At 44.0% G+C, this 230,686-nt stretch carries 202 protein-coding genes and 5 pseudogenes (1 of these 207 cut by a window edge); 101 read left to right on the top strand and 106 right to left on the bottom strand.

Annotated elements, in window-relative coordinates:
- On the bottom strand, positions 1–665 hold a 665-nt coding region (locus tag WR49_RS02090; protein WP_046222902.1), incomplete at its 3' end, for a hypothetical protein.
- Between the two features lie 91 nt (positions 666–756).
- Between WR49_RS02090 and WR49_RS20875 the strand changes: the two are divergent.
- From WR49_RS20875 to WR49_RS02110, 5 genes and pseudogenes are all read left to right on the top strand, one after another.
- A pseudogene (locus WR49_RS20875) lies at positions 757–947 on the top strand (IS110 family transposase); the annotation flags it as partial.
- 143 nt (positions 948–1,090) lie between these two features.
- Entirely contained in the window at positions 1,091–1,990 is a 900-nt protein-coding gene (locus WR49_RS02095; RefSeq protein ID WP_046222903.1) for a homocysteine S-methyltransferase family protein, read from the top strand.
- 113 nt (positions 1,991–2,103) lie between these two features.
- Positions 2,104–3,114, top strand: a complete 1,011-nt coding sequence (locus tag WR49_RS02100) for a Gfo/Idh/MocA family protein (RefSeq protein ID WP_046222904.1) — start codon at positions 2,104–2,106, stop codon at positions 3,112–3,114.
- Between the two features lie 10 nt (positions 3,115–3,124).
- Positions 3,125–4,645 carry an SgrR family transcriptional regulator gene (locus WR49_RS02105; RefSeq protein ID WP_046222905.1) on the top strand — a complete coding sequence of 507 codons (1,521 nt, stop codon included), beginning with the start codon at positions 3,125–3,127 and terminating at the stop codon, positions 4,643–4,645.
- Between the two features lie 153 nt (positions 4,646–4,798).
- A complete protein-coding gene (locus WR49_RS02110; RefSeq protein WP_046222906.1) occupies positions 4,799–5,197 on the top strand; it encodes a DUF1090 domain-containing protein in 399 nt (132 codons plus the stop codon).
- 98 nt (positions 5,198–5,295) lie between these two features.
- Here WR49_RS02110 and WR49_RS02115 read toward each other — a convergent pair whose 3' ends face one another.
- The 4 genes from WR49_RS02115 to WR49_RS02130 form a co-directional block, all read right to left on the bottom strand.
- A complete protein-coding gene (locus WR49_RS02115; RefSeq protein ID WP_046222907.1) occupies positions 5,296–6,393 on the bottom strand; it encodes an HDOD domain-containing protein in 1,098 nt (365 codons plus the stop codon).
- A gap of 234 nt (positions 6,394–6,627) precedes the next feature.
- Positions 6,628–7,683, bottom strand: coding sequence for an alcohol dehydrogenase family protein (locus tag WR49_RS02120; RefSeq protein ID WP_017057802.1), 1,056 nt, complete (start codon positions 7,681–7,683; stop codon positions 6,628–6,630).
- On the bottom strand, positions 7,680–8,198 hold the full coding sequence (locus WR49_RS02125; RefSeq protein WP_046222908.1) for a TetR/AcrR family transcriptional regulator: 519 nt from the start codon (positions 8,196–8,198) through the stop codon (positions 7,680–7,682). Before WR49_RS02125 ends, WR49_RS02120 begins: the two co-directional genes overlap by 4 nt.
- Positions 8,199–8,354: 156 nt before the next feature.
- Positions 8,355–9,488, bottom strand: coding sequence for a multidrug effflux MFS transporter (locus tag WR49_RS02130; protein WP_046222909.1), 1,134 nt, complete (start codon positions 9,486–9,488; stop codon positions 8,355–8,357).
- A gap of 97 nt (positions 9,489–9,585) precedes the next feature.
- Here WR49_RS02130 and WR49_RS02135 point away from each other — a divergent pair, with 97 nt between their 5' ends.
- A complete protein-coding gene (locus WR49_RS02135) occupies positions 9,586–10,359 on the top strand; it encodes an AraC family transcriptional regulator (protein WP_046222910.1) in 774 nt (257 codons plus the stop codon).
- Positions 10,360–10,437: 78 nt separating this feature from the next.
- Here the strand turns inward: WR49_RS02135 and WR49_RS02140 are convergent, their stop codons facing one another.
- Positions 10,438–11,373 (bottom strand): LysR family transcriptional regulator, encoded by a 936-nt coding sequence (locus WR49_RS02140; protein WP_046222911.1) that lies wholly within the window; start codon positions 11,371–11,373, stop codon positions 10,438–10,440.
- A gap of 126 nt (positions 11,374–11,499) precedes the next feature.
- Between WR49_RS02140 and add the strand changes: the two genes are divergently transcribed.
- Positions 11,500–12,498, top strand: coding sequence for an adenosine deaminase (gene add, locus WR49_RS02145; protein WP_017057784.1), 999 nt, complete (start codon positions 11,500–11,502; stop codon positions 12,496–12,498).
- 138 nt (positions 12,499–12,636) lie between these two features.
- A complete protein-coding gene (locus WR49_RS02150) occupies positions 12,637–13,212 on the top strand; it encodes a sugar O-acetyltransferase (RefSeq protein ID WP_017057783.1) in 576 nt (191 codons plus the stop codon).
- A 145-nt stretch (positions 13,213–13,357) separates the two neighbouring features.
- Here the strand turns inward: WR49_RS02150 and WR49_RS02155 are convergent, their stop codons facing one another.
- From WR49_RS02155 to WR49_RS02170, 3 genes are all read right to left on the bottom strand, one after another.
- Complete coding sequence (locus WR49_RS02155) at positions 13,358–14,416, bottom strand: AI-2E family transporter (protein ID WP_017057782.1); 1,059 nt, start codon at positions 14,414–14,416, stop codon at positions 13,358–13,360.
- 309 nt (positions 14,417–14,725) lie between these two features.
- A complete protein-coding gene (locus tag WR49_RS02165; RefSeq protein ID WP_046222912.1) occupies positions 14,726–15,214 on the bottom strand; it encodes a hypothetical protein in 489 nt (162 codons plus the stop codon).
- Positions 15,215–15,249: 35 nt separating this feature from the next.
- Positions 15,250–15,498, bottom strand: coding sequence for a hypothetical protein (locus WR49_RS02170; protein ID WP_017057779.1), 249 nt, complete (start codon positions 15,496–15,498; stop codon positions 15,250–15,252).
- A gap of 292 nt (positions 15,499–15,790) precedes the next feature.
- Between WR49_RS02170 and WR49_RS02175 the strand changes: the two genes are divergently transcribed.
- On the top strand, positions 15,791–16,219 hold the full coding sequence (locus WR49_RS02175) for a DUF2383 domain-containing protein (protein ID WP_017057778.1): 429 nt from the start codon (positions 15,791–15,793) through the stop codon (positions 16,217–16,219).
- A 116-nt stretch (positions 16,220–16,335) separates the two neighbouring features.
- The gene (locus tag WR49_RS02180) at positions 16,336–16,746 is read left to right on the top strand and encodes a hypothetical protein (protein WP_017057777.1); all 411 of its coding nucleotides are present in this window, start codon (positions 16,336–16,338) and stop codon (positions 16,744–16,746) included.
- A 263-nt stretch (positions 16,747–17,009) separates the two neighbouring features.
- Here WR49_RS02180 and WR49_RS02185 read toward each other — a convergent pair whose 3' ends face one another.
- From WR49_RS02185 to WR49_RS02200, 4 genes are all read right to left on the bottom strand, one after another.
- Positions 17,010–18,623 (bottom strand): diacylglycerol kinase family protein, encoded by a 1,614-nt coding sequence (locus tag WR49_RS02185; protein WP_046222913.1) that lies wholly within the window; start codon positions 18,621–18,623, stop codon positions 17,010–17,012.
- A 120-nt stretch (positions 18,624–18,743) separates the two neighbouring features.
- Positions 18,744–19,172, bottom strand: a complete 429-nt coding sequence (locus WR49_RS02190; RefSeq protein WP_046222914.1) for a hemerythrin domain-containing protein — start codon at positions 19,170–19,172, stop codon at positions 18,744–18,746.
- Positions 19,173–19,243: 71 nt separating this feature from the next.
- Positions 19,244–19,441, bottom strand: coding sequence for a hypothetical protein (locus WR49_RS02195; protein WP_017057774.1), 198 nt, complete (start codon positions 19,439–19,441; stop codon positions 19,244–19,246).
- Positions 19,442–19,577: 136 nt separating this feature from the next.
- Positions 19,578–20,123 carry a BON domain-containing protein gene (locus tag WR49_RS02200; protein ID WP_046222915.1) on the bottom strand — a complete coding sequence of 182 codons (546 nt, stop codon included), beginning with the start codon at positions 20,121–20,123 and terminating at the stop codon, positions 19,578–19,580.
- Positions 20,124–20,450: 327 nt separating this feature from the next.
- On the opposite strand from WR49_RS02200, the gene WR49_RS02205 reads away from it, so the two are divergent.
- Entirely contained in the window at positions 20,451–21,791 is a 1,341-nt protein-coding gene (locus WR49_RS02205) for a sigma-54 interaction domain-containing protein (protein WP_017057772.1), read from the top strand.
- Between the two features lie 153 nt (positions 21,792–21,944).
- Here the strand turns inward: WR49_RS02205 and WR49_RS02210 are convergent, their stop codons facing one another.
- The 5 genes from WR49_RS02210 to WR49_RS02230 form a co-directional block, all read right to left on the bottom strand.
- Entirely contained in the window at positions 21,945–23,369 is a 1,425-nt protein-coding gene (locus WR49_RS02210; RefSeq protein WP_046222916.1) for an aspartate kinase, read from the bottom strand.
- 79 nt (positions 23,370–23,448) lie between these two features.
- Entirely contained in the window at positions 23,449–23,835 is a 387-nt protein-coding gene (locus tag WR49_RS02215; protein WP_017057770.1) for an ectoine synthase, read from the bottom strand.
- Between the two features lie 13 nt (positions 23,836–23,848).
- Positions 23,849–25,114 carry a diaminobutyrate--2-oxoglutarate transaminase gene (gene ectB, locus WR49_RS02220; RefSeq protein WP_017057769.1) on the bottom strand — a complete coding sequence of 422 codons (1,266 nt, stop codon included), beginning with the start codon at positions 25,112–25,114 and terminating at the stop codon, positions 23,849–23,851.
- Between the two features lie 10 nt (positions 25,115–25,124).
- Positions 25,125–25,682, bottom strand: a complete 558-nt coding sequence (ectA, locus tag WR49_RS02225) for a diaminobutyrate acetyltransferase (protein ID WP_017057768.1) — start codon at positions 25,680–25,682, stop codon at positions 25,125–25,127.
- A 532-nt stretch (positions 25,683–26,214) separates the two neighbouring features.
- A complete protein-coding gene (locus tag WR49_RS02230) occupies positions 26,215–26,475 on the bottom strand; it encodes a DUF5062 family protein (protein WP_010431978.1) in 261 nt (86 codons plus the stop codon).
- Between the two features lie 445 nt (positions 26,476–26,920).
- Between WR49_RS02230 and WR49_RS02240 the strand changes: the two genes are divergently transcribed.
- Positions 26,921–27,136 (top strand): hypothetical protein, encoded by a 216-nt coding sequence (locus WR49_RS02240; protein WP_017057767.1) that lies wholly within the window; start codon positions 26,921–26,923, stop codon positions 27,134–27,136.
- A gap of 144 nt (positions 27,137–27,280) precedes the next feature.
- Here the strand turns inward: WR49_RS02240 and WR49_RS02245 are convergent, their stop codons facing one another.
- The 8 genes from WR49_RS02245 to betI all read right to left on the bottom strand — a co-directional run bounded on the left by WR49_RS02245 (position 27,281) and on the right by betI (position 36,381).
- Complete coding sequence (locus WR49_RS02245) at positions 27,281–27,937, bottom strand: Qnr family pentapeptide repeat protein (RefSeq protein ID WP_046222918.1); 657 nt, start codon at positions 27,935–27,937, stop codon at positions 27,281–27,283.
- Positions 27,938–28,384: 447 nt separating this feature from the next.
- Entirely contained in the window at positions 28,385–28,867 is a 483-nt protein-coding gene (locus WR49_RS02250; RefSeq protein ID WP_017057758.1) for a MarR family winged helix-turn-helix transcriptional regulator, read from the bottom strand.
- Positions 28,868–29,230: 363 nt separating this feature from the next.
- Positions 29,231–30,460, bottom strand: a complete 1,230-nt coding sequence (choV, locus tag WR49_RS02255; protein ID WP_046222919.1) for a choline ABC transporter ATP-binding protein — start codon at positions 30,458–30,460, stop codon at positions 29,231–29,233.
- A gap of 2 nt (positions 30,461–30,462) precedes the next feature.
- Complete coding sequence (gene choW / locus WR49_RS02260) at positions 30,463–31,305, bottom strand: choline ABC transporter permease subunit (RefSeq protein ID WP_046222920.1); 843 nt, start codon at positions 31,303–31,305, stop codon at positions 30,463–30,465.
- A gap of 65 nt (positions 31,306–31,370) precedes the next feature.
- Positions 31,371–32,372 (bottom strand): choline ABC transporter substrate-binding protein, encoded by a 1,002-nt coding sequence (locus WR49_RS02265; RefSeq protein ID WP_046222921.1) that lies wholly within the window; start codon positions 32,370–32,372, stop codon positions 31,371–31,373.
- 121 nt (positions 32,373–32,493) lie between these two features.
- On the bottom strand, positions 32,494–34,206 hold the full coding sequence (gene betA / locus WR49_RS02270) for a choline dehydrogenase (RefSeq protein WP_046222922.1): 1,713 nt from the start codon (positions 34,204–34,206) through the stop codon (positions 32,494–32,496).
- 31 nt (positions 34,207–34,237) lie between these two features.
- The gene (gene betB, locus WR49_RS02275) at positions 34,238–35,698 is read right to left on the bottom strand and encodes a betaine-aldehyde dehydrogenase (RefSeq protein ID WP_046222923.1); all 1,461 of its coding nucleotides are present in this window, start codon (positions 35,696–35,698) and stop codon (positions 34,238–34,240) included.
- A gap of 74 nt (positions 35,699–35,772) precedes the next feature.
- Positions 35,773–36,381 carry a transcriptional regulator BetI gene (gene betI, locus WR49_RS02280; protein WP_017057752.1) on the bottom strand — a complete coding sequence of 203 codons (609 nt, stop codon included), beginning with the start codon at positions 36,379–36,381 and terminating at the stop codon, positions 35,773–35,775.
- 625 nt (positions 36,382–37,006) lie between these two features.
- Between betI and WR49_RS02285 the strand changes: the two genes are divergently transcribed.
- From WR49_RS02285 to WR49_RS02305, 5 genes are all read left to right on the top strand, one after another.
- Positions 37,007–37,711 carry a response regulator gene (locus WR49_RS02285; RefSeq protein WP_046222924.1) on the top strand — a complete coding sequence of 235 codons (705 nt, stop codon included), beginning with the start codon at positions 37,007–37,009 and terminating at the stop codon, positions 37,709–37,711.
- 36 nt (positions 37,712–37,747) lie between these two features.
- Positions 37,748–39,067 carry an ATP-binding protein gene (locus tag WR49_RS02290; RefSeq protein ID WP_046222925.1) on the top strand — a complete coding sequence of 440 codons (1,320 nt, stop codon included), beginning with the start codon at positions 37,748–37,750 and terminating at the stop codon, positions 39,065–39,067.
- A gap of 136 nt (positions 39,068–39,203) precedes the next feature.
- Positions 39,204–39,479 carry a hypothetical protein gene (locus WR49_RS02295; RefSeq protein ID WP_017057749.1) on the top strand — a complete coding sequence of 92 codons (276 nt, stop codon included), beginning with the start codon at positions 39,204–39,206 and terminating at the stop codon, positions 39,477–39,479.
- A 563-nt stretch (positions 39,480–40,042) separates the two neighbouring features.
- On the top strand, positions 40,043–42,412 hold the full coding sequence (locus WR49_RS02300) for a M4 family metallopeptidase (RefSeq protein WP_046222926.1): 2,370 nt from the start codon (positions 40,043–40,045) through the stop codon (positions 42,410–42,412).
- 157 nt (positions 42,413–42,569) lie between these two features.
- Complete coding sequence (locus tag WR49_RS02305; RefSeq protein WP_046222927.1) at positions 42,570–44,105, top strand: M28 family metallopeptidase; 1,536 nt, start codon at positions 42,570–42,572, stop codon at positions 44,103–44,105.
- A gap of 184 nt (positions 44,106–44,289) precedes the next feature.
- On the opposite strand, the gene lhgO is transcribed toward WR49_RS02305, so the two are convergent.
- The 4 genes from lhgO to WR49_RS02325 form a co-directional block, all read right to left on the bottom strand.
- Positions 44,290–45,504 carry an L-2-hydroxyglutarate oxidase gene (gene lhgO / locus WR49_RS02310; RefSeq protein ID WP_046222928.1) on the bottom strand — a complete coding sequence of 405 codons (1,215 nt, stop codon included), beginning with the start codon at positions 45,502–45,504 and terminating at the stop codon, positions 44,290–44,292.
- Positions 45,505–45,530: 26 nt separating this feature from the next.
- On the bottom strand, positions 45,531–47,708 hold the full coding sequence (locus WR49_RS02315; RefSeq protein ID WP_046222929.1) for a TRAP transporter permease: 2,178 nt from the start codon (positions 47,706–47,708) through the stop codon (positions 45,531–45,533).
- Positions 47,709–47,903: 195 nt separating this feature from the next.
- Positions 47,904–48,917 carry a TAXI family TRAP transporter solute-binding subunit gene (locus tag WR49_RS02320; protein ID WP_017057743.1) on the bottom strand — a complete coding sequence of 338 codons (1,014 nt, stop codon included), beginning with the start codon at positions 48,915–48,917 and terminating at the stop codon, positions 47,904–47,906.
- A 322-nt stretch (positions 48,918–49,239) separates the two neighbouring features.
- Complete coding sequence (locus tag WR49_RS02325) at positions 49,240–50,580, bottom strand: sigma-54-dependent transcriptional regulator (RefSeq protein ID WP_046222930.1); 1,341 nt, start codon at positions 50,578–50,580, stop codon at positions 49,240–49,242.
- A gap of 230 nt (positions 50,581–50,810) precedes the next feature.
- Between WR49_RS02325 and WR49_RS02330 the strand changes: the two genes are divergently transcribed.
- A complete protein-coding gene (locus WR49_RS02330; protein ID WP_046222931.1) occupies positions 50,811–52,877 on the top strand; it encodes an ATP-binding protein in 2,067 nt (688 codons plus the stop codon).
- Positions 52,878–53,072: 195 nt separating this feature from the next.
- Here the strand turns inward: WR49_RS02330 and galM are convergent, their stop codons facing one another.
- From galM to WR49_RS02380, 9 genes are all read right to left on the bottom strand, one after another.
- Positions 53,073–54,161, bottom strand: a complete 1,089-nt coding sequence (gene galM, locus WR49_RS02340; RefSeq protein ID WP_082082731.1) for a galactose-1-epimerase — start codon at positions 54,159–54,161, stop codon at positions 53,073–53,075.
- Positions 54,162–54,217: 56 nt separating this feature from the next.
- Positions 54,218–55,156, bottom strand: a complete 939-nt coding sequence (locus WR49_RS02345) for a glycoside hydrolase family 43 protein (protein ID WP_046222933.1) — start codon at positions 55,154–55,156, stop codon at positions 54,218–54,220.
- A gap of 9 nt (positions 55,157–55,165) precedes the next feature.
- Entirely contained in the window at positions 55,166–56,560 is a 1,395-nt protein-coding gene (locus WR49_RS02350) for an MFS transporter (protein WP_017057738.1), read from the bottom strand.
- Positions 56,561–56,892: 332 nt separating this feature from the next.
- Positions 56,893–59,343, bottom strand: a complete 2,451-nt coding sequence (locus tag WR49_RS02355) for a family 20 glycosylhydrolase (protein ID WP_046222934.1) — start codon at positions 59,341–59,343, stop codon at positions 56,893–56,895.
- A 108-nt stretch (positions 59,344–59,451) separates the two neighbouring features.
- A complete protein-coding gene (locus WR49_RS02360; RefSeq protein ID WP_017057736.1) occupies positions 59,452–60,081 on the bottom strand; it encodes a bifunctional 4-hydroxy-2-oxoglutarate aldolase/2-dehydro-3-deoxy-phosphogluconate aldolase in 630 nt (209 codons plus the stop codon).
- A gap of 14 nt (positions 60,082–60,095) precedes the next feature.
- The gene (locus WR49_RS02365) at positions 60,096–61,064 is read right to left on the bottom strand and encodes a sugar kinase (protein ID WP_046222935.1); all 969 of its coding nucleotides are present in this window, start codon (positions 61,062–61,064) and stop codon (positions 60,096–60,098) included.
- 92 nt (positions 61,065–61,156) lie between these two features.
- A complete protein-coding gene (locus WR49_RS02370; protein ID WP_046222936.1) occupies positions 61,157–62,671 on the bottom strand; it encodes a sodium:solute symporter family protein in 1,515 nt (504 codons plus the stop codon).
- Between the two features lie 205 nt (positions 62,672–62,876).
- On the bottom strand, positions 62,877–63,269 hold the full coding sequence (locus WR49_RS02375) for a RidA family protein (protein WP_004732497.1): 393 nt from the start codon (positions 63,267–63,269) through the stop codon (positions 62,877–62,879).
- A 139-nt stretch (positions 63,270–63,408) separates the two neighbouring features.
- The gene (locus WR49_RS02380; RefSeq protein ID WP_046222937.1) at positions 63,409–64,842 is read right to left on the bottom strand and encodes an N-acyl-D-amino-acid deacylase family protein; all 1,434 of its coding nucleotides are present in this window, start codon (positions 64,840–64,842) and stop codon (positions 63,409–63,411) included.
- 176 nt (positions 64,843–65,018) lie between these two features.
- Between WR49_RS02380 and WR49_RS02385 the strand changes: the two genes are divergently transcribed.
- Both WR49_RS02385 and WR49_RS02390 read left to right on the top strand, forming a co-directional pair.
- Positions 65,019–66,293, top strand: coding sequence for an amino acid deaminase (locus WR49_RS02385; RefSeq protein WP_046222938.1), 1,275 nt, complete (start codon positions 65,019–65,021; stop codon positions 66,291–66,293).
- Positions 66,294–66,382: 89 nt separating this feature from the next.
- Positions 66,383–67,246: a MurR/RpiR family transcriptional regulator gene (locus WR49_RS02390; RefSeq protein ID WP_046222939.1), complete on the top strand. Its 864-nt coding sequence runs from the start codon at positions 66,383–66,385 to the stop codon at positions 67,244–67,246.
- A gap of 141 nt (positions 67,247–67,387) precedes the next feature.
- Here the strand turns inward: WR49_RS02390 and WR49_RS02395 are convergent.
- From WR49_RS02395 to WR49_RS02415, 6 genes and pseudogenes are all read right to left on the bottom strand, one after another.
- A pseudogene (locus tag WR49_RS02395) lies at positions 67,388–67,930 on the bottom strand (AAA family ATPase).
- Between the two features lie 65 nt (positions 67,931–67,995).
- Positions 67,996–68,171: pseudogene (locus WR49_RS21770) on the bottom strand (IS5/IS1182 family transposase); the annotation flags it as partial.
- 72 nt (positions 68,172–68,243) lie between these two features.
- On the bottom strand, positions 68,244–69,287 hold the full coding sequence (locus WR49_RS02400; protein ID WP_046222940.1) for a DUF2955 domain-containing protein: 1,044 nt from the start codon (positions 69,285–69,287) through the stop codon (positions 68,244–68,246).
- Between the two features lie 12 nt (positions 69,288–69,299).
- A complete protein-coding gene (locus WR49_RS02405) occupies positions 69,300–70,358 on the bottom strand; it encodes an HlyD family secretion protein (RefSeq protein WP_046222941.1) in 1,059 nt (352 codons plus the stop codon).
- A gap of 17 nt (positions 70,359–70,375) precedes the next feature.
- A complete protein-coding gene (gene slyA, locus WR49_RS02410; protein WP_017057726.1) occupies positions 70,376–70,849 on the bottom strand; it encodes a transcriptional regulator SlyA in 474 nt (157 codons plus the stop codon).
- A gap of 283 nt (positions 70,850–71,132) precedes the next feature.
- Complete coding sequence (locus tag WR49_RS02415) at positions 71,133–71,672, bottom strand: hydrolase (RefSeq protein ID WP_017057725.1); 540 nt, start codon at positions 71,670–71,672, stop codon at positions 71,133–71,135.
- 215 nt (positions 71,673–71,887) lie between these two features.
- Between WR49_RS02415 and WR49_RS02420 the strand changes: the two genes are divergently transcribed.
- From WR49_RS02420 to WR49_RS02435, 4 genes are all read left to right on the top strand, one after another.
- Complete coding sequence (locus WR49_RS02420) at positions 71,888–72,457, top strand: porin family protein (RefSeq protein WP_046222942.1); 570 nt, start codon at positions 71,888–71,890, stop codon at positions 72,455–72,457.
- Positions 72,458–73,036: 579 nt separating this feature from the next.
- Entirely contained in the window at positions 73,037–73,972 is a 936-nt protein-coding gene (locus WR49_RS02425; RefSeq protein ID WP_046222943.1) for a zinc transporter ZntB, read from the top strand.
- Positions 73,972–74,547, top strand: coding sequence for a mechanosensitive ion channel family protein (locus WR49_RS02430; protein WP_017057722.1), 576 nt, complete (start codon positions 73,972–73,974; stop codon positions 74,545–74,547). The genes WR49_RS02425 and WR49_RS02430 overlap by 1 nt, the downstream gene beginning before the upstream one ends.
- A gap of 214 nt (positions 74,548–74,761) precedes the next feature.
- Complete coding sequence (locus tag WR49_RS02435) at positions 74,762–75,391, top strand: esterase/lipase family protein (RefSeq protein WP_046222944.1); 630 nt, start codon at positions 74,762–74,764, stop codon at positions 75,389–75,391.
- Between the two features lie 88 nt (positions 75,392–75,479).
- Here WR49_RS02435 and WR49_RS02440 read toward each other — a convergent pair whose 3' ends face one another.
- Positions 75,480–76,454, bottom strand: coding sequence for an arginine deiminase-related protein (locus WR49_RS02440; protein WP_046223082.1), 975 nt, complete (start codon positions 76,452–76,454; stop codon positions 75,480–75,482).
- 480 nt (positions 76,455–76,934) lie between these two features.
- On the opposite strand from WR49_RS02440, the gene WR49_RS02445 reads away from it, so the two are divergent.
- Both WR49_RS02445 and WR49_RS02450 read left to right on the top strand, forming a co-directional pair.
- Positions 76,935–78,776 (top strand): ABC transporter ATP-binding protein, encoded by a 1,842-nt coding sequence (locus tag WR49_RS02445; protein WP_046222945.1) that lies wholly within the window; start codon positions 76,935–76,937, stop codon positions 78,774–78,776.
- Between the two features lie 297 nt (positions 78,777–79,073).
- The gene (locus WR49_RS02450; protein ID WP_017057718.1) at positions 79,074–79,778 is read left to right on the top strand and encodes a DUF445 domain-containing protein; all 705 of its coding nucleotides are present in this window, start codon (positions 79,074–79,076) and stop codon (positions 79,776–79,778) included.
- Positions 79,779–79,903: 125 nt separating this feature from the next.
- Here WR49_RS02450 and WR49_RS02455 read toward each other — a convergent pair whose 3' ends face one another.
- The 5 genes from WR49_RS02455 to WR49_RS02475 form a co-directional block, all read right to left on the bottom strand.
- Positions 79,904–80,392 (bottom strand): Lrp/AsnC family transcriptional regulator, encoded by a 489-nt coding sequence (locus WR49_RS02455; protein WP_017057717.1) that lies wholly within the window; start codon positions 80,390–80,392, stop codon positions 79,904–79,906.
- Between the two features lie 1,104 nt (positions 80,393–81,496).
- Positions 81,497–83,023, bottom strand: coding sequence for a sodium/proline symporter PutP (gene putP, locus WR49_RS02460; RefSeq protein ID WP_017057716.1), 1,527 nt, complete (start codon positions 83,021–83,023; stop codon positions 81,497–81,499).
- Positions 83,024–83,123: 100 nt separating this feature from the next.
- The gene (locus WR49_RS02465) at positions 83,124–83,828 is read right to left on the bottom strand and encodes a 1-pyrroline-5-carboxylate dehydrogenase (protein WP_017057715.1); all 705 of its coding nucleotides are present in this window, start codon (positions 83,826–83,828) and stop codon (positions 83,124–83,126) included.
- A gap of 11 nt (positions 83,829–83,839) precedes the next feature.
- Positions 83,840–86,977, bottom strand: a complete 3,138-nt coding sequence (gene putA / locus WR49_RS02470; protein WP_046222946.1) for a bifunctional proline dehydrogenase/L-glutamate gamma-semialdehyde dehydrogenase PutA — start codon at positions 86,975–86,977, stop codon at positions 83,840–83,842.
- A gap of 181 nt (positions 86,978–87,158) precedes the next feature.
- Positions 87,159–87,983 carry an AraC family transcriptional regulator gene (locus tag WR49_RS02475; protein WP_017057713.1) on the bottom strand — a complete coding sequence of 275 codons (825 nt, stop codon included), beginning with the start codon at positions 87,981–87,983 and terminating at the stop codon, positions 87,159–87,161.
- A 481-nt stretch (positions 87,984–88,464) separates the two neighbouring features.
- Between WR49_RS02475 and WR49_RS02480 the strand changes: the two genes are divergently transcribed.
- On the top strand, positions 88,465–89,568 hold the full coding sequence (locus WR49_RS02480; RefSeq protein WP_017057712.1) for a PEGA domain-containing protein: 1,104 nt from the start codon (positions 88,465–88,467) through the stop codon (positions 89,566–89,568).
- 189 nt (positions 89,569–89,757) lie between these two features.
- Positions 89,758–91,584, top strand: a complete 1,827-nt coding sequence (locus WR49_RS02485; protein ID WP_046222947.1) for an SUMF1/EgtB/PvdO family nonheme iron enzyme — start codon at positions 89,758–89,760, stop codon at positions 91,582–91,584.
- Positions 91,585–91,706: 122 nt separating this feature from the next.
- Here the strand turns inward: WR49_RS02485 and pdxH are convergent, their stop codons facing one another.
- Positions 91,707–92,342: a pyridoxamine 5'-phosphate oxidase gene (gene pdxH / locus WR49_RS02490; protein ID WP_017057710.1), complete on the bottom strand. Its 636-nt coding sequence runs from the start codon at positions 92,340–92,342 to the stop codon at positions 91,707–91,709.
- Positions 92,343–92,532: 190 nt separating this feature from the next.
- Between pdxH and WR49_RS02495 the strand changes: the two genes are divergently transcribed.
- The 6 genes from WR49_RS02495 (at position 92,533) to WR49_RS02520 (ending at position 102,053) form a co-directional block, all read left to right on the top strand.
- A complete protein-coding gene (locus WR49_RS02495) occupies positions 92,533–94,440 on the top strand; it encodes a sensor histidine kinase (protein WP_046222948.1) in 1,908 nt (635 codons plus the stop codon).
- Positions 94,441–94,477: 37 nt separating this feature from the next.
- A complete protein-coding gene (locus WR49_RS02500) occupies positions 94,478–95,773 on the top strand; it encodes a sigma-54-dependent transcriptional regulator (protein WP_046222949.1) in 1,296 nt (431 codons plus the stop codon).
- A gap of 111 nt (positions 95,774–95,884) precedes the next feature.
- Positions 95,885–97,276 carry an HlyD family type I secretion periplasmic adaptor subunit gene (locus tag WR49_RS02505; RefSeq protein ID WP_046222950.1) on the top strand — a complete coding sequence of 464 codons (1,392 nt, stop codon included), beginning with the start codon at positions 95,885–95,887 and terminating at the stop codon, positions 97,274–97,276.
- A 59-nt stretch (positions 97,277–97,335) separates the two neighbouring features.
- The gene (locus WR49_RS02510; protein ID WP_017057706.1) at positions 97,336–98,004 is read left to right on the top strand and encodes a transglutaminase-like cysteine peptidase; all 669 of its coding nucleotides are present in this window, start codon (positions 97,336–97,338) and stop codon (positions 98,002–98,004) included.
- Between the two features lie 5 nt (positions 98,005–98,009).
- Entirely contained in the window at positions 98,010–99,920 is a 1,911-nt protein-coding gene (locus WR49_RS02515) for a bifunctional diguanylate cyclase/phosphodiesterase (protein WP_046222951.1), read from the top strand.
- A gap of 18 nt (positions 99,921–99,938) precedes the next feature.
- Entirely contained in the window at positions 99,939–102,053 is a 2,115-nt protein-coding gene (locus WR49_RS02520; RefSeq protein ID WP_017057704.1) for a type I secretion system permease/ATPase, read from the top strand.
- Between the two features lie 127 nt (positions 102,054–102,180).
- Here the strand turns inward: WR49_RS02520 and WR49_RS02525 are convergent, their stop codons facing one another.
- The 4 genes from WR49_RS02525 to WR49_RS02540 form a co-directional block, all read right to left on the bottom strand.
- On the bottom strand, positions 102,181–103,851 hold the full coding sequence (locus tag WR49_RS02525) for a DUF342 domain-containing protein (RefSeq protein ID WP_017057703.1): 1,671 nt from the start codon (positions 103,849–103,851) through the stop codon (positions 102,181–102,183).
- Between the two features lie 387 nt (positions 103,852–104,238).
- Positions 104,239–106,386, bottom strand: a complete 2,148-nt coding sequence (locus WR49_RS02530) for a GNAT family N-acetyltransferase (protein WP_046222952.1) — start codon at positions 106,384–106,386, stop codon at positions 104,239–104,241.
- Between the two features lie 93 nt (positions 106,387–106,479).
- Entirely contained in the window at positions 106,480–107,454 is a 975-nt protein-coding gene (locus tag WR49_RS02535) for a ParB/RepB/Spo0J family partition protein (protein WP_017057701.1), read from the bottom strand.
- A 5-nt stretch (positions 107,455–107,459) separates the two neighbouring features.
- Positions 107,460–108,677 (bottom strand): ParA family protein, encoded by a 1,218-nt coding sequence (locus tag WR49_RS02540; RefSeq protein WP_046222953.1) that lies wholly within the window; start codon positions 108,675–108,677, stop codon positions 107,460–107,462.
- A 1,249-nt stretch (positions 108,678–109,926) separates the two neighbouring features.
- On the opposite strand from WR49_RS02540, the gene WR49_RS02545 reads away from it, so the two are divergent.
- Positions 109,927–111,906 carry a replication initiator protein RctB domain-containing protein gene (locus tag WR49_RS02545; protein WP_046222954.1) on the top strand — a complete coding sequence of 660 codons (1,980 nt, stop codon included), beginning with the start codon at positions 109,927–109,929 and terminating at the stop codon, positions 111,904–111,906.
- Between the two features lie 387 nt (positions 111,907–112,293).
- Here the strand turns inward: WR49_RS02545 and WR49_RS02550 are convergent, their stop codons facing one another.
- The 3 genes from WR49_RS02550 to WR49_RS02560 are packed head-to-tail and all read right to left on the bottom strand — an operon-like array spanning position 112,294 to position 114,575.
- Complete coding sequence (locus tag WR49_RS02550; RefSeq protein ID WP_046222955.1) at positions 112,294–112,812, bottom strand: hypothetical protein; 519 nt, start codon at positions 112,810–112,812, stop codon at positions 112,294–112,296.
- Entirely contained in the window at positions 112,809–113,741 is a 933-nt protein-coding gene (locus WR49_RS02555) for an ATP-binding cassette domain-containing protein (RefSeq protein WP_046222956.1), read from the bottom strand. The genes WR49_RS02550 and WR49_RS02555 overlap by 4 nt, the downstream gene beginning before the upstream one ends.
- 9 nt (positions 113,742–113,750) lie before the next feature.
- Positions 113,751–114,575 carry an ABC transporter ATP-binding protein gene (locus tag WR49_RS02560; protein ID WP_046222957.1) on the bottom strand — a complete coding sequence of 275 codons (825 nt, stop codon included), beginning with the start codon at positions 114,573–114,575 and terminating at the stop codon, positions 113,751–113,753.
- A gap of 360 nt (positions 114,576–114,935) precedes the next feature.
- Between WR49_RS02560 and WR49_RS02565 the strand changes: the two genes are divergently transcribed.
- Together WR49_RS02565 and WR49_RS02570 are read left to right on the top strand one after the other, a co-directional pair.
- A complete protein-coding gene (locus WR49_RS02565) occupies positions 114,936–115,130 on the top strand; it encodes a PA3496 family putative envelope integrity protein (protein WP_004732575.1) in 195 nt (64 codons plus the stop codon).
- Between the two features lie 235 nt (positions 115,131–115,365).
- Positions 115,366–115,875 carry an NADAR family protein gene (locus tag WR49_RS02570; RefSeq protein WP_315897563.1) on the top strand — a complete coding sequence of 170 codons (510 nt, stop codon included), beginning with the start codon at positions 115,366–115,368 and terminating at the stop codon, positions 115,873–115,875.
- Between the two features lie 225 nt (positions 115,876–116,100).
- Here the strand turns inward: WR49_RS02570 and WR49_RS02575 are convergent, their stop codons facing one another.
- Positions 116,101–116,859: a substrate-binding periplasmic protein gene (locus WR49_RS02575; RefSeq protein WP_046222958.1), complete on the bottom strand. Its 759-nt coding sequence runs from the start codon at positions 116,857–116,859 to the stop codon at positions 116,101–116,103.
- Positions 116,860–116,947: 88 nt separating this feature from the next.
- Here WR49_RS02575 and WR49_RS02580 point away from each other — a divergent pair, with 88 nt between their 5' ends.
- Positions 116,948–119,356: a response regulator gene (locus WR49_RS02580; protein WP_046222959.1), complete on the top strand. Its 2,409-nt coding sequence runs from the start codon at positions 116,948–116,950 to the stop codon at positions 119,354–119,356.
- Positions 119,357–119,471: 115 nt separating this feature from the next.
- On the opposite strand, the gene WR49_RS02585 is transcribed toward WR49_RS02580, so the two are convergent.
- Positions 119,472–120,200, bottom strand: coding sequence for a UTRA domain-containing protein (locus tag WR49_RS02585; protein WP_046222960.1), 729 nt, complete (start codon positions 120,198–120,200; stop codon positions 119,472–119,474).
- A gap of 211 nt (positions 120,201–120,411) precedes the next feature.
- On the opposite strand from WR49_RS02585, the gene WR49_RS02590 reads away from it, so the two are divergent.
- The 10 genes and pseudogenes from WR49_RS02590 (at position 120,412) to maiA (ending at position 130,204) form a co-directional block, all read left to right on the top strand.
- Complete coding sequence (locus WR49_RS02590; RefSeq protein ID WP_046222961.1) at positions 120,412–121,515, top strand: ABC transporter substrate-binding protein; 1,104 nt, start codon at positions 120,412–120,414, stop codon at positions 121,513–121,515.
- A 33-nt stretch (positions 121,516–121,548) separates the two neighbouring features.
- Positions 121,549–122,448 (top strand): alkaline phosphatase family protein, encoded by a 900-nt coding sequence (locus WR49_RS02595; RefSeq protein ID WP_017057690.1) that lies wholly within the window; start codon positions 121,549–121,551, stop codon positions 122,446–122,448.
- Positions 122,445–123,338 carry an ABC transporter permease gene (locus WR49_RS02600; protein ID WP_046222962.1) on the top strand — a complete coding sequence of 298 codons (894 nt, stop codon included), beginning with the start codon at positions 122,445–122,447 and terminating at the stop codon, positions 123,336–123,338. Before WR49_RS02595 ends, WR49_RS02600 begins: the two co-directional genes overlap by 4 nt.
- Positions 123,338–124,123 carry an ABC transporter permease gene (locus WR49_RS02605; RefSeq protein ID WP_004732591.1) on the top strand — a complete coding sequence of 262 codons (786 nt, stop codon included), beginning with the start codon at positions 123,338–123,340 and terminating at the stop codon, positions 124,121–124,123. The genes WR49_RS02600 and WR49_RS02605 overlap by 1 nt, the downstream gene beginning before the upstream one ends.
- A pseudogene (locus WR49_RS02610) lies at positions 124,123–125,141 on the top strand (ABC transporter ATP-binding protein). Before WR49_RS02605 ends, WR49_RS02610 begins: the two are co-directional and overlap by 1 nt.
- A gap of 1 nt (position 125,142) precedes the next feature.
- A complete protein-coding gene (locus WR49_RS02615; protein WP_017057687.1) occupies positions 125,143–125,802 on the top strand; it encodes an HAD family hydrolase in 660 nt (219 codons plus the stop codon).
- Positions 125,803–126,204: 402 nt separating this feature from the next.
- Positions 126,205–127,278, top strand: coding sequence for a 4-hydroxyphenylpyruvate dioxygenase (gene hppD / locus WR49_RS02620; protein ID WP_017057686.1), 1,074 nt, complete (start codon positions 126,205–126,207; stop codon positions 127,276–127,278).
- Positions 127,271–128,431, top strand: a complete 1,161-nt coding sequence (locus WR49_RS02625; protein ID WP_046222963.1) for a homogentisate 1,2-dioxygenase — start codon at positions 127,271–127,273, stop codon at positions 128,429–128,431. The genes hppD and WR49_RS02625 overlap by 8 nt, the downstream gene beginning before the upstream one ends.
- Positions 128,432–128,440: 9 nt before the next feature.
- The gene (locus tag WR49_RS02630; RefSeq protein ID WP_046222964.1) at positions 128,441–129,478 is read left to right on the top strand and encodes a fumarylacetoacetate hydrolase family protein; all 1,038 of its coding nucleotides are present in this window, start codon (positions 128,441–128,443) and stop codon (positions 129,476–129,478) included.
- Between the two features lie 21 nt (positions 129,479–129,499).
- Complete coding sequence (gene maiA, locus WR49_RS02635; RefSeq protein WP_017057683.1) at positions 129,500–130,204, top strand: maleylacetoacetate isomerase; 705 nt, start codon at positions 129,500–129,502, stop codon at positions 130,202–130,204.
- Between the two features lie 188 nt (positions 130,205–130,392).
- On the opposite strand, the gene WR49_RS02640 is transcribed toward maiA, so the two are convergent.
- Both WR49_RS02640 and WR49_RS02645 read right to left on the bottom strand, forming a co-directional pair.
- A complete protein-coding gene (locus WR49_RS02640) occupies positions 130,393–131,163 on the bottom strand; it encodes a TerC family protein (RefSeq protein WP_017057682.1) in 771 nt (256 codons plus the stop codon).
- 359 nt (positions 131,164–131,522) lie between these two features.
- Entirely contained in the window at positions 131,523–132,272 is a 750-nt protein-coding gene (locus WR49_RS02645; protein ID WP_046222965.1) for a 3-oxoacyl-ACP reductase family protein, read from the bottom strand.
- Positions 132,273–132,393: 121 nt separating this feature from the next.
- Between WR49_RS02645 and WR49_RS02650 the strand changes: the two genes are divergently transcribed.
- Positions 132,394–133,317 (top strand): LysR family transcriptional regulator, encoded by a 924-nt coding sequence (locus tag WR49_RS02650; protein WP_017057680.1) that lies wholly within the window; start codon positions 132,394–132,396, stop codon positions 133,315–133,317.
- 123 nt (positions 133,318–133,440) lie between these two features.
- Here WR49_RS02650 and WR49_RS02655 read toward each other — a convergent pair whose 3' ends face one another.
- Together WR49_RS02655 and WR49_RS02660 are read right to left on the bottom strand one after the other, a co-directional pair.
- On the bottom strand, positions 133,441–135,288 hold the full coding sequence (locus WR49_RS02655; RefSeq protein ID WP_046222966.1) for a hybrid-cluster NAD(P)-dependent oxidoreductase: 1,848 nt from the start codon (positions 135,286–135,288) through the stop codon (positions 133,441–133,443).
- A 107-nt stretch (positions 135,289–135,395) separates the two neighbouring features.
- Positions 135,396–136,163 carry a carbohydrate deacetylase gene (locus tag WR49_RS02660; protein ID WP_016792130.1) on the bottom strand — a complete coding sequence of 256 codons (768 nt, stop codon included), beginning with the start codon at positions 136,161–136,163 and terminating at the stop codon, positions 135,396–135,398.
- 180 nt (positions 136,164–136,343) lie between these two features.
- Between WR49_RS02660 and WR49_RS02665 the strand changes: the two genes are divergently transcribed.
- The 3 genes from WR49_RS02665 to WR49_RS02670 all read left to right on the top strand — a co-directional run bounded on the left by WR49_RS02665 (position 136,344) and on the right by WR49_RS02670 (position 139,445).
- Positions 136,344–137,237, top strand: coding sequence for a LysR substrate-binding domain-containing protein (locus WR49_RS02665; RefSeq protein ID WP_046222967.1), 894 nt, complete (start codon positions 136,344–136,346; stop codon positions 137,235–137,237).
- A 583-nt stretch (positions 137,238–137,820) separates the two neighbouring features.
- The gene (locus WR49_RS21775; protein ID WP_082082732.1) at positions 137,821–138,087 is read left to right on the top strand and encodes an IS1-like element transposase; all 267 of its coding nucleotides are present in this window, start codon (positions 137,821–137,823) and stop codon (positions 138,085–138,087) included.
- Positions 138,088–138,275: 188 nt separating this feature from the next.
- Positions 138,276–139,445 (top strand): MFS transporter, encoded by a 1,170-nt coding sequence (locus tag WR49_RS02670; RefSeq protein WP_046222968.1) that lies wholly within the window; start codon positions 138,276–138,278, stop codon positions 139,443–139,445.
- Between the two features lie 384 nt (positions 139,446–139,829).
- On the opposite strand, the gene WR49_RS02675 is transcribed toward WR49_RS02670, so the two are convergent.
- Positions 139,830–141,863, bottom strand: coding sequence for an acetoacetate--CoA ligase (locus WR49_RS02675; RefSeq protein WP_046222969.1), 2,034 nt, complete (start codon positions 141,861–141,863; stop codon positions 139,830–139,832).
- 199 nt (positions 141,864–142,062) lie between these two features.
- Between WR49_RS02675 and phhA the strand changes: the two genes are divergently transcribed.
- From phhA to WR49_RS02700, 6 genes and pseudogenes are all read left to right on the top strand, one after another.
- Positions 142,063–142,857 (top strand): phenylalanine 4-monooxygenase, encoded by a 795-nt coding sequence (gene phhA / locus WR49_RS02680; RefSeq protein WP_046222970.1) that lies wholly within the window; start codon positions 142,063–142,065, stop codon positions 142,855–142,857.
- A complete protein-coding gene (locus WR49_RS02685; protein ID WP_017057672.1) occupies positions 142,847–143,185 on the top strand; it encodes a 4a-hydroxytetrahydrobiopterin dehydratase in 339 nt (112 codons plus the stop codon). The genes phhA and WR49_RS02685 overlap by 11 nt, the downstream gene beginning before the upstream one ends.
- 246 nt (positions 143,186–143,431) lie before the next feature.
- Positions 143,432–143,641: a DUF3283 family protein gene (locus tag WR49_RS02690; protein ID WP_046222971.1), complete on the top strand. Its 210-nt coding sequence runs from the start codon at positions 143,432–143,434 to the stop codon at positions 143,639–143,641.
- A gap of 96 nt (positions 143,642–143,737) precedes the next feature.
- Positions 143,738–144,454 carry a YebC/PmpR family DNA-binding transcriptional regulator gene (locus WR49_RS02695; RefSeq protein WP_017057670.1) on the top strand — a complete coding sequence of 239 codons (717 nt, stop codon included), beginning with the start codon at positions 143,738–143,740 and terminating at the stop codon, positions 144,452–144,454.
- A 161-nt stretch (positions 144,455–144,615) separates the two neighbouring features.
- Positions 144,616–144,798: pseudogene (locus WR49_RS20890) on the top strand (hypothetical protein); the annotation flags it as partial.
- Positions 144,795–145,670 carry an NAD(P)-dependent oxidoreductase gene (locus WR49_RS02700; RefSeq protein ID WP_046222972.1) on the top strand — a complete coding sequence of 292 codons (876 nt, stop codon included), beginning with the start codon at positions 144,795–144,797 and terminating at the stop codon, positions 145,668–145,670. The pseudogene WR49_RS20890 and the gene WR49_RS02700, both read left to right, overlap by 4 nt.
- Positions 145,671–145,970: 300 nt before the next feature.
- Here the strand turns inward: WR49_RS02700 and WR49_RS02705 are convergent, their stop codons facing one another.
- Entirely contained in the window at positions 145,971–146,858 is an 888-nt protein-coding gene (locus WR49_RS02705) for a LysR family transcriptional regulator (protein ID WP_029627159.1), read from the bottom strand.
- Between the two features lie 212 nt (positions 146,859–147,070).
- Between WR49_RS02705 and WR49_RS02710 the strand changes: the two genes are divergently transcribed.
- Positions 147,071–147,463 (top strand): hypothetical protein, encoded by a 393-nt coding sequence (locus WR49_RS02710; protein ID WP_017057667.1) that lies wholly within the window; start codon positions 147,071–147,073, stop codon positions 147,461–147,463.
- A gap of 170 nt (positions 147,464–147,633) precedes the next feature.
- On the top strand, positions 147,634–148,401 hold the full coding sequence (locus WR49_RS02715) for a glutathione S-transferase family protein (protein ID WP_046222973.1): 768 nt from the start codon (positions 147,634–147,636) through the stop codon (positions 148,399–148,401).
- A gap of 276 nt (positions 148,402–148,677) precedes the next feature.
- Here the strand turns inward: WR49_RS02715 and WR49_RS02720 are convergent, their stop codons facing one another.
- Positions 148,678–149,445 carry an EAL domain-containing protein gene (locus WR49_RS02720; RefSeq protein ID WP_046222974.1) on the bottom strand — a complete coding sequence of 256 codons (768 nt, stop codon included), beginning with the start codon at positions 149,443–149,445 and terminating at the stop codon, positions 148,678–148,680.
- Between the two features lie 356 nt (positions 149,446–149,801).
- On the opposite strand from WR49_RS02720, the gene WR49_RS02725 reads away from it, so the two are divergent.
- The 12 genes from WR49_RS02725 to rlmJ all read left to right on the top strand — a co-directional run bounded on the left by WR49_RS02725 (position 149,802) and on the right by rlmJ (position 164,226).
- Complete coding sequence (locus WR49_RS02725) at positions 149,802–150,482, top strand: hypothetical protein (RefSeq protein ID WP_046222975.1); 681 nt, start codon at positions 149,802–149,804, stop codon at positions 150,480–150,482.
- Positions 150,483–150,548: 66 nt separating this feature from the next.
- Entirely contained in the window at positions 150,549–151,247 is a 699-nt protein-coding gene (locus WR49_RS02730) for an ABC transporter ATP-binding protein (protein ID WP_046222976.1), read from the top strand.
- On the top strand, positions 151,235–152,533 hold the full coding sequence (locus WR49_RS02735; RefSeq protein ID WP_046222977.1) for an ABC transporter permease: 1,299 nt from the start codon (positions 151,235–151,237) through the stop codon (positions 152,531–152,533). Before WR49_RS02730 ends, WR49_RS02735 begins: the two co-directional genes overlap by 13 nt.
- On the top strand, positions 152,526–153,308 hold the full coding sequence (locus tag WR49_RS02740; RefSeq protein WP_046222978.1) for an outer membrane lipoprotein-sorting protein: 783 nt from the start codon (positions 152,526–152,528) through the stop codon (positions 153,306–153,308). The genes WR49_RS02735 and WR49_RS02740 overlap by 8 nt, the downstream gene beginning before the upstream one ends.
- Positions 153,309–153,317: 9 nt before the next feature.
- Positions 153,318–154,610 carry a hypothetical protein gene (locus WR49_RS02745; RefSeq protein WP_017057660.1) on the top strand — a complete coding sequence of 431 codons (1,293 nt, stop codon included), beginning with the start codon at positions 153,318–153,320 and terminating at the stop codon, positions 154,608–154,610.
- The gene (locus WR49_RS02750) at positions 154,610–155,644 is read left to right on the top strand and encodes a sensor histidine kinase (protein WP_046222979.1); all 1,035 of its coding nucleotides are present in this window, start codon (positions 154,610–154,612) and stop codon (positions 155,642–155,644) included. The genes WR49_RS02745 and WR49_RS02750 overlap by 1 nt, the downstream gene beginning before the upstream one ends.
- Before the next feature lie 72 nt (positions 155,645–155,716).
- Entirely contained in the window at positions 155,717–156,541 is an 825-nt protein-coding gene (locus tag WR49_RS02755; protein WP_046222980.1) for a LytR/AlgR family response regulator transcription factor, read from the top strand.
- Between the two features lie 179 nt (positions 156,542–156,720).
- The gene (locus WR49_RS02760; RefSeq protein WP_046222981.1) at positions 156,721–159,483 is read left to right on the top strand and encodes a M16 family metallopeptidase; all 2,763 of its coding nucleotides are present in this window, start codon (positions 156,721–156,723) and stop codon (positions 159,481–159,483) included.
- 270 nt (positions 159,484–159,753) lie between these two features.
- Positions 159,754–160,236 carry a hypothetical protein gene (locus tag WR49_RS02765; RefSeq protein WP_046222982.1) on the top strand — a complete coding sequence of 161 codons (483 nt, stop codon included), beginning with the start codon at positions 159,754–159,756 and terminating at the stop codon, positions 160,234–160,236.
- A 168-nt stretch (positions 160,237–160,404) separates the two neighbouring features.
- Complete coding sequence (gene secD / locus WR49_RS02770; protein WP_082082733.1) at positions 160,405–162,204, top strand: protein translocase subunit SecD; 1,800 nt, start codon at positions 160,405–160,407, stop codon at positions 162,202–162,204.
- 2 nt (positions 162,205–162,206) lie between these two features.
- Positions 162,207–163,160 (top strand): protein translocase subunit SecF, encoded by a 954-nt coding sequence (gene secF, locus WR49_RS02775; RefSeq protein ID WP_046222983.1) that lies wholly within the window; start codon positions 162,207–162,209, stop codon positions 163,158–163,160.
- Between the two features lie 199 nt (positions 163,161–163,359).
- The gene (gene rlmJ, locus WR49_RS02780) at positions 163,360–164,226 is read left to right on the top strand and encodes a 23S rRNA (adenine(2030)-N(6))-methyltransferase RlmJ (protein ID WP_046222984.1); all 867 of its coding nucleotides are present in this window, start codon (positions 163,360–163,362) and stop codon (positions 164,224–164,226) included.
- A gap of 296 nt (positions 164,227–164,522) precedes the next feature.
- On the opposite strand, the gene WR49_RS02785 is transcribed toward rlmJ, so the two are convergent.
- The 3 genes from WR49_RS02785 to WR49_RS02795 form a co-directional block, all read right to left on the bottom strand.
- A complete protein-coding gene (locus WR49_RS02785; protein ID WP_046222985.1) occupies positions 164,523–165,611 on the bottom strand; it encodes an alkene reductase in 1,089 nt (362 codons plus the stop codon).
- A gap of 69 nt (positions 165,612–165,680) precedes the next feature.
- Complete coding sequence (locus tag WR49_RS02790) at positions 165,681–166,904, bottom strand: MFS transporter (protein ID WP_046222986.1); 1,224 nt, start codon at positions 166,902–166,904, stop codon at positions 165,681–165,683.
- Between the two features lie 80 nt (positions 166,905–166,984).
- On the bottom strand, positions 166,985–167,668 hold the full coding sequence (locus tag WR49_RS02795) for an SDR family oxidoreductase (protein ID WP_046222987.1): 684 nt from the start codon (positions 167,666–167,668) through the stop codon (positions 166,985–166,987).
- Positions 167,669–167,787: 119 nt separating this feature from the next.
- On the opposite strand from WR49_RS02795, the gene WR49_RS02800 reads away from it, so the two are divergent.
- The 4 genes from WR49_RS02800 to WR49_RS02815 all read left to right on the top strand — a co-directional run bounded on the left by WR49_RS02800 (position 167,788) and on the right by WR49_RS02815 (position 170,234).
- On the top strand, positions 167,788–168,741 hold the full coding sequence (locus WR49_RS02800; RefSeq protein WP_017057648.1) for a LysR family transcriptional regulator: 954 nt from the start codon (positions 167,788–167,790) through the stop codon (positions 168,739–168,741).
- A 90-nt stretch (positions 168,742–168,831) separates the two neighbouring features.
- Complete coding sequence (locus tag WR49_RS02805; RefSeq protein WP_017070209.1) at positions 168,832–169,224, top strand: GFA family protein; 393 nt, start codon at positions 168,832–168,834, stop codon at positions 169,222–169,224.
- Between the two features lie 29 nt (positions 169,225–169,253).
- Positions 169,254–169,721, top strand: a complete 468-nt coding sequence (locus WR49_RS02810) for an OsmC family protein (protein WP_046222988.1) — start codon at positions 169,254–169,256, stop codon at positions 169,719–169,721.
- A 168-nt stretch (positions 169,722–169,889) separates the two neighbouring features.
- Positions 169,890–170,234, top strand: coding sequence for a ribosome recycling factor family protein (locus WR49_RS02815; protein WP_046222989.1), 345 nt, complete (start codon positions 169,890–169,892; stop codon positions 170,232–170,234).
- Positions 170,235–170,378: 144 nt separating this feature from the next.
- Here WR49_RS02815 and WR49_RS02820 read toward each other — a convergent pair whose 3' ends face one another.
- From WR49_RS02820 to WR49_RS02890, 15 genes are all read right to left on the bottom strand, one after another.
- The gene (locus WR49_RS02820; protein ID WP_017061273.1) at positions 170,379–170,618 is read right to left on the bottom strand and encodes an RNA recognition motif domain-containing protein; all 240 of its coding nucleotides are present in this window, start codon (positions 170,616–170,618) and stop codon (positions 170,379–170,381) included.
- Between the two features lie 125 nt (positions 170,619–170,743).
- Complete coding sequence (locus WR49_RS02825) at positions 170,744–171,007, bottom strand: hypothetical protein (RefSeq protein ID WP_017057643.1); 264 nt, start codon at positions 171,005–171,007, stop codon at positions 170,744–170,746.
- A gap of 228 nt (positions 171,008–171,235) precedes the next feature.
- Positions 171,236–171,778 carry a DUF3833 domain-containing protein gene (locus WR49_RS02830; protein ID WP_017057641.1) on the bottom strand — a complete coding sequence of 181 codons (543 nt, stop codon included), beginning with the start codon at positions 171,776–171,778 and terminating at the stop codon, positions 171,236–171,238.
- On the bottom strand, positions 171,775–172,398 hold the full coding sequence (locus WR49_RS02835; protein ID WP_017057640.1) for a chalcone isomerase family protein: 624 nt from the start codon (positions 172,396–172,398) through the stop codon (positions 171,775–171,777). The genes WR49_RS02830 and WR49_RS02835 overlap by 4 nt, the downstream gene beginning before the upstream one ends.
- A gap of 3 nt (positions 172,399–172,401) precedes the next feature.
- A complete protein-coding gene (locus WR49_RS02840; RefSeq protein ID WP_046222990.1) occupies positions 172,402–172,926 on the bottom strand; it encodes a DUF2878 domain-containing protein in 525 nt (174 codons plus the stop codon).
- Entirely contained in the window at positions 172,904–174,184 is a 1,281-nt protein-coding gene (locus WR49_RS02845; protein ID WP_046222991.1) for an SAM-dependent methyltransferase, read from the bottom strand. The genes WR49_RS02840 and WR49_RS02845 overlap by 23 nt, the downstream gene beginning before the upstream one ends.
- A 118-nt stretch (positions 174,185–174,302) precedes the next feature.
- Positions 174,303–175,109 (bottom strand): DUF1365 domain-containing protein, encoded by an 807-nt coding sequence (locus tag WR49_RS02850; RefSeq protein WP_046222992.1) that lies wholly within the window; start codon positions 175,107–175,109, stop codon positions 174,303–174,305.
- The gene (locus tag WR49_RS02855) at positions 175,106–176,377 is read right to left on the bottom strand and encodes an NAD(P)/FAD-dependent oxidoreductase (RefSeq protein WP_046222993.1); all 1,272 of its coding nucleotides are present in this window, start codon (positions 176,375–176,377) and stop codon (positions 175,106–175,108) included. The genes WR49_RS02850 and WR49_RS02855 overlap by 4 nt, the downstream gene beginning before the upstream one ends.
- A gap of 2 nt (positions 176,378–176,379) precedes the next feature.
- A complete protein-coding gene (locus WR49_RS02860) occupies positions 176,380–177,111 on the bottom strand; it encodes an SDR family NAD(P)-dependent oxidoreductase (RefSeq protein WP_017057635.1) in 732 nt (243 codons plus the stop codon).
- A complete protein-coding gene (locus WR49_RS02865; RefSeq protein ID WP_017057634.1) occupies positions 177,111–177,542 on the bottom strand; it encodes a nuclear transport factor 2 family protein in 432 nt (143 codons plus the stop codon). Before WR49_RS02865 ends, WR49_RS02860 begins: the two co-directional genes overlap by 1 nt.
- Positions 177,543–177,556: 14 nt before the next feature.
- The gene (phrB, locus tag WR49_RS02870) at positions 177,557–178,972 is read right to left on the bottom strand and encodes a deoxyribodipyrimidine photo-lyase (RefSeq protein ID WP_046222994.1); all 1,416 of its coding nucleotides are present in this window, start codon (positions 178,970–178,972) and stop codon (positions 177,557–177,559) included.
- The gene (locus WR49_RS02875; RefSeq protein WP_046222995.1) at positions 178,969–179,916 is read right to left on the bottom strand and encodes a YbgA family protein; all 948 of its coding nucleotides are present in this window, start codon (positions 179,914–179,916) and stop codon (positions 178,969–178,971) included. The genes phrB and WR49_RS02875 overlap by 4 nt, the downstream gene beginning before the upstream one ends.
- 168 nt (positions 179,917–180,084) lie before the next feature.
- Positions 180,085–180,774, bottom strand: coding sequence for a ChrR family anti-sigma-E factor (locus tag WR49_RS02880; protein WP_046222996.1), 690 nt, complete (start codon positions 180,772–180,774; stop codon positions 180,085–180,087).
- Positions 180,767–181,414, bottom strand: a complete 648-nt coding sequence (locus tag WR49_RS02885; protein WP_046222997.1) for a sigma-70 family RNA polymerase sigma factor — start codon at positions 181,412–181,414, stop codon at positions 180,767–180,769. Before WR49_RS02885 ends, WR49_RS02880 begins: the two co-directional genes overlap by 8 nt.
- Before the next feature lie 110 nt (positions 181,415–181,524).
- Complete coding sequence (locus WR49_RS02890) at positions 181,525–182,136, bottom strand: LON peptidase substrate-binding domain-containing protein (RefSeq protein ID WP_017057629.1); 612 nt, start codon at positions 182,134–182,136, stop codon at positions 181,525–181,527.
- A 274-nt stretch (positions 182,137–182,410) separates the two neighbouring features.
- Between WR49_RS02890 and WR49_RS02895 the strand changes: the two genes are divergently transcribed.
- From WR49_RS02895 to gltS, 3 genes are all read left to right on the top strand, one after another.
- Positions 182,411–182,797, top strand: coding sequence for a tautomerase family protein (locus tag WR49_RS02895; RefSeq protein WP_046222998.1), 387 nt, complete (start codon positions 182,411–182,413; stop codon positions 182,795–182,797).
- A gap of 112 nt (positions 182,798–182,909) precedes the next feature.
- Positions 182,910–183,266, top strand: coding sequence for a YibL family ribosome-associated protein (locus WR49_RS02900; protein WP_017057627.1), 357 nt, complete (start codon positions 182,910–182,912; stop codon positions 183,264–183,266).
- 305 nt (positions 183,267–183,571) lie between these two features.
- On the top strand, positions 183,572–184,798 hold the full coding sequence (gene gltS, locus WR49_RS02905; protein ID WP_017057626.1) for a sodium/glutamate symporter: 1,227 nt from the start codon (positions 183,572–183,574) through the stop codon (positions 184,796–184,798).
- Between the two features lie 84 nt (positions 184,799–184,882).
- Here the strand turns inward: gltS and norW are convergent, their stop codons facing one another.
- The 4 genes from norW to WR49_RS02925 form a co-directional block, all read right to left on the bottom strand.
- Positions 184,883–186,037 carry an NADH:flavorubredoxin reductase NorW gene (gene norW, locus WR49_RS02910; RefSeq protein ID WP_046222999.1) on the bottom strand — a complete coding sequence of 385 codons (1,155 nt, stop codon included), beginning with the start codon at positions 186,035–186,037 and terminating at the stop codon, positions 184,883–184,885.
- Between the two features lies 1 nt (position 186,038).
- Complete coding sequence (gene norV / locus WR49_RS02915) at positions 186,039–187,538, bottom strand: anaerobic nitric oxide reductase flavorubredoxin (RefSeq protein ID WP_046223000.1); 1,500 nt, start codon at positions 187,536–187,538, stop codon at positions 186,039–186,041.
- A gap of 355 nt (positions 187,539–187,893) precedes the next feature.
- Positions 187,894–188,550, bottom strand: coding sequence for an NAD(P)H-dependent oxidoreductase (locus WR49_RS02920; protein ID WP_046223001.1), 657 nt, complete (start codon positions 188,548–188,550; stop codon positions 187,894–187,896).
- 315 nt (positions 188,551–188,865) lie between these two features.
- Positions 188,866–189,732: a hypothetical protein gene (locus WR49_RS02925; RefSeq protein ID WP_046223002.1), complete on the bottom strand. Its 867-nt coding sequence runs from the start codon at positions 189,730–189,732 to the stop codon at positions 188,866–188,868.
- Positions 189,733–190,349: 617 nt separating this feature from the next.
- Here WR49_RS02925 and WR49_RS02930 point away from each other — a divergent pair.
- The 3 genes from WR49_RS02930 to WR49_RS02940 all read left to right on the top strand — a co-directional run bounded on the left by WR49_RS02930 (position 190,350) and on the right by WR49_RS02940 (position 194,154).
- Positions 190,350–192,236: a PTS mannitol transporter subunit IICBA gene (locus WR49_RS02930; RefSeq protein ID WP_046223003.1), complete on the top strand. Its 1,887-nt coding sequence runs from the start codon at positions 190,350–190,352 to the stop codon at positions 192,234–192,236.
- A 182-nt stretch (positions 192,237–192,418) separates the two neighbouring features.
- Positions 192,419–193,567: a mannitol-1-phosphate 5-dehydrogenase gene (locus WR49_RS02935; RefSeq protein ID WP_046223004.1), complete on the top strand. Its 1,149-nt coding sequence runs from the start codon at positions 192,419–192,421 to the stop codon at positions 193,565–193,567.
- 50 nt (positions 193,568–193,617) lie between these two features.
- On the top strand, positions 193,618–194,154 hold the full coding sequence (locus WR49_RS02940) for an MltR family transcriptional regulator (protein ID WP_017057619.1): 537 nt from the start codon (positions 193,618–193,620) through the stop codon (positions 194,152–194,154).
- A gap of 261 nt (positions 194,155–194,415) precedes the next feature.
- On the opposite strand, the gene nagB is transcribed toward WR49_RS02940, so the two are convergent.
- Both nagB and WR49_RS02950 read right to left on the bottom strand, forming a co-directional pair.
- Entirely contained in the window at positions 194,416–195,216 is an 801-nt protein-coding gene (nagB, locus tag WR49_RS02945) for a glucosamine-6-phosphate deaminase (RefSeq protein WP_017057618.1), read from the bottom strand.
- Between the two features lie 579 nt (positions 195,217–195,795).
- Positions 195,796–196,149: a DUF413 domain-containing protein gene (locus WR49_RS02950; protein WP_017057617.1), complete on the bottom strand. Its 354-nt coding sequence runs from the start codon at positions 196,147–196,149 to the stop codon at positions 195,796–195,798.
- Positions 196,150–196,303: 154 nt separating this feature from the next.
- On the opposite strand from WR49_RS02950, the gene WR49_RS02955 reads away from it, so the two are divergent.
- Positions 196,304–197,194 (top strand): LysR family transcriptional regulator, encoded by an 891-nt coding sequence (locus tag WR49_RS02955; RefSeq protein WP_017057616.1) that lies wholly within the window; start codon positions 196,304–196,306, stop codon positions 197,192–197,194.
- Positions 197,195–197,386: 192 nt separating this feature from the next.
- Here the strand turns inward: WR49_RS02955 and WR49_RS02960 are convergent, their stop codons facing one another.
- The gene (locus tag WR49_RS02960; protein ID WP_017057615.1) at positions 197,387–197,590 is read right to left on the bottom strand and encodes a hypothetical protein; all 204 of its coding nucleotides are present in this window, start codon (positions 197,588–197,590) and stop codon (positions 197,387–197,389) included.
- A 233-nt stretch (positions 197,591–197,823) separates the two neighbouring features.
- Between WR49_RS02960 and WR49_RS02965 the strand changes: the two genes are divergently transcribed.
- The 3 genes from WR49_RS02965 (at position 197,824) to WR49_RS02975 (ending at position 200,328) form a co-directional block, all read left to right on the top strand.
- The gene (locus WR49_RS02965) at positions 197,824–199,272 is read left to right on the top strand and encodes an AlkA N-terminal domain-containing protein (protein ID WP_046223006.1); all 1,449 of its coding nucleotides are present in this window, start codon (positions 197,824–197,826) and stop codon (positions 199,270–199,272) included.
- A gap of 25 nt (positions 199,273–199,297) precedes the next feature.
- Positions 199,298–199,780, top strand: coding sequence for a methylated-DNA--[protein]-cysteine S-methyltransferase (locus tag WR49_RS02970; RefSeq protein WP_017057613.1), 483 nt, complete (start codon positions 199,298–199,300; stop codon positions 199,778–199,780).
- 161 nt (positions 199,781–199,941) lie between these two features.
- On the top strand, positions 199,942–200,328 hold the full coding sequence (locus WR49_RS02975) for a hypothetical protein (protein WP_046223007.1): 387 nt from the start codon (positions 199,942–199,944) through the stop codon (positions 200,326–200,328).
- Here WR49_RS02975 and nhaD read toward each other — a convergent pair.
- A complete protein-coding gene (nhaD, locus tag WR49_RS02980) occupies positions 200,325–201,764 on the bottom strand; it encodes a sodium:proton antiporter NhaD (RefSeq protein WP_046223008.1) in 1,440 nt (479 codons plus the stop codon). The two genes, WR49_RS02975 and nhaD, sit on opposite strands and share 4 nt — an antisense overlap.
- A 389-nt stretch (positions 201,765–202,153) precedes the next feature.
- Between nhaD and WR49_RS02985 the strand changes: the two genes are divergently transcribed.
- The 3 genes from WR49_RS02985 (at position 202,154) to WR49_RS02995 (ending at position 204,355) form a co-directional block, all read left to right on the top strand.
- A complete protein-coding gene (locus WR49_RS02985; RefSeq protein WP_046223009.1) occupies positions 202,154–202,891 on the top strand; it encodes a nucleoside recognition domain-containing protein in 738 nt (245 codons plus the stop codon).
- Positions 202,891–203,358, top strand: coding sequence for a YjiG family protein (locus WR49_RS02990; protein ID WP_017057609.1), 468 nt, complete (start codon positions 202,891–202,893; stop codon positions 203,356–203,358). Before WR49_RS02985 ends, WR49_RS02990 begins: the two co-directional genes overlap by 1 nt.
- A gap of 610 nt (positions 203,359–203,968) precedes the next feature.
- Positions 203,969–204,355 carry an MAPEG family protein gene (locus WR49_RS02995; protein WP_017057608.1) on the top strand — a complete coding sequence of 129 codons (387 nt, stop codon included), beginning with the start codon at positions 203,969–203,971 and terminating at the stop codon, positions 204,353–204,355.
- Positions 204,356–204,493: 138 nt separating this feature from the next.
- On the opposite strand, the gene WR49_RS03000 is transcribed toward WR49_RS02995, so the two are convergent.
- From WR49_RS03000 to WR49_RS03010, 3 genes are all read right to left on the bottom strand, one after another.
- Positions 204,494–205,147, bottom strand: coding sequence for an START domain-containing protein (locus WR49_RS03000; RefSeq protein ID WP_156155657.1), 654 nt, complete (start codon positions 205,145–205,147; stop codon positions 204,494–204,496).
- 167 nt (positions 205,148–205,314) lie between these two features.
- Positions 205,315–206,355 carry an acyltransferase gene (locus tag WR49_RS03005; protein WP_046223010.1) on the bottom strand — a complete coding sequence of 347 codons (1,041 nt, stop codon included), beginning with the start codon at positions 206,353–206,355 and terminating at the stop codon, positions 205,315–205,317.
- A gap of 122 nt (positions 206,356–206,477) precedes the next feature.
- The gene (locus tag WR49_RS03010; RefSeq protein ID WP_046223011.1) at positions 206,478–207,434 is read right to left on the bottom strand and encodes an AEC family transporter; all 957 of its coding nucleotides are present in this window, start codon (positions 207,432–207,434) and stop codon (positions 206,478–206,480) included.
- Between the two features lie 160 nt (positions 207,435–207,594).
- Between WR49_RS03010 and WR49_RS03015 the strand changes: the two genes are divergently transcribed.
- Positions 207,595–208,188 (top strand): TetR/AcrR family transcriptional regulator, encoded by a 594-nt coding sequence (locus WR49_RS03015; protein ID WP_017057604.1) that lies wholly within the window; start codon positions 207,595–207,597, stop codon positions 208,186–208,188.
- Positions 208,189–208,422: 234 nt separating this feature from the next.
- Positions 208,423–209,271: an alpha/beta fold hydrolase gene (locus WR49_RS03020; RefSeq protein WP_046223012.1), complete on the top strand. Its 849-nt coding sequence runs from the start codon at positions 208,423–208,425 to the stop codon at positions 209,269–209,271.
- Positions 209,272–209,396: 125 nt separating this feature from the next.
- Here the strand turns inward: WR49_RS03020 and WR49_RS03025 are convergent, their stop codons facing one another.
- Together WR49_RS03025 and WR49_RS03030 are read right to left on the bottom strand one after the other, a co-directional pair.
- The gene (locus WR49_RS03025) at positions 209,397–211,937 is read right to left on the bottom strand and encodes a glycosyl hydrolase family 18 protein (RefSeq protein WP_046223013.1); all 2,541 of its coding nucleotides are present in this window, start codon (positions 211,935–211,937) and stop codon (positions 209,397–209,399) included.
- Between the two features lie 367 nt (positions 211,938–212,304).
- Positions 212,305–212,769 carry a DUF2850 domain-containing protein gene (locus WR49_RS03030; protein WP_046223014.1) on the bottom strand — a complete coding sequence of 155 codons (465 nt, stop codon included), beginning with the start codon at positions 212,767–212,769 and terminating at the stop codon, positions 212,305–212,307.
- A gap of 306 nt (positions 212,770–213,075) precedes the next feature.
- Between WR49_RS03030 and ppnP the strand changes: the two genes are divergently transcribed.
- Positions 213,076–213,357 (top strand): pyrimidine/purine nucleoside phosphorylase, encoded by a 282-nt coding sequence (gene ppnP, locus WR49_RS03035; RefSeq protein ID WP_017057600.1) that lies wholly within the window; start codon positions 213,076–213,078, stop codon positions 213,355–213,357.
- Between the two features lie 179 nt (positions 213,358–213,536).
- On the opposite strand, the gene WR49_RS03040 is transcribed toward ppnP, so the two are convergent.
- Positions 213,537–214,409 carry a pirin family protein gene (locus tag WR49_RS03040; RefSeq protein ID WP_046223015.1) on the bottom strand — a complete coding sequence of 291 codons (873 nt, stop codon included), beginning with the start codon at positions 214,407–214,409 and terminating at the stop codon, positions 213,537–213,539.
- A 158-nt stretch (positions 214,410–214,567) separates the two neighbouring features.
- On the opposite strand from WR49_RS03040, the gene WR49_RS03045 reads away from it, so the two are divergent.
- Positions 214,568–214,849, top strand: coding sequence for a hypothetical protein (locus tag WR49_RS03045; RefSeq protein ID WP_017057598.1), 282 nt, complete (start codon positions 214,568–214,570; stop codon positions 214,847–214,849).
- Between the two features lie 36 nt (positions 214,850–214,885).
- Here WR49_RS03045 and WR49_RS03050 read toward each other — a convergent pair whose 3' ends face one another.
- Entirely contained in the window at positions 214,886–216,076 is a 1,191-nt protein-coding gene (locus WR49_RS03050) for a GGDEF domain-containing protein (protein ID WP_077681123.1), read from the bottom strand.
- Between the two features lie 315 nt (positions 216,077–216,391).
- Here WR49_RS03050 and WR49_RS03055 point away from each other — a divergent pair, with 315 nt between their 5' ends.
- Positions 216,392–216,730, top strand: a complete 339-nt coding sequence (locus WR49_RS03055; protein ID WP_046223016.1) for a DUF1840 domain-containing protein — start codon at positions 216,392–216,394, stop codon at positions 216,728–216,730.
- 155 nt (positions 216,731–216,885) lie between these two features.
- A complete protein-coding gene (locus WR49_RS03060) occupies positions 216,886–219,801 on the top strand; it encodes an alkaline phosphatase family protein (RefSeq protein ID WP_046223017.1) in 2,916 nt (971 codons plus the stop codon).
- A gap of 137 nt (positions 219,802–219,938) precedes the next feature.
- On the opposite strand, the gene WR49_RS03065 is transcribed toward WR49_RS03060, so the two are convergent.
- The 5 genes from WR49_RS03065 to WR49_RS03085 all read right to left on the bottom strand — a co-directional run bounded on the left by WR49_RS03065 (position 219,939) and on the right by WR49_RS03085 (position 223,755).
- Positions 219,939–220,196, bottom strand: coding sequence for a YdcH family protein (locus WR49_RS03065; protein WP_010432560.1), 258 nt, complete (start codon positions 220,194–220,196; stop codon positions 219,939–219,941).
- 156 nt (positions 220,197–220,352) lie between these two features.
- Positions 220,353–221,342 (bottom strand): oxygen-dependent tRNA uridine(34) hydroxylase TrhO, encoded by a 990-nt coding sequence (gene trhO / locus WR49_RS03070; protein ID WP_046223018.1) that lies wholly within the window; start codon positions 221,340–221,342, stop codon positions 220,353–220,355.
- 267 nt (positions 221,343–221,609) lie between these two features.
- Positions 221,610–222,041: a GNAT family N-acetyltransferase gene (locus WR49_RS03075; RefSeq protein ID WP_017057593.1), complete on the bottom strand. Its 432-nt coding sequence runs from the start codon at positions 222,039–222,041 to the stop codon at positions 221,610–221,612.
- A gap of 75 nt (positions 222,042–222,116) precedes the next feature.
- Positions 222,117–222,452 (bottom strand): 5-carboxymethyl-2-hydroxymuconate Delta-isomerase, encoded by a 336-nt coding sequence (locus WR49_RS03080; protein ID WP_017057592.1) that lies wholly within the window; start codon positions 222,450–222,452, stop codon positions 222,117–222,119.
- 154 nt (positions 222,453–222,606) lie between these two features.
- A complete protein-coding gene (locus WR49_RS03085) occupies positions 222,607–223,755 on the bottom strand; it encodes an aminotransferase-like domain-containing protein (protein ID WP_017057591.1) in 1,149 nt (382 codons plus the stop codon).
- A gap of 115 nt (positions 223,756–223,870) precedes the next feature.
- Here WR49_RS03085 and WR49_RS03090 point away from each other — a divergent pair, with 115 nt between their 5' ends.
- The 6 genes from WR49_RS03090 to WR49_RS03115 form a co-directional block, all read left to right on the top strand.
- On the top strand, positions 223,871–224,740 hold the full coding sequence (locus WR49_RS03090) for an AraC family transcriptional regulator (RefSeq protein ID WP_016797794.1): 870 nt from the start codon (positions 223,871–223,873) through the stop codon (positions 224,738–224,740).
- 187 nt (positions 224,741–224,927) lie between these two features.
- Entirely contained in the window at positions 224,928–226,265 is a 1,338-nt protein-coding gene (locus tag WR49_RS03095) for an MATE family efflux transporter (protein ID WP_046223019.1), read from the top strand.
- 232 nt (positions 226,266–226,497) lie between these two features.
- Entirely contained in the window at positions 226,498–227,256 is a 759-nt protein-coding gene (locus WR49_RS03100; RefSeq protein ID WP_046223020.1) for an ATP-binding cassette domain-containing protein, read from the top strand.
- On the top strand, positions 227,253–228,104 hold the full coding sequence (locus WR49_RS03105) for an ABC transporter ATP-binding protein (protein ID WP_046223021.1): 852 nt from the start codon (positions 227,253–227,255) through the stop codon (positions 228,102–228,104). The genes WR49_RS03100 and WR49_RS03105 overlap by 4 nt, the downstream gene beginning before the upstream one ends.
- 62 nt (positions 228,105–228,166) lie before the next feature.
- Positions 228,167–229,678 (top strand): ABC transporter substrate-binding protein, encoded by a 1,512-nt coding sequence (locus WR49_RS03110; RefSeq protein ID WP_046223022.1) that lies wholly within the window; start codon positions 228,167–228,169, stop codon positions 229,676–229,678.
- Between the two features lie 4 nt (positions 229,679–229,682).
- Positions 229,683–230,686, top strand: the 5' portion of a protein-coding gene (locus WR49_RS03115; protein ID WP_046223023.1) for an ABC transporter permease subunit. It continues 733 nt past the right edge of the window; 1,004 of the gene's 1,737 nt are visible here — the first part of the coding sequence; the start codon lies at positions 229,683–229,685; the stop codon falls past the right edge of the window.

Raw genomic sequence — 230,686 nt, forward strand, 5'->3', positions numbered from 1 at the left:
ACCTTTCGCAAGTCCTTGCAGGGCAAGGGGCTTCGTAATCTTGCCCTAACATAAACCATGCGCCAAACATCAGGCTGAACTTCCACATTTGATAACTTACAAGCAACATCAATATAGTCTTTATAACTGTGGTGTTCATTAATTTCAAAATTGCGCTGTTCTTCAGACAATTTAATTAAATAAAAGATGGTTTCAGCGGCATCTATTAGTAATTGAGCTGTTAGGAAAGAAATACGATTACCTATTTCTCGCTTTCCACCAAGATCAATTAGGTTTTCTGATTCAAATAACTTTTTAACTAGTACCCCTCGCTGCGAGTCAATTTCTACTGCATGCGCCAAAAGAAACTTTAACCTGATTATAAGTTTCCTTTGCTCTCTCGTAACTCTACGCTTGCTCGAAGCTAATTCGATAACGATGTTTTCAACCAGAGACAAGTCAATGGCCGGAATAACCGAATAAACATCCTGAATTGGTTTTTGATGTTCGAGTAACAGTTTAGGGAACCAACGTTCCATTTCTACACGTAGAAACTCAAACTCATCATTCATCGCCTGTTCTAGAGATTCTACTCTTTGGTTGTACAATCTCGAAGTTAGAACATGACCTGCTACAACGCCGATCACTGCACATACAATTCCTATCAACCAGTTCTCTACACTCATAAATTCCTCTAAAAAGCATAACGAATGACATGGATTCCCCCTACCGAGGTTCTGCCCCCCTTATGTGGTATTAAAATGCATCGGAGGCACCATGTCTGATTATTCTTATTTCTGCGGTATCGACCTAGCTAAAACCACTTCAGAGTTCATGCTGTAGACCAAAATGGTAAGGTCCTGCTTCATAAGTCAGTAACCCGCTCTAAACTACTGACTACAATAGCAAATATGCAACTCATACGTATAGGTAGTGATACGTGTGGTGGTGCACATTATTGGGAAAGGATGAATCTAAATTATGCCGTGGCTATCTCCAAAACAGTCCGACACCTTTTCTCGATAACACAGAGTCTTGATGGCTTCTGTCTGACAAGGTTGTCTGATATGGTGGCGGCAGAACTTCAGCAATTGTTTAGATAGTATTGAATATGAAAACACTAACCATACTTGATGGCGGCATGGGCCGAGAACTCAAAGAAATTGGCGCGCCATTTTCTCAACCGCTTTGGAGTGCTCAAGCGCTGATTGAAGCCCCCGAATTTGTCAGCCAAGCGCATCAAAACTTTGTCGATGCAGGTGCTGAAATCCTGATCACCAATAGCTACGCCTGTGTACCTTTTCACTTGGGTGAAGAGCTGTTCGAGCAACGAGGCTTTGAACTAACCACACTGTCTGGTGAGCTGGCTAAAGCAGTTGCTGACAATGCTTCTCACACAGTAAACGTTGCGGGTGCAATTCCACCGCCATTTGGCAGCTACCGACCAGACTTGTTTAAGGTCGAAGAAGCAGCGCCAATCATTCAAACGCTTTACGATGCTCAAGACCCAAACATCGATCTTTGGATAGCGGAAACCATCTGTAGCCTGCAAGAATTCGATTCCATTCATGCGGTACTTAAGCAATCAGATAAGCCGTGTTACTACGCATTCAGTTTGGAAGATACCAAGGGCGATTCTGCCAATATTCGTTCAGGCGAGAGCGTAACAGACGCCATCAAACTTGCCTGCCAATCGAACGCGACAGGCATTATGTTTAACTGCTCAGTGCCTGAAGTGATGGATCAAGCCATTATAGATACTAAGAAAGTGATCGATGAGCTAGGCAATGATTTAGAAATTGGTGTCTACGCCAATAACTTTGCACCTATCAGCAGCGAACATGAAGCGAATGACATGTTTCAAGAAATGCGCGAGCTGGATGGCCAAGGTTACTTAGCTTACGCTAAACGCTGGCACGCATTGGGTGCGAATATCGTCGGTGGCTGTTGTGGCATCGGACCAAAACACATTCAAGCCCTAGCCGATTGGAAACGCTCCATACAGAGCTAATCCTGAGCTTCAACTAGAATAAAATAAATAGAGAACAAGTTGAGAAATCTGTTCTCTATTTGTATGTGGCGTCTCTGAGTACACTGAGACAAAACAACGATTTGGAGCAACTGATGAGCGACACGCAACGCAAAATCAAATGGGGCATCGCAGGGCTAGGTAATATCGCGAATCGATTCGCAACAGCAGTAACCGAGCACTGTCTGCATGGTGAATTGTATGCCGTTGCCGCAAGAGATCACTCACGCGCAGCTACGTTTGCCAATAAGTTTGGTTGCGACAAGGCTTATGGCTCTTACGAAGAGATGGCGAATGACCCAAGCGTTGAAGCGGTTTACATCGCTACGGTTCACCCATACCACCAGCCACTTGCTGAACTGTTTCTGAAGAATAACAAGCACGTATTGGTCGAGAAGCCAGCTTTCACCAATCTTGGTGATTGGCTTGAGATGAAAGCCCTTGCGAAACAAAATGGCGTGATGCTGTTAGAAGCGATGAAAACCGTGGTGTTTCCCGCGTATCGTGAGCTCCAATCATTCTTGGTCGACAACAACATTCAGATAGATTCTATCGAAGCTAGCTTTGGTAACCATCACGACTATGAGCCCGATTTGTTTATCTTCAATCCGGATTTGTCAGGCGGAGCAACGCTCGATGTCGGCGTCTATGGGCTTTGGTTCTTTTACGATCTGTGTCGAACGCTGGGTGTGAAACCTTCAAAACCTCAGGTAGAGATGTCGTGTCTGTATGAGGGGGCAAATGTTGATACTGATGCGTGCTTTACCTTCTCTGGCGATATAAGCGGTAAGATATCGGCATCAACGGTGCAGAACCTTCCCCGAACAGCACATTTGAGTGGGCCTGATACCAAGATCACCATCCACGAAAAATGGTGGAATCCGGCCTTTATTGAGATTGAGCATCAAGGCAACAAGTCGACTATTAACTACCGTATGACGGGCAATGGGTTCGAGTTTGAAATCGACCATTTTTCAGAGTTAGTCCTTCAAGGCAAAACTGAATCGAATATCCTAAGCTCAGAGATAACCTCTCGAGTTCTCGATGCGATGGAAAACGCACTGATTGACTCTGGCTATCCACATTTAACTCAACCTCGTCGTTAGGAAAAGCAAATTGGGCAACCTTAAGCGCAAGCTTGAACTGTATGAAAAGATATTTCAGGCGTTTGGGCCTGGAGCATCACACTGTCAAGTCAACCAACTGGCCACACTGCTGCACGTGAGTGAACGTCACGTTCAGACCTTACTCAAAGCAATGACAGCGCAAGGTTGGATTGAGTGGCAAGCTAGCTCAGGCCGCAGCAAGAAGGCACAGCTGACGTGTCTGGTTGAGCCCATTGAGGCGTGTTACCGATACGCACAAACCCAAGCTGACGCAGGCAACATAGAACAGGTGTTTAGCACCTTAAGCTTCAACGGCCGCAATGCTGGCACTGAGTTGCAAGCCTTTCTAAGCAGTACCAATCCGCCGGCGCAAAATATCGCGTACATCCCCTTTCACCGAGAACTCGAAGCGCTTCACCCTCAACGAGTACTTAGACGCACCGAACGCTTCTTAGTGATGCAAGTTTGCCAACGCCTAACCTCAGTTAAGCACGGCAAACTCAGCGGCGATCTGGCTTATCATTGGCAACCTAATCAAGATGCGACACAATGGCACTTTCAGATTCACAATGGTGTTCACTTTCATAACGGTCGAACGCTTGAACCTCAAGACATAGCACGCAACCTTAACTCGCTCTGCCAAAGCAAAATATGGCGTCGCTGTTATCAGCATATTGATGAGGTCACTGTCTTGGCAGGCAATGTGGTTGTCGTGAAGTTGAATCAACCTGATTGGCATTTACCACGCTTTCTAGCCAGAGCTGAAGCTTCCATATTTGATCACTCATCACCGACTGATAGGCTGATTGGATCTGGCGCGTTCTCATTAGACATATTCTCAAGCAAAATGTTGAGATTGAGCCGTAATAGCGCCTATTCACACTGCACGCCGATTCTCAATCGAGTCGAGTTGTGGGTCTATCCAGAATGGGCACAGAGCAAAGCCTGCGCTCAAAATCAGGTGTGCGTGAAACTGCCCGAAAAGACGACCACCGTGCGTGACGATGACCATTATTCCAAACCGGAATTCGGCTCAACCTTCTTTAAGATTCAAAGCCCGATGTTGTCGAAAACCGTTCGCGAATTCACCGTTGAAGACACCTCTGAATGCCAAACCCTTTTCGAGCAATTGTCAGTGTCTAGCGACCACAAAACCAGCGTCGAATATGGACATTACCTAACTCACTACCTAACTACCAAAGACGTCGCGCTATGCAGCATTATTGATGAGAACGACACCTTCACTGCGTGGTTAAGCTTTTTCACTCGCTTTCCGTTTGAGGACTTAACTTTGCCTGCTGAGATGCTAGAGACAATCGAACAAGGCTTAGCCTCAATAACAAACCAGCCAGACTTTGAGTTAGCGATGAATGCACTGTTGGCGCTTCGGCATTGGTTGCATGAATCTGGGGTTGTGACTGAACTCAAGCAAGAGGCGTTCAACTTAGAGATTTCTGAAAAGATACACGGCGCGCAAGTGAATGGTTTCGGTTGGTGCGAACTCGACAAGCTGTGGATTAGCCATTTGTAAATCTAGCCATGTTCAAAAATAAGTCATTAGGCACAGCGACTTATCTTTAACACTCCCCTGCCAATAGCAAAGTGAGCAGGTGCTAATGTACTCTCGAAGTGAGACTCAAAAAATATAAGTACAAACTAAATAGCCCCAATAAGAAGGTAAACCATGACTCGACACCTAAAAGGCTCATTACTATTTCTTTGCGCATTCTCTTTTAACAGCATGGCGAGCACCCAATGCGACGCACTTACAGGCTGTGAAAAGAAGTTCTGTGAGATCGAATATCAGATAAAGAAAGCGGAACAGTACGACAATCAGTACAAAGTAGAGCGATTAACCACGGCCTTGAAAGCGGCGAAACAGAACTGCACTAATGAGGGTTTGAAGGATGAACTCCGCGAGAAGATTGAATCCAATGAACAAGATTTAGCTGAATACCAAGCTGACCTAGAAGAAGCCAAAAGAGACGATAGAGCGGATAAAATCCGAAAGTATGAGGGTAAAATCGAAAAAGAACTGCGTAAAATCGATAAATTGAAACAAGAACTGGCTAAGATACCTTAATCGATAATTAAAACAAAAATGGTCTTACTGCTTAGTAAGACCATTTAGAAAATACCGCTTTATGACGACTTCAGAATCAACCTAGCCAACGCCAGCCGTTATTGTCCTACCAGCGCTAATTGAGACTCTTTATAGATACGGTTAGCTACTTTGTATGCCGTAGGCGACGTTAGTGTCTCTTTACATCTGCACTTAAATTGCTCGACTTCAATCGTTTGTTCTTCCAATAAATAGTACAACTCACTCAAGTAGTTAGCTTCAAACACAGCTTGACCAAGTGGTGTACATTCGTATCGGCTAGACTCTTGGTAGCCAATCACGGTCAACACAGGTTCTGGCAGCTCCCAGAACTTAGCAATAGTGTAAGTCAGGCGAATAGAGTAGCTGTTCATCAGGCGCTTCAATGCTAACGAGTTAGGCGGAACAGAAGGATCAACATGCTTGAAGGCTTCTACCATCATCTGGAAAATGATCATCTTGCCTAAGTTGCGAATTAACCCAACAAAGTACGCCGCCGCTTGATCTTCTTGGGATGAAGAGTCTTTCATCAACTCCTTAGAAAACGACGCGGTTTGAACACTGTGATTCCAAATTTTCTCACCGAAATGACGCCAGTAAATATTGTTGCCCGGCGTGAAGTTCTTCATGTAACTATTCACAACCCCTTCTATAAGCCCTTGAGAACCCATATTTAGAAATGCGGTTTTTAGATCGGTAACCTGTTTTTCATTGCGTTTGTAGAATGCGCTGTTAGCCAATTTAATCACATCAGCTGCCATACTCGGCTCGCGCTCAATCACTCTTAACAGTGCATCGACATCAAACTCATCGCTCTGTAATTCTGCCATTAACGTGGTCACAGAGGCTGGCATCACTGGCAGTTCATTAAGCAAAGCTTTTGGAGAGCGAATCAAACGTTCGATCTGACAAGCGACAAAATCGCTAAACGGGTCTGACTCCGTGCGAAGGCGAGACTCTCCAAACAAATAATCAAGGAATTCACCATCGTGAAGGCTAAGCGTCTTATCGACGATCAATGATGATGGTTGAGCTGACGAAGGCGGAACAAAGATTGAAGACTGAACAGAATCAGTAGCAACGGCTTGTTGTTGCTCTTGTTGGGCAGGCTCTGCAGAGGGTTTGTTTTTTGAATCAACAAACGGTGAGAATAATGCCTGCAATACCCTTTTAAACATCAATACGGCTCCTAGATGATTATCAAACAATTCGGGATATATAACGGCGGTGATTATCGCACAGTTAATTCATAAACCACACAGTGATAAATGAATCATTAATTTTTCAGCTGTATAGGACCTATTACTCAACACGCTGCGAGACTATGCCCGCCCGTATTCGCCAGAAACAAAAAAAGCGAGCAAATAACACTTGCTCGCTCTTACATAGATTAGATGTGTGGCTGTCTAAAGTTAGCTCTGAGCGACTTCCAACACGATCTTACCGACGTGCTTTTTCTTTAGGAACTCATCTTGCGCTTTATGGATATCGGCTAGCGGATAAGCCTCTGCGACGATAGCGCCAATCTGCTGCTTCTCAATACGGTCGACTAGATTTTGGAATACTTGTGGTTCTAAAACCGTGCAACCAAAAAAGCTAAGGTCTTTGAGATACAAAGTGCGAACATCAAGCTCAACCATCGCACCACCAATCGCACCAGAGACTGCATAACGACCATGTGGTTTCAGCACTTCAAGGAATTCCGGCCACTTGTCACCCGCGACTAAGTCGATAACCACATTCACACTGCTTTGACCTAGCGCTTTAACCAAATCCGCATCACGAGTAATCACTTCATCAGCGCCAAGTTCAAGTAACTGTTGGTTCTTGCTTGGGCTAGTGATGGCAATAACATACGCGCCACGAGCTTTTGCTAGCTGAATAGCCGCAGAGCCCACACCGCCCGATGCGCCAGAGATAAGCACGCGATCACCCTCAATCACATTCGAGCGAGTCAGCATGTTTTCTGCCGTCGAGTAAGAACATGGGAAAGACGCTAGCTCAACATCCGACATAGTGCTGTTCACCGCATAAGCGTGTTTCGCGGCCACTTTGGTGTACTCAGCAAAACCGCCATCGCACTCTGAGCCGAAGTACCATGGTTGCGGTAAATCTTGCCCGTACACCTCAGTTACGCAGGGCTCAATCAGAACACGCTCACCAATGCGATCAGCAGAAATGTCTTGCCCGACCCCTACAATGAAACCGCACACATCGGCACCTTGGATGCGAGGGAACTGTAAAGCGTTACCAGACCAGCTCGCATCGTCAGAGTCGTCGCTTTTAGAATACCAACCAATTCGCGTGTTGATATCGGTATTATTAACGCCCGCAGCCAGCACTTTGATCAGCACTTCATTCGGCTCGATTTGTGGAACAACAATGTCTTCACGGTAAACCAGCATCTCTGCCCCGCCGTGTCCAAGCATCTCTACGCCCTTCATTGTTTTAGGTATCTCAAAATTCATACTGTCTCCTCGAGTAGTTTTTTCACCATATTGTGTGCTGATGTCACCGCTTCTTCGCCCAATACTGGCCATGCACCTGATACACCTTCATGAAGTAGAAACAGCGGTGTCGCGAGATCCTCTCGCAAACTCTGCTGAGCAATCAATGAACGAACTTGCTGTTTATGCTGTGTAACCGCTTGGCTGATAAGCTCATTATCGGGAAACGCGGCCATCGCATGCATCGACATACACCCGTGCGGCGCATACTCTTCTAACCATTGTTGGAGCTTGTTGAAGATATGAGTAACCGATTCGAGCCCCTTTTCAGGCGACGTTTCCAACAAGAAATTTAGGTAACGTTGGTGTCGATATTCCAAGGCACCAACAATCATCGCTTCTTTTGAAGGGAAGTGTTTATACAAGGTTCTTAGGCTTACATCGCACGCTGTTTTCAGCTGTGCAACGCTCGGCTCAGCAAAACCTTGTTGGCTGAACGCTACTTCAAGGCTTGCTGCAATCTGTTCTCTCAACATAGTGCTCTCTCAATACCCGACAAAGGGTAGAATGATTGTTCTACTTACAGGGTAGAACGATCACTCTACCCCTGTCAATATCCAAATTTACGAACCAAGAAAATGATAAATTCCACGCCAAACGGGGCACGGAATTTATCAATATAGATGAAAGACTTAGCGTTTAAGAGAGAGTCGGCTGCGTATCGTCACCAACACAGATAAAGCGCCGCAAAGTACCAACACCCCCCCTAAATCTTGAATCATTCCCGCTAAAGCGAGCCCTGAACCGATCAAGGTGTAATACATCAAACCAAACAGTGCGCCTGCACTTCCCGCTTGAGATTGGTAGCTGACTAATGCGCGACTCAACACATTGGGAATCGCAATACCAAATGCCATGACCACCAGCATCATCGGAAGTAAAAACCATATTGAGTGTTGTGAAAAATAGACACCCACCGCACCTAATGTTTGAAGCCCTGCTGCGATACCAATCAAAGACATTGAAGACATCTGTCGCTTCAATAATGTCTTGTTTACCAAGCTTCCTAACAGGGTCCCGAATCCAAGCACAATGCCGCTGTAGCCAAACTGCTCGACGCTAAATCCAAGTTGAATGAAGGCAAATGAACCCAATTGATAATAGGAAAACAGCGCAATATTGAACGACGCGACCAGCAACGCAGACATCCATATATCGCTATCTTTGATCATGTGAATACTGAGTGACTTTAACTGCAATGGCTGCCTAGATTGTTGCGTTTCAGGCAATGACCATAGGCTATGTGCCAACAGCATTAACACTATAATAAACAAGGTAATAAACACATATTGATGCCCGCCCACTTGGCTTAATTGGCCGCCAAGAAACAGTCCGATGATTGGGCTAATCGACAACCCCATGCCCATATAACCAAATACCTTGGCTAGCTCTGTTCCGCTATAAGCATCTCGAAGCATGGTTTGAGTGACGACAGAGCCCACAGCAAGCCCGAAAGCGCCCATGGCTCTGGCTATCATCAACCACGTAAAGCTATTGGTTTGCATAGCAATGAGTGCAGAACACGCGAATAAACCCAAGCCCAATAACATGGTTGGCCGACGCCCCCACTTGTCTGCCAATATGCCCCATACCACGACACCGAGCGCAAACGCAGAGAAGTAGATCGAGAGGGTTTGCGCCGCTTGTGCGTAACTCACCTCAAAGGATTTCGATATTGAATCCAGAGTCGGGCTATAGATGGTTTCTGCGATTTGAGGGAACATCAACAGCAGCACCATTTGCCATAAAGAAGGTTTTGTTTTCATCATTTTTCCAAGACCAGTGAACTTGACGAAGAGTCTAGGGGAAACTAACCTTGGCTCGTTAACAACATTAATACCAAAAACAACAAGATTAGGACAAATGGCATTAATCAGCGAAACGATTGAATTTGATGCAGACAGCTTACCTGCGCCCGTCATAGGGATTGCGGCAGAGCTAGGTCAGCATGATTCAGGAATACATCACCACGTAAAAGGACAGCTGCTGTATGCTCCGCAGGGTTGCATCACCTTGACCTTAGAAAACGCCATTTGTATTTTGCCACCGACCAAAGCCGTGTGGATCCCGCCTTATACCAAACATCGCGCGCAGATGACCAATGTGGTTGCTTATCGGTCGCTCTATTTTGATAGCAGTATTTACACCTGCCCAGAAGCGATTGAAATTGTGGAAGTGAATGAGCTTTTAAAAGCCCTAATCAATAAGATGGCTTTCTGGGATTGGGACATTGCCCGCGAGCAAACCACCAATACTGCCAACCTATTCTGGGAAGAGTTTTACAGCGCTAACCAACACTCGTTTATCTTGCCGCTACCGACAGATCGCCGCTTTAAAAGCTTTTGCAAACGAGTCCGAACCGCTTCGTTCCTTGCCCCAGCCCTGTCGACATTAGCGAACTCGGTTGGCGCAAGCACCAAAACGATTACTCGATTATTCAAAGCCGAAACAGGCATGACTTATCAAGAGTGGCGACAGCAATGGCGCTTGTTTAAAGCAATTGAACTGCTCTCAGAAAACCGACAAGTCGGCGAGGTGGCACACCTGCTAGAGTTCTCGTCCAACAGTGCGTTTATCGCTTTTTTCAAACAGCAAACCGGTCAAACTCCGTTGGCTTTCGTGAGGCAGCAGAATTAACGCAATTTGCCTAACATCCAAATAGAAATCTCAATAATAGTATCAATTACACTTGAGTATCGATGAGACTCTCAGCCATTAACGTGTTTTCTCGACAATTAACTCCCTCAACCATCTGTGGCTTGGTTCAGAGTCAAAGTAATGATGCCAAAGCAGAAACAAACCACCGGGAACCAACTCAATGGGAATCGGCTTCATCACCAGTTCGCCACTCTCAATATAGTCACGAACCGAGTTGTACGGATAACACATCAGCAAATCGCTTTGCTTACACAGCTTTACTGCGCTGGTGATGTCCGACACGTTGGCGGCTTTGTTAATTTGAAGCTGTTTGGCTTGCAAGATTTCCAGTAGCAACCAGTCGCCAACGCCGCCGGTCACTAACTGAATATGACGGTATTTAAGGAAGGCTTGCAGGTTCCACTCTTCTTGAAGCACTGGGTGATCATTGCGCATCAAGCACACAGAGTAATCTTGCAGCAATTCAACATGGTTTAGCTCAGCAGGGATGTTTTGAATGTGGGTACTCGCCCTTTCATCGAGCTCAAAAATTCCAATCCCGAAATCGACCTCACGCTTTAGTAAGCGCTTAAAAGTTTCGCTGCTCCAAGTAGTGCTGTTTACCGTAATGTTCGGCGCATCTGCCAACGCGTTAGGCATAAATTTAGGGTAAATCGCGGTATAAGCGGTTTCAACAAGGTCGATATTAAAAGTGCGTTCGCTGTCTTTCGGCTCAAATATGTCCGGTATGGTTAGCTGTTCAACTTGCAGAAGGATCTGATGAATCCTAGGCGCTAAAGAAGTAGCTTTCGGAGTTGGAAACAGGCCTTTTGACTCACGTTCAAACAGCGGGTCATCAAACAGAGAGCGTAGCTTGGTGAGTTGCTTACTCACCGCTGACTGACTAAGGAACAGTCGCTCTGCCGTTTTACTCACGCTGCGCTCTTCAAGCAACACGTGCAAGCACAGCAGTAAATTCATATCACACTTAAGTAAGCTCTTAACATCTACCATGATATTCCTTAGATTCAAATTAATGATGACTTTATGTCACTTTAAATCATATCACAAACTTGTTAATTTAAGCCCATGTAACCTATGAGTTAATAACTCAAAAAATAATAGACCTAAGGAATACTCATGAACTTTCTAGCACTCCCTAAGATTGATCTGCACTGCCACCTAGACGGAAGCGTTCGTCCAGACACCATTATTGATCTGGCGAAACAGTATGGAATCGAACTTCCAGAAGACCGTGAAGCGGTAGTAAAGTCTCTAACAGTGCCTGAAGATTGCAAAAACCTTGATGAGTACCTGGCTTGCTTTAGCCTGCCACTGCAAGTAATGCAAACGGAAGAAGCGATTGAGCGTATTTCTTTTGAGCTTTACGAAGACGCAGCACTAGAGAACGTTAAATACCTAGAAGTTCGTTTTGCACCGATTCTCCACGTAAACAAGGGCTTGTCTCTTGATGCGATCATCGCAAGTGCGGTTAAAGGTATGAAGCGTGCAGAAGAGAAGTACGACATCAAGGGCAACTACATCATGTCTGTACTGCGTATGTTCCCTAAAGACTCAATCAAAGATGTAATCGACGCAGGTAAACCATATCTTGGTAAAGGCGTGGTTGCGTTTGATATTGCGGGCGGTGAAAAGCCGGGCTTCTGCGCTGAATTCCCTGAATACACGCAATACGCTATTGAACAAGGCTACCGTGTGACGGTTCACGCTGGTGAGCAATGGCATGGTCAAAACGTTTACGATGCAGTGACTATGCTAGACGCAGAGCGTATCGGCCACGGTGTTCACATCCAAGGTAACGAAGACGCATACAACATCGTTAAAGAGAAGCAGGTTGCGCTTGAAACTTGCCCAACAAGTAACGTGCAAACTAAATGTATTCACAAATTCAGCGACCACCCAATTGCTGAATTCAAGAAAGACGGTATCGTTGTGACGATCAACACAGACAACCGCACTGTGTCGAACACAACCATGACTAACGAAGTGAAGCGTGTATGTGAAACATTCGGTCTAACCCAAGAAGACTACGCAGAGATCTACAAGTACTCTGTAGAGAGCGCTTTTGCTTCAGACGAAGTGAAACAGCACCTAATGGGTTTCGTTGAACAGATCTAATTAACTTGTATTCCTGCTCTCATTTAGCGATGAAAACCGGAAGAGAAAGGCTGAGGCTTTTCTCTTTTTTTATGTCTAAAAATCGCTAATCTTGCAGTATTAATCATTGAAACCGAGACTCTCGGAAAGTGGGCAAGTATGAGTAAAACTAACACTCAAACTGAATTAGAAAAGATGCTATCTGGACAAGTGTATGATGGCGCCGACCAAAAAATTGACATCATACGTACCAATGCAAAAAAATCGTTAATGGCCTTCAACAACCACCAAGACCCAGACCAACAACACGCATTGCAAGAGCAACTGTTCGGGAAGGTCGGCAGTAACAGCTTAATCCAACCTCCATTTCACTGTGAGTTTGGTAAAACCATTGAGATCGGTAACGACACCTTCATCAACATGAACGTGGTAATGCTCGACGGTGCCAATATCAAAGTCGGCAATAATGTTTTAATTGGACCAAGCGCTCAATTCTATACTCCGTCACACTCCCTTGATTATCGTAGCCGTCGTAAATGGGAAACCTTCTGTTTACCGATAACAATCGAAGATGATGTGTGGATTGGTGGCAACTCGGTGATCAACCAAGGCGTGACGATTGGCGCTCGCTCAGTCATCGCGGCTAACTCCGTAGTCAACAGTGATGTACCGCCAGATTGCCTGTATGGAGGCACACCTGCGAAGCTGATTCGACATTTAAATACCGATAAGTAGAATAACTAACACGGTTACAAGCTCTAGAACAATGGCATCATAAAAAGCATGTCCTTGATCAAATCAATAAGTCCAGTAGATGTAAATGGTGTTTTTAAAGACATGGTGCTTTTAAAAACTAAGTCAAAAAGGCTAATAGTGGGGACTACCCAGTCTCTCTTTTTTCTATTTTAGTATCATATAAACTCGACTTTGGGTGGCTTAACTGATCAAAAAGTACATTTACACAAACAAGTAACGGTACCCCTATCAGCATCCCCATTGATCCCCACAGCCAACCCCAAAATACCAGCCATACAAACAAAACCAATGGATTGAGACTAAATCTTTTTCCCAACAAAGTAGGCGTCACTAGCTGACTCTCAATCAAGTTGATGGTTAAGAAAATCGCCGCAACGGTCAACGCGTAACTGAATGACTCAAATTGTATAAATGACACTAACGCGAAACATGTTACTGAAACCATTGGACCAAGATAAGGGATGTAATTCATCAAGCCTGCAAATGCCCCCCAAAGAAAAGGGTCTTGCAATCCCATCATATAAAAAACACAACCGACAATAAGTCCCAGGCAAACATTAACTATGGTGATCGAGCCTATATAACGAGACAAATCCTTTTGCAGGACTTTAACCAACTCAACAGCCTTACGCTTGTCTGAAAATCGTTCAAACAAAGATAAGCTTTTGGCATAAATTCTTCGGCCATAATTCATCATGAAATATGCCATAAGAAATGCCACCATTAACTGCGTGACAATAGTAGGCGTTGTGGTAAGCACCGATTTTATAATGGAAAAAGCCGTATTGTTAGTAAGCCCATCATTAGCCACAGTACTACTCATAGAAAACCCAGTAGCGTCAGTCAGACTGCTACTTTGAGCCGCTTCACTCACTTCATTGGATACATTTTCAAGCAACATCGGCAATTTCGACCACCATTGCTGAGCGGGTTCACTTAGCATATTTAGACTAATCACAACAAAGCCTACAAGGCCAATCAATACTGCACTTACGTTAACGACACGAGGAATTCCGAAACGAATTAGATAATTGACCAATGGGCTACATAATAATGAAATAAAGGCGCCACAAATGATAGGCAGCAAAATTGGCTTGGCTATATATAATGTAAAAATAGACATCATTAAGATCGCAAAGAACATAAAACTAGCTGTCAAAAGCTTATATTTTTTTGTTGTCATTATATTCCTATATGGTAGTAAACTTGCGATTTCAGAGGTAACGAATAAAGGCTAAATCAGATATTTAACTAAAAACTTGAGCCCAACCGGGATTAAATTAATGCTTATTTTTATTTGAGTAAACCAAGTATTAATGACACGGGTTGGTAGCCAAAAATAGATGACTTAAAGTGCCTCGTTTGGCTAAGAAACGCTACCCCAAGTGTTGTTACGCCTAATGCATATAAGGGGCGATTTTCAATAAACTCTTTTCCTTTATGGCGAATGAGCCCGATACAGAGTGCCGCTTGACGAGCTCTACTTTTCCCCTCAAGCCTTTTCATCTGTATTTCTCTTTGTCGTTTTCTGAGTACTGACATGTAACCCCTCCTTCAATTGTTCTTTGGTATATTCAAAGCCGACAAACTGCTTTAGGTACTTATGACAAAACACCAAGCTTATAAGAATAAAGCTAAGCATCAACATGAACGCGCCGTAACCCACCAACAGGTTTAAAGTGAAGTAGTAGCTCACAACCCCAGCACCGACAGCGACACTAAAAAGAAACATCGGTAACAACACAATAAAGATAAATTGGAACACAAAAAGCTTTTTACAAGCCGTAACACTATTACGTAACTCTAATAAAAACAGTTCGAAGGTCGACTTAGACCATTGCTCTGTATGTGCTTGCAGTAGGGTTAAGTCCTTCCATAGTCCATTTAATTCAGAAGCTGCACGTTTAAGATCATCCACCTCTCTATCACACGATTTACTATCGACGAAGTTAGACGAATCATTTTGACTATTTTCCTGCATAACTGTGCTCTCTCAATTGCATTGTTAATATGTGACTATTTGATTAACTTAGACACAGCCCAACCAGCAAGAAACGCACACCCCACACTTAACAGCGGACGCTCTTTAATTACATTTTCAGCCTTTTCTGTCGTATTTTTCATACTTTCAGAACTAGCCTCGAGCGTTTCATGAACCGTATCTTTGATACTTCCGATTGCTTCTACCGCAGCTTCTTCAGCCTTCTCATAAGTCTCTTCAATTTGCTGTTTAGACTCTGAACTTTTAGCATTTGACCTTGGCATAAAATCTCTCCTTATTTTACTAAAAAGACCAGCAACAATATAAATTGCTAATCGCTGTAGTAATACAAGCTAACTTCATGCCAACTTTATTAATCCCGTAATTATTAGTATTAAACGCCGAAATAGTTAAATCATGACCGTAAAGGTGTAATAATTTCATTGAAAATCACCTATTAATGTATTTTTTACAAAAAACATATAAAAACCAATCTAAATTACCAAATATGACAACTCATTATCTGGCATATAAAGTGCATTTAATAAGATACACATTTAAGTAAAATGAGGAATCATGAGCAACCAAAACATATTGTCGATCGTTAGCTTGATAAAAAGTGGGAACATTATTTATGAAAGAGCAATATCAAACATAAAAAGTGACAAGATGAAAAATAACCTTTTCGACATATACACAGTAAAAAAATGTGCAGAATTGAAGTTGAGATCTTTAACCTACTACGCAAAAAACCAGCAAGATGAGATACCAGCTAGCTACACGATAAACGCGAGAGAGCGTTGCATTGAAGCAGAAGAAAAAAACGGAACAAACAATGAAGATCTCTATTTAATGCACTTAGAAGGTGTAGAGAAGAAGATCATTTCCGACATTGAATCACTGTTAACAACAACCCCTAACTTAGAAGGGAAAAACAAGTTACAGAAGGTGAAAAATGAAATGGAAAACTGCCGAGATCAAATACACAGAATGCGTGAACACTAGCTCTTACTAGTGATAAATAAAGAGAGCAGGAAATACTACCTGCACAAAATACATCGTAGTAAGTATAAACTGTTCTAAAAGTATAAGAATGCTACTGAGATAGAAGGAGTAATAACATGTTACTTAACAAGGACAATGACTCACTTGAGGTAATTCAGTATAAAGGCATAGATAAGATCCTATGCACATTGAAAGAGCACTATTTTTCATGTGTTGATCTAGTCGAACAAAAAACCAATGGGAACATATCAAGGGCTGCTAATCGATTTATAAAAATAGAACGTTCAATGATCAAAGAAGTAAACACTAAGTTCTGCGTTGACGGAACGGATAGCGATCATTCAATCTTAAGCCAGCAGTCCACTTCCATCGTTGACTATAATGATATGTACAGAAGTAACCTAAGCTTAATTTCCTACTTAAAAAATATTATCCGGAAGTTTAACAACCAACATATGTCCTCATTTTTTTCTTATTGGGTTGCAGCATTGCAAGTTGAAAATGATGAAATGGCAAAACACCTATAATTGGCATAGTTGAAAATTAATCTAGTTAAACTTATCGGAATTACATTAAACACCACTGATGTTATCTCATAAAAAAGCGTCAAAGTGTAAAGCCTTGACGCTTTTTTATGAGATAACATCACAACTTCTTTTATGTGGTTCCTGCGATATTATCCGCACAAAAATGGAGAACTCTTACCACCTTTAGACGACAAATCCAGCGTTCTAATAAGGCTTTTGTCTATGGTTTCTCCTACTATTTAATAGTCACCATTATTCACTTCTTATGGTGCGCAAACTGTTAAGGCCTGCTTTTTAATACTGATCTCCAGTGACTCAGCCGAATACATTTCCCCATCAATGACGTAATCAATCGGGAGATCAGAATCAATTTTAACGTGCTGCGCTGACAAATAATTAAAGTAGCTTGCTTGTTCTTTCATTCCAAAACTAGAAAGCAATAGATCAGATAAAGCGATAACTCGTTCACCAAGTGAAGTAGTGTTTTCTAGATAGGTGATATGTAACTTCCCGTCATCCGGCTTGGGAGTCTGCCCACCTTGAGCAAGTACAGTACTAAAAGGGGAAGTATTCGCCACCACCAAACTTTGTAATCTCACGTCTTGTAGCGGCTTTCCATCGACCGACATTAGAAAACGCTGATTACCTTCAGCTACAACAGCATTAAAGAAGCCCATCAAGTACGCGAACTGTCCATTTTCATTTTTTTGCTGTCGATGTGCGTAGTCGATCATCTGCTCTTCAAACCCAATACCAAGAATCAGTAATATTGGTTTCTCATTGCAGAAAGCCAAATCCATTTTCTTTGAGTTATCAGATAGAATCACTTCACACGCTTTTTCAACAGGGGATACTTTCGTCGCAAAGCCATAGAGCATATGACATAGCGCATTCGCTGTCCCTAACGGTACAATTCCTAATAACGTGTCGGTATCCATAAGTTGTCTAACCACTTCACTAACCGTTCCATCGCCTCCGGAAACGATAATATGAGACGCATTTCGTTCTTTGGCCTGCTTAGCTAAAGTTTCTGCAGATACCCCTTGACTGGTAATAGAAATGTCTAAATTGTATTTCCTAGTAAGTCGACGTATAACCTGTTGTTCGTACGTATGCCATTTACCACCACCTGCGACAGGGTTGACAATAAGACAAGCCGTACGCTGAAGGGTAAGTAAACCTTTATCACTGATTGCATGAAGAGCCTTTAACTGGAGGTTATTTAATCGAGCCGTACTTCGAACATCGTTGATACTTTTCAAAGCCTGTTCCACTGTAAGTGAGGGGTTTTTAGCTAATAAGTATGCAGCAACTACAAAGACTGAACGGCCACGACCTAGCGCACAATGAACAACAACCGATCTCGATTGGTTGATTTGAGTATCAATCCAATTTATAGCATGCTTAAGCTTATGTAACTTAGGGGCTTTATGGTCAAGAACCGGTGTGTTTAGGTAGTTAAATTGGTCACCCGTCATTGCACTTTCTAAACCAGAAAATTCAGCCGTAACGTCAACAATACAATTGATATTTTGAGACTCTAAGAACGATAAGTCGGATGGAAATAAGCGACGTGATACATATAAGTTCTGACCAACTTGCTGTATTGGATCAACTTGATCTCTTTTGATAGCCCATAAATTGTATAATCGAACACCTAGGAAAAATGGAATAAACACCCATCGAATCCACCACACAATTTTCCCATCGCTATTTTTTCTAAATATTGACGGTATATCGAAAATATAAGCGACACTGACGATTAGCATAGATAAGCCGCACCAGGCAAAAACTCCACGAATCATTAGCTGGGGTATAAAAACAGCAGCAAAAAAGCAAGCGGTGGATATTAGTATATAATACTTAATAATAAACATAATGGCGCCTTAATTTATCTGTGCATAAATTATCTATAAAGTAATCAAAGAGGGACTCAGATATGAGTCCCTATCTCACTTAACAAATATTTTAGCGCTTAATTCCTAGTGCATCGCGAATCAAGCCATCTCTTTTTCGTATTTTCGAGCCAATGTTTCTTTTTGTTCTGCATCTAAAACTCGCCCTGCCGTTTGAAAGAAACGCTGTTCCTCTTCTTCTAAATGATGTTCGACTTTGTGTTTTAATGTCTTCATTAAAGCAAGCCAAGTGGGTGAAGACATATCCGTATCATCTAATTGAGCGAGTACTTTATCAATGCCGTGATGTTCAGCTATCCCGTGTCTTGTCATGTCAATCGATTGATCACTCTCGATCAAGGGAGCATAAAAATGACGCTCCTCTGCAATCGCATGTTTGGTTAGCTCATCTTTAAGGCTGATATAAAACTCTTGCCTAGCCTGAGTGTCACCCGATGTTTGGAGTAGCGCATCCATCAAGAGTCGCTGCTTTTCATGGCTGTCTTTGAGTACATCAAATATATTTTTCATGTCTAATTCCTACTTCAATTAATTGTTTTTTATGAGGATTGGAGTATCTCATTGCACTCTAGATGACAGTTTTAGCAATCTTCGTCTTCCGCACCTAGGTGCTCTTTAACATTTTCACAGCTATCTTCTATTGTATTTTGAGTCTCTTCTACTGCCTCATCTACGTTTTCTCCCGCTTGTTCCATTGGACCATCGTCACTACATGCAGCAAGAGCAAGAGTAATACCCATAACAGTAAGAACACGGTAAGCAATTGATCTGATCTTCATATAAACTCCTAGTGTGTATTTTTTATTAATTAGAATCATTACCATTGAAACCAGTAATGAAAGTGAAAAATGTTAAGGAACAACGAATCGTAATAGTTGCTCTATTTTTAGATAAAGTGATTAAGAATAGATAAAATTAAATAATATCTAATTTATCAATCACTTCCTCTACATTCGGTGTATTGTTCGCTATAGATAATGCAACATCGTGTTCCCCGCCAGATTCTACAGAACCTTTCAATATGACAACGCTGTTTTCAGTTTCTACTTTAATATCGGTACCACTGACATTGTGATTCATTAACAAACGAGTTATAACAAGTGTCTTTATATGAGAGTCTGTTAAGGCTTGTACGGCTTCTTGCGTTTTTTCATCATCTTCTTCTATAACCGTAAGGTTATTTTTCACAGCCTTAACATCCTTTAAACTTAACACTAGTTCTTCAGCAAGTACCTTTTCATTTTCATTTCTAACCGAACCAGTTAAAGTAACAACTTGACCTCTAACATAAGTATTAATATCAAATGAATTCAAATTAGAGTTCAATAATAAAGTCGTCTCTGCTTTTCCATCAACCCACGCGTCGAGAGTTTCTTTCTTCCACATGCTATCAGCAACCGCTGCAGAAGAAGAAGTAGCAATCAAAGTAGCTAATAATATTTTACTTATAGTAATTTTCATTAATTATCTCCTTTAGTTCACTTACACCTATAACATAAGCAATCAGCGTGCCAGATATATAACCCATTGATATCAAATGATTTAACACCTTTTCTTCTGGGTTTCCCACTACTAAAATAAAAGTCGTATGTATTAATTACATGAGAGAGTTGTAAAAATTATCACCAAAATCAGACCAATATTAATTAATATCACCCCTTACTCTGGTTAATAACATTATTAGTATTTCACTTATTTGGCGGCGTATAGTAAATGATAGATTCGTCTTTGAAGGGTATCGTGGTATTATCGATATCACTTCTTGTCGTATAAAAAGAGAGTTAAATCATGTCATTACCGACACTGTTCTTAGAGCTAAGAGACGAACAATTACTGTCTCAAGTAAACTCTCTAAATGAATCGTCAAACTTTGAAATCATACAGAGCACAACGGATGTCCATTGGATTGATAAGTTACAACAACTCCAGCCAAATACTGCTATTGTGGAAGTATCTCGGTTCACTAACGATGATTTTAAAACTCTATCTAATGCTAAAAGTTTGGACGAAACTGACCTAATCATTATTAGCTCCGGTTCGCCAAATAAAAACTTAGAAAAAATGATGAGCCATGGTGCGATTTTCCACTATAGAAAGCCCATTGATATACAGATTTTAGAAGATACCCTAGCTGATTTTAGTCAGTACTTCCTGCAAAAACAGGAAGAAGGGCGTACAGTTTCCACAAGCGACTTAGATCAATTTGGGATGTTAATTGGTTCTTCTAAGCCGATGCATAAGCTGTATCGAACGTTAAGAAGAGTCGCTAAAACGGACGCCAATGTACTAATAGTCGGAGAAAGTGGTGCAGGTAAAGAGCTTGTAGCACAAACAGTCCATCTCGCTAGCGATCGCAAGAACCAACCTTTTATCGCGATTAACTGCGGTGCAATCAGCCCAGAATTAGTAGATAGTGAACTATTTGGTCATGAAAAAGGAGCCTTCACAGGCGCAAATCGAACGCACCAAGGTGTATTTAGACAAGCAGAAGGTGGCACACTATTTCTCGATGAAATCACTGAGATGCCACTTGAACATCAAGTTAAATTATTGCGAGTTTTAGAGACTGGAGAGTATCGCCCAGTGGGAAGTAACACATTTAGCATCGCTAATACTCGGGTTATTGCTGCTACAAACCGAGATCCACAAGTTGCGATTGAAGAGCAGTTTTTGAGAGAAGACTTATACTTTAGGTTAGCTCACTTTCCTATACATATTCCCCCTTTGCGTGAACGAGGCGACGATATCGTCGGTTTGGCTAAACATTTCATTGCTCATCGCAACGCAAATGAAGCTACAGCAAAAACTATTTTTACCTCAGCGCTTCAAAAGATCTCTGCCCATGCGTGGCCAGGGAATGTAAGGGAATTAAAACATTGTATTGAACGAGCATTTATATTAGCTGACGACACGATTAAAGATGAGCACTTAATTTTTGACACTCCACCTTTGGAAACCGGAACAACGGTTGAAGAGATGGTCCCAGCTGGTGTTTCTCTCGAAAAAATAGAGAAAGCCGCAATAATCAATACACTCGAAGAGAACGAAGGCAACAAAAAAGAAACAGCTCAAGATTTAGGGATAAGTATTAAAACGCTTTATAACAAGCTTGATAAGTATCAGGAGTAGTTCTGTTGATACCTTTATGGAGAACGATAAAGAGCCCCAAAATAAACTAAAGATTATTTTAGGACTCTAATCACTTTTCTTCTGTATTCTATAAAAATATAGTCATTCTACAAAAATATAGTAGTGGAGATGCCTCATCCCCACTACTATATTTTAGGCAGCACTCACCGATTTTTTAGCTTTTTTATTTTGATCAAAAAACTCTTTATGTAGTGCACAAATCGCTTGTTGATACTTGTCATCATTCACAACAAATTGCACATTGACATTTCTCATCGACGAGTGTAATGCAATAGGAGTTACGCTATTATTCATCAATGACAGTACGCCATTAGCAAGTGTTTTGTTGGTATCAATCTGAGAACCAATCGCTGAAATTATGGCTACCATACGGCCAGCAATTGATGCCTTTGGATACCGCTTCTCAGCTTTATAAAGCACCTGATTTAAGCTTTCAGGGTTACCACCAAGATAATAAGTAATAGAGTTGGCATTCATCTCCTTGCCTATCAGGCTAACTCTTGCATCCGCAATAATTTCCATTAACTCATAACTCACATTATCTATCTTACCAACCATTCCTTGGTCAAAGATGTGCAACGCGTAGACTTTCTGTTTTCCAGCAATGATCTCCACATGATCCGTATCTGGTCGATAATTCGAAGAGATCAGTGTACCTTCATGCTCAGGTTCAAAAGTGTTCTTAATTTGCAGCTCAATCCCGCATTCACGTAAACCTGCAGCCGCATTTGAGTGGATAGCTTCCATACCAAGATTGGCTAATTGGTCAGCAACATCATAGTTAGTTAATCCAATGGGATTCACTGAGCCAACACCGACGACTCTAGGGTCTGCCGAGCTGAAATGATACTCTTTATGGATAACCGCAAGCGATGCTTGAGTTATTGTTGCTATGCGACTGAATGTCATCTCGCTGTAGCCACGGTCATAGGTATGCATTAACCCTTCTTTGCAATAGGCATAACCGGTAACAATAGGTAATTCTTTAGTCACGTCTATTTTAGAGAAAGCCTCTTTAATTGTCTCATCCAAACTTAGAGGTTGTTGGTTATCCCAACCAGACAAATCGACAAAAGTTGAATTTATACCGATATTTTTCAGTTTAAGAGCCGTATTATATGCACTATGTGATTCGCCAATAGAAGCAAGAAACTCTCGAATTTGCGGCAAGTAATGTCGTAGTGAAAACTGCCCGTATTGACATGTTTCAAGAATATTCGCGATACAGTTTTTTGCTTCTGAAATGCGAGACCGGATAAACTTATCCGCTCTAATACGATTCATTGGATCAGCGAAGATATGTTCATTAGTCAACAACATACGGCTTTCAATATAAGACAGAGAGTCTTTCCATGAGTCGTCACGTTTAGCAATTAGTTGATAAACGCCTGGTTTACCAGTTTTTTTACATTCCAGTAATGCATCTGTCATACCGCCATACGCAGATACAACAAAGATTCGGTTATATGGTTTTTTGGGGCGGAGAATAATATTGTCGAGCACAGCATCAAATGCTGTCATTGATGTACCGCCGATTTTTTCTACGGTAAATGTCATAAAAGACCTTAATAATTAAGAAATTGGAAGGCTAAGTAAATAAAGAATGGGGGGGATGTTCCCCCCTCCCAAAAAAACGCTAGTCAACCAGTGGATAGACACCGTTTTCGTCGTGAACTTCAGCCCCAGTAATTGGCGGGTTAAACACACAAGCCATGACCATTTCTTTGTTTTTATATGCGCGTAAATAGTGCTCGTCATGCTTATCAAGGATATAAAGCGTTCCAGGTTTAATTGGATAGGTTTTACCACCAACCACTTCGATCTCCCCTTCTCCACTCATACAAAAAACTGATTCTAAATGATTTTGGTAATGGATATGTGTTTCTGTCGATTCGTAGATTGTCGTGATATGGAATGAAAAACCCATATTGTCCTCTTTCAACAGCATACGAGTACTTTCCCAGTTATCTGAGACAATACGTCTTTCGCTATTACGACATTCATCAAGTGTTCTAACAATCATTTTATTATCCTTATTACGATGCTTTTTTGAAATACTTGGTTGCTATAACTTCAACTGAGTTTTCGAAAATAGTTAGGCCTTGTATAAGCTCCGACTCCGATATAGTTAGCGGGCAAAAGAACTTCAATATTTCATCGTTTGGACCTGCTGTCTCAATTACCATGCCGTTGTCAAAACATGTTTTAGCAATATCGTCAGCAGTGTTTTCATCTTTACATTCAATACCAATCATCATTCCGCGCCCTTTACGTTGAACAAACAACTCAGGGTAGCGTTTGATATTGCGTTGGATAACCTCGTCAACCAAGCTTGAACAGTGTTGGACATGAGTTTCAAAATCCTCATTTGCCCAATAGATTTCCAGCGCTTTAGCCGCGGTGATAAAGGCATGATTATTACCTCGAAAGGTACCGTTGTGCTCTCCCGGCTCCCACTTATCTAATTCAGGTTTTAACAAAACGATGGCCATCGGTAACCCATAACCACTAATAGATTTAGACAGTGTTACAATATCAGGCTTAATACCTGAAGGCTCAAAGCTGAAAAAGGTACCCGTTCGCCCACAGCCAGCTTGTATGTCATCCACAATTAACAATATATCGTGGGCCTTACAAATTTTACTTAATCGTTGTAACCATTCATTTGAAGCGACATTAAGCCCGCCTTCACCTTGAACCGTTTCCAATAAGACAGCTGCTGGTTTATCCATACCGGCTGAATTATCGGTTAACATCGTTTCGAACAATTTTAATCCATCAATGTCAGCGTAACCTTCAAACGGCAAACGCGTAACGTTGTTGAGATCTGAACCTGCACCTTGCCTGTGATGTTGATTACCAGTCGCAGCCAGTGCACCTGCAGTACAACCATGAAAACCATTAGTAAACGCAACAATGCTGCTTCGACCTTTCACTTTTTTAGCTAACTTGATTGCAGCTTCCACTGCATTTGTTCCTGTAGGGCCGGTAAATTGAACTTTGTAATCTAATGCTCTTGGTTCCAAGATGAAGCGACTCAGTGCTTCTAGGAATTCAGCTTTGGCTTCTGAATGCATATCTAAGCCATGTGTAATTCCATCCATTTCAATGTACTCAAGCAGTGCTTGCTTAAGAATTGGGTTGTTGTGACCGTAATTTAGAGATCCTGCTCCAGCAAGAAAATCGAGGTAACGATCACCTTGTTTTGTTTCAAGCCAGCAACCTTTTGATTTGCTAAAGGTGACTGGAAAACTATTCGAGTATGAACGTACGTTAGATTCCTGCTTTTTAAAAATATCCATGATAAGGCCGTTATTTAATTCCTATTAGTTTGTGATTATTTAAGGGAATTCGATATAAATATTCAGTATCGTGCCGACCGTTGAAGTGAACATTCTCATCTAAGAATGTTGTCACCTCTCCGGAACTACCATTTTTAGCGTCTAGCTTTTTGAATAGTGCCCAAGATGCTTGGTTTGATTTGGTAATGGTGGTTTCAATAGCGTCGATACCCTCCATCCATTCTCTCTTAAGTAAAGCATCAATCATCTTGTAAGCTAATGCATTACCTCTAAACCGAGGGTCAACGGCTACTTGCCAAATAAATAGTACATTAGGCTCATTCGGCTTCTGGTAACTAGAAATAAAACCGGCAAGGTCCCCTTTGTGCTCAACCAAGATACAAGTTTTACTAAAGTGAGTAGACTGCAAAAAATTGCAATATGAAGAATTAACATCTAATGGTGGGCATTCTGAAATTAAGCGGTAGATATCGTTGCCATCAGAAACTTCGGGCTCACGAAAAATCCATTTCTCATTGCTTTTTTCTACAATCTCCGAATATAGCCCCCAAGGCGCTGATGTAATCATATCTAGTTTTTTCCTTCGAACTCTAATTAAATTCCTTTCCATTATGAGCATTTTCACAGCATAAAGATCAACAAATTAACGCCACAAAGCTAAATTATGTGATGTGTATCACATCATTTGGCGTATTACATGAATCAAACAATACTTTGAGTTCTAATGTATTTATTGAGGTGAAGTTATCGAGATGTATTTTTCAAGGAACAAACACAAAAAAGTAGTTAGACAGAGGTTGAGGATAGGAGCTTTTTTCGCATGGCGTTAAGTAGCCGAGTACCCCACGTTTGATAGGTAGTAAGCCATTTACTGAGTCAGACCTATAACCTAATTGATAAGCAATCTCTAGCTAAAGAGATAGCAGTCAGCATCCAATAAGTCGCTAACTGAAAGCACTCCAAACAGTGGTATCTATAAGTCACTATTGGAAATGTTAGCCCAAAAAAAACCTAGCGACGAATCGTTAGGTTTCTAGTATAAAAGCAGTAATAACGAGCTGAAAAAGAAACGGATTCAGATACACCCATTTAACTTTTACTTACTTTAGAGGATCATTGTCAGGTAATGCTTTGTGTATCCATAACGCTAAGCGCTTTTTAATGTTTGCTCCATCAAGCTTACTTTCGGGTAGCGGCGTTATCTGATTCACTTCAACGAGGAACAAATACACCGCTTTAACCTTTATTGGTTGAGATGAATGTGGCAAATCAAAGCCCTGCAACTTTGCCATTTTGAAACCGACCTCTACTGCTTTTTTCACCAGCTTATCTTCATTAATGATCTTCGCGGTTTTCGACATATTATCTCCATCACCTTTACTGAGCGAACAATAAGTATATCAAACAGATATCGTTCACAAGATTACCGTGCTCCCAAATCGAACACTCTTCCTGATAAAACCATAAACGAATCACCGTCTGGGAAAGGATTCTAGTTTGAATGCCATCCACAATGTTTAATGGTCCAAAAAACCACCTTTTTTTTACCAAAAACTCAATAAATGAGACTTTCAGCCAAGAAACTAAAAATCGAATAAAATTTGACTTATCATTATAAAGAATACGGCATATTATTATCATTTAGTCAACAATCGCTTTCTTTAAAACCAATAACCTGCTGTTATTTAATCAGTTTTATACTAAAACGACTTAGATCATACTTACCGTTTCCTGTAACGAAAATAACTTACAAAACACTCAATAATAAAATAGAATAAACCCACTAATTTTATACTGGTGTTAAAAATGCGTTACCTATGGGCTTCATTCTGTCATAAAAATCCAATTCTCGGACGAATCGTTCATATCCTTGTTATGTTGGTAGCGTTAGCTTCTATCGTTGTTCCACTGATCTCGACAGATGCAACAACAATACTAATGGCACTGGGTGTAGCCCTTGTGTGTATTGTTCTATTCGTTTTCTTTGCGCTCAGTGACAAAATGCGTTCAGGCATGCACTAAACTCCACTTTTCATAACTTGCCGTCTCTTTTCGAGCATCGATATTAGACTGACCGTTTCCAGAGAAACAAAAACGCCCAAAGTTATTCGCTTTCGGGCGCTTTTAGTTTCGGAGCGCATTACTCGCTCAACGTCACCGAACCTATCAATCTGGCATGACAACAATACCCATACTTTCAAGCAGTTGCTCTTGCTGCCAAGCGACAATTTTAATTCCAGATGTATCGACCTTGCGAGGATCTAACCCTTCTAGTTCTGCATGGCACAAATTCGCCCCTTGCATACTGAATTGCCCCCATACGTCTTCCGAGAACACACCCCGGCTGAGATCAGACTCTTTCAGTGACGCGCCACCAAGATAAGTGCCTATCCAACGGTTCTCAAACAGTTCGCACTTCTCTAAACAAGCCTGTTCAAAATTAGCGTAAGACAGGTTGCAACCCGTGATGTATGCCGAGCAAAAATACATGCGATTGCTCACCTGGTTGGCAAAATTCGCACGAGTAAAGTTCGCCCCTTTCAAGTCGCATTCACGTAGCTCAATACCATAGCAATTCGCGTTACTGAAATTCGCCATTGCCAACTGACAATTCTGGAAGCTTGCATCTCGTAAGTCGGCAACATCAAAGTGGCATCCCTCAATATCGCCTTGTTCAATTAACTTACAGTTAATAAACGTTGCGTCACGTAAGTTCGAACGTCTGAAATCACAACGGATAAACGTGCAGGCTGTAAATGTAAACTCTGATAAGTCTTGCTGAGCAAAACTGTGATGATGATAAGTGCTGTTATTGGTGTCCATTTAGCCCCCTAAAGAAATTAAGCTAAGACTACCATTGCGATCTTAAGAAAACACCAAATTAAAAACCAACAAAAACAGCAACTTAAAACACCCTAATTTAGCCATTTTAAGACACCAAACAAGCCCTTTAAGGTTGTTATTTTCGATTTATAGGATGTGCTTATCTTGAAAAAAGTTTTGTCGCTTAGAAGGAGCATATAAGATGAGACACAACGAGGAGATAATCATCATATGTCAGTATGAACTTGATGCAATACCCTATACAGATACACTCGCTGATAATCGGTCTTTCTCAGGCCCAATTTGTATCGACAGACCACAACTAAAAGGTGATTTGTACCAGTAAAATCTGAGGAGTAGGGAGGCAAAAATCAAAAATGGCCGCTTAGTGCGACCATTTAATAAATGTTTAAGTTGTTGTTATAAATGAATAATTTACAAACAACGTTAGCTCTTAGCTACGTTTGCAATGCCTTCAAGCTGAAGTACTGGAGCGGCGTCGATGTCTTCTGCGTTCATCATTGATGATACTCGCTGCATTGAAGAAAGCAGTAAGCTTTGCTCCCACGGTTCTAAATTTTGGAACTTTTTAACAAAGTTATCTTGCAGTGGTGGGGGTGCGTTATTAAGCAACTCTTGCCCTTTTTCAGTCAAGTTCGCGTGTACTTTGCGGCGGTCCGACGAACTGCGCACTCGTTGTACATAACCATTTAACTCTAGACGGTCGATGATCGTCGTCGTCGTTGCTTGGCTTACATTGGTCTGATTAGACAATTCTTTGATTGTCACATTACCCATTTCTTGGATTGCTCTCATTAAGATTAATTGAGGGCCAGTCATACCATACTCTTTACTCAGCTTTTTCGAGTGTAAATCGATAGCGCGAATAATTTGTCGAATAGCGACCAGGATTTCGTCATGTTTGTCCAAGATGCAGACCTTTGTACTAATATATTGTGAGTGGCTTTACAGCGTCGAAGTGATTAGCTGTCCTGAGTGATTAAGTCGGGCACGTTCGAATTACACTGTAAATTGATAAATTAATTCATTGATTTTTTCCGCATTGTACTTATGTTCATAGTATTCTCAATCTTTTCTATGCTTCTGAATTTGCGCAGACCAACATTTTTGTTTAACGAGTGCCGATATTTGGCCTTAAAGAGACGAACAGGATAAGAAAAGGCGAGAAGTTGTTGGTAAATAAAAAGACGGTTTAGTCAAATAGGTAACGAGATCTCGCGACCTCACTACCTATTTTATCCGTTAGAAAACGAGTTAACTCAGCTCAAACCATTAAGCGGCACTGTTGAGTTGAAAATTCCCTATTAGCGCGTTGTAAAACTCACTGTTATCCAAAATACCAACCAATTGATTGTTTTCAACCAACAGAATTGGGTTGTTACTTATCTGTTTCAATTTAATTGCATCACGCATTCCAATTTCAGGGCTCGCCACTACAACACTCGACGCGCTAATCGCGGTTAGATCGTCAGATTCATTCCACTCAACAAGCGCCAAAGTTGGCTCACCTTTTACCGATAATGAGCCTTCAGTCTGTTCTATCCATAAATCTTTTGAATCACAAATCTTCCAACTCTCATTATCTTGCCTCAGTGAATCAAGAGGCTGCATAAGTGAACGACCTTTCAATACGTTCAACGGGTTAGTGTGGGCAACAAAGTCCTTCACATATTCCGTTTTTGGCGTTAACACGATTTCTTCAGGTTTGCCGTGTTGAATCAATTTTCCTGATTCCATGATAGCGATGTTATTACCAATCTTCAGCGCTTCATCAAGGTCATGACTCACAAACAAAATCGTTTTGTTAAGCTTATTTTGTAGCACTATCAGTTCATCTTGGAGTTGCGCACGAATCAAAGGATCAAGCGCAGAAAAGGGTTCATCCATCAATAGAATGTCAGTATCCATCGCAAAAGCACGTGCTAAACCCACACGTTGCTGCATACCACCAGAAAGCTCATGAGGGAATTTTGTTTCCCACTCTGATAAGCCAACCATCTCCAGTTGCTCACGCGCTTTAGCACGACGAACATCTTTAGCGACACCCTGCATTTCAAGGCCAAACGCGACATTATCTAATACAGTTAGCCACGGCATTAAAGCAAATTTTTGGAACACCATAGAAACACGGTGTGTACGTAGGTGGCGCAATGTCGCTTCGTCGCACTGTTTGCCTAAATCAACCAGCTTATCGCCATCTTTGATTGCCAATGAACCACGGCTAATTTCATTCAAACCGTTAACAGCGCGAAGCAGTGAAGATTTACCCGAGCCAGACAAACCCATGAGTACGCAGATTTCGCCTTCTTTAACGGTCAGTGAAACATTATCGACACCCACCACTTGGCCCGCTTCATCGATGATCTCTTGGCGAGTTTTGCCTTGGTCGAGCAGTTCAAGCGCTTGATTAGCTTTGTCACCAAACACAACGTCGAGATTCTTAATAGTAATAGCATCCATAGCTTTACTTTCTTCAAGCACATCTTTGTTTACTAGAGACATAATTAAGCTTCCTTCTGGTTGGGTGTTTTGCACAAGCGATCAAGAATAATTGCTACTAAAACAATCGCTAATCCGGCTTCAAAGCCTTGTGAAATGTTGACTGTGTTTAGAGCTCGAACGACTGGCTTGCCAAGGCCATCAGCCCCTACCAGTGCCGCAATAACTACCATTGAAAGCGATAACATGATGCACTGTGTGATACCCGCCATGATGCTGGGTAAAGCCGCCGGCAATTCAACTTTGAGTAGCAACTTCATGCGGCTAGCACCAAAAGCTTTACCTGCTTCAATCAATTCTTCTGGTACTTTTGTGACCCCCAAATAGGTCAAACGAATCGGCGATGCTATCGCGAAAATGATCGTCGAGATTAAGCCAGGAACGATGCCTAAACCAAATAGCACTAAGGTCGGAATCAAGTACACAAACGTTGGGACTGTCTGCATTAAATCAAGTACTGGACGTAGCATCGTATAGAGCCAAGGACGATGAGCAGCCATGATGCCAACTGGTACACCAATTAATACGGAAATCGTTGTCGCCGCAAAGACGAGAACAAAGGTTTCCAGCATTTCTTGCCAATAGCCAAGGTTGAGGATAGTGAGAAGCGCTGCGACGACAAAGATCACCAACGACAGTTTACGGTGTAAATACCATGCGATTGCCGCCGTTATCACGATTGGCAGCGCAGGTGGCATCCATTTAAATACATCAACTAAAAAAAGAATAACGGTTTCCAAAAAGATAGAAATAGCATCAAAAAAACCTGCTGCGTTAATTGTTAACCAGTCAACACCAGTTTCCATCCATTGTCCGACAGGGATTTTGTTTTCCGTAATAAAATTCACAATATTGCCTTTGATTATTGGTGAGCCGAAGCTCACCTTTGTTATTTATGTAACTGGGTAGAGAACTAAGCTTTTACCTGCTTTAGGTAGTCAGTAACGGCTTGAGTTGCTGATTCACCTTTATGTGTTTTTACGTTATCTAACCAAGCTTCCACTTGCTGTGGGTTGCTATTTAGCCATTGTTGAGCCGCTTTTTCAGGCTTAACGTTTTGGTTAAGGATTTCTTCCATCAACTGGTTTTCCATCTCTAAAGTAAACTCTAGGTTCTGTAGAAGTTGACCGACGTTTGCGCACTCAGACAGGTAGTTTGAACGAACATTGGTGTAAACATTTGCGCCGCCATAGTTAGGACCAAAGAATTCATCACCACCTGATAGGTATTCCATTTCAACATTGCTGTTCATTGGGTGAGGTGCCCAACCAAGGTAAACAATCCATTGGCTACGGCGTGCGGCGCGTGATACTTGAGATACCATGCCTGCTTCGCTTGATTCCACTAAGCTAAAATCTTTTAAGCCAAATGCATCAGAATCAATCATTGATTGGATTAAACGGTTACCATCGTTGCCCGGTTCGATGCCGTAGATACGGTCTTTAAACTTGTCGGCATGCTTTGCGAGATCGGTGAAACTTTTCACACCAGAGTCGTACACATATTTTGGTACGGCTAGTGTGTATTTAGCGCCTTCAAGGTTGGCACGAACGGTTTCTACAGTGCCCGCTTCACGGTACTTAGCAATATCGCCTTCCATAGTTGGCATCCAGTTACCTAAAAAGACATCAATATCGCCGTTGGCCATTGAAGAGTAAGTTACCGGTACTGAAAGTAGGTCGGTTTTGGTTTTGTAACCAAGGCCTTTTAATAGTTCAGAAGTAACAGCAGTTGTAGCGGTAATGTCTGTCCAACCCACATCAGCGAAGCGCACGTTTTCACATTGCTGTGGTTCAATAGAAGCGTTAGCACCAAATGCAAATGAACTGATGGCTAATGTTGCGAGCGCCTTCGTTTTTAACGCATTGCTTGCTAAAGGCTTATTTGTCGCGGTTTGTTTATGTTGAGTCGTCATAATGATTCCTTTTTTATCTTTCCTTTTACTGCCCTAACTCATACAAATAAGGGAAGTTCTACTAACTTTTTACTAATTTTTGTTATTACTGGTTTTCTTATTTTTATTCAGTAACAGAGACTTACGCCTCTCTTACTGGTTTATTTATTCTTTGTTTCTCTTCCCATTCAGGTGCAATCCACACAGGAACGTCTTGTTCTTTAAGTGCAGGCTTGCCCAGAATCAAATCAGAAGCACGCTCAGCCACCATAATGGTTGGTGCGTTTAAGTTGCCATTTGGAATGGTTGGGAAAACTGATGAATCCACCACACGTAAGTTGTCGATGCCGCGGACTCGACACTCTTCATCAAGCACCGCCATTGGGTCGTTGTCTGAACCCATTTTGCAGCCGCATGAAGGGTGGTAGGCGCTTTCAACGTTCTGCTTAACCCATTCATCAATCGCTTCATCAGAAGTAATGTTGAGACCAGGCTGAATCTCTTCACCTCGGTACACATCCATTGCAGGTTGAGACAGAATCTCACGCGTCAGGCGAATACAGTCACGCCAATCTTGGCGGTCTTGTTCGGTCGAGATGTAGTTGAAAATGATCTCTGGCTTGGCATGTGGATCAGCAGAAGTGATCGCCACCGTACCGCGGCTTTCTGGCTTGTTAGGACCAACGTGTACTTGGAAGCCATGACCATCAAAGGCCGCTTGCCCGTCGTAACGCATTGCTGCTGGTAGGAAGTGGTATTGAATATTCGGCCACTTCAATCCTTTGCGTGAACGAATGAACGCGCATGATTCAAAATGATTAGTAGCCCCCAAACCTTTACGAGTCAGAATCCACTCTGCGCCAATCATGCCCTTGCTCACTAAACCAAGCTTGCTGTTGAGAGTAATAGGCTCGTTGCAGTGATATTGGAAGTACACTTCTAAGTGGTCTTGAAGGTTTTCACCCACGCCGTTCAACTCGTGTTTCAGTTCAACGCCTGCCTTTTCAAGCACGGATTTCGGGCCGATACCAGAAAGCTGCAGCAGTTGAACAGAACCAATAGAGCCCGCAGACGAGATCACTTCTTTGTTCGCCACAGCCACTTGGGTATTGCCTGACTTTTCGAATTCAACACCAACAGCTTTCAGACCCGATTGACCCTGTGTGTCTTGTGACTCAAGCAAGAAACGACGAGCCACGATACCTTTTTTCAAGGTAAGGTTTGATCGCTTCAATGCACGGCGCAGATAAGCGTTAGAGGTTGAGGCTCTAACACCCTTGTCTACTGTCATGTGCATAGTACCGAAGCCTTCTTGCTGGTAGCCGTTATAGTCTTGTGTTTCTGGGTAACCGGCGTCTTTACCTGCATCAATAAATGCTTGATAAAGAGGATTAAGCTCCATATCGTTGCCGTTACAAGTGCCTACTGGCCCATTGTCGCCACGGTATTCGTCACCACCTTTGCTCCATGATTCAGCACGGCGGAAATAAGGCAGACAGGCTTGGTAGTTCCAACCCGCAGCACCCTCTTCTTCCCATTGATCAAAATCGCATGCATGGCCACGAACATAAACCATACCGTTAATTGATGAGCTACCGCCTAATACTTTGCCACGTGGACAATGCAGTTCACGTCCATCAAGGCCCGGCTCTTGCTCTGTTTCAAATTGCCACGCATACTTTTCAGTATTCATTGGATAAGAAAGCGCAGTTGGCATTTGGATAAAAATGCTCTTATCCGTACCACCAGCTTCCAATAATAAAACGCTATGTTCACCGCTCTCTGTTAGTCTATCCGCTAACACACAGCCGGCCGAACCCGCGCCGACGATAATATAATCGTAGCGTTGTTCCATTTTGTTTCTCCGTTGAGTTGAGTGTTACGCGTTAGGCATATGGGCTAGCGAAATCGCCTAGCTCAATAAGAATGCTCTTGGTTTGCGTGTAGTGAAGTAGAGTTTCTGGTCCATTTTCACGACCAATACCCGAAAGTTTGTAGCCACCGACAGGCATTTCTGCAGGTGAGTCACCCCATGTGTTAACCCAGCAAATACCGGCTTGCATTTGATGAATAACTCGGTGAGCGCGAGAAAGGTTTTGCGTGAATACGCCAGCAGCAAGGCCATATTTAGTGTCATTAGCACGGCGAATAACGTCGTCTTCGTCAGTAAACTTCATTACCGACATCACTGGACCAAAGATCTCTTGTTGGACATGTGGCATGCTGTCTTCGCAATCCACAAACACGGTTGGAGTAACAAAGTTGCCGTTCGCTAGGCCGTTGTCTGTCACTTGATAACCACCAGTTAACAGGGTTGCACCAGACTGTTTAGCTAGCTCAATCGCTTCAAGAACTTTTGCAAGATGTTCTTTAGAAATCAACGCGCCAATCTGAGTATCCATCTTCATTGGGTCACCAATGATCAGCTTTTCAGTGCGTGTTTTAAGTTGATCAATAAATGCGTTATAGATGTTTTCGTGTACATAAACACGAGTGCCATTAGTACATACTTCGCCTTGGGTGTAGAAGTTTGCGACCATGGAAGCGGAGACCGCATCATCCAATTTCGCGTCATCAAACACAATCATTGGTGATTTGCCACCAAGCTCCATAGTGACCGGTTTAAGCGTTTTGGCGCTATCGGCCATCACGGCTTTACCTGTACCAATTTCACCGGTGAATGACACTTTTGCGATATCTGGGTGTGCGGTCAGCATCTGGCCAACGCGATAATCTCCCTGAACCACGTTAAACACACCTTCAGGAAGCCCCGCTTCGGTAAAAATTTCAGCGAGCTTAAGTGCCGTTAGCGGCGTTTCTTCTGAAGGCTTGAAAATCATGGCGTTGCCCGCCGCGAGTGCCGGTGCTGATTTCCACATTGCGATTTGAATTGGATAGTTCCACGCACCGATACCTGCACAGATACCTAACGGTTCACGGCGTGTGTAGAAGAATTGAGATTCACTAAGCGGTTGTTGGTCGCCTTGAAGAGTAGGAGCAAGGCCTGCGAAATATTCAATAACATCCGCGCCAGACGCCACATCCACTTCAATTGCTTCTTGCAACGGTTTGCCCGTATCAACAACCTCAAGGCTAGCAAGCTCATCATTTCGAGCTCTAAGTATCTCTACAGCTTTTAAAAGAATACGGCTGCGTTCAACGGCTGACATTGCTGACCATACCGCAAATCCACGTTTTGCCGATTCGATAGCACTATCCACATCCGCTGAAGATGCTTGACCCAAAGTTGCGATAGATTCACCGTTTGCCGGATTAATACTATCAAAGGTTTCACCAGACGTTGCTTTAACTGCTTCGCCATCGATATATAATGAGTTCATTTCCATTTGAGATTCTGACTTAATTATTGTTTTAGACTCTACAGGTCTATATGTGAGTGTTTGTAATTCGAATGCTATGACTAGGTTTTATTCGAGTGACACGAGTAAAACGTCAATTGCTTATCAAGGTAGTCATTGATAATAGCGCGTGCCTTTTGGGCATCGATACCTTCAGGGTTTAACGTGCCTCTCAGCCATAAACCATCAATCAAAGAAGCAATACCGTGAGCAACGAGCTCCGCCTGTTCATGATTAAGAATACCTTTCAACTCAAGGCGTAAATGCGAAAGTAAACGTCTTTCATTCACGCGCTGAAGTCTTTTCAATTGTTGGTCATGCATCGAATATGACCAAAATGCCAACCACGTTTTTGCGACCTTGTTTTCGGCTTGGTAGCCTTCGAAGTTACCTTCAATGATTGCATTAATCCTCTGCTGGTGAGCATCAACAGGGAGTGCTTTTAATGCCGTGGTAATGGTGTTGGATAATTGGCGAAGAATTTCACGCATAGTCTCTTCAAGCAGACCATGCTTTCCACCAAAATAGTGATTAATGATGCCCGTTGAAACTCCCGCTTCCTTACTGATCAAAGCAATACTTGCGGCATGTAAACCCACTCGATCAATCACGGTCATCGTGGCTTGTACGAGCTGTGGTTTACGTATATCAGGCATCCCAACCTTCGGCATTTTTTAGTCCTTTTATTTTTTATTGAACGTTTAGTTAAATATAAAATGACAGAAATTTAGTTAGGGTTCAAATGATTATTTGAAACAAACCCATAACAGAGAACCACCAATACATAAATAAATTAAATATAAACAATCACTTAAATATCATTTAGACCCCTAATTAAAATTAATTAAAGATTTGAGGTGTGATGGTTATTGGTCGAATGTTTTCACTTAAAAAGTACAAAATTCAATCAAACTAATATTATGTAAAAATTAGGCAGATCGTCTTAAAAGCAGATTCTAACGCTGAAAATTAAAGGTAACGGTAATGTCAGTAATGCATTTCGATAGTAGTGCATACCGTTATTCACTCCTGTGTAAAAAAAGTACACTCTATTGATTAATACTGTGGCTATCGGCCGGACAAATGTAATGGAATAAGTACGCTTTATGAACATTGTTTTTTATTTTGATCACTAATTCAAAATCAGCATTGAACTACCGTAGAAAGTGTTTAATCATTTACGTCAGATATTGTTCGCGAAGCATTTGAATTCAATATGCAACAATAGCTCACCATAAAATCAAACCCGTTCAAAAAATCTCAATAAGTTAAACACACGATAAGGCTGAGAATGGAATGACAAAACCTAAAATGATCCTCGTAGAAGACGATTTGAAACTTCAGCGAATGCTAAAGGATTACTTTGTTACGCAGGACTTTGATGTTTCCACACTCGATGATGGCAGTAATGCCGCGCAGACCATCCTTGCCGAACAGCCTGATATCGTGTTGTTGGATTTAATGCTCCCTGTAACCGATGGACTGACAATATGCCGACAGACGCGCACTCTCTTTAAAGGTAAGATTTTAATGCTCACCGCCAGCGATGATGATTTCGACCACGTTGCAGGCTTAGAGACAGGCGCTGATGACTATGTCACCAAGCCAATCAAACCAAGAGTTCTGCTGGCCAGAGTTCGTTCGCTATTACGCCGCCAAGAGGCCAATACGACTTCAGTCGATGACTCAGACAACCTTCAGTTTGATCAACTGGTTCTGAAAAACACCTATAAGAAGTGTGAACTTTCAGGTGCCGTTTTATCGCTCACTGACAGCGAGTTTGACCTATTGTGGTTATTAGCGAGCAACCCTGATACTCCGCTATCACGTGACTATTTGACACAAACGCTGCGTGGTATTGAGTACGACGGAATCGATCGAACGATTGATAATAAAATAGTGCGCCTAAGAAAGATTCTTGGCGACGACCACACTCCAGCAGAGAAAATTCAGACCATTCGCGGGAAAGGTTATTTATTTGTTTCGACCGCCTGGCGTTAACCTCGCTCAATACGAGCGTAATAAAAGAGAGCGATTATGCGACGTATCTTTTTGGAGTCCTTAATAGGGCTGTTAGTTTGCTTTATGGCCGGCCTTGTCGCCTACGAGATTAGCGTCTATCAGCTCAATACTGACTACGAATACGTACTGGAAGATTACGAAGCGGCTGCCCACCAGCAATTGATCGAGAATATCGCTAAGAATCAAGGCCTTGAAGCTGCTCATCAAGCGATAAACCAGTTTGTAGAAACCACACGAAATAAATTGGTTACATTCAGCCCAGACGATGAAATACCTAGCCCCGTTTTAGAGTTCTTCAGCACGAATCCGAACACCTTTGTTTTTCACGATGATGAACGGGACCTATGGTTTCGCTTAGCAAGCAGTGACAATACCTATCACTACCTCCCCAACAGTGAAGCGTTCGTTAGGCAAAAAATAGAGTTGGAGGATGACCTCATTTGGTTGTTCTTTTTAACGAGCTTTATCTTATATGGCTTATGTCATCTATTTATTATCTTTCGCCGAGTTAAAAAGCTTGAGGCTGCCACTCTGCGTTTTGCGGAAGGTGATCTCTCGACACGAGCCGAGACTTCAAGTGGTATTGCGATTGGTTCACTGAACAAATCCTTCAACCTAATGGCCGACCGAATTCATCGCTTAGTAGAAAGTAATCGCTCACTCACTAATGCTGTCGCTCATGAACTGCGCACGCCAATATTCCGTATTCAGTGGCAAGCAGAAATGTTGAAAGACACCCAGCTAAACGCAGAGCAAGAGAGCACGATTGAGAGTATTGTCGAAGACACGGAAGAGATGGAAAAGATGGTCGATGAACTATTGTATTACGCCAAACTCGATAGCACTGACCTAGAAAACTTACAACAACCATTAGAGATACGAGACTTTCTCGGTCACGCGATAATTCGTTGGAACAAAGAGACAGAGCTCAATATAGACCTATCACTGCCTGAACAAGCTCAATTGATAATGTCGGATGAAACGCTACTCAACCGAGCACTAGATAACCTAGTTCGTAACGCAATGAAGTTCGCACGTTCGCAAGTGTCAATTGAAGCAAGCCTGCATCAAGATAAGCTACAGATCGCGGTGCATGATGATGGTGATGGCGTGGCAAAGGAGCATCAAGCTCGCCTGTTCGAACCCTTTTACGTTGGCGACAAAGCACGTAATAAAGCCAAGAGTGGCCATGGTTTAGGGCTTTCTATCGTCGAGAAGATCTGTGCTCAGCACAGCGCTACCGTGGAAGTGGGTCAGAGCCAAACCTTAAAGGGGGCGGTATTCACCATAACCATTCAGCTATGTAATGATTCAGCTGACAAACCCATACAGTAACTACAAAACACCTCTGGAATAATGTTCAACATCGGCCGGGAGATCCTGTCTCCCTATGAACTTATTGAGTCTAGATAATCATGACACCGCCTTTGTGGCTTGCCATCTAGATTCCAATCATTCTTAAGGTATTTTTATGAAAAAGTTATTAGTTGTTTTAGGTATTGTTTCTTTGGCAGGTTGTTCAGGTATCAACCACAGCGAAGAAGTTTACACAGCGCACGCTGAAAGCTTCAACATTGTTGGTTTCCAAGTTCCAGGTAACACACAAGATCGTGCAATGGAATTGGTACCTGAAGGTGCAACGGTTGATACTATTCGCTCAACAAACTCTGATACAAGCTCTGTTCTGGGTATCATCAACCGTATTATCGGTATCGACTACGTTCAAGTCGGCGGTAAAAAGCAGTAATTCACTTTAGTTACAAACCATGGTTAAGCGTCTAGTTACGTACCTTTAATCAGTAGCCTGTACAAACCAAGTTAATTTAAGCCAGTGACCCGTCGCTGGCTTTTTTCATCCAGCAGATTTTGTGCTCTGTGCCAAGTAAGTAGTTAATTCCCCCAGCTTCTCGTCACTAATAACTCGAGAAATAAGCCTAAGAATCTTCAATTTCTTATCAAAATGGCCTGTAAATTCGCTGAATAACCTTCCGCTAAAAATCACACTTTGAAATCGTTGATCCTTCTATCAACCCAAACCCCATTAATTGAGGCACAGATCAATTTGCACTAAGATCTTAATTATCAATGAAAATTAACACTTAATAAAAGTATCATGATTGTATAAATAAAAGACACGGGTGCGTTCAAAAATAAACAGAAACAATAACTATCTGTAAATACGATAAATATAAATTTCATGAATAAAAGAGATCACTGCCATGCTACTAAATAATCAGATCGAATGATGTAAATACATTGTATTGGTTTTGTTACTTTTTCTTTGAATTTATATAGAAAGAGAAAATAACAATGAAAATAAGAAAGCGTTTAGTTGCCGTTGCTATAGCCAGTGCTATGTCTTTATCAGTTCATGCAAATGAATCCGTTAAAATCGATCAACCGATCAACTTTACCAACTTCTCAGGGTTGAACGCCCAGTTAGGTGTCAGTAACGCCTCTAACTTCAAAATGGTAAAAGAAGTTAGCCTCAAAAAGCGTGGTACCTACAAAGTTAAGATTCAACAGAACATTTGGGGCACACCAGTGTGGGGGCATTACCTAAATGCGACCCAAAGTGTGAAAGGTGGGGCGCTTAAGTCGGTTCAAGGCCTCTACCTTAAAACAACAACCCTAGAACGATCGTTTGTGAAACCCTCTATCAATAGCTCTCAAGCCGTTGATCTTGCAAGTAAAGACCTCAAGACTCAAGGCTTAACCAGCCAATCTCTAGACAATGTCCAACATGAGCTGTTTATTTATCAGGGCAAATCGAAACAAGGCATTAGCACACAAGGGGCGGATAAAACACGCCTAGTGTACGTTGTCTCTTACCTTGTCGAAGGCAGCGAGCACCCTACTCGACCATTCACCATGTTAGACGCACATACGGGCGAAGTTATTGACCGCTGGGAAGGTATTGCTCACGCACAGGTTGGCACTGGCCCCGGTGGTAACGAAAAAACAGGCATGTACGAATACGGTACTGATTACCACTACCTAGATGTGTTGGAAAATGGCACAGAGTGTGTGATGGAGTCAGAAAATGTTGTCACCGTTGACCTCAATGGTGCTACCGATGGCGACACCACCTACCGCTATGAATGCCCTCGTAACGAACACAAAGCCGTAAATGGTGCATTCTCACCACTCAACGATGCACACTACTTCGGCAACATCGTGTTCGACATGTACAAAAACTGGTTCGACACAGCACCACTCTCCTTCAAGCTCATGATGCGTGTTCACTACGGTGAAAACTACGAGAATGCATTTTGGGACGGCAAGGCAATGACCTTTGGTGATGGTGAAAGCTTCTTTTACCCGCTTGTCAGCTTAGATGTATCAGCGCACGAAGTGAGCCATGGCTTCACGGAACAAAACTCAGGCTTAGTCTATGCAAATCAATCTGGTGGTATGAACGAGGCTTTCTCTGATATGGCTGGTGAAGCCGCTGAATACTACATGAAAGGCACCAATGACTGGATGGTCGGCCGTGATATCTTTAAAGAAGAAGGAGCTTTGCGTTACATGGACGATCCATCACGCGATGGCTCATCAATCAACAACGCCTCCGAATACTACGATGGCTTGAACGTGCACTACAGCTCTGGTGTGTTCAACAAAGCATTCTACCACCTAGCAACCACACAAGGTTGGGACACGAAGAAAGCGTTTGAATTGTTCGTGCTAGCCAACCAAATTTACTGGTCAGAAAACAGTGACTTCTGGCAAGGTGCTTGTGGCGTGAAAAACTCAGCAACCGACCTTGGCTACAGTGCCGATGACGTTGTTGCTGCGTTCAACCTAGTCGGTGTCAGCCCATGTGGCGAGCCACCATTGCCGCCAGAACCGGAATATCAAAATCTAACCAATGGCCAAGCTCAAACCGTGACTGGCGAAACAGGTTCGAAAACTTACTTCGATATCGAAGTACCAGAAGGCCAAGACAAACTGACGATTGATCTGGCTGTCTCTACTGGTGACCCAGATATGTATGTCGGCCTGGACTATGCACCAAGCTCTCAAGAGAATATCTGTAAGAGTGAAACCGTGACCGATGAAGTCTGTGTCATTGAAAGCCCAGTAGCAGGTCGCTATACCATTAACGTTCTGGGTTACTCAGATTATGCAGATGCAAACCTAAAAGCATCATACGAAGCAAGCAATGCTAACGTACCGCCAACCTCTTCATTCGAACACACCATTGTTGGTAAAGAAGTAGAGCTACGCAGTACAAGTTCGGACAGCGACGGACAAATAGTCTCTTATCAATGGAACCTAGGCGATGGCAACATACTGAATGGTGAAATGACTCGTCATACTTACGCAGCAGCTGGCGATTATGTGGTAACACTTTCCGTGACAGACGATGCTGGCGTCACTACGTCTACCAGCAAATCCATCAACATTGAAAGCAGTTCAAACGATGCCTTCCCACTAAAGCTAAAGTTTGGTAACAAAAATCCGAACGGCAAAGCTCGCGTTAAGCTGGCATGGGATTACGACACCAACGACTACTTTGTGATTAAACGTAATGGCAAAAATGTTGGTGCGACAGACTACAACTCATACGTCGACAAGTTCCGTCACAACGGTACGATTGATGTGGAGTACCAAGTGTGTACCTCAAGCGATATTTGTTCAGAAACCAAGCACTACCGTTTCATTAAAGCACAATAATCGATAATAAATTCAGGGCTCCTAAAGGGGCCCTGTTTCTCTATTTGGATAGTAAAAATATCCAATAGCAGCACCAGAAAGACAACGCTAGACAAAAGGCGGTACATAGAAACGATACCAATCAGAACAACGATATTAACCATAAAAAGGACAACAAATGGCTATCAAAAAAAGCATCCTGGCATTCGCTATATTCGGGAGTGTCTCGGCTTACGCATCACTCGGCATTACACCACCAGAGGGCTCAGAAGTTTGGATCACAACCGATGCTGATGCCCAGCACCTTGTGACTCAACACGGCGCAACAGTTTATTCAGGGCTGGTTGCGAACAATAACTCCATTGTGGCTAAAATAAACGAGAAACAACTGGCTAAACTCTCTAGCCATATGCACGAAGAAACCCACCGCTGTGGTGGTTACATGGTACATGAAGACCAAGCAAGTGCACTCAAAGCGGCAGCTATGCCACTGACGATGAGCACGTTCGAAAAGCCAGTGATCAGCCACCAAGATACAGTAAACGACTTACTCGCTCAGGTTGAACCCAATAACATGGTCACAACCATAGAAAACCTGACCACTTTCACCAACCGTTTTTATACTACTTCTACTGGTATTGCTGCTTCAGATTGGCTTTTAGAACGTTGGGAAGCGGAAATTAAAGATGTACCCTACGCGTCTGCGCGCCAAATCACACACGCTGAATACCCGCAAAAATCGGTTGAAGTGACGCTACTTGGCGCTAAATATCCAGAAGAGATCGTCGTTGTTGGCGGGCACCTTGATTCCACAGTCGGTTCTTGGACAAGTGAAGGCACCATCTCCCCGGGCGCGGATGACGACGCATCAGGTATCGCTACCGTGACAGAGTCGCTGCGCCTTATGGTTGCCAGTGGGATTCAGCCCGATAAAACCATCAAATTCTATGGCTATGCGGCAGAAGAAGTGGGATTGCGCGGTTCGCAAGATGTCGCTAACACTTTAAGAGATGAGCAAGCAAACGTTGTCTCGGTACTGCAATTAGACATGACGAACTATAACGGTTCAGCGCACGATATCACCTTCATTACGGATTATACCGACAGCAATCTAACCGCCTATTTGAGTGAACTTATCGATACTTACGCCAGTGAGATCAGCTACGGCTTTGATGATTGTGGCTACGCCTGTTCTGACCACGCCTCATGGCACAATGTTGGCTATCCAGCAGCAATGCCGTTTGAGAGCATGTTCAACGATTACAACCCGAACATCCATACGGAACACGATACACTTAATAACTCCGACCCGACGGCAACACACGCGACAAAATTCGCCAAACTGGCGATTGCTTACCTCGTTGAAACCAGCCTTGACTCGCCAGTTTCAGGCCCTAAAGAGCTGCAAAATGGTGTCCCTGTTGAAGGCCTTACGGCGGGATATGGTGAAGAGCAATTCTTCACCTTTACGACTCAAGATGCCGGCCAGTTAACCGTAACAATGACCGGACCTCGCAGTGGTGATGCCGACCTATACGTCAAACACAACGGTGTGGTTTCGAAAGCTAGCTACGATTGTCGTCCATACACAAATGGCAGTAACGAACAGTGTGTATTGAATAAACCTGCGGGTGAATTCAACATCATGGTGCGCGGTTACCGTAACTTTAACGATGTATCTATCGTCGCCAACTTTGTTCCTCAGTCGCTATGAGCCTTGTAAACCATCACTCATACAAGTGCCACCGAGCATCAGACATGTTTGTTAGGTAGAAATATTCTCTAGGTTAAATAGACAAAGTTAAAAAAATCCACGAGTTCGATTCCTAAATAAAATAGAGCTCGCGGATTTTTTATTGTCTGCGGAGAAAAATTCGATCAATGCTCTTAAGTTATCATCAAGCCGTCTTTTTCATCACCTTGGTGCAAATATATTCACCAATCGGCATTGCAGAGGTCGCTGCTGGCGATGGTGCATTACATACATGCAAACTTCTTGGGCTTTCGGCAAACAGAAAATCATGAACTAAGGTGCCATCTTTGAGCACCGCTTGAGCACGAATCCCCGCAGGGTAAGGCTTAAAATCATCAATCGTAATGCTCGGGCAATATTTGTTCACTAACTTTAGATAACCCGGCTTCCACCACGAGTTTTTAAACTCGACCAAACCGGTTTTTAGATTATTCGCAGTCACTTTCCAAAAACCCGCAAAGCTCAGCATCTGACAAGTGTCCTTAAAGCTAAAGTTAAGCTTGCCATAACCTTCTCTCTTCCAGCCTTGAACTGCATTTGGCCCTACTGTTACGGAGCCATCAATCATACGTGTTAAGTGCACACCCAAGAAAGGCAGTTCAGGGTCTGGAATAGGATAAATTAGATGATTCACCACTTGGTTGTGTTTCGCGTCCAACTGATAGTACTCACCTCGATATGGGACAATCTGGAAGTCAGTTTCAATGCCTAGCATGCTGGTCATTCTGTCAGCCATCAAACCTGAGCACGTGATCAAGAATCGACTATTGAGTTGGAGAGTCTGACCATCTACTTTGCAAGTTAACTGGACCTCATCTGCTTGTTCATCCGCCATAACCACTTCGGTGCCTAAACTAAGCTTGCCACCCGCTTCAACAAATTCTTGAGCCATCACTTCAGTCACTTTTTTATAATCCACAATACTGGTGGTTTTGACATAAATCGCGCCCAAGCCCATGATGTTCGGCTCAGCAAGTTTTAGCTGCGCTTGATCCAAGAGATCGACATCAATATCGTTGTCCTGACAACGCTGATAGAGCGCGTTCATTCGCTCTACTTCCTGCTCATTGGTTGCAACCAACAACTTACCGCAGTTTTCGACAGGAATATCGTGTTGGCCACAAAAGGCGATGGTGCGCTCGACGCCACGCTTACAAAAATCCGCCTTTAAACTGCCCGGAGCGTAGTAAACGCCAGCGTGAATCACCCCACTGTTATGGCCAGTTTGATGCTGCGCGAAGCCACGCTCTTTTTCCACTAAAAGAATACTTTTATCGGGGTGAGCTTGTTGCAATTGCCACGCGGTCGATACACCAACAATGCCGCCACCAACAATAATATAGTCGTATATTGAATTCATAATATTCCTACATTCAATCCTTTTAATTATAGGGAAGAAGCGACCGTTCTAGACTCGGTTTGAGGTTTAGTTTCTTCCTCGTTTTTCGATTCTCTTTTCACTTTGTTAGCATCGTATTTGCGACCACTGTGAATAAAAATACCGACAAACAAAGCAACACACACTAAGCGAATTACGACTGAAACATCAGGCCACACCAAGGCCACGCCAAGCACTACTAACACGACTCGAGTCATCACATTGATTTCACTTTCTAGGTAACCCTCAATTGCCGCGATAAACGCGTAAGTGCCAACAATAGCAAAACCACCCGTTACCAGTACCGAGACAATATCCCAGCTCACTAAATTAGTGTAGGCAATCAGCAACGGTACTAGGTATAAACCTTTGGCGATCTTCCAAGCCATTAAACCTGTTCTCATTGGTGGTGTTTTAGCGATAGTCGCTGCCGCAAATGCAGTCAAACAAACTGGCGGTGTCACGTTGCTGTCTTGCGATAGCCAGAAGATGATCAAGTGTGCAGAAAGCAGTGCAAGGCTAATCGCTTCTAGGCCGAGGCTTTGCTCAAGCAGCGTTTCCACAAAATCAGCAGGCACTAAAGCAATCATCTCTTTTGCTGTTTCAAGTGCCATTGGTGCATTCAATAAATCTAACTTGTCTGGTGCCGCCAACATAAAGATGGCTTTCGCCTGTTCAGGTAACTGGCCCGATACCAACAGGTCAAGCAACTGGCTTTCAGCAATCAGTTTATATAAAGCCGGAGCCGACAAAGTGCCCAACACGATATAAGCCGCCGTTACTGGTAAGCCCATACCCAAAATCAAAGAAGCGAGTGCGATCAAAGCAATCATGATGAGCAAGTCGCCATTCGCCCAGCTGTTGATCATCAACGAGAAAGTATTACCTATTCCGGTTGTGCTGATCACGTTGATAACGAGACCAATACCCACCAACAATACTGCCGTCGTCGCCATGTTTTTCGCACCTTGAGAAAGCGCTTCAATGATCGCTTTTGGACCCATTTTATGATTTTTAGAGAACCATGAAGCCACGACCACAGACAGGATAGAGATACCCGCCGCGTAAGTCGGCGTAAAGCCTTTCACCAACAAGGTTACCAACACCGCTAATGGGATCAGGTTGTGCCATCCTGAAAGTAGCACCTTCAACAACGGTTCACACCCTGAAGCCACCTTCTGTACCCCACTACGCTTCGCTTCAATACGCACGAAAAAAGCCACAGACAAAAAGTAGATAAGCGCAGGTAAGAAGGAAACCGCAATGATATCAACATAAGGGATTTGCGTGTAAGACGCCATGATAAACGCGCCCGCCCCCATCACAGGTGGCATCAACTGCCCGCCCGTCGATGCAGCGGCTTCAACACCTGCCGCAAAACGCGAAGGGAAGCCTGCTTTTTGCATCAACGGAATACTGATCACGCCAGTGGATACCGTATTTGCCACGCTAGAGCCTGACACCGATCCCATCAAGCCAGAGCCAATCACCGCAATGAAACCGGGGCCACCAATCACTTTGCCCGCCGCTGCGCGAGACACATCAATGATGTAATCACCGACACCCGATCGCACTAAAAATGCGCCAAATAGGATGAACATGAACACGAAGGTCCAACTTATTCTCGAGATAGAACCGAACATCCCTTCCGAAGAATAAAAGCTTCGATAAAGCAAAGTCTCAAGGCTCAAGCCCGGGAAGTGGAAGATACCACTGGTCCATTGCCCCCAAAGCACCACATAGCTCAAACACACCAAGATAAGCACCGGAATAAACCAGCCCATAGTACGGCGAATCAGCTCAATAACAATCGCAATCGCCAAGATAGAGAAGAACCAATCACTGGCGATAAACTTCACGCCTCGCTCATAAAGCGCATCTTCGGCAAAGGGAATATAGATAAGGCAAGCCAGAGCCGCTAAAGCGATTCCGATATCGACCGCTAAAGCTATTTTGCTCTTTTTAAGCGAGATATGAGCCGGATACCAAAGTGCACAAATGATCGCAAAACCCGCGAAGTGAGTCGCTGAGATCCAAAGCTCTGGCAAGGTCGATAAGGTATTAAACCAAATATGTAACAGCGAGAGTATCACTCCCATTGTCGTTATCGCTTTGCCTACCCACGGGAAATCCGTTCGGGTCGGCAGTTCAAATTTTTTCAGTTCCTGCTGCAGCGAATCGCTCATAGAAAACTCCTGCTCTCCGCAGCAAACACGAAGAGAATATCCATAAAGTGAAGAGGCGCACGAACACATTCTTGAGCGAACGTGCACCAGCAATTAAGTCACGAAGGGGGTAGTTGATGGCAAACCGTTAGTTCATAGAGCAATAGTTCATAAACCAATGGCTCATAAGCCAATAGTTACCTGACAACAGGTAAGCTAGTTGACGATCAACTCAGAAGGGATCTCGATGCCCACTTCTTGGTAGTAACGTGCAGCGCCTGGGTGAAGCGGAACAGGAAGGCCTGCGATCCCTTTCTCAAGTGCCATTGCTTTGGTTGCTTTGTGGATACCTTGTAAGAAAGGTAGGTTTTCATAGATAGCTTTGGTGAGCTGATACACATCCTCTTCAGAGATGTCTTCACGAACCGCTAGAAAGTTAGGTTGTGCGATAGTGGTAATCGGCTGATCGACACCTGGATAAGTGTTTGCTGGGATCTCATATTTTGTCCAGATATTGTAATCGCCGTTCGCTTGTTTGATTTGCGCATCGGTAAACGACAAGATTTGAATGTCTTCACCTAAGGCCGCAAATGCTTGAGTAACCGCCCCGACTGGTACACCAGCTGGCGTATTCATGCCATCAATAGTGCCATTTTGTAATGCGCTCGCACTGCCACCATAACCCATAAAGGCGAGTTTAAATTGTTCTGGGTCTATGGAAAGGCCTCGCATAATTTGACGACCTGAATTCTCTGTTCCTGAGTTTTTCTTACCAATAGAAAACTTTTTACCATTCAAGTTCTTCAAATCAGTCATGGTGCCCGTTTCTGTCAGATCAGAACGAACAATGAAATGCTCAACATTTTGCCATAGCATAGAGACTGAACGCAGTTGCTTTTGACTGCCTGACTTCTCATATGGACCAAGCCCTTGCCACGCCCACGCACCATACAAACCTTGTAAAATGGCAAACTGAGCTTCGTTCTCATTTAACAACTTTACGTTCTCACCGGATCCAGCAGAGCTGATAGCCGCCAAAGAAAAGTGCTGCTTAGGCGCAAGCTTAACTTTACTCAAAGTTGCTAAGGCCACACCAACCGGATAGTAAGTCCCACCCGTTGAGGCCGTCGCTAAAATGTAGCTGCGCTCTTCTTGTGCTGAAGCGTTGCCGATAAGGCCAATAGAGGCCATTGCGATCGCTAAAGTTTTAACTAGCTTGTTGTATTTCATTGTTACTCTCCATGTAGAGTTATTTACGTTATATTTTTGTTAACAACAAAAGCTAGATAGCAAACACAATGCCAACAAGGTAAGTTGTTGATATGGTTTACATTACATAAAAAAACCATTTGAAATAGGCAAAATATTGCTTATTTAACAGCGATTGCATGAGCTGTTTTTTGCTTATCCAAAGCCGTAATTAACACCCTCATAAAGGTGGTTACATCACACTGTGTTACATTTACGTGATCAATGTTAATAAATTGATAAATAAACAATGAGCCATTTCTTGCTCATCAGTCATCATTAATAACGACAGTTAAACGGTTCACTAAGAGTCGACATAGTCACTTCGGTTCAATGCATAACGGACCATTTTTTGGTTTAGTGTTCTGCGTGGTAAATCTAGGTCTTGCATCACATCATTGATACGCCCTTGATAACGCACTAACGCATCGTGAATAACTTTTCGCTCAAAGCTCTGAACCTGGACAGCCAAAGGGATACCCGCAGTGGTGGACTCCGTAACAGAGTTAGGACGATACGCCAAAATATCACCGACTGTCAGACTTTCATCCAATGCAAAACGAATCGCGACATTGCGCAGCTCACGCACATTACCTGGCCACGAGTACGACAACAAAGCATAGCGATCAGCCTCACTAGCAATTCGTGTTTCAGTATTGGCTTCCTGGGTGAAATGTTCGAAAAGAATAAGAGCATCTTCTTCTCGCTCACTGAGCGGCGGTAAATGCAGCTGCGCGACATTCAAACGGTAGAAAAGATCTTGGCGAAAGTCGGGGTGATTGAGTAAATCGCTTTTCGAAGCAGATACCACACGCAAGTCAACATGTTGTTGCTGATTACCACCAACACGCTCAACGACATTATCTTGCAAGGTCCGCAGTACTTTGACCTGCATAGATAGCGGCATACTCTCTATTTCATCAAGAAACACCGTCCCCTTGTCGGCAAACTCTAGCTTACCAATACGTCGTTTGGCGGCTCCAGTAAACGCACCGGCTTCATGGCCAAACAGCTCACTTTCAAATAGGTTTTCTGGAATCGCGCCACAGTTTAGTGGCACAAAAGGGTGAGGTTTTCGCTGACTAAATTCATGTAAACAAGAAGCAACCAATTCCTTACCACAACCAGTTTCACCATAAATAATCACGTTGGTATCAATCGAGGCTACCTTGTGTATTTGCTCTCTCAACTCACACATCACTTTACTGCGACCAATCAGAACCTGTTCAATGCCCTTCAAATTATCTAAATAGCTTTGGCGACTGATCCTGTCTTGGCCACTTTGGAATTTATCTACCGCTTCAGAGACCGTTTGAGAGAGGCGTTCTGGATCAAACGGCTTCTCAATGAAGTCATAGGCACCTTGCTGTAAAGCCTTAACCGCCATATCGACATCACCGTGACCTGTAATCAAGATAACTGGCACGTCTGGCACAAGCTTTTTAAACCGTCCTAATAGCTCAACCCCATCAATATCAGGCAAGCGCACGTCACTAATGATGGTTTGGAAATCACCAAGCTCTATTGCGTTTAATGCATCTTGTCCAATCTCAAATGCGGTGACATCAAAACCCGCCAACTGTAGCCATTGGCTAGTTGCTTGACGCACTATCGCATCATCTTCAATCAAAGCAATACGCTGCATAATTTTGTTCCGCTGCTTACATCTGAATAATGTCGCCCACGGTATGTAAAAACACCGCAGACTAAAAGGAGCTAGCTCCCACTTTGGATAACACTCCTTTAACCGTTTTGTAATGTTTGTTAGCTTCAATTTGTCTCACACTTCATCTTCCAAGTCATAAAACCGTGAAGCTTCGCACTCACTCATTTAAAGAGACAGACAGCTAACTAATTAAAAGGATTTAATCAAGAATGGTTAAAAATAATCGATATTGGCTGTTCGTGTTCGCCTGTTTGTTAATTGGTTTGGTTCAGCTAGCCACTAAAAATGGGATAAGCCAGTGGAAGCTTGAGCAAGCTCAGCGTTATGCAGAACAACGCTTTCTTGGGTACATTGCTGAAGCAAGACGCACACTCAAACGTTTTTACTATTTGCCTTATCTGGTCACGAACGATGAAACCAGCGTTCGTTTTATTGATGGAGAAAGTCGCCTCCAAAAACACATTAAAAAACAACTAATTCAATTAGACAAAGCGGCCAACACCAAGGGGTGGTATCTACTTTCTGCTGAAGGTGAGTTGTTAGTTTCCAGTGTCGAAAGAAGCAAGCTGAGTAAAAAGAACGCCAATACGATTGTGTCTAAGATCCACCAGCAAGGTGGCGCTATCTCAGTGGTCACCAAAAATAAAGGCGTGACACCCGATTACTTCATTGCGGCACCGGTTTATCGAGCATCCGATGTGGTGGGTATTGTTGCGGTACAAATCGACTTATCGCTTCTTATCGATCAATGGTTTGCCGATGGTGAAGCTATACTGTTTCAAAACCCTCGAGATCAGTTCTTCCTCTCTAGTGATAACCGATTGAGTGCCGATTGGTTCAACGACACCTTCAATTCTCAGCCTAGAGCCACAAAACGCGAGTTGTATGATCAAACCCATATTCAAGTATGGCAACTACAAGGTAAGGACTACCTGATTCAATCGATCAAATTGGACGATCTAAATTGGCGATTAACCTATTTGACCCCATTAACTAGCCTCAACCAAACCACTAACTGGATAAGTTGGAGCGTGGCGGTGGGCTGCCTTTTCGTTCTGTTATTGTTGGTTATCCTCTATCAAAGACGACAGAAAAAGATCAGCAATTTGCGAATCCAAAAGCTCATCGAAGAGTCGGAGAAACGACTGTCTAGGATGATCAATAAGACGCATGTTGGGTTAGTACTGATCGATAAATACGGCCATATCCACGATATCAACCTGATGGCAAAGAAATACTTTTCCCTGTCCGACTCAATGATCAGCAACATCAAAGCGTGGCAACTTTTTGAGGCGGGCAATCCAAATTCAACCACACTTCAACTGCTCAAAAATTTAGAACAACACCAAGAACTGGCCGAGATCACAAGTGTAGAAACCATGGCAAGACGCAGTGATGGTAGCTACTTTCCTGTGTTGTTCTCTATTAGCGCTTTCCCTTGGCATGACACTACTTATTACCTGTGTACGGTGATCGATATAAGTAAACGCAAGAAAGCGGAAATTGCGGTGCAAAACGCCAATAAAACGCTGAAACTGCGGGTTGAAGAGCGAACACAAGATCTAAAAGATGCACAGCAAGAGCTAGTTGAATCAAGCAAGCTCGCAGCGTTAGGTCGCATGTCGAGCGCGATCACTCATGAGCTTAATCAGCCGCTTACCGGCCTAAAAACTCTGCTTTCTAGCAATCAATTACTGATGGAAAGAGGCGAGACCAAACTGTTGAAAGCGAACATGGACTTAGTAATGAGCCTCATCGACCGAATGGCTAACATGACCAGTCAGTTGAAGTCGTTTGCCTTTAAAAGGCTGGAAAGCCCCTACCCAGTTTCTCTCACAGAGGCGCTACAAGAAACCCTAAGAATTCACCAAGCCGAGTTAAAAAACATTGATATGCGAGTACGTATCGCGTCCAATATTTCGATGGTGATGGGAGAAGAGGCACGACTTCGCCAAGTGCTGGGTAACCTGATCAGAAACGCCGTTGACGCCACAAACCATCAAACGCCTACCACTATTATTGTCAGCGCACACACCGAACAACAACGCGTGGTGATCAAGGTTCAAGACAATGGCTGCGGCGTCTCAGAAGACCAACTCGAAACTATCTTCGAACCCTTCCATACCAATAAAAAGATGGGCGAAGGTTTGGGGCTCGGGTTGGCAATCACCGCCAACAACGTGCGTGATATGCAAGGTACTTTGATAGCGAAAAACAACCCAGACCAAGGCATGACTTTCATCCTAACGCTGCACAATGTAAATAGTCAGGAATAACCGGTACGCTCCGTTGAAAGTAATCATGAATGCAGGCAGTTGAACACAAGCAGTTGAAAGTAAAGGCCCACTCTGAACCACTCTACTTTTGTCGCGGGTTCAAGAATAAAGTGGGTTTAAGCCCGAAGCTTTATTGTGAGAAAGTGATGAAGCGCCATGTTGGGCTGGAACCCTACCAACCCAAATCGTTTGTGATCACTGGCTATGATGGGTTATAAACTGATAACTGGTTTGATGCTGATAGAATGACTTTTTGGTAAGAAAACGTTTGTTCGCTTCCGGCCATGTTGGATGGTTTGGACAGTCAGGTAGGAACTGAGTCTCAAGCGCAAGCCCTTGATAGTTTTGATACTTCCCAGTACGAGATGGCGTTCCTGACAAGAAGTTCCCGCTGTAGAATTGAATCGCTGGTTTGTCGGTAAACACAGACATCACCACCTGTTTATCGGAACTGGTTAGGCGAACTATAGTACTCACACCGTCAGTCAATTCTTCAGGCAAAGTAAAAGCGTGGTCATAACCTTTGGCCAACTTTTGGTCTTCATCTTGTTGTAAACGGGCTCCGATTCTCTGAGCTGTACTAAAATCAAAATTGGTCCCTTGCACCGCTTTCAGTTCACCCGTCGGAATGAGCTTATCATCAGTGGGCAGATATTCGTTGGCACGCAGCTGCAATTCATGATCGAGAATGGTTTTGCCAGATTCCGCACCGTCTAAATTAAAGTAGGCGTGGTTAGTTAGGTTGACTGGGCAATCTTTGTCGCAAATAGCCGAATATTCGATACACAGCTGGTTGTTTTCCGTCAACGTATACGCGACTTCAGCGGAAAGGTTTCCCGGGAAACCTTGGTCACCGTCGGGAGACATCAAACAGTAAGTAATGTGTAAATCACTTTTGTCTTTCACCAACCAGCGGCGCTTATCAAAACCCTCAATACCACCGTGTAAGCTATTGCCATTATCATTACGGGTAATGGAATAAACCTGTCCGTTTAAGTTGAATTGCCCTTTGGCAATACGGTTGGCAAAACGGCCTATGGTCGCACCTAAAAACGCCGAGTGAGACTGGTAATCGTGCATTGATGTCATGCCGAGCAACACTTCACGCTGACCAAAAGGCGTTGGAACTTGGCAGCTCAACCATGTTGCACCAATATCCATGAAAGTAGCTGTCATGCCGTGGTGGTTACGTAAGGTATGAACCTTGGCCGGCTTGTCATCGGTAAAAAGATCGCTCTCGATAGCAGCCTTGATCGAGCTGGGTGGGATGATGCTGTTAGGCATAGATACTCCTTGCAAAAACTCAGTACCTGCAAGTTGCAGGTACTGAGGTAACTGGATTAAATCGCTTCACCGAAGATGGGAAAGCCGTCTTTCCAAATGAGGCGTTTAATGCGTGTGTGGCGATTCGGGTCCCAAAGCGGGTCACCTTCAATTTCGGTGTAATCACGTGCGTGATACACCAACAGATCATGCCCTTGTTCATCGACCGTAAAACTGTTGTGGCCAGGCCCGTAGATCTTTTTCTCCCAGTTAGTTTTAAACACTGGCTGCTTCGATTTCACCCAGCTTTTTGGGTCAAGCAAGTCACTGTTTTCATCCGCGTACAGCAGACCCATACAGTAATTTTCGTCGGTCGCGCTGGCGGAGTAAGTCATCCAGAATTTTCCGTGACGGTGGATAACCGACGGTCCTTCATTGACCCAAAAACCAATTTTTTCCCACTCAAACTCTGGAAGGGTCAAACATCGGGGAGCGGTACGTAGCTTAGTCGGTGTTTCTAACTCCGATATATAGATATTGGAGTTACCGCCGATGTTGTTGTCTTTTTGCGCCCAAACATAGTAGTTAACTCCATTGTGATTGAAAGACGTCGCATCTAGACAGAACGTGTCTATGCCAGTATCGACTTTCCCTTCGAACGTCCATTCTGATGTGATCGGGTTTGGATTCGAATTGGAAATCGCATACATACGGTGCTGGAACAGCCCATCGATGATTTCTCGTGATGGCGCGGCAGCAAAGTAGACGTACCAAGCGTTATCGATAAAGTGAAGCTCTGGCGCCCAGATTAAGTCACTGTATGGACCCGTATCTGGTTTGTACCATGCGTTGACGAGTTCGCTGGTGGTGTCGAGTTCAGAGATACTCTTTGCTCGACGAATCTCTATGCGATCATATTCCGGTACCGAAGCGGTAAAATAGTAATAGCCGTCCGAGTGTTTGAAGATGTGTGGATCAGCACGCTGCTCTATAATAGGATTTACGAATTCAGTCATACTCTCGCCTTAATTTTCGAAACTTGTTTGAGGTTTTGAAGGTTGAACTTCACTTAGGTTTTTCTTTCCGCCTTGGATATTTGCGGCCGTCATCGATTGGTAGTACTTGTCAGTCACTTTGTATTTAGACATCAGTGAGCCCATTAGGAAGTGGAAAAAACCAGGGATAACCGTCAGCATCAGTGCGATACCGGTAAGGGCGTAGTCTGATTGCGCTTCGTTTGGCACGTAATTGAAATAGGTAAGTAGCCAACCAACCACCGCACCGCCGATCCCCATACCTAGCTTTTGGCTAAAGGAGATACCGCCAAACGCTAGGCCAGAAACACGTTGACCTGTTTTGTATGCGCCGTAGTCTACGGCTTCGGCAATCGCAGACCAAAATACAGGTGCATGCAAATCTACGACGAAAGAAACTAAGAAATACAACACGAAAGCCAAAGCCAAATCTTCACGACCAACAAATACGTAGAGCATCAAGCTTAATAACAGTACCGATACTTGGCTGTAACGGAACAGTTTAATTTTGCAGTACTTTTTAGTGATCCAAGTTGACGCAACCATCGCCAGAATCGCCGCACCGACACCCGTTGCAAGGAAGGCTGAGATAGTACCCGCGTCACCACTGAGGTAGTACTTGGCATAATACGCTGCAACTGACCCACGAATCACGTAGCCGATAGTACCTGTCACACATACCGCACACAGCACTAACCATTGGTCGTTTCTCATCAGCAATTTAACTTGGTCTTTGAATGACTTTTTGTCGACCACGTGTTCAATACGCTCTTTGGTGGTCGCGAAACAAAACAAGAACAGCAACGTACCCATCAATCCCATCAAACCCATCGAATATTGGTAACCCAATTGGATGTTATCTTGACCCCAAGCGGTTGATAACTGCGGAACGATAATGGTGACAAGAAAAGCCGCGATCTTAGCGAAGAACAAACGGTAACCGTTCGCAGACAAGCGTTCTTTCGGGTCGTCGGTCATCACACTGATCAAAGAGATGTATGGAATTGTCACTGCCGTAAACATGACAGTGATCAGGATATATGTCGCGTAAGCGTAAACCAGCTTAGTGTTGTAATCACCGTCTGGTGTGCTGAAAGCTAAGTAGACCGAGACACCAAAAGGAATCGCAAGAAAGAGTAGGTATTGACGGTAACGACCCCAGCGAGAGGTAAACTTATCGGTAATCATGCCCATCAACGGGTCGGTCACCGCATCGATTAATCGGACCACAATGAATAACATCGCTAAGTCTTCGGGTTTGATACCAAAAATATCCGTATAGAAGAATGTAATGATTAACATCATCGATGAAATCACCACATTGACAGCCATATCTCCGGCGCCAAATCCGACTTTTTCAAGGACAGGTAATTTGTACTTATACATAGGGACTATTCCTTTTTCAGATTAGGCCCAGATATTACTCATAAATTATTTGTGGGGATGTAACCTACCTTAAATATAAGAATAGACAGCCATTTTGTTCATTCTTTCAGCTAATTTGTTTATGCTAGGTTGAATAAAACAAACTCATATTCTTTACTCTTTAAGGCGTGTCTCAGTTTAATATCTAGTAACGACTCCAAAATATTGAGACAAATTAATCACTATTCCCCACAGAGGGCGGTTTTGAATCTCTTATTGTCGTGTAACTTATTAGTAGCTATGCAGCTTTTATCTATTTAGCGGTTAGCTAATCGACTAGCAGGTTATTCACTCTATTCAGTCAGACGCTTTAACAGTAGCTCTGTTGGGCGAACAATCGCGATGATCGATTCGTCGTAGATTTTCGCAGAATCAGACAGTATCGCTTGGTAGGCATTCGCATCTGATGCTCTAACTTTTTCACCCGCTTGTGCTTTAGCAATCAAGGTTAACGCCAAGTCTGCGACTTCCGCTGTTTTTTCTGCGACAACCACAGTCTCTACCGAAGACACATTACCAGCGAAGACATTTTTAGCCACGAGTGCAGCCGCTTTTGCTTGTTGATAATGCTCTGTAAGTTGCTCAAGCGCTTGTTGATTGCCTGTCGCCACTTCATTGACCAAGTCTTGCATCTCATACACGGCGTAGCTTTCCACTGGCAGCGCATCCACAAAGCGGTTTAAGCGCTCGTATTGGCTGTATAAAGTACCCTTAGGCTCAGTAGAATTCCACTTCTCCCAGTTACGTGCGTAGTACTGTGCTGGCTCGGTGTATTTCGCAAGCACTTGCAGGTCGTGAATATCCTGGCCTTTAGCAATGCGTTTTAACAACATATCAGCATCCGCATGATGACGCAGCCCAACCGAGACTTCAGACCATGTATCCATCGCTTTCATACGCTTATACATACTGCGCTCGTCGGTCAATGCGGCATCAGACCAGAAGCGCTCTGCAATCGCGTAGCTGCGTGGCCATAGATAGTTTTCAACCGTGTGGCTGTCTTTGTTTTCTAACCACATGGTGATCTCGCCACCTAAAATCAGCTCTTTTTCTTTGTCGTTTAGCTCTGCAGGGTAACCGCCATTTGGCTCTGGAATCACGCTGCCTTCAATATCACTGCTCGCAATCACTTCACCTGTGGTTGGCCAACGCACGTTACCGACCCGTTGGTAACTGCCTTCTGCAAAACCCTTTGAATTCAGATTTAGGTTGAACTCGGTGTACGACATGAAGTTATCGAAGTGACCAACAAAGGTTTTGCCCGGCACATAATCAAGGATGAAGATCTCTTCGCGAGACTTGCCGTTGTAATCACTGAATGCGCGGAAAGTGCCGTCCTTAGCTTCAATAATAGCCAGTGTTCCCTTACGTGGGCCGCCTTTTGAACGTGGCTTCTCCCATTGATACGTCACGAACTTTTCGCCGCTGTGCAGCTTATCGTCAACAGTGATGCCCGTTGGCATAGGGTCATTGCGATAGTGGTAGCTCGTCGGCTGTGGTTGATCTAGGTAGTAGCCCGTAGAAAGAATACCTGGGTAGCCCTCTTTCGCCGCGCGACCAATGCTGTCGTGCCCTTGCCAGCTTTGAATCACGATTGAAGTCGGCAGTTCTTTATGCCAAATCTCATCCCAACCCGTCATCTTCTTACCGCGCTCTTCCAGCATCTTCTCAACTTTTACATTGAGGTAAGACTGCAAGCCACGCTCGCCATCGATATTGTTCTCTTCAATGAACTCTTGGTGCTTTTCGCTGTTTTTCCATTGCGCATAGTTCGGCTCATCGCCACCAATGTGGAAGTACTCATCTGGGAATAGTTCTGTCACTTCGTCGAATACGTCGCCCAGCATTTCATAGAGCTCTGGGTTAAGTGGGTCCATCAATGGCTCAAATACGCCCCAGCCACGTTCTTGTTCGTAGCTTTGACCTTCACCACCCGACATCAAGCGTGGGTAAGCATGCGCTACAGCAGAAGAGTGACCCGGAAGAGAAACTTCAGGAATCACACGAATACCGAGGTTACGGGCGTATTCAACTAGGTAGCGAACTTGGTCTTTGGTGTAGTAATTACCATCGGCGGTTTCAGACCACAGACGCGGCCATGATTCGGTTTGAATGCGAATGCCTTGGTCGTCCCAGAAGTGCCAATGGAATACGTTCATCTTCGCCGACGCCATCGCATCTAACTGACGAATCAGCACATCGAATTCAATGAAGTGACGTGAAGTATCGTAAGAAACACCACGCCAGCGGAAGCGAGGCTCATCGACTATCGTAACGGCAGGAATATGGTAGCCAGTCGCTGTGGTTTCAACGAGCTGTAAAAGGGTTTCGATGCCGTGAATAGTGCCGTATGGGCTTGGAGAGCTCAGCGTGATTTGTTCACCCTGAGTGGTAATTTTGTAGGACTCTACAGAGTCGATATTTTGTATTTCAGACTTTGGCGCCGCGTCGATATCAATGATCAGGTTCGCTTCGTCTTCACTATCAACCTGCCAATTTAAAATCGGCACACCCGTCTGACGCTCAAGGCGATCAATAAAGCGTTTCGCCGTGTATTCAACGCGATCAGAATTAAAACCTTTGATGTAAACCTTGAAGTTACCGTCGACCTTAACTTGCCCAGCTTGCAGCTCGACCGTTTGTGGGTACGGCATTAAATTTAGATCGGTATTTGGAGCCATTGCTAACGCCATTGGGGACACTACTGAACCTGAAATCAATAGGGATAATATAGTTTTTTTCATTATTAGTTTTCCTAGATAAATATGGTTCTGTTTTGTTTATCGGAGGTAATTCACAAAACAGAACCATCAACCACTGCTGTTGTTTATCTTTATTCCAAACGCTTCTCGTTAGTTCACAAGAGCGACCGCTTCTCGAACTAACTCCGCGATCTCGTCCCACTGTTCGTTCTCGATCATCTTCGGAGATACCATCCAAGTACCACCACAGCACACCACGCGTTCCACGGCTAGGTAGTCATTGACGTTGTGTTTGCCGATACCGCCTGTTGGCATTAGTGACACATCAACGTATGGCGCTAGCAGAGACTTCACCATGTTGATGCCGCCAGACGCTTCCGCTGGGAAGAACTTCAAGAAGTTAAGGCCAAGCTCTAGCGCTTGCTCGACTTGGCTCGGGTTGTTTACGCCCGGAACGATTGGCATACCGATCTCCTGGCAACGTTTTACGGTGTTTGGGTTAAGGCCCGGTGCCACAATGAACTCACTACCCGACTCTTTCGCTAGGTCAATCTGCGCTGGCGTTAATACTGTGCCAGCACCGATACACATCTCTGGATACGCATCGCGCATCGCACGAATCGCGTCTGCTGCCGCTTCAGTGCGGAATGTCACTTCAGCAACGGGCAAGCCATTTTCTACTAGAACTTTTGCCAGTGGAATCGCGTGTTCAACCTTGTTGATTTGGATTACAGGAATAACTTTGAATTGCTTAAGTGTGTTGATCATTTCTTGAGACATAATAATTCCGCTTTTTATTTTTTAATCAGTTGGCTCATAGCGCTCACGGGGATGATCGCGCCAGAGTATTGGATAACAGTGGAAGCCAGTTGGTGGCCAAGTTCAGCGGCGTCGGTGGCGCTCTCGCCAGTAAGGCGCGCCGCCAAATAACCCGCGGCAAATGAATCGCCCGCCGCGCAGGTATCAACCACATTAGAAACACGAGTCGCTGACACATAACTCTCAACGACATTGCCTTGTTCAACTTGAACAATTTTGCATGGCTCGCAGCCACGTTTGATGACGATCTCTTGGCAACCCAAGCGAAGGCAGCGTTGTTGAACGCTTTCTGAGTTGCCCCACACAAGCAGGTCGTCGTCTTCGGTAATCAGTGCGATGTCTACCAATGGCAGTAACTTGGCGTACCAATGTCGAGCTTGCTCGGTGCTCCAAAGTTGCGGGCGATAGTTATTATCAAAAACCACCTTGCCGCCTTGGTTTGAGAACACACTAATCGCGTTGAATAGGCGCTCACGAGAGGCATCATCCAAGATTGCGATACTGATACCGCTGATGTAAACCGCATCGACTTGCTTCTCTGTCAGAGCGATTTCAAGCTTATTCAGGTTGTCGGTTTGCTTGTTTAAGTTATCGATTTGAAAGTAAGATTTTACTGCCGCGTCGTTGCGCCAGTAGTGAAAGTGTCGCTCACCCGTTTCATCGGTTTCGACCATGTAGAGTCCAGGAAGCTTGTTCGCAATGCGTTCAACGAAATTGGTTTGGATACCCTCTAACTGCCAGCTATCAATCATATTTTGAGACAGTTCATCACAACCAAGACCCGTCGCGTAATGCACAGACAGATTTTGATGTTGGGTTAAGCGAGAAAGGTAAAGCGCCGTATTGAGCGTGTCACCGCCAAATTTTTTGGTTAATGGAGAGCCGCTGATTTCGACCATACATTCGCCGAAGAAAGCAATATTGAACAGAGAAGATGCCGACATAGCCGTTCCTAAAAATAGAGATAATTGACTTTAGAAAAGGCCCTACCGTTAAGCAGGACCTGAATTAAGCAAACCAGTTGTGGAGACTAGGTTTAGCTTGTTTGATTTGCAGGGCGTTGAGGTGCCGCTTCTTCTTCAAGTACGCCAGTCTCAGACATTTCCATCTCCATCAGAGCACGCTCGTCATCAAGAATCGCTTTCGCCATTTCTGGTGTTACTTGGTTAGCCGGAGTACATAGGCTGACAGCCACACCTGCTGCTAGAGCAAACAGACATGAAGGAATCACAGGGTTACCCCAGAAAGCCGTGTAGTCTGCGTTTAGCATTACAACAAATGAAGCCACAGAAGCACCCGCTAGCGTTGCAAGCGCACCTTGCCAGTTGTAGCGTTTCCAGAATTTACCCAACATACCGCACACGAACATGCCCGACATTACCGTTGAAATCATCTTAGTGATGTAGCCAATGATGTCGTTCGACGTCAGTGCGAACAACAGTGCAAAACCAATCACCACAATCAGTGCCAAGCGAGAGTAGTTCAGCATTGATTCTTTGTTTGGCACGCGGCCAGTGAACATCACGTAAACGTCACGCAGTAGGATAGACACGCCCGCAATCGCATCTGAGCTTGCGCTCGACATGGTTGCAGATAGGCCCGCGATAAGAACAATCATACCTACGCCAACTGGAAGAACCGTTGCTGCTACGTAAGGGAACGAGTAGTTCGGGTTATCCAATGATGGGTCGATGGCGTGAGCAGCCATACCAATGATTGCAGGGATGATTGAGAAGAAAAGATACAACACACCCGATGCCACAAATGAGCGACGGATAGTTGAAACATCTTTACCAGAGTAGATGCGTTGGCGGAATGAAGGCGTCGCCAGTACACCAACACCGATAACCACAGACAAAGAAACAGCAGGCAGAATACCCAGTTTATCGATTGCTAAAAAGCTCGTAGCAGCAGGGTCCATCGCAGCGTAAAGGTTATCCATGCCACCGATGTGATCCACAGACATAACCGCCATCAAGATGAAGCCAGCAAAAAGGATGATAGCTTGGATAGTATCGGTCCATACAACCGCTGTGTAACCACCGATCACCACGTAGATAGTAAATGCCGCAGCAATAATAATCTTCGCAAGGTTAAGGTCGATGTCAGCAATCCACGCTAGGTACATGCCGCCACCTAGAATGTGCGCACCCAACCAACCGATTGACGCGATAAAGATAAGCAGACCAACCACGTTTTTCACGATTCGGTTAGCTCCAACATAGTAAGCCAGCTCTTCACTCATGGTCATGAAATTCAATTTACGAACCGGAGCAAACCAAAGTGCAAGTAATAGGATGCCTATCGCACCACCAATGCCGTACAGAGCACCTGCCCAGCCATTTGCGTAGCCGAAGCCAACCGCACCCATACTTGAACCCGTACCGACCATCGTCGCTACTGTTGTGCCAAGTACTAAGAACATAGGTAGGCCACGGCCACCTAATAAGAAATCTTCGCCAGATTTTTGATTACGCGAGACAAACCAGCCTAACCAAATTAAAAATAATACGTACACGCCGAAGCCTGTAAGAAAAAGTGTGCTGTTCATTTGACACCTCTCAGTGAAATATTGAGTTCATTCCTGAACTTTATTTATGATTCATTCATTTTATATTTCATATAATTACTTTATTGATTTTATCTTTTTTAATTAAAGTAATTTTTATAAATGTAGGGTGAGAGTATTAAAGGATAATAACAGGGATGACTAACCCCTAATACTCTCTAAGTAGGTAATTGTGATTAGGTTATTACTATCCGCGATCGGCGCGGTAGCAAGTCACATCTACTTCAACCTTCACGTCTACAACTAAGTCGCAAACCATGCAGATACGGGCCGGTGGGTTAGCACCGAAGAACTCTTTGAATACCTTATTAAAAGATTGGAAGTAACGAGAATCCGTTAGCACAACCTTTACGTGCATTACGTCTTCTAGGCCGTAGCCCGCTTCAGTCATGATATCGACACAGTTTTGGATCGCTAGGCGAGACTGGTCAACAATGCCACCCTCAACCACTTCACCATCTGTCATCGGTGTCTGGCCAGAAACGTATAGGAAACCACCTGCTTCAGTTGCACGTGCAAATGGTAAATGTTGTCCGCCTGTACCTGTACCGCCTTCAACACCGTAACGTTTAATAGTCATTTTTTAACTCCACTTATTTATAGATAATATTGGGTTTATAGATAACATTGGCTTTATAGATAAAACAAATTCTATTCCAATATATTTAAATTAATTCGTCGTTTTTATAATCACCTGAATTTAATAAATAACTTAAACTCTAGTTTCGGTAAATAAAAACGCCTGAACGATTATTTCTTACTTTTCCTTGCTGGTAAGTTAATTCACCATTTACAAATACACTTTCTATTCCTTGAGCAACTGAAATAGGATTTTCAAATGTTGCTGTGTCTTTAATATTCTTTGGATCAAATAAAACTAAATCGGCAAAGGCACCGCAGCGAACTTCGCCTCGACCCGCTAAGTTGTAACGCTGAGCCGACATTCCGGTCATCTTGTGAATCGCTTCTGGCAACGAGAACAGTTTTTCGTCTCGGCAATAATGACCTAACACTTTCGGGAAGGTGCCCCACAATCTTGGATGTGGATGCGGGTCATTGGGTAAACCGTCTGAGCCGACCATGGTCAGTTTGTATTTCAATACACGCTTTACGTCGTTCTCATCCATGCAGTGATAAACCGCGCCCGCTGGTTGAAGCGCTTTTGCCGCGTCCATCAGGGGTAGATTCATTTCATCAGCAATCTGCTTAAGCGTTTTGCCTGCGTGTTCTGGTTTTGCTTCAGACCAAGTGATAAAGATGTCGAAATCGTCGGTCACTTGTTTCAAATCTAATGTCGAAGAGCTCGCTGAGTATGGGTAGCAGTCACAAGACACATCTTGGTGCTCAGAAACCTTGTCCATCAAATCAAGAACTTCAACAGTTCTGCCCCAGTTGCCCGCACCTGCACATTTAAGGTGAGAGATAACAACAGGCACTTTCGCGTATTGTCCTGTCTCAAATGCCTCTTCCATCGCGCTTAAGATCTCTTCAAATTCAGTACGCATATGCGTGGTATAGATGCCGCCGTGACTAGAAAGCACTTTCGCTAACTGCATCACTTCGTTGGCATTCGCTTGTTTCGCGCTAGCGTAAGCCAAACCCGAGCTCAAACCTAATGCGCCTTGCGCCATCGCCAAATCAAGGTTGGTTTGCATCGCTGCGATTTCGTCTTCGCTTGCAGTGCGCTGCAGGTCGTCCATCACTTGGTTGCGCAATGTGGTATGGCCAACTAACGCAGCGACGTTTACTGCGGGTTTAGCTTGCTCTACCGCTTGTGCATACGCGGCGAAAGTTGGGTATTTAAAGTCAGCTTGTGCGCCTAAAAGATTCATTGGGTCAGGTGGATCACCAGCCAAAACGGTTGGTGATGCGCTGATGCCACAGTTGCCAACAATCACGGTTGTAACACCTTGGCTGATCTTAGGCAGGCAGTCTGGGTAACGAATTACGTTGGTATCGTCATGTGTATGTACATCGATAAATCCAGGAGCCAATGCTAAGCCTGCTCCCTCAACCAACTGGCCACAATCTTCGTGATCGATTTGACCAATTTCGGCTATTTTTCCATCTCGGATTGCTACATCGGCACAAAACGATTGTTCGCCGGTGCCATCAAACACCTCTACATTTTTAATTATCGTATCGAACAACATTTTTCACTCTCTCAATCCACTGTGTTGATGGAGCTATATTAGAAATTCAGCCGATTATTTTCAGTGACAAAACACACATAATATTTTAATTTGTGTGATAGTTTCTACCACAAAACAGATTGTGGATATATTTAAACATTAAATAACAACAACTTAAATCATGTTAGGAATCAGCAATGAAACATAACCCTGCACATAAAGATGTTATAAAGTATCAAAACGATAGTTTTATCTTGACTGAAAAAGGCCAAAAAGGGAGAGCAATATCACAATCTGAGAACGGTATTTACCGACTGGTTGATGAAGATATTTCGCTCCCGGTAGCAATTATCAAACAATCCGCCTTAACCAATAACCTGAATTGGATGCAATCATTCGCCGATCACCATCAGGTTAAATTGTCGCCACATGGCAAAACATCAATGACACCTGCTTTTTTCCGCCAACAACTAGAAAATGGCGCTTGGGGTATTACAGTAGCAACGCCTGCACAGGCAGAAGTTGCCGCTATGGCGGGTGCAAAACGCATCATCATGGCTAACCAATTGGTGGGTAAAACCAACATGGCGATCGTTGAACAGTTGATCAGTGAGTTTGATATCGACTTTTACTGTTGTGTGGATTCTTCGGTAAACGTGCAGCAACTTAACCAATATTTCTCTAATACAAAACAGACACTAAAAGTACTGATCGAATTTGGTGTACCGGGCGGTCGCTGTGGTTGTCGTTCACCACAAGAAGTTCTAGAACTGGCTCAGACTATCCAAGACACACCAGCCCTTTCGCTGGCTGGTATTGAGGTGTACGAGGGTGTAATTCACGGTGACAATGCCGAACAAGACATTCGTACCTTCTTAAATCAGGCGCTCACTTCGGTCGAAAGCCTTGCATCAGATGGACTAATTGCAGGGCAACCTATTATCACTGGCGCAGGTTCTGCTTGGTATGATGTGGTGGCAGAATGCTTGGCGAACCTAACCGATTACTTGGCGATCATCCGCCCGGGCTGTTACGCGATTCACGATACCGGTATCTACCTAGATGCTCAAAGTAAGGTGCTGCAACGTGCGCAAGTAAACCAAGGTTACGCGTGTGAACTGGGTGGGGATTTAGAATCAGCACTTGAGGTGTGGGCGTATGTTATCTCTAGTCCGGAGCCTACCAAATTAGTGGTTGGGCTAGGCAAGCGTGATGTGGCGTTCGATGCAGGCTTACCAATTGCTGAGCGCGGCTATCGCAATGGCGAAGCTATCTCTGTGAAAGGGCTGACTGCTACCGCCGTGATGGATCAACATACCTTTGTTGAAACGGACGGTTCTTCCGAGATTGAAGTGGGCGACATGATTGCATTCTCAACGTCACACCCGTGTTTGACTTTCGATAAGTGGCGTTACATTGCTATCAGCGATGACGACCATCAGGTAACAAACTGGGTAGAGACCTGCTTCTAGCTCGATTTTTCAATAAACTAGAATCAGCGAAGCATTCAGATATACTAACGGGGCTAAGGCTTAGCCCCATCAACAAAGGATCAGGATTCTTGAGTTTAGAAGTAGATATCATTTCACAGATAACCGAGCGTTTTCCCGCTCTTCGTGATGCCGAGAAAAAAGTTGCCAAGCTGATCATGGACGACATTGATTTTGCCGCTAAAGCCAGCATTACAGAACTCGCAGAAAACGCGCAAGTCAGTGAAGCTACTATTACTCGTTTTGCTAAGGCGATTGGCTGTAACAACGTACGTGATATGAAGATTAAGTTGGCTCAGACGCTAACCGTTGGCCAGCGCTTTATTCTCGAGCCGGTAAACCAAACTGGCTATCAAGGTATCTACGAATCGATCAAGCAGAGCCTAGACATCAACCGCACTCTGTTCAAAGAGCAAGACGTTGAAACCGCAGTCAGCTGGCTGCATAACGCCAGACAGATCATTGCTATTGGTATGGGTGGTGGTTCAACCATTGCTTCTCAAGAGCTGCAACATAGACTGTTTCGTTTGGGCTACCCAGTGGTGTCGTACAACGATGGCTTGATGTCACGTATGGTTGCTGCCACGGCAGATGCTAATGACGTAATGGTGATGATCTCTGCGACTGGCTTTACACCAGTGATCACAGAAACGGCAGAGCTGGCTAAGCAGTACGGACTTAAGATCATTGCGATTACCCCACAAGATACACCGCTAGCAAAAATTGCCGATATCTTGTTACCCATCAAGCATATGGAAACCGACTTCATCTACAAGCCGTCGGCTTCTCGCTACGCTATGTTGGCGTTAGTGGATGTGCTTTCTATGGGGATTGCTGTCAATCATAAGAACCGTTCTCGCGACAAACTGCGTCGCTTGAAGGTTGCGCTTGATTCCTACCGAGGCGGAGGCGATAGACAGCCTCTCGGTGATTAAACGTTATCGCGACTAAGCTTTTCGCCGCTAAGTCACCAAAAACTAAGTCATCACAAACTGAATCTGAATAAAAAAGCCCCGCAGTATTCACTCCATCGAGTCGATACTGCGGGGCTTTTTTAATTGTGGCTTTTCTGGAAATCACTCGCCTGAGTCAATTGAAGCTAAGATAAAGTCGACTCTTTCCTCAACAGATAACTTAGGTACTTCCACCAGCAGATAGCCAAACTTGTTATAGGCTGACACCATTTTTTCGTAGGTGGCGATCGCTTCCTCGAAATCTTGCTTACGTTCCTCATCATTGATGAAAATCGAATCCCATGGTGGGAAGATAAAGACCTTGTTGTTGTATTCAAGCTCATTGCATTGATTCAACAGAGATTCACAAGTCGGTAAAGATTCCAACAAACTGTAACCATATGAATCTACGATACTTCTATCAAAGAAAACGCGCTGTTCACTCGATTGAAACGCTTGGTAGTTGGCTAGTTCTTCTCGCACCATTTCATCACGAAAGGCTGCTTTATCTAACCATGGCAAAGCATTCCCTTATTGCTCGACTTGGTGTTGAATCACTTTACGCCCGACTTCTGGTGCGCAGCGATAGCCGTGACTTTTCAACGTATCGATCACCGAGGTTTTACCTGATCCCGGGCCACCGGTAAATACGATTAGATTATTCAAATAAACCTCTTTAAAGGAGTGATACTCCTCAATGATACTTAGATATGTTTACATAAATCAGTGATGAGCACTTCTGCATCGATGACCTTTGATAGCTCAGCTCTGTCACGATTATTGAATGAGTGCTTGTATCGACTGATATATGCCGCTTTCACCAGACGCTACACTTCCATTTGTATCGTTTGTTTACTTTCCACTCCCCTTCGCCATAAAACTTAAGACCAGTCGCACGAATGGTTAGGTCACGTGTCAGTGAGGAAGGTTAAATTACGCCCCGACAGAGGGTAGGCAGAATATGAGATATTGAGATAAATTAAGCGGTTTCATGGCTAAATCGAGTCGCAGGAAAGCAGTTCAACAAGCGATGAATACAATAAGTAATCAATAACGTCACGACAATAGCAAACAAGATACTACTGATACGATACAAGGCACTATAGATAAGGTCACCGCCAGGCGTGAGGTACTGGCCGAATAAAATGCCGATGGTTGTCAGCCCACCAAACCCTGTTCCTGAACCACTCGACTCCTTCACATGCATGTAGCCAAAAATCATTGCCCCTATCCACAAAAGTGGAACCACAAATAACAGTAAATCTGACCAGTCATACAAAAGAATTTGACTAGCTAAGCCAAAAGTCACACCAAACAATGTCCCCATCGCACGCTTGCGAGCATAACCCAATGCCCCATTCCAGTTCATTGGAAAAAGCAGCAATATCGTCGTGACCTGTGCTGACATTGAATCCTGCAGATCAAAAACTTGGAACACAATAAACGAAAGCGTAGCGATACTGGCGCCCATTAAGGCTTCGTGGCGCATGCGGTGGCTTTTCTTCGCTTCGGTTGGCCTCGGCGGTGGCTGACGGGATTCCACATCTGGAATTACAAACATCATTAAATAAGCAATGATGACGGACAGCACGCAGGCAAGTAAGTTGGTAAAAATAAGGTTGTTTAAATCGATGCTTGGGTAACTGGCAAAGTGCAGCATAATGCTCAAACTGATGATGCTGTTTGCACCAAACAAAAATAAGCTGCCTTTTGACATGCAGGCAAACTTTATCAGAAATAGTACAAAAGCCACCATGGTCATCATGCCGGGATGACTGATTAATAACCCACCAATAATACCAACTTCCAGCCCACAAACGATGGCAGATGCAAACAATTGACGCGCAGCGTGTGCGCTCATCACAGGTACCATACCCAATAGCAACATTGGTGTAACGGTAAAAAATACGCCGTTATCCCAACCAAACAGTTTGCTGATGGTAAAACCTAAAGTAGCACCAGTGGCAATACGTAGGCATTGTCGAAAATCATTTCCAGATAACGGGTGATCCCATAATTTCATGCCACCTCCTGATCAGTAAACGTAGTGTAAAACACTGAGGAAACGAATCTGTACTTTCGCAAGCCACGCGAATACCGCATTGTTAGGGACCAATTGAACCGTAGCTCGGGCTCCAGATGGAAGTTGCTTAACGAGTTCATTGTCGATGTCTAAATGCACACGCATTCGTTGTGCATCCCGCACCCAACGATTAGAGTCTGTTGGTGTTGCAAGACTACCGTCGGCTGCAAATTGACCCGCACTGACCCCCGCATCCAGAGTACTCACTTGTGCGTTAAAGACATGTCCAGGTTTGCTGTCGAACGCGATCAAGGCGTGACTATCGATTGAAAAGTGACGCAGACTTTTTTCGCGAAAATCTGCGATAACATCAACGTTATCTGAAACTAGCGCAATCAATGGGCTACCCGCACTGGCATAGGTACCGGCTTTCAACTGTAAGTTCGTTATCACACCATCGTGATCTGAAATCACTTGTGTATAAGAAAGATTGAGCTTGGCTTTTTCTAATTGATTTTGAGCTACACGAATACTGACATTACTATCGTCGATTTCACCACGACTCACTTGTAACTCTTTCAAACGCGCCTTCGCAGCAGCAACATTCGCTTTAGCCGCCACGGCGGAGCTATGAGCGTCATCGCGTAACTTTTGAGAAGTACCATGGCGTGAGAAAAGCGCATTTAATCGTTCTGCTTCACGGTTTTTTTGGTTTGCAAGAATACCACTGGCTTTTAGATCCGCTTCGGCAGCAGCAATGGATGCGTCAAGCTGCTCATTATTTTGGATAACTTGTTTAAGGTTTAATTGAGCTTGTTCAACCGCAAGCTGATAAAACGCTGGGTTAATTTCAAATAGGAGATCTCCTTGATGGATAGCTTGGTTGTTTTTCACATATACGTGGGTGATTTGTCCACTGACTTGAGGTGCAACTTTAGTTACGACACGGGTTGCCATTGCTTGAGGCGTTAATGGCATGGTGAGATCTGCAACAAGAAAATATGCAAAAACAAGAACAAATCCGAAACAGGAAAATTTAATCCAGCGCGCGAATTTTTCGTCGGGGGTCATAGATAGTAACTTCTCTTTTATTGTGTGGTTTCTGACTTTTCGCTAAGAGCATCAAGGGCGTTATGAGTAATTTGTTCAAGAATGAAAGAGAGCTTTTTCATCTCGTCATCATCAATACTATTGAGCAACTGGCGACGTACTTGAATAATGCGAGCTTCCATTTGCTTGATTAACGACTTACCGTCATCGGTAAGACTCACAATTCGAGCACGTTTGTCACTAACACAGCAGTGTCGAGTGATGAGCGATTGCTGTTCTAATTGGTTCAACGTTCTCATTAATGATGGCAATTCAATCTCGAGCGCTTCCGAGAGTTTTTTCTGACTCACGTTGTCACCGAGGCGTTGCAGTTTCCATAGCGCAGTCCAACGTGGGTGGGTAAGACCAAGCGGTGCGAGTTCACGGTCAGCGACCATTTTCCATAGACGAGAAACGCGAGCAAGCTGCTCGGCCAGAGAAAGATCTTTAAGACTGTGGATGTCTTGAACCATGATGAAAACCTTAATTACTTAGCGTGCTAACCACTTTACTTTACTTAGCGCGCTAAGTAAATAAGTGAGAGGTAAATCACATAATATTTTTATCAATAGATCGGTAATAAGGAGACGGGTAGCGCACTCGCTTATTGTTCCACTGGTACTGAAAACTTGACACCCAACTTCTGGCACACATCAGCCATTAAATTTTTAAATACCCAATCACCGATGTGTTGTCTAACTTGATCCTCTGATAAACACGATTAGATTATTCAAATCAGCGGCTTTAAGAGAATGATTAACGAATTAAGGATAGGACTTGCTTGAACTCAGGGGTGCGGCAGTCTTTCACGAGCTCGTATAAGCTCATTTCCAATCCTGTGATTAGAACACCAGAGCCAGCCAATCTTCGGATAGCCAATTTCTTATTAAGCGCGGTTCGTGAACTAACACAGTCACCAACTACCTGAACCTTGTACCCAAGATCCAGCAAACCAATGGCGGTTTGATAAACACAGATATGAGCCTCTATGCCACACACCAACCACGTATCCACATCCTTGGCTTGCACTGCCTCAACAAACTTGGGCTCGTTACACGCGTTGAACGTAAATTTTGGTATCGGCTTATCTTCGCCCAACAAGTCATTCAACTCACTAACGGTAGGCCCCAACTTCTCTGGGTTCTGCTCCAAGCTCACAATAGGAAGACCTAAAACCTGTGCTCCTTCAATCAGCTTTCCACAATTAGAAATCAGGGTATCGCTCTCATCAACAAGGCGTGCGAGTTTGCCTTGCACATCCACAACCACCAAACCCGTCTTCTGTCTCGTTAACATCTTTTTCTCCTTGTCATAATCTGGCTGACTCATATAAGCAACTCGATGTGTAATCCACCCACTATGTAACGGTTCAACTTACAAAGCCATACAGTAATGAGCAAAAGACTCAGGGATAATATTCAACAACGGCCGAGTAGCCAAAAACAACAAGTATTAAAAATTGACAGTGACCTACAGTCACATTTAAAAACATGACAGAGTGAGTAACAAAGATGAACAAGATAACGAAATCAGCATTGGCACTAGGGTTAATCAGCGCGGTTTCTCTTCCAGCTTTAGCAGCAGGCACTGACAGTGGTGCGTACATTGGTGGCGGACTTAGTCTCTACCAAGATTCTGATACAGATGGTCAAGGTAGTTTAGATTCAGACGGCATGGGCTACAACCTATACGGCGGTTACCAATTCAACCGTATCGTTGGTGTTGAACTTGGCTACAACGATTACGCAAACTACAAAAAGGGGGCGGCTAAATTGTCACCGACATCTATCTCTGCATCCGCAAACATCGGTTACACATTCGACAACACAATACGCCCATTCGTATTGGCTGGTTTAAGTTCTGTTGACCTAAACGCAAACAAGAGTGCTGGTTACGATGACGACAGTGGTACTGGCTTCCACTTTGGTGTTGGTGTTGAATACACGCCGATTGAACATTTAACACTGCGCCTAATTTCGCAAGCAGATGCAGTTAGTGTTGAGAACGACTACGGCTTTAAGAAAGAAGACAAAACACTTGCCTTCAACAGCATTAGCTTCGGTGGTTCATACAACTTCTAATGTGATTGAGTCACATAGAATAAGCTAAACATACTCATTCACTTTGCTGTTCCACCTTGTCATGAAGGTCACTCAGTAGAGTGAATTTGTACCGTTCTCACCCCAATAGTCAATTTCATTATTCAAACCTCTCAACCTATCGGATAACCAGCCATCTCTAATAAACTAACTTCAACACTCTGAAACGCTAACGCTCTGAAGTGACACAGATCCAATTAGAGCTTTCGCCATAACAGACTAGACTGAATGTTAGAGAGTGTGTAATTAGCCTGACTGAATATCTCGTGTCGTTAAGCTTGTGCTTGTCGTTATGTTAGTGATGGTAAAAAGCGACTTACTGTCATCGATTTATCTCCTGCGTACAAAGAAAATACCTCAGTTTTTTCTCTTTTATCCATCGCTAACGCTGTACTCTAATGCTAATTTATAATGACTAAACAATGAGCTACATTTGTTCGAGAAAACAAAGCGAGTTCATACTACTCACAAAAACAAACTAACCTCATTAAACCGTGCTCAGTATGGCGCCTTAAATGGCACCGTCATTTCGATATACCTCATATCATTAAGGATCGACGAATGGACGCTTTCATAATTTCAAGCTGGCAATTTTCAGAGGGGGTGGCACATGAACACAACACCACCCCAGAACCATTCGAACAAGCGACTTGGTATCACTGCCAAAGAGATGCTGAAGGGTTACGAGAATGGCTTCAAAATAATACAGTTTCGAACGCTATTGTGGATTCTCTGCTCGCAGATGACACTCGTCCTCGATTTGAACAGTTTGGCCATGATTGCTTTCTAATTATCCTACGAGGCATTAACCTAAACGAAGGTGCTAATCCCGATGATATGCTGAGCCTGCGCATCTTATGGTACAAAGGCACCTTAATATCAACACGCAAAGTCCCTTCGAAAGCAGTCAGCAATTTACTCTCCGACCTTAAACAAAACCAAGGCCCAACATCATTGCCAGATGTTTTGCTTGGAATGATACGTGGAATAAACCACTACATTTCGAACTTCTTAACTCCTGTAGAACAACTGATTGACGATCTGGAGTCTGACTCCCATATCGATATAAAATCCATCAACGCTTTGCATTCAAGGCTACTCAAATTAAGACGTTATTTGAAACCACAGAAATACGTCTTCGAAGATTTAATGAATGAACTACCGACTCCTCTCAACAAACACAACAGTCATATAAAAAACAGTCTCGACACCATGCTGAGAATTAATGAATCGATTGAGTTTTACATCGATCAGATTAATGTATTTTTTGCTAGCCGAAGTCAGCATCAAGCTGAAAAAATGAATAGAAATACATACCTATTTTCGATCATTGCAGGTATTTTCCTACCAGCTGGTTTCTTCACCGGTTTACTCGGAGTCAATATTGCCGGTATTCCAGGAACAGAGAACCCAGTGGCATTCCCACTGTTTTGTGTTGGGCTGCTCATGATCGTGGCGATAGAAGTCGTTATTTTGAGAAAATTGAGGTTTATTTAATGGTTGAGTATTTACAATCAAATATGTGGTTTAAACAAGCAGGTTTAGGCTTGCTTCTTATCGTTTTGTATTGGGTGATAAAACGCTTAGGTCAGAATTGGATCGAAGCACTAGCAAAAAATAAGCGTGTCGCATTGAAGCGTAAACAGTCCGTGCTTAAATGTTTCAATATCACTCTGTTTCTACTCTTCACCGCTATTTTTACTATTATCCTAAACTTAGGTTTTGGCGACATCTCCCTGTTTTTATCCTCCATATTTGCGGTGCTCGGTGTCGCGTTGTTTGCACAGTGGTCAATTTTAAGTAACCTCACAGCCAGCGTACTGATATTCTTTGTGTTCCCGTATCGTATTGGTGACAAAGTAAAAGTCGCAGAGAAAGACGAAGACATCAGCGGCGTGATCATCGATATCACCATGTTCCACGTGATTCTCCGACACAGTTCGGGCAACATCATCACTTACCCTAACAACCTGATTCTACAAAAAGGCGTGATCAAGGTTTTAGTCGAACCGGAACTTAAAGATGAAACTATCCACACTACTCTTGTGAAAACTGAAGACACACAAAAGTAAAGTTCCCTCTTGTGGAGCATCATCTATAGGCTCAGAAAGAGGGCTAAAATAGTTATCCCTCTTTCAATTAAAAATCATTCACTTTCTGCTAACTATACCATTAAAAAGAACTCACGCTTTATGACCGTCAATTGTCTCTCATTCACAATAAGTTTTATTGAGTTTAAATTGGTGACTCAATATACTGGAAGGCATCATCAGACGGAGGACAAAAATGAATAATAAAAACAAACATATAGTTTTAATTCATGGCCTGTATATGCCTGCGTTGATCATGCAGTATCTGGATAAGAGTTTTAAAAAGCGTGGCTTTATAACGCACAAGTTTGCCTACAACTCTTTACGTTTTCCTTCTGCCGCTAAGCGCCTCAATCGCTTTGTAGACGCTCGTTTTGATGAACACGATGAAGTTTACTTTTTTGGTCACTCACTTGGTGGGTTACTCATTCGCCACTACTTTAAATTCTATCAACCCAAGTTCTCTGACACCTGCATCATCACTGCGGGCACCCCGCACAATGGAGCAACCATCGCTAAGACACTGTCGAATCATGGGCTTGGATTTATCTTTGGTTCGAGTGAAATAATCTTAAGTGATGGTTTGGGTGATTACGATATCGAAGTACCGATTGGTGTTATCACTGGCACCTACGATACCGGAGTCGGACGTATTGTATTAGGCAGAAACCCAGGTGACGGTACGGTCACACTTGAAGACGCGAACCTAAGAGGCGCTACTGACACCTGTGCCCTCAAGCTCAATCACACTGCACTTGTGTATTCCAAGGAAGTGGTCACGCTATCTGCTCAGTTTATCGAGCACAGAGCTTTCACGGGCACCTAATGAACACTTGCCTTCAAGGCTAAAGACAAAAATACCACTCTACGAATAGAATGGTATTAACCGATTATTATCAAAGACCGATGGCGTGTTACAAGCGATTAATTCGCGTTGGTAAGAACACCTCACCCAACATACAACGAACGGAACCACCACCGATGTCTTCGATGGTTTTTACGTTAAATGGCAACAGCTTTCCATGCGTTGCAAGCTGAGTTAATTGCGCTGGAGAAAAAGCATCATATGCCGATTGAGACATTGCGATTACCTTATCGCCATTCACTGTCTCCAACTGTAGGATGTTGCCACAGAACCGATTCATCTGATCTATGGAAATAGAGATAACCTGTTTATCTTTAGCAAGTGACTTCACAACAAAGCGACGCTCAAATTCAGGAATCACTTCATCGCAAATCACACAGAAATTATCACCAATCGCCATCATCACATTAGTGTGATAAATCGGCTGACCAGACGGTAGTGCCGTTTGAAATGAGACCACGCGAGAGTAACCAATACGCTTAGCGTAATCTTCTAACACTTCACGGTCGCAACGCTGAGAAAGCGCAGCGTAGATCGTCTTATTAATATGATCGATAACCATAACGCCAGTACTCTCTAGATAAGAGCCCTGTGCAACATAAGACTCTAGCGACTCATTATGATTAACAATACGACCTGAGGCTTCTAGCGCTTCAATTAAGGCGTGTGGCTTTATTTCATGCTGACGGTTTTCACACGCCATAGGGAAAGTGAACAAACTACCATCGCCACAAGTGCTAAACCAATTATTAGGAAAAACAGCATCAGGTGTTTCTACTCCTAACTCGGGGTAATCAAACTCTACAACTTGCACACCTTCTTTACGCAACGAGGCCACCATCTCCTTAAACTCAGCCATCGTCTCTAGCTTAATCTCAGATTCGGTCAAGTTAACTCTGTGCTGGAACTCATTATCACGTGCAGTTTCTTCGTTAAATCGAAATTCTTTTGGCGGAACCATAACAACGCAATTGGCGTTTTGAACATTAGTAATACGCAGTGATTTCTTGTGTAGGTTTAACATATCAACCATCCCTATCTTTTATTTACTCAGAAGTGTAAACAACTTGTTACAACAAGATTCACTGAAAATAATAATGATTTGAATATTTATCCCACACAATAACTGCATAAGTTTAATTATTCCGTTATTTTTACTGCGATATAACATCACATCAGAAAGAACCAACTGCGTGCATATCAATTAAGGAACTTGTTGAATAAATATTCTGACTTCACTTTCTAGCTAACCACGAGTTTTGATTACAATTTAATCCATTTAACGTTAGGATTATCACCGTTGCATAACAATCAATTACGTTTGAAATAAGCTTAATTTTTTCCTGTCTAATTCAATCTAAAATAGACGTATTTAAAAACACTCTTTACGTTTTCTTCAAACAAACCCCCTCGAACGACGTAACGCTAATGCTTATAGAACTCAAATCGTACTTATAAAAACATAACTGCACATCGTGATGCAGTGGCTTACAAAAGGAAATTTATGTACAAGAAATTTGAAGGCTTTACCGAAGCCTTTCCAAAGGGAGAGCCAATACAACCTCCCACTGGAATACTAGCATTCTGTCGCCATTACACTCGGGGCTTTGAAAAGCCGTTGATAATACTCGGGTTGATGACAATGACCATCGCGATCATCGAAGTTGCGCTGTTCGGTTACATGGGGCAACTGATTGACTGGCTATCAACAAGTAACCCAGATACTTTCTTAGCAGACAACGAATCGACATTGATGGGGCTCGGTATTCTGCTGTTGGTTGTGATGCCAATCTTGATCAGTGTTTACTCGCTATTGCTTCACCAAACTTTGCTGGGCAACTACCCAATGTCTATTCGTTGGCTAGCACACCGCTACCTTTTAAAACAAAGCTTATCGTTCTATCAAGATGATTTCGCCGGGCGTGTAGCCACCAAAGTAATGCAAACATCGCTTGCGGTGCGTGAAACAGTGACCAAAATGGTCGATGTGTTTGTTTACGTAACGGTTTACTTCACGGCGATGCTATTCATGCTCGCAGAATCAGACTGGCGCTTAATGGCACCGATGTTGATTTGGTTGTTTATTTACGTCGGCATTCAACTACATTTCGTGCCAAAGCTTAAAGACGTATCTTCAGAACAAGCCGATGCTCGATCGCTGATGACGGGCCGTATTGTCGATAGCTACACCAATATCGCAACCGTCAAACTGTTCTCACACAGCAAAAGAGAAACCGAATACGCAGAAGAAGGCATGGAGAGCTTCTTAGACACCGTACATCGACAGATGCGCTTGGTAACAGGTTTCAACATATTGGTTGAGTTTGCTAACTACTTACTGGTGTTCAGCATTGCGGGGATCTCTATCTACTTGTGGCTAGATAACGCGATCACCGTGGGTGCCATTGCGATTGCAGTCAGCTTAGCTTTGCGTATTAACGGCATGTCGAAATGGATCATGTGGGAAATCGGTGGCCTATTTGAAAACCTAGGAACCGTGATTGATGGCATTAAAACGCTATCCAAATCCATCGCTATCGAAGACAAAGAAGATGCGAAACCTCTCGTAGTCACACAAGGTGGCATTCACTTCGACAATGTGAGCTTTAACTACGGTGAAAATAAAGGTGTTATTAATCGTCTGAACCTTAATATCAAACCAGGCGAAAAAGTAGGCTTAGTTGGCCGTTCTGGCGCGGGTAAGTCGACCTTAGTTAATTTGCTATTGCGCTTCCATGATGTAGAAAGCGGCCGCATTCTGATTGATGACCAAGAGATATCAGCGGTCACGCAAGACTCTCTACGTAGCAACATTGGTATGGTGACTCAAGATACTTCACTGCTTCACCGCTCAATCAAAGACAACATTCTTTACGGTCGCCCGGAAGCATCGGATGAAGAAGTGTATGCCGCAACCGAGCAAGCGCACGCACATGAGTTCATCGAAACGCTAACCGACCCATTTGGTAATGTTGGTTACGATGCACAGGTGGGTGAGCGTGGTGTTAAACTTTCTGGTGGTCAACGTCAACGTGTCGCTATCTCTCGCGTACTGCTGAAGAATGCTCCACTTCTTGTTCTCGATGAAGCAACTTCAGCACTCGATTCAGAAGTCGAAGCAGCCATTCAGGAAAGTTTGATTGAACTAATGGAAGGCAAGACAGTGATTGCGATTGCACACCGTTTGTCGACCATCGCTGCGATGGATCGCCTAATCGTACTCGATGAAGGCAAGATCGTTGAAGAAGGCACTCACCAAGAGCTCATTCTGCACAATGGTATCTATGCACAGTTGTGGAGCCACCAGACAGGAGGCTTCATTGCCGATGATCTTGACCAAACATAAAACGCTTAATTCATGCGCTATTTTAAATTATGCGGCGTGTTTCACATCAATTTGTTAATTAACGAGTGAATTACACATAGCAGAATGTTATTTCGTAACTATATAATGAGATTAACATCAAAGGCGCTTCGCTTGCGCGTTCTGGAATAAGGCTAGACTTCGGGGGAAGGCTAGCCTTTTTTATATTAGTCATTCGGCGCTCTGTATTTTCCTTTCCATCACTAGATTGATCCTTTGGGTTTTTTTCTTGGCGTTTTTTTCTTAAAATGCGCGCAATACTCATTCTAGAGATCAACCATGAATAAAAGTGTCTTAACTAACGTGCTTGCGTTAGCACTGCTTGCTGGCGGCTATGCGACAGCAAACCAATACTTGCTTTATGCTGGCCTATTTGCATTTTCAGGCGCCATCACCAACTGGCTTGCGATCCATATGTTGTTCGAAAAAGTACCCGGCCTATATGGCTCAGGCGTCATTCCTGCACGTTTTGAAGAGTTCAAAGCAGCCATTAAGCAACTAATGATGGAACAGTTCTTTACTGAAAGTAACATCGACCGCTTCCTTAGCAGTGAGATGACTGGCAAATCGCTCAATCTAGAGCCAGTGATTAAGAAGATCGACTTTAATCCTGCGTTCGATTCACTGGTTCATGTAATCGAGAACTCACAGTTTGGTGGCATGTTGGCAATGGTTGGCGGCACAGAAGCACTACAACCGATGAAAGCGCCATTTGTGGAGAAGATGCAAGAATCTGTGATTGAAATCAGCAAGAGTGATTCTGTAAAAAATGCCATTAAAGATGAACTTGAGTCGCCTGCAATGATGGATGAAATCAAAGAGAACATTGAAGCGATAATCGATCAGCGTTTGAATGAACTAACACCAAAACTCGTTAAAGAGATGGTTCAAACCATGATCAAGAAACATCTTGGCTGGCTAGTCGTTTGGGGTGGTGTGTTCGGCGGTATAATCGGTTTAATTTCTGCGGCGATTACCCTTTAGTCTGCTCGTTCTCAGTTTATCTGATTGCTTTTTTCTGGCACCCAACAAAAAATGGAAGCTCATCAGCTTCCATTTTTATATCCAATCAACACCCACTTTAGCTATGAAGCCGCGAAGACGTCGCTCTACTTCAAGGTTGCCAACAACTCAGGGTTTACACCAAAACCCTTTTTATGCTCTTCAATCACGACTTCACTACGCGTCTGAATAACGCCTGGCAAGGTGCCTAGTTTGGTTGCCATAAAGGCTTGGTATGCCTTCATGTCTTTAACTCGAACCTTGATCATGGTGTCAAAGTCACCAGACAATGAATAGCACTCTTCCACCTCAGGCATCAACTCAACCGCTTGAGCAAATTTATCAAAAATCGAAAAACTGGTTTGATCGAGACGGATATGGATAAAGACTTGCACATCAAGCCCTAACTTTTCTGAGCACAATTCAGCGTGATAACCCGTTATGTAACGCTCTTTTTCCAGTCGTTTCAGTCTATCAGAGCAAGGAGAAGTTGTTAGGTTTACCTGTTTCGCTAATTCAACAACTGGCAGGCGCCCTTTTATATGCAGAATTCTTAGTATCTCTTTATCGATACGATCAAGTTGATGCTGAGACATAACATTCCTTAAACATTCTAAATTCGGCTCAGTATATTCCATACTAAGAGCAATCGGGCAAAACCCTGCTCACACATTTAAAAACTAAATACATCAACAACATTCAAAGAAAATGTAAATACCCGAAAAATGGTAGTAGCCCCTGTCAATATTAAGTTATTAACAAACTATTATAGCCATGACCCGATTAACACATAAATTGAGCCAGAAAAGAAAGAAGGGAAAATACCAAAGTGAATAATAGAATGAGCAAAGGTCAGGGATAATTCTATGATTAAAACACAAAAAATTGCGTACCAACCGTACTGTGTTAGCTGAAGGGCAGAATCAAAGCATGTTACTCAAGCACTAATAAATCGAGCACTCAAATTGTGGATGGAAAGTGAAAAATGATGACAATAGCATTGAAGCAGAACTTGAATTCAAAACGACATCGAAAACAAAAAACCTCCCTAGCGGAGGTTTTTCTCTAGGTTAGTAAACACTTACTATACGTTAGCGAGACCAACTCGGGGAACTGTGCTTCCAGTTTCACTGCGGCAATTGCACGTGCGACAGAAGTGCTGAGTTTCCATATTATAGTGAAGGTTGCCACTAAATAGTTTTGACGTCCATTGCATCATACGACCGGAAACGGTCTCAGGCTCTGATTCACAACGTTTCATTACCGACTTATGTGGTGTTGTTTTTTTACATCCTTTGCAATAGAGATCAGGCATACCTTTGTCCTATAGGTCTTTAGTAGTTACTGACAATTGACACATCATGTCTAATTAGGTTCCACAATTCACGGAGCTAAATACAAAAGTGGGCGCCAAGTTCAAAAAACAATCATTTTTCTATTATATTTTTGACATCAAACGTCACTAATATCAGTCCCCCACGCGCTGAATGCTCTCACCACGTTCTTATCACGCTAAGCTCGATGAAAGGTATTATCTCCATCTAATATTGACCAGTAAGAATTCAAGACATTAGAAAATAAACAAAAAAATAGAGCCACCGAAGTGACTCTATTCTAAGGTTTACATTGTAAACTCTTGTCATCATTGAGCTAGTGAGCATCCAGCCCTATGACTTAGCTGAAAATCTCAGTCCAGACGATTAGTCTAGTTCAACAAGGTTTTTCTCGAACTCAGCGTGTTGCTTCTTAACTTGGTCTTCTGGCTCGCCAGTGATTAGACTCACGATAACGATAGAGATAGTCGATAGGATGATGCCCGGTACGATTTCGTAAACATCGAACCAACCGCCCGTGAACTGTTTCCAAAGAACAATCGTTACACCACCAACCACGATACCCGCTAGAGCGCCGTTGCGGTTCATACGAGACCAATACAGGCTCAATACGATAGCAGGACCGAATGCAGCACCAAAACCAGCCCATGCGTAAGACACAAGGCCAAGTACTGAACTGTCTGGTGTCATTGCTAGAGCAAGTGCAATAAGAGAGATTAGGATTACCGCGAAGCGACCTACACGAACGATCTCTTCAGACGTCGCATCTTTCTTAAGTACTTGCTTGTACAGATCTTCTGCCATTGCAGATGAAGAAACAAGAAGTTGCGAATCCGCAGTACTCATGATTGCCGCTAGGATTGCCGCCAGTAGGATACCTGCGATTACTGGGTGGAACATCGCGTTCACAAGAAGCATGAAGATCTTCTCGCCATCCTCTAGCTTAGGCGCGCCAGAGTTAGTCACGTAAACTAAACCAACAAGACCAACCAACATTGCACCAATCATAGACAGTGCAGTCCATACCACAGCGATACGACGCGCTGTTGTTAGGTCTTTATTGCTACGCGTTGCTTTGAAACGAGCAAGGATGTGTGGCTGACCAAAGTAACCTAGACCCCATGCCGCTAGCGAGATGATCGCGATAGCAGAAAGAGGCTCACCTTTCGCATCATTCCATAGCGTTAGTAGCTCTGGGTTGATGTTATGAAGGTCAGTAGATAGCTGACCAAGGCCACCGTTCATAGCTGCGATTGGTACAATCAATAGCGCAGCAGACATCAACAGACCTTGAACCAAGTCAGTCCAAGATACCGCAAGGAAACCACCAAACAGGGTATACGAAACCACACATACCGTGCCGATAATAACCGCTGTTGTATAATCTAGGCCGAATACCGTTTCAAACAATTTACCACCCGCTACTAAGCCTGAACTTGTGTAGAAAAGGAAGAATAAAAGGATAAAGAAAGCAGAGATCGTTTGAATCAACTTCGAATTATCATTGAAACGACGAGATAGGAACTCAGGCAACGTCAGTGATTCTGTTGTAATACTGTAAGTACGTAGACGTTTAGCACTGATTAACCAGTTCGCCCAAGTACCAACAAGTAGTCCACCAGCAAGCCAGAATGCTTCAAAGCCAGCAGCGTAAGCGTAACCTGGTAGGCCAAGTAGCAACCAACCACTCATGTCTGATGCACCAGCAGAAAGTGCAGCAGGCCATGGGCCTAACGAACGACCACCTAGGAAGTAGTCAGTTGAGTTAGATGTACGTTTGTAAGCAATAACACCGATTGCTAGCATCATAATTAGATACGCAATAAACGTCGTCGTTATTGCAAAGCTGTTTTCTATCATTTGATAGTCCTCATTTTGTAGAATGCCTTCCATGCCTGACTATATGGATTAATCTCGCCATGAGAGAAAAGGTTAATCATTTAGTTAGGAAATATAGGGCTTTGAGGAACCTCAAAGCCCGTTTTACTGAAGGTTAGTGAGCTTCGCTTCCCAGTTCGAGCAAGGTCGCGTTACCACCCACGGCTGTTATATTTATAGTTCGCGTACGCTCAGTAATAAAACGCAGCGATAAGTGTGGATCGTTAGCAACATTCATTGCCGTAAGATCCGTTTCAGCTACTAAACCAACGATTGCACCGTCACGCTTAGCAAGCTGTAAATTGATAGCTTGTGCAGATTTTGAGTTACCTACATAACCTACGCTTCGTACATCGCAAGACAGCAGCTGTTGTGCAGCGTCATACGAGGCAACTTGCACCAAGTTAGTTGGCAGATTCGCTTGTGTCGCCGCATCGGCAATTAAGGTGTTGAACTGCACGTCATCACTGCACAACTGAACGCTGTTCCCAGCCAATAGTGCCGCAATAATCATTGCCATTGCGGTTTGCAGTGCTGGCACTTTCTCTTCGCAATCATCAACAATCACCAAAGCCACACCACGACCTGCAGCATACAACTCGTTGGTTTCGCCCGTAGGACCTGGCATGAGGTGGTGTTCTGCAAGTAATGCTGACGCTTGCTCTAGATGATAAGTCGCTACTGCTGCCAAAGGTGCAGATTGGCTTTCGATCTCTGATTTAAATGAAAGTACCTGAGCACTCTTATAATCAAAGTCAGTAAGATTCCATTGTTCCCACGCTAGCAAAGCATCAGAAAAACCTGTCACTTGATGAACCATGATACTGCTCCTTATGCCTTGTCTTGTGATTGAGAAAAATGAACATCGGTAAAGCGATACAGGTAGTGAGGACCACCCGCTTTAGGGCCAGTACCCGACAAACCTTGGCCACCAAATGGTTGAACACCAACAACAGCACCCACTTGGTCACGGTTGATGTAGCAGTTCCCCACACGAACGTGTTTTTCGATCCAACGGTAAGTAGTCTCGTTACGGCTGTGGATCCCCATAGTTAGGCCAAAACCTGTTTGATTAATTTGATCTACAACTTGCGCTAACTCACTCGCTTTGAAGCGAACGATGTGCAGCACAGGGCCAAACTGTTCTTCTTTCAAGCAGCTGATGTCATCGATTTCAAAAGCACTTGGTGGAACAAAGTCACCATGTTCACAATCCGTACCTAGAGAAAGTTGAGCCACCTTCTTCTGGGTATTGGTCATGTTTTCTAAGTGTGCCAACAACTTCTGTTTCGCGTTTTGGTCGATAACAGGGCCGACATCGGTTTTATGAAGATGTGGAATGCCAACACTCAATTCGTCCATTGCACCGTGAATCAATCCAACCACACGGTCTGCGATGTCTTCTTGGATGTAAAGCACACGCAGTGCAGAACAACGTTGACCTGCTGAAGCGAATGCCGAACGAATAACATCACGAACTACCTGTTCAGGCAGTGCCGTACTGTCGACGATCATCGCATTCTGACCACCGGTTTCCGCGATAAACGGAACAGGCTTAGCGTTACGGCTTGCCAAAGACACGTTGATTCGTTGTGCCGTTGGTGTTGAACCGGTAAAGGCAACACCCGCAATCGCATCATGACTGGTTAGCGCACTGCCGATCTCAGCACCACGACCTGGAAGTAACTGAATGGTGCCAGCAGGGAAACCCGCTTCATTCATCAGTTCAACGGCGCGAGCTGCAATCAAACTTGTTTGCTCAGCAGGTTTCGCCACAACCGTGTTACCCGCGACTAGTGCCGCTGTAATTTGGCCTAGGAAGATAGCGAGAGGGAAGTTCCAAGGGCTGATACAAACGAACACACCGCGACCTTGTCGTGAAGCGATTCGTGTTTGGCCATCAAAACCTTTTAGTTCGAAACCTTGTAGGTTGTTTGCTTGTTTTGCGTAGTAACGACAGAAGTCGACCGCTTCACGTACTTCATCAACGCTATCGTGAATCGTCTTACCCGCTTCTTGATGACAAATCGCCACTAGCTCAGCAAGGTTGTCTTCCATCAGGTCAGCCAACTTCTCAAGCGCAGCCGCTTTGGTTTCAACCGATGTTGCGTTCCAATCAGCGAATGCCGCATCTGCGCCAGTGATCGCTGCGGAAACATGATCAAGGTTAGCGAAAGCCACCTGACCCACATTAATACGACGATCGTAAGGTGCGGTTACTTGCTCAACGTTCTGATCAGCCTTGATCATGCTTTCGGCAAGAGATTCACCGTTGATCACAGGGCCTGCAGTCCATTGATTGTTAAGGTAAAACTTAACCTGCTCTTCAAACTGGTGAGCTTCACTTTCGATATCAATGTTCACACCGTAAGAGTTCTTACGCTCAGGGAATACCGCTGGAGGCAGAGGAATCTTAGTGTTGTTTAGCGTATCAAATGCCAGAAGCATATCGACAGGGTGTTGTGTCAACTCAGCAACTGGGCAGCGAGCATCAACCAAACGGTGTACAAACGAGCTGTTTGCGCCGTTTTCTAGCAAGCGACGTACTAGGTATGGCAGAAGGTCTTTATGGCTGCCAACCGGTGCGTAGATACGTACTGACTGTTGGTAAGCTTCCATCGCATGATTGTAAAGAGAATCACCCATGCCGTGTAAGCGTTGGAATTCAAAATCTTTGTGCTCAGTCATCACTGCGATAGCAGAAACCGTATGAGCATTGTGGCTCGCAAACTGCGGGAAGATATTGCCACGAACACTTGGGCTCAATAGGTAACGCGCACATGCAAGGTAAGCTACGTCTGTCGCTTCTTTGCGTGTATAAACTGGGTAATCAGTGAAACCAGCCTGTTGTGACCATTTGATCTCGCTGTCCCAGTAAGCGCCTTTCACCAAGCGAAGCGGGATTAAATCACCCTGCTCTTTCGCCAAGCGATTTAGCCATACTAAAACAGGCAGTGCACGCTTTGAGTAGGCTTGAATAACCAGACCAAATTTACCCCAACCTTTTACAAGGTCAGTGCGGTACAGTTTTTCGAATAATTTAAGAGAAAGCTCTAGGCGATCCGCTTCTTCAGCATCAATCGTAATCGCAACATCAAGCTCTACGGCGCGGCGCAATAGCTGCTCTAGCGTGTCGCAAAGTTCAGTCAATACGCGATCTTCGTTCGCCACTTCATAACGTGGGTGAAGCGCAGAAAGCTTGATAGAAACCGATGGAGCAGGACTCGATTTTGAAGATACGTAGGTATCTCGACCCACGGCTTCAATCGCCATGAGGTAATCTTTGAAGTATTTGTTTGCGTCTGCCGTAGTCAGCGCTGCTTCACCTAGCATGTCGTATGAGTAGGTAAAACCTTTGTCACGCATAGATTTACCGTTCTTTTGCGCTTCAGCAATGCTGCGGCCAAGAACGAATTGGTGACCCATCACCTTCATCGCTTGGTGCATCGCTTTACGAATTACCGGCTCAGAAAGCTTGTTGACTAAACGGTTAACGGCTTGACCCGCACTCTGCTCATTAGATGAAAGTCCAACCACCTTGCCTGTTAGCATTAGGCCCCAAGTTGATGCGTTAACAAAAACCGAGTCAGAATTCTTCAGGTGAGATTTCCAATCCGCAACACTGAGTTTGTCACGAATCAGCGCATCAGCCGTTGCTGAATCAGGAATACGCATCAAAGCTTCCGCCAGACACATCAGCAAGATGCCTTCTTGAGTATCTAAGCTGTATTCAAGCAACAAGGCATCGATCATCTGGATAGAAGTCTTATCCGCGCGGATAGATTCGATCAATGATGTCGTTTTGTCTGCGATTTGCTTCTTTTCAGACTCAGAAGGGGTAGCTAGTGGCAGGAGCTGCTCTAGCCATTGGGTTTCATCCACCATATACAATGGTGAGATAAGCGACCATAGATCATCAAGCGATTGCTCATTGAATTCTGGTTTTAACACATCAGTAGCTGTAAACATGCGTTTTCCTTAATCTCACACCCGAAAAGAGTTCGGGCTCTCTACAATGGCAGCAGTGTATTTTGAGTATATAAGGATTACTTGTCAAAAACTCCGGGGTTTTTGCCAAAAGCTCGCTTTATTAACAAAACAAACACAACGTCACATATGAAACTTTAATATAACCTGGTATTTCATTCCATTATTTAACAGAAATTTGCTTTTTGTATTGAGATGGTGACATGCCTTGAAGGCGCGAAAAGGTGTGAGTAAAAGAGGATTGACCGGAGAAACCAGCAAGTTCTGCTACCTGACCAAGGCTAAGATTACCTTGTTCGATTAAGCGGCGGGCGCGATCGATGCGTTTACCCAAAACATACTGATGTGGAGTAATACCCATTTGAGCTTTAAATAGCATGTGGAACTGACTTTCACCTAAGAACACACTACCCGCAAGTTGCGCGACCGAGATCTTGTTCACTAGGTGCTGCTCGATGTACCGATCCAATGCATCAAGATCAAAACGCGAGTCTTTTATTAAGGTTTCAAATGCTGAAATATGTCTTTGCATCAACGCTATCACCGTATCATTACACGCACGACTCAACAGGAGATCATCAGGGCTCGCCTGCATCTCTTGCACTAGCATATGAATAAGCTTTTGAATTTGCGCGTCTAATTGGAAGTAGACATTCGATGATGCTAACTGGTTAATCTTCTCTAGCATCAGAGGGTCATCATCGGTTGGCATTGGCATATTAAGCACTAGAATATCCGATTGACCGACCACTCCCCCGAAAGCATGATCAGAGCTAGCCGTCACCACACAACCTTGCCCAGGCCCGACAAGATTACCTTTCCCGTTGATCTCAAACTCAGCCCGTCCTTTTAAACCAATGACTACCTGCGAATAATGGTGATCGTGGCAATCCATGTGAGATGGCAAAGTAATGATCTCAGCCGGACGAGGCACAGTAAGGCCTATCGGAGACAAATCTAGGTTTGGCAAAGGTAAAGGTTTTGGCATGGCATCAAAATACTGAAGTCGACATATTAATAATACTACTCTGAAATCTACTTAAGATGAATTTGTAAATGATCATGAGAGTCATTTCTTCACACTTTACGAAAAGATCACGACCGTGATCGTTGTGATCATGCCTCCGGAAAGATGATCATGAGTGTATAAACTACGGCCATTGTAGAACCAATCGTTCCGGTAAGTTTAGGGGCTTAAAAGCACTCACACAGACCGTCACAGTGATTCATAGATGAGAACGTAACAACAGCACAATCACGTCAGAATTTTCTTATAGAGCTCAAATAATTAACCTTTAACCCGTAAAAAGTGTATCCGAAGTACCGAAACTTGGCTTTTGAGTAGATTGGATGGCAATAAAACGGTATAAAGACGGGTACTGTGTTAATTGATAATAACTAGTGACTCACAACTAGAAAGTTGACACTTTATTAACGAGCCAATTTCAATCTATAAGTTGCAGGGACCTATGACTAACTTTCGAATTTCAGCGCTTTTACTTGCGCTATCCCCTCTTTGGGTATCTGCATCGTTATCCGCTGAAGAACTGAATCAAGTCGATCCCGTTTCAGCTATCGATGCAAAGCTAACAGAGAAAAACTCAGATATTGAGCGTATTTCAGCAACAAAAGTATCGGCGACTGAAAACTTAAAACAACTACAGAACCAAAACAGCAAGTTGTTACGCGAAGGTGAAGAACTAAAGGCAAAACGCAACAGAGCTAAGTCTGTGCTAGACAAACAGTACAGCCGCTTACTTGAAGATCCAGAAACAGATTTGGTTTCTTTTCAGAAAAGCTACCAAGATGCTTGGGCAGCCGTGAAAGAAAACCAATCGTCTCAGCTAGATAACCAACAAGCGATGAACGAGAGCGAGATTCACCTTTCTCAAATCAAGCAAAAACAAGCTCGTCTAAATAATGAGTTGGCTAACTTGAGAGAGTCCAAAGTTGCAGCTCGAGTTAAACGTATCGCCACAGAACTTCGTGAAAGTGCTGTTCTTGAAACCAGCTACACCACCACATGTTCATCAACAATGACACTGGGTGAGTGTACTGCTCAAGGCAAGCACTTAACAAACCAAAAAGCAGTACAGACGTTTAAGTCTCAATTACTTGACCAGCTCACAGAAAGTGCACTCGCGAAGCAAAATTTACAAGGTGTTCAACTGAATATCCATGTTCAAGATAGCCAAGCGATCAAGAGCGGCTTCTCCGGTAATAATTCTTACTTCATGCAGATGCAGGCTCAACTTCAAGCTAAACCTGAAGCGGTTGCAGCGTGTAACTTATTGAATGTCTCAACACGCTACTGTTTAACAGGCAGTGACGCAGCTGTGGTTAAAAAAAGTGACAAACAGTGGGCTAATGTGACAGTGCGCTCTGATCAATACAATGACTCAGTCACCATCAACGGCATTAAGTACGGCAGCACACCTATTGAGGTTGCTCTACCAAGCGGTCGTCACCAAGTAACTATTTCAAAAGAAGGTTATGAGTCTTACAACCGCACTGTAACCATCAGCGGCAGCGATACTATTTGGGTTAAACTCCTTCCTAGCAAGGAAAGTTAAACCCTCTCTATAGTGAGAGAGAGCTCAGCCGACATAAAAAGCTCAGTCGATATAAATAGCCGTGCCTATTTCACAAAGCTGAATGATGACTCGCCATTTTGTTGATAGTTATAGAAAGTAGCTACAGACGAAATGGCGTGTTAGTTTAGATTATTCGATTAACCTAACTTACGATTGAAGTAGCCCAACATGCGCCAAGGTTTCCCCACTCTACTATTTGCACTTGCTCCCTGCTTAATGACGCCTGCTGTTTTTGCTGAGACGCCACCAGCGATCGCAGCGTCTGTCACCGATATTGAAAGCTTACTTTTCGAAAAACATGCCGATTTAACGTCTGTTGAAAAGAAAATGTCTGAGAAACAAAACCTAGTCGACAATCAGGCACAGCAAACCGCGCGTCTCGCTAAGTTATCAGCTCAAGCAGAGCAAGCACTCGCAAAGGCAAAAACTGACCTAGAGCAAGATTACTCGCGCATGATTGATGAGCCAGATTTCGATATTTCGCCAGCTCAAAACCGATTCCAAGACGCTTGGAAGGCCGTAAAAGAGAGCAAGCTTGCGATTTCAGACGCAGAACAGAAACAGCAAGGCTTAGCTATGGAGTTAGAAGCTATTCAAGCAGAGAAAACAGCTGTAGAGGCTTCAATAGCAAATCTAGGTCAAGACAAGTTAAGAGCAAGAGCTGAGCGACTAAGAAACGAGATAACTCAAGCCGTAGAACAAACGGTCAGCTTTACTAACCGTTGTAGCCATGACATGACATTGGCACAATGTTCAGAGCAAACCGTGACCTTAGCGCTTCAAAAAGCGGTGAAACAATTTCAGAAAAGCCTTGTGGACAACGCGACTGAATCAAAAGCGGTGAGAGAACATCTCGCATCTGCTTCACTAAACATTCACGTTCTGCAGCACAAAGTAAAATCCTCTGGCTTCTCTGAAAATAATCGTTACCGAGCGGTTATTGCTGCAAACCTAGAAACGCGTCCAGACAAAAATACACCTTGCCGCCTACTTGATATTCAATCGTCCAACTGTTTCACGCAAAGTGAGCAACAAACCAACGATCAACAAAAAGAAGTCGCTTGGGTCAACTTAGTGGTTCGCTCAAATAAGTACAACGACAAAGTTTCTATCAACGGCGTGAACTATGGCAGTACTCCGGTTGAAGTGATGTTACCAACGGGCCCACACATAGTCACGATAGTGAAAGAAGGATACCTTCCTTTCAATCAAGAATTGAAGATAACCCGCGATCACAACCTAAGAGCGGTATTACAAGCCAAACAGAACTCATTGAACGTTGGCACTAAGTTTGCCGACCCAATGGGGAGCAACATTCAGAGCCCAGAAATGATTGTTGTCGGCTCTGGTCGTTACCTGTTGGGCGAACACAACGCCAAGCAAGTCACAATCAAACAACCATTTGCTTTAGCAGCAACGCCAACCCGTGTTCAAGATTTTAAAGCGTTCGTTGAAAGCACTGGCTACCAGACTGACGCAGAGCTGATGAATACTTGTGATAAGTTCGTCAATGCCGAGATCACGACGGTTTCTGACAACGACTGGCAGAGCCCTGGCTTTATGCAAGCAAATAACTCTCCTGTCGTTTGTGTGAGCCAAAACGATGCCAAGGCTTACACTCGTTGGCTATCTGACAACACAGGTTTCACCTACCGCTTACCAACGCCACAAGAATGGGAAGCTGCTGCAAGAGCAGGTCAGAATACCAACTTCTGGTGGGGCAATGAATTTCGTTCAGGTAAAGCCAATACCGGCTGGGCTGGTACTCCTTGGTCAAACGTCAGTACATCCCCGGTTAAATCATTCTTACCAACACCAACGGGCTTCTACGACATGGTGGGGAACGTATGGGAATGGACAGCCACTCAGAAAGGCTTAGCGAAAGGTGGCGCATGGAGCTTCTCTCCAGAAGAGGCGAAAGTGTATAACGAACTGAACGTTGCACCTTCAACCGCAGCCAACTATCTAGGATTCAGAGTATTACGAGAGCTGTAAACTCTCAGGGTTTACTTTAAGTAGCCAAATAGTGTCTCTATATCGAAAAAATACCGTTGATGTGAGTAAACACAAAATCAACGGTATTTTTATTTCGATGAAGCAAACTAAGGTTAATGAGACTAAGGCGCTAGGCGATCAATGTCCCAGCGGTTGTCTTGACGTGAGAACAAGAAGCGGTCATGCAGACGGTGTTCGCCACCCTGCCAAAACTCGATGCTATTAACGCGCACTCGAAATCCCCCCCAGAAAGAAGGGACTGGGATCTCTCCTTTCGCAAACTTCTGCTTTAACTCTAGATACTTACCCTCTAGAATCCCACGAGCAGAAATACGGCTACTTTGTTTACTGGCAATAGCGGCTAACTGGCTCTCTTTCGGACGAGACGAGAAGTACTTCATGTTTTCCATCGCAGTCAACTTTTCCGCCGTGCCGGTAATGTGAACCTGTCGTTCTAACGGATGCCAAGGGAAGTGCAGGCTGATCTTGCTGTTGTGCTCAAGTTGGTGCGCCTTACGACTACCTAAGTTGGTATAAAAAACGAAGCCATCTTTATCCACATTCTTCAGCAAAACAATTCGTTGGAATGGCTGACCATTTTCATCAACCGTAGCAACTGTCATGGCAGTAGGGTCAGTCAACTTAGCTTCAATGGCTTGCTCTAGCCATAGATTGAACTGCTCAATCGGGTCTGCGGCCAAGTCTTTACGTCTCAACCCACCCTTAGCGTATTCGCGACGAATGTCTGTAAGTTCCATTTGATTGCTCCTTTTAATTTTTTGTGATTTTGCGCCGTAATGCTTTGAAACACAAGTCTCAGCCTTGGTTTTGTGTCAAAGAAGGTTCGCTGTGTTAACGAGATCTCGGTACTCTAGACACCATATTGATAATCTTTATATAAACCGATTATAAGCTGAGATCCTAGTGACTAATATACTGTCTAACCTGATGACCCCTTTTGTTTTACTCTCATTGTTATTGGGAACAGCAGGACTCACCGCCACTCACTTTTTAGCAGTGCAATTTCAAGAAAAAGCCGTTACACAGCAACTTAACGAAGCTGCCAATAAAGCCAATCTGCAAATCGATTCTGAGTTGGATAAGTTCAAACAAATCCCAGATTTACTCAGTCACGATCCACGCCTACTTTCTTATTTTGACCAGTCACCACAGTCAGATAGGATGACCACAACACAGCTCAATAAACTGTTGTTTGAGTGGTCGAGTCAAAGCCAGGCCGATACCATCTATATCCATAATCCAAGCGGCACAGTGGTCGCTTCAAGTAATTATCAAAAAGCGCAAACTTTTGTCGGTGAGAACTTCTCGTTTCGCCCCTACTTTGCCTCTGCGATTAAAGGCAACAATACGCAATATGTCGCGCTAGGTGCTCGCTCGAACGTGCGAGGTTATTTTTTATCTTCACCGCTGTATATCGCGAAGGAAGTTGTGGGGGTTATTACCGTAAAGGTCAGTTTAGAGAATCTCGAAAACATCCTAACCAGCGACGACTTTGAGATCATAGTACTCGACTCGAACCAAGTGGTTTTTCTTTCGAGCCAGATTCACTGGCTTTATCACTCATTACTGCCATTAAGTGAGCAGCAGCAACAAGATATCGCCCTTCAACGCCAATACGGTCAAAGCCAAATTTCGATTATCGAAGCTTTTCGCTCTTCAAGCGTTGCAAAAGAAATTAACGAAGCAAATCAGAGCAATGGTATTCCAGCAAGCCAAGTACAAAGAAACCTCACAGCGAATCAATTATTTAAGCTTGGTAATTTCAACCTTTACCCCACAGAAATTAGCCACAACCAATACCAAGTAATTGCTTTAAAAGAGACCAATGCTGAAATCCTTAAAGTTCTACAGATAGACGTAATCTTTGTCGTCATTTACAGCTTGGTGGCGCTCATTGCTTGGTCCTGGCGTCAGACCTATGTAGCGAAAGTGGCGTTAACTCGGCTTAACCAAAACTTAGAGCAAGCCGTTGATAAACGCACCCAATATTTAAAACAATCTAACCAGCAGCTTCAGCAAACTATCTTTCAATATCAAGAGTCCCAGCTAAAGCTTAAACAAACAGAGCAAGAACTGACACAAACCGCCAAACTAGCCGTGCTTGGGGAGCTGTCAGCCAGCATTAATCACGAAATCAACCAACCACTTGCGGCCCTGAGAACCTACAGCGAGAACAGCGTAAAACTGCTTGAAATGGGACGTTCCGACTTAGTCAAAAGCAACCTAGATAAAATGATCGCTTTGAATGCATCTATTACAAAGATCATCACCCGCCTGAAAGTTTTCACCCGTAAGGTCACCAAACAACAGCACCACAAGGCAAACCTTCATCAAGCGATAAACAACGCCACCACTATTCTCAGTACATTGATGCTCAAGCACGGCATTACCCTTAGATTAAGTACAGTGCCAAATGACATTAATATTGCCATTCACCCTACAGAGCTTGAGCAAGTGTTGGTTAACCTAATTCACAACGCCATTCAAGCACTTCAACAGCAATGCCTTGAACAGGAAACCTTGAAAGAACAGCAAGCCCAGGGCCACCATTTGAATCAGCTGGCTAGCCCGCAGATTGGCGTTGAATGGCAACTGCAAAACGGTACATGCCGGCTGATCATTTGGGATAACGGGATTGGTATTTCTGATGATAAACTTGAGCAACTCTTTGATCCATTTTTCACCACCAAACCAGAAGGCTTAGGGTTGGGACTCTCAATATCGAAACGGATTATTGAAGCGTATCACGGCACAATTAAAGCAACACAGCGAGCGCCCTCAGGCATGCTATTCTCGCTAGATATTCCACTTTATAAAAAGAGGGCTAACGCCTAATTTTGACCGACTGTTAAGGACTCGGCTCTTGCACTCTATGACCAAACTCTATTTTGTAGACGATGAACCAGCCATCCGAGACTCCGTAGAACAAGCGATGCTCATTGAAGGCATCGACATTGTCTGCTTCCCAAATGCCATTGAAGCGCTAAATAAAATTGATGTGACACAGGCAGGCATAGTGATCACTGATATTCACATGCCAGTGATGAATGGTATTCAATTTACTCAAAAGTTGTTAAACCAAAACCCCAACTTTCAAATCATCGTACTCACAGGACACGGCGATGTACAAACTGCAGTGTCTGCAATGAAATCCGGCGCTTATGATTTTTTCGAGAAACCGTTTGTTGTCGATGCTCTACTTACCGCAGTAAAAAAAGCCGCCGACAAACTCGCCTTGGTTGAAGAGAATAATCTATTAAGAAAAGAGTTAGCAATGCAGAATCAGGTGGGGCCGAAACTCATTGGCCAATCCCCTTCTATGCAGCAATTACGCCGTGAGTTAATCACTCTAGATTGCAAACAAACCCCATTGTTACTGTTTGTCGGTGACGTCGGAACGGGCAAAAGAATTACTGCGCAGTACACACATGACTTACACAGCCATCAAACGGCCGAGCTTTGTCCTATCGCCGCGTTCAATTTACCACGCAGTGATGAAGCGTCATTTCATCAGTTTGTTTTGCAGTTATTTCTCAAACACCAGGGCGGAACACTCTATATCCATGAGACAGAGGTATTAACTCAGGAGCAATGGTTATGGTTAGCAAACCTAAAACCCACTCTACTTCGTGAAAACTCATGCAAGACCAATGCAACCTGTATCATTTTAGCAAGCACAATAGTTCCAACTACAATTATAAGTGCACTGCGCCGCTTTGATTTATTACCGTTGGCACAAAGGCCAGAAGATATTGGCTCTTTGTTCAAACATTTTGCTCGTGGTGCAGCAAGCCGCTATCAGCTGCCGCCGCCAGTTATCACAGAAAAAGAGATTCAACGGCTAATTGCCACTCATTGGAGCGAAAACATTCGACAGCTTCGTCAACATGCTGAACTCAGGGTGTTAACTCAAGTAAAACAGCCAGCACTCGGCAATGATAAAAATGAGCAAAGTGATGAGCACCAATTTGATACGAGCATCGAGGAGCAACAGCTATCATTAAACCAACGTACCGATAGCTTTGAGCAAATTATCTTGATTGAGGCATTACATCGCCATCAAGGGCGGTTAAAAGAGGTACAACAAGAACTACAAGTGTCGCGAAAAACACTTTATGACAAGCTAAGAAAGCATCAGCTCGATAAAACGGATTTCAAAAACCGATAAGAATTGAAAGATATATAAATTCAAATATTTAAAGGTGCCAAATCTTAACATTTATCAAAAGTAAGAATACACTCAATGAGCTTGTACTTTATTTAGTAACCAAGGACTGTCATGAGCCAGAAGAATTACAGCAAACTGAACGACACCGAACTTGAGTATGCCGATGATAAAACAGCGGCACTGCTACTCAATACGCCCACCAGTGCGCGTATCATGCTGTGGATGATCGTGTTGTTTTTTATTGCTGCTATTGCTTGGGCCTCTTGGGCTGAAGTCGATAAAGTCACCGTTGGTCAAGGTAAAGTTATTCCTTCGTCCCAAATCCAAGTTGTCCAAAACCTTGAGGGTGGCCTAGTAAAAGAGATATTAGTTAGAGAAGGTCAACGCGTTAAAAAAGGTCAACAGCTTCTCTTGATCGATGACACTCGATTCCGTTCTGACTTTCGTGAACGCGAACAACAAGTCGCCAACTTAACAGCCAACGTGCTGATGCTTTCTGCTTCATTTAGCAGTGTGGTAATCAACGAAGAATTCTCCGTCGAAAACTGGGAACAAAGTGTCTCACTCGACTACGGTAAATTAGCCTTCCCTCCAAAGTTCTACGAGCTTCATCCAAAACTGGTTAACCGCCAAAAAGCAGAATATCGCCAAGACCTTAATAATCTAAAAAATCAACTTTCCGTTTTTGATCAACAGGTTGAGCAGAAGCAACAAGATCTTATTGAAATAAAAGCACGCGTCGATAACTTAAGACAGAGTTACCGATTCGCCCGCCAAGAACTAGAAATAACAAAGCCGCTTGCCGACGAAGGGGTAGTACCAAGAATTGAACTACTCAAGCTTCAAAGGCAAGTAAACGATACTCGTCGAGAAATGACCTCTAGTGAACTCAAAATTCCTCTACTGCGCTCCGCAATCAAAGAAGCCATGCTAAGTCGTATTGATGCTGCGCTGAGCTTCCGCTCAGAACAACAAGAAAAACTGAACCAAGCACAAGACAAACTCTCAGCAATGACCGAATCTTCGGTTGGCTTGGAAGACAGAGTCAATCGTACCGTGGTGGTATCCCCCGTCACAGGCACAGTAAAAACATTGGGCATTAATACCGTTGGTGGAGTCATTCAGCCTGGTATGGACATTGTTGAGATTGTCCCAACTGAAGACTCGCTACTAGTTGAAGCAAAAATCGCTCCGCAAGACATCGCTTTTCTTCGCCCAGAGTTGACCGCTATTGTTAAATTTAGTGCTTATGACTTTACTAAATATGGTGGATTAGAAGGCGTGTTAGAACACATCAGCGCCGATACTACGCAAGATGAAGAAGGCAACAGTTTCTATATCGTGCGTGTACGTACTGAAAAATACAGTTTCGGGCACAATGAAGAGCTGCCTATCATTCCGGGAATGACGGCCTCTGTCGATATCATCACAGGTAAAAGAACCGTGCTTGAATACATGTTGAAACCGATATTAAGCGCTCAAAACAACGCATTAAAAGAGTAAGGACGTTTGATGTTTAATAACGCCTTGCAGCATACAACGAATAGACAAGAGCAAAGACTATGAAGTCTCGAGCCTCGTTATTGTTGCTAGTACTCACCTCTTTTACCTCTGTGGCGCTCAATAAGAGTGATCAACGATGGATAGATGCTGTCTCTGAAACCTACGGAGAGAGAGCAGGAAAACGCGTCGCCACCTGGCGTTCAAATATGACGTCATACGACGGGCTAAGTGAGAAAGATAAGCTCAGGTCGGTTAACCAATTCTTCAACCAAATGTACTTTGTCGACGACAGAATACTTTGGGGAAAGAACGATTATTGGGCGACACCACTAGAGTTTTTAGGCAGCAATGCCGGTGATTGCGAAGACTTCACTATAGCAAAGTACTTTTCTTTGCTTGAACTGGGCGTCCCAGATAAAAAACTACGCTTGGTGTATGTAAAAGCACTTGAGCTAAACCAGTTCCATATGGTGCTGGCGTATTACTCAACACCCAGTGCGGAGCCACTAATTCTGGACAACTTAAATCCTGAAATAAAACGCGGCTCTAAGCGGCAAGATCTACGACCGATTTACAGCTTCAATGGTAGGAACCTTTGGTTAATCAAGTCGGCAGCAGGCAGCGGTAAGCTAGCAGGTAAATCTTCAAGGTTGAGCTTATGGAACGACTTACGTTCTCGTGAACGCTCTCTAAAATTAAATAAACCCATTATAAATTACGATGAGTAAGTACAATGACTTTATATAAACAGCTTGTGGTCGGGATGGTTGCGGTTTTCATATTGCTGATGACATCAGTTTTTATGATCGAATTCAATACTACCCGTGGATACTTAGAGGAGCAGCAACGCTCTGAGGTAAGTAATACCATTAATACTGTTGGGCTGGCCCTTGCCCCTTACCTAGAAGAAAAGGACAAGGTGGCCGTAGAGTCTGTCATCAACGCCCTGTTTGATGGCAGTTCTTATTCAGTCGTTCGATTGATTTTTCTCGACAGCGGTGAAGACATTCTCCGCTCATATCCTGTTAAACCTACAGGAGTACCGCAATGGTTTACTAATCTGAACCTGTTTGAACCTGTTCATGATCGCCGTGTGATAACCAGTGGCTGGATGCAGCTGGCGGAGGTCGAGATTGTCAGCCACCCTGGTCCCGCCTACGATCAACTTTGGCAAGCATTCACCCGTTTATTGACCACCTTTGGAGCGATCTTCCTGCTGGGTTTAGTTTCTATCTCTTGGATCCTTAAGCGAGCATTACGCCCGCTCTCTATGATCATTACTAAAATGGATCAGATCGCGAAAAATCAGTTTGGCGAACCACTGGCCCGTCCTAAGACAAAAGATCTAACCCTAGTTGTCGATGGTATCAACCACATGTCGGCTCAAGTTGAACTGGCCTTTAAAAATCAAGCGAAAGAAGCACAAAAGCTGCGTGAAAGAGCGTATATCGACCCTGTATCTCAATTAGGTAACCGTGCTTACTACATGTCCCAACTAACTCAGTGGTTAGAAGAATCCAGTTTAGGCGGTTTAGCAGTACTAAAGGCCGAGTTTATTAGTGAAGAGTACGATGAAAAAGGCTACCAAGAAGGTGATGCCTTGGTTCACCAATTGGCCGAACAGTTGCAAGCTTCAATTTCATCACCAGACATCACTATTGCTCGTATTTCTAGCGACGAGTTCGGCTTCATTATGCCAAACATCGATGAGAGCGAACTTAAACTCGTCGCGAGTAGCATTGTAAACTGCATTCAAGGCCTTGGCTCAGATCCAACAGGTACGGCTAATCCACACCTTGCATTAGGCGTCACCTACAGCAACACTCGTAAAACCAGTACTGAAATCATGTCGTTAGTCGATAACGCGCTCTCAAGTTCCAAGGCGAACCGTGAGCTTACTTATGGTTATGTAACCGCAGACGACCATGGTGCCGTGATGGGTAAACAACAATGGCGTATGTTAGTTGAAGAAGCGATCATCAACGACCTCATTACCTTCCGTCTCCAAGCCGCAAACAATGCCTTTGGTAAAACGTATCACCAAGAGGTGTTTTCTGCTATTGAGAAAGAGGGTGTTCGTTACGGTGCCAACCAATATCTATACGCGCTAGAACAACTTGAAATGAGCCACATTCTCGACCAATACGTTATCGAGAAAATGATTGAAAAGCTCAATGCAAACGAGGTGACGAGCCCGATTGCTATCAACATTTCACCAAGCAGTATCTCTCAACCAAGCTTCATCCGTTGGATCGGTAAAATGCTTGAACAAAATGCTTCAATCGCTCACCTGCTGCATTTTGAGATTCCAGAAAACTGCTTCATTAACGTTCCGCACTACACAGCGCTGCTGTGTAACACCATTCGCAACACTGAAGCCATGTTTGGTGTCGATAACTACGGACGTAACTTCCAATCGCTGGATTACATCAACGAGTACCGCCCAAGCTATGTGAAGCTAGATTACCTGTTCACGCATAACCTTGATGATGAAAAACAGAAGTTTACCTTAACATCAATATCTAGAACCGCTCACAACTTAGGCATAACCACCATTGCGTCTCGAATAGAAACTCAGACTCAGCTAGATATCCTGTCTGATAACTACGTAGAAGTGTTCCAAGGCTTCATTGTTGATAAATAGTTGTAAGGGTTATATCGCATGCAAGATCCACTATTAAACTCACTGATCTACGTTAGCCGATATTACGGATTAGCTAACTCACCCGAAGCGCTGATCAATGGGCTGCCACTATCAGACGGTAAGCTAACCCCTTTCCTATTTCCACGTTCTGCTGAACGTGCGGGGTTAGTGGCAAAAGAGAACCGTTCCGACTTAGAAAATATCCCTCACCTGATTCTGCCTGCCGTTTTATTGCTAAAACAAGGCGAGGCATGCGTTCTCAACAGTATCGACATTGAAAAACAAGAAGCTGAAATTATCACAGCAGAGAGTGGAATGGTTCCTATCATCATTCCTGTCGAAGAGCTGAAAGAGCAGTTCATTGGTCGTTACTTCCTAGTAAAGAAACAGTTTCGCTATGACGAACGATCACCCGAAGTTTTAAAGACTCGTAAAGGACACTGGTTTTGGAGCACCATTTGGGAGTCTAAAAACATTTATCGTGATGTGTTGATCGCCTCTATTCTGATCAACATCTTCGCCATTGCTGCGCCAATGTTCACGCGTTTGGTGTACGACAAAGTGGTGCCCAACCTCGCATTTGAAACACTCTGGGTGTTGGCGAGCGGTATTTTTGTCGTCTTCCTTTTTGACCTACTTTTAAAATTAATGCGAAGCTACTTTATTGATGTCGCTGGTAAGAAGTCCGATATTCTCATTTCCTCTAAGCTTTTTAGTAAAGTGCTGGGAATTCGTATGGAAGCGAAGCCTGCTTCTGTCGGTGCCTTCGCTAAAAACTTGCAAGAGTTCGAATCCATCCGTGAGTTCTTTACCTCTGCAACCATTGGCTCGCTAATCGACTTACCCTTCGCACTGATGTTCTTGGCGCTAATTTGGTTAATGGCCGGAAACCTTGTGTTTGTTCCTGTCACAGGAGTAGTAATTCTGGTCATCTATGCGCTGTTAATCCAGGGACCATTGCGTCGCACAATTGAAGAAGGCTCTCGTCTCGCTTCTCAAAAATACGCGAACTTGATTGAGAGTTTGGCAGGACTAGAAACCGTTAAGCTGTTCAGTGCTCAAAGCCAGTTTCAATTCCGTTGGGAAGAAGCCGTTGCTCACATGGCGAATTGGAACATTAAAAGTCGCCGCATTACCGACAGTATCCAAAACACCGCTGGCTTTGTTCAGCAAAGTACCAATGTTGGGATGATCATCTTTGGTGTATACCTAATAGCAGAAGGTGAACTCACCATGGGTGGATTGATTGCAGCAACGATGTTGAGTGGCCGTGCGATTGGTCCTCTGGTTCAATTATCACTACTTTCAACTCGTTATAACCAAGCAAAATCATCGATGACCTTGATCGAGCAAGTAATGTCGATGCCAGACGAGCAAGAAGAAGGTAAGCGTTATATTCACCGTCCTATTATTCAAGGTCATATTGCGCTAGACAAAGTGACTTTCCACTACCCAGACGCTCCAATGGCTTCTATAAGAGATTTGACTCTGAATATCACTCCAGGTGAAAAAGTCGCCATCATTGGTCGTATTGGTTCAGGTAAAACGACTTTAGAGCGCCTTATTATGGGCCTATACAAGCCCACAGAGGGCCATGTGCGCATTGATGACACAGATATGGAACAACTTCACCACGTCGATGTACGACGTAATATAGGCTGTGTACCACAAGACAGTAATCTATTTTATGGCTCAGTAAGAGACAACATTACCTTGGGTCGTCCTTTAGTGGATGACCGTGATGTGATGGATGCAGCTAACCGTGCAGGTGTGACTGCTTTTACTCAGCAAGATCCTGCAGGGCTAGAGCGTCAGGTCGGCGAGGGGGGAGGATTGCTATCTGGTGGCCAACGTCAATCTGTCGCGATTGCTAGAGCCTTCCTAGGACGCCCACCGGTTTTATTGATGGATGAGCCAACCAGTGCCATGGATAACCGCTCAGAAATGCACATCAAGCATCAGCTTAGCCAACTGTTACCAAGTGAGACCTTGATTCTAATCACTCACAAGACTTCAATGTTGGACATTGTAGATAGAGTGATTGTCATGGAAAAAGGAAGCATTATTGCCGATGGTCCAAAAGCGCAAGTTTTGTCAGACCTCAAACAAGGAAAAGTAAGAGCTGCAAGCTAAGCCGATCTCAAGTAAACGAGCCAAAATTTAAGACATAAGTAAAAATAAAGAGAGGGAGCGTCAGCTCCCTCTCTTTATTTATTCAATTAGATAGAAAAGTAAATCCGCCTTATTCAGCAGTGTTCAATTACAAGGAGATATCTTCTTGTTCCATCTTGAACGTACATTGGATCTCGTATTGATTGAATGAGAAAACACTTCCGCCATGCGTTCGCTTAGTTGTGACCGTCTCATCACCAAACTGAATCGTGACTCGGGTATATACTTTTTCATGAGCCTCGACTGTACACTCAGCAAGGTTTGTTTCAAATTCAGCCTCAAGCGTGTCAAGTTGTGACTTGGTGCTTTCAATCGCGTGATTGTTTTTTTCGCGTTGCTGTTCAATGGTCAACGCTTGCTCTTCGCTTCTCTCAGCTTTTGGTTGCTTTTTGAATTCTAGCTCTTGGCGGATCACATCCATGGTTTGTTCTTGGGCGTGTTTATAGGTTTCCTTCAACTCGGCTATCTTTTGTCGGTATCCATCGTAACGTGCAAAACAGTGAACCTTGGTTGCGGTATCTCCCTCAACCCCTAAGAAAACACATTCCACTTTTCCGCCGACTTTAGCAGCACCGCCACTGAGTGTACCGTGCTTCTTCAAAGCATCCATCACGATAAGATTCTTGCCACATCGAATGTCATTACTCATGCTATGTACGCTAAGTCGGATATCATTCACCGTTTGTAGCTCCGCATTCTGCGCATAACTTGCAGTAATGGAGCCTTTGCTGAATACCTTGCAGCTTTTAGGATCACCCTCTTTGGTCGTGTGGCCAATAATTCCTTTCGCGACTTTAATATCTCCTTGAGCTTGAACTTCTGCCGATTCGATAAAGCCACCGACAGTAATACTCCCCGTCGCCTTAACTATCATCCCCGGTTCAATGTTTCCAGAAACAAACACATTGCCTTTAAATTTAACGTGTCCGGTTGATACGTCAACATTGCTAACACACAGGGCGTCATCGACTTCAATGGTTCGTTCTTTGATGATGGGTAAACCAGAGTATGAAGCCAATAATAAATTGGGATCGTCAGGAGAAATATAAGTGCCCTTTCCAGGTTTGATTAAAATGTCTTGTCCAGGGAGCGGTGGGATAATTCGACCTTGGACCGTAAAACCAGCGATACCTTTGGTGGCTGGCGTTCGCTTCATCAATTGGTCATCTTTACCTACGGTAATAGTCTCGCCCAAATCTCGCATATCAATCTTGCCAACATCTTCACTATGAGGCTTCAATACTTGGCGGGTAATATCTTCAACCAAAGCGGTAAACTTAGCATCTTTCCCCTTCACTGGTTGAGTGCCCTTCGCTACTGGCTGAGTAAACTTTTCACCAGGCTTAAGCTTGCCACTCATCATCAGTACTTTTCTGAGCGCTAACTTATTAATGCCTTTTGTTATGTGTGCCTGAGCTAAGCTGTGAATGATGTCGCTGCCACGTAATACGCTCCCATTATATGGCCCAGTAACCACAAGAGTGGCGAGCATCTCATCATCAGACACTTCAACCGCAACACTTGCATTACGAACTTCGGCAATCAAAACGCCTTCGTACGCTTCACCCTTGCCTTCTTTGGCAAGAACAACAAAACGCAACACCTCTTCTTCGAAAATAAAATAGTTAGATGCGCCTAGCGCTTCCAAGGCCGGTGATAGTGTCTTGCTGTCAAAGTTTGCGTCAACCACTATTCCCGACGGAAGACACGCAATCACTTGTTGCTTATCTTCTGATAATGTAATGATGTTATCCCACATTCGAATTGAGTATCCCTAATGACTCAGTTATTAATTAGTCTATATAATTCGTTCTGACCTTAAAATCACCACATTTGAATAATCAGCGTTACATCACTTACTTTTGATTCTTCAAAGATGACTTATAAATAATATTGAGCTATTTAAACATTCGCTCCTCTATTACCCATAAAGAGAGGTTGGCTACGTTGGCAAGCAGCCACACGAACAGGCTGCTTGACCAAAGTAGCAATTGATAAGCGCGGAGCCGGAGTAGAAAGACTGGTAATTTTGACAAAGATAAAAAACACGAATGCGGTTTAACGCGACACCTATATTGATGCTTAGTTTACAGTGTAAATCTCATATTTAAATTTACACTGTAAATAAATTTAAAATCCAGCCTCTCTATTTACAGTGTAAATTTGACAATAGAAAATCGATATCTTGTCGAAACTGAATCTCGGCTTGCTTGCGCCCAACAAGATTGAGTTGGTCGATACAAGTCCCCCACTCTTTTTGTTGCACAACCTTTGCGATGAGTAAATCAGAAACAGCAGAGTCTTGAGCTCTCAAAGACGAGGCTTGAAGACCTACGGAATCACGAGCGTTATCTAGCAAAATTAATTTCAATACGCTAAAGCCAATACTGTCATAACTATTTCCGCCCTCAACATAATTCCTGACTAATTGAATTTCCAACTCGCTCACTGCGCGTACACCCTTTGGCAATAATGCACGTACCATATCAATTTCAAGAGAAGACAAAGAACCCGACACGAGAAAACAATAACTATTTTCAAAGTGGCTTTGCAGTTGGTTAATCCAATCCAGAGCATTTCCGTGAAGCGGTTTAACCATCAGTACCGAGTGACAGCCACTTGCCTGATCGCGTTGGTGGCCAATATGGACAGGTACAAAATCGTTATCGCGCCAGAATGAAATCAACTCACTAGTGGCACCGAAACTTGTCGCCAAATAATCTACTTGGTCAGTTTGTTGCGCTAACGTACTCAACATCCAACTACCGATCCCTCTGCTTTGATAACTGGTTGAAACGGCGATGCGCATCACTCGAAGGCAGCGACTAGTCGCTGCTTCTCTGCAGCCAAGTTGGTTTGCCAGTAACACAGGAGCAAGGTGTCCTTGAGGCCTGCGTTTTCCAATTTGAATCTGAGCAATCAAATCTTTATCTAACCCACCCTCTTCCGTCACCAACATACAACCTAAGCACTCACCTTGTAGCCATACTGCGTACAAATGAATTGCAGGATTATCAAGAAACTGCATTAAGTCATTGGGTGACGTCTGATAATGAGCGTCAACTAACAGAGAAAAGCACTGTTGAAGCTTTACTGGGTTAATCAAACAGTCGGCTTTTGACAACTTGATCAAGTTTAAATGACTCATTGCATTACCAGAAACATCACCTAAGTCAGCAATGTCGCTGGCGAGCAAATCACTAGGCGGAACATCGTTGCTAAGCAGGAAGCAGTCAAACAGCCAACACTCTAGTGGATCGTTATTGTTCCATCGGATGGGTTGTTCAAGTTTGTACCCCTTCCAACCCGGGCGATGTTCAGATAGCCAAGCCTCAAACTTGATTCCGAACCCTCGTCCACTACCTTCGTATCCGTGAACCGTAGTTGAAAAGACCAAACGATGATAAATACCAACCATAGATTTGAGCATAGGGATTGGAATAGCAGCCGCCTCATCAACCAACAACAGATCGCAATCAGGCTTAGATTTAAGTAATTCATCTGGCGCAACAAACCTTAAGCTTCCACCTTGATGGCCAATGTGAGTAGCGTTAATCACTTCGTAAGAGTCGAGTCGCTGTAGCGCATGAGAAAAAACGGGCTCGATGGCTCTAACAGTAGGTGCTGTAACAATAATATTTAACCCATGGCGCTCAACCAAAAGCTGTGACGCCGCAATACCAAGTGTCGAACTTTTCCCACGACCTCTATCGGCGGTCAGAATCAAGGGGCGCTTTCGACGGCCAAGCATAACTTTTTTGACCAACTCAATCGCCGTGTTTTGCTGTTCAAATCGACCAATACCATTCGTCCGATCCAGTTTTTGAGGAAATAAGTTAACACCTGGTATTACGCCCGAAGCTTCGTCACTCTGCGAAACAGGGATCAGTTTGTCAAAGTGTCCTTTTAACCAACGTTGACCAACCCCCGAACTTCCGTCGAACTCAGACTTATCGGCGCTTGGTGGCAGCACCAACAATAATCCGCCACCAATTAACGAACCCAGTGCGGCGCTAAAACCGTTCGCGTCAAACTGCTCTCTAAAGTCACAAACAAGAACCTGGCATTCCCGACCAAGAAGTTGCTGACCTTTTTTTACCGATGCATGAGTCACACCATCAAAAGGAACGCCACCAAGCTGGAAAATGGTTTGAGATTTAGCATCGTGAAGGAAGGTGGAAATAGCAGTATTTTGCCAATCTAAATCACCATTAAAGACCACGCCATAGCGATGGTCGTTATGGTTGGCAATGTTAGAAAGGGTGTGCAGAAAAGTGTTGGTTGGATTTGTCATAGTTAGCGTCCAGATTCGTCTAAACACAGTTTATCACAGCCAAATAAAAAGCCGCATAAAGCGGCTTGAGAGGAGTAATGAAAAGTCGTCGAGTTAGTCGAGCTTCGATTGAACGAAGGCGAGGATTTCTTCCATTGTTGCATCATCAACTTTCTTAAGATTCAACGCCAAGTTTGAACCCTTACGGCTGTATGATGCGCGGCCCTTAATAAGCTCAACTTTTGGAGAAGTTTTCTTCGCTGGCGCTGGCGCCAATTCAAGAATCCAACCTTCCAAGGTTTCTGTCACGTCTTTGGTTAGACGAGTTACACCTTGAGCTTCACTACGCTGCCATACAAAACCTTCAGAAGCATCACACTTAGTCAGCAGTGATTGCTGCTGTTCACTCGTCAATCCACCAAACTGCTTGTGTAGTTTAACAATAGTTGGACGACCAAGGTCGCTCACATTTGGGTAAGCCTGAAGTAATTCAAGTGGTAAAGCCGCAGCTTTCAATGCGCCACTCACCAAAGCCTCACTGCACTGGAACATTTTCGCCAGTGCTTTCTGGTCTTCAGCTTCGCCTTTATCAAGCTTCGCTTGCATCTCTTTACCCTTCTCATATAAAGACAAAGGCTTATGAGCATTTGCGACATCTGATAAAAACTTAGCGTGTTCGCCGTTAATGTTTTCAGCAACATAGATTAGAAATTCTTTGTCAGCCAAAATACATGACATACGACGACGACTACCATCAAGAACTTCAATCGTACCATCTTTGTTCTTACGACCAACCGCAGGATATTGCTGACCGCGCTCTTTTAATGTTGTAAGAACATCAGAAAGAGCATGTTCATTTAAGAAAGACTGCTCACGAGCATTATCCTCAAAAACGACCGTTCTAGTTTCTACATCACAAGCAGGGATTCGAACTAGTTCAAATGAAACGAGGTCTTCTCCAGCAACAGAAAGCTCAATCACTTGAGCCTGTTCTTTAGCAGCGGTTTGCGCTTCTTGCGGCGTTGCCACGCGACGTTTGTTTGCTTTACCAAATAGCTTTGCATTTAAGTCAGATGTTTTAATTGCCATTTTTGTTATCCCTGATTAAGTGAAGGCCAGTTGCTATGTAATACACGCTCTAATTCTAGAGCACTTTTTTGTACCGCATCTTGAGCGACTGCCAGAGTTTTCTTACCGCCCTCAAAGTCGCTAACCGTAAGATCGAACACCGTGCTGTAGGTATCGGCACAAGTTTCAAACGCGCGACTTCTTGGAATGGTGGCCATCATTACTTGGTCATTCAACAGGTAATTCATTTCAGTTAAAACCGAAACCTGCTTCTTATTGTCGTCTTCAAACATGGTTGGCATTAGACGAACAAACTCAAGCCCTTTCCAATCTTCCGGGAACATCTCGTACACGGTTGGCAAGTGTTGGAAAAAGTTAACCGTTGAAGCCCAGTCTAAACGCTTTGCAGCACATGGGATCAGAAGTGCGTTCGACGCGTACATTGCGTTCCACACGAGAGGGTCTACGTGCGGGCCAGTATCGATCATAATTACATCAAAATCATCGGCGATTTTATCGATAAGCTTCTCTTTTAGAAGACGAACGATATCAAGTGACTGATCTTGAGAGAGGCTTTGCCATGCTTCAGCGTTAAACATCGCATCTTCAGGGAAAGCTGAAATGGTCTTAAGATTTGGGTATTGAGTTGGCAAGAGCACGCTTTTTCGAAGAAACTCTAGGTCAACATCTTGGTCCTCAGGCACATTGTCCAACATGATATCAACGGCAGAGTATATACTGTCGTGCTCTGCGCCACTGATTTGTGGGTTTAAGAAAAGGCGCAGTGAGCCTTGTGGATCCAAATCAATCAAACAGATACGGTAACGCTTGTCTAAATTCAAAGACAAACAAGCCGCTAAGTGAACCGCTGTCATTGATTTACCCGTACCACCCTTCTGGTTCTGTACGTTGATAACCCAAGGTTTGTTGCCTGTATGCTGCTTACGTTGGTGGAACTTTGGCACTTCAGCCGCGTCCATCAACATGTGTGCTTCAGTCAATGAAATCGAGTAATGATTAGCGTTGTTCTTTGTAAACTGGTGACCATCTGCTTCAAGCTTAGTAATAGCCTCATCCAATTTTCGACGAGTTAAGCCTGAACGTGTTTCCATCATAGCTTTAGACATTGGAGGAAAATGTTCATCACTTCGCTCTTCCAGAATAATCTCAATTCGGTCAGCCTGAACTTGTTGAGTTTGTTCGGCCAGCTGATAGAGCTTATCGATCGTTTGTTCTCTTTTCATTGCCAGTTTCCGTAATGATTAACTAATTATAAAATTGTACAGCAATTAACAGTAAATCCAACAAAAACATGAACATTCATTTATGAGTTAAATCACATAAAATAGACTATGTTATTACAATTAGATGAAACATCGATTTAAACAAACACAGAAAATGGGTATTTTACCATGCATAATCGTGCTATTTCTTTATCAAATTTAAAATGTTACAGCATCACTTATTTACAATGTAAATGTATTGAAAAGGGAAAAACGGCGGAACGATTGAAATACAACCATAGATTACGGTTCGTGTGAGTTGCATTAAAAATAGAAGGAATCTCAATAAGGCAATGAAAAAATCACAAAGGGGTCAATCGAATAAGAAATAAACCTAACAACTGAGCATCATAAATAAAGAGTGGAGGAGAGTAACCGGAAGAATGATCATGGGGGTACATCACCGGCTTGAGAATTGAGAAGACGATATTATGAAGCATGATCAAGGGATAACCTCTTGAATATTAATCCAAGTGAATGTTCGTTCTAAACGATCAACTTACGGAAAAATGATCAAGTAAATCTAGTACCGGAAGCATATAAATTGAGAGCTAAGTTACGGACAAATGCTTTTGTAATGGGGATTCAAGGCTTATCAAGCCTCACAGCTTGGAAATTCAATCTGCACAGATAAATAATATACAAACATGACAATTTCATGATCATGCTTCCTATCTAGTGCGAGTTCGCTCTATATACATCATAGCGAGCAACTAACACGCGATAATGACTATTTTTCGCATTTGAAAGGGTGTAAATAATAGAAAAATACACTTACTTGATCATTGTTCCGATAAACTAGCCGCTAAAAATATCCACACCGTCGGCTAAAAAGAGCATGATCAATCTGAGGCTGTGGATAAGCTGTACAAGTACAATGATCATGCTTTCTAAGTAATAATGATCATGCTTACAATGACTTAATGATCATAGTTCTGATTGTTTGTGATCATGCTTTCTTTAGTTTAATGATCATAGTTTCGTATTTTTTATGATCATGCTTTCCAATAGGATTTATTTTAATTATTTTAATTCAGTAACTTATAAGGAAATTAAGGTCCAGATCATTAGATCACTTAATCATTTAAGATCATATTAATCAAAAAGATCAGTTATTTAAAAGCCAATAAATTCTCTTTATTTATGATCATTCTTTCTTTATCATTCAGGAACTATAGTGATATTACGGTTAGTGTGATACGGATCAAAAATGAAACCAGAAGAAAAATTGTTAATTAAGGCACGAAGCCACAAAGATGGTCATTTATTTGAGGTATCAGAAACAGCCGTAGAATGGATAGAGCAATACCAACACTTCAAAGGTGTCACCAAGAGCATAGTTGAACTTCTTAACTTAATTTCACTTCGTGGTTTTAGTAGTAAAGATGGTTATGTTTCTACCACAGAGATTATTGAATCAACCGATGGTCAGGTAACTCGTGCTGCCTTACAACAAAGGTTAAGAGCCGCAGTAAATATTGGTCTTTTTAAACAACTTCCAGTTCGCTTTGAAGAAGGCCTTGCGGGTAAAACCATGCTGCATCGATTTGTTAACCCAAACCAATTGATATCGGTATTAGGCGCTACTAGCCTAGTCACAGAAAGTGTTAAACAAAATGAAAAGCAAAAGCGTTCCAAAGCTCTTGCTCAAACCAAAGTAAACAAACGTTTATTGAATGAGCATGGTCTTAATACCCCACCAACAATGAAAGACGAAGCCGATCAATTCATTGTTTCTCCAACAAATTGGGCTGGGATTATTGATCAGGCACTAGCACCACCTAGAACGCGTAAGAGTTACCAGAAATCTATGGTTTCGATCTCCGGTACTCGAGCTGTGATCGAGACACGATCTTCTAAAAATATTATGACGGTTGATGATCTGATGACACTTTTCGCGTTATTTACGCTAACCGTTCAGTACCATGATCATCACCAAGATGATTATCATTTAGACGCGAAACACACTCCGAACAAAACACCACTCTACATCACTGATATTTTATCTTTACGCGGCAAGAAAGACAGTGGCCCTGCACGTGATTCGATCCGCGATAGTATTGATCGTATCGAATTTACGGATTTTCAATTGCATGAGCTGACCGGTCGTTGGCTTAGTGAAAACATGCCAGAAGGCTTCAAGAGTGATCGTTTCCGATTCTTAGCTAGAACCATTACCGCATCGGAAGAAGCGCCTACAGAGGGCTCTGACGGCGAAATTCGTATTAAACCGAACCTCTACATCCTCGTTTGGGAACCTTCGTTCTACGAAGAGTTACTGACTCGTGATTACTTCTTCTTATTTCCGCCAGAAATTCTGAAGCAACATACCTTGGTTTTCCAAATGTACTCTTACTTTAGAAGCCGGATGGCTCGTCGCCATACGGATTGCATGTTACTGAGTGAACTGAATCAGAAGTTAGCTCGTAACATCGATTGGCGTCGCTTCTCTATGGATTTGATTCGCGAACTTAGAAAGCTGGGTGAAGTTGGAGATCAGGAAGATACCTTCCTAGTAAACTTGTGGGGTTATCATTTGACGATCACATCGTTGGTCGAAAAAGGGAAAACGACCGATTATCAGGTAGATATCAAATGTAATGTGGAAGAAGTCTTACGTTACTCAAGAGCGCGTACCACTAACGCAGGTAAGCGTAATATGGCACCAACGCTGCCGAACCCATTACGCAACGAGATGGTTTCCAAACAAAAGTTGGAAGAGCTGTCTGAAATTATTGATGGTGAGTTTGAGCCTATTCAGCGTAAAGCACCGTCGCCAAGAGGTAAATTGGGACGTCGAGTTAAGCAACGTAAACATTCTGTTGAGATCAACGCTGACGAGATCATGATTACTCTCTCTAAATATACCTCTGCAGAGGCTCTAGAACGCAGTATAACGGCTTTATCAGCGATGACAGGACACTCACATGCCTCAATCAAAGAAGAGTGCTCAGAGCTCATTGAGAAGCTTGATTGGTTGAGAGTTGGGGAGGACGTTATCCCATACGAAACACTGAGTCGCTTAATTGAGCTTTACAACGACCGTGATAGCACCAGCAACCGACACCTGTCCATTGAGCGTTTGATCTCTGGTTTAGCTGTGCGTCGTAAAGTGTGTAAACAAGTTCATGAAGGTCACCTTGACGAGAACGTGTTCCTCGCGCTCGATGAAATGGCGATTGGCCACTAGCCACTAGTCATTATCCTATCGCGATAAGCCTGTTTTACCGTCGCTGAATGGATAGTTTTGAACACATTAGGTGCTGATTAAAATCGCACCTAACGCTGACAAAATGATGACAAAGTAACGCATCCAGTTGATTATTATTTATCCCGAATAGACAACCTTTGTCCTTTCTTATGATTAATAGATTGGCTCATATTTTGTTACATCATACTGAATAGATTTTTGCGAGTTCCTGAAGGACTCGCTTTTTTTTGCCTGAAATTTAGTAAATCATTAAAAATCAATGGTTTACTGAATTAAACGCCGAAGCATGATCAAGGCTAGATCATGCTTTTTATGGCTCTAACTTTGATGAGACTCTGGTTTGATGTTTGATCGAGAAGGGCTTGATCAGTGGAGGTGACGTTCAATAGTACCTTGATCATCGTTTCGGGGATGGGTTGTCATAAAGCGTACATGCGATTCGATCAATTTTTCTGATTCTGCTTTCCAACGTGGTTCTTGCTGTTGGTTCGTAAACTCCAAAGCCAATACACACAAGTGTTGTAGCCGCTGTGTACACCACTCTTGCAATCCAGCATCTGATTTTGGATCACATGACACCGCTTGCAGTTTGCTATAGGCGAACATCAGGTATTGGTAGGCTTTTTCTTGATGGCTTGAGTTGCTAGCCTCCTGCGAATCCAACTCCGGATTCGATGAATCCGCGAGGTGGCGATAGAAAGTAAAGATTCTCAGGCATCCATCTAGCCAACATGCGATGCCTTTGCTCTGCTCATCCGTGATCAAAGGCCCCCAGAGTGCATCTGGAGGCGTTAAGATCAAAGGTTCTAACCGGTCCACTTGATCATGCTTTCGGTTTTTGTACCAATCTCCGATCCGATCTAACCAAGTGTCTAGTTCATTCATGCAACGTTATCCCACTGTTTTACAAAGTGATTATCAGCAACTTGTTTGATTTCATGCTGTATTTCACTGCTCTGCTCTCGAATACGATCAGCGTCTATTGAATAGTTTGGTTCATTTTTGACGAGTTCGCCAAATGGTAGATCGGGATCGGGCACGGCAGAGATCAACAACTTAGTGTACGGGTGTTGTGGATTGGTCAAGATCGACTGGGTTGAGCCCCATTCGACGATCTGTCCTTTGTACATCACCGCCGTCTCTTCTGCGATATAGTGTGCGGTCGCAAGATCATGGGTTATGTACAAAAAGCCAATCCCCAACTCTTTTTTCATTTTTTGCATCAGGTTCAACACGCCAAGTCGAATTGAAACGTCCAACATCGAGGTGGGTTCGTCAGCAAGAATAACCTCAGCGCCAACCGCAAGCGCTCTGGCTAGGTTAACCCTCTGTCTTTGACCGCCACTGAGCTCGTGTGGGTACTTGGCGAGCGTTTCGATGGGTAACTCCACCAGCGTTAATAACTCTTTGAGGCGCTCTGTGAGAGCCTGTTTAGTGGCTACCTGTTTATGGATCTTAAGTGGGCGCGTTAAATGGTGCTCAATGGTGTGAGTGGGATTGAGTGAACCGAAGGGGTCTTGAAACACCATTTGCACACGGCTGCGATAGTCCAAGATATCTTTACGACTTTTTAAGGTAGAAATATCCCTGTCTTTGAAGAGAATCTCTCCCTCTGTCGCAGGGTAAACCTTGGTCATCAATCGTGCGCAGGTGCTTTTCCCGCAACCAGATTCGCCAACCAATGCCAGTGTTTTGCCTGCATGTAAGTCAAAACTCACACCATGCAGTGCTCTAAAGATCTCTTCTTTGCCAAGTCCACCACCAACAGTGAATTCTTTAACGAGGTTTTTTACTTGAAAAATAGGTTGTGACACAGAGCTCTCCTAGCACGCCGTCGCGTGAGCATGTTCATGAATATTAGGGAAAGAACTCCATAGCTTTTGGGTGTAGGAGTGTTGTGGGTTATTGCGAATCTCATGGGCTTTATTGACCTCAACTATCTTGCCGTGGCGCATGATGGCAATGCGATCACACAACTGGCTCATCAGTGCGAGGTCATGGGTGATGAAGAGTATCGAGAAACCAAACTCCTCTCTGAGTTGGTGTATCTGCTGCAATATCTCGCGTTGCACTACCACATCCAGTGCTGTGGTCGGTTCGTCCATGATGATCAGCTTCGGGTTGAGGGCGAGAGCGATGGCAATCACCAAACGTTGACGCATGCCGCCACTGAACTGGTGCGGGTATTCTGTTAGGCGGTGGCGTGGAATATTCACAAGGTCGAGCAGTTTCTCGGCGCGATCTTTAGCTTGTTCGTTATTCATGCCCTTATGGTGGCGCAGCACATCCGCAAACTGCTCTTCGATGGTTAAAACGGGATTGAGCGAGTTCATGGCGCTCTGGAATACCATCGCGATCTCGCTCCAACGCAATGTATTTAAATGGTTGTCCGATAAGTTCAACAGTTCTTGTCCGTCAAAGACTATCTGACCTCCAGAAATAAAAGCTGGCGGCTTATGCAGGCGGTTAATGGCAAACGCGATGGTGCTTTTGCCACAACCGGACTCTCCGGCTAAGCCGAAAATCTCGCCTTGGCCTATGCTAAAGCTAACGGATTTGACCGCATTGAAATCACCGTCATCGGTGATGTAGTCGACACATAGATTCTTTACTTCGAGAAGTGGTGTATCCAAATTTTCCACAGACATGATAAATACTCACTTATGATATTGATAACTATTATCATTAACATGAAGTGAATTTAGTAAAAGCGATGAGCACAAAAAGAATGAAGTGCCTCGAAATTTATCTTGGGTTATTTCACGAATTTTCAGAAGAAACGAAGAGTTGAAAGAGGGGAAAATGAGAGTTGGATCAAACCACATTTATTATGGGTAATTTTTTTAATGTAATTGCAGAAAATGCCTTTGGCAAAGTTTAAATGAGGTATTTGTTAATTAGGTTTGTGAAGCGTCGGAATCATCACATTTCAGTACAGAACTTCTTAACAAGCGAAATCGCATTTGCTACAGATTACCTGTCCATTACATGGTGTTTCGGAGGAAAACATGTCCATTAATTCTATCAACCATGATGAAATGACAAATATTGCAAATAAGTGGGATGCTGAAGAAGAAGTATCTTTCAAACCAGAAAAGAAAATGAAGTCTGCTGAAGCTCGTCGTCGTATAGAAGCTCTAAGAGAAATCAGAGAAAGCGGTTTTAGTCTGGAAGAAGCGAGGGAACTAGGCCTTATTCACTAATAATCTCCATTGCATTTAGAAGGGTGGCACAACACCACCCTTTAATTTATAACCACTTTCCTTTAACACCTAACTGTATTCAATCAACAAATTTTCTCTCTAAACCACTGTACCGCTTCACTATTTCCTCTTTGAAGTTACGACCTTCAGATTTAAAAACCGCACATGACGTACTCTTGAACTAAGTCGTTTGACAGCAATATGCAACGCCACTAGTTTTAAAGTTGAAGTATAAATATGTGATGTCCTTGGTAAGGAAAAGGCTATGTCTAATTCTGTGTCCCAAAATAAAGAAGTGTTGTTTTATGAACCTGAAGATCCGAACGGATACCTTTCAAATTTTGCGGCTTGTCCTATCAAAGTTGATGATAAAGTTTGGGCAACCAGTGAACACTACTATCAAGCGATGAAATTTGTCTCTGAAGCGCTGCGCAATACCATTTTCGAAGCCAGCACTCCTGCTGAAGCATTCTCTTTGAGCCGATATTATGAAGGGCAAGTTCGTGAAGATTGGTATGACATTCGTGTCGAAGTCATGCAATTCATTGTGACCGAGAAGTTTAGACAGAACCACAGATTTGCGCGGTTTCTTGTTAACACTGGAGATTCAGTGATCAAAGAGCATTCTCATAAAGACCATTTTTGGGGCGATGGGGGGGATGGAACTGGTGAGAACCGTTTAGGCGAGATCTTGATGGAGGTGCGTCAACAACTTCGAAATCAACAATTGGATTTGATCTCTTAGCATTAATCACTAATAGCTCTACTATATAAATGACAGTGTCCTTAAAGAGTCAACATAAAGGCCACTCTGCAATTTGGTATATGAGCTGAGCAGGGCGGCCTTTCTTATTTTGGTATGAATAGTGTTTTGGTGAGAATATTGTTTTAGTAAGAACACTATTTTTGGCGAACACTTGTTATCAGAGGGAGCTAAAGTACGCTACCAAAGATACACATTGTACAGGTCTTATAAATAACTCTGCACAATGTCATTGAGTTGCCCATCGTCTTTCATCTGGCCTAGACGTTGGTTAATGAAAGATTGCAGCTTAGGATCCATCTCAGGGTCGAACGCCAAATGGATTGGGTAGTTATTGATAACAGAACCAAACTCTTGCATCTGGTAGTCCTCAATACGTAGCTTCTGCTCGTTTAGGTTGTATTTGATTCGTGATTCCATCTCCACAAACACGGTATCGCCTGGTGTTCGATTCAGGACACGAAAAGCGGCAGCGTAATCTTTAACTCGGATCTCGTTGAGCTTACCTTGTTGGATGTAAGGCTCTAAGTTCGGATACTCAAATCCCACCAGCAATACCACTGCTTTTCCATCTAAATCATCGATTGTATTGAACTCAAACGGCTTTTTACCGCTGCTGAGTAACACGTGTTTTACATTGTAAATCGGGTCTTCCGACAAGTTAACGGATTGGATGTTTCCCCAGCTAGGGCTGCCGTAGGTCAACCAGTTGGGGTTCTCTCTCACATTGAGCTTATCGATCATTCGGTTAAAAGGGTAGGTGTGATAGTTGATCTCATATTGGCTACTATCGAATACCGCCTTAACAATATCTGAAACCATTCCTCTGTGAGATGAATCGTCAGTTTCGATCTGAAAAGGTTGCGCTTGGCTCGCAATAATGTAGTAGTGAATAGGTTCGCTTGAAAAAGCATAACTGCTTGAAAACAAACTGACTATGGATGAAAAGATAAGATGTTTTTTCATAACCTTCCCTAGTTATTTGATGAATGACTACTATTATACTAATTGAGTAATTGTAGTTTACTGGGATAATAATAGTGGTAATTTTTGTATGGTAAAAAAAGGAAAGCGCTATATTGGGCTCTCTCGACAGTTGATCGGGGTAATTGTCGTAATTAGCACCTTATTCACAGTCATAGTGACAGGCTTGGGGCTGTATGTGGAATATCAAAACCGAGTGACTTTTATCAGTTCTCAGATCGAACAGGTTAAAGCTGGTTACCTCTCCGGTTTAACGGCTAGCTTGTGGGTTGAAGATCGAGATCAATTACTTGTGCAAGCTGAGGGGATCTCACGCCTACCTTCTGTAAGTTATCTACTCATTGAAAATCCCGATGAAAAAATCTTAGAACTGGGGCAAATATCTTCTGAACATTCTTATTCTCAGTCATGGGAAATGGTGCATCAGATGGGAGATAAAAGTTACCCTCTTGCGACTTTAACGGTGCAGGCTGATTTAAGTATGATCCTCTATCATCTAGGTAAACATGCCCTCTTACTACTTACGTTCGAAGCCGTTAAAGTTTTCTTGTTAGCTGTGGTGTGTTTAATTATTGTATATCGTCTCGTTGTAAAGCGCTTGATGACCATGTCTTCTCAAATCAATCAACAGCAATTAGAAGACAACAAGCCACGTTACTTAACGCCAACCGAATGCACATATAAAGACGAGATATCAACGCTAGAAGTCAGTTATAACCAATCTATTGAGCGTATCCGTAAACAGTATCAAGAGTTGGTGAAAGCCAAAGATACAGCAGAAGTTGCCAACCGAAACAAGAGTGAATTTCTTGCCAACATGAGCCACGAGATCCGAACTCCGATGAACGGAATTATCGGTCTTTCCTCCCTGCTTTCTGAAATGGATATGCCTAAAGAGCAAAAAGAGTATATCGATATGCTCAATACCTCTTCACTGACACTTCTTGACCTTATTAATGACATTCTCGACTATTCGAAGATTGAAGCGGGTCACCTAGAGTTGCAGCAAGAACCAATGAAGATGATGGGGATTGTCGCGGATGTTGAATCGACGTTTAGAGTTAAGGCTGAACAGAAAGGGCTCAGGTTCCAGTTGGCGATTGATCCTAAAATTCCAACCATGGTTATCGGCGATGGCACTCAGTTAAGACAAGTGCTGAATAATTTAGTGGGGAATGCAATCAAATTTACTAAGTATGGCCATGTCACGCTCTCGCTTCGTTTAGAAAAAGTAATTGAACCAGAGCAAAAGCTAAGGGTGAGGTTTGAGGTTATCGATAGTGGTATTGGTATCGCAGAAGACAAGCAAAAATCGGTGTTCGATAAGTTTCAACAAGCTGACGGCAGTACCACGCGTATTTACGGTGGAACCGGACTTGGTCTCACAATATGCGATAAAATCGTTAGCTTGATGGGCAGTCAATTAGAATTAACTAGTGAGGAGGGCAAGGGCAGTACATTCTATTTTGTTGCTGATTTTGATCCGTGTTTGGATATAGATGAGAGTTGTATCGATTTCAACAAACTCTCCGTGTTATTGGTTGATGATAGTCAGTTGAACATGCGAATTACTTCCACACAGCTTCAATCCTTTGGCGTCGCATCTGAATGTTGTGAGACGGCAAATCAAGCGCTTGAGTTAGTTTCAGAATCTATCGCCAAGTCAGCACCTTATGACTTGGTGCTTATTGATAAAGTGATGCCTTCTATAGATGGCTTCCAGCTGGCTACTCGTTTGATAGAACGTTTTGGTAAAGAATGCCCTAAGTTGGTGATGATCTCTGCCGATCCTAGAAAGCAAGATGAAGTGTACGCTAAACAAGTGGGGTTTGTTGCCTACATTGCTCGTCCTTATCAAGATAACCAGCTTAAATGGACCATTAACGAGGTGCTCGCAAGAGCGGAGGATACCTCAACCTTTACCTATCCAAACAGAGGTGAAGTCGCGTTCAAAGACAATGAACCTGTACCACTAACTAAATCTGCAGCCTCTGTTCCACCCAAACAAGCAGAGAAACAAGATCCAATCAAAGAAAACCCGAAACCAGAAGTGGTCACTGCTTCATTCAGTGGTAAGGTTTTGGTTGTTGAAGACTCTAGAGTGAATCAACAAGTGGCCAAGATGATGCTTAAGAAGCTTGGTTTTGAGGTTGATATTGCCGACAACGGTGAAATTGGTGTCGAGAAATTCAAAGCTAACGAATACGAGATGATCTTCATGGACTGTCAGATGCCGGTTCTTGATGGCTTCGAAGCAACTAAGCAAATTAGATCGTTAGAAGAAGGTTCTTCAAAGCATATTCCAATCGTTGCTTTGACCGCTAACGTTGTACCTAGAGACAAGCATTTGTGTTTTGATGTTGGTATGGATGAGTTTATATCAAAGCCTGTCAATCAAGGTAGGTTGAGAGACATAGTAGAGCGCTTCTTGTCTGAAGATCCTGAATCAACCAACAAACATGAACAGAAAATTGTCTAGGTTAGGGTTGCTTGCTAAGCAAATCTGTTAAAATAAAACTCCGACTGAATCTGTCGGAGTTTTGGTTTTGGCTAACTAGTGCATCACAAACCAAAGCCTCTCTATCAATATTGCACTACCCAATACTGTCGATATGAATCACTACCGAATCGGGTCGCCAGTACTCCAATTCACAGTCCATCAACTCGCCATCTTGTTTGTAGTTCACTCGGCAGATCTTTAGAACAGGCTGGCCTTCGGCTAAATTCAGCGCCTTGGCGACATGTGCGGGTGCAGAAGTTGGAATCACATCAAAGCGCGATCGTTTAGTCTCGTAGCCATATTTTTCTCGGTAGATGCCTGTCAGCGACATGGTGAGGTTTTCCGACAACACCTTTTCAAATAGAGGCGCTTTCAAGACGTTTTCAACGAACAGCACCGCTCGGCCATCAATAAAGCGTAGTCGCTCAATCACGTGTATCGGCGTTATCTGTTCTATCTCTAATGCTTTGGCGTAATCGCCCGCGGCCATCTCTGTGCGGGTGCTCAGCAGGCGTGTTTCTGCTATGCGATCTTGTTCTCGAATCATTTGATGAAAGTGGGAACGTGATAATGGGTTATAGCGAACACGTTCGGGTGACACATACCAACCTCGACGCTCTTCTCGATATATCAAACCTTCGGTTTCTAATGAGACCAGCGCATCTTTGAGCGTGATTCGTGTGGTTGAAAATAGCTCGCTGAGCTCTCTTTCGGATGGCAGTTTTTGCCCCTCGGTGAAGATGCCAGATTGAAGCTGTTCTCTTATGCTCGCCTTAATTCTGCCTAGCTGTGTCCCTGATTGCCCTGTAGCCAATGTTCTCATTACTGATCTAGTCCATAAGTTCGTGTGCTCAATAAGGTAAACCACGGAGTTAACAGGAATGTGACAGTAAACAAAGGCTTGCTGTCATATGAGTGAAATATAACTGCCACAGAAATGCATCTGAACTGTCAAATAACTTGCGCGAAAGCGTCACACTCTGGCGATAGCATACAAAACGAACTTACTGACCTAGTCCAGAGGGATAGAGACAATGAAAACTTTGCTTAGCCGTTCAACTGTATCGCCAGCCAAACTGATTGGTTCACCTGCGAAATTAATAGGCGCAACGCTAATAGCGGCAACACTTTCAATGCCAGCGATGGCGAAGGATGCTGATCTTAAGTCACTGATTGAAGCCGCTCAAAAAGAGGGTGCGGTTTACAGTGTGGGTATGCCAGACAGTTGGGCAAACTGGAAAGGCACATGGGCTGACCTGAAAGCAAACTACGGTTTGAAGCATCAGGATACCGACATGAGCTCGGCTCAAGAGATCTCGAAATTTGAAGCAGAGAAAAGAAACGCAACCGCAGATATCGGTGATGTTGGTTTCGCATTTGCACGTGTCGCTGTGAAAAAAGACGTAACGCAACCATACAAGCCAACCACTTGGAATGATGTTCCAGACTGGGCGAAAGACAAAGATGGTCACTGGGCTCTGGCTTACACCGGCACTATCTCATTCATCTCAAATAATAACCTTGTTGAAGATGCACCCAAATCTTGGAGTGACCTACTAGAAGGTGACTACAAAGTAACCGTCGGTGACGTAGGTGTAGCCGCGCAAGCAAACAACGCAATTCTAGCGGCTGCATTTGCTAACGGCGGTGACGAGTCGAACCTAAAACCGGCGATTAAGTTCTTTGGTGAATTAGCGAAGCAAGGCCGTCTGTCTTACACAGATCCAAGCATCGCAAACCTTGAAAAAGGCGAAGTGGAAGTGGCAATCATGTGGGATTTCAACGCATTGAACTACCGCGACAAGATCGACCGTGAGCGCTTTACAGTAAGCATTCCACAAGATGGCTCAGTGATTTCTGGTTACACCACCATCATCAATAAATACGCGAAAAACCCTAACGCGGCGAAATTGGCTCGTGAATATATTTTTAGCGACCAAGGTCAAATCAACCTAGCAGAAGGTTACGCACGTCCAATCCGCAGCAACATCACGCTGCCTAAATCAGTACAAGACAAGCTGATCTCAAACGAGCAATACAGCAACGTCCACCCAGTGACTGACTTCTCAGCATGGGAAAAATCAGCACGCCGCCTACCACGTCAATGGCAAGAAAGTGTCTTGATTCACCAGCAGTAATCCGTATCCAAAATAAGCAATAGAGAATAGACCATGAGCAATAAGGTTATCCTTGTTGTTCTAGATGGACTGAACTATCAGGTAGCCCGTGATTGCATGGGCTACCTGAACGGTCTTCTAGAACTAAGCGATTTGCAGACAAAACAGGGTGATATGCATGAGAAACAGGGCGATTCGTACAATAAACAGAGCACTTCGCAGAGCACGCAAGAAAACAAGCTGCGCGCCACGCTTTACCCTGTGCAGTGTGAGCTGCCATCTATGTCACGCCCACTGTATGAGTGCATTCTGACCGGTGTTCGCCCTGTCGAGAGTGGCATCGTCAACAATCAAATCGTGCGTTTATCGAATCACGAGTCGATCTTTAGCTTGGCGAAATTGCAGGGCAAAGTGACGGCTGCAGCGGCATATCATTGGGTGAGTGAGCTGTATAACCGAGCGCCATTTGATGCTGTACGCGACCGTTTCACTAACGATGAAACCATGAATATCCAACACGGCTGTTTTTACCACTGGGATCACTACCCAGATGAAGCCTTGTTCTTGGATGCTGAGCACTTGCGTGTTACTCATCAGCCGGACTTCTTGTTGATTCACCCAATGAACATTGACGACATAGGGCACAAGCACGGGTTGGATTCTCGCCAGTACCGCAACAGTGCTCGTGGCGCGGATATTTACCTATCAAACTATCTTGAGAAGTGGGTAGACGATGGTTATCAGGTGATCATCACCAGTGACCACGGCATGAACAATGACTTGTCTCACGGTGGCATTCTGCCTGAAGAGCGTGAAGTGCCATTCTTTGTGATTGGCGATAAGTTCACACACCAAGAGTGTTCAGTGAAACAGACCGATATCTGCGGCAGCGTCTGTCAGTTACTCAATCTAGAACACGATAAATCTTACACTCAGGAATTGTTGGCCTTATGAGCAGTTCTGTAATCACGCAGAGCGATGGCTCTGCGCTTCAACCCAAAACCAAATCTTTGTTTCAACGCTTCAAGCCCGCTTTGTGGCTTGCGCCTTTCGCGCTGTTTTTCTACTTGTTCCAACTGGCACCTATGGTTTGGGTGCTGATCAACAGCTTCTTCTACGACGATGACCTCTCTCTCGAAAACTATTCTGAAATATTCGATTCTGCCTTCATGATGCAGGCCTTCGGTAACAGTTTATGGCTGTCGATTTGGTCGAGCATTGTTGGTTTAGCGATCGCGACTCTGCTCGTTTCTTCACTGCGCCGCGTTGATTCTAAAATCCGCGATGCGGTGATTGCCTTCACCAACATGAGCAGCAACTTCTCTGGTGTGCCTTTGTCGTTCGCTTTCATCATCATCTTGGGCACCAATGGTGCGATCACCTTATTGCTCAAGCAGTATGGATTATTGGGTGATTTCGACCTGTACGGTAAATGGGGCTTGCTGGCGATTTACATCTATTTCCAGATCCCATTGGCGGTTTTATTGCTGTATCCAGCGTTCGATGCCTTGAGTGACGACTGGCAAGCCGCTTCGGCATTGCTTGGCGCGAAAACTTGGCAGTACTGGACCAAAATCGCGCTGCCTGTGCTGTCTCCGGCTTTGTTCGGCACCTTCATCATCTTGATTGCTAATGCGATTGGCGCCTATGCGAGTGTGTATGCGTTGACCTCGGGCAACTACAACGTAATTACGATTCGAATCGCGAGCTTGGTATCGGGCGACCTGTTCCTAGAACCAAACCTAGCCGCCGCAATTTCCGTGATTCTGATGGCGATGCTGGCCTTCATCACCGTGATTAACCAATGGCTGATCAGCAAAAGCTACGCAGGGAAGAGAAAGTAATGAACACGGTAAATACTCGCTTTCATAAAACGGTTGTCTATTCGATTGTCGGAATCATGATGATCCCGATCTTAGCGACCTTTATCTATTCGATCTCTTCTCGATGGGGCGCGACGATCCTGCCGGATGGCTTCACGTTGGATTGGTACATCAACTTATTGACCGATCCTCGCTTCTTACAAGCCTTTGGTCGTTCACTGTTTATCTGTGTGGCGGCACTGTCATTGAGTGTGGTGTTGGTTCTGCCTGCGATTTTCGTGGTGTTTTACTATTTCCCGAAGCTCGACAAGGTGATGAATATATTGATCTTATTACCATTCGCTGTACCACCTGTGGTGTCGTCGGTCGGCTTGCTTCAGCTGTATGCCGATAGTGAAATCTCACTGATAGGCACGCCGTGGATTTTGATTGGCACCTACTTCACCATCGCGTTGCCATTCATGTATCGCGCGATTGCTAACAGCTTTGAAGCGATTAACTTGCACGACTTGATGGACGCTGCTCACTTGCTCGGCGCAAGCACCACTAAAGCGTTCTTGTTAATTATTCTGCCAAACCTTAAGAAAGGCTTAATGGCGTCGTTGTTCTTGTCGTTTTCGTTCCTATTGGGCGAGTTCGTGTTCGCCAACATCTTAGTGGGTACACGCTACGAGACACTGCAAATCTACCTATACAACATGCGTCAAACCAGCGGCCACTTCACGTCAGCCCTTGTGATGACGTACTTCTTGTTTATTTTCTTACTGACTTGGTTGGCAAGTCGTTTCAGCCAGGGAACAAAATAATGAGCTATGTAAATGCGAAAAACCTCACCAAGAGCTTTGGTGACAATACAGTGTTTGAAGACATTGAATTTTCCATCGAGAAGGGCGAATTCATTACTCTGCTTGGCCCGAGCGGCTGTGGTAAATCGACTCTACTGCGCAGCTTAGCAGGCCTGAATCCTGTTGATGGCGGCGAGATCTGGGTTAACGGCGAAGAGATTACTCACCAAGTGCCGCAACAGCGTGGTATCGGCATGGTGTTTCAATCTTATGCGCTGTTCCCGAACATGACGGTTGAAGGAAATATTGCCTTTGGCCTGAAAATGAAAATGCTTGCCGCCGATGAGATTAAGCACGAAGTTGCGAAAGTAATTGGGCTGGTGGACTTAACGGGCAAAGAGAAATTCTACCCACATCAGTTATCGGGCGGTCAGCGTCAGCGTGTGGCTTTGGCAAGAGCCTTGGTGGTCAAGCCGCGTATTCTATTGCTCGATGAGCCGCTTTCGGCGCTGGATGCGAAGATCCGTAAACACCTACGCCAACAGATCCGAGATATTCAAAAAGAGATGAACCTGACCACGATCTTCGTGACTCATGATCAAGAAGAAGCGATGATCATGTCTGACCGCATCTTCTTGATGAATAAAGGTGAGATCGTCCAAGCGGGTACACCCGAAGAGATCTACACTCAACCTGCCAATGAGTTCGTGGCGGGTTCATGGGGCACTACAATCTGGTGCTAGCGAATAAAGCTAAGCAGTTGTTCAATATTGAAACCGATTGGAAAGTAGCGATTCGACCTGAATCTATCTACGTTAAAGAGCAAGGCCGACAGTATGGCGAGCATATCTCCGCGCCGAAAACGGGCACCATTCGCAACCACCAGCTGCTGGGTAACGTGATTCGCTACCAAGTGGACGTCGATGAGTGTGAACTGACGGTTGACCTACTTAACCGTTCCTCTGAGCGACTGTTGGCAAACGGCAGCCAACTTGAACTCCTGTTTAACCTTAACGAAATTCAACCTGTGAGAGCCTAAGATGTTCAAACCTTTGTATGTATTTGATATGGACGAAACGCTGATCAATGCCGATGCAGCAATGCTTTGGAATGAGTTCTTGGTTGAAAAGGGCATTGCCACTGCGCCCAACTTTATTGAAGAAGATAAGCGCTTAATGGGCCTGTATTCGGAAGGTAAACTGAATATGGAAGATTACCTAACGTTTTCCATGCAACCACTGGCCTACATGCCAACAGAGCAAGTGACTGCCTTGGTGGAAGAGTGTGTCGAACAACATATTTTGCCTAAACAGTTCAAGCAGTCTAAGTTTTTGATTGATCAGCTAGCGCGCGACAACATCGATATGTTGATCATCTCAGCCAGCGTCACTTTTTTAGTGGAAGCGGTCGGCCGTAAGATTGGTATCGAGAACGCACTCGGTATTGATTTGATTGAAAACCAAGGCCGTTTCACATCTGAGATCTCAGGCGTGCCAAGTTACCGTGAAGGTAAAGTGATTCGTTTAAAAGAGTGGTTAGACAATCAAGAAACCAACTACTCAGATATCCACTTTTATACGGATTCAATCAACGACTTACCTTTGTGTGAACACGCTGATTTTGCTTATTTGGTGAACCCATGCCCGCGTTTAAAAGCGTTAGCTGATCAACCAAATTGGTCGATTTTGGAGTGGGATTAATGCGAATTTTATATTGGAATTAGGTTTTTTCTAGAGCTCATCAAGCCGCTGACTACAGTGGCTTTTTTGTATTCAATGCATTTCTGTAAGTTATGCCTGTACGAATAAAAGCTTACCTGTAACAACTTATTCACATCCTATGTTCGATTGTAAATTAAAGCACCGCCTTTCAATCCTTTGATAGTACTCACTTTCCTATTCTAGCTGTTCGCCTGTAACAATTACTTTACATATTGACGAGTTTTCACCGTGACCGTCCATTTTCTTCGATGCATTCCATTATCTCGGCTTGTGGGCCAAATTTAATTAAGGACAAAAAACACACAACACTTAATCGTGTAATAGAAAGCACGTAATAAAAAGTCACGTAATACAAAACCAATAGGTACAAGGAGAAAGTTCATGGTGGATACATACAACCCGCTTGGTACGGATGGATTCGAGTTTGTTGAATACACGGCCGTTGACCACAAGGGAATTGAGCAACTTAAAGCGCTGTTTGTGTCACTTGGTTTCGCTGAGATCGCCAAGCACCGATCAAAAGAGGCTTGGCTGTATCGACAAGGTGACATCAACTTTATCGTTAATGAACAACCACACAGCCAAGCGGAAGCCTTTGCTAAAGTGCATGGGCCATCAGTGTGCGGTATGGCTTTTCGTGTCAACGAAGCAACATCTGCTATGGAGCAAGCATTCAAGGGCGGTGGTGAAGAGTACAAAACAGAAATAGGGCCGATGGAGCTGAGCATTCCTGCCATTTATGGTATCGGTGAAAGTTTGCTTTATTTTGTGGATCGCTATGGCAAGCAGAGCATCTACGACGTTGATTTCCGATTCTATGACGATGCGGAAGAGCGCATGGCCGAAGCTAATGTTGGCTTGTATGAAATCGACCATCTCACGCACAACGTGAAGCAAGGCAATATGGATGTTTGGTCTGGGTTTTATGAGCGTATCGGCAACTTCCGTGAGATTCGCTACTTCGACATTGAAGGTAAGCTGACAGGCCTTGTGAGCCGTGCCATGACCTCACCATGTGGCAAGATCCGAATTCCAATCAATGAGTCTTCAGACGACAAATCACAAATCGAAGAGTTCATCCGCGAATACAACGGCGAAGGTATCCAACACATCGCGCTCGCTACGGATGACATTTACAAAACGGTGAAAACCCTCCGTGATCGCGGCATGGACTTTATGCCAACCCCTGATACCTATTACGAGAAAGTCGACGAGCGTGTGAAAGGCCACGGTGAAGACACTGATCTACTGCGCGATTTACGTGTTCTGATTGATGGCGCGCCGACCAAAGACGGCATCTTGCTGCAAATTTTCACGCAGACGGTCATCGGCCCTGTATTTTTTGAGATCATTCAGCGTAAAGGCAACGAAGGCTTTGGCGAAGGTAACTTCAAAGCGCTGTTTGAATCGATTGAAGAGGACCAGGTTCGTCGAGGAGTATTAGACGATGCATAAATGGATCTCGTTTCCTCATCGGGAGGGGGTGTGTTCTAAACAAGCGCATGCCGATTTTCCCGAAGAGGCAATCTATGAACGAGAAGCGGGTCGAAGTGGTTTCTTTGGCCCTGCCGCTCACTTCCATCACCAACATGCCCCAACAGGTTGGTCGGAGTGGGAGGGGGATTTACGCCCTCGCGCTTTTGATTTTACGCTGGTGGAAAAAGCCAGCCAGATAACCCCTTGGGCTGTGCCTCATCTTTTGCACAATGCGGACTGCAAAATTCGTGTGTGGCGCATGGACGAGAAGATGGATTTCTTGGTGCGTAACTCTGACGGTGATGAGCTGCTGTTCATTCACCAAGGCAGTGCCGATCTCTATTGTGACTATGGTCATTTAGAAGTGAGTGAAGGGGATTATGTGATGATCCCGCGCTCGACCAACTGGCGCTTAGAGCCAAGTGAGCCGATGTTCATCTTGATGATTGAGAACACCGATGCGGCTTATTCCCTGCCAGAGAAAGGCATGGTCGGTAATCACGCGGTGTTTGATCCTGCGGTGCTCGACATCCCTGCTATCAATGATCAATTCTGCGCTCAGTATTCAGAAAACCAGACTCAGGTTCAGGTGAAGCGTCACGATAAAGTCAGTGTCATCACTTATCCGTTCAATCCATTGGATGCAATTGGTTGGCATGGCGACCTTGCGGTGGTGAAAGTGAATTGGCGCGATATCAGACCCTTGATGTCACATCGCTACCACTTGCCACCTTCTGCGCATACCACCTTTGTTGGCGCAGGCTTTGTGGTGTGTACCTTTGTACCACGCCCGATTGAGAGCGATCCTGGCGCATTGAAAGTGCCGTTCTACCACAACAACGATGATTACGACGAAGTGCTGTTCTATCACGCTGGTGACTTCTTTAGCCGCGACAACATTGAAGCGGGTATGGTGACCTTCCATCCGGCGGGCTTCACTCATGGGCCTCACCCAAAGGCGTTCAAGGCTGGGCAAGCGCACAAGAAGAAGTTTACCGATGAAGTGGCGGTGATGATCGATACTCGCCACGCGCTGCAGTTCTCTGATGAACTCGATAGCGTTGAGAACAAAGAATATGTCTACAGCTGGCAAGACTCTAGTTCGCAAGAGCCAGTAAACGACAAGAAGTAAGGGACAAGGATGAAATTAGCAACCAAGAAAAATGGCACTCGCGATGGTCTATTGATGGTCGTGAGTAAAGATCTCAAACAGTGTGTGGCTGCCACTGAAGTCTTCCACGCGATGCACCTTGCACCCACCATGCAGGTGGCTTTGGATAACTGGGACAGCGTGGCTTTTCAGTTAGAAGAGTTATACACCTCGTTAAACAATGGGCATGTGACAGGCTGTGAAGCCTTTGCACCTCAGTATTGTGAATCACCTCTGCCACGCGCATATCAATGGGCTGATGGCAGTGCATATGTCAACCACGTTGAGTTGGTGCGTAAGGCTCGTGGTGCTGAAATGCCAGAAAGCTTCTGGGTTGATCCGCTGATGTATCAAGGCGGTTCAGATGCGTTTATCGGCCCTCGCGACAACATCGAATTTGCCAGTGACGAGTGGGGCATCGATTTCGAAGGAGAAGTCGCGATTGTCACCGGTGACGTCCCTATGGGCGCAAGTTCTAAACAAGCGCACGATTCGATTCGATTACTGATGTTGGTGAACGATGTGTCGCTGCGTGGCTTGATTCCAGCGGAGCTTGCTAAGGGTTTTGGCTTCTTCCAGTCTAAACCGTCTTCGGCGTTCTCTCCGGTTGCGGTAACACCTGATGAGCTTGGTGAACAGTGGAAAGGCAGTAAGGTACATTTACCATTGATATCGACCTACAACGACCAGCCTTTTGGTTGCCCGAATGCAGGCGTCGATATGACCTTCAACTTTGCCGAGTTAGTTGTGCATGCAGCGAAAACTCGACCACTGTCGGCCGGTGCAATCATAGGTTCAGGCACGGTATCGAATAAACAAGGCACCGATCATGGCACCTCAATTGCCGAGGGCGGTGTGGGTTATTCATGTATTGCCGAAGTTCGCATGATCGAGACGATTCGTGATGGTAAACCGTCGACTCAATTCATGTCGTTTGGTGACTCGATCAAGCTTGAGATGTTTGATGCAGCGGGTGACTCCATTTTTGGTGCGATTGACCAAAAAGTGAGCCAGTATCGAGCGCTATAATCCACGTAATAAGGTTTCAGTATGAGCGAGAGCATCGTGAACAAGAACATTATCCTTTACGGTTACTGGCGCTCGTCCGCAGCCTATCGAGTGCGTATTGGATTAAACCTAAAGCAGATCAACTATGAATCCAAATCTGTGCATTTGGTGCGTAATGGCGGCGAGCAGCATGATCCACAATATCGTGAGCTCAACGCTAGTGAATTAGTGCCGGTGCTGGTGGATGGTGACGTTCAACTCAATCAGTCGCTGACGATCTTGCAATACTTGGACGAAAACTATTTGTGTGAGAGCAGCCCAGACTCCTTGTTGATTCCAGAGCAAACACCACTGCGCTATCAAGCGTTGGCAATGGCTCAGGATATTGCGATAGAAATTCACCCTCTTAATAACCTGCGTGTGCTGCAGTATTTGGAGCGAGAATTATCGTGTGAGCAAGAGGCAAAAATGGATTGGCTTCACTATTGGATGAGTCAAGGTTTCTCGGCGTTAGAAGAGAAGCTTTCTAAGCATCGTCAAACACACGGTGATTCGGTGTATAGCCTCACCGATTCACCATGCATTGTCGATATCTGCTTAGTGCCGCAAGTCTACAATGCGCTGCGTTTTGGCGTTGATATGTCGCCGTATTCGCTGATTAATTCGATTGTTGAAGCGTGTAATCAGTTACCCGCTTTTATCGAGGCGATGCCAGAGAATCAAGCGGATGCGAATGCACCGGTGTAAATACTCGTCCCTTGCATCACTAAAGTCGTTTCTGGACAATTTCATGCTAGCAACCTTCCTAAATTAGCAATTAATGAATGATCCTTATTTATAGAAAGCCGCTTTGTCTAGTGCTGACCGTGTCGGATAGGTTTGCACATTCCGAATTAGCAGAGCTGACAGTCTCCTTATAGTGGAGACGTGTCTCATTAGAATGTAACTCGGTTCGCTTTGGACTGATATGCTTTAATTCGCTGGATGGTTAAGGTTCGCTTATGTTTGTTTTTTATTTGTATATGACATAACTCAAGCGCTAGTCCGAAAACCATAGCAAAGTACACATAGCCTTTATTGATATGAATGGCTAGCCCTTCCGCCATCAACAACCCTCCTAATAAAACCAAAAACAGTAAAGCCAGCGTTTTAAACCCTGGGTAACGAATAACCAAGTTGTTAATTTTTTCCGCTGTTAAAATCATAAAAATCGCGGATGTCAAAATAGCGGCTATCATAACGGGCACTTCAGATGTTAAGCCGACAGCGGTTATAACTGAATCCATTGAAAAAACGGCATCTACCGCTACAATCTGGAGAAGTACGACGGCTAGTCCAGTCCTAGCTTGAGTCGAATATGACGATGGTGTATGTCTTAACCATGACCAAAGTTCTTTCGCACTTTTAGCTAACAAAAAACCACCACCCAATATCATAATAATATCTCGCCCGGTGAACGTTGTATGGGCGAAGCTCAGCAAAGGATTAGTCAGAGACATCACCCACGAAATAGAAAATACAAGACCTATTCGCGTTAACACCGCCAGACCAATACCTAAATTACGTGCAACTTTGCGTTGCTGTTCGGGAAGCCGCTCACATAGAACAGAAATGAAGACGACATTATCGACACCCAAAACAATTTCAAGAATCAATAAAGTTGCAAATACTACCCAGATTTCGGGTTGTAGAAAGAGCTCTAGCATGTGCTTATCTCCTTAATACAAGAAGACAATGGGATAAAACGGCACCTAACGGGGGCGTCCATAGAAGTAATTTACCTCTTTGTTTAGAAATGTTGGATTAAGAGTCAGAATTCAATTTAATAACGCTAGTTTTTAATGTGTTATCTATTTTATTGTTGAACTCAATATTTAACATCGGATGTTTATGTGGTAGTGACTGGATGTCGTTGGCAAGTATGCAAAACTGATCAAAGCCAAGGGGTTCTAAATGATTGACCTGTGAAATAGGCCAACCATTGTACTTCTCTTTACTAATCATGTATCGATGATTGCTTGAAGTTAGATTGATAAATCACGAGTTACTTGACTGCATATTTTGATTAAGCGGAAAAGCCACCGTCGATCATCAAATCAGCACCAGTGATGTAACCCGCTTCTGAGCTAGCGACGAATGCTACTAAGCTAGCAATCTCCTCAACTTGACCATAACGACCAAGTGCACCGATAGCTTTTACAGGCTCTGAAGTATCGCCATTGTCTGGGTTTAAGTCGGTATCTACCGGACCAGGTAAAATGTTGTTGACTGTAATACCTCTAGGGCCTAGATCGCGAGAGAGACCTTTGGCCAATCCGGTTAGTGCAGACTTGCTCATTCCATATATAGAACCGCCAGCAAAAGGAATGCGCTGAGCGTTCGTACTACTGATATTGATTATTCTGCCGTTATTATTCATATGCTTCGCGGCTTCATGAATAGCCACAAACACACTTCGTACGTTGGTATTGATGGTCTTGTCCCAATCATCCATCGTCAAATTTTCAATACTGTCCCAGATCAGCGTACCTGAGTTGTTTACGACAATATCAATTTGACCAAGTTGTTCTATGGTTTCGCTGATTGCATTTTTGATATCTTCAGGCTTAGTGCTATCCGCCTTTATTGCGATGACTTTGCTACCTTGTGAAGTTAAGTTCTCAGCAAGCGCTTTAGCTTTTTCGTGGGATGACACAAATGTAAAAGCTACGGACGCTCCCTCCAATGCCAATCTCTCAACAATGGCGGCACCAATACCGCGACTGCCACCTTGGATAAAAGCGACCTTACCTTTGAATCTATTGAAGTTATTCATCATGTTTACCTTAATTGAAAATCGATGTAATCATCTCGTTGATGTACACAGAATAATCGATTCACATTCGCTTATTAAGTCCATATAATGACGAACATAAAGTCCTTAGGGGAATTAATTGATGTTAAAAAGCCAGTTTGTGGAAGTTCGTCACTTTGTCACCGTTGCGCAGTTGGGGAGTTTTACCCTTGCGGCTCAAGCTCTTGGAATGACCGGTTCAGCTTTAAGTAAAAGCGTTGCTCGACTAGAAAAACAGCTAGGCACCAAACTCCTTCATCGAACAACTCGACGCATCGCGTTAACCAATGATGGGGATTCCTATTTAGCCGACTGCCTTAAAGCGATGACCATTTTAGAGGAAGCAGAGAAGCGCTTAAGCAATCAACAGTTATTGCCATCAGGGCGTGTGCGTATAGATTTACCCGCAGTTCTCGGTAGAAGAGCAATCCTACCCAAGTTGCTAGAATTAACGTCCAAGTTCGAGCAATTAGATCTATCTATTACCTTTAATGACCGTCCTACGGATTTAGTCAGTGACGGGATTGATCTTGCGATCCGCGTTGGGCACTTAGAAAACTCGGGCGATATTGTTGCACGTAAAATAGGGGAGCAAAAAAGGGTGATATGTGCCTCTCCCTCTTATTTAGCAACGCGAGCACCTATTACCAAAAAAGAAGATATTGCTCAACATGATTGCATCGTCGGTTGGCCTATAGGACAAAGGCATAGTTGGCTGCTGAAAAATGCTAAAGGGGCAACCGAATCTGTTGATATTTCAGCACGTCATGAGATAGCCGACTGTGAAGGTATTTTGCAATCGACTTTATCTGGTGCAGGTTTAGCTCAACTACCAGTATGGTTAGTGAAGCAATACCTTGATGATGGGCAATTATGCCCTGTATTAGAGAAATTCAATGGCGAAGGAGCACCCATCAGTATTGTTTGGCTAAAAACACCTTACATTCTGCCTAAAATAAGAGTCATCATAGATGAAATCATTGCATTATCGAGCCGTCATCCGGATATTTTTGAGGCTTCTTTGTAATGTTGACTAAGCGAAGCACGACATTGCAGGTCATTTGGGTGTTATTGTGTTTTAGATAATCCAACGATATTGAGGTCACTATCAAAGTTTGATAGTGGCCTCAATCATCATAAAACCTACATACTAGCTAACAATATTTACATTTGTCTTAGGTATCGCGCAGCAAGCTAGGGCCATTCCTTTCGCCTTATCACTGTCTTCAATTCCTGGGGCATCGGGCTGGTAAACCTCTCCTGATTTCACAGTGACTTTGCAGGCGCCGCAGAAACCAGCTCTGCAGTTATTCGAAATAGAAAGCCCTGCTGCTTCAGCTTGCTCCAGAACGGTGCGCTGGTTGCTTCCTTCAAACACGACACCATCAAGGTTGATTTGAACCCTTTTCTCGCTCCCGTCCGCCACTCTTGCAACGCCAAACGTCTCTTGATGGTACTGTTCTTCGGGCAGCCCACTCTCTATCATCAAGCGCTTTACACTCTCCATGAAACCACTAGGACCACATACAAAAACTTGACGTTTGTGAAACTCTGAAATTTGATTTAAATGAGTACGACTAAAATGCCCCTTTTCGCCTAGCCAATCAGTTGATGGCTCGCTAAGGGCTAGAGTCACAGTGACATTGGCGTGTTGTTTTTCTAGCATAAGGAGCTCTTCCATGAATGGAATATCCGCTTTCGTCAAACATTGATGATAAAACGCAATATCACGCGTGTCTCGTTGGTCTGTCAAATACCGAAGCATAGCGATCATGGGCGTCACACCGCTACCGGCAGAAAGCAGCAACAGCGGCTCATTCGATTCTTTAGTAATATGAAAAGTGCCTTTGGGTTGATCCGCAATAATGGTATGGCCAACTTGTAAGTGGTTGAACAACCAGTTGGAAACTTCACCACCATGGACTCGTTTCACTGAAATCGACAAACGTTCTGGCCGAGAGGGGCTAGATGACAGCGTATACATTCGTTTGGTCAGTTTGCCATTGACCGTGATCTCAATAGGGAGGTGTTGTCCCGCTTTATACCCAGGCAGCATGCCGTTTTTAGGCTCAAACCAAAATGTCTCGAAGTTTCTTGCTGTAGGTTCTCTTTCAACACAAATCAACTCTTGTTTTTTGGCGTCGAGATCTTCATAAAACTCCTTGGATTTATACTCAAGCACTTCGATAGCATCATTGATGGAGATAACACCTTCGTTTTTCGCTACAAGGTTTTGCCCGAAAAATATTTTGCCTTGCTCGTTGGCTCTAAAGCGTGAAAAGCTCGTCAATGGCTCTTTACTGGCCCTAAATTCTCCATTTTCCAGATCAAGTGTCGTTAAAATGCACCGCTCACACGGCTCTACAATTTCAAATTCAACGTCACCTATCTTGATACGCTTCCATGAGTCTTCGATAAAAGGTTCGTTTGATTGCACCACGAGGTTAGTACGAAACTGTTCCATGGTGTGGACTTCGCTGCTGCGTCTATTCAGCTCCGCTAATGAGCCAGAGCTAATCAGCAAGATAGGAAAACCGTCGGCAAAGCTCACATTATGACCAAGGTTTTCTCTCATGCGGTTAGATTGCTCGCCAGTAAACAGTAACTCAACTCGCTTCCCTATCACTTGGCTAAACCAGTCATTTGCTTCATCGGTTGTTGTGTAGGCTGAAAAGCGGTCCCTCCAAACACTGGTATCTGTAGCCTGCATTTTAAAATTAGAATAGTGTAGTTTTAGTGGTTCCATCCCGGGGTAAGAAAAAATGATACCGGTTGGCAGTAGACTAGAACTCACTTGAACCATATTTGGATACTGACGCGCCGTCACCATGGTTGGGTATTTAGCCGAAGCGGAGACATCATCACCAGTTAACGCCAACATAAAGCGACGATCAAAAACAAGGCCTTGCTTTTCGAGCCATGAAGAAGAGAGAGAAAGCCCGCCAATGGATTTGACTGGATAGATATTAATTTGGGAAAGTACGGTAGGATTTACCACAATGTTACCCTTTATTATTGTGCTGATTTATTGAACCGCAAGGAACGGTTTTAACGACCTAACAAGGCCGATGGTTTATCTTGTGAGAAGGTAGGTTGTTTCGCGATTTAAGCATGAAGCGCATCAAAGCCAACGCATTCAATGCCACTTTTTCTTAGCCAGAGAGAGAACTCATCGCTGGTTAAAATCTTCCACTCTTCAACACGAGCATGGGTATAACTAGAGATGTCCTCTAGCTCTTCAGTTAGCGTCCTTGCTGGGTGGCACATTAATTCAATCGTACTGTTAGGCATGCTGTATTGATAAGCCAGCAATACTGCTTTGAGGTATTCAATATTGACACCTTCTGCATGAAAGCCCATATCAAACGCATCTGGGGTAGGAACCGACAATAAGTTTTGACCCCGTATAAAGCTATCAATACGCCTGACGGGGAGGCCTATTTCATTGGCTGCTTGTGTAAAACCTATTTTAAGAGGGCGATAGGCACCAGCAAAATGGTGGCTATCGATATGATTAATATTAAATCCCGCGTCTAAAGCCGCTTGATATTGCGCCATACACTCTCTAAAGACTTCATCAGAAGACACATCAGATTTATTAAACAGGGTCTTTCTATCAAAAAAATGACCATTCTCGTCAACCAGTGTTGGAATTAATTTAGGGGACGATATTGATTTACCTGATGTCACTGTAAAATGTAGTCCAACTTCATGAATAAGACCACGTTGATAGAGTTGTGACGCGTGAGAGACACCAGGTTGGTTCATCATTATGGTGGTCGATTTTACGGTTCCGGCACGAAAACAATCCGCAATCCCCAAGTTCACCGACTCCGTCAGCCCGAAATCATCAGCATTTAAAATAAGTTTCATCGTATCTCATCCACGTTATATCTTATCGATTCTCGTAATAGCGTTATCAGCTCCGATTCCCTTCTTGATTGAGTCACCATTAACGTCCTTGTAATGTGACATTACACAAATTAATCTATAATGACTGACAACTTCGGACAAACGAATAATTCCCCCCACACGAATTAACCAGAGTAATGCATGAGCTCAATCACCAATCAACAACAGCAGCTTTCTCTGCTTCATACTTTTAGCGTTGCAGCGCGCCACTTGAGTTTTACCAAAGCAGCAGAAGAGCTCTTTCTGACCCAAGGTGGGGTTAGCCAGCGAATTAAAAAACTGGAAATGCAGCTTCATTTCAATCTATTCATTAGAAAAACCCGAAAGTTAGAGCTCACACCGGAGGGACAAAGAGTTCTGAGTGTTCTGAATTCATCATTTGAGTCCATTTTTTCCACCCTTTCTGACATTCAAACCGGAGAGCTGACTGGTAGCTTACATATAGCGACATCACCTTATTTCGCCTCTGCTTGGCTGATCCCGAAACTCCCTTCACTTCGTCAGCTATACCCCAATCTAAGCATCAAGCTGCAAACCAAACAAAATCAATCTGATTTTCAATTTGAGCCTTACGATGTGGCGATTTTTTATAGCCAAGGGCGGTATCCAAACCACTACAGTGAGCGACTGTTTTCAGGGAAAAGAACACCTGTATGCAGTGTTGATTACGCCGCCGAGCATGGCCTTCACAATGGGTTGAGCGCTCTATCTGACGTTAATTTTATCCATAGAGGGGATACGAGTGCGTGGCAGTATTGGTTAGATGAGATGAATGTCGACATTGATTGTAAAAAACGGTGTGACTTCTATAGTGACAATCGCCTAGCGATGGAAGCGGCGGAATTATCGCTCGGTGTGTTTCTTGCTCGGTATGAATTTGCGCTGCCTTTAATCCAAGCGGGGAGGCTAGTCGCGCCATTTCCACATATTGAATCAGGAAAAGGCTACGATTTGGTTTGCCCTAAAGGAATGGAAACAAGAGTAAAATTCCAAGCGTTTTCTCGCTGGGTACATTCTGAGATAGACAACGGATAAAGCGTGCTCGTTATATTGTTATATGACTGAGCACGAATCAACTCAAACGCCATCGTTCTCAGAGCCTCTCCAGTGCTTTAGCCTCATCATCGCTCAAATGAAAAAATACCCTAGAGTTTACTTTAGGGTATATATTAACAACAATGATAGGCAGTCTATGGCAGCAATGAAGACTGCATAATCAACAAAACTCAAACTGAGTTTTGTTGATTATTTTTTGTTAAAAAAAATCAATAACTAGATCTTCAACCTGGACTGGATACTCCTCCATCAACCAATGACCACATGACTCCAACACATGACCTTGAACGTCATTGGCATACTCTTTCATTTGATTGATTTGAGTTGTCCCTAAACTACTTTGAGCGTTATCTGATATTGCCAGGATCAGCATTTCCCACAAATTATTTCAAGTACCATTTGCACAATAAAACTTCAAAAAGACATATTAAGTCCCTGTAGGAATATGTATTGGTAATTTTAAGGACTTAATCTTGCGTGTGTTATCCCCTATTATGCAATCCAAGTTGATAATTAAATTCAAACGACTACCAATATTTTTTGGTGAAATTTACGGTTCGATGTGACAACGAATAGACCTAACTGCTGCTTCTGTCATAAGAGTGACAGTGTCATAAAGCATGGCTATGGCCCCAACGGCCATCAACGATTTCACTGTCTTGCTTGCCGCCGTACCTTTCAAGTGAATTATTGTTACGAGGCCTGTAAACCAGAAATTCGAAATAGGATTATTGAAATGACCGCACAAAATCATGGAAAGCGAGCAACCAGTCGTCATTTGCAAGTTTCGTACAACACGGTTCTAAGCGCATGTCATCGGGATAAATAGAAGCCATTCCCCCTTTGAAAATGCGAATTCTGATACGTTGCCGAATTCAACCACATTGAAAACGGCATTTTTATTGGATAAAAACAACATTTTTGTGCCACTTTTCCGACACTTGGACTTAGGACTCTAACAACAACCAATATCGACGGTACGTAATTACCGCATATAAATAATTTTGAGTTGAAACAATGAAAAAACAAAGCTTGTTTATCTTTGCTCTATCTTTAGCCGTTTTTGGCGTTATCACGACAGAGCTTGGTATCATCGGACTCTTGCCACAAGTCATGAAAGATTTAAACATTGACGTACAAGAAGCTGGTCTGTTAGTGAGTATCTATGCTGTCGTTGTAGCAGTCAGCGGACCATTTATTACGTTAATGATGTCTGGGTGGAATAGAAAGTATGTTCTAGTCGGCATTTTGTCTCTATTCGTTGTCTCTAACCTTGTGTACGCTATGACGCAAGATTACACAACCATGATGATATTTCGCGTTCTACCGGCGTTAGTACATGCTGTATTCTTTTCTGTCGCTTTAGTGGTTGTCACATCAATGGTTCCAGTTGAAGAGCAAAGCAACGCCGCTGCTAAAGTTTTTGGTGGAGTAGCCGTAGGATTAGTCTTTGGTATTCCGATTAGTGCTTTTCTTGCTGAAGAATATTCTCTCGCTTATGCCTTTTACTTTGGTTTAGCCGCTTGCGCCATTGCGTTAGTGAGTGTGATGTTCTTGATGGAAAGTGCTCCCGTTAAGGAAAAAATGTCATTCGGCTCTCAAGTAACTATCTTACGCAGCAAATCAATGTGGCTGTCGCTATTCACCGTTATATTCATCTTTGCAGCGATGTTTTCTTCGTACAGCTTTATTACTCAATACTTAAGCACAGTAACGAATATGAACGGTACGTGGATTAGTGCCATGCTGATGGTGTTCGGTGTATTTGGTATCTTTGGCAACTTTATCTTTGGTAAGTTACTCAGTCAGAATATGCGAAAAACTGTAGTACTGTACCCTATACTATTCAGTCTTACCTTTATCACAATTTACCTTATGGGATTTTCTTTCTACTTTATGATTGCCATGGTTGCATTTTGGGGCGCTGTACACTCAGCAGGCTTGATCGTTAGCCAGACATGGATAATGGAAAATGCGGGAGATTCTAAAGTGTTTGCGAATAGTCTTTTTGTATCTTTTTCAAACCTAGGAATTACTATTGGATCGGTAATAGCGGGGTGGTTTATCGCTCAGTTCGGTGTAGAAAATCTATTCCTATCAAGCTTAGCATTTACGGTATTAGCGTTGATTAGTATCTTACTAAATCAGAAAAAAAGTCCCGCTCTTAAACTTTCAGAAGTGAATTAATCAGCGAAAGTGCTGACTTTCATGAGAGAAGCATAACCACAAAGGTCAGCACTGTTTTTATTACTTAACCACCTACGATTCGAATAAGCATGTTAATTCAAGCGGCTTTGTTACGTCATTAAGTTGAACTAAATCAAGAACCGAAAGAGTCGAGGAAATGGTTTTGAAGTCACTAAGGTGTGGATGAGTTTAGTGAAACCTACGCTTGTGAATCGAAGTCTATTAGTAGACATAAGTCTGTCCACATAGGATTAATCCTTGAATAGATAAAGTAATAGGTACGTCCTGACGATTCCAATTAACGACCACGAGTTCCAAGGCTAAAAACTTCCACAGTGTTGAACCAACGGAGGTTTTTCTTTCGATTTTCCTAGGAAAGAAAAACTAAAACGAAACAGCACGTTTTATCTCTTCCAAAACCTCGGCGTTAGCAATAGCTCCGAGGTTCTCTACATTTTTGCCATTGATCACCTGTTTCACAGCCAACTCCACCAGTTTGCCAGAGCGTGTTTTTGGCACGTCGCTGATCGCAAATATCTGGCTTGGCACGTGTCTTGGTGAGCATGATGATTTGAGTTTGCTTTTGATGGCTGTCAGTAACCCATCATCTAGATCCACACCTTGCTGCAGTTGAACAAACAGCCATATCTGCTCATTGCGGTCGACATCTTTACCGACTGCGATGGAATCGATGATGCCCTCAATGGTGTTCACTTGCTGATAGATCTCTGCGGTACCAATTCGCACACCACCAGGGTTGAGCGTGGTGTCGCCTCGCCCGTAGAACAAGTAACCGCCATGTTCGCTCTGTGCGACTTCATCACCGTGATGCCACACATTATCAAACCTATCCCAATAGGTGCAGTGATAGCGCTCTCCGGTGTCATTCCAAAAGCCAGCGGGGAAGTTGGGTAGGGAGTTAGTGCATACCAGCTCGCCCCGTTCTTGGTTGACCTTGCCACCAGACGAATTGAACACCTTGATGTCGACGCCAAGCCCGGCCTGTTGGCACTCACCGCGATACACTGGCGAGATAGGGTTGCCTAATACAAAGCAGCCACAAATATCCGTGCCGCCAGAAATAGACGCCAAATGTAGGTCTTGTTTGATGTGCTTGTAGACGTAATCGAACTGCTCTGGGTAGAGCACAGACCCCGTCGAGCACAGTGTTCTTAAGTGAGGAAGATAGTGACTGTCGATAGGCGAGAGCTCCGCTTTCTCAATCGTTTCTAAATACTTGGCTGAAGTGCCAAACAGCGATACATCCGCACGCTGCGCTAAATCCCACAGAACGTTGGGTTGCGGGTAAACCGGGCTCCCATCAAAGATGACCAAACAAGCACCGCTGGCGAGCGCAGAGACGTGCCAGTTCCACATCATCCAACCACATGTGGTGTAGTAGAACACGCGATCTCTTGGTTTAATATCGCAGTGAAGTTGATGCTCTTTTAGGTGGTTGATGGTGGTGCCACCGACAGAGTGAACAATGCATTTAGGTTGTCCTGTGGTGCCGGAAGAGTAGAGTACAAACAGTGGTTCATTGAAGCCGACGCGAGTAAATAGAAGAAGTTTTGGCTGATAGTAACTAATGATGTTTTTCCAGCTTTGGGGTGACACATAAGCTTCAACGTTGTTCTTCTCTAAATCGCTCTTCTTTAAATCACGAGTCGGTTTCAAATAACCGATCTCACACACCTGTTTTAGCGTGTTTAAGTGTTCGATGATTTCACGGTTCTTGTCTGTCATATCGAACGTCTTGCCATTGAAGGTGTAGCCGTCACAGGTGAACAGCACCTTAGGTTTCACTTGGCCAAATCGCTCAATCACACTCTCGACGCCAAAGTCAGGTGAGGTTGATGTCCAAATAGCCCCTAAGCTGGTGGTCGCTAGCATTGCGACCACGGTTTGTGGCAGATAAGGGGTATAAGCGGCAACTACATCACCTTGCTCCACGCTGCTATCGACAAGCCATTGCTGAACACTAGAGACTGCTTCACACAGGCTTTTCCATGTATAACTCTGCTGTTCGCCACGTTCATTCTCAAACCAAATCGCAAGTTCGTTTGGCAACGTTTTTGATGAATGCAGTAAGTTTTCGGCGTAGTTAACTTGCGCATTCGGAAACCACACCGCATCGCGATTCGATTTTGGCTGCTGCCAACGGCTCTCGCCTTGAGTTTTGGTGTCATCTCCTTGCGAACCCACCATTCCACAAAACTGCCACACGTTTTGCCAAAACGACTCCGGTTGCTCCACAGACCATTGATGGAGATCGGCGTAGCTTCTTAGCTCCCTCTCTAACTTCAATACTTGCGGTTTTAATTCAGACAGGTCGAGGCTGTCGATAAATCGGGTTACGTTGGCATCGGCGATACGTTGCTCGTTTGGTTGCCAAATGGACTTATTGCTTTCGTGCATTCCTTTACCTTTAACAAAAAGTTAACGATTTCAGTCTGGTATTTAGGTTTTATAAAGTCAAAAGATCAGCAAAATAAGCGTTTGATATAGGTGTGTAAACAAAATGTTACACGGGAGGGTGTTTAGAAAGATAGCGAAGATTGGCGCTTATAAAGAGTGGAGATAGGCTTAAAGGGAGACATTCGTTAGGAGGTGTGTAATGACTCAATATCATTCTAAGCCCGTGAGCCAAGAGGGATGGGTTGAGTGGAGCCTCGAAGAAGACGCCATTTGGCACGACTTGGTGAAAAGGCAACTGGACGTAATTAGTGACCGCGCTTGCGATGCTTATTTGCACGGTTTGACCTTGCTTGATCTACCATTAGATAGGGTCCCTCAACTCCCAGAGATAAATAAAGTGCTAAAAGAAACAACAGGTTGGCAGGTTCAGCCTGTTCCGGCATTGATCGATTTCGACCGTTTCTTTGATTTACTCGCTAATAAGAAGTTCCCCGTTGCGACATTTCTGAGAACGCGAGACGAGTTCGATTATTTACAAGAACCTGATTTTTTCCATGAAATTTTTGGCCATTGTGCAATGTTGACTAATACTGATTTCGCGGCTTTCACTGAACATTATGGAAAACTAGGCCAAGCGGCGACATCCAAGCAGCGCGCCTATCTTGCCCGCTTGTATTGGTTTACGGTCGAGTTTGGTTTAGTCAAAGAAGGGCACAAGCTGAAAATCTATGGCGGTGGCATTCTTTCCTCTCCGGCAGAAACCATTTACGCGTTGGAAGGGGACTTGGCCGTTCGTGAGCGGTTCGAGCTAAAAACCGTTTTAAGAACCCCTTATCGCATCGACATTATGCAGCCGAAATATTATGTGATCGACGAGCTATCTGAGTTATTCGAAATCAGTCAGAAAAACTTATTACAGCAAGCTGATCTCGCGATTGATGCGGGATTACTACCACCACTTTTTGAACCCAAGGAACCAACACATGTTGAATGAACAAAAATGCGAAGCCTGCAGTATCGACGCGATTGCTCTAAGTAAAGATGAGCAACAATCTTTACTGTTGGAGTTGTCTGACTGGCAGATCATGGAAAGAGAGGGCATCTCGCAGCTTGAGAAGGTGTTTAAGTTTAAGAACTACAAACAAGCCTGGGCATTCAGCAACAAAGTGTCAGAGTTGGCAGAAGAAGAATTTCATCACCCTTCGATTTTATTGGAGTGGGGCAAAGTAACCGTAACTTGGTGGAGCCACTCAATCAAAGGCCTGCACAAGAATGATTTCATCTGCGCCTCACGCTGTGATGTGTTCGCGGTGAGTGATTAGTTTGTAGATTAAGGGGTTACTCTTTTGCAGTCTTTTTGATGTGATTACCTCATTATTCGGCTCATTCGGTGAGTCGAATACTCAATACTTTCTCATCAAGCTACTTCTCTCAAAGTAGCTTGATGTACATCAGCGATTTGCTGTTTTCTCGCCCTACATCCACCCACTAATGCTCATAGTATTGGTTTTATGAGCCTGCTCTATGATATATTTCTCGGCCAAGTGTATTACAGACGAAGGCTAATAATGTCTATCAACCTTTCACTCCTTCCACCCAGCGAGAAAAATAAAATCGAACTGGATAAGCAAGCATCGTTTCTTGTATGGAAACTAAAGCAAGCGAAATGTGGCCCTGAAGCCATTGTTGAAGAAGCAATGAAGCTAAGTGACCCTGATGAAAAGGTGTGGTTTGAGCAGTCTGTAGAAAAATACAAACGGGTAATGGGTGTCGCATAAACGCAGATAAACCTTGCCCAGCAATGCTGTAGAATTGTAATGACACAGTAATTTGCTAGAATTTTCACCGTTAATTGAATCAGAGAGAAGATCCCGATGGGAAGAAGTTTTGAAGTGCGCAAGGCCTCAATGGCGAAAACTGCAGGCGCAAAAATTAAAGTTTATTCTAAATACGGTAAAGAGATTTACGTACTGGCTAAGAACGGCAGCTCTGACCCAGACATGAACCTACCTCTTAAGCACCTGATTGCTAAAGCGAAGAAAGACCAAGTACCCGCTCACGTTATCGACAAAGCGATCGATAAAGCAAACGGCGGCGGCGGTGAAGACTTCCAACCTGCTCGTTACGAAGGTTTTGGCCCTGGCGGCACAAGCGTAATCGTTGACTGTCTAACTGACAACGGCAACCGTACTTTCCAAGACGTTCGCCAATGTTTCGTTAAGACTGGCGCGAAAATCGGTGTTGAAGGTACTGTTTCTCACATGTTCGCTCACCAAGCTGTATTCCAGTTCAAAGGCGAAGATGACGAGATCATCCTAGAAACGCTAATGATGGAAGACGTAGACGTGACTGACGTTGAGCTAGAAGACGGTGTTATCACTGTATTTGCTCCAACGACTGAGTTCTTCAAAACGAAGACAGCACTAAACACTGCGTTCCCAGAGCTAACGCTAGACGTTGAGGAAATCACTTTCGTTCCTCAAACAACTACGCCAGTAGCTGAAGAAGATTCTGAGAAGTTCCAGAAGTTCTTAGACATGCTTGACGACTGTGATGACGTTCAGCAGGTTTACCACAACGCTGAGCTGTAATTTTTACAGTAACAACAGTTATAAAAAAACCGAGCCTAGTGCTCGGCTTTTTTATGAACGTTATACCTGATTTTCCTTGATCATCGTTCCATAATGTACGGCTGACAAAGCGTTCTCTGGTCGCGATTTATCGCTGAACTTCATTATATTGTTCGTCTTATCCCGACATGAATCTGATTTAAGTACTCCCTGAGTATCATCGGGGTGATCGCCAAGCGTATTTAGTGTACAAAGAAAGAAAATATCAGCCGAAGGCATTGACCTTGCTCATCGACGCTTTGATTGAATGTTTTCAATCAGTTCATAGTGATGAGCTCAGTCAAATGAAAAGGAGAAAGAAATGAAAGTAAGTTTTATCGGGCTAGGCGTAATGGGTTTCCCAATGGCAGGACACCTAGTCAAAGCCGGTTTTGAAGTAACGGTATTTAACCGCACTCATAGCAAAGCATTAGACTGGGTTGATAAACACCAAGGTAAAGCCGCTGAGAGCGTGGCTGAGTGTGTCGCAGAAGCTGACGTGGTATTGGTTTGTGTAGGTAATGATGACGACGTACGCAGCATGACAACCAGCGAAACAGGCGCATTGGCAGCAATGAAGCCAAACGCAATTCTTGTCGATCACACTACAACGTCTGCAGTTCTGTCTGAAGAGCTTGAAGTGGCAGCGAAGCAAGCCGGTATTCGCTTTATGGATGCACCTGTATCTGGTGGCCAAGCGGGCGCAGAAAACGGCGTGTTAACCATCATGTGTGGTGGCGAACAAGCGCTATTCAACGACCTTCAACCTGTGTTCGAAGCTTACGGTAAGTCGTCGGTTCTGATGGGTAAAGTCGGCCAAGGCCAACGCGCGAAAATGGTTAACCAGATCTGCATCGCGGGTGTATTGAACGGCTTATCTGAAGGCTTGGTACTTGCTGAAAAATCAGGTTTGGATATCCCAACTCTGGTTGATTGCCTTAAAAATGGCGCCGCTGGCTCATGGCAGATGGAAAACCGCGCAACCACAATGGCGCAAGACAAGTTTGATTTCGGCTTTGCCATTGATTGGATGATCAAAGACTTAGGCTTCTGCCTAGATGAAGCAGAGCGCCAAGGCATCCAACTTCCACTGACTGAAAAGACCAACAACGCCTACAAGGCACTGTCTGCCGAAGGACAAGGCCGCATGGATACGTCAGTATTGATGAAAGCTGTGGTTGAAGAGACTAAGAAGTAGAAGTAATAGAAGCTTCTCTTGGATAAACAAAAATAGCCGCTAATTAGCGGCTATTTTTATTTGTACCCACTTAGAATACGTGAAAGCGTTCGTTCTGAAGTTCACAATTGGATAAAAGCTTCTTCGAGCCTTTACTTAAATTAGCAAAACACGAATTAGCGAAAATATGGGAAAAATTGATTAAATGTATGCCTAGCACCGATTATTGTATTTTCTGCCTTATTTAATTAAAAAGGCCTATGAACTAAAATGGCTTCCTTGGTTGTAAACTAAACAATTTGTGGAACTCTATAAATGCTACTAAACCGATAGTCTCTCAGATAAATAATCAACCAACATCCTGACTCGTCTTGATAGATTTCGATTTAGTGGATATAAGGCTGAAATTGTAGTGGCTGGTTGGTAGTAATCGCTAAGTAGTAATTGCAAGCGGCCCTCTTCAATATCATTCTTGAATAAAAAACTAGGTCCAAAGCCTATGCCTAACCCACGAAGAATGCTCTCAACTATTAAACCACCATCATTACTCGTTAAACTACCTTTTGCCTTTACAGTAATTGATTCACCACTAGGAGAGAGAAATGGCCAGCCCCGATTAATCTTGGAGTCACTATAAATTAAGCAATTATGTTCCATTAGATCTGCTGGTTGGTAAGGTGTTCCCGATTTTCTTATATATTGGGGAGAAGCGACGACTTGAAATGTGCAGTCTGCTAACCGACGAGAGATAAGACAGGAGTCTTCTAATTGTCCTACTCTTAGCGCAATATCTATACCTTCTTCCACTAAATCTTCAGTACGCCCACTGGCTATTACCTCAAGCTCAATTTCTGGATACTGGAGTTGAAATTCTATTAGTAATTGACCAAAACCTGAAATGATAAGACTTTGAGGTAATGTTAGGCGTATTTTTCCCTTTGGTGCGCCTTGGCTATCCATGACCTCAGCCCGAGCATTCTCAGCTTCTGCCATAATTATCTTACAGTGCTTATAGAACTGTCCGCCTTCATCAGACAAGCTCAATTTACGAGTCGTACGATATAGTAGGCGAGTTCCTAAATCATCTTCCAAGGTGGAGATCTGTTTGCTGATAAATGATTTAGAGAACCCAAGTTTCTCCGCTGCCGCCGTAAAACTTCCTGTATCAACAACAACAGAAAAAGTTTCCATAAGAGTTAAAATATTCACATTAGCACTCGTGAGTAAACAATTAGTTTACTTTAAGCATATATATCTCACCCTATAAATACAATAAAATTGAAGTTAACAATTTGAAACCGACCCGATAACAAAAAATGAACAATGGGGTGAGTGATGATTACCTTTTACGTAAGTGGTTATCATTAGAGTTTGACCTTTAAATACGACAACACAATGAGACTTTATCTAGGATGAATATTATGAAAAAACTACTACTTGCTATATCACTCATTTTATTGAGTTTTACTTCAATTTCACCAGTACACGCGAGTGATGCTGACATGCGCAACACATATATGGTTACGTGGACGCTTGAAGTGAATGATGCCAACTTATTCAAAACCACCCTAAAAGAGCAGATGGATAAAGTTTTAGAACTATGGGTTAGTGGCACAATAGAGAATGTCTACCTAGACAACAAAAAATCGGAAGTGATTGTGCGTAAAGGTGATGTTGGAAAAGTGATTTTCTTTATCAAAGCGAAAACCGAAAATGAAGCACAAAACATATTAGATGAATTACCTTTAGCTAAAAAGAAAATAGCGTCATATCAATTGACACCTGCTGGCGTGCTTTGGTTAAAACAGTATTAATTTAACGGTAAAGTGAAGCGTTTTTCTTACCAATGCTTCAGGTGTACTTAAACATCGTTTTTTAGATAAGCCCGATGCTGATGTATTACCACGTATGCTGCCAGTTAAACCGAGAATATGAAGCGATTTAACTCGTTTATTCAAAACTTAGAAGATAGGTTCCTAACACTATGACATCATTAATGCTTTATCATCACCCACTATCCGTGTGTTCGATGAAAGTAAGACTCGCACTTGAAGAAAAAGGGCTTGCTTGGTCTGGTCGTGTTATTGATATTATGCGAAAACAAGAGCAGTTAGACCCATGGTATTTGAAATTAAACCCACAAGGAGTAATCCCTACAGTGGAGATTCGAAATGGTACAACCAAAGTATTGACTGATTCTGCTTATATTATTCGATCCATCGCTTCTTTATCAGAAGGTAACAACTTGATACCATCAGGTGAAAGTAATTGTCAATTAATGGATAAGTTAATTAATTTAGCTGATGGCATTGATCTTCAGATCCTTAGTTATTCGCGTCATCCATCGATGGAAAAATCTGAAAAAATATTGAATTCCCGTATCACCAAGGCACTCTTAATGGCTGATAAATATCCTGAACTTAAAGATAACTATATTGTTTGTGCAGATCGCTCAGAAAATAGTAAAGTATTTAGGGTTGATAGCAAGCATATAGAAAAGGTTGAACAATATGCATTGGAAGCTATTTCATTTTCTGAAAAGCAACTTGAAGGTAATCAATTTCTTTTAGGCAATGTTTATACACTAGCTGATGTAATTTGGACTGTAGTGCTCTCAAGACTTGACTTGTTGGGTTATAGTAAGTGGTTAGATAAGGATAATTTCCCAGAAATATCAAGTTACTACTTAAGAATGCAACATCGAAAAAGTTATACTCTTGCTCAGATCCAAAATGAGTGGTGGGACAAATAACTACAGCTAACTATTATAAAATGTTGTGTATGTATGGAGATCACTCAGTATCCTGTTAGTGTATCTCCATCTTAGCTATGTCGATAAAGTAAATCCTGTTCTAGAGTAAAAATCATGAGAATAAGATTGGAACGTTAAAAATGACACATTCCTTTCGACTTCGTTCCAACGTTTCATTAAGAGGCTGATAATAGATTGCTAAAATTGTGGTAGCGAAGCGGAACTTAACCTTCTTACTTGAATGACTTGTTATATTTTCCGAATATATACACTCAATTAAAATTTACTGAAATCTACATTTGGCAGACTTTCAAAGCCAGGTTTAGCAAATAAATACCCTTGCATTAATTCAATGCCAAAATCTCGCAAGCAGATGAATTCTTCTTTAGTCTCAATACCCTCAGCTAAAGGGGTGATTTTCAAATCACGAAATATATTTAAGCAGTTCTTTACTATTGATTGGCGAGCGTGATCTTTATCAATATTGCGAATGAGTTCCATATCAAACTTTACTATACTGGTCTGAAGTTCAGCTAACAATCCTAAGCCTGCATAACCAGAGCCAAAATCATCAATTGCAGTCTTAAATCCTAATTTACTGTAATAATCAACTATACTTTTAATTAAATTAATATCTTCAATTTTTTCAACTTCTGTAAACTCAAACATTATTTTATCAATTGGAAAATTATATTTATTGGCCGCATCTAATGTTGTGCGAATACAACGTTCGGGTTTGTATATAGCATTTGGTAGAAAGTTAATACTAAGTATTGAATCAATTTTTAATTCGGATGCAAGTGCTATCGCCTTAACTCGACATAGTTGATCAAATAAATAACGATTATCATCATTTATTTTAGATATTATTGAAAATGCTGATTCATTGTTTAAACCTCGAACCAAAGCTTCATACCCATAAATTTGATTCGTTTTGCAGTTGATAATTGGCTGAAAAGCCATTGTGAAGTCGAAGTCAAGTTTGCTTTTATCAGAACAATTATCACATGACAATCTGTCATAAATTATAGGTTCTTCTTTCATTTCTATATCCTTAACAAATATAACGCTAAATTAAGAGCAAATATAACATTTTAATATCGAGCGAGTACGAGTTCATACATTCAGCATATCTCAAGTATTCTACCTAACCAACTGAAAAATTTGCATATAATGCAATATGGAAGTCAATCGCCCTCTGGCTCACTTTGGCGCAGAAATGAGTCAGCTCTGAGCTATCCGATTTTGTGTTGCTGTTACTTTTTCGTTTTCCGTTCTGCCCCACTCACGCCCTAGCTAAACCATTCACTCCCAGTAATTACCATTCGTCGCATTGGTAAAACTGCGCGACAAATTCTAGTTAACCTTTCAACGTCAACATTTGAAAGGGATTAGAAATCATGACTACTTCACACTCATTTAATTCAGGCTCTACCGCTTGTTTGCTTAAGCGTTCATTGCTGATTGCTCTTGTTTCATTTGCTCCCACTTTGGTTCAGGCCAATCCGAGTTCAGACGTACTTGATATTTACAACCAAGCGGCGCAAGGCAATGAAGACTTGGTTGAGGTGGCGTATGAACGCCTAAATGATACGCTGCAGCAAGACGGTGCGACACCACTGACTTTGGTTTACCTAGGAAGCACAGAAACCTTAATGGGCCGTGATGCATTCTTGCCTTGGAACAAGATGAAGTATGTAGAAAAGGGTTTATCGACCATTGATAAATCACTGGTGCTGCTTAAAGACGAAGACCAACCGATTCATGAGCAACCTCGTGTTCAAGGGCTGCCAGATTCTTACCTAACTCGCGCAATGGCTGCGGTGACTTACACCTCGCTACCAGACATGTTTAACCATTTTGATCGTGGTTATGACCTGTTCCTCTCGTTACTCGCGGAAGAAGATTTCCAACAACAGCATTTCGCTGCGACCTCATGGATTTACCGTTACGCCATTACCGCATCGATTCGTGCTGAAGACTTCGAGCAAGCACAGGTGTGGCTTGAAAAGATGGAAAACACCGATGCTGGCAACATCGAGACCATGACGGCGAAAGCCCTAATAGCGAAAGCCAAATAGCGGTTTACTAAAGCTCATTAACAACTGCGAACGCTTAAGAATGATAGGTCAGCGGAGGACAAAGGAATGATTGAATTTAAAGGTATCGGCAAAGCGTATGTGACTGGCGGTCAACGTGTTGATGCATTAAACGGGGTCGATGGACACATCCAACGCGGTGAAATGGTGGCCTTGTGTGGGCCGTCTGGGTCAGGGAAAAGCACACTGTTGAACATCCTTGGTTTGTTGGATATGGATTACCGAGGGCAGATCAATATTGATGGCCGACCGTATCCGACAGAGCAAATCGCTGCTGCACGTTTTCGTCGTCAGTCGTTGGGTTTTGTGTTTCAGCGCTTCAATTTGGTTCCTGTGATGACGGCACTTGGGAACGTCGCTTATCCATTGATGTTGAACCAATACTCAAAACAAGAACAGCAAACCAGAGCTCAGGACATGTTGGAGCGTGTTGGGCTAGGTGAATATGTACATCATCGCCCAGACAACCTTTCAGGCGGCCAGCAGCAACGTGTCGCAATAGCCAGAGCGCTAATCCACAACCCAAGCTTAGTAATTGCCGATGAGCCGACTGCCAGCTTAGACAGCCACACCGCCAACCTAGTGATCGACATTATGAAAGAGCTCGGTCACGAGATGGGCACCACCTTTATTGTCGCAACGCACGACCCAAGAATGGCGCAGCGTTGTGATCGAGTGATTGAACTTATCGATGGACAACTGGCACCACAAGCCACAGCAACGGAGGCGATCTCATGGGCAAGTTAACACAAAAAATGAGCACGTTTTTACTTCCAACCTCGGTACGTTTAGCGTGGCTTAATTTATTGAGAAACGGTCGCCGCAGTCTGCTCTCGGTGTTGATCATCGCGATTGCGGTATTTGCGCTGACATCGGCTGGAGGCTACGGGCTTTACACCTATGAATCTCTGCGTGAATCGACCGCGCGCGATACTGGTCATCTTACTTTGAGCACGCCGGGATACTTTGAGCAAGATGAAGACATGCCGCTGAGCAATGGCTTGGATAATGTTCAAGTGCTAACCAAGAGCATCATTGGCGACAGCGACGTGCGTGGTGTGCAGCCGCGAGTCTACTTTAGTGGCTTGGTTTCTAATGGCAGTAAGTCGACCATTTTTATGGGAACGGGCGTGAATGAGCGTGAGTTCGATATGAAAGGACCTTTCCTTGATGTGCGCAGCGGGCAAACCCTGTCGGATGTGAAATCCGCAAGATACGACAGTCAAGAGCCACAAGTGATGCTGGGAACTGACTTGGCTCGTAACCTCAAAGTTGCGGTTGGTGATTGGGTAACACTACTTGCGACCACCAGTGACGGTGCTTTGAATGCTTTTGATTTTAAGGTGCAAGGCATCTACTCGACTGGGGTGCCTGAGCTGGATAAGCGTCAGCTTTACGTACACATCACCACTGCACAAGAGCTTCTAGCCTCTGACAAAGTCAGTACCTTGTCGGTGTTCCTATTTGAGACAAGCAAGACCTCGACCGTACAGCAACGCATCCAAACTGCTTTAGATCGAAATAGCGCTAGCCAAAATGATCAAGGCACAGAGATCGAGATTACTCCGTGGCAAGATCGTGCGTTTTTCTACACCAAGGTTAAAGATCTTTACGACCGGATCTTCGGCATCATGGGCGCGGTGATGGCATTGGTAGTGTTTGTGTCGCTGTTTAACACCATGACCATGTCGGTGACCGAGCGCACTCGTGAGATTGGCACCTTGTCAGCACTCGGCAGTTACCCTTCTGAAATAGTGGCAGGCTTCTTAAAAGAGGCGGGATTGTTGGCTGTGATTGGCAGCGCGATCGGTGCGTTAGTGAGTGGCTTAGTGTCGGTGTTACTGCTGGTGGTTGATATACAAATGCCACCGCCTCCTGGTCGAACCGAAGGTTACCCACTCAACATTTACTTCTCATTGGAATTGGTTGGTTACGCCACTTTAGGTGTGCTGACAATCTGTTTGCTGGCTGCTTATTTCTCTGCTCGCAAAGGCGTGAATAAGCCAATCACGGAGGCGTTGGTTTATGTGTAAATTTACTCGTTCACTCACTGTTTTAGGTTCTGTATTGGTTTTGGTTCTAGCATCGACACCAAGTTGGGCAGTCGATTCACAACAGGTCACAGAGATGATCGCCAAGGCGGATGGTTACCGATTGAACAGCGCGAAAGCCTCTAAGGTAGTGTCTTTGGTGGCGCTGTATCAAGACGATCAACTCGATAAAACCCGTGAATACAACGTCTACACAAGGCCAAACCGAGAGTCATTAGTGGTGTTTAAATCAGCCGTTGAGGCAGGTCAAAAGATGCTGATGATTGAAGATAACTATTGGCTGCTGATGCCAAAGTCACGCCGACCAATTCGTATCACACCGATGCAAAAGCTATTGGGTGAAGCCTCGGTAGGGGACATTTCGACGCTGACGTGGAGCGAAGATTATCAAGGTGAGTGGGTTGCCGAGCAACAAGTTGAGATGTCGACTGGCGAGAAACTCGATACCCATCACCTAAAGCTCGCGGCGAAAACCAAGGGTGCCAGCTATCAATCGATTGATCTGTGGTTAACTGCAGACCGAGCATTCCCAGTTAAAGCGGATATGTACCTGCGTTCGGGAAAACTGGCAAAGCAAGCGTGGTTTACCGAAGGCGTGCGAGATGGATTACCAACCGTTGTGTCGATGACCTTGCTCGATAAGATTCAACCAAGCAAGAAAACCGTGATTGAGTACCGCGAAGTGAGTGAACAAAGCTTGGAAGACAAATATTACAACCCTGCCTACCTATCGCGTAACAGCGTATCTGGGTTGTAGGTGGACGTCATGAAAGCTTCCAATCGCCGATTCCACATCAAGTCTTCAATCACTACGTTGCTTGCTTTGTCTTGTGTGAGTAACACGATTCAAGCGGGCGACCTGAGCTTGGCGTGGGATTGGCAACTCAGTGCAGAAGCGATTGAATCGCGAGAGTCGCCATTTAGCCCTTTAGCGTCTGATAATCGTCAGTCTTTAAATGGCTTGCTGGATCTTGAGGTTGGCTATGGCAATTGGCTTGGTCTGTTCGCAGTGAAAGCTAACGATATTCTAAGCAATAACCCTCAACAACAAGACGCGAGCTTTGAATCTGAATTCATTGTGCGTGAGTTGTTTTGGCAAGGTGGTGTTGAGCTGTCGAATTCATTAATCGGTGACCATTACCTCGATGTCACGCTCGGTAAGGTTCGCCTTGATTGGGGCGTGGGTTATGGCTATCGACCGTTAGACATCATCAAGCCTTATCGACAAAATCCCGTTGGTATTGTTGCAGAAGAGGGTGCAGGAGTGGCCTCGGCGTCACTGTTCGATATGACGGGCGAGTGGACACTGCTTTACAGTGATTCGTCATGGACTTCCCAAGACGTAAATGAATTCGAAAAGCAGAATCAGCAACAAGGCTTTGGGGTACGTCGTTACAATCTTGTAGGTGATCACGAGTATCAGTGGGTCGCTTATTATGACGATGTACGTCACGGCTTGCTTGGGGTGAGTTTAGTGTCGGTGTTGAACCGCGCTTGGGAGTTTCATGGTTCGGTGGTCTATCAACGACAAAGCCTTGGCTACAGTCAGCCTAACTCACTGCTTAAACCGGTTTATCTTGAAGAGCAAGGCGAGGCTTATCAAGCGTTAGCAGGGTTAACATGGGCGAATGACACGGGCCACAATGTGGTGCTGGAATACTGGTTTGATAGTCGAGCTTGGAGTGATTCTGAGTGGCAAAGCGCAATAGAAAGTGCCGAGTCTTTGTCGGTGAATCCGATGACATCTTCATTGGCAGGCTCTTATGCGCAAGGCTATCAGCACGCTAATTTGGTTCAACACAACATCATGTTTCACTGGTCATTGGATTCGACACATGGCTGGCTTGAAGATATCACGCCGACATTCGACGTCATGTTGTCTCCTCAAGATGGCGGCTTTATTGCGACTCAGTGGCTCAATTATCAAGCATTAGATAATGGCGATTCATCGTTGGATTTGGAACTTGCTGCACGCTTTCTAGGCGGTAAAAGTGATTCTACTTACGCCAACTTACCCGATAGTCATATTATTCTCTTAAATATCAAAGGACGCTTTTAATGAACACTTTTTCAAATAGTCAGTTTCCATGGATTAAAAGCTTCACGATAACCACTCTGTTTTGTTTCGTCATCGCCATTACCACACAGACAATTTGGGGTGGCGACCTTGTGGTCAATCTAGCGATCAGTTTTGGTTTTGGTTATAGCGCGGTGGGCTCCTCTTTTATTTTGGTTGAGGTGTTGAAGAGGAAATCGAAGGTGTTTGATGTGGGTATCTCTATGGTGGTCGCGATGACCTTTGGTACCTTGAATGCATACTATTGGTTGAATGGATTCTTTGGCTCTAATATCTCTGATCTTAAATCTGTCGTGTTGCTCGGTGTGATTTTCTGTTCGGTTTGCTTTTACTATTTCTATACACGAGAGCAACAGCTACGGGCCGATAATGAGCTGGAAGTAGCCAAGCGTCGTCAGGCCGATCAAGAGAAGGTGGTGGTATTGAGTCAGCTTAAGCAGCTACAAAGCCAAATTGAACCGCACTTCTTGTTCAACACACTTGCGACCATCAATGTGTTGATTGAGAGTGATAGCGCGAAAGCCAAGCTGATGCTCGAAAAACTCACCGACTTGTTGCGTGTGACTTTGAAAAACAGCCGCACCGAGCAGTCGACCATCGCACAAGAGGTCGACTTGTTAGACGCTTATCTTAATATTCAGAAGATACGCTTGGGTGAGCGCCTAACGTTCTCGATTGAAACACATGAGATTAGCGATTTGCAGGTGATTCCACCGTTCTTGATTCAGCCTTTGGTCGAGAATGCACTCACGCACGGTATTGAGCCCAAAGCGGCGGGTGGCCAAGTGAATATCCGAATAGCTCAACAAGCCGAACAGCTCAAAATTGAAGTATCAGATAATGGCACAGGGCTGAAAGTGCCTTCTGCGAATACGGGACACGGTGTTGGGTTAAGCAATATTCGTCAAAGGATCGAAACCCTTTATGATGATAAGGCGAGCCTAACGATTACTGAACAAGCTGAAGGCGGGGTAGTCTCGACGATCTTATTACCGTTGACTGACGCAACTGCCTAGAATTACAAATCAGAAAGCATAGCCCAATGACGAAAGACAGATGATTTACAGTGTGAATTTAAAGGACTGACCATGAAAAAACCAGTATTAAAGCCAAGCGTAACGGCGATTATCGCAGACGATGAAGCACTGTTAAGACACCACTTAGACAAGAGCTTGGCTGAAGTTTGGCCGGAACTCGATATTGTCAGTAAGGTACAAAATGGTTTGGAGGCGATGCAGAGTATTCGGCAGCTTAAGCCTGACGTGGCCTTTCTCGATATTCGTATGCCGGAGCTGGATGGAATCTCACTAGCGAAACAACTCAACAAGCTAGATTCACCGCCATTGATTGTGTTTATTACGGCTTATGACGAATACGCTGTCAAAGCCTTTGAGTTCAATGCGATGGATTACCTGCTAAAACCGATCAATGAAGAGCGTTTACTTGCCACATGTCTGAAGGTTCAAGCGCGCTTGTCGAGCAACCAAGAGAAATCAGATAGCACGCCAGTACAACCCGATATCGCGGCGTTAATGAGTCAGCTTCAGCTATTATCCCAATCAACATCACAGCAAGTTCAATATCTAACATGGCTCAAAGCCAGTGTCGGAGAAGATATCCACTTAATCGCCGTCGATGATGTGGCTTACTTCAAAGCGGAAGACAAGTACGTCTCGATATTCAAAAAAGGCCGAGGCGGCTCTCTAGAGGAATTTATTATTCGCGTGTCGCTAAAAGAGCTGATCGCCCAGCTTAACCCGGATGATTTTTGGCAGATCCACCGTTCAGTGGTGGTCAAAGTTTCAGCCATTGATAAGGTGAAGAAAGGGCTCTACGGTCAGATGTCGGCTTATGTGTCAGGCGAGAAGCTACCGATCAGCCGAGCCTCGCAAGTCAGGTTTAAAGGGATGTGATAAACGAGCTTAATGACACCTTACCTTTTACTTACTCTTACTCATTCGTGTAATTTATAAATTAAACATTTTCATGCCAATATCGATTGCCTCTCAAATCTTAATTGTTTGATTTAATAAGAAATTATTACATTTTATCGATAGGATATATTGAAGAGAATTACTTCAGAGAGATCGTTATGAAAGCACACTATTTAGTCATCGTATTAAGTACCGCGTTGCTAGGTTGCAGCTCAACGCCTCAGCAGCAAACGTTATTGAAATCCGATCCATATTGGGTCACAGGTGAGTTAGATAACGGCTTAACCTACCACGTTTACCCTGACCGAGAACAACCCGTATCAGTACGCCTACTTGTTCACGCCGGATCTTTTCAAGAGAGCGAACAACAAAAAGGTTACGCCCATTTTGTTGAGCATATGGCGTTTAATGGCAGCAAAAATTTTTCAGGTAATGATGTAGTAGAACTATTTGAGCAATCTGGTGCTAGCTTTGGCGCTGACTTAAATGCTTATACCTCTTATCAAGAAACCCTCTATAAGTTGGATTTACCCGATAATAAAAATCTAGACAAAGCGCTGGCATGGTTTAGAGATATTGGTGATGGTTTACTGCTCTCCGAAACTGAGACCAAAAAAGAGAAAGGAGTAATACTTGGGGAGTTTCGACACTCGCGAGTTAAAGATAAGCCTCTTTCGTTTCAGTTCTATAATCATATGGTTGAGGGTACGAATTACCAAAGCCACGATCCCATGGGCAATAAAAAATCCGTTTCTAATGTGAGTGCCAAAGAATTAGAGAACTTTTATCAAACCTGGTATCAACCTCAACTAACCGAGGTGATTGTTTCAGGTGATATTACACTGGCAGAAGTGATTCCGTTGATCGAAAAAAGCTTCTCTAGTTGGCAAAGAGGCACGACACCTGTTCCCGTGAAGAAATTATCAACGAACTACAATACTCAAGATTTTGTGGCGTACGTCGCAGGGAGCGAGTCACCAAGTATCGGGATTGTCATTGATCGTGGGGAAAGAGTGACACACAGCCATGAGCAGCAACATCAACTTTGGTTAGACGAAATAGCTCAGCAACTTATCCAACAAAGATTGAATTCTGATTTTGTTGACGCTGCGCTACCAGTGCAATGGGTTGCTTCGATTCCTTACTTATTAGAGTACCAACGCTATTCTATTACAACGGTTGGCTTTCCTGCCGATAGTCGAGAGCAAAGTCAGCAGCAGTTTATTTCTACTCTCTCTTCTTTACGTGATCATGGCGTGAGTGAGAATGAGTTTATGAGTGTAATACAGGCCTACCAAGCGAATCTTGATGACATTCAAGTGAACTGGGAAAAAATGGATGCAGTGGGTCATGCGAATGGTAAGTCGACGGCACTGGTGATTAACCAGACGGTTCAATCACAGCTTGATTATAAGTCGAGCTTGAAAACGTTTCTTGCTAATACGGATCTCAAAGCCGTAAATGATAATTTAGATGATTTACTTTCTAGCCCATATATTTTGGGATTAGGTTTATCGTCTAAAGAAGATTTGCAGGCAATGAATGACGAGCTAAAAGATGTCAGGAGAACCTATAAGAAAACTGGCAACAAACCATTGCTCGTTACTGCAAGCTCTGCGTTTAGTGTGCCAGCGTCTCAAGGAAAAATTGTAAAGCAAGTTCAGGTGAGTGACGATCCTAATTTGAAGCAATGGACATTAAGCAACGGCATTGAAGTTTGGTACTTACGTAACTCTGAGGCGGGTAATAATGTTGGCGTGTACTATGCGAGTGAGGGTGGAAAAGCGGCGTTGGATCCTTCGCTGTTTCCTGCTGTAGAAATTGCGCTGCAAGCTTCGATTCGTAGTGGTGTTGGTAAATTTAGTGGTTCGGAGCTAACCGCTCACTTGAGACGCGAAGACATTGAAATCTATCCCTTCATCAACTTTACTCATCATGGCTTAGAAATAAGCGCCAAGAAAAAGACGCTTGCAGAAGGTTTAGCTGCGCTCCACACCATTGTAACCGAACCTAAAATAGACAGTGACCAGCTTGAGGCCGTGAAGTCTGAATTTGCTCAATCTCGTACCGCATATCTAGAAACACCTGTGGGGCAGTTTATTCAGATGGTTAATCGCAATAGCTATCAAACAAGCAGCCGCCACATGATGCTTGAAAGTGACGATATCAAAGCTGTCACGTCGCAAGATATACTTAACGTGCAGCATCAACTCTTTCAAAAATTGAGAGACAATACGTTAGTTATTGTTGCTGATATTAACCCCGCTGAAATCAAGCCTCTTGTGCGTCAATATGTTGCTTCATTGCCACTAGAAGCCGTTGTGTCTCCTCATTATAAGGTGGCTTATAGTACTGATTCGAAAGAACGAATGGATATATCCATTAATAATGAAGACAGCAGCCAGTATTTATTGCGTGTGATTTCCCAGCAAGCTCGGGATAAAACTGCAAAAGATGTGTTTATGGACGATATGCTTCAGCGTGTGTTGTCGAGCCGTTTAACGGCTTATGTTCGTGAAGAGTTAGGTTTGGATTATGCGCCTTATGTGTACTCGGTCGCACAAGACAGTGAGCCTAGCTATGACTGGCTAATCGGCTCTTTAACGGCTCCAGAAAACTCAGATAAAATTGAACAGGCGATTGATAAGGTCATTGTTGAAGCTGCAAAAGGGATTTCTGAAGATGAGACTCGAACGGCAGCTAAGCAGCTGTTGGCAGACCTCACTCCACTCCAAACTAAGCCGACTGAACAAGCTTGGTTTATTTCGCGTTACTTAATTCATGACTATGGTGTTGAAGCATTGTTTGATCTACAGAGAATGACGGATTCTATTTCTAGTAAAGACATGACGGAGTATGCGAAAGAGATTTTTGGCGATAACAGTTATAAATTGAAGAACTTGTTAAGACCACAAAGCTAAGCTAAATCGCTTTTCAGGTAAGTAACCTATCAGCCCTGAATCTGCGAGTTTGGAGCGAAGCCAAATGTTAAGTCATTTGGCTTTTTGTTTTCTCGCGACACAGGATGCGCAAACACAGCGCAATGAGGTGAACAATTGTCAGCGTAATGTCAAATGTCGGCGGTTGTGATTTCAAATCAATTGTAACTTTCATAGCTGTTCTATATTGTCACTGTTTCTACCATTCAGGATTGTTGTTCATTGCTTAAACTGGGTACCCGATTAGTCTTAATGTTGTTTTTACTGAGCTTTGGCTTAGTGAATTCTAACGGCTATTCGTTTCCTTCTAAGCCATTCCAAATTCATTCGGCTCAAGCGCAATCTTCGCAGAATGAACAATCTTCCTCGATAAAACAGTGTAAACAAGCCACTACGGATAATCCGTCGGGTTATTTAGAGTGCGATAAGGTTCCGTTTGGCACCGTGCCTTCTGGTGACAGTTCCAACTATCACGACACCGAATCAAACCTTCAAGCAGCAAACTTCAGACGTATGCTCAGTAACGAGCAAGAAAGCGTGGCCGATCTTGAGCCTGCTTATCATCTATTGATCGACTTCTCTCCCCCTTCATTACTGGCTTCTCTGCTTTTCAACACACCGTTGTTGGATTCCAAGCAGCACTGGACCAGCATTGTGAGTTCTCCGTCCTCCCGGCTTTCTGGGTGGAAAGAGGGCAATATTCAATACTCGCATTTCCGAGAACTTCTTAGCTAATCGTTTGACCCCAAATTGGTCGTATCGATGGCCGCCTCGTGCCCGTTGAATTCGCCAATTAATCAAAATATAGCGACACACCATTTTTAACATTACTACTCAATCAGCTGGTTCTGGTTGAGGCTAGTCATCGTTCGTGTTCGCAAAACTTAGTTCAAAGAAGAGATCTTGACTGTGAAAAAACGCATTCCAAGAAAACAAATAAACCACTACTCAAAGTGGAAATACGTGGTACTTATCGCCACTATCATCATCATGGTTCTGAGTGCTCTACCTTCTTGGTATGGCGAGAACGCTTCGGTTCAAATAAGTAACCGTTCTGAGCAAACTATCGATGCTACTCAGGTAACTCAATACCTTGCGAGTGAAGGCATCCAAGCCAAATCAGCCTTTCAAAAAGACAAACGTTTAGTCGTTATTTTGGAAGACGCCGAGCAACAAGCGAAAGCCAAAGAAGTGCTTAATGAGCGCTTTCTCGACAACGCGACGGTTGCGCTTGCTATGGAGCCAGCAGCACCTAAATGGCTAACAGATATGGGCTTCGCGCCGATTCAGCTAGGTCTTGATTTACGTGGTGGTGTGCAGTTCCTGTTAGAAGTGGACATGGAACCGGTTTACCACGCACAAGCGCAATCTGTGGTCGATGAGATCACCAGCCAAGTGCGTTATGCACGCGGTAAAGTGGTGAACAACCAAGTTGAGTTTAACTTCCGTACTGATGCAGATTTCGAAAAAGCACAAAAGCTGATTCGTGAAGAGTTCCCACAATGGCAACGTGACCGTTCAGATAAATCGCTAACGTTAACTCAGTCTGAAGAAGAGCAAAGAACGCTACGTAATCTAACGGTTCAACAAAACCTGCAAATCATGCGCAGCCGTATTGAAGAGCTAGGTATCACAGAAGCATCGATTCAACGCCAAGGTGAAAGCCGTATCCGTATCGAATTGCCGGGTGTACAAGACCCAGCAGCCGCGAAAGACGTGATTGGTGCTACTGCTTCACTAGCGTTCTATTCGGTGTACGACAATGCAACGCGCAATACTCAAACTCTGAAAGATTCAGATGGCAATCGTGTCGTTGTTGCTCGCAAAGCGGTATTAAGCGGTGAACACATTATCGACGCACGCAGTGGCATTGGTGAGATGGGCAGTGCAGAAGTAAATATTACGCTGGATTCTTCTGGTGGTAAGAAAATGTCTGAGTTTTCTCGCCATAACATCGGCAAGCCAATGGCGACTGTTTACAGCGAATACAGCCGTGACAAAGCCGGTAACAGCGAGAAAACCAGTGAAGTGATCAGTGTGGCGAACATCCAATCTCAATTGGGTAGCCGCTTTAGAATCACAGGTGCAGGCAGCATGGCTGAAGCACAAGAGCTGGCTCTATTGCTTCGTGCTGGTTCATTGACTGCGCCAGTGACCATCATTGAAGAGCGTACCATTGGCCCATCTCTGGGTGCTGAAAACGTCACTAACGGCTTTACTGCTTTGGCACTTGGCCTTGGTCTAACTCTCACGTTTATGGCGCTATGGTATCGCCGCCTTGGTTGGGTTGCGAACGCTGCATTGGTCGTTAACATGACCACTCTATTTGGTTTGATTGCAATGCTACCGGGTGCGGTATTAACCCTGCCAGGCATTGCGGGTTTGGTATTAACGGTCGGTATGGCGGTCGATACCAACGTGCTTATCTTTGAGCGTATTCGAGACAAGATGAAAGAAGGACGCAGCTTTGCGAGCTCCATCGACCGTGGCTTTGATAGCGCATTCTCTTCAATCTTCGATGCCAACGTCACCACCATGATTGTTGCCGTGGCTCTGTACACCATTGGTAATGGACCAATTCAAGGGTTCGCATTGACCTTAGGTTTGGGTCTTCTAACCAGTATGTTTACAGGCATTTTTGCGTCACGCGCGATCATCAATTTGGTTTGGGGGCGTGACCAACGCCACGACGTAAGGATTTAAGCATGAGTATTTCAAATATGACTAACTCAAACAGCAATATTTCAGACCGCTATATTTCAGACAGCAATATGACTCGCCTTCGTAAGGTGATGTCTGCGATATCTATTGTGCTGTTCATGAGCTCTGTGATGCTGGTGGCGGTGAAAGGTTTTAACTGGGGCTTGGACTTCACAGGCGGTGTGGTTGCCGAGGTTCAGCTCTCTGATCAAGTAACCAAAGATGCGTTAAAAACAAAACTTGATACGGCTTTCCAACAAGACGTGCAAGTGGTTGGTATGGCAGAACAGGATCGCTGGACAATCCGTTACAGCCAATTGACGGATGCGGCACAGCCTAACCTAGTGGATGTTTTGTCATCGGTGAGCGACCAAGTACAAGTGCTTAACAGCAGTGTGGTTGGGCCTCAAGTGGGTCAAGACATGGTTGACCAAGGAGGCTTGGCGGTATTGGTGTGTTTCCTAATGATCATGTTGTACCTGAGTGTGCGATTTGAGTGGCGTTTGGCATTGGGTGCACTTGCTGCGATCATTTATGACGTGATGCTTATCTTGGGCTTATTCGCTTTTACTCAGTTCGAGTTCAACCTGACTGTGTTAGCGGCTGTGTTGGCGATTTTGGGTTACTCATTGAATGACTCGATCATCATTGCCGACCGTGTTCGTGAAATGCTACGAGGTAACCCTAACGGTGATACGGACAACCTGCTTAACGAATCGGTTAAAGCGACCTTCTCACGCACCATGGTGACATCAGGAACCACGTTGATCACCGTATCAGCGCTTTGGCTGCTTGGTGGCGCAGCACTGCAAGGTTTCGCGATTGCACTGGTTGTCGGTATTGTCAGCGGTACGTGGTCTTCCGTTTCCGTAGGCATCACACTGCCTAAGTTACTTGGACTACAGCCTTGTCACTACCAAGTGAAACCACCAGTAGAAATTGAGGGTGAGTACCCTTAGGCTCTCTATTGGTTAACAGTACCACTTAGTCAGTAACGTCAATAAAGCCCTTCGTTTATAACAAAACGAGGGGCTTTATTTTTTATAAGAGTCAAGCAGTTAGTCAAAAGAGGCTAATTCAAAAAACAATAGATTGAGCAAGCAAGTCCTCAGGATATGAAGTATGTTTATATGACGCTAGTAGAGATGAGGCAAGGGAATGGAATATCGACATCAATGTCACGTAGGCGATCATGGGGATGCACTCAAGCATCCAGTCTTGAGTGCACTGGTTAAATCATTAATGCAGCAACACTCACGCCTCAATGTTATCGACACACACTCAGGAACAGGGTGTTATGATCTAACCACAGCGCCAAGTAATCATGCGGGCGAGTTCGCAGAAGGGGTCGGCTATTTATGGCGAAACAAGGCTTATCTTCCAGAGTCGTTTGCATCTTTTATGTCGGTGCTGGAATACTACAATCCGAATCAGATTCTCACGCTGTATCCCGGCTCTGCGGCCATCACCTATCAACAAGGCCGCAGCCAAGATAGTTTCTATTTTTCAGACATTCAGCAAGATGAAGCCGACCTATTACAAGTCAACATTGAGAAGCTGCAACGAGATCTTGATGTTTCAAGTAAGCTCACCATTACCGCGGGCGATGGCTTGAAAGCACTGCCTGATGACATAGCAAAACACGATAATCATCACCTGATTGTCATCGACCCACCCTATGAAACCGATTCTGAATACCTCGCGGTGATCGATGCCTTGGTTAAGGCGTATCAGCAGTCTGAGAAGGTATCAGCATTAATTTGGTATCCGCTGTACACGGATGATAAGAGCTCACTGATTCTGAACCACAGCGTGACAGCGGTGAAAGATGGCTTGCTACCAAGTCCGATTAAGTCGGAGCTTCGTCTTCGAGATCCCAAGGGTGATGATCGCCTGATCGGCAGTGGTTTGCTGTTATTCAATCCACCACAAGGCATCGCTGGAACGGTCGCAGATACGCTCGATTATTTACACAGCCAACTCGCAACCAATGGTGAAGGCTACTGGCAAATGAGAAGCTTATAGGTTTGATTTTTATGAGTTTTATGATGCTTTTCTAGACGTCACTCACTAAATCACTGTTATCTATGTGGTTTAAATTGACCAAACGCTAACTTTTATCGATTGATTAATTGCAGTGAATCATTTAAAAATAGAATACCAATGCGCAAAGGTGCATAAAGGCTCATAAGTTAAATAATTAATCTTAAGATTAAACTCGATTGCGGTTTACCCCCTAAACTGCATTAGGCTCGCACTAGTCATGCGAGCCTTTCTTTTGCCTGAAGGAAATGTTTCTGGTGGTTAATCTTCTACATCCGTTATAACACCGGATAATCGATATAGCCCTTTTCGTTGCCGCCGAATAGAGTAGCGCCGTCGAGTTGTGCTAGTTCGCTGCCGTTTTGTAGGCGTGAAACGAGATCTGGGTTTGCCACGAACGGGCGACCAAATGCGACGAGGTCGGCGTAGCCTTTGCTTAGTACTTCTTCAGCGCGTTCTGGTGTGTAGCTGCCAGCAACGATGATGGTGTTAGAGAACAACTCTCTTAGCTCTATACGGAAGCTTTCAGGGATAACCGGTGCATCATCCCAGTCGGCTTCTGATAGGTGTAGATAAGCGATATTACGAGCTTGCAGTTCCTTTGACGCTTCTAGAATCGTTGGCACGATGTCTGGGCAGTTCATGTCTTTGAAGGTGATGAACGGGGCTAAACGTACGCCTACTTTGTCAGCACCAATCGCTTCAATGACTGCATCCACGACTTCAATTAGAAAGCGAAGTCGGTTTTCACGACTGCCACCGTAGTTGTCGGTGCGCTTGTTTGAGTTGGTTCTTAGGAACTGGTCAATTAGGTAGCCATTGCCGCCGTGGATCTCGACGCCATTAAACCCTGCTTCTACCGCTTTTTTCGCCGAGTTCGCAAAATCTTGAACGACACGATCGATGTCTGCTTGGGTCATCGCTCTTGGTTGGATGCAATCCACCATGTTGCCGTTTCCATTCTCATCAGAAATCCAAACCTGAGTTTCTACTGGTACCAATGCTGAAGGTGCAATTGGCAGTTCGCCCTTTTGAAAGGTTGGGTGAGACACGCGGCCGACATGCCATAGCTGGCAGAATATCGCAGCGCCTTGTTCTTTTGCGGCTGTGGTTACTGATTTCCAACCTTCAATTTGAGCATCGGTATAAACGCCGGGTGTGAAGGAGTAGCCTTGAGAGTCGTCTGAGATCTGCGTTGCTTCCGTAATGATTAGCCCTGCACTGGCGCGTTGCTGGTAATAAGTCGCCATCATATCGTTTGGTACGTTCCCGGGCTGGCTAGTACGTGCGCGAGTCATGGGAGCCATAACCACACGGTTTTGCAGCTCTAGGCCTTTCAGTTCTGATGTTTCGAATAATTTTTTCATGGTGTTTACCTTGTTGGAGCATGTGGTCTTAAAGTTTTTGGTTTTGTCTAGTGCCAGTGGCAAGCGGAGTTACTTGTTTTCCGCAGGGCTAAAAATTGAGTTGCTCTGTGGTTTGTTAGCTCGGTTAGCTTTGGCGATTAGCAGCAAGCCAATCACGGGGACAACAACGGCTGCGAATGGAATCATGCCTGCGCCTAGTTGGCTGTCGATCACCATGCCGCCAAGGAAGCCACCAAAGGCATTAGCTAAGTTAAACGCTGAGATATTCGCGGTGGCTGCTAACTCTTGGCCTTCGCCACCGTGGTTCATTACTCGAAGTTGCATAGCAGGAACGTTCGCAAATGATGCAATACCAAAGACAAATGCCGCTGCAACGAATAGGATTTTGTTGTCTACCACAAGGCCAACCACCACCAATGACACAATCATTGCGACAGCCCAAAACATTGAAGCTTTGCCTAGGTTTTTATCTGAAGAACGTCCGCCCAAAGTGTTGCCGATGATTAAGCCAATACCCACAATGACTAAGATCCAAGTTACTGATTCTTGACCGTAGCCCGTGATGTGCATGGCGATAGGCGCTAGGTAGCCGTAAAGCGTCATAAAGCCAGACCAAGCAAATGCGGTGATCGCCAAGCTGATCAGCAGCATTGGATTTTTGAACGCCAGAAGCTGAGTTTTGATGTCTTTCGCTTCACTGTGCCCCGTTGATTTGATTGAGATTAGGATAGAGATCATCGCAACTGTGCCAAGCGCCGCTACGGTAAAGAAGGTGGTATGCCAACCGAGTTGCAAGCTCACCCAAGTCCCTGCGGGAACCCCAAGAACGTTAGCGAGCGTTAAGCCTGCGAACATTTGGCCAACGGCGCGACCTGCCATTTTCTCAGACACTAAATTGGTCGCGACAACTGCACCTATGCCATAGAAAGGACCTTGCACTAAGCCTGCGATAACGCGGCTTGCAAGTAGAAGTGGGTAACTAGGAGCTAAGGCTGACAAGATATTGCCGATGATGAACAAAGCCATTAAGCCAATCAGTACCATCTTCTTGTTAAAACGTGCGAGGTAGATGGTTAAGATCGGGCCACCAATAACGATAGCTAATGCGTAAGCACTGATTAGGTATCCGGCTTGACCTTCGGTGATCGAAAGGGATGTGGCAATTTGTGGAAGAATGCCGGCGATAACGAATTCAGCTGTGCCGATAGCAAAAGCCGCGAGTGTCAGTATCCAAACTTGGAATGGAATCTTTTCTTTATGGATAGTTTCTTGGTGGACGGCTTCTTGTTTCATGATGAGCTACCTATGTTGATTCTTGTTTGTTAGGGCGTTATATACAAGCCCTAACAATTGCATTTTGTGTCGTTAAGGGGTTAGCCGAGCAGAGCGCCGCCGTCGATGTCGATGATTGACCCAGTTACGTATGGGTTGTTAATCGCGAATAGGTAGCCCATTGCGATATCTTCAGCCTCTCCGACTTTGCCTGCTGGTAAGTTGTTTTTCGCGTTGTCGTACATGGTTGAACGAGCTGAGTCATCCATGTTTTTGTAGGCAGTTGTCATGGTTAGGCCAGGGCTGACGGCGTTGACTCGAATCGGTGATAGCTCTTTCGCCAGTATCTTAGTCACGCTTTCTAGTGCGGCGTTTATTGCCGTTTTTACGTAAGTGCCAGCGACCACTTTGCGCGATAGCATGCCCGTCGTGAGCGTGATCGAACCGTTAGGTTTCATGTAACGTGCTGCATGCTTAGCAACGTTTAGGCTGCCCCAAAACTTGGTATCGAATGCCGACTTTGCGTCGTCGATAGCAACGTCTGTCACTTTTCCAGCCGGAGCGGATGAGCCTGCCGTGACCACCAAGTGATCGAATGGACCAATTGATTCGAAGTATTCACAAATCGATTTTTCATGGCTGATATCAACACCAGTGTGACGGCTGGCAATGTGTACTGTGTTGTCTTCGTTTCTCAATTGCATTGCTAATGCTTTACCAATACCTGACGTGCCACCAATGATGACGAAGGTGTTTTTTTCTTGGTTTGCTAGTTCGTTGTTCATGTCTTGAATTCCTAAGTGTTCTGCTGATGGTTGTTATTATATTTATTCGACTAAATTTGATAATTGGCTAAAATATAAATTCATTATTCGGTTTAAATGAACAATAGGGCACGAATAGAATGGATAAGTTTTCAGACATGGCGATGTTCGTCAGTATTGTCAAACATCAAGGTTTGGCTGCCGCGGGGCGAGAGTTGGGTTTATCACCCGCGACCATGACAGCAAGGCTGCAGGCACTTGAAGAACGATATGGCGTGAAGTTGTTGAATCGAAGCACGCGACATGTGTCTTTGACTGACTCAGGCGAGCTGTATTACAAGGCATGTCTGGAGATATTAGATAATGTCAGCGAGGCTGAAAATCTGATTCAGAATGGTGTCAAAGAGGTTAAAGGCCCATTAAAGATCGCTGCGCCGAAAGACATCGGTAAGCAGTACATCCTGCCAATTTTGTCGGAATTTTGTCAGCAGTATCCAGATGTGATTCCTTACCTGTATTTGAACGATAACCTATCGAATATTGCGGAATCGGGCATGGATATCGTGATCCGTTATGGGGAGTTGGTCGACAGCAGTTTGATATCCAGACGTTTGTCGCCAAGCCGACGTGTGCTGTGTGCCTCGCCTGAATATCTTGCCAAGCATGGAACGCCGTTGACGCCACAAGATTTGGTCGAACACGATTGTTTAGCGATGCTGCGCAGCAATGAAGAACTCAAGACATGGCACTTCCAAGATCATGATATGAAGAAGTCGATTACCGTTGTACCAAAGCGATTCTCAGACGACGGTGAAGTGATTCGATATTGGGCATTAAAAGGCGAGGGCATTGCCCTTAAATCAGTGTTGGATGTGCAAGATGACATCAATAACCAGCGTCTTGTGACTCTGCTCAATGGCTACATGAAGAACTTTAACACCTCGACTTCTGTATCAAGCGCCGACTTGAATGTGGTGTACATCAGTAAGAAATATCAGCCGAAGCGTATCCGACTCTTCTTAGATTATCTTCTTGAGAATTTCAGTGGTTTGGTCGAGCGATCAGACAAAGAGTCGACGCTCACCTACGTATGACGGATCTCTCGAACTCAGCGCCAGCTTACGGACAGAGATCATTGAACTGGTTATCATACGAGCAACATAAGGACGTGATTGGAGAGAGAAATGAAAGTCGTCGGTAACACGGTTATTCAACCTTTTCACAAGGCAACCTGCCATTGCGGTGCGGTTGAACTAGAGCTCAGCTTACCTAACGGGATAGAAAAACCACGCCGCTGTGATTGTTCTATCTGTCGTCGCAGGGGAGCGATTGTGGGCTCTGTTGCGCTGGATGGAATCAAGATCCTCAAAGGTGCAGAGCATCTCAAGCTTTATCAATTCAATACCAACACCGCAAAGCATTATTTCTGCTCAAACTGTGGTATCTATACCCATCATCAACGCCGCTCAAGCCCAAATGAATATGGCTTTAATATCGGTTGTTTGGAAGGGGTGAACCCTTTTGATATTGGTGATGTGGTCACTAATGATGGTGTTAATCACCCCGCTGATCGTTAATTTATTGAGCACTATAAAGGGAAGGGATTATGTCTGAATATGGTGCGGTCATTCGTTGGCAAAAAGAGGAAGATGAAGCCTTTAGCGACAATCAATACAGTCGCAGCCATACGTGGGAGTTCGATGGTGGTGTCACTGTGCCTGCTTCCTCTTCGCCTCATGTGGTGCCATTGCCACTTTCGGTGGCCGAGAATGTTGATCCAGAAGAAGCCTTTATTGCAGCACTTTCTAGCTGTCATATGCTGACTTTTTTGGGCATCGCGGCTAAACAGAAGTATGTGATCGGTTCTTATGTGGACGATGCAGTTGGTGTGCTTGAAGAAGATGAGTCAGGTCGTTCGTCCGTTACAAAGGTAACGCTGCGACCTGAGATTGTGTTTTTAGGAACTAAGCAACCAACGGCCAAACAGATCCAAAAGCTGCACCATTTAGCGCATAAAAACTGTTTTATTGCGAACTCGGTAAAAACGGACATTGTGGTAGAAACTAAAGCGTAAACAACACACGTTAACATAGAACAACCGCGAGGCTGCCTAGTGCATCACTGGCGGTTTTTTTGTGTCTGTGTAATCCTACGTATGGTTTTATTAAGTGACAGCTAGAAAGTTCTGAGAGATAGGTAGAGAGCTCTTGAATGGTAGGAATAGATTGGTTAGCAGAGAGTTATGTTTAGTGTCCCATTGAATAGTTTTGTACATCGTGTGAGTGATAAAAGCCAAGTGATGGCGAATGCTGCGGAATGTGGATGCCAGTTGAAACGAGTCCGTCGTTCGCGTAATTGGTTGTTGGTCGCTCAAGAGCATCAACTCGTTGAATTTAAAGACTTGCTCACCCACGAAAAAGACGGTTGGATCGCCATTGCAATCGACAAAGTACTGCCTAAACCTGTGGTGTGTTTGGCTTCTCTGTTAGCGGCGACACCCTCGATGACTGTGGCGCAGCTGGTGATGGAGTCTGGATGTTCAATGGCAGAAGCAAGACGTGCGATTGATGAGCATGAAGGTCTGTAGGTGTATTCGAAGCGTGTGAAAAGAGAATCGAGAGCAGTAAAAAGCCCGTAACGATATTGCGCTGGAAAACGTCATATTGTTACGGGCTTTATCATCTGTGCTGCTGTTAAGCTAAGCAATGCGTCTTATGAAGCATTGACTCGATTAAGAGTTCGCTACTTTTACACGAATCGTGTTTTTGCCAAGCTTTGACAAGTTCAGCTTGTTTAGTGCCGCTTTAGCTTCTTCTTGCTCTGGCATTTCAACAAAAGCAAAGCCTTTTGAGTCGCCAGTTTCTTGGTCTAAAACTAGGCTGCACTCTTTTACTGAACCGAACTCAGAAAATAGCACACGGATGTCTTGCTCAGAAGTAGAGCGTGATAGGTTACGAACTAGAAGTTTCATAATAAACCTTGAATATGAATTTACGCCGAGCATTGTCGCACACTTTCATGCTCACCCTGACATAATAATTTAAGTTCATGCTTGCTTGGGTTTGTTAAGTCATGCCAGCGGTTTTTAGAGTCAGGTTACTCTTCGTCGAACTGTTTGATCGTGAACGCGTCTTCGATTCGGTTAAGCTCTTCTTGTTCTTTAACTCGCTTCTCTTCTTGAAGAGTCGCTTTCGTTTCGTTGAAACGTTTTTTCTCGGACTTAGTCAGGAATTTTACAGCTTTTTTGTTGGTCAGTGCGTAAGCAACGACGTCTTCACCTTTTTCTCTGCGGTCGTTTACGCGTTGTGAGAAACGTTCATTGTCGCGAGCTTTACGCTCCGCTGAGGTCAACTTGCTCATGCTTTAAAGCCTTTTCAATTAATCATGTTAGGAAATCTACGCTAGCGAAACAAATAGGAACTGCTATGTGTGAGCCTAGCCCATTTGTGTGCTGGTGGCGCATCTTAGCACAGAGCGTTGAGCTTGCAGGTATGCAATTCGCGAGATCAAACAAAACAGCCCACAACATATCTTTGTGGGCTGAAATTTCGCGCTAAACGAACAATATTAAATCTAAGGTTCGCTTCATCAGATTTTCTCTATGTATAAGATGACCTCACCGACCTTAAAGCCAAACTTCGACATTTCGGTTTTGTTGAATAGTCGTTTTTCGTCCATTAAGAACATCCAATCATCTAGTACGACTTCATAGGTGCTGCCGTCTACTTCAATTTCGAGGTCATACTTCCAGTACAGGGCGGAGCCTTGAGTCTCACCATAAGCGGTTCCAACGACATCGTTGGCAGTCCCAGAATAGGTATTTTCGCCCGTTTTGATCAGATTCCAAACGCGAGTTGAGCGCTCACCATCAGCAAAGGAGAACCACTCTTTTATCTCTCCGTTGTCACCGTCCCAAGTCGCGATAAGTTTGGCATCAAAGCGGCGCAGCAGGTTACCAGAGCGGTCGAGCACCATGCCATAGGCCATCAGATCACCATTAAAAAAGGTTTCAAGCTTGAGCTCTGGCGTAGTGTCGACATGGTCTTCTAAACTTGCAGAGCCACAGCCCGCTAGCAAAATGAGAGAAAGCAGTGCTAGAGCGAGTTTTATTATTTTTGTTTTTGGACTCATTTATTTAACCCTAATAGTTGTTTGCGTAGGCCGGGCTCGGATGTGTTTTCAGATAGCCAGATTGCCAAAAAAGCTTCACCAAATTGTTTGTCTTGGATGGTGCCGATCGGTTGTTCGTCGAAGTAGAACCGGCTTATATTGTCTTCTGTTACACGGATAGTGAGTGTGCTTCCTGCTTCAACGTTAGGCCACATCTCGTACAAAGGTTGTAGCCAACGTTGAATATTGTTGTTTGAGTAGCCAAGTTTGTTCCATTGCTCTTTCGTTGCGTCTACGAGGTCTTTGCTATCTATCGCGCGGTAATACTCAAGTTTTAATGCTCGATCTGAGTTGGTTGGCGTTGCGTAGAACTCAGCAGAATAAAGTTTCCAAAACAGGTAACTCATTTCGCCTTGGCCGCGTTTATTTAAATCATCAACAGCAGAGGCGTTCGCGTTTCCAGTAAAGAAGAGCACAGCAAAAATCAGGGGTAGTGTGATGAAGCTTACCAATCTGTTTGTTGTTTGAGTGCTCTCTTGATTTAGATAGCTTGATTGCACTGTAGATTTTGACAGCGCACGAACGCGGCTTGTTTCGTTCTCAGGTATGAACGCTTGGGTAGGGTTGCGTGAATAAGCCATAAGTCACCTCGTTGTCCTTGCTACTTCAGGTTGTACTAAGTTGGAGTAGGCGGCCACCAGTAAGGGCAACAAAATTCCCCAACTTATTGCAAGGGCTGCGACTACCGATGCATCTGGCCAAGTAGTAATAAGGGCGCCTACTTTGATGCCTCCCCAATAGCTACTAGTACCCGCTACGAACCCTATGGCGAACAAGATCACTTTCGAGCATTTTAAAAGCCAATTTAGGCTGTGATTGAAGCTGATCAAAAACATGATCCATAGACATACGAGCCACACTGGAAACCATGATTGATTGGCAATTTCAGAATCGACGGCAAACACGCCGAAGTAAAGCATGAGGCTATCAAGCAATAGCCCTAATGGAAGCAAACAGAGTATTTTCAGGTCACGACTACGAGTCGGAGAGAGAAGGAAATGAACAGCGACAATCAGTGGCGCGATGAACGGGGCTTGCGCGGTAAAGAAGGCGCTGCAAACCCAGGTCGCTTGAAACAAGACCAGATTAATAATCCAAAACTGTTTCATCTTTTGCTCCAAAGTAACGAGGTTTTCTGGCCACTAGGTGATGTGTACTGATCACGCGCTCTTTGAATGCGCCTTCACAGTAACAGAAATAGAAGATCCATAAGCGCTTAAACTCTTCTGAATAACCGAGAGACTCTAACTCTTGCCAGCTGTTTTCAAAGGCGATGTTCCAGTCGTTAAGCGTGCGAGCGTAGTGCAGGCCTATGTCATTAATTTCTTGGACGACAAGGTCTGTGCTGGTCGCAAGGTGTTGAGTCATCACTGAAACCGAAGGTAAACAACCGCCCGGGAAAATGTACTTCTGAATAAAGTCGACGCCTTTGCGGTATTTATCGTAACGACTGTCGGCGATGGTGATTGCTTGAATCAACATCTTGCCTGAAGGTTTCAGTAGCGAAGAACATTTCTCAAAGAAGGTTTGTAGATATTCATGTCCGACTGCTTCTATCATCTCGATAGAAACCAATTTGTCATACTCGCCAGCGAGGTTACGATAATCTTCCTTAAGGAGGGTGATTTTGTCGGTTAAGCCGAGCGCTTTTACTCTCTGTTCTGCAAGCGCGTGTTGGGCATCTGAGATTGTGGTTGTGGTGACATGGCAACCATAGTGTTGCGCCATGAATATAGCCAAGCCACCCCAGCCTGTGCCTATCTCGACCACGTTATCGTTCTCAGACAGCTCTAATCGCTCACAGATGGTTTTCATTTTGTTTTGCTGAGCTTTGGATAGGGTTTCTGCTTCTTCGCTGTAGATAGCCGACGAATATTGCATAGAGCTATCTAAGAATCGCTCATACAGTTCGTTACCGATGTCGTAGTGAGCGAGAATATTTCGCTTAGAGCCCTGCTCGGTGTTGGCATTCTTACGACGAAGCAATAGGTTTTTGATGCGAGAAATCCACTGTGTTTTATCGTCCAATTCGTCTAGCTGCGATTGGTTGCGCGCCATGATCTGGATAACACGAGTTAGATCTGGGCTGGTCCATTTGCCATCAATGTAGGCTTCGGATGCACCAATACTGCCGTTGATGACAACATCTCTAAAAAAGGTCGCATCGTGAATCACAATTCGACCTTTCAAGTCTGCTTCTCGATCACCAAACACTGAATTTTGGTCTCGCTCGATGATTTCAAGCGTCGCAAATTGCAGGCGTTCTAACACCTTGAAGATTAAAGCTCGATATTTACAGTTGCTTGAAACAGCAACGGCTTTAGCTTGTTGTTTAATGTTGTTGTTTTGTTTTGCAAGCTGTTCCATGTAAACCTCGCTGAGAACTCATTTTAATTTTTTAGTCAACTAAGTTTGGGTGTTGTTCATTGGTTTGAGACGCCCAAATCATTAATTGAGTTGTACTATTTAGTTACTGTAAAGGCGCTTAAGACGTTGAGTCTGGATGCGCCACGAACGGTACTTTTTTCAGGAATAATTTGAGAGCCTGATAATAAATTCCCATCACGACTTTTATCGTCATCGCCGGAATTTTGAGTACTGTTCGTCGAATGTTTTGCTTGGTTACTGACTGCTTGGTCAGTGCCAGCGTTGCATCGAAAAGCTTTTCGTCTCGTCGGCTTTCGATGTGGACTAATGTTCGTTTCGCTGGTGGCTTAATCTTCCAAAAGTAGGTCATGTTTAAGTCCATAAAAGGCGATACGTGGAACTCCTTCTTAACCTTTAACTCTTGTTGCATGTCGATCAGGTAGTAATGTCGTTGTCGCCAAGGTGTGTTACTCACTTCAGCCAACATATAGCGACACTCTCCGGTTTCGTCGTAGCAGAAAAAACAGTTGATTGGGCTGAAATAAATACCTAAACAACGGCACTGTGCCAACATTGTCACTCTATTTGACTCAGACCAAACCCCACCAAGTTGTTGCACTTTGGAAGCTATACGTTGCTTAAGTGATTTTGGTTCATTGTTAATGCTATTTTCTTTTTTTTCAGCGAGATAATCCGATTCGACAAAGCGAATCGGGTTATACCATTGAGTTCCGAACAGCGCACTACGCGCTGTGGTTTGGGGCAGTTCATCAAGATCCAGCCCCATCATATATAGCTGATAGCTGAACTCGTGTGTGATGTCGCCGAAACGGCGATGTCTGACGTTACCCCAATAGATCCCGCTGAGTTCTTCACTCTTTTCGGGATCGCTCCCCATGTCGGATGTCAGGGTGTGAGTGTTCATAGCGCTGAACTCGTATTCAAATCCAAGCCGAAGCGTTTGGTTACATCAAGTGCGCTGTGGACACCATCTTCATGGAACCCGTTATACCAATAAGCGCCTGCGAAGTGAGTTTGGTTTTTGCCACAAATCTGTTCACGCTTGTGCTGAGCTTCAACCGTGTTCGAGTTTAGAACAGGGTGGTGATAGACAAAGCTGCGAATGATTTTCTCAGGTGCTATCGCGTCACTTTGATTTAGGGTTACACAGAAGGTGTCTTGGCTTTCAATGCCCTGCAGGATGTTCATGTTGTAAGTGACACAGGCCGGTCGTTTGCTGTCGCCATCGAGCATGTAGTTCCAACTCGCCCAAGCCAGCTTTCTGTCTGGTAGTAAACGAGTATCCGTGTGGAGTGCAACTTCGTTGCGGCTGTATGGAATCTCTCCCAGAACCTGCTGCTCTTGTTCGGTCGCATCACCAAGTAGGCGCAGGGCTTGGTCTGAGTGACAGGCGAATATCACTTCATCGAAGTCTTGTGTGCCACCATCTTCAAATTCAATGGTAATACCAACCTCTTGGCGGGTGACCTGTTTGATTGATGTATTCAACGCAACCGGTTTGTTCAAACGCGAAAGGATGATCTCAACATAAGAGCGAGACCCTTTAGGAATCACGTACCACTGAGGTCGGTTGGCGATGTCGAGCAGGCCATGGTTATAGAAGAACTGGATAAAGAACTTGAGCTCAAACTCTTCCATCTCTTCTAAGCTTGTCGACCAAATAGCGGCACCCATCGGTAGGATGTAGTGCTGGCTAAAGAAGTCGGAAAACTGGTTATCTCGCAGGAAATTACCAAGGGTAACGTCAGGCGTGAATACATTGCTTTCGAATTGTGCTTTACACAATTTGTTGAACTTAAGAATGTCGGAAACCAAAGACCAGAACTGCGGTTTAAAAATGTTACTCCTTTGAGCGAATAATGAATTAATGCTGTGGCCATTGTATTCAAACTTGGTAGTAGTGTTGTGGACGCTGAAGCTCATCTCAGTCGGTTGCCTTTCAACACCGAGTTGTTCTAGAAGCTGGTTGAAATTCGGGTACGTACGATCGTTGAATACAATAAAGCCGGTGTCGATAGAAAACGCCGAGCCTTGATGTTCAATATCAACGGTGGCAGTGTGCCCTCCAACGTAATCATTTTTTTCAAATACCGTTACGTCGTGGTGCTTATCCAATATATGCGCGCAAGTGAGTCCAGAGATGCCTGAACCAATAATGGCGATTTTCTTCATTGTTATACCATCCTTGAAGCGAGTTTTTGCCAAACTTGAGTTGGAAGCATTCTTAATAGCTTCATCAACATGATGAATCGTCTTGGGAAGTCGATCTCACTCTTTCCTTGAGCAATACCGTTTACGATTCGCTGAGTTGCGGCCTCACTACTAATGATCATAGGCATAGAGAACGTATTTCGCTCGGTTAATGGTGTTTCAACAAAGCCTGGATGCACAATTGATACATGAATATCGTGTTGTGCCAGGTCAACCGAAAGCGTTCTGCCTAAATACGTGAGTGCCGCCTTAGAAGCGCCATAAGCCTCAGCTCTAGGCAAAGGCAAAAAGCTCGCGCTTGAACTCACCAAAACCAAGCGACCACCGGGCTTGATGTTTTTGAGCCATGCTTTTAAAGCGTAGCCAATAGAGATCAGGTTGATATTAATGACGCGTTCGAAAAGCTCCGCATCAAAATTCAATGGATCATCGATATACTCACAATCACCTGCATTCAAAATTAGCAGGTCGAGTGGCTTGTTGTGGTCAAGCTCAGGGAAATTGTGGTAATCGGTTAGATCAAAACAGAGTGGCTCAATGGATGAGTGTGATAGGTCTGTTTTGTGGGAATCGACTAAGGTTTGCAGCTTGTCTGAGTTGCGGCCACAAGCAATTACTTGATGCCCTTGCTGAGCATAATCGAGTGTCAGTGATTGGCCGATACCTGAGGTCGCGCCAGTGATCATAATACGCATTATCGGCTCGCTCTTTTCTTGATGGATTTGATGGCACAGCCTAACACTGGAATGTGTTCATACAACATAGAGCCGACGTCGAGGTAGTCTCTGTGATAGATCACTTGGTCATCGAGCATTTTGATATGGCTGTGGCCTTGAACTTCGATAGGCTTTTGACCATTCAACTGCTTGTGAGCAAACTGCATTGTCCAATATATAGACGCCTCATCTTTCACCTCAAACTTGTGCTCTATGTGAAAGTAGCAGCTGGTTACTTGGGAATATAGGTTCTCAAAATAGTGCGTCAGTGCTTCGATCCCACTGACTTGATGCAGTGGGTCCTGGAATTCAATTTTTGGATGATACACCGTTTTCAGCACATCAAAATTCTCGGTACCAAGTTCTCGATACATGTTGAGAAAGTTATCAAGCCATAGAGAGTTATCCATAATACTCACTCTAATTATTTGAAAAAGGCTAAGGCTCTCAATCGTGCTTCTTTATGTTCGACGATGGGTTGCCAGTATTCGCTGTCTATTCCGTTTTTAGCGATAAAGTCATGTGGGAAATGTACATGCTTATCAGGGATATTTTGCAGCTCTGGTATGTACTTACGAATAAAAATGCCTTTTGGATCAAACTTTTCACTTTGAGTGATTGGGTTGAAAATTCTAAAGTAAGGTTGAGCGTCACAGCCGGTACTTGACGCCCATTGCCAGCCACCATTGTTGGCACTAAAATCACCATCGATAAGGTGCGACATAAAGAATCGCTCGCCCCAGCGCCAGTCAATGAGTAGATGCTTGGTCAGGAAACTCGCCACCACCATTCTTAACCGGTTGTTCATCCAGCCAGTCTCAACTAATTGACGCATTGCGGCATCAACCAATGGATAACCCGTTTTACCTTCACACCATGCTTTGAAGCTTGGGTGGTCTTGATGCCAATCTAAGCCGTTGTATTTGGGCTGGAAATTAGAGCCTTTCACTAAATCAGGGTGGTGAAACATCAGATGTTTATAGAAATCTCGCCATATCAATTCATTAAGCCAAGAAAAGGCAGGTAATTGAGTGTCAAATAATAGGTCAGGTTGCTGCTGAATCAATTGAATCGCTAGCCACCTCGGACTGACCGCTCCTATTGTTAAATAGGGTGATAACCCTGATGTGCCTTTAATCGAAGGAATATCCCTAAACGTCGCGTAGTCGTTGACTTTGTTTGCTAGGAAGTTGGGAATCACGCTTTTTAATACATCTTGGCTTAATGGCCAGCGACTTGAATCAACACGAGGAAAGTCGAAATCATAGTCAGCGGAGATTCTTAAGGCTTTTAAGTCATCAGGAAGCTGTTCTTGTGAAAACTCAGCAGGCACGAAAGGAGCAGGGTTACAGATGATGCCTTTTACCTGAACTTCTTTTAGCCAAGCGTTCTTAAAGGGTGTAAAGACTTTGAACATCTCACCTTGTTTGTTGAGAACGCTACCTAGTGGCAGCATTACATCGCAGTCGCTTACCTTCAGGTTTAGGCCGTTTGAAATCAGCTTTTGATCGCGAGCTTGTTCATCAACCTCAGGCTCTGAGTTTGCGTAGACACATGTCGCATCGAGCTGTTTACATAAGTCGACTAGTTTTGTGGCTTGGTCGTTAAAATCAGTGGCTTTGAGGTGCAGCAGAGTGATACCGAACTCCGAGAGCTGTGATTCTAGCTGCTTGAGGTGGCGGTAGATAAAATCTGCTTTGATTGGTGCTAGGTGATGCCGTTGCCATTGCTGCGGGGTTGAGATAAAAACGGCGATAGTTACGCCGCTTTCAATTGCAGCGATGAGAGCGGGATTATCGTGAATCCTTAGATCTCGTCGTATCCATAAAATATCGCTCAATATCCGTACCTCAGTTTAAGTTCTTGTGGGTGAGGGTTTAGATACACTTGTGACTCAAGGTATTCATTTGGGTATTCCATTAGATAGTGGTTTATCAGTGTTAATGGTACTAACAGAGGAATGACACCTTCGCGGAATGAGGTTATCTGATTGGCAAGTTCTTGCTTATGCGCGCTGCTCAGTTGCTTTTTAAAGTAACCCTGAAGGTGTTGCAAGGTGTTAGCGTGGCTACCACGGTTCGCGTGGTGAGATAAAGCCGTCATCAAGCCTTCAATGTATTGACTTGCTAGTTCATCTATCTCTAAATCATTACTGGCCAGTAGCTTGCCTAGGCTCTTATAACCTTCTACGTGATGACACATTACTAGGTACTTATGTGCACTGTGGAACTGAATTAATTTGTGTTTGGTCACGCCCTCATCGACAAGGTCTAACCACTTTTGATAGGTGAATACTCGTGTCATGAAGTTTTCGCGCAAAATCGGATCGTTAAGGCGACCGTTCTCTTCAACTGGAAGTAACGGGTTCCCATCCATAATTTGTTGGGTGAACATGCCCACGCCTGTCGATTCAGAACCGCGGCCATGATGGTGGTAAACTTTTACTCGTTCCATACCGCAGGTCGGGCTTTTTTGGCAAACAATGAAACCAGCAATGTGCTGATTGTTTTTTGAATAGTTTTGTCCAAACTCAATAAGCTCATTGGTTACATCACCGGAACCGTCTGGACGAGAGACATGGATGATGTCATCTAGTTGACGAGTTTGACGAATGGTTGGTCTTGGTGTCGGTAGACCAATTGCCATTTCTGGGCAAACTGGTTCCAATTCGACATATTCTGCAAGGTCGTCTGTGCAGAAGCGAGAACGTTTATGTCCTGTATCAAACCGAACTTTGTGACCGGCAACACATGCACTGATGCCCATCTTGATTTTTTTGTCCATTGGCCAACTCCTTCGCTCTGTGCTGTTTAATTTAGTCTAGGCTATTTAACAAGTTCAGAGCTGTACATAGCAGCTCTGTAACTTGATGATTTTAAAAAGCCGATATAATTTTAGACTATTTATTTATTGGTCTCTATACCGTTCTGTATACCTGAATCACACTTACTTTTAGTAAATGTACTTACCCAATGGGTTGAATAACTGACTTACGCCTTTAGTGAAATGCATGGCGTCGCTTGAAAGCGTTAAACACACACAGCCTTCTTTAGTTTCTGGTTGATGAGTGTGTTTACCGTCTAACCAGATGAAATCGCCTTTGTTATAGACTCCCATTTCGTCCTCGAAGCTTCCCTCTAGCAATAGGGTTATTTCAAAACCTTTGTGTGTGTGGCAAGGCACTTGTCCATTTTTGTCTATATGCAATAAACTGGTGTGGTGCGACTCATCATCGAAATCGAGTCTTGCTCTCGATATTTTCCCTAAACTTATCCAGTCTTTTAGTGCGACTGAGTTAAGCGCTCTAGGAAGCGTAAAAGTGGTTTTAGCTACTGTTATTTTCTGTATTTCTGGCTCCATTTCAACGGATTGAGATAAGTCAGCGGTGATTGATTCAATTGCATTTAAATCAAACTCTACATCATCAGAAAAAAAGGTGTTGATTTCTCTATGACCCAGAGGTAATTCTAAATTGTCAGTGTCAAATACAGTGTTGGCAGCTTCGGCTGTTAACTGATTAACTTGTTGTTGGCAGTGTTCACAGAGCTCAACATGGCTCGCCACAATCAAAGAAACGGAATCAGCGAGAGAACCCCCAACAAAGCTTTTCAACATATTTAAATTTGGGTGATGTTTAATCATGGTTTTGTTCTCCCATGTGGACCTTAAGTTTGGCTAAAGCGAGTCTTAGACGTGATTTGACGGTTCCTAGAGGGACATCAAGTTGTTGAGCGAGTTGTTCTTGTGATAGCTCTTGAAAGTAAACCCCTTTCACAATCGTTTTCTGGGCGAGAGGTAGTTTCTCTATCTGAGTCATTACATGACGGCTCATTAGATGGTCACCAAATGGAAGCTCTTCGTTTTGAGATTCCGCTATCATTGAATCGATTGGCCAGATATCGTCTGCAATGGTTTGTTCCGCTTTTGATTTCACTTTTCTCAACATATCGAAAGCAGCGTTTCGCATCACGGTGTACACCCAAGTCGTTGCCGCGCCTTTCTCTTCGTTATAGAGGTGTGCTTTTTTCCAAACATTAGCCATTGAGTCTTGAACAAGTTCGTTAGCCGCAGCTTCGCTCCCCAACTTACTGATACCAAAGCGTTTGATTTTGGGAGCAAAAAACTTAAACAAATTAGTAAAAGCCTGCTTGTCTCGGTCTGTACCAACCAAAATCAACCAGCTTGAAAGCTCAGCTGGTACTTTGGTTTCGGTAGGTAATTTGTTATCGGGAATAATGACATGCTCCTTGCCTTTCCCTGAACTTCTCATTTCCACTTGCATAGTATCTGACCATCATGCGAATTTGGTTAACACTACGCAGAAAGTAAAGCTCGGGATCACTTCTATTTAAACTAATTTCTATTATACGAAATTATAGTGAATAAAAGTGTCTATTGCCCCGTAATGATTTGATTAAGAAAAGGAACGAGAGAAGGAAAGCTCGCGGGTCTAGTAAATTCGGCTTTTTTTTCTAGAGGGATAGGCAACATTTCCAAGAGTCTTGCACAAGTCCATTGAGAATTTTCGAAGTCAGGTGTTGGATAAAGCGTTCTGATCGATTCATTTTCTCTGAAAAGCTGAACAAGAAATGAGGTCATGATATTTGGGGTTTTGGCATTTAACTCTGGCCAGTGAGGCAAGTTTTGAAAGCGACTGGTGATCAGAGTGTCTTGTTGACGCATTGCATCCTTAAGCTTAACTAATTGAACGCCTTCAACGTCGATTTCAAGAATATTGTCGTCAGAAATATTGAAGTCCACTATCGTTACTCTGGTTCCCCATGAGCTGAGTGTTTTGGGTTTTGCTGCATCTTGGGGGGCGATGATAAACCCACCTCCTTGAGACGCACTGGAGACCATTTTCAAGTATTTCTGTTCGAAAATGCGTAGTCTCTGTCTACCGTTTGGTAAAATAAACAAAGGAAGCGGGAATACTGGCAGTCTGTCAAGTGCTTCTGATTCGGTGTTATCTAACGGCTGTATTTTTTTAGCTGATTTAGGCACATAGTACTCCTTAAACATAAAATTCATTTTAGGGATATACGTTCCTAGTTTGGTGTACGATCAATTTGATGAGTCATGGTTTATCGGGGAGTGGCCGAGTGTAAATCGGTGGTCTGCATTTTTTGTTGCACCTGTTAATAAATTCATTGTTTATCCCTTCTTTCATGAATGCCATTAGGTTATATGATTAAATAGTAAGCGAATGGATAGGTGAGACAGTGAGCGTCTATCTGACGGAGATTTCTTTATCCGACATCACATCAAAGGAATGGTCATGATCGTTATTTATGGTATCAAAGAGTGTTTAAATCCTATTAAGTTACAGCTCTCTAATGTTTTACAGCAATGTTTGAACAGTGAGATGGGTTTACCTGATGACAAGCGGGCGCATCGATTTGTTCCATTAGAAAGAGATGACTTTTTTTATCCTGAAGGGCGGTCTGAAGCTTACACCGTTATTGAAATCAACATGATGGAAGGTCGAGCTGTTAACACCAAAAAACGGCTGATTAAGAAGATTTTCTCAGAAATAGAAAAACAGTTAGGTATCTCCCCTTTAGATATCGAAATTACGATAAAAGAACAGCCGTCACACTGTTGGGGTTTTAGAGGCATGACGGGAGATGAAGCTCAAGACCTCCAGTACAAAGTGAAGGTTTAGCTTATGTTTGGTTCTGTTGGCGATTTCTCAGATAAATTTCGGTTCGCGTAAACCCTTGTGCTATACTCCGCGCCCCAATCCAAGTTGGCTTGCTTAATCTTAGGAAATTATTATGAGTGCTAAAAACGAACTTCAACAAATTAACAACCGTCTAGACAAGTGTCGCCACAAGTTAGCGGCTGCTAAAACTCGTAATGATCGTCCTGTTGTTCGTCAATTTGAAGACGAGATTAAGAAACTTACGAAGAAAATTGCCCAGCTCAAACACAAAGAAAGCTTCGATGTGAATCAAGAGCGTAAATCGCTGATTGATATGCCATTTAGCCGTGAAATCACCAAAGCTGAGCAAGCGGATATGGGGAAACTGAAAAAGTCTGTAAAAGGATTAGTGATTGTTCACCCAATGACGAAGATTGGTAAAGAGCTTCGTATTGAGGTTATGACAGGTTATGCCCCGAAAAAATTCTAATTACCTGTAATGGTAATAAAAAAGGAGCTAGCAGTAGCTCCTTTTTGCTTTATTAGGCATTTAGAAAGGTATTGAGCGGCGATATTATTTCTGTCGGCTTGTATTTCTTTGAGGTGATTGTTGTTACAAAAACCTTCTATAAAGGTTAACACGTTACATACATAGCGCAGAGCGAACACGGCAATGTGCTCGTTTTTCTAATCTACAACTTCTCACCTATTTACATAAATATAAGCGGAGCAACACATAATTACAGGTCACTAGACTCATTAGGGAATATGAGAACGTAAAAATATAGAGGTTATATGAATCAATTAATTTCAATAGGGCCACTAGAATCTTTCCTAATCGCGATTAGTGTTTTGTTTCTAGGCAATTTTGTAAATGCAAAGCTACCGGTTCTCAAAAAATACAATATCCCAGAGCCCATCGTGGGCGGCTTGATCGTCGCTTTTGCTATTACAGCCCTACACTTTAATGGCGTTGATCTAGAGTTCTCTTTGCCATTACAGAATACATTCATGCTAATGTTTTTTGCTACCGTCGGCCTTGCCGCTAACTACACACAGTTGATAAAAGGTGGGGCAAAGGTATTTCTGTTCCTAGGGGTCGCCTCTGTTTATATCATCATCCAGAATGGTGTGGGTGTAACTCTCGCCACGGCACTTGGTCTCGAACCTTTGATGGGGTTGATTGCAGGGTCAATTACGCTATCTGGTGGTCACGGAACTGGCGCCGCTTGGGCACAAACTTTTTCAGAGACCTATGGCATTGCCAACACCCTAGAAATTGCGATGGCGTCAGCGACTTTCGGTCTTATCATCGGCGGTATTATTGGTAGTCCGGTAGCCCAAAAGTTGATTGATAAAAACAACCTAGAGTCTGAATACGGTACTGGTACACAAACTCACGAACGTTTCCCTGAGTTGGTGACTTACAACGAATATGAAGAAGACAAAGTAACGGCGAAGAAGGTAATTGAGGTTCTTTTCATTCTTCTTATCTGCATCACTGGTGCGAGATACCTAGAACAATGGGTCGCTACTTTTGAAGTTTCGTGGTTGATGATTCCTGACTTTGTGTATGCGCTATTCATTGGTGTGTTCATTACTAATGTTTTTGAAGTGACTAAGCTGCACAAAACCGACAGTGAAACGGTCGATATTCTTGGTACCGTGTCATTATCGCTGTTCTTAGCCATGGCACTAATGAGCCTTAAGCTTTGGAACATTTTTGATCTTGCGATTCCATTCTTGGTTATCCTTAGTGTTCAAGCGGTGGTGTTGGGACTTTTCTCTTACTTTGTGACCTTTAAGGTGATGGGGGCGAACTATGAAGCGGCAGTTATGTCGGGTGGCCACTGTGGTTTCGGCTTAGGAGCAACGCCAACAGCAGTAATGAACATGGGATCTTTGGTGAGTCGATTCGGTCCATCGCCACAGGCGTTCATGGTAGTGCCAATTGTCGGTGCCTTCTTTATCGATATTGTTAACCTGATCATCCTACAAGGGTACATCTCGTTTATAGGTTAATGGTAATACAGAGAATTGATACAAAGAAAACCAGTCGATAGACTGGTTTTTTTATTGTTCTACTTTGCCTTTTCTTAACTGCGTTTATGCATGTGGCGGTGAACTTATTTGTAATTCCTTTAGCAGAGAAAACGCAGATTGGGTGTGCTCACCAGTGACAATAAATCCTACAAGCTGGTTAGATTCATTAAAGCCTTTGGCAATAATCCCTTTCGGGTCAAACCTCGCTTCCCAACTCTGAACGGTTTGAATATTTCTACCTGCCAATTGAATAGGATAACGGGGTGTTTTTACCTTAGTAATAATATGTGGCAGCCTTAGCTTGCCTTCTCCTGTGGTGAGTTGTTTAGCTAATATGCTGGCCGACAATACGGCGGGTTGTAGGTAAGCCATTACTTGGCCTTGAATCTCAGTACAATCACCAATCGCATAGACATTTTGTATGCTGGTTCTCATTGCTTCGTTAACGATGATACCTCTGTTCACCTCAATGCCCGCTTGTTTCGCTAGTGTGGTGTTTGGCATTAACCCAGCAGCAGCGATGACTACGTCGGTCTTGATTAATCGAGAAGACGTTGTTTGCAGCCTCACCCCATCCGGGAGATAAGTTGCGCGACACACTGCAGAATCGGTTTCGACGGTAACACCTGCTTTTGTTAGTTCCCTTTCCAATTCAAGGGAAACGAAAGGTGGCACTAGGCTATTTAGCAAGTAACTCGCAGGCTCAATGATGGTGACATCTTTGCCTGCGGTTTGAAGGTCGAAGGCGAGCTCAACGCCGATTAATCCTCCGCCAATCACGGTGATTCGTTGAGCATCATCAATTTGAGCTTTGCTCCTTTCGAATTCCTCTAAGCTATTTAGTGTAATGGTCGCCTGAGGAAGCAACCCTTCTGTTGGCGGTATAAAGGGTATAGCGCCAGTCGCTAGTACAAGTTTTGAGTAGGGGATGACATCATCGCCAGCGACAATAAACTGCTGTTCGGTGTTAATCTCGTTTACCCAAACGTTGGTTTTAATGACAACGTTATATTGTTTTGCTAATTGCTGAGCATTATTCATCACGAGCTGTTGAGGTGTTTGCTCATTACTGAATACGTGCGAAAGGTTCGGCTTGCTGTATTCAACACCAGAGTCCGCCGTGACCATAGTAATAGCAATGTTTTGGTCAGCTTTACGAAGCATCTTTATGGTTTGTAGGGCGGCGAAACCACCACCCACAATCACAATGTTCGACATGTTATTTCTCCACAAACACTTCTTTACCTAAATGGCATTCAGGGCAAAGGAAATCATCCGGCACTTGTGCCCATGGTGTTCCCGGTTCAACGCCTTGGTACGGTTCACCTGACTGTGGGTCGTACACCCATTCACACACAGTACAGCGCCAGCAAGTGCAGTCTGCGCTGCGTGCTGACTTGTCTTGCGATTCTTCTGGCTTCTGCTCTGCCGTGTCTTTTAGCTCGGTTGGGGGGCTTGTCGGTGCTGATTCAATACGTTGAACGTTGCGCTCAACTTGTTTAGGCTCACTAACCTCGTTCGCATCGGCGCGCCAAACCTCAGCCAGTGTCATGCCGTAATCAATACATTGGCGAAGGGCGTCTGTGTCTGGTTTCCAGTGGATGTGTTGCGGTGCGCTGACTTCGAAATTAGCTTCACGTAGGCGAGCATCGATGCGTTTAACTGCGCCACCTGTCCAACCTGAAGAACCAAAGGCTGCGGCTCTTTTTTCTGCGAAACGCAGACCGTGTATCTCTTCGAGCAGCGCTGCGATCTGCGGCATCATCACATTGTTCATGGTCGATGAGCCAACGAGTACGCCCTTTGAGCGAAAGATGTTGGCAAGGATGTCATTCTTGTCGTGCTTGGAGATGTTGAACACCTTGATTGCCGTCTCTGGGCTGCCTTTACGTATTCCCTTAGCGATAGCATCGGCCATCATGCGAGTATTATTCGACATGGTATCGTAGACAATCGTAATACGATCTTCTTTGTAGGCCTTAGACCACTCGTAATACTGCTCAACGATTTGCGTTGCGTTATCGCGCCAAATACAACCGTGAGAAGTGGCGATAACATCGATAGGCACACCCAAGCTCAACACTTCTTCTATCTTCGCTTTCACCAAAGGCGCGAAAGGCGTCAGGATGTTCGAAAAGTAACGCAGACATTGGTCATGAAGTTCTACTTGGTCTAGCTGGTCGTTGAATAGGTTTTCGTCACAGTAGTGTTGGCCGAATGCATCATTACTAAACAGGATTTCATCACCGGTTAAGTAAGTCGCCATTGAGTCTGGCCAGTGCAGCATCTTCATCTCTACGAAGATCAGTTGTTTGCCGTTACCGACATCGAGCGTGTCGCCAGTTTTAACGGTTCTGAAGTTCCAGTCTGGTTGATGGTGATGGCCAACAATCGAGTTCACTCCTGCTTCCGTACAGTAAACTGGTGTGTTTGGAATTTTGGCTAGTAATGCTGAAAGTGCACCTGAGTGGTCTTCTTCGGCGTGCTGACAAATGATGTAGTCGATGTCGTTGATATCGATTTCCATCTCAAGGTTTGCAAGGAATTGCTCAGTAAAGCGATGATCAACGGTATCGACCAGCACCGTTTTCTCTTCACGGATCAGGTACGAGTTATAGCTGGTACCTTTGTTCATGTGGTATTCCTTGCCATGAAAGTGCTCGGTTTCCCAGTCGTGGACGCCAACCCAGTGAACATTTGATTTAACGTGAATAGTCATAATGATAATACCTTATTTAAATATCTAAGGTCATCAAAGCACTAGTTGTGCCATGTTTTTAATGTATTGTTTTACATTGGTTTTTTTGATTTACATATTTGGGTGTGTCTTTATGACTGTATATGTTGTGTAATCAAAATGATTATTAAGTGTCTTTATGACTAACTTTATTCGGGCAACTTTAGGTCGTTAAATAGCAGGAATAAAAAAGGCCAGACGAGTGTCTGGCCAAAACAAGGCAGTGTTATTTAACAGTCTGAAGTTCTGTTAAAAATATATTTTGTAAAACGAAAAAGCGTTTTAAAGAGTAAAGCGCTGTAGCTATTGGTACATGATGCATAGCGCATGGGAGCTATTACAGCGTAGTAACCACTTCATCAAGAGCTAGACGCGCTTTTGGTTTACCGTGGTTGTAGTCTTCGCCGTCTTTGTGGTAGCCGATAGCGAGTGCGACATCAACAACATGACCGTCTAGTTCGTCAGCAAATTCTTCGCCGATCATAGCGGCATCTACGCCTTCCATAGGCGTTGAAGCGATACCTAGACGAGCCAGTGTGTGCATTGTGTTACCTAGCGCGATGTACACTTGAGACTTAGTCCAGTTACCGTTGAAACCTGTTTCGTCTGTGTTCATTTCTGCGAATGCGTAAGCCCCTAAGAACTGCTCGTACATTTCAGCGGGTAGGTGACCAGAGCTTACTTCTGTATCAGCACGCTTAGCAAATTTCTCTTTAGTGTACTTAGGATCGTGAGCAAACAGGATCGTATGTGACGCTTCTTTCGCATGCGGTTGGTTAAACTGGAACATGTTCTCGAAAGTATTGTGGAAGCGCTGCTTAGCTGCGTCGCTCTCAATGATGATGAATTTCCAAGGCTGAGAGTTAATTGAAGAAGCAGACAAACGAAGTGCTTCTTTGATTACTTCCATGTCTTCCGCAGAGATGCGTTTTTCTGCATCGTATTTTTTAGCTGTGTAACGAGTGTTTAGATCTGAAATGATTGGATGAGTCATGTTGAATCCTAATATCTATCAATAATAAATGTTGTAGGGTTTTATGTTCAGTAGCGTCAACAATAAACGGATAACGCATTTAGGCTGTATATCTATAGATGAACAGTCAGTTTATAAAAGATTGAACGCTTAAATGGCTATCGAACATGCCCCCATAAAATCGAGTATCTGCGGTAGCTCAAGTCGATGGGTGTAAGATAATAGAAGAATGACTCGGGAAAAATAGCGAACATATCAAATCACTATGGTAAATAATGTCCATAATAAGTGATTAAGTGTGATCTTGATATGTTATGGCGCGCTAAGATCAGTCGCTTAGTACGCCTTTATGCCATATTGACGCAATAATGGTGGAAGTACGCTGTCTAGGTTTGGGATATCTTCTGGGGTGAGTTCAATTAAGCTGAAGCCGTGTTCTTCGTATGTTTCTCTTGTTTCAATGCGTTTGTCTTCAGCGACAGGGGCAGAATCGGTTCCCCAAAACTGGATGTACACCTTGCCATTTGGCAGGTAAAAATCGCTGATCACTTCTTTTGATATTGGCAGTGGACGTTCGTACGCATGCACCACTCCTGCCATATAAAGCCAGTTATCGATGATCAGCTCTCCCTTTGAACGCACATAGTGCCCATCTAAGGTTCGGTGTTTGGCCTCAAACTTCTGGCGGAAGCTAGAAAACGATACATCGGTCGAGTGGCTTTCTGCATCGTGGCCTAAAAACTCGACAACAGATTGCTTTAATCGTTTATTACGAACCAACGAATCGTGCCACACCACGAATAAATTCTCAGTCGCTTTGTCTTCTCTTTGTTCACCTCCGGCTTTTAAGCCTGTTGAGGTGACGTGCCAGCCATTTTCTTCTTTCTTTATCCACCCAAGTTCATTGAGCAATAAGTTGATCTTCTTAGCGCTGAGCTCAAAAGCGTGGCCAAGTTGCGTCGCGGTTAATGTTTTGCCAGAGAATGAGTCTAAGTCGATGAGCAGTTTTTCTGGCCATACGATAAAGACACCAAACTTTTTGTGCTCTACATACTCCCCACCAAAACTTTCCCCTCGCTCTGTCAATACCCAACGTTCTTGTGAACGCACAATATAGCCAGCAGTCTTTAGATCGCTAAATAGCGCTTTGGCCTCTATGCTTTTTTGTTTCGCGAGTGCTGATGTGGAAATTTTGTCTGGCATAGTCTTTTCTCAAGAGCAGAGCGATCTGCTGATTCATGTTGAGGCGGTAGTGAATATGAATAGGTAAATACAATAGCACATCTCTTGCTGCTGACAGCAGTGCGTTGTGATCAGCTTTTGCTGCAAGAGTGTGGTGAAGGTGCGCATGATGTATAAGCCAATTGTGTAACCGAGAAGATGCGATTGGATAATTTTGAGCGTGATCTATGCCTCACTGTTTTGTAATTAAATTACACAACACCAGTTCATACTCAAGGGTGTGCGTATATTTCTCGCTTTGTATGGCGTTCTTTTATACGTTTATTATCGTTTTATTGAGTGTTCTTTTGTTTAATGTGATTGTTGTCACTATTTATTTTTAATGGTTGCGCATTAAACTGTGATCTTGATCGTTAGTTTATGAGAGTTATTCTCACTAATTTTGCTTTGTAATTTAAATTCATGGAGTTTTTGTGATCTAAGGCATTGTTGTTAACCCTAAAGTGTTTTTTGTGTGTGATGTTTGTCACGAAAGTTGGGCTGGGGTGCATTTTGGAAATGTTGTGATACATTTTAATCAACTTTTGAGCACACACTTTCGGTCATTTGACCAACCAATACAATACGGGGTTCTACCTATGTTATCACCAGAAGCAAAGATCAAGGTTCAAAACTTTGGTCGTTTCTTATCTAATATGGTAATGCCAAACATCGGCGCATTCATTGCGTGGGGTTTCATTACTGCACTATTCATCCCAACCGGTTGGTGGCCTAACGAAACGTTAGCATCAATGGTTGGTCCTATGATTACGTACCTATTACCACTATTGATCGGTTATACCGGTGGTAAAATGGTTGGTGGTGACCGCGGTGCGGTAGTGGGCGCTATCACAACAATGGGTGTTATCGTTGGTACTGATATCCCAATGTTCATGGGTGCAATGATTGTGGGTCCACTAGGTGGTATCGCAATTAAGAAATTCGATGAAGCTGTTCACGGTAAAGTGAAGAGTGGTTTCGAAATGCTAGTGAACAACTTCTCTGCGGGTATCATCGGCATGATCTGTGCGATCATCGCGTTCATCGTGATTGGTCCTGCGGTTAAGATTCTGTCTGGCGGACTTGCGGCTGGTGTAAACGCAATGGTAGAAGCGGGTGCACTACCTCTAGCATCTATCTTTGTTGAACCTGCGAAAATCCTATTCCTAAATAACGCAATCAACCACGGTATCTTCTCTCCACTAGGTATTCAGCAATCTGAAGAAATCGGTCGTTCTATCTTCTTCCTAATCGAAGCAAACCCAGGTCCTGGTTTTGGTCTTCTACTTGCTTACATGGTGTTTGGTAAAGGTAGCGCGAAGCAATCTGCTGCTGGTGCATCTATCATCCACTTCCTAGGTGGTATCCACGAAATTTACTTCCCTTACGTTCTAATGAACCCACGTCTAATTCTTGCTGTAATCGCAGGTGGTATGGCGGGTGTATTCACTAACGTAATGTTCGATTCTGGCCTTATCTCTCCAGCATCTCCAGGCTCTATCTTCGCAGTATTGTTGATGACACCTAAAGGCTCTTACATCGGTGTGGTTCTTTCTGTTATCGCTGCAACGGCTGTGTCTTTCATCGTAGCTTCAATCCTACTTAAGACTTCAGCTCAAGGTGACGATGAAGGTTCACTAGAAAAAGCCTCTGCTCAAATGAAAGACATGAAAGCGTCTTCTAAAGGTGCAGCAGCAGAAGCAAACGTCAACCTAGCGGATGTAAAAGCAGTCTATGTAGCCTGTGATGCGGGTATGGGTTCAAGTGCGATGGGTGCAGGTCTTCTACGTAAGAAAATAGAAACAGCTGGCCTAGACATCGTGGTAACCAACTACGCAATCAACAACCTACCGGCTGATTCGCAAATCGTTATTACACATAAAGACTTAACAGACCGTGCTCGTAACACCGTTCCAGGTGCAATGCACATGTCTTTGAACAACTTCTTAGACGCAGCAGTATACGACCAACTAGTCGCTGAACTTGTAGAAGCACAAAGTGGTGACGTAAAAGCTCCAGCTCCTGCAGCGGCTCCAGCACAAGAAGTCAACAAGTTAGCACTCACTGACGACAGCATTTTCCTTGGCCTAAAAGCGACTCAAAAAGAAGACGCAATCAAGTTTGCTGGCGAACAATTAGTAAAACTTGGCAACGTATCACCAGAATACGTAGACGGCATGTTTGCTCGTGAAGAACTTGTGTCTACTTACCTAGGTGAGTCTATCGCAGTACCACACGGCACAATCGAAGCGAAACAGTACGTACAAAAAACCGGCATCGTTTTCTGTCAGTACCCTGAAGGTATTCAGTGGGGCGAAGATGAAGATGATATCGCGAAGATGGTTATCGGTATTGCCGCACAAGGCGATGAGCACAACATGGTTCTGATGGCTATTACCAATTCACTCGATGATGAAGAAGCTGTGGAATGCCTACAGAACACAACTAACCCTGCTGATGTTCTACGTATTCTCAACGGAAACTAAAAAGCTCTAGTCAAGCTCCTGAGTGAAGGAGGCCGGTATCCCCCTACTGGCCTCATTTTCGGTCTTAATCTTTCTAAAAGATTCAGTCTGAATAGCTTACTGCTAAATGTCTAGGGCACATCGTAAAGGCACGTTGTTGAGCAGTTAGCTATCTAGATTCAAATATTTATAAGGTCAAAATTATGAAAGCGTTACATTTTGGTGCAGGTAATATAGGTCGTGGTTTCATTGGTAAGCTTCTTTCTGATGCTGGTATGAAGGTTACGTTTGCTGACGTAAATGAAACGGTTGTAAATGCGTTAATTGAACGCCAAGAATACCCAGTTAAGATTGTTGGCGAAGAGTGTGTTGTCGAAGTTGTTAAGAACGTGACAGCAGTTAACTCAGCGACAAGCGCAGTAGTAGATTGCATTGCTGAGTCTGATCTTGTGACGACAGCAGTGGGTCCTACGGTTCTTAAAATCATCTCTAAGTCTATCGCTCAAGGCATTGAAAAACGTGCAGCAGCAAACAACACTGCACCAATGAACATTATCGCGGCAGAGAACATGGTTCGCGGTACAAGCCAATTAAAAGCAGCCGTGTTAGAGCACCTTTCTGATGAAATGAAATCGTTCACTGAAGAGCACATTGGCTTTGTTGATTCTGCAGTTGACCGTATTGTTCCACCGGCAGAAGCAGGCGAAACAGACCCTCTAGCGGTAACGGTTGAAACGTTCAGCGAGTGGATCGTAGATCAAACACAATTTAAAGGTGAGATTCCAAACATCCCAGGTATGGAATGCACTGACAACCTAATGGCTTTCGTTGAGCGTAAACTGTTCACGCTAAACACAGGTCACTTGGTAACGGCATACCTTGGTGTGCTTGCAGGTCACGAGACAATCAAAGACTCTATCGAAGATGATGTAATCCGCGCTGAAGTAGCAGCAACGATGGAAGAAAGTGGTGCGGTTCTGATTAAGCGTTACGGCTTTGATCCAGAAGCTCATGCTGCCTACATCCAAAAGATTCTAGGTCGTTTTGCTAACCCGTTCCTACGTGATGAAGTAGACCGCGTTGGTCGTCAGCCAATTCGTAAACTGAGCCCGCAAGACCGTCTAGTTAAACCATTAAACGGTACGCTAGAATACGGTCTACCGAATATTCACCTAGTAAAAGCAATCGCTGCTGCGTTCCATTACAAGAACGAAGATGACCCTCAAGCGGTTGAACTTCAAGCAATGTTCGCAGAAAAAGGCTTTGCTGAGACATTAGCGCATTATTCTGAGCTGAATAGTGACTCAGAAGTTGTTAAACTAGCGGAACAAGCTTATCTAGCATTGAAATGATAAACCATCAAAGTGTCACACCTGTGGCACTTTCTTATTCTCGAGCCGTTATGCCAATACAAACAAGTCATGAAACTGAATTACTCGAAGCCCTTTCGGAAGCTGAGAGTGCTGGCGCCTGCCTAATGGCGGCTTATGATGCATTGGACGACACGGTAGATGCCGTATTAAAGAACATCTTTAAGAAAGACGACACGGCAATTAAGTTCGTTGTCGAACCACTTCTCAACAGTGGTGGGCCGTTAGGCGAGATCATGATTCGTGCTAAGTTGCTACTTGGACTTGGCGTGATCAGTAAAGAACTCTACGACGATCTCGAGGTTTTCGTTACCTTGAAAGAGTGGGCGAAAATACAGGGTGAAGACACCAGCTTTACAGAAGTTGATGTGATATTTGAGCTCAACAAGGTGCACGCGATTCAGCGTATTATGCCTATCGAATATGACGCGGAGATGGTGGAAACGATGTCTGGCCCAATGCTTGAAATGTTCTTGGGGCGACATAATCAAAAGGTGAAGTCGACGATCATATTGGCTATCACTGACATTATTACGACCTTATGCCGAGATAACGCGCTGAGCTCTTAGCGCTAGTTTGCAGCCCTTGCTTATCTTGTTTAACATCCTACACATCTGGTAGCTGTTCGTTCGTTTCAATACAAAGTTTAAAATGATGGCGGTTTCTCTCGTTGGAGAAATCGCTTTGTTGTTTTTGTGCCTCTAAAAATATCCGAAACCTCTTCCCATTAAACACAAAATCAACGCGCACAAAAAAAGCCACATTCAGTGGCTTTTTTTATTCAAGACGCTCTCTTTATAAAAACGCCTTTCTATTCAAGACTATGCGGATTATAGGTCTTGGATGTTCTCAGCTTCTAGCTCTTGGAAGTAGCGCAGAGTCTTAACTTTTAGCTCTTGTTGCGCTGGCTCATCAGCAACGATGATCGCTTTACGGTGCATCTGTAGAGCGGTAACCGTCCACATGTGGTTTACAGAACCTTCGATAGCCATTTGAAGCGCTTGCGCTTTGTTGTGGCCTAGAGAAAGGATCATTACTTCTTCAGCGTCTAGAAGAGTAGCAACACCGATAGTTAGTGCGTATTTAGGAACTTGGTTGATGTCGCCATCGAAGAAACGAGAGTTGGCAATACGAGTGTCTTCAGTCAACGTCTTGATACGAGTGCGTGAAGATAGAGAAGAACCTGGTTCGTTGAATGCGATGTGACCGTCGATGCCTACGCCGCCCATGAACAGGTTGATTTTTCCGTATGAACGGATTTTCTCTTCATATGCTGCACAGTGAGCATCGATGTCTTCAGCTTTGCCGTCTAGCAGGTTGATGTTTTCTGCTTGGATATCAACGTGGTTGAAGAAGTTCTCATGCATGAATGTGCGGTAAGACTCTGGGTGGTTTGGGTCGATACCAACGTACTCATCCATGTTGAATGTTACAACGTGCTTGAAGCTTACTTCGCCAGCTTTGTAAAGTTCAATTAACTCAGCATAAGTAGTTAGAGGTGTGCTACCTGTAGGAAGACCTAGTACAAATGGACGCTCAGCAGTTGGAGCGAATTTGTTGATAGAATCTGCGATATGACGAGCAGCCCATTTACCTACTTTAGCTTTGTTGCTTAATGGAATAAGTCTCATTGATTTTGCCCCTAGAAATTAAATTTACAGTGTTCTGAAACATTAATTCGCATTATAAAATAAGTTATCAAGTTCTGCTATTGTTTTAGGTCAAGTTTTTACTTTTTTCCTCGTATCTGTGACTAGAACGCTCAAAATTGCACAATTACTGTATGGATATTTGGTGGCGTTAAACAAGATTAATACGCTTGTCATATACAGGAATGTTGATTTGATTCAGTGCCTAAAAGGGTCAGTGCGTTTCAACCTATTAAATAGCTTTGGCGTATTAAAGATCTTCAGTGTAATAACGAGCTTTGAAAGTATAGTTGAGGCAGCAAAATAATGGTGGCAATGTAGCGCTATCGTGATAAAAGGAAACAGCAGGGTGAAGAATGATGATCCTAATTGGGTCTGATACCCGTGAAATTGTGTGAGAACAGAGGTCTGTTCACGCTATCGTTATGAATTATCTATAAATATAGGTAAAACCAAGCAGGTTAGCTAAACTGACCAACTACGAAGAAAAATCGTGTTTGAAGATAAAAATAGAAGGTAAAAAAAGCCCAAAGTGATGAGGTATCACCTTGAGCGTTTTTACTAATCTTCTAACACTAACTCACTTTCGTATTCTTCTCTAGACACTTCGCCACGTTTGCAGCCGTTTAGGGTATGAAAGCGACGGCGTCCACGAGCCAGTTGAATGTATTTCAACCAAACACGCTCTAACTTTGACTTAGCCTTATGAGGGTGAGACAGCACTTTTAAGAAATGTTTTTCTTCAGCATTGGTTGGCGTTAACTCACCAGTCTCAAGTGCTAGCATTGTGTCACCAAATAAGGTCAGGACTTCCTCTTCTGAAAGAGTAAAATTACCTGATTTAGCGAACCCTCGTGGGAATTTAGTGGTGTCATAAAAACGTTTTTTTCCGTGTCGGAATTCGGTCTCAGACATATCAGCCTCAGTAATGTGGTTAGATAGAAATTAGTGTTTATTGTTCACGCGAACATATTGTTAAAAGGCTACAATGGGAAACAAAATGTTTTTGCCTTTACGATAAACAATTCTAGATCGGCTAGTTAGCAGATTTATTACAGAGATGCATTTGATGGATGTGAAAGTATTTAGAACCTTTCTTGAGGTTGCAAGAGTACGCCATTTTGGGCGTGCAGCAGAAAACTTGTATTTAACGCAAGCCGCAGTGAGTGCGAGAATTAAACAGCTAGAAGGCTATTTTGATACTCAGCTTTTTATTCGTGACCGCAACAATATCAAGCTTACTTCCTCTGGTGAACGTTTGATTGGTTATGCTGAAGTGATGGTTTCTACCTTACAACAAGCTAAATTTGAGCTGTCGTTGGAAAGTGGGAAAGCCTTGCAGCTAACGTTGGGTGGCACGCCGAATATTTGGGATGCGTATTTACAAAACTGTTTGAGTGTTGTGACCGATTCCTTGGGTGGCTACGGCTTTATGGCAGAGGTGATGGGGCGTGAGCAGCTCAACCGTCACTTGTTAGAGCGAACCTTAGATATGGCTTTCGCTTTAGATCAGATCAAAGCAGAAGAGCTAAACTGTAAAAAAGTCGCAGATTTGGTTTTGGTGCTGGTATCAACGCAGCAAGATGATCTGGAATCTGTATTCCAGCATAAATATGTTTATGTCGACTGGGGAACGCGTTTTGGTTCTGAACACGCAGAGCGTCACCCTAAAGTGCCGGCACCGTACCTACGTACTTCGACAGCCCGCATTGCCCTGGATTTCATTTTAGAGAAAGGCGGCAGTGCGTATTTGCCAGTATCTCTAGTTGAGCCTTTTATCGACTCTGGCCAGCTACACAAGGTGAAAGGGGTTGAAGACTGGTATCGCCCAATTTACCTGAGTTACCGTAAAAGTAGCACTTCGGTTGACGCGATCATGCAGGTCGAGAAATTGGTTAATGAGATTGACCCATCGACTGCATATACGTTGCAACAAGCCGCTGAACAAGCGCCTGAATAGTAGTATTCATTTGTTACTATGCTGATGAAATAAAAAGCTTATTCTATAAAAAATGGCTCTCAAGAGAGCCATTTTTGTTTTTAAACCAGTTTAAGCTTGGTATCTGTAACCTATTCCAAGGCACCTAGTTATTACGGTGCCAAGTTTTTTAAAGCATCATGTTCTAAAATAGCTATGCTTTCTTTCAAGGAGCTACAGGTTCATTAAGTTCTCAATGGACTCTTCAAGAGAGTGAGACAGATATGAATGAATCTGATTTCCATCGGTTGCGTCTATTTCAATCTTAGAAATCCCGTTGCTCGCTTTATCTTCAAGAAAGCTGAGAGATTGTTCAACTGATTGACTGGTGAGAACTTGTTGGTTTGATAAAACAATACGACACGTGTGCAAAACCATAGCCTTTTTTCCTTTTATTCGATAAGTCTCTACATCTTGGCGTGCTAAGTACTTATCGTTGACGTTGTGAGAAGAATACCTTCTCTAGGTTAAATTTAGTCTAATTGAATAAAATTAAAACTTTTTTTGTGATTTATCTGACCTTAGCTTCCGAAAATGGCTAGCGACAATGGCAGTTCACGGTAAACTTTTAGTTATCAGAATGAAGGTTATGATTAACGGGAAAGTACGACATGTCGAAAACTATTCATCACAACAGTACATTAACGAGTGAGCAATGCCATTTAGCTCGTTATGCACGAGACGCTCGTTTTGATGGGATGTTTTTTACTGCGGTGAAAACCACGGGTATTTTTTGTCGACCTATTTGCCCTGCAAGCCCACCCAAAGAAGAAAATGTCGAATACTTTTCTCATCAAGCTCAAGCTTTGAAGGCGGGGTATCGCCCTTGCTTACGCTGTCGCCCAGACAGCGCCCCTTTCTCTCCTGCATGGAAAGGGGTTGAGACCACCTTTCTGCGAGCTATGCAATTAATCGATAACGGTGAACTGAATTCAGGATCGATTGTCGACCTTGCTACTCGATTGGGTATTTCAGATCGTTATCTGCGAACCCTATTTGACAATTACATCGGGGTGTCACCGAAGCAATATAGCCTTTATAGCCAATTGATGTTTGCCAAGCAGTTACTGCATACCAGCAGCATGAGCATTACCGATGTGGGCTTTGCGAGTGGTTTTAATAGCACGCGCCGCTTCAATGATGCCTTTCTAAAAGAGCTGAAGCTTTCGCCAAGTCAAATCCGAAGAGCCAAGCCAAATAACAGCCTAAGTAATCATATCCAGTTAAGTTTTCACGGCCCGCTGGACTGGAACCATTTGTTGGCTTTTTATCGACGACGAATGATTGAAGGCTTAGAAGAAGTAGGCGAGGACTATTACCAGCGCACGGTGAATGTGAACGGTTCGAGGGGATGGTTCAAGGCCACGCTATTGACAGAGAGCCGATTAGATATTGAATTTGAGTTGGACGATATAAGCCAATTAAGAAGCTTGATTGCTAACATTCGACGTATGTTTGACCTAGATGTCGACATTGCAAAGGTCGAAACATTTTTTACCACTATCGATCCTACTCTAGTCGCTAAAAGTGGTATTCGTATCCCTGGAGTATGGAGTGCTTGGGAGGCTGGAGTCAGAGCTATTCTTGGGCAACAAGTCTCGGTCACCGCAGCGATTGGCCAACTAAATTTGTTGGTGCGTGAGCTTTCTGGCTTACATGGGGATACTGATACGCAAGAGTCTGTTGATTCACCAGCGCCTGTCGATTCACAGGAGCCGTTTGGAATACAAGACAAAGCGTATTTCCCAACACCGCAACAGATAGCCGATGCAGATGTGAGTTTCTTAAGAATGCCGGGAAGCCGCAAGGACACCCTCAAGCGTTTTGCTGAATACATGGTAAACAACGAAGCCGAGCATCCTTCTCAGTGGATTGACCTAAAAGGCATTGGACCTTGGACGATTCAATATGCGTTGCTTCGAGGCTTAAGTGAACCTAATCATTTGCTAGTGGGCGATTTGGTGGTAAAGAAATTTATCGAGCATCGTCCTGCCATTAATGCACAAAGCGTGTCGCCATGGGGCAGTTACGCCACATTCCATTGTTGGAATCAATCTTAATCGGAATACTAAGCTAGGAGATATCATGGCTAATCGTTTTACTTATTATGAGAGCCCGTTAGGCATCATTACTTTGCAGGCCAATGAGCAAGGTTTGCTTGGCGCTTGGTTTGAAATCCATACCACAAAGCCAGATCAGTTGGGTATTCAAGATGATAGCTTTCCGATCTTTGAATTGGTTGCTGAGCAACTTAATCGTTATTTTGCTGGTGAGGTCATTCAGTTTGATGTGCCGATCGCTGCGAAGGGAACTCCGTTCCAGCAATCGGTTTGGCAAGCGCTCACGACAATCCCTTATGGAGAAACATGGAGTTATGCCCAATTGGCTGACGCGATTGGTAACCCGAAAGCGGTGCGTGCGGTTGGTTTGGCGAATGGCAAAAATCCAGTGTCAGTGATTGTGCCGTGTCACCGAGTGATTGGCAAAAATGGTAAGCTGACAGGTTATGCGGGCGGTGTGGAACGTAAACAGCGCTTGTTGGTGATTGAAGGAAGAGAGGAAAGTTAGAGGATTCTTCTATAGGGATTTTTGTTGACGAAACCCTGTCAATCAAAGCTGCAGAACAAGGGGCATTCAAGTGGTAACTTCGCAGTAAAATTGTCGTTTTCTGGAAAATGCTGGTTTGGTTGCATATCCTTTTATCATGTACTTTAGGCAAGGATGCCCAAATGAATCGCTATCAATCACTTATGTTCAGCTGCAGTAGCGTGTTATTACTGACGGGTTGCTTAACGGATACCACTCGCCCTTTCGAAGTACCACAGTTGGTTTTGTTCACAGGTATGTATGAAAATGCTGACAGCGACAGCTATCTGCTTTTTGAGTCGGGGAAAGTGACCTATCAAACCACGGATAACACGGTTACCCGCAGTTATAGCGTCGACGATGATTTGGTCATCATTGAATTAAATTCCGGAAGCAGCCGAACTGATTCAGACTTGGTGATGCGAGTTCAGCATCAAGGTGAAGTACTTACCTGCAATATGTGCCCAGCAATGCAGTTAAGCAATGTCTGGACACGAGTTGAGAAGCCGCAGAAAGGTCCATTGAATTAGAAAAGGCCACCATTCAACCACAAGTGAGCAGCAATACTGACCACGTAGCCAATCATGATCGCTGGCATCCACTTCAAATGACCAAAGAAGGTATATTTTCCGTGTGCCGCCCCCATTAATGCCACGCCCGCCGCGCTACCAATCGATAATAAGCTACCGCCAACCCCTGCCGTTAAGGTAATCAATAACCAGTTACCTATCGACATTTGAGGCTCCATTGATAACACCGCAAACATAACCGGAATGTTGTCGACAATTGCGGACAAGATCCCCACCATGATATTGGCCCAAATTGGATCCCATTGGCTGTACATTACTCCAGAAGCAAGTTCCAAATACCCAAGCAGACTTAAACCACCGACACACATTACGACGCCGTAGAAGAACAATAATGTGTCCCACTCGGCATGAGATACTCTTCTAAATACATCAAATGGTACGACTGAGCCTAATCGCTTGAGTGCGCCTTCGTCGTTGTTGGCAATCGCCATCGCTTTTTTCTGGGCGAGTGAGTTGGGTAAGGTTTTACGCAAGTAATAACCAAAGAACTGAAGATAGGCGAGGCCCATCATCATACCCATGACGGGAGGAAAGTGAATCACGGCGTGGAAAGCGACAGCTGTGGCAATCGTCATGATGAATAAAAATACGATCCTTCTTGCTCCACGTTTTAACTCGATATGTTGGTGCACGGTATCGGGCTGAGTTGTGGGAACGAAATATGACATGATTAAGGCTGGAACCACATAGTTCATGACTGAAGGAATAAATAGGGGAACAAACTCGCTAAAACTCACGTAGCCTGCCTGCCATACCATTAGCGTTGTGATATCCCCAAACGGACTGAATGCGCCGCCAGCATTGGCTGCTATCACGATATTCACACAGGCAAGGTTAACGAATTTTGGATTTGATCCTGCAACCTTTAGAACGACGGCGCACATTAATAAAGCGGTGGTAAGGTTGTCGGCAATCGGGGAGATAAAGAAGGCCAGAATACCGGTTAACCAAAATAGAGATCGGAAGTTAAAGCCTTTACCTACCATCCATGCCTGAAGTGCATCAAACAGCCTTCTTTCTTCCATTGCGCTGATGTACGTCATCGCGACCAACAGGAAAAGCAGTAATTCGGCGTATTCGAGTAAGTTATGTTCGAGTGCTTGTTTAGCCACCTCGGTGAGGTTGTGTTCTTGGTAGGTGAAGCCAATGATGATCCAGATGAGACCAGCAGCAAGTAAAACGGGTTTCGATTTCCGCAGTTTTAAATACTCTTCCATCATCACAACGATGTAGGCGACAACGAAAATGGTCAGGGATAGGTAACCAACAAATGAGTTGGTGAGCTTGAGAGGTTCTCCTAACTGAGCAGTAGCAGCGTCTGCCACAGTAGAAAAAAATAAAAAAGAGAGAACAACTGAAAGCTGGATACCTAGCATGGATTACGCTCCGAAGTTAATGAGTTATTAACACGCGTAAAAGCGTAGACCTAAATAAGTTCGTGGGGTGTGATAGATATCTTAATAATTCAATAGATTATGATTAAAAGATTGCCTTAGCTAAGCTATCGATAGGGCTTCGTTATTTATGTACAGCTAGGTTATTGGTGTGGTTTTTATTGGTTTTTATTGGTTTTTTTATGTTGAGTTATTAATTTATTTTGGTTTTTGAATCTGGCTTTAAATTTAAATCACAGTTTGATGTTTCGCTATTGGTGTTTTGGGTGAATTTATATGCTATTTGATTTTGGTCATTAATCGTCGGATCATTAACTTGCACTATCTATATGTGTTTTGTTCCACATAAACGAAGGCATATAGAGGTTCCTATGACTAATCCAACACAAAACCATCGTCCAACTACGGTTGGTAGTTACATCGCACTCGCTTTTGCGATTGTGTTCTTTTCTGGATTCATGCAGTCAAATGAATGGTATGGGGTGTTCGATTTTACAACGCTCAACGGTTCATTCGGTAAGGTCGCTTACGATGTGAGTGAATCGGCTGATGGTATTCAAGCGGCAACGACGTCACTGCGAGGCAAAGGCGGAAATGGTGCTCGTGACGGTTTTATTTTTGCTTTGACACTTATTCCGACCGTGATGTTTGCACTGGGTATGATCAACGTACTTGAGCACTATGGTGCACTGGATGCGGCTCGAAAACTATTGACACCTCTGCTTCGCCCTCTGATGGGGATTCCGGGCAATTCAGGCTTGGCACTGATCGCTTCGCTGCAAAGTACTGATGCTGGTGCTGCGATGACGAGACAACTGAAAGACGAAGGGCATCTGACTAAGCGTGAAACCGATGTGTTCACCATGTTCCAGTTTACGGCGGGTGCGGCGATCGTTAACTTTTTCTCTTCAGGTGCAGTGTTGTTCACGTTGACGGCAATGGACGGCTCTCTTGCTGTCACTTCATCAATTGGTTTAGCTGTTGTCGTGATATTTATCTTTAAGTTTGTTGGTGCGAACCTATTCCGAATTTATCTCAACATTACTGAAGGTAAAGAAGACAAACCAAAATCAGACAAAGAACCAAAACTGGAAGAGGAAGTAGCATAATGAGCGAAGTTAAAGCAAAGAAACCAATGGTGACTGATATTTTCGTTGAAGGCGCTAAGAAAGGCTGGGTAATTGCCACTACTTCTACGGTACCGAATGTTCTAATGGCATTCGTCATCATCAAGGCATTACAAATCACAGGTGCACTGGATCTGATGGGCACTGTGTTTGCGCCTATCATGGCGGTATTTGGTTTACCTGGCGAAGCGGCAGCGGTACTGATTGGTGCGTGGATGTCGATGGGCGGGGCTGTTGGTGTGGTTATCACGCTGTTTGACCAAGGTATCTTGAACGGCAACCATATCGCTATTTTGGCGCCTGCTATCTACTTGATGGGCTCTCAGGTGCAGTACATGGGCCGTATCATGGGACCAATTGGTACTGAAGGTCGTTACATTCCAGTGATGATCGCGATTTCGGTATTGAATGCTTTTGGTGCAATGTTCTTGATGAACATTATTTTGTAACGTGATTTCTAGATCTTTTTAGACGTAATAAAAAGGAAACCCCGTTTGGCTTTCACCAAACGGGGTCTATTCTTTTTGTAGCCATCCTGCTACTGCGCGTTACTTATCTTTCAATAGGTAACCAATGCTCCCTGCATCGTTCCTTGACTTGGTTAAATCCTTTAACCTATCCAATTCATCGCCTTCCTAGCGGTGTCCTTGCTAACTCATCATTCCGATAAGTGACTCTATCCTAGAGCATAACTTCCTTGCTGATAACTCATCCTAAGTCATCAAATCTTCATCCTGAAGATACCTAATCCGTTAGGCTTTTTCCTGTTCCTGCCAACTCCCTGTCGACACATACATTAAACACTCAGGAGGCTTTGTTCGCAATTGAGTTGGAGAAGTAAATGAATACGTTAACTGAAAGAAATATGCGTTGATTCATACAAAACAAGGGGTTGGGGTTGTTTTTTAGGAAACTTCTGCGAAGCTTAGTTGTGATATCTTACTTCTGTGTAAGAGATCTCTCACAGGTGTTAGGGCATAAATACCATGACGTGTTTACCCCATCAGTGAATCTATGGGTAAAATACGCCGAATAAACTCCAATTTATAGGGATAGATGATGATTACAGCACTTTACGCAGCTTTGCTGACAGTATTAATGATATGGCTGGCGATCGAAGTTATTAAGCAAAGGCGTATTAATCTTATCGCTCATGCTGATGGCGGTGTTGAGTCGTTGCAGGTAGTACGCTCAGCACAAAGTAACGCAATGGATTACATTCCAATTACGGTAATCTTGATGGGCTTCCTAGAGATGAATGGTGCCAGTGTATGGTTTATTCATGTGCTTGGCGTCGCGTTTTTATTAGGGCGAGTGATTCATGCAAAAGGGATTTTGGCGAAGAACTTGAAAGGTCGAAAAGTGGGGATGGTGCTAACGCTTATCTGCATGATCTCTTTGATTGTCCTAAACTTAGTTTACCTACCTTTTGATAAAATGTTCTAGAGAGCATTATGGCATTGCGCCTTCCTCCTGCTTGGGCGATTGTCCTCGCAGGCTTGATACTGAACGTCTTGGTGCCTATCTTAGCTCAAAATATAGCTAGAAGGCCTAGCCTAACTGACGTTAACTAGACCTGTATCGTTAGCGAGGCTCGTTTGGCAGGTTCGGGTGTTGTTGGCCTTGGTACTTTGGTAGCTGCTCTTTCAACCCTTTAAACGTGCTCAGTGCACTGCTAATCGATAACTTATTCATTAGCCAGTTAGGTAAGATGCCTCCTGCGTTCGCATAAGCGGTATAGGTGATGTAGGTATTGCCATTGGTGAGAGGCTGTAGGGTCCACAAGGCGTCGATGTCGTACATTCGAATATACCCTGCCTCTTTAGCTAAATAGTTCGATGCATCTTTAATAGATAAGACAAACTGCCCATCCTCCACTCTGTATTTCGAGTAGGTCACCATGTCTCTATCTTGGGCTGGCCATGGCGCTTTGAATTGGGTATAGACGATGTTTTCCGCGTCAGAGATCTGCATCAAGACGCGGCTGTTCGACACGTTATCTATCCAATTTGGTACGTTCTCACTGTCTTCCAATAGCAACAAAAAACCAGAATAAGTGGTGGGCGTTTGCATTTGTGCTTGTATCTCTACCAACCCCGCAGTATGTGGTCGTTTGTGAATGATAATGCCATCTTCACTTTTTACAAATATCCATGGTAATTCGGTGGTTGCAAATACTATTGGACTAAAAAGTAAAATACAGGTGATAAAAATGGTTAGTCTTTGTAGGGGCTTCATTTTTCGTCCTGAAAAAAAGAAAGGCTATAACTAAATTATAACCTTTGTGGCATTAATACGAACATTAGATACTGACTTTTGGGTGCTTCATTTTAGCTTAGATAATGATTTGCTTTAGCTTAACCTCAGCCTTGAAGCTGCCATTTGAATTGACGTGAAAACAAGCATTAACGTAATAGCCATCGCTTTAGTGGTGTTTGTTCGATACCAACAACTAGCATGAAACTAAGCATAAAGGTACCGAAGAATACAATGCTATCTTTGGCTAATCCCGTGATACCTAATATTCCACAAACATTGAACAGTAAGATAATGATCAGTAGATGGCTTACATAGATACCCAACATACGGTTTGAGATAACACGAACCCATGCGTAGTCGCCGATGTTTGGATTAGCGAGAAGCCACATAAACACACCCATCCCCCAAAAAACTGTACCCAATAAGAAATCGTGAATATTAAAGGTGATATCAAATTGGGTTAGCCATGCAGCCTCAGCAAAGTGCATCAGCATACCTAACGCTAATAATCCCAACGCTTTAGCTGATGATATTTTCCACTGATGCTGTCGAATGAGGAAACCTAAGGTCACCATTAACGTGCTAAAGAACGGACCGTTACGCGTGAAGAACGGCGCGCTTAGATCGGTTAAACTCGCATAGCTGCCCGCCAACACACCATAAACATAAAGCAGAATAGCCGCTGGCAATAGCAGTTTGTCGAGTTTCATCTCAACCATTAAGGCGATGATCAAAACGGCACACACAAGAGCGGGAATAAACCACAAATGCACCAATCCACCCTCTAAGAAAGAGTTAAGTGGAGTGTTCATTAAAAAGTCCCAGTAGCCTTGGCGTTCGCCTAAGTAACCTAACTCTTCAACCTTAGCGAGATTGAATGGCATGACTAGGCAAATGACGCTCCAAATCAACCAAACTTTGAGTAGTGGTTTGGAGTAGTTGATGAAGGTTGTCCAAGGCGATGCGGTGAGCTTAGGTTGAATAAGATAGCCGGAAATAAGGAAGAACAGAGGCACGGCGAAGCGAGCTGCCTGGTTGAGCACATAACCAATCCATGGTACTTCATCTATTTGCCAATAAGTCAGTGCCATCTGGCCGTGTAAGCCAATGATCGCCAAGATAGCAACCACTCGACCCAACTCGATACTGGCGATGCGTTGTGAAGACGTATGTTGAACGGAAGACATATCAGATCTCTAAGAAAAATTTCGTAAAATCTAACAGCCTTTATGTGGAATCAGTTAGTCCTAAATCAAAGGTGGAGGCCTTTGATTTAAGGCTTATGTTTATTTTTTGAAGCCTGTCGCAGCTATATTAAATCCATTGCTGTTAATACGAATATACCAAGCGTGCAAGTGATAAGTGAAACGACAGTGGTTAGCGCGATAATATTGGCAGCCAACGTTGAGTTTCCGCCCATCGCACGTGCCATAACATAGCTTGCGGCAGCGGTTGGTGCTGCGCTCATCAAGAAAATAAGGCCAAGATCTAATCCTCTAAAACCGAAGAATAGGGCAGTAAGCGTGATCACTAGCGGAGCCAAAACCAGTTTGTATCCGGTTGAGAACCAAGCTGGGCCTTTATCTTCTTTTAGAGAGCGTATATCAAGCGAACCTCCCGTACACAAAAGGGCTAACGGTAAAGTCATATTGGCAAAATACTGCCCTGCATCTGTTACCATTTTTGGTACTGGAATCGACAATAAGTAGAACAATACACCTAAGGCGATCGAGATAATAAGCGGGTTTTTGGTAAGTGTTTTAACGATGACTTGAATGGCTTTGTTACCTGATTCTTGACCCTTTGGAGTAAGCGCAATAACAGCCTGAATATTATAGAGAACCGTCAAGGAGGCGACATAAAGAGCTGCGAGCGCGACACCATCATTGCCGTATATATTGGCAACATAAGCAAGCCCGATAATAGCGGTGTTGGCTCGAAAGCCACCTTGTACTATCACACCTTGGTCTTGGGGCTTTTTAAAGGTAATTTTAGTGCTGACAGTGGTGAACACGAAAAAGGCAAGGTTGGCTAACAAGCCAAAAATAGCGAGCTTTCCACTTGCGGCAAAATCGTGGTGAGACTGAACAATGCTGAGAAATAACATCGCGGGTAGAGTGACTTGAAACACCACCTTGGATGCGACATCAATGAAGTTGTCATTGATTAAGCCAATTCGCTTGAGCACCACACCAAGAAACAGCATTAAACAGATAGGGCCTGTTACTGACGCCGAAAACGCAAACTGTTCCCAAAGTGTGTTCATTCTTTTTCCTTTGTTAGTCGACTTCAATTTCCTTTGAATACTGTCGCATTTTTCCACAGTTCTTTGATAAGAGAAATTAAATCCCAGTGGTAAAGCAAAAAACTTGAAAAAAAGTACGAACGTGCTAAAAATAAACCATCAGATTTATCATTGGTGAATAATGAGCAAAGGAAAGATAACCAAAGAGTATATTTTGAGCCATGCATTCGCACTTGCGAGTGAAAATGGGCTTGAGAGTTTAACGATTGGTGAATTAGCCAAGCAGTGTGGCATGTCTAAGAGTGGATTGTTCGCGCACTTCAACTCTAAAGAGAACCTGCAGCTCTCTGTACTCGAGTATTCCAACGCCATATTCACTGAAAGAGTCATCATTCCCGCGCGAGAGTTGGGGGATGGTGATATTGAAGCGAAACTAAAGCAGTTGCTCGACAATTGGCTGGGTTGGAATCATTCGTTTCAAGGTAGCTGCATGTTTATTGATGCATGGAAAGATGCGGGCAGTGAAACCTCTGTGATTCAGAAAGCGCTGCAGAAAACGATTTCAGTGTGGATTGATTACTTGACGATTCAGATTGCAAAAGCGGTTGAGAGTAAACAGTTCAGAGCCGATTTAGACCCTAAGCAGGCAACCTTTGAGTTATACGGTCTCTACTTGAGCGCGAACTTGTTTTACTCCTTACGGGGCCAACAAGCGAGCCACACTCACTTTTGGAGTGGTGTAGAACGTTTAGTCGCCAGCTGGGAAGCGGTTTAACTCGTAAATCACTTAGTTCGCAAACCACTTAGCTTGCAAACCACTTAGTTCGCAAAACATAGAGTTCGCGAAGCATGTGAGCTTTGCTTATCTAAAACCTGAAAATTTGAAGAGAAGTGGCAGTAAGCAGCTATAAAAAGCTCTGCGCCATTTTTTACACCAACAAATAGCACGGTCGTTCGTTTTTATGGCCGAGCTCGATAAGCCAATGAAATGGTGATATAAGGAACGGTCATGAGTGACAAAATCTACTTCAATACATCGAATAAATTCAGCTTCAAACGCAGCCTAATTGGTGCGACAACGAACCTGCATTATATTCTAGCGCCGAGCCATGCAAAGAAAACAGCGCGTAAACTGCTGCTCACACCAATGCGTACAGAGCAAAAAAACGCCGATCCACAAGGGCTGATCAAAAGTGAGATCAAAGGTCGAGATGGCGTTTTAAAAACCTACTCTTTGGGCACTGGTCCAGTTTGGGTGCTTACTCATGGTTGGTCTGGTACCGCGAGTCAGTTCTTTCCTCTGATGGAGCATATCGCGGCTAAAGGTTTCACGGCTCTAGCTTACGATCACCCCGCGCATGGTGGCAGCGATGGCGTACATGGTCATATTCCTGCATTTGTGAACGGCCTTGAAACTATTCTCGATTCGGTGGGTGAGGTAGCAGGTTTGGTCGGTCACAGTATGGGCACTGCTTCTGCGTTGGAGTGCAGGCACGTTAAATTAGAAAACCAGCCGTTGTTGTTGATTGCACCTGTGTTGAATTATCTAGAAAATTTATTTGAGAGTGTGGCTCGTTCTGGTTACTCAATGAAGCTGTTTGAGGCAGTCGTGGGAGAAGTGGAAGAGCAGTTTAATTATCCACTTCAGTCTGTCGACCCTTATGGGAAGCTAGCACTTCGTAAATCTCAGACGATTATTGTACATGATGAGAAAGACAAGTTTTCGAAGTTTGATGTGTCTCAGCGTGCGGCTAATGAAATGGATTGTATTACCTTGATTGCGACTCAAGGCCAAGGGCACGGTCGAGTGATGAAGTGCCCACAAGTATTCGAGAGCTTTGATAACTTGATTGGCTAAGCTTAACGAGCATAAGTCAGCGGAGCGCCAACTAAGAGAACAAATCATAAAAAGGCCAACCAGGCATTCTCTGGTTGGCCTTTACTGTTAGGTGTTTAGCTAATGTTTAACTAAATTCCATTTTTTTAGTTGGCACAGCTAGCTGGGCCGATCTCTTTCCACACGCCCCATTGGCCTGCTGTGGTTGGATCTTCACCTGTAGTCCACCATTTTGCTTCCCAAACCTTACCGCCTTGAGTCACTTGGTCGCCGCCAGTGTAGACCGCACTTGAATCCCAAGCGTTAGTACACGTACCGCCGCCTGTCGTTTTCTTAAGAATTTTTACTGAAGTAGCCGCTACCGATGTCTCTGTGCCATCGCTGACCGTTACAGAGAAGTTCAGCGTCGTATCTTGCGTGTATTCAGCCGCGACAAAGCTTACCAAAGCGCCCTGTACTGTTGCGTTTATACCTGCTGGTACATCCCACGTGAAGGCCAATGTATCTTGGTCTGCATCGCTAGACGCTGACGCATCTACCACTACCACATCACCCGCATTGGCTTTAGCCTGAGCTGTAACCACTGCTACCGGAGCGGTGTTGACTGGGCCTGTGTCTTTAGGGTTTACCGTTACAACAACTGTGTCTGTTGACGTTGCGCCTTCGTTGTCTGTTACGGTTAGGCTGAATGTTAGCGTCTCTTGTTGCGTAACTTCAATAACATCGAAGTTTGCAACTGCTGTATTGCCATTAGCTAGTGTTACTGCGGTTCCGCTCACTTGTGACCAAACGTAGCTCGCAATCGTACCGTCACTATCTTTTGAAGCGCTGCCATCTAGAGAAACAGAAGCTGGGCCTTCAACCGATTGGTCTGCACCAGCGGCTGCCGTTGGTTTGCGGTTTACAGGATCTGTTGTACCGCCGGCAAGACCTTCATGCATTGCGTTTAGGATGTCGCCGTTATCCGCATCAATTTCCCAAGAGAATAGACCCGCAAGGCCAAGGCTACGAACGTACGCGCCTTTTGCTTTGACAGAACGGTCATCATCAAATGTGATCAGTTGCCCTGAAGTACGGTTCCAAACGTAAGGCGCTTCTGCCATTTCGTCGTAGCCGTATTCGAAGCCGTTGATGCCTTGGTTGTTAGCACCAAGCATGTTCGCCTTAATGCCTTTGTAGTCGATTACGCCATCTTCCCACACACCTTGTGCAGAGCTACCCTTCAGCTTGCCGTTACCAACCCCTGTCATCGGGTCGCTAGGATCGGAAAGTGATGATGGTAATACGCCTTCCCAACCACGACCATACATTGCTGTACCCACCACGAGTTTGTTGGCTGGAACACCTTGTTCAAGCAGCAACTGAATGCCGTTGTCAGCGGTATAAGCTGGGCCAGTGTATGGTTCGCCATTTTCATCAAGTCCTGAGCCATCACATTGACCTGGGCGCATGAAGTTACCGCAGTTCAATGCTGTTTGGTGGCCTAACACGTTGTTCCAACCGCCGTAGAAGTCGTAAGTCATTGCGAAGATGTAATCCATATATTGGATAGCATCGCCGTAGTCCACATCTTCAATCTTATCGTGACCGACACCAATCGCAGAAGTTAGCTCGTAAGTACGACCGTTTTCAGCTTCTAGCTCATCTAACATCACGCGTAGCTCTGCCATCAGGGCAATGTAAGCTGGGCCATCGTTTACAGGGTCACCAAGGTCTGGCGCAGCGCCGCCTCCACCAGGGAATTCCCAGTCGATATCCACACCGTCGTAGAATTTCCATGTGTTAAGGAATTTCTTAACAGACGCTACGAAGGTGTCACGGTTTGCCTTAGTTGTGAAATCAAAGAATGGGTCAGACAGTGTCCAACCGCCAATTGATGGAATGATTTTTAAATCTGGATTGCGCTGCTTTAGCGCCATCATCATCGCGTAGTTACCCTTGATAGGGGAGCTGTATTCGTGACCTGCTTGAGGGAAACTTTTTTGGAAAGCTGCCCAAGGGTCATGAATCACCACTTCGTAATCGTTAACACCCTGACAAGCTGCCATGAGTGCGTTGTAGCTGTTTCCGCCTACCGATTTTACTGATTCGTTAGGGCCACAAATTGGGATGAAGCCATAAAGGATATGAGTTAAGTTGTCTGCGGGCAGATTGTCTATCGTGTAGTCACGACCATAAATTCCCCACTCTACAAAGTAAGTACCTACGACTGTGTTGGGATCGGTGTTGTATGACTTGTTGTTCGGGTCTACATTCATCGCTAGTGGTGCTAAGTGTGAACCATCGGTATCGGCGATTGTGATCTGAGCGGGCGCACTCTTGCTACAGCCTGTTTCGTCACACGCTTCTATTTCCATCTCGAATAAGCCCCCCTGACCGTATTCGAATGAAGCTGTGGTTTGGCTGCCAGTGATTGGGCCTGTCGCAACTTTAACGCCATCAAAGTAGATGTTGTAAGTGTTTCCTGATGTCCCGCTCCATTGGTTGAATTTAACGTCGACCTTCGCTTTGTCGTGATATTTAACCATCTGGTTGTAGCCTGATATGGTTTCCATCGCGAGTTCAATTTTAGAAAACTGCAGGTTGTTGGAACCGTACATGTCGATGCTAGGTGCTGTTGGAGCAGCTAATGCTGTACCAGATAGCGCTAGAGCGATGCTCGCAGCACAGGTATTTATACGAATCATACTTTTTCTCTCATTCCTTGAAGGTTACGGAACCAAATGGCCCCATAAACGGCTCCAGTCAGTTTTGATGGAGCTTCCCCGTCAGTATTCGAGAGAGTTTTAATTTCAGAACTGAAAATAAATCTATTTTCGATGGACAACTAAAAAATTGTACCTTGTTACAAATCTGTTGCTTAGTGAATGAGAGGCTGAGTCCATGTTTTATAAAACAAAACAATGTTCATTAAGAAGATCTCATAAGTGAAATTGCACGACATGAAGTTATAAAAATTTGTGACAAACTATAAGAAATACCGTGAATTGAAGCGGTATCACAAAGCTAAGGGTGTTGGTAAAAAGGCTGGCCGGAGGGAGATCTTGCGCAGGGTTATCTTTTGAATTGCTCAGCTAATGAAGCACGTCGTTGTTGCATGATACTATGAGTATCACCGATTGCAGTATCTTCATAGCCTTCTTTAATGAACTGTTGAGAAGGAGTACTAGGAACCAATCGCTTTAAACGAGGCGAATCGTAAGTGCCACTGATTGTGTAAACTGTCTTTCCAGAACCAGTGTTGATGGTGACAATCTGACCATCAAAATCAAATGCAGTACTGATGAGGCGATGGTTCATTATCACGCCCTTATCAGAAAGCGTAAGGATATCGGTATTGTAAGGTGGAGCAGCAATCTCTATCCATGTGCCATAGACATTACTTGGGCTGACAGATTGTTGGTGGGTTTGGTAAGCAAAATAACCAGCGCTGAGGGCAATCATAAAGCCAGCGAATAGGAAGCCGTAGAGTAGCAAGTTGGCAAGTAGATCTCTGCTTTTAGTCGGATTTTTTGCCATTATCTCTTCATTTTTCGACTGATATTGTTTTAGATTCTATTAACTAAAACCTTAGTTTGCAAAAATTGTTCTAAGAGTTAGAAGCAGGATCGAATGTTCCAAAAAATTTGGTTGCGTTGGCGGTTTTTAATCTTTACCTCAGCATTTATGCTACCAATAAAATCGAATTCCATAAATGACTAAGCTATGCGTATTTATTTCTTGTAGGACAGTCTCGAATTGGTTAAAACAATGATCACCTAGAGTTACGCATAGGCTTATTCGTTGAGCCCAATAATTGCAATTTTGAGATAACAAGGAAGTACAATGATTAAAGAAAACACATACTTTGAAGGTGGCGTTAAGTCGTTAGCGTTTAACCAATCTGGTGCTGATGTGAGTGTTGGTGTGATGGCGGCTGGTGAATACACGTTTGGTACTGCGGCTCCAGAAAAAATGACCGTTGTTAAAGGTGCTTTGATTGTAAAGCGTGTTGGCGATGATGACTGGACGACATACCAATCTGGTGAGTCTTTTGACGTTGCGGGTGATTCTTCATTCGACTTACAGGTAAAAGAAGCGACAGCTTACCTGTGTGAGTATTTGTAAGATCCTTCGAGTAGTCTTTGACTAATAAGAAAAACCACGCTCCAAGAGCGTGGTTAAATAAGTGATAGTAACCGGCAGTGGATAGTGTCACTTGTTTTTACAGTCATCAAATGGATGACTAAATCGTTGTTCGTTACAAAATCTTTTCAATACTTTCGCCAAAGCTTAAAGCCAGAGCACTAATAAGTTTGAAATATCCCGTTGTTGTAGTCTTGAATTGTCTGTTCAATCTCTTCCATCGAGTTCATGACAAACGGACCATAGTGCACAACCGGTTCATTAATCGGTTGACCAGAAAAAATCAGCACACCTGAATCTTCTAGGCTTTCTAAAGACAACAATTCAGCTTTTGTTAACAGGGCCAGTTGACCTTGGTTGATGACTTTGTCTCCGATCTGAATCGTGCCTCGGTACACATAAGTCATGGCATTATGATCAACTAGAGTCTCTAGCGTTACTTGTTGTCCTGAGTTCGCTCGCCAATCCGCAACGCTTAATGGCACACCTGTCGTTTGCAATGGACCTTGTGCTTGCAAAGCCTCTGAATCATTTTCATTTCTGTTATGTAATTCAAATCCACCAGCGATCACTCTTAGTAAACCGCTTTGTTCATTTAGATACTCTGCAATACTTTCACTTTGAAAGTCATGATATTGCGCTGGCTGCATTTTGTGTGTTGCAGGTTGGTTTATCCAAATCTGAAAACCATGCAGCGTGCCTTCTTCCATCATTGGCATTTCGCTGTGAATGACGCCACGACCTGCAGCCATCCACTGAGCGCCACCGCTGCGTAGCTCTCCAATATTCCCTATATGGTCTTTATGTTGGAAGTGACCTTGCAGCATGTAAGTGAGCGTTTCTATCCCACGGTGAGGATGTGGAGGAAAGCCGCCAACATAGTCTTTGCTTTCATCCGACTTAAGTTCATCAATCATCAAAAATGGAGAGAAGCGTGCGTTATTAAAACCAGCGAGTCGTTGGATTTTGACACCATCACCATCTGAGGTGGCATGTGCTGCAAGCACATGATCTACTGCTCTTACATTCGTCATTTTGAAACCCTCATAAACTTGAATAGCTGTAGTTTATGTAATTTGATTCAAAAAGTAGACGGCACAGCTTTGAGTGACTTATTCGAAAATATTGAACAGGTAACAATATAAAATTATGTCTATAATTGAATGTAGAGTAGACCGCCAAGGAGGCCGCTATGGCAGTACAGCAAAAACATGGCGAAAAGAATGGTCGGGTGGGCTTTGATAACGACTTTACAACGGATCAAAGTCAGCGTTTTACAGAAGTTGCGAACAGCGCGGTTAAGCGTCGCGTGAAAAAGCGTGAGATTGAAGCTCCGTTTATTCAGTCGGCTAAGCAAACTGTTCTTAAAACGGTAGTAAGACCTAAAGGCAATAACCCAAACCGAGCACGACAAGTGGTATGGATTATCATCATCGGGTTAGTCAGCCTTTGGCTGATGTATATGGCGGGCTAAAAAGGTATTTATATAGCGGCTAACTTACAGGGTTGGCTAGCGTTGGCGAGTTTTTAATTGCGTCACATTGTTCCCTTCAACCTTCGCTTCAAGACAATCTTCAAGTTCAGAGGAAACAGGTTCTGAGCTGGTTAGGTTCGTCGGTAACTCTTCTATTAAGGTCGATGTCGGGTTGTCGTGATAATAAGCGTATCGGTTTTTTCCTGAATGTTTCGCAACATACATGGCTTTATCGGCGCATCTTGTTAACTCATGTAACTCTTTAGCATCCTGCGGGTAAAGTGATACGCCAACGCTGAGTGTCAGCTCTTTGATTCTCTCGTTAGTTTGGCATCCGCTTTCGAATAATCCACAAATCCTATTTAAAATACCGTCTAAATCTTTGCGATTGGGAATATCGTAGAGCATCAGAACAAACTCGTCCCCAGCAAAGCGTGCAATTGAATAATCGTATTCATGACGTTTTCGATCTCTGGTTCGAATATTATTGCTTAAGCGATTGGCAAAATGCTGTAAGACACTGTCGCCAACATCGTGCCCATAACTATCGTTAATATTTTTAAAGTCATCAATATCTAGAAAGACCAATGCAGTAAGTGATCGCTCACTATCAACGGTCGTGAGCTTTTCAGTTGCCCATCTTTCGAAGCTCCAACGGTTCGCTAGCCCTGTGAGTTGGTCCCTGTAGGCTAAGTCTTCAATGCCTTCTTTATACAGGCGCTGAATATAACTCACGGCTTTTGTGTAGTAATAAGCTGACGTATGGCATACCAAGCTCATCATCAATAAGCTGAGAATAAAGCGATGAATACTGTTAAATGGCAAAGAAAAATTGCTAGGTAGCGCCGTAATTAGAATACTGATAAAGACACAAAATGAGGTGCTGAAGATGACTCCAATTCTGAAATCATTGATGAAAATCACTGCGGCCAAAATAGGGTATAGCCAGAGTATTCGGTCTGGGATAGCGTGGCTGTGCAAGAACAGAATAATGCCTTGTACTAATAGTACACAACTTAATATTAATTCAGAATAGTGGGGGGTAATGGCTTTTCTAACATAAATTGCATTTGATATTGCGATAAAAGCAAAGCACAGTTCGAAAGTTAACAAGGTGTAATGCTGTCCTTGGAGATAAGCCCAAGTGTAAAAAATGAATAAAGCTGCGGCAATGAGTGAGAAGGCGTAGACAATTTTTTGCTTTCGAGTGGATCGTATATCCGCCATTTCTTCTATGTGTCTGCCCACTAGCCTGTTCATGTGATTTGTGCCACTAAAATTTGATAATGGCATTAATACTAGATTAAATAACAACCTACGCGGACCCTTTGTCATCTATTTAGTGTGACTACTATCAAGGTTCTATGTTAAAGGTGGCTGAGTGAGATTTATACAGTGATGTGTATCACTGAATGTGACGGGATAGTGGTAAAGTTACATTGGAGCGTCTAATCATGGAATCTATATTTCATCATTATGCGCTTGCTTTCTAAAGATTTACTCAACATAGTTTGTATACAATAAAACTCAAAGAGACTAATTATGTTAATTACCTTTAATTGCAAAGCTCATGCTAGCGTCACTATGTTTGGTGATGTTGCACTTCATTTTATTAAGATGCTTGGACATAGCGGAACGGTTCCTGGTGCTATTGATGCCGCAGAAGTACCTCAAGCGTTGAACAACTTACGTAGGGAGATTGAAGCTGAGCAAAACCAACCTGTAGAACAAGACGATACCGATCTCGAGAACGAAGACAATAGTGCCGAAGTTCCTGTCAACATAAGTAGTAGAGCTTTCCCACTGATTGAACTATTAACAGCAGCGATCAAAGAAGAGTGTGAAGTGATATGGGAAGACGGTAGTGGCAAGCAACTTTAAGGTTGCTGACGTAAGTAAAGGTTCATTTACCACTCTTAAAGCTTTCACTCCGAATACATAAGTGAACGATGCACAAGTAAACGTAGTTGACTAATGAAAGTGAGCTGAAACAATAGGTTGTATTTATGAAAGTAATTTGACCTAAAGGATATCGGATGCGTTTCTATTCCCAAGCCCGTCGCTACGCCAGTTTGTTTAGTAGCCTTTCGTTGACCCTAGTGTCGGCGCCTAGTTTTGCCGATATGTCGACAACGCCTGTTATTGGTGGGGTGTTCAGTTCCAGTGATGTACTGAAGAATCAAGTGCTTTCAAGCCTAGATTACTCCGCCAAACTTACTCGCGATGCCGCACTTTTCACCATCGGCGGCGTAACATTAGATGCGTACATTCTTGCGCTGCCTTTAGATGCTAAAACGAAAGCGCGAGTGATCGCTCAGTTGTCCAACCCGACTTACTCAATTCCTTTAGGTTATTTTCTCTATAGTTACTACGACCGCTATTCCGGTTTGGGTAGTGAAGATGTATTCAAAGGGTATCTGTCGACAGTCTATGATAACGAGGATTTAAAAGGCTTTGAACATAGCCTCTATTATGTCGGTGATGAGCCAGTCTCAGAGCATAAAGAGCCAGATACCTCGACTGAAGCAACAGGTCACCATGAAGGTATTCGTATTGATGAACAGTTCATTGCCAATATGGTTGTTATCTACGATGCGCTATTTGAAATCGGTGCTTGGCAGGATATGGACACGCTCCCCGCGAATTACACATACTTAACCAATAGCCCTGAAGATCTAGCGATCATCGCGCAGATTCAACCGATCATCGTTGATTTGATCGGTAAAGCGGCATTGGGCATGGATGACGGTGACATGAAATCTGCAATGCTGGCAATTGCAGAAGATGGTAAACCAGAAAACGCCGATAAGCCGAATAATAAAGCACAAGCTCTTACCATCACGCTTATTGATTTTGTGCGCTTAAACTTGCTGAAAGCCTACCGACAATTTGTGTTTAAAGAAGAACGTGCAGAAGCGCTCGATGATTGGATGCAGCAAGCATTTAGCGACCAGCCTGATGCACTCATTCAGTTCTTAGAATCCCAACAGAACAAACGCTTTGCGGTTCAAGTGACGGTCGATGGTTTACAGCAAGGGTTGATCGAAGGCTTGGTCGATGAGAATGCGCCTTTCATCTCGGTGGCGTACCAGAATCATAAAAACCGAGCGCAATACAAACCTAATCTAGAAACAGTGATCGAGCCTGAACATCAACAGCAGGTTCGGTTCATGGAGGTTCTGTCTGAACAAACCTATCGTGACCCGAATTATCTTCCGTTCTTCAAAAAACTCTATCAAGAGAATCGAAATAATATAAGCCGAGTGGGTATCTCTTCTACTCCAACAATCAGTGTACGCAACCTACCGATCATTAAAACGGGCGCAAAAGTGTCTGGTAATGGTGGTACGGGTATCCCTAATTTTCATTTTGTCGACCGAGAGATCGACCGAGCGTATTACTTCTTTGGTAATGATGCTCTGCAGTTGGATGTGTTGATGGCAAACAACAAGGTACAAACCATGTTTGATCGCCTTGATTATCTCAAAACGCTGAACTGCAACGCACAGTACGACTGGAATGCGCACACGACTTATGATGGGTTAGTGAACTTAGGTTTAGGAGAGTCGTTACGTGATTACGGTGAGAAACGCTGCGTCAAAGAGCTTGAGGAGCGTTCTGAAGTTGAAGCCGTTCTACGAGAAAAGCGTGAAGCCTTGATTGAAGATATTGAAGCGTACCTGTCTATATCGGGCTTTGATTTTTTCACTAAGCTTTCAAAGAAGGCTCAGGTTAAACAATCGATTACTCAGTTTGCCGATTTGGATGGAAAAGGGATGCCAGACTATACCTTGGTCTACAATCCATGGCCGGATCACTTTGCGCACTTCACGGGGCCTTTTAGTGACGAAATTTTGATGCCGACTGGAGAGCTTAACCGGTTGGACTATTGGATTCGTCAGATTGAAGCGACCTACCGCAGTGCCGGCGTTTACGATAAAACCCTTTGGGGTATGGCTGGCGATCATGGTTTAACGCCGGTGTTCTACGCTCTAAATCCAGAAAAGCAGGTATTTGATGGATTACAAGCAGAGCTGGAGTATCCAATTGTGGTTAAGAAAATATCTTCAGACGAAGGTGAGGGGCCTAAAATCACCAATGCTTTAAGCTATCCAAGCTCAAAGGTATTGGATGTGGTGGTTGCCTCTACCGCTGGTGGTAACTTTATGATGGATTTCTTTAATTCTGCTCAAGGCTGGCAGGTTCAGCCGGTTTACCAAGAACTCACGCAGTGGTCTCCCATTGCTGCGCCAGCTGGTCAGAATATCGACATCATTAATCAGATAGCACAACGCTTACCGGAAAGTCTGGATTACATGGTTGTAAGAGAGAGTGCTTGTGACCAGCAAAGTTGCGCAGTTCGTGTGATTGGCAACCGTGATTTAAAACGGGTCGATGAATTGATCACTCGCGAGGGTGACAAGCTTTTCTACGAATCTTTGGATGCCAATCAATCTCCAGCTTTACTCAACACCCAAACACTCAATCCGTATCTGGCATCACCAAGCGAAGCTGATTTTGCACAGTATTCTCAATTGGTAGAAAAGTGTATTAATCGAGCGGTTAAGGCGGATGCGACAACGTGGTGCAGCAGTGCGCAATGGACAGAGTTAACTCAACTGACCCCTCGACCTGACTCTGTCAATCAACTGGCCAATATCTACCTTGAAGATAGGGCAGGCACGATTAATTTGTTCCCGAAAGCTGGAATTGGTTACAACACTAAAGTTCCGGGGCGTCATGCTGGAGAGGATTACTTAGAGAAAGATGCCTTTATAGGATTCTGGGGAGCGCCAATTGGCGATAATTCTCAGCAATTGAAAATCGAAGCTAACGGATCTTTAGCGCCAACGCTGTTTGAGTATTTGACCGGAGAACCTGTGGTCGAAGGCGAGAACGGTTGGGGTTTTCCGTCGTTGATCGATAAGTTGGATATTTCTGCAGACCGTTAGTGATTGAGCTCTCTACTTAGTCACCGTTTACTTGGTTAGCTAGGTAGAGAGCCAACCCCACAAAATTATCATCGCTATTATCGACAACTTGGCGAGTGGTTCTTCCATGTCTTAAAATAGATTAGCGGCGTATTAGGTTAAACGATTTTAAGCGCGTGATGTCGAGTAAGTTGTTTGTGTAGCGAGTCTTTCAGCGCCATGCGTTCTACTTTTAGGTTGTGCATGCTGTCGTCATCAATGGGGCTGCCAGAGATTTCTAGTTGGCGAATGTCGTAGTCGAGTTGGTGGTATTTCTGCATGTCTGCTTTGAATTTTTCGTCGTCGTGGTTGAGCTGAACAATGTCTAATTTAAGATCAGGGAAATCTAAGATAAAGGCATGGTTTTCATTGAGCATTGGCACTTCCTCTCTTGTCTACTTAACTTCAGTATAGAGTCTATTTTTGAAGATAAATGTGTTCCTAAACACAAAGCGAGAGTAGGATCAAAAAAGGGCATTAACGTTCCATTTTGGATGCGTTACTGCCCTTTATTATTTTAGTAGTATTAAAAACTACTGAGTTTTCTTACCAGAACGTTGTTGCTCTTTGTGTGCGAGTTTTGCTTTCTTGCGTTGCTCGATAAGGTGAGCAGCTTCGCCACCGACGTGGGTTTCGCCACGAGCATTCGACAGTTGAACTTGCTTCTCACGTTCACGGAAACGCGCTTTCTGCTCGTCGTTGTGCTTATCAATACACTTAGGGCAGCTTACGCCTTTCTCAAAGTGCTCAGACGCTTTATCTTCGTCAGTGATTGGTAGACGACAAGCGTTACATACATCGTAACCGCTCTTCTCAAGCTGATGGTTAACGGCAACACGGCCATCAAATACGTAGCAGTCGCCTTCCCACATGCTCTCTTCTTCTGGCACTTCTTCTAGGTACTTAAGAATGCCGCCTTCAAGGTGGTAAACCTCATCAAAGCCTTGCTCTTTCATGTAGGCTGTTGATTTTTCACAACGAATACCGCCTGTACAGAACATTGCAACTTTTTTGTGCTTCTTAGGGTCGAGGTTTTCTTCAACGTACTGAGGGAACTCACGGAAGGTTTCCGTGTTTGGGTTTACGGCGTTTTTGAATGTGCCGATGTCGACTTCGTAATCGTTACGAGTATCCACCAAGATCACATCTGGATCTGAGATGAGGTCGTTCCATTCGTTTGGCTTAACATAAGTGCCGACAACATGGCGAGGGTCGATGCCTTCAACGCCCATGGTTACGATTTCTTTCTTAAGTTTAACCTTGGTGCGGTTGAATGGTTGTTCTTCGTTGAACGACTCTTTGTAAACAACATCAGCCAAACGAGCATCTTGTTTGAACCATTGAAGAAGAGCGTCGATAGATTCGCGTTTACCTGCAACAGTACCGTTGATGCCTTCACTCGCAAGTAGCAAAGTACCGCGGATTTGGTTGGCTTCTAGCACTTCAGTGAGTGGCTGGCGAATTTCTTGGTAATCATCAAGTGCAACGAATTTATACAGAGCACATACAACATATTGAGACATGGTTTTTCCTTTCTGCGAGCTGGAACGTAAATCCAGAGCGGTTGCCTGTTGCGATCAAAATTGAGTATTTCAACTCGGTTCTGTCTTGTTGGCTTATTAAAAATCAGGCGCAGTATAACCAAGGCGGTACGGGACAAAAACCAACAAAACGTAGGGTTATATAACAGTACTTATAGTATGGCTATATGTGTGGTAAAAAGGCCGTTATTTGATAAGGAATGTTAGCTCAAATAAGCAGTGGTACTTTGTTGTCTATTGAATATTCGGCTAAGAACTTATGTTGTGTCTCATCTCAATCAGTTGGTGTTCTCCTACCATTTCCACTTCACGAATGAACTCAAAGCCGAATTTTTGATAGTAATCCTTTAGGTATTGATGGGCGTGGATTTCAATTACCTTGGCACCATGTTCAGAGGCGTGTTTTAGAATTGCGCTAACAATTTTAGATGCGATACCAGATCCTCGATAAGGTTGCAGAACAGCAACTCGCGCCATGGTTGAGTGTCCTGATTCATCAATGTGCAAGCGTGCCGTCGCGACTAAATTATCGTCATCGGTGATGAGTGCATGATGTGAGACAGGATCGAGCCCATCAAGATCCAACACATGGGGGATACCTTGTTCAACAACGAATACTTGATGACGAATGGCTTGTGCTTTCGTTATCAATTCTGGGTTGTTACCAATCACCAATTCCATTTCATTGCTCCATACTGTCTAACGAATTTTTTGAAAATCCTCTATTTGTGAGGGGATGACGCTTGTGATTTGCCTTTAAACTAAGGCTTTTGAATAGCTGCTTGTCTCAATATCAATGATCTCTACGGTCAGCGAAGCATTGGATAGTGTGAGAGTAAGTAATTGATCCAAAATGGACTTAGAGAGCATCGCTTTAACGCTTTCGTTACGCCCTGACAAAATGCGCACAGAGACATGCACGAAGTCTTCTTTTACTTCACCGGTTTGGTAATGCTGATAGGCAAGGCTGCGTACTTTGATGTCTTCTCCTGTTGGTGAGAACAACTGAGATTCCATTGCGCCGAAAAACACTTGTTGGTTGAGTTGCTGACCATCAATAGTGGGTGAGTGTTCGATAATACAATGCGGCAAACTGATGTCCTTTCTGTGCTTTATGGAGACCTAAAATTAAGGCCAATGTGACTCTCTTGTTGAGAATGGCATTGGCCTTTAATGCTGACGCGTGACGGTTTTCTCGGTAATAAGCCGATCAGGCAATCACCAAAGCGCTCCGTGCTGTCAGCGATTACGCTTGGTTAAGTACTTCAGCTAAGCGTTTTACCGCTTCTGTTAATTCTTCTGGGTTGGCGTTGGTGAAGTTTAAGCGCAGTGCGGCTTTCGCTTCATCGGCCTTTGGATAGAATACGGGGCTTGGTACAACCGCTACGCCATTTGATAGCAGGGTTTTAGCCAGTTCGAAGGTGTCGCACTCTGGGATTTCAACCCAAATGAACATCCCGCCATCTACGGCTTTTAGTACACAATCTGTAGGCAGTTGTTTCTCTAGATCTGAGAACAGCACTTCATAACGAGACTTGTACAGGGTGCGAATGTTTTCCATATGCACGCCAAAGTCTTCATGTTTTAGAAGACCAACAAGCAGTGCTTGCATTGGTACACTTGAGTGTAAATCCGCGCCTTGTTTCACTTTGATCAGTGGCTCAAGGTAGCTGCGTTTGCCTGTTACTGCGCCAATACGTAGACCTGGCGATGCAATCTTAGAGAATGAACGAAGAACGATAGAGTTGTCAGGGCAGAACGAAGAAACCAATGGCAGTTCAGTACCTGTGAAACGTAGCTCACGGTATGGCGCATCTTCAATGAATGCCACGTTGTATTTGATACACAGCTCAGCCACTTTTTGACGAGTTTCTGTTGCCCAGCACACACCTGTTGGGTTGTGGAAATCAGGCACGGCATAGAACATCTTCGGTGATTGCTGTGCAAAGCACGTTTCCAGTTCATCTAGATTCGGGCCACATTCTGTTTGAGACACGGTCGCAATGTTTGCTTGAACTAGGCCAAACACCTGCATCGCACCTAAGTAGCTCGGCGCTTCCATCACAACCACATCACCCGGGTCTACATACGCACGTGCAATCAAATCCAAACCTTGCTGAGAACCGGTACAGATCATTGCTGTGTGAGTTTCTGGCAATTGGTAGCTTTGCGTAAGGTGATCAAGCAACGGGCCGTAACCGGCAGTAGAACCGTATTGGAAAACTTCAGGCATGTTCGCTAGGTTTTCTAGCGTTGGCTTCATTAAATCGATAGGGAATGTCTTCTCGTCCGGTAAACCCCCGGCCAATGAGATGACATTTGGATCACTTGCGGCTGCGAGGATCTCTCGAATGTATGAAGATTGAATTTGTTGTAATGACTGTGCGATTTCCATGTGTTGTGTCTCGTCGTTTTTCGTTTTTATTCTATCGCTTGATATTACACGGCAATTGTAAAAACAAGTGTGTCCGTTTATGCTCATAAACATGTCCATTTATGCTATTTAAACGATGTCGCGACAACACATATCTAGAATCAATGATGTTCTGTTCTATATTCACCAAGACATCAGTCAGCCTTTGTCGGCCAAAGCGCTCTCTGAGATTGCCGCTTATTCAGAACAACACTTTCATCGTACCTTCAAAAGTGTGGTAGGGGAGTCGTTGCACCAATACATTCGACGCACTCGAATGGAATATGCGGCCAACCAATTGATGTTCGATACCACGTCGTCTGTGGTAGAAATTGCCAGTAAGTGTGGCTTTAGTTCGGTGTCTTCATTTAGCCGAGCATTCAAAGCGACCTTTAACATGTCACCGGGTGAGTGGCGTAAACACGACTTACAGATAGCAGAAAAACCCTATTTGAAAGATCCCGAAGTGGCAGCGGGTTATTTGAACGTGGCGCAGCGAGCGCTACCTGAACCTAAGATAGTTGAAACACCGGAGCGCATGGCGGCTTATGTTCGACATACGGGTTATAACCGCTCCATTCGCAACGCATGGTTGATATTGAAAGCGTGGGCTAGCTCTGAACAACGCGACTTTTCGAGCCAGTTTGGTTTGCATCACTCAAACCCTGCTTGGGTTGAGATGGATCAGTGTCGCTATGTGGCGTGTATCGCGATTAATGAACCGATTAAGTACCGCAGCGTGGTTAATCAGATGGTGATTCCGGGCGGTTTACATGCCGTGTTTCGACTTAATGGTCGCTATGGTGAGTTGCTACCACAGATCAGTATGGTATTAGAAAAGTGGCTACCTACGTCTGGCTTCAAGCAACGTTCTACTCCGGCTTATGTGCATTATCATCAGAATCACTTTCTTAACAGTGATGAAGTGTTTGAACTCGATTTTTACCTTCCCGTGGGTTTTTACTAACCGATTAAAAGCCACTCATTTTTCTTGTTAGCGCAAACTCAATTAATCGATGATTGTGGTGTTTTCTTGAATCAAGAGAGAAGGGCTTTGTTGATAATTTACTCCAGTAGATGATGACAACGTACGTATTAAACGATAGCATTTCGCCCTAATTGCAAATAGTTCTTAATATCACCCGCTAGAATATATGACCATTACCCACAAAGATTATCTGAAAATCGCCTCCCCTTTCATCATCTCAACGGTGACTCAGCCTCTGCTTGGCGCCGTAGATACCGCTGTGATCGGACAGCTTGGCATCGCTGAACTGATTGGTGGTGTGGCGATTGGCACCATCATCATGAACACCATGTACTGGTTGTTTGGCTTTTTCCGTGTCAGTACCACGGGGCAAAGTGCGATGGCATTGGGTAGAGGAAATCGTTCTGAATTAGCGGGCAGCTTGATGCGTCCATTTGTGTTGTCTGGCTTGGTAGGTTTGATATTTATCTTGATACAACCACTCATCTGGCAAGGTGCAATGTGGGTGATCGAGCCTGAAGCCAATGTGGCCGAGCACGCGCATATCTACTTCAGTATTTTGATTTATGGTGCGCCTTTCGTGTTGCTTAACTACACCATTATTGGTTGGTTAATGGGGCAGGCGAAAGCCAAAGAAGTCCTTTACACACAAGTGTTTGGTAACGTGTTGAACATTGTTTTAGATGCGGTATTCGTGCTTTATTTCGACTTGGGTGTCGCCGGTGTGGCATACGCAAGTTTGATTGCACAAATCACCACCTTTGCGATTGGTATGACGCTGGTAATGAAGACCAGCAATATCTCGGTCTCTGAGTTCCTGCAAGGCTCGAAGATGACCAAGAAAGACCTTTCGACAATCATCTCATCAAATACTGACCTACTGTTACGCACGATTTGTATCTTAGTATTCTTTAACATGATGGCGCGCACAGGCTCAAAGCTAGGTACCGATGTTCTGGCTGCTAACGCAATCTTGATGCAAGTAACCTTTATTGTGAGTTACATGTTTGATGGTATTGCCAATGCATCGAGTGTGTTCGCGGGCAAAGCTGTCGGCCAGAAAAAACCTTCAATGCTTGATCGTGTGTTAAGGCTCAACTTCCAGTGGACGGCCGGTTTCATTGCTGCGCTGACGCTTTTAACCTTGATATTTAAAGGCAGCATTGTTTTCTTGTTTACCGATATTCCAGCGCTAGTCATGCTGTACCAAGAGATGACTCCGTGGTTAATCGCGTTCCCGCTAGTGGCTGGCTTTGGCTTGACGGTGTACGGCATCTTTACCGGAACGGGGACCACGCGTCCGGTTCGAGATTCTAGTATCGCTACTTTATTGGTGTTCTTGGCTGTTCAAGCGTTTGCGGTCGGAGCGTGGGGCAATCATGGGTTGTGGCTAGCGTTTACTCTGTTCTATCTTGGGCGTATCGCATTCCTGTATCCGTTCATCGCACAAGTTAAGCAGAAGTGTTACCCAGTCGAAGATACCGCTCATGGTGCCATTAACTAAGTAACCTAATCACCACCTGTAATATTTTATGAAAGCGCTTTATTATTTTTACACGATAAATTTAGTGAGCGCTTTTTTGTATCGGTAAAAATCACCTCGAAGGGTCAACACGCCCTAATGAAAATTGGTCAATAAAACAGCAAAAAATGCGATCTAGTTCAATGTTCGCTTTTCATCATGTCGGCTAAATGATAGAGTTGTTATGTTATAACATCTATTTTTGAGTATCTGCGTGAAAGCACCACTTTTGTCTGTTGACCGATTAACGATCAAAACCTCTTCGAAAACACTTTTTCAAGATATTCATTTCGATGTGTATCGAGGAGAATTGTTGGCGATCATGGGCCCTTCAGGGATTGGTAAGTCGATGCTTTCACGCGCGATCGCGGGTTTTATGCCAGAGACGGTTGAGGCTGAAGGTCATATTTCTCTATCTGGTGAAGCTGTGTGTGGTTTGCCGATGTTGCAAAGAACTGCAGCACAGCGCCCCGCAGTTATCTTCCAAGATGCGCTTCAAGCGTTAAACCCTCTGGTTTCGATTGAAGGCCAACTCTGCCTTGCCTTGACGGGTACTCGCACCAAGCTTAAATCAAAAGACAAAACTAAGCTCACCGAACTGTTGGTACAGTTAGGGTTCCCAAATCCAGAAACCATCTTGCCGTTGTATCCGAGCCAAATCTCTGGAGGACAACGTCAACGAGTGTGTATTGCGATTGGCTTGTTGAGTAATGCCGATATCATCATTGCAGATGAACCGACTAGCGCGTTAGATCCGGTGACAGAGCAAGAGATACTCAAGCTGATTCGCGACAATGTTAAGCAGCGACAAATCGGTGGCTTGTTGATTACCCATGACCTGCACAGCGCCTTAGCGTGTGACAAGTTATTGGTGATCGATGATGGCGGTGTGGTGGCTTATGGTGCACCGAAACACGCGCTTCAATCAAGCTCTCACGCTTTCTGTTGTTCATTGAGAGACTTAATCGAATGAGCTCGACCTTATCACTAAACTCAGATGTCTCATCGTCAATGCCAGTGATTGATTCAGACACACAAACACCGATAGAAATTAAGTTCGACAATGTCGGAGTTCATTATTACTCAGTGCCAAGTTGGTTGGGTGGTAAGGCGTTCAAAGCGCTACAGAACATCGACCTCAATGTTGAAGACAAAAGCTTGGCTATTGTTGGACGTTCTGGTGCCGGTAAATCTACGCTGATTGAACTGCTGTTTGGCCTTAAATCGCCAACCGTTGGTCAAATAAACTTGTTCGGTTATTCGCTCCCAATTCGCGATAGCAAAGCGCAAGCTACGGTGTGTCGCTTGATCCAATTGGTGCCACAAGAACCCCACACTAGCCTCAATCCTTACTACACCGTTCGACAGATCTTAGCTGAGCCGCTAAGTAACCTAGATGTTTCTGGCAATCATGAAAGCATCATTGAAGAGACGCTGTTGGACGTTGGCTTACCTGCCAGTTTGCTCTTACTAAAACCTAATCAGCTTTCTACAGGTCAAGCTCAACGTGTGGCTATTGCTCGGGCTCTTGTCGTTAGACCCGCAGTGCTGGTGGCCGATGAACCTACTGCCAGCCTTGACCCGGTGAATCGCCAAAGGTTGTTGGACTTGATTAATTCATTGAAAAAGAAGCGTGATATGCGCCTTATTTTGGTTACGCATGATCTCGGTGCGGCAAAAGCCCTTTGTGAAGAAATACTGGTACTCGACCATGGTGAAATGGTTGAGCACGGACCGACCGAACAAGTGATGAGTAAACCTGCTTATCCTGCGACTCAGTTGTTGATCGAGTCTCAGCCTCTTTCGAAATCTACTTGTTAACACAACCCTATTTATTAACGAAATACATCTTATTAAAAAATACAGCTACAGAGAAAATAACTATGCGTTTTAATTCAATCAAACTGGCTTGCGCGCTTGCGTTGGCTCTGCCTTTGACGGGCTGTTTTGACTCTCAACCAGAGTCGAGCGAGGCTCTGGTCAAATCTGAAATTCGTGTTGCGATGATGCAGCCACCAAGAACGGGTCTATCACCACTTTCTGATGACGCGTTCAAACTATCACGTTGGAGCACGGCTGAAACGTTAGTGAACTTGAGCCCAACCTCAGAAGCACAACCTATGCTAGCGACTGATTGGAAACATCTTGATCCACTGACTTGGCAGTTCACGATTCGCCAAGGTGTTAAATTCCACGATGGCTCTACATTAACGGCAGAGTCTGTTGTGAACTCTCTGCAGAAAGCGCTAGAAGCGGCACCTAAGCCACGTATCCTAGATGGTGTAGAGCTAGAAGTGAAAGCGATGGACAACTACCGCGTAGAGATCAAGACCAGCTTTGATGACCCTCTTTTACCAAGCCGTTTATCAAGCCCTCAATTAGCGATCCTAGCAGCCAGTGCTTACCAAGAAGATGGCCGCGTTAGCCCAATGGGTGCAGGTACGGGCCCGTTTGAGTTGACTGAAATTAACGGTACAACCAGCGCGAAGCTAAAACGTTTCGATGGCTACTGGGGTGAAAAAGCGCAAGTTGAATCTGTGATTGCAGAATACGTTCCTAACGGTTTTGCTCGTGCTGCAGCTCTAAGAACAGGCACGGCAGACATCGTTGAAGCAGTGCCCGTTTCACAAATCGCGACCATTGATCCGAACCTACTTTATGAAGTGGCAATGCCTCGTACCAATACGCTTTACCTAAACAACAAGTCAGGCGTATTCAGCGATATTAACTTGCGTAAGGTAGCGGCTGCTGCGGTAGACCGTGAGCAAATCGTGAATACCGTTTATGAAAACCACGCGGATATCGCACAAGGTCTATTAGGTCCTGCACTTGCTTGGGCTGAACCAATTCGACCTAAAGGTCAGGCAGTCGACAAGGCTCTAAAAGCGAACGGCGAAAGCATTGTTATCGGTACCTTTACCGATCGTGCAGAGCTTCCAGAAGTGGCAGCGCTACTGAAACAACAACTTGAAGCGGCTGGTTTCAAAGTTGAGCTGGATATCCGTGAATACGCTCAGATCGAGAATGATGCGCTCTCAGGCAAGTTCGATGCGTTTATTCTTTCTCGTGCAACGGTTCTAGATTCGGGTGACCCAGTGGCTTACATGATGAGTGACTTTGGCTGTAAGGGGTCATTCAATCTTGGTCAATTCTGTTCTCAAGAAGTAGACCAAGCACTGACTCACGCTGATCTGCAACCACTAGGCGCACTGCGTCAGCAAGCGATCATCGAAGCTGAGCAAAAAATCCTTAACGACTTCGCTGCTATTCCACTGCTTCACGAACGTGTGATTCAAGGTGAAAGCGAGCGCGTGAGCAATGTGGTTCGTGATCCAAGTGAGCGTCGCTTGGTTGATCAAACGACACAAGTTAACCCGGCAACACAGGCTAACTAAATAAATGTTATCTGCTGAGACTCTGCGTCGAACTCTATTTATCTTGACGCCTTGGCTATCAAGAATCGCCTCACTGATTGTGGTGGTGATTCTTGTTGGCTTGATGCCTGACATTGCAGGCATCGACCCAAGCCAATCTATTCTGAGGGCTAGAGCGGGGCAACAACACCTGCTTACGCCTGAAGCTTTAGCGGCGGTACGTGCTGATCTTCAGCTTGACCGTTCAGCCATTGAGCGCCTAATCGACTGGGTCGGAAGTGCTTTTTCGGGTGACCTAGGTAAATCCTGGATTGATGGATCTTCGGTTGCGTTAGGTATTCAAAAAACAGCGTCGACATCTCTGTTTTTGATGTCTAGCGCATTGGTGATGACTTTCGCACTGTGCGGTGCAGGCTTACTTGCTACCTTGCGCAGTTGGAAGAAGGGCAAGCTAGGGCAGAGTTACAGCAGTTTAAGCACCGTATTAATATCCTTGCCAGAGTACGTGGTGGCCTCGGTATTAATACTGGTGTTCTCAATCTGGTTGGGTTGGTTGCCACCGTATGGTTGGCAAAGTTGGCAAGATATCTGGCTACCGAGCTTAGCGCTTGCACTGCCCGCTAGTGGCCTATTTAGTCGCCTACTCAGAGACAGTTTACAACGCGTTTTAAATGAACCTTGGGTGATCACTTGGCTCAGTGCCAACGTTCACTCCAACCAAATTATTCGCTTTGCGATGAAAAGAGCGCTAAGCAGCCTGATCCCACAAATTGCAATGATCGTGATTGGCTTGACTGGTGGCGCGGTCGCGGTTGAGCTTATCTTCTCGATTCCGGGTATCGGACGCATGGTTCTTGGTGCTGCTAAGGCGCAAGATCTACCTATGCTGCAAGGCGGCCTGTTGGTATTGCTGCTGTTTTCGATTGCCGTGAGCAGCATGAGCTTGTTTGTTCAACAATTGATTCTTGGTCATAGCCTGAAAAGCGGGAAGCTCATCAGTAGCCACTCTTCGTTTCGTTTTACCCAGAG

Source organism: Vibrio sp. ECSMB14106, assembly GCF_000972265.1.
In the GTDB taxonomy this organism is placed as follows: Bacteria; Pseudomonadota; Gammaproteobacteria; order Enterobacterales; family Vibrionaceae; genus Vibrio; species Vibrio kanaloae.

Bases quoted from the DNA above. Each gene is read 5' to 3' on its own strand.
- WR49_RS03060 (WP_046223017.1), top strand. From the start codon at position 216,886: ATGCGTTTCTATTCCCAAGCCCGTCGCTACGCCAGTTTGTTTAGTAGC.
- WR49_RS02205 (WP_017057772.1), top strand. From the start codon at position 20,451: ATGTCATTACCGACACTGTTCTTAGAGCTAAGAGACGAACAATTACTG.
- WR49_RS02715 (WP_046222973.1), top strand. From the start codon at position 147,634: ATGACATCATTAATGCTTTATCATCACCCACTATCCGTGTGTTCGATG.
- WR49_RS02825 (WP_017057643.1), bottom strand. From the start codon at position 171,007: ATGAGCAAGTTGACCTCAGCGGAGCGTAAAGCTCGCGACAATGAACGT.
- ppnP (WP_017057600.1), top strand. From the start codon at position 213,076: ATGATTAAAGAAAACACATACTTTGAAGGTGGCGTTAAGTCGTTAGCG.
- WR49_RS02855 (WP_046222993.1), bottom strand. From the start codon at position 176,377: ATGAAGAAAATCGCCATTATTGGTTCAGGCATCTCTGGACTCACTTGC.
- WR49_RS02625 (WP_046222963.1), top strand. From the start codon at position 127,271: ATGCATAAATGGATCTCGTTTCCTCATCGGGAGGGGGTGTGTTCTAAA.
- secF (WP_046222983.1), top strand. From the start codon at position 162,207: ATGAGTATTTCAAATATGACTAACTCAAACAGCAATATTTCAGACCGC.
- WR49_RS02820 (WP_017061273.1), bottom strand. From the start codon at position 170,618: ATGAAACTTCTAGTTCGTAACCTATCACGCTCTACTTCTGAGCAAGAC.
- WR49_RS03030 (WP_046223014.1), bottom strand. From the start codon at position 212,769: ATGGCAAAAAATCCGACTAAAAGCAGAGATCTACTTGCCAACTTGCTA.
- phhA (WP_046222970.1), top strand. From the start codon at position 142,063: ATGACTCAATATCATTCTAAGCCCGTGAGCCAAGAGGGATGGGTTGAG.
- WR49_RS03075 (WP_017057593.1), bottom strand. From the start codon at position 222,041: ATGGAATTGGTGATTGGTAACAACCCAGAATTGATAACGAAAGCACAA.
- WR49_RS03110 (WP_046223022.1), top strand. From the start codon at position 228,167: ATGCGTTTTAATTCAATCAAACTGGCTTGCGCGCTTGCGTTGGCTCTG.
- WR49_RS02215 (WP_017057770.1), bottom strand. From the start codon at position 23,835: ATGATTGTTAGAACACTTGATGAATGTCGTAATAGCGAAAGACGTATT.
- WR49_RS02740 (WP_046222978.1), top strand. From the start codon at position 152,526: ATGTGTAAATTTACTCGTTCACTCACTGTTTTAGGTTCTGTATTGGTT.
- WR49_RS03020 (WP_046223012.1), top strand. From the start codon at position 208,423: ATGAGTGACAAAATCTACTTCAATACATCGAATAAATTCAGCTTCAAA.
- WR49_RS02465 (WP_017057715.1), bottom strand. From the start codon at position 83,828: ATGGTTCATCAAGTGACAGGTTTTTCTGATGCTTTGCTAGCGTGGGAA.
- WR49_RS02115 (WP_046222907.1), bottom strand. From the start codon at position 6,393: ATGTTTAAAAGGGTATTGCAGGCATTATTCTCACCGTTTGTTGATTCA.
- putA (WP_046222946.1), bottom strand. From the start codon at position 86,977: ATGTTTACAGCTACTGATGTGTTAAAACCAGAATTCAATGAGCAATCG.
- WR49_RS02670 (WP_046222968.1), top strand. From the start codon at position 138,276: ATGAAAAAACAAAGCTTGTTTATCTTTGCTCTATCTTTAGCCGTTTTT.
- WR49_RS03065 (WP_010432560.1), bottom strand. From the start codon at position 220,196: ATGCTCAATGAAAACCATGCCTTTATCTTAGATTTCCCTGATCTTAAA.
- gltS (WP_017057626.1), top strand. From the start codon at position 183,572: ATGAATCAATTAATTTCAATAGGGCCACTAGAATCTTTCCTAATCGCG.
- WR49_RS03000 (WP_156155657.1), bottom strand. From the start codon at position 205,147: ATGAAGCCCCTACAAAGACTAACCATTTTTATCACCTGTATTTTACTT.
- WR49_RS02790 (WP_046222986.1), bottom strand. From the start codon at position 166,904: ATGAAACAAGAAGCCGTCCACCAAGAAACTATCCATAAAGAAAAGATT.
- WR49_RS02975 (WP_046223007.1), top strand. From the start codon at position 199,942: ATGAATCGCTATCAATCACTTATGTTCAGCTGCAGTAGCGTGTTATTA.
- WR49_RS02475 (WP_017057713.1), bottom strand. From the start codon at position 87,983: ATGCCAAAACCTTTACCTTTGCCAAACCTAGATTTGTCTCCGATAGGC.
- WR49_RS02865 (WP_017057634.1), bottom strand. From the start codon at position 177,542: ATGGATAACTCTCTATGGCTTGATAACTTTCTCAACATGTATCGAGAA.
- WR49_RS02850 (WP_046222992.1), bottom strand. From the start codon at position 175,109: ATGAACACTCACACCCTGACATCCGACATGGGGAGCGATCCCGAAAAG.
- WR49_RS02560 (WP_046222957.1), bottom strand. From the start codon at position 114,575: ATGTCTGTGGAAAATTTGGATACACCACTTCTCGAAGTAAAGAATCTA.
- WR49_RS02110 (WP_046222906.1), top strand. From the start codon at position 4,799: ATGACTCGACACCTAAAAGGCTCATTACTATTTCTTTGCGCATTCTCT.
- WR49_RS02445 (WP_046222945.1), top strand. From the start codon at position 76,935: ATGTACAAGAAATTTGAAGGCTTTACCGAAGCCTTTCCAAAGGGAGAG.
- choV (WP_046222919.1), bottom strand. From the start codon at position 30,460: ATGTCTCTAGTAAACAAAGATGTGCTTGAAGAAAGTAAAGCTATGGAT.
- pdxH (WP_017057710.1), bottom strand. From the start codon at position 92,342: ATGGAACTTACAGACATTCGTCGCGAATACGCTAAGGGTGGGTTGAGA.
- WR49_RS02230 (WP_010431978.1), bottom strand. From the start codon at position 26,475: ATGTCGAAAACCGCGAAGATCATTAATGAAGATAAGCTGGTGAAAAAA.
- WR49_RS02525 (WP_017057703.1), bottom strand. From the start codon at position 103,851: ATGTGGGATAACATCATTACATTATCAGAAGATAAGCAACAAGTGATT.
- WR49_RS02575 (WP_046222958.1), bottom strand. From the start codon at position 116,859: ATGAAAAAACATCTTATCTTTTCATCCATAGTCAGTTTGTTTTCAAGC.
- WR49_RS02100 (WP_046222904.1), top strand. From the start codon at position 2,104: ATGAGCGACACGCAACGCAAAATCAAATGGGGCATCGCAGGGCTAGGT.
- WR49_RS02240 (WP_017057767.1), top strand. From the start codon at position 26,921: ATGCGTTACCTATGGGCTTCATTCTGTCATAAAAATCCAATTCTCGGA.
- WR49_RS02380 (WP_046222937.1), bottom strand. From the start codon at position 64,842: ATGTTGTTCGATACGATAATTAAAAATGTAGAGGTGTTTGATGGCACC.
- WR49_RS02710 (WP_017057667.1), top strand. From the start codon at position 147,071: ATGAAAAAACTACTACTTGCTATATCACTCATTTTATTGAGTTTTACT.
- WR49_RS02735 (WP_046222977.1), top strand. From the start codon at position 151,235: ATGGGCAAGTTAACACAAAAAATGAGCACGTTTTTACTTCCAACCTCG.
- WR49_RS02595 (WP_017057690.1), top strand. From the start codon at position 121,549: ATGAGCAATAAGGTTATCCTTGTTGTTCTAGATGGACTGAACTATCAG.
- WR49_RS02540 (WP_046222953.1), bottom strand. From the start codon at position 108,677: ATGAAAAGAGAACAAACGATCGATAAGCTCTATCAGCTGGCCGAACAA.
- WR49_RS02500 (WP_046222949.1), top strand. From the start codon at position 94,478: ATGACCAAACTCTATTTTGTAGACGATGAACCAGCCATCCGAGACTCC.
- WR49_RS02750 (WP_046222979.1), top strand. From the start codon at position 154,610: ATGAACACTTTTTCAAATAGTCAGTTTCCATGGATTAAAAGCTTCACG.
- WR49_RS03105 (WP_046223021.1), top strand. From the start codon at position 227,253: ATGAGCTCGACCTTATCACTAAACTCAGATGTCTCATCGTCAATGCCA.
- WR49_RS03055 (WP_046223016.1), top strand. From the start codon at position 216,392: ATGTTAATTACCTTTAATTGCAAAGCTCATGCTAGCGTCACTATGTTT.
- WR49_RS02420 (WP_046222942.1), top strand. From the start codon at position 71,888: ATGAACAAGATAACGAAATCAGCATTGGCACTAGGGTTAATCAGCGCG.
- WR49_RS02120 (WP_017057802.1), bottom strand. From the start codon at position 7,683: ATGAATTTTGAGATACCTAAAACAATGAAGGGCGTAGAGATGCTTGGA.
- WR49_RS02785 (WP_046222985.1), bottom strand. From the start codon at position 165,611: ATGAAAAAATTATTCGAAACATCAGAACTGAAAGGCCTAGAGCTGCAA.
- WR49_RS02685 (WP_017057672.1), top strand. From the start codon at position 142,847: ATGTTGAATGAACAAAAATGCGAAGCCTGCAGTATCGACGCGATTGCT.
- WR49_RS02520 (WP_017057704.1), top strand. From the start codon at position 99,939: ATGCAAGATCCACTATTAAACTCACTGATCTACGTTAGCCGATATTAC.
- WR49_RS02995 (WP_017057608.1), top strand. From the start codon at position 203,969: ATGATTACAGCACTTTACGCAGCTTTGCTGACAGTATTAATGATATGG.
- WR49_RS02125 (WP_046222908.1), bottom strand. From the start codon at position 8,198: ATGTTGAGAGAACAGATTGCAGCAAGCCTTGAAGTAGCGTTCAGCCAA.
- betA (WP_046222922.1), bottom strand. From the start codon at position 34,206: ATGGAACAACGCTACGATTATATTATCGTCGGCGCGGGTTCGGCCGGC.
- WR49_RS02265 (WP_046222921.1), bottom strand. From the start codon at position 32,372: ATGACGACTCAACATAAACAAACCGCGACAAATAAGCCTTTAGCAAGC.
- hppD (WP_017057686.1), top strand. From the start codon at position 126,205: ATGGTGGATACATACAACCCGCTTGGTACGGATGGATTCGAGTTTGTT.
- WR49_RS02745 (WP_017057660.1), top strand. From the start codon at position 153,318: ATGAAAGCTTCCAATCGCCGATTCCACATCAAGTCTTCAATCACTACG.
- WR49_RS02895 (WP_046222998.1), top strand. From the start codon at position 182,411: ATGATCGTTATTTATGGTATCAAAGAGTGTTTAAATCCTATTAAGTTA.
- WR49_RS02195 (WP_017057774.1), bottom strand. From the start codon at position 19,441: ATGAAGATCAGATCAATTGCTTACCGTGTTCTTACTGTTATGGGTATT.
- trhO (WP_046223018.1), bottom strand. From the start codon at position 221,342: ATGTCTCAATATGTTGTATGTGCTCTGTATAAATTCGTTGCACTTGAT.
- WR49_RS02925 (WP_046223002.1), bottom strand. From the start codon at position 189,732: ATGCCAGACAAAATTTCCACATCAGCACTCGCGAAACAAAAAAGCATA.
- WR49_RS03090 (WP_016797794.1), top strand. From the start codon at position 223,871: ATGTCGCGACAACACATATCTAGAATCAATGATGTTCTGTTCTATATT.
- WR49_RS02345 (WP_046222933.1), bottom strand. From the start codon at position 55,156: ATGACTGAATTCGTAAATCCTATTATAGAGCAGCGTGCTGATCCACAC.
- WR49_RS02720 (WP_046222974.1), bottom strand. From the start codon at position 149,445: ATGAAAGAAGAACCTATAATTTATGACAGATTGTCATGTGATAATTGT.
- WR49_RS03005 (WP_046223010.1), bottom strand. From the start codon at position 206,355: ATGTCTTCCGTTCAACATACGTCTTCACAACGCATCGCCAGTATCGAG.
- WR49_RS03025 (WP_046223013.1), bottom strand. From the start codon at position 211,937: ATGATTCGTATAAATACCTGTGCTGCGAGCATCGCTCTAGCGCTATCT.
- WR49_RS02405 (WP_046222941.1), bottom strand. From the start codon at position 70,358: ATGACCCCCGACGAAAAATTCGCGCGCTGGATTAAATTTTCCTGTTTC.
- WR49_RS02605 (WP_004732591.1), top strand. From the start codon at position 123,338: ATGAACACGGTAAATACTCGCTTTCATAAAACGGTTGTCTATTCGATT.
- WR49_RS02985 (WP_046223009.1), top strand. From the start codon at position 202,154: ATGACTAATCCAACACAAAACCATCGTCCAACTACGGTTGGTAGTTAC.
- WR49_RS02585 (WP_046222960.1), bottom strand. From the start codon at position 120,200: ATGAGAACATTGGCTACAGGGCAATCAGGGACACAGCTAGGCAGAATT.
- WR49_RS02245 (WP_046222918.1), bottom strand. From the start codon at position 27,937: ATGGACACCAATAACAGCACTTATCATCATCACAGTTTTGCTCAGCAA.
- WR49_RS02440 (WP_046223082.1), bottom strand. From the start codon at position 76,454: ATGTTAAACCTACACAAGAAATCACTGCGTATTACTAATGTTCAAAAC.
- WR49_RS03045 (WP_017057598.1), top strand. From the start codon at position 214,568: ATGGCAGTACAGCAAAAACATGGCGAAAAGAATGGTCGGGTGGGCTTT.
- WR49_RS02930 (WP_046223003.1), top strand. From the start codon at position 190,350: ATGTTATCACCAGAAGCAAAGATCAAGGTTCAAAACTTTGGTCGTTTC.
- WR49_RS03015 (WP_017057604.1), top strand. From the start codon at position 207,595: ATGAGCAAAGGAAAGATAACCAAAGAGTATATTTTGAGCCATGCATTC.
- WR49_RS02370 (WP_046222936.1), bottom strand. From the start codon at position 62,671: ATGAACAGCACACTTTTTCTTACAGGCTTCGGCGTGTACGTATTATTT.
- WR49_RS02455 (WP_017057717.1), bottom strand. From the start codon at position 80,392: ATGTCTCAGCATCAACTTGATCGTATCGATAAAGAGATACTAAGAATT.
- nagB (WP_017057618.1), bottom strand. From the start codon at position 195,216: ATGAGACTTATTCCATTAAGCAACAAAGCTAAAGTAGGTAAATGGGCT.
- WR49_RS02175 (WP_017057778.1), top strand. From the start codon at position 15,791: ATGAGCAACCAAAACATATTGTCGATCGTTAGCTTGATAAAAAGTGGG.
- WR49_RS02315 (WP_046222929.1), bottom strand. From the start codon at position 47,708: ATGAGCGATTCGCTGCAGCAGGAACTGAAAAAATTTGAACTGCCGACC.
- WR49_RS02515 (WP_046222951.1), top strand. From the start codon at position 98,010: ATGACTTTATATAAACAGCTTGTGGTCGGGATGGTTGCGGTTTTCATA.
- WR49_RS02150 (WP_017057783.1), top strand. From the start codon at position 12,637: ATGAGTAAAACTAACACTCAAACTGAATTAGAAAAGATGCTATCTGGA.
- WR49_RS02415 (WP_017057725.1), bottom strand. From the start codon at position 71,672: ATGTTAACGAGACAGAAGACGGGTTTGGTGGTTGTGGATGTGCAAGGC.
- WR49_RS02940 (WP_017057619.1), top strand. From the start codon at position 193,618: ATGCCAATACAAACAAGTCATGAAACTGAATTACTCGAAGCCCTTTCG.
- WR49_RS02375 (WP_004732497.1), bottom strand. From the start codon at position 63,269: ATGACTATTAAACGTTACGGTGTTGAAGGCGGTACAGGTACAGGCGGA.
- WR49_RS02550 (WP_046222955.1), bottom strand. From the start codon at position 112,812: ATGAATGAACTAGACACTTGGTTAGATCGGATCGGAGATTGGTACAAA.
- WR49_RS02385 (WP_046222938.1), top strand. From the start codon at position 65,019: ATGAAACATAACCCTGCACATAAAGATGTTATAAAGTATCAAAACGAT.
- WR49_RS02700 (WP_046222972.1), top strand. From the start codon at position 144,795: ATGAAAGTAAGTTTTATCGGGCTAGGCGTAATGGGTTTCCCAATGGCA.
- WR49_RS02450 (WP_017057718.1), top strand. From the start codon at position 79,074: ATGAATAAAAGTGTCTTAACTAACGTGCTTGCGTTAGCACTGCTTGCT.
- WR49_RS03040 (WP_046223015.1), bottom strand. From the start codon at position 214,409: ATGACGAATGTAAGAGCAGTAGATCATGTGCTTGCAGCACATGCCACC.
- WR49_RS02135 (WP_046222910.1), top strand. From the start codon at position 9,586: ATGGCATTAATCAGCGAAACGATTGAATTTGATGCAGACAGCTTACCT.
- WR49_RS02955 (WP_017057616.1), top strand. From the start codon at position 196,304: ATGGATGTGAAAGTATTTAGAACCTTTCTTGAGGTTGCAAGAGTACGC.
- WR49_RS02330 (WP_046222931.1), top strand. From the start codon at position 50,811: ATGGTTAAAAATAATCGATATTGGCTGTTCGTGTTCGCCTGTTTGTTA.
- WR49_RS02510 (WP_017057706.1), top strand. From the start codon at position 97,336: ATGAAGTCTCGAGCCTCGTTATTGTTGCTAGTACTCACCTCTTTTACC.
- WR49_RS02350 (WP_017057738.1), bottom strand. From the start codon at position 56,560: ATGTATAAGTACAAATTACCTGTCCTTGAAAAAGTCGGATTTGGCGCC.
- WR49_RS02505 (WP_046222950.1), top strand. From the start codon at position 95,885: ATGAGCCAGAAGAATTACAGCAAACTGAACGACACCGAACTTGAGTAT.
- WR49_RS02950 (WP_017057617.1), bottom strand. From the start codon at position 196,149: ATGTCTGAGACCGAATTCCGACACGGAAAAAAACGTTTTTATGACACC.
- WR49_RS02875 (WP_046222995.1), bottom strand. From the start codon at position 179,916: ATGGACAAAAAAATCAAGATGGGCATCAGTGCATGTGTTGCCGGTCAC.
- WR49_RS02360 (WP_017057736.1), bottom strand. From the start codon at position 60,081: ATGTCTCAAGAAATGATCAACACACTTAAGCAATTCAAAGTTATTCCT.
- WR49_RS02355 (WP_046222934.1), bottom strand. From the start codon at position 59,343: ATGAAAAAAACTATATTATCCCTATTGATTTCAGGTTCAGTAGTGTCC.
- WR49_RS02990 (WP_017057609.1), top strand. From the start codon at position 202,891: ATGAGCGAAGTTAAAGCAAAGAAACCAATGGTGACTGATATTTTCGTT.
- WR49_RS02305 (WP_046222927.1), top strand. From the start codon at position 42,570: ATGGCTATCAAAAAAAGCATCCTGGCATTCGCTATATTCGGGAGTGTC.
- add (WP_017057784.1), top strand. From the start codon at position 11,500: ATGAACTTTCTAGCACTCCCTAAGATTGATCTGCACTGCCACCTAGAC.
- WR49_RS02590 (WP_046222961.1), top strand. From the start codon at position 120,412: ATGAAAACTTTGCTTAGCCGTTCAACTGTATCGCCAGCCAAACTGATT.
- WR49_RS02600 (WP_046222962.1), top strand. From the start codon at position 122,445: ATGAGCAGTTCTGTAATCACGCAGAGCGATGGCTCTGCGCTTCAACCC.
- WR49_RS02695 (WP_017057670.1), top strand. From the start codon at position 143,738: ATGGGAAGAAGTTTTGAAGTGCGCAAGGCCTCAATGGCGAAAACTGCA.
- WR49_RS02690 (WP_046222971.1), top strand. From the start codon at position 143,432: ATGTCTATCAACCTTTCACTCCTTCCACCCAGCGAGAAAAATAAAATC.
- WR49_RS02615 (WP_017057687.1), top strand. From the start codon at position 125,143: ATGTTCAAACCTTTGTATGTATTTGATATGGACGAAACGCTGATCAAT.
- WR49_RS02565 (WP_004732575.1), top strand. From the start codon at position 114,936: ATGTCCATTAATTCTATCAACCATGATGAAATGACAAATATTGCAAAT.
- WR49_RS02425 (WP_046222943.1), top strand. From the start codon at position 73,037: ATGGACGCTTTCATAATTTCAAGCTGGCAATTTTCAGAGGGGGTGGCA.
- WR49_RS02730 (WP_046222976.1), top strand. From the start codon at position 150,549: ATGATTGAATTTAAAGGTATCGGCAAAGCGTATGTGACTGGCGGTCAA.
- WR49_RS02795 (WP_046222987.1), bottom strand. From the start codon at position 167,668: ATGAACAACGAACTAGCAAACCAAGAAAAAAACACCTTCGTCATCATT.
- WR49_RS02900 (WP_017057627.1), top strand. From the start codon at position 182,910: ATGAGTGCTAAAAACGAACTTCAACAAATTAACAACCGTCTAGACAAG.
- WR49_RS02960 (WP_017057615.1), bottom strand. From the start codon at position 197,590: ATGGTTTTGCACACGTGTCGTATTGTTTTATCAAACCAACAAGTTCTC.
- WR49_RS02920 (WP_046223001.1), bottom strand. From the start codon at position 188,550: ATGACTCATCCAATCATTTCAGATCTAAACACTCGTTACACAGCTAAA.
- WR49_RS02190 (WP_046222914.1), bottom strand. From the start codon at position 19,172: ATGAAAAATATATTTGATGTACTCAAAGACAGCCATGAAAAGCAGCGA.
- norW (WP_046222999.1), bottom strand. From the start codon at position 186,037: ATGTCGAACATTGTGATTGTGGGTGGTGGTTTCGCCGCCCTACAAACC.
- nhaD (WP_046223008.1), bottom strand. From the start codon at position 201,764: ATGCTAGGTATCCAGCTTTCAGTTGTTCTCTCTTTTTTATTTTTTTCT.
- WR49_RS02295 (WP_017057749.1), top strand. From the start codon at position 39,204: ATGAAAAAGTTATTAGTTGTTTTAGGTATTGTTTCTTTGGCAGGTTGT.
- galM (WP_082082731.1), bottom strand. From the start codon at position 54,161: ATGCCTAACAGCATCATCCCACCCAGCTCGATCAAGGCTGCTATCGAG.
- WR49_RS02645 (WP_046222965.1), bottom strand. From the start codon at position 132,272: ATGAATAACTTCAATAGATTCAAAGGTAAGGTCGCTTTTATCCAAGGT.
- rlmJ (WP_046222984.1), top strand. From the start codon at position 163,360: ATGGAATATCGACATCAATGTCACGTAGGCGATCATGGGGATGCACTC.
- WR49_RS02130 (WP_046222909.1), bottom strand. From the start codon at position 9,488: ATGAAAACAAAACCTTCTTTATGGCAAATGGTGCTGCTGTTGATGTTC.
- WR49_RS02580 (WP_046222959.1), top strand. From the start codon at position 116,948: ATGGTAAAAAAAGGAAAGCGCTATATTGGGCTCTCTCGACAGTTGATC.
- WR49_RS02180 (WP_017057777.1), top strand. From the start codon at position 16,336: ATGTTACTTAACAAGGACAATGACTCACTTGAGGTAATTCAGTATAAA.
- WR49_RS02545 (WP_046222954.1), top strand. From the start codon at position 109,927: ATGAAACCAGAAGAAAAATTGTTAATTAAGGCACGAAGCCACAAAGAT.
- WR49_RS02965 (WP_046223006.1), top strand. From the start codon at position 197,824: ATGTCGAAAACTATTCATCACAACAGTACATTAACGAGTGAGCAATGC.
- WR49_RS03095 (WP_046223019.1), top strand. From the start codon at position 224,928: ATGACCATTACCCACAAAGATTATCTGAAAATCGCCTCCCCTTTCATC.
- WR49_RS02935 (WP_046223004.1), top strand. From the start codon at position 192,419: ATGAAAGCGTTACATTTTGGTGCAGGTAATATAGGTCGTGGTTTCATT.
- WR49_RS02860 (WP_017057635.1), bottom strand. From the start codon at position 177,111: ATGCGTATTATGATCACTGGCGCGACCTCAGGTATCGGCCAATCACTG.
- WR49_RS02845 (WP_046222991.1), bottom strand. From the start codon at position 174,184: ATGGAACAGCTTGCAAAACAAAACAACAACATTAAACAACAAGCTAAA.
- betI (WP_017057752.1), bottom strand. From the start codon at position 36,381: ATGCCGAAGGTTGGGATGCCTGATATACGTAAACCACAGCTCGTACAA.
- WR49_RS02365 (WP_046222935.1), bottom strand. From the start codon at position 61,064: ATGTCGGCATCTTCTCTGTTCAATATTGCTTTCTTCGGCGAATGTATG.
- WR49_RS02155 (WP_017057782.1), bottom strand. From the start codon at position 14,416: ATGACAACAAAAAAATATAAGCTTTTGACAGCTAGTTTTATGTTCTTT.
- WR49_RS03085 (WP_017057591.1), bottom strand. From the start codon at position 223,755: ATGGAAATCGCACAGTCATTACAACAAATTCAATCTTCATACATTCGA.
- WR49_RS02840 (WP_046222990.1), bottom strand. From the start codon at position 172,926: ATGAAACAGTTTTGGATTATTAATCTGGTCTTGTTTCAAGCGACCTGG.
- lhgO (WP_046222928.1), bottom strand. From the start codon at position 45,504: ATGAATTCAATATACGACTATATTATTGTTGGTGGCGGCATTGTTGGT.
- WR49_RS02815 (WP_046222989.1), top strand. From the start codon at position 169,890: ATGTTTAGTGTCCCATTGAATAGTTTTGTACATCGTGTGAGTGATAAA.
- WR49_RS02285 (WP_046222924.1), top strand. From the start codon at position 37,007: ATGACAAAACCTAAAATGATCCTCGTAGAAGACGATTTGAAACTTCAG.
- WR49_RS02430 (WP_017057722.1), top strand. From the start codon at position 73,972: ATGGTTGAGTATTTACAATCAAATATGTGGTTTAAACAAGCAGGTTTA.
- WR49_RS02765 (WP_046222982.1), top strand. From the start codon at position 159,754: ATGTTGTTTTTACTGAGCTTTGGCTTAGTGAATTCTAACGGCTATTCG.
- WR49_RS02830 (WP_017057641.1), bottom strand. From the start codon at position 171,778: ATGAGTCCAAAAACAAAAATAATAAAACTCGCTCTAGCACTGCTTTCT.
- putP (WP_017057716.1), bottom strand. From the start codon at position 83,023: ATGGAAGGCATTCTACAAAATGAGGACTATCAAATGATAGAAAACAGC.
- WR49_RS02325 (WP_046222930.1), bottom strand. From the start codon at position 50,580: ATGCAGCGTATTGCTTTGATTGAAGATGATGCGATAGTGCGTCAAGCA.
- betB (WP_046222923.1), bottom strand. From the start codon at position 35,698: ATGGAAATGAACTCATTATATATCGATGGCGAAGCAGTTAAAGCAACG.
- WR49_RS02630 (WP_046222964.1), top strand. From the start codon at position 128,441: ATGAAATTAGCAACCAAGAAAAATGGCACTCGCGATGGTCTATTGATG.
- WR49_RS02640 (WP_017057682.1), bottom strand. From the start codon at position 131,163: ATGCTAGAGCTCTTTCTACAACCCGAAATCTGGGTAGTATTTGCAACT.
- norV (WP_046223000.1), bottom strand. From the start codon at position 187,538: ATGACTATTCACGTTAAATCAAATGTTCACTGGGTTGGCGTCCACGAC.
- WR49_RS02140 (WP_046222911.1), bottom strand. From the start codon at position 11,373: ATGGTAGATGTTAAGAGCTTACTTAAGTGTGATATGAATTTACTGCTG.
- WR49_RS02400 (WP_046222940.1), bottom strand. From the start codon at position 69,287: ATGAAATTATGGGATCACCCGTTATCTGGAAATGATTTTCGACAATGC.
- WR49_RS02725 (WP_046222975.1), top strand. From the start codon at position 149,802: ATGACTACTTCACACTCATTTAATTCAGGCTCTACCGCTTGTTTGCTT.
- WR49_RS02970 (WP_017057613.1), top strand. From the start codon at position 199,298: ATGGCTAATCGTTTTACTTATTATGAGAGCCCGTTAGGCATCATTACT.
- WR49_RS02210 (WP_046222916.1), bottom strand. From the start codon at position 23,369: ATGACATTTACCGTAGAAAAAATCGGCGGTACATCAATGACAGCATTT.
- WR49_RS02485 (WP_046222947.1), top strand. From the start codon at position 89,758: ATGCGCCAAGGTTTCCCCACTCTACTATTTGCACTTGCTCCCTGCTTA.
- WR49_RS02300 (WP_046222926.1), top strand. From the start codon at position 40,043: ATGAAAATAAGAAAGCGTTTAGTTGCCGTTGCTATAGCCAGTGCTATG.
- WR49_RS02810 (WP_046222988.1), top strand. From the start codon at position 169,254: ATGTCTGAATATGGTGCGGTCATTCGTTGGCAAAAAGAGGAAGATGAA.
- WR49_RS02660 (WP_016792130.1), bottom strand. From the start codon at position 136,163: ATGAAACTTATTTTAAATGCTGATGATTTCGGGCTGACGGAGTCGGTG.
- ectA (WP_017057768.1), bottom strand. From the start codon at position 25,682: ATGATTACATCAGCGCCTTGGGGGCTATATTCGGAGATTGTAGAAAAA.
- WR49_RS02530 (WP_046222952.1), bottom strand. From the start codon at position 106,386: ATGACAAATCCAACCAACACTTTTCTGCACACCCTTTCTAACATTGCC.
- WR49_RS02170 (WP_017057779.1), bottom strand. From the start codon at position 15,498: ATGCCAAGGTCAAATGCTAAAAGTTCAGAGTCTAAACAGCAAATTGAA.
- ectB (WP_017057769.1), bottom strand. From the start codon at position 25,114: ATGGATATTTTTAAAAAGCAGGAATCTAACGTACGTTCATACTCGAAT.
- WR49_RS02800 (WP_017057648.1), top strand. From the start codon at position 167,788: ATGGATAAGTTTTCAGACATGGCGATGTTCGTCAGTATTGTCAAACAT.
- WR49_RS02435 (WP_046222944.1), top strand. From the start codon at position 74,762: ATGAATAATAAAAACAAACATATAGTTTTAATTCATGGCCTGTATATG.
- WR49_RS02805 (WP_017070209.1), top strand. From the start codon at position 168,832: ATGAAAGTCGTCGGTAACACGGTTATTCAACCTTTTCACAAGGCAACC.
- WR49_RS02185 (WP_046222913.1), bottom strand. From the start codon at position 18,623: ATGTTTATTATTAAGTATTATATACTAATATCCACCGCTTGCTTTTTT.
- WR49_RS02165 (WP_046222912.1), bottom strand. From the start codon at position 15,214: ATGCAGGAAAATAGTCAAAATGATTCGTCTAACTTCGTCGATAGTAAA.
- WR49_RS02200 (WP_046222915.1), bottom strand. From the start codon at position 20,123: ATGAAAATTACTATAAGTAAAATATTATTAGCTACTTTGATTGCTACT.
- WR49_RS02650 (WP_017057680.1), top strand. From the start codon at position 132,394: ATGTTAAAAAGCCAGTTTGTGGAAGTTCGTCACTTTGTCACCGTTGCG.
- maiA (WP_017057683.1), top strand. From the start codon at position 129,500: ATGAGCGAGAGCATCGTGAACAAGAACATTATCCTTTACGGTTACTGG.
- WR49_RS02095 (WP_046222903.1), top strand. From the start codon at position 1,091: ATGAAAACACTAACCATACTTGATGGCGGCATGGGCCGAGAACTCAAA.
- WR49_RS02535 (WP_017057701.1), bottom strand. From the start codon at position 107,454: ATGGCAATTAAAACATCTGACTTAAATGCAAAGCTATTTGGTAAAGCA.
- slyA (WP_017057726.1), bottom strand. From the start codon at position 70,849: ATGGTTCAAGACATCCACAGTCTTAAAGATCTTTCTCTGGCCGAGCAG.
- WR49_RS02755 (WP_046222980.1), top strand. From the start codon at position 155,717: ATGAAAAAACCAGTATTAAAGCCAAGCGTAACGGCGATTATCGCAGAC.
- WR49_RS02760 (WP_046222981.1), top strand. From the start codon at position 156,721: ATGAAAGCACACTATTTAGTCATCGTATTAAGTACCGCGTTGCTAGGT.
- WR49_RS02495 (WP_046222948.1), top strand. From the start codon at position 92,533: ATGACCCCTTTTGTTTTACTCTCATTGTTATTGGGAACAGCAGGACTC.
- WR49_RS03050 (WP_077681123.1), bottom strand. From the start codon at position 216,076: ATGGCGGATATACGATCCACTCGAAAGCAAAAAATTGTCTACGCCTTC.
- WR49_RS02835 (WP_017057640.1), bottom strand. From the start codon at position 172,398: ATGGCTTATTCACGCAACCCTACCCAAGCGTTCATACCTGAGAACGAA.
- WR49_RS02885 (WP_046222997.1), bottom strand. From the start codon at position 181,414: ATGCAAGTGGAAATGAGAAGTTCAGGGAAAGGCAAGGAGCATGTCATT.
- WR49_RS02675 (WP_046222969.1), bottom strand. From the start codon at position 141,863: ATGCACGAAAGCAATAAGTCCATTTGGCAACCAAACGAGCAACGTATC.
- WR49_RS02480 (WP_017057712.1), top strand. From the start codon at position 88,465: ATGACTAACTTTCGAATTTCAGCGCTTTTACTTGCGCTATCCCCTCTT.
- WR49_RS02665 (WP_046222967.1), top strand. From the start codon at position 136,344: ATGAGCTCAATCACCAATCAACAACAGCAGCTTTCTCTGCTTCATACT.
- WR49_RS02290 (WP_046222925.1), top strand. From the start codon at position 37,748: ATGCGACGTATCTTTTTGGAGTCCTTAATAGGGCTGTTAGTTTGCTTT.
- WR49_RS02880 (WP_046222996.1), bottom strand. From the start codon at position 180,774: ATGATTAAACATCACCCAAATTTAAATATGTTGAAAAGCTTTGTTGGG.
- WR49_RS02320 (WP_017057743.1), bottom strand. From the start codon at position 48,917: ATGAAATACAACAAGCTAGTTAAAACTTTAGCGATCGCAATGGCCTCT.
- WR49_RS03010 (WP_046223011.1), bottom strand. From the start codon at position 207,434: ATGAACACACTTTGGGAACAGTTTGCGTTTTCGGCGTCAGTAACAGGC.